Annotated in this window: 218 protein-coding genes and 7 tRNA genes (1 of these 225 only partly in view); 95 read left to right on the top strand and 130 right to left on the bottom strand. The window is 64.1% G+C overall.

Annotation, left to right across the window (positions count from 1 at the left end; translation table 11 throughout):
- From AZKH_RS13485 to AZKH_RS13505, 5 genes are all read right to left on the bottom strand, one after another.
- Positions 1–2505 carry the 5' portion of an EAL domain-containing protein gene (locus AZKH_RS13485; protein ID WP_015436337.1) on the bottom strand. 882 nt of this gene lie to the left of the window's left edge, so only the first 2505 of its 3387 coding nucleotides appear in the window; the start codon lies at positions 2503–2505; its stop codon lies off the left edge, out of view.
- 16 nt (positions 2506–2521) lie between these two features.
- Positions 2522–2920 carry a response regulator gene (locus AZKH_RS13490; RefSeq protein ID WP_015436338.1) on the bottom strand — a complete coding sequence of 133 codons (399 nt, stop codon included), beginning with the start codon at positions 2918–2920 and terminating at the stop codon, positions 2522–2524.
- A gap of 3 nt (positions 2921–2923) precedes the next feature.
- Positions 2924–4405 carry a PAS domain S-box protein gene (locus AZKH_RS13495; protein ID WP_015436339.1) on the bottom strand — a complete coding sequence of 494 codons (1482 nt, stop codon included), beginning with the start codon at positions 4403–4405 and terminating at the stop codon, positions 2924–2926.
- A 150-nt stretch (positions 4406–4555) separates the two neighbouring features.
- Entirely contained in the window at positions 4556–5938 is a 1383-nt protein-coding gene (gene radA, locus AZKH_RS13500) for a DNA repair protein RadA (protein ID WP_015436340.1), read from the bottom strand.
- Complete coding sequence (locus AZKH_RS13505; protein WP_015436341.1) at positions 5938–6855, bottom strand: LysR family transcriptional regulator; 918 nt, start codon at positions 6853–6855, stop codon at positions 5938–5940. Before AZKH_RS13505 ends, radA begins: the two co-directional genes overlap by 1 nt.
- A gap of 178 nt (positions 6856–7033) precedes the next feature.
- Here AZKH_RS13505 and lplT point away from each other — a divergent pair, with 178 nt between their 5' ends.
- Positions 7034–8284 carry a lysophospholipid transporter LplT gene (lplT, locus tag AZKH_RS13510; RefSeq protein WP_015436342.1) on the top strand — a complete coding sequence of 417 codons (1251 nt, stop codon included), beginning with the start codon at positions 7034–7036 and terminating at the stop codon, positions 8282–8284.
- 21 nt (positions 8285–8305) lie between these two features.
- Here the strand turns inward: lplT and AZKH_RS13515 are convergent, their stop codons facing one another.
- The 4 genes from AZKH_RS13515 to AZKH_RS27305 all read right to left on the bottom strand — a co-directional run bounded on the left by AZKH_RS13515 (position 8306) and on the right by AZKH_RS27305 (position 10764).
- Positions 8306–9157, bottom strand: a complete 852-nt coding sequence (locus tag AZKH_RS13515; protein WP_015436343.1) for a uracil-DNA glycosylase family protein — start codon at positions 9155–9157, stop codon at positions 8306–8308.
- The gene (gene rimI, locus AZKH_RS13520; protein WP_015436344.1) at positions 9154–9609 is read right to left on the bottom strand and encodes a ribosomal protein S18-alanine N-acetyltransferase; all 456 of its coding nucleotides are present in this window, start codon (positions 9607–9609) and stop codon (positions 9154–9156) included. The genes AZKH_RS13515 and rimI overlap by 4 nt, the downstream gene beginning before the upstream one ends.
- Positions 9606–10298, bottom strand: coding sequence for a tRNA (adenosine(37)-N6)-threonylcarbamoyltransferase complex dimerization subunit type 1 TsaB (gene tsaB, locus AZKH_RS13525; RefSeq protein WP_015436345.1), 693 nt, complete (start codon positions 10296–10298; stop codon positions 9606–9608). The genes rimI and tsaB overlap by 4 nt, the downstream gene beginning before the upstream one ends.
- An 88-nt stretch (positions 10299–10386) precedes the next feature.
- Positions 10387–10764 (bottom strand): hypothetical protein, encoded by a 378-nt coding sequence (locus AZKH_RS27305; RefSeq protein ID WP_156822109.1) that lies wholly within the window; start codon positions 10762–10764, stop codon positions 10387–10389.
- Positions 10765–10977: 213 nt separating this feature from the next.
- Here AZKH_RS27305 and ompR point away from each other — a divergent pair, with 213 nt between their 5' ends.
- From ompR to AZKH_RS13555, 6 genes are read left to right on the top strand one after another with little or no spacing between them, the layout of a single operon-like run.
- Positions 10978–11715, top strand: a complete 738-nt coding sequence (gene ompR / locus AZKH_RS13530; RefSeq protein WP_015436347.1) for a two-component system response regulator OmpR — start codon at positions 10978–10980, stop codon at positions 11713–11715.
- Positions 11716–11743: 28 nt separating this feature from the next.
- Positions 11744–13144 carry an ATP-binding protein gene (locus AZKH_RS13535; RefSeq protein WP_015436348.1) on the top strand — a complete coding sequence of 467 codons (1401 nt, stop codon included), beginning with the start codon at positions 11744–11746 and terminating at the stop codon, positions 13142–13144.
- A gap of 36 nt (positions 13145–13180) precedes the next feature.
- Complete coding sequence (locus AZKH_RS13540) at positions 13181–13789, top strand: septation protein A (RefSeq protein WP_015436349.1); 609 nt, start codon at positions 13181–13183, stop codon at positions 13787–13789.
- Positions 13789–14088, top strand: a complete 300-nt coding sequence (locus tag AZKH_RS13545) for a YciI family protein (RefSeq protein ID WP_015436350.1) — start codon at positions 13789–13791, stop codon at positions 14086–14088. Before AZKH_RS13540 ends, AZKH_RS13545 begins: the two co-directional genes overlap by 1 nt.
- Positions 14085–14375, top strand: a complete 291-nt coding sequence (locus AZKH_RS13550) for a BolA family transcriptional regulator (protein ID WP_015436351.1) — start codon at positions 14085–14087, stop codon at positions 14373–14375. The genes AZKH_RS13545 and AZKH_RS13550 overlap by 4 nt, the downstream gene beginning before the upstream one ends.
- A complete protein-coding gene (locus tag AZKH_RS13555; RefSeq protein ID WP_015436352.1) occupies positions 14375–15160 on the top strand; it encodes a peptidylprolyl isomerase in 786 nt (261 codons plus the stop codon). Before AZKH_RS13550 ends, AZKH_RS13555 begins: the two co-directional genes overlap by 1 nt.
- A 92-nt stretch (positions 15161–15252) precedes the next feature.
- On the opposite strand, the gene AZKH_RS13560 is transcribed toward AZKH_RS13555, so the two are convergent.
- The 3 genes from AZKH_RS13560 to AZKH_RS13570 form a co-directional block, all read right to left on the bottom strand.
- The gene (locus AZKH_RS13560) at positions 15253–17049 is read right to left on the bottom strand and encodes an acyl-CoA dehydrogenase (RefSeq protein ID WP_041656180.1); all 1797 of its coding nucleotides are present in this window, start codon (positions 17047–17049) and stop codon (positions 15253–15255) included.
- Positions 17050–17139: 90 nt separating this feature from the next.
- A complete protein-coding gene (locus AZKH_RS13565) occupies positions 17140–18072 on the bottom strand; it encodes an electron transfer flavoprotein subunit alpha/FixB family protein (RefSeq protein ID WP_015436354.1) in 933 nt (310 codons plus the stop codon).
- Between the two features lie 2 nt (positions 18073–18074).
- The gene (locus tag AZKH_RS13570; protein ID WP_015436355.1) at positions 18075–18824 is read right to left on the bottom strand and encodes an electron transfer flavoprotein subunit beta/FixA family protein; all 750 of its coding nucleotides are present in this window, start codon (positions 18822–18824) and stop codon (positions 18075–18077) included.
- Between the two features lie 173 nt (positions 18825–18997).
- Between AZKH_RS13570 and AZKH_RS13575 the strand changes: the two genes are divergently transcribed.
- Complete coding sequence (locus tag AZKH_RS13575; protein ID WP_041656183.1) at positions 18998–19594, top strand: TetR/AcrR family transcriptional regulator; 597 nt, start codon at positions 18998–19000, stop codon at positions 19592–19594.
- Here the strand turns inward: AZKH_RS13575 and AZKH_RS13580 are convergent.
- From AZKH_RS13580 to ppx, 7 genes are all read right to left on the bottom strand, one after another.
- Complete coding sequence (locus tag AZKH_RS13580) at positions 19591–20355, bottom strand: TatD family hydrolase (RefSeq protein WP_015436357.1); 765 nt, start codon at positions 20353–20355, stop codon at positions 19591–19593. The two genes, AZKH_RS13575 and AZKH_RS13580, sit on opposite strands and share 4 nt — an antisense overlap.
- 33 nt (positions 20356–20388) lie before the next feature.
- On the bottom strand, positions 20389–21189 hold the full coding sequence (locus tag AZKH_RS13585; protein ID WP_015436358.1) for an enoyl-CoA hydratase: 801 nt from the start codon (positions 21187–21189) through the stop codon (positions 20389–20391).
- Between the two features lie 63 nt (positions 21190–21252).
- The gene (locus AZKH_RS13590) at positions 21253–21873 is read right to left on the bottom strand and encodes an ABC-type transport auxiliary lipoprotein family protein (RefSeq protein ID WP_172642470.1); all 621 of its coding nucleotides are present in this window, start codon (positions 21871–21873) and stop codon (positions 21253–21255) included.
- 29 nt (positions 21874–21902) lie between these two features.
- A complete protein-coding gene (locus AZKH_RS13595; RefSeq protein WP_015436360.1) occupies positions 21903–22868 on the bottom strand; it encodes an MlaD family protein in 966 nt (321 codons plus the stop codon).
- Positions 22868–23647 carry an ABC transporter ATP-binding protein gene (locus tag AZKH_RS13600; RefSeq protein ID WP_015436361.1) on the bottom strand — a complete coding sequence of 260 codons (780 nt, stop codon included), beginning with the start codon at positions 23645–23647 and terminating at the stop codon, positions 22868–22870. The genes AZKH_RS13595 and AZKH_RS13600 overlap by 1 nt, the downstream gene beginning before the upstream one ends.
- Positions 23644–24762: an ABC transporter permease gene (locus AZKH_RS13605; RefSeq protein ID WP_015436362.1), complete on the bottom strand. Its 1119-nt coding sequence runs from the start codon at positions 24760–24762 to the stop codon at positions 23644–23646. The genes AZKH_RS13600 and AZKH_RS13605 overlap by 4 nt, the downstream gene beginning before the upstream one ends.
- 9 nt (positions 24763–24771) lie before the next feature.
- Complete coding sequence (gene ppx / locus AZKH_RS13610; protein ID WP_015436363.1) at positions 24772–26283, bottom strand: exopolyphosphatase; 1512 nt, start codon at positions 26281–26283, stop codon at positions 24772–24774.
- 195 nt (positions 26284–26478) lie between these two features.
- Between ppx and ppk1 the strand changes: the two genes are divergently transcribed.
- Positions 26479–28560 carry a polyphosphate kinase 1 gene (ppk1, locus tag AZKH_RS13615; protein WP_015436364.1) on the top strand — a complete coding sequence of 694 codons (2082 nt, stop codon included), beginning with the start codon at positions 26479–26481 and terminating at the stop codon, positions 28558–28560.
- A gap of 45 nt (positions 28561–28605) precedes the next feature.
- Here the strand turns inward: ppk1 and AZKH_RS13620 are convergent, their stop codons facing one another.
- Positions 28606–30822 (bottom strand): bifunctional (p)ppGpp synthetase/guanosine-3',5'-bis(diphosphate) 3'-pyrophosphohydrolase, encoded by a 2217-nt coding sequence (locus tag AZKH_RS13620; RefSeq protein ID WP_015436365.1) that lies wholly within the window; start codon positions 30820–30822, stop codon positions 28606–28608.
- Between the two features lie 111 nt (positions 30823–30933).
- Here AZKH_RS13620 and AZKH_RS13625 point away from each other — a divergent pair, with 111 nt between their 5' ends.
- From AZKH_RS13625 to AZKH_RS13640, 4 genes are all read left to right on the top strand, one after another.
- A complete protein-coding gene (locus tag AZKH_RS13625) occupies positions 30934–31830 on the top strand; it encodes a DMT family transporter (RefSeq protein WP_015436366.1) in 897 nt (298 codons plus the stop codon).
- A gap of 5 nt (positions 31831–31835) precedes the next feature.
- Positions 31836–32618: a zinc-dependent peptidase gene (locus AZKH_RS13630; RefSeq protein ID WP_015436367.1), complete on the top strand. Its 783-nt coding sequence runs from the start codon at positions 31836–31838 to the stop codon at positions 32616–32618.
- Positions 32615–33079, top strand: coding sequence for a flavodoxin family protein (locus tag AZKH_RS13635; RefSeq protein ID WP_015436368.1), 465 nt, complete (start codon positions 32615–32617; stop codon positions 33077–33079). Before AZKH_RS13630 ends, AZKH_RS13635 begins: the two co-directional genes overlap by 4 nt.
- A 214-nt stretch (positions 33080–33293) precedes the next feature.
- Positions 33294–33734, top strand: a complete 441-nt coding sequence (locus AZKH_RS13640; protein ID WP_015436369.1) for a host attachment protein — start codon at positions 33294–33296, stop codon at positions 33732–33734.
- A 118-nt stretch (positions 33735–33852) separates the two neighbouring features.
- Here the strand turns inward: AZKH_RS13640 and AZKH_RS13645 are convergent, their stop codons facing one another.
- From AZKH_RS13645 to ispD, 4 genes are all read right to left on the bottom strand, one after another.
- Complete coding sequence (locus AZKH_RS13645; protein WP_015436370.1) at positions 33853–34332, bottom strand: aminoacyl-tRNA deacylase; 480 nt, start codon at positions 34330–34332, stop codon at positions 33853–33855.
- A 137-nt stretch (positions 34333–34469) separates the two neighbouring features.
- The gene (thpR, locus tag AZKH_RS13650) at positions 34470–35018 is read right to left on the bottom strand and encodes an RNA 2',3'-cyclic phosphodiesterase (RefSeq protein WP_015436371.1); all 549 of its coding nucleotides are present in this window, start codon (positions 35016–35018) and stop codon (positions 34470–34472) included.
- Complete coding sequence (gene ispF / locus AZKH_RS13655) at positions 35005–35502, bottom strand: 2-C-methyl-D-erythritol 2,4-cyclodiphosphate synthase (RefSeq protein WP_015436372.1); 498 nt, start codon at positions 35500–35502, stop codon at positions 35005–35007. Before ispF ends, thpR begins: the two co-directional genes overlap by 14 nt.
- 6 nt (positions 35503–35508) lie before the next feature.
- Complete coding sequence (ispD, locus tag AZKH_RS13660; protein WP_015436373.1) at positions 35509–36210, bottom strand: 2-C-methyl-D-erythritol 4-phosphate cytidylyltransferase; 702 nt, start codon at positions 36208–36210, stop codon at positions 35509–35511.
- Positions 36211–36360: 150 nt separating this feature from the next.
- Between ispD and AZKH_RS13665 the strand changes: the two genes are divergently transcribed.
- The 6 genes from AZKH_RS13665 to mfd are packed head-to-tail and all read left to right on the top strand — an operon-like array spanning position 36361 to position 44442.
- On the top strand, positions 36361–37632 hold the full coding sequence (locus AZKH_RS13665) for an MgtC/SapB family protein (protein WP_015436374.1): 1272 nt from the start codon (positions 36361–36363) through the stop codon (positions 37630–37632).
- 56 nt (positions 37633–37688) lie between these two features.
- Entirely contained in the window at positions 37689–38516 is an 828-nt protein-coding gene (gene amrB / locus AZKH_RS13670; RefSeq protein ID WP_015436375.1) for an AmmeMemoRadiSam system protein B, read from the top strand.
- Positions 38494–39054: an AmmeMemoRadiSam system protein A gene (amrA, locus tag AZKH_RS13675; RefSeq protein ID WP_015436376.1), complete on the top strand. Its 561-nt coding sequence runs from the start codon at positions 38494–38496 to the stop codon at positions 39052–39054. Before amrB ends, amrA begins: the two co-directional genes overlap by 23 nt.
- Complete coding sequence (gene amrS / locus AZKH_RS13680; RefSeq protein ID WP_015436377.1) at positions 39051–40139, top strand: AmmeMemoRadiSam system radical SAM enzyme; 1089 nt, start codon at positions 39051–39053, stop codon at positions 40137–40139. Before amrA ends, amrS begins: the two co-directional genes overlap by 4 nt.
- 40 nt (positions 40140–40179) lie before the next feature.
- Positions 40180–40932 (top strand): phosphoribosyltransferase, encoded by a 753-nt coding sequence (locus AZKH_RS13685; RefSeq protein ID WP_015436378.1) that lies wholly within the window; start codon positions 40180–40182, stop codon positions 40930–40932.
- 51 nt (positions 40933–40983) lie between these two features.
- Positions 40984–44442: a transcription-repair coupling factor gene (mfd, locus tag AZKH_RS13690; RefSeq protein ID WP_041657326.1), complete on the top strand. Its 3459-nt coding sequence runs from the start codon at positions 40984–40986 to the stop codon at positions 44440–44442.
- A gap of 27 nt (positions 44443–44469) precedes the next feature.
- Here mfd and AZKH_RS13695 read toward each other — a convergent pair whose 3' ends face one another.
- Positions 44470–46716 (bottom strand): DUF6351 family protein, encoded by a 2247-nt coding sequence (locus AZKH_RS13695; RefSeq protein ID WP_015436380.1) that lies wholly within the window; start codon positions 46714–46716, stop codon positions 44470–44472.
- Between the two features lie 207 nt (positions 46717–46923).
- Between AZKH_RS13695 and AZKH_RS13700 the strand changes: the two genes are divergently transcribed.
- From AZKH_RS13700 to AZKH_RS13745, 10 genes are all read left to right on the top strand, one after another.
- Positions 46924–47340: a Mov34/MPN/PAD-1 family protein gene (locus AZKH_RS13700; protein ID WP_015436381.1), complete on the top strand. Its 417-nt coding sequence runs from the start codon at positions 46924–46926 to the stop codon at positions 47338–47340.
- Positions 47337–48788 carry a molybdopterin-synthase adenylyltransferase MoeB gene (gene moeB, locus AZKH_RS13705; protein ID WP_015436382.1) on the top strand — a complete coding sequence of 484 codons (1452 nt, stop codon included), beginning with the start codon at positions 47337–47339 and terminating at the stop codon, positions 48786–48788. Before AZKH_RS13700 ends, moeB begins: the two co-directional genes overlap by 4 nt.
- Positions 48789–48806: 18 nt before the next feature.
- Entirely contained in the window at positions 48807–49745 is a 939-nt protein-coding gene (locus tag AZKH_RS13710; RefSeq protein ID WP_015436383.1) for a PLP-dependent cysteine synthase family protein, read from the top strand.
- A 59-nt stretch (positions 49746–49804) separates the two neighbouring features.
- Positions 49805–50464, top strand: a complete 660-nt coding sequence (locus AZKH_RS13715; protein ID WP_015436384.1) for a peroxiredoxin — start codon at positions 49805–49807, stop codon at positions 50462–50464.
- 246 nt (positions 50465–50710) lie between these two features.
- The gene (locus AZKH_RS13720) at positions 50711–51004 is read left to right on the top strand and encodes a GYD domain-containing protein (RefSeq protein ID WP_015436385.1); all 294 of its coding nucleotides are present in this window, start codon (positions 50711–50713) and stop codon (positions 51002–51004) included.
- A gap of 100 nt (positions 51005–51104) precedes the next feature.
- Positions 51105–51722: a LemA family protein gene (locus AZKH_RS13725; protein ID WP_015436386.1), complete on the top strand. Its 618-nt coding sequence runs from the start codon at positions 51105–51107 to the stop codon at positions 51720–51722.
- 31 nt (positions 51723–51753) lie between these two features.
- Positions 51754–52686 (top strand): YgcG family protein, encoded by a 933-nt coding sequence (locus AZKH_RS13730; RefSeq protein ID WP_156822245.1) that lies wholly within the window; start codon positions 51754–51756, stop codon positions 52684–52686.
- A gap of 29 nt (positions 52687–52715) precedes the next feature.
- Complete coding sequence (locus tag AZKH_RS13735; RefSeq protein WP_015436388.1) at positions 52716–53255, top strand: TPM domain-containing protein; 540 nt, start codon at positions 52716–52718, stop codon at positions 53253–53255.
- 142 nt (positions 53256–53397) lie between these two features.
- Positions 53398–53856, top strand: a complete 459-nt coding sequence (locus AZKH_RS13740; RefSeq protein WP_015436389.1) for a DoxX family protein — start codon at positions 53398–53400, stop codon at positions 53854–53856.
- A 130-nt stretch (positions 53857–53986) separates the two neighbouring features.
- Positions 53987–54652 carry a phosphoribosyltransferase gene (locus AZKH_RS13745; RefSeq protein WP_015436390.1) on the top strand — a complete coding sequence of 222 codons (666 nt, stop codon included), beginning with the start codon at positions 53987–53989 and terminating at the stop codon, positions 54650–54652.
- An 87-nt stretch (positions 54653–54739) separates the two neighbouring features.
- Here AZKH_RS13745 and AZKH_RS13750 read toward each other — a convergent pair whose 3' ends face one another.
- Complete coding sequence (locus AZKH_RS13750) at positions 54740–54916, bottom strand: CsbD family protein (protein ID WP_015436391.1); 177 nt, start codon at positions 54914–54916, stop codon at positions 54740–54742.
- A 23-nt stretch (positions 54917–54939) separates the two neighbouring features.
- Positions 54940–55518 carry a hypothetical protein gene (locus tag AZKH_RS13755; protein ID WP_015436392.1) on the bottom strand — a complete coding sequence of 193 codons (579 nt, stop codon included), beginning with the start codon at positions 55516–55518 and terminating at the stop codon, positions 54940–54942.
- Between the two features lie 330 nt (positions 55519–55848).
- Between AZKH_RS13755 and AZKH_RS13760 the strand changes: the two genes are divergently transcribed.
- Together AZKH_RS13760 and AZKH_RS13765 are read left to right on the top strand one after the other, a co-directional pair.
- Positions 55849–58014, top strand: a complete 2166-nt coding sequence (locus AZKH_RS13760; RefSeq protein WP_015436393.1) for an HDOD domain-containing protein — start codon at positions 55849–55851, stop codon at positions 58012–58014.
- Between the two features lie 47 nt (positions 58015–58061).
- Positions 58062–60251, top strand: a complete 2190-nt coding sequence (locus tag AZKH_RS13765) for an EAL domain-containing protein (RefSeq protein ID WP_015436394.1) — start codon at positions 58062–58064, stop codon at positions 60249–60251.
- Here the strand turns inward: AZKH_RS13765 and AZKH_RS13770 are convergent.
- The 8 genes from AZKH_RS13770 to AZKH_RS13805 are packed head-to-tail and all read right to left on the bottom strand — an operon-like array spanning position 60215 to position 66717.
- Positions 60215–60547 (bottom strand): non-heme iron oxygenase ferredoxin subunit, encoded by a 333-nt coding sequence (locus tag AZKH_RS13770; protein WP_015436395.1) that lies wholly within the window; start codon positions 60545–60547, stop codon positions 60215–60217. The two genes, AZKH_RS13765 and AZKH_RS13770, sit on opposite strands and share 37 nt — an antisense overlap.
- Positions 60547–60915, bottom strand: a complete 369-nt coding sequence (locus AZKH_RS13775; RefSeq protein ID WP_041657330.1) for an SUF system Fe-S cluster assembly protein — start codon at positions 60913–60915, stop codon at positions 60547–60549. The genes AZKH_RS13770 and AZKH_RS13775 overlap by 1 nt, the downstream gene beginning before the upstream one ends.
- A gap of 15 nt (positions 60916–60930) precedes the next feature.
- Positions 60931–61383 carry a Fe-S cluster assembly sulfur transfer protein SufU gene (gene sufU, locus AZKH_RS13780; protein ID WP_015436397.1) on the bottom strand — a complete coding sequence of 151 codons (453 nt, stop codon included), beginning with the start codon at positions 61381–61383 and terminating at the stop codon, positions 60931–60933.
- Complete coding sequence (locus AZKH_RS13785) at positions 61376–62659, bottom strand: cysteine desulfurase (protein WP_015436398.1); 1284 nt, start codon at positions 62657–62659, stop codon at positions 61376–61378. Before AZKH_RS13785 ends, sufU begins: the two co-directional genes overlap by 8 nt.
- A 9-nt stretch (positions 62660–62668) precedes the next feature.
- The gene (gene sufD / locus AZKH_RS13790) at positions 62669–63994 is read right to left on the bottom strand and encodes a Fe-S cluster assembly protein SufD (RefSeq protein WP_015436399.1); all 1326 of its coding nucleotides are present in this window, start codon (positions 63992–63994) and stop codon (positions 62669–62671) included.
- A complete protein-coding gene (sufC, locus tag AZKH_RS13795) occupies positions 63991–64773 on the bottom strand; it encodes a Fe-S cluster assembly ATPase SufC (RefSeq protein WP_015436400.1) in 783 nt (260 codons plus the stop codon). The genes sufD and sufC overlap by 4 nt, the downstream gene beginning before the upstream one ends.
- Before the next feature lie 12 nt (positions 64774–64785).
- Positions 64786–66234, bottom strand: coding sequence for a Fe-S cluster assembly protein SufB (gene sufB / locus AZKH_RS13800; RefSeq protein ID WP_015436401.1), 1449 nt, complete (start codon positions 66232–66234; stop codon positions 64786–64788).
- Between the two features lie 36 nt (positions 66235–66270).
- Positions 66271–66717, bottom strand: a complete 447-nt coding sequence (locus AZKH_RS13805; protein WP_015436402.1) for an SUF system Fe-S cluster assembly regulator — start codon at positions 66715–66717, stop codon at positions 66271–66273.
- Between the two features lie 168 nt (positions 66718–66885).
- On the opposite strand from AZKH_RS13805, the gene AZKH_RS13810 reads away from it, so the two are divergent.
- Genes AZKH_RS13810 through AZKH_RS13830 form a run of 5 tightly spaced genes read left to right on the top strand, consistent with a single transcriptional unit; the run spans position 66886 to position 72254 of the window.
- Positions 66886–69327 carry a Lon protease family protein gene (locus tag AZKH_RS13810; protein ID WP_015436403.1) on the top strand — a complete coding sequence of 814 codons (2442 nt, stop codon included), beginning with the start codon at positions 66886–66888 and terminating at the stop codon, positions 69325–69327.
- 25 nt (positions 69328–69352) lie between these two features.
- Positions 69353–69952: a nicotinamidase gene (locus AZKH_RS13815; RefSeq protein WP_015436404.1), complete on the top strand. Its 600-nt coding sequence runs from the start codon at positions 69353–69355 to the stop codon at positions 69950–69952.
- Between the two features lies 1 nt (position 69953).
- A complete protein-coding gene (locus AZKH_RS13820) occupies positions 69954–71333 on the top strand; it encodes a nicotinate phosphoribosyltransferase (protein ID WP_015436405.1) in 1380 nt (459 codons plus the stop codon).
- Positions 71330–71812 (top strand): YbhB/YbcL family Raf kinase inhibitor-like protein, encoded by a 483-nt coding sequence (locus AZKH_RS13825; RefSeq protein WP_015436406.1) that lies wholly within the window; start codon positions 71330–71332, stop codon positions 71810–71812. The genes AZKH_RS13820 and AZKH_RS13825 overlap by 4 nt, the downstream gene beginning before the upstream one ends.
- Positions 71813–71843: 31 nt before the next feature.
- Positions 71844–72254 carry a carboxypeptidase-like regulatory domain-containing protein gene (locus AZKH_RS13830; protein WP_041656190.1) on the top strand — a complete coding sequence of 137 codons (411 nt, stop codon included), beginning with the start codon at positions 71844–71846 and terminating at the stop codon, positions 72252–72254.
- A 34-nt stretch (positions 72255–72288) separates the two neighbouring features.
- On the opposite strand, the gene AZKH_RS13835 is transcribed toward AZKH_RS13830, so the two are convergent.
- A complete protein-coding gene (locus AZKH_RS13835) occupies positions 72289–73029 on the bottom strand; it encodes an S-methyl-5'-thioinosine phosphorylase (protein WP_015436408.1) in 741 nt (246 codons plus the stop codon).
- Positions 73030–73197: 168 nt separating this feature from the next.
- On the opposite strand from AZKH_RS13835, the gene typA reads away from it, so the two are divergent.
- Entirely contained in the window at positions 73198–75015 is a 1818-nt protein-coding gene (gene typA, locus AZKH_RS13840; protein WP_015436409.1) for a translational GTPase TypA, read from the top strand.
- A gap of 95 nt (positions 75016–75110) precedes the next feature.
- On the opposite strand, the gene galU is transcribed toward typA, so the two are convergent.
- The 4 genes from galU to smc form a co-directional block, all read right to left on the bottom strand.
- Positions 75111–75983: a UTP--glucose-1-phosphate uridylyltransferase GalU gene (gene galU / locus AZKH_RS13845; RefSeq protein ID WP_015436410.1), complete on the bottom strand. Its 873-nt coding sequence runs from the start codon at positions 75981–75983 to the stop codon at positions 75111–75113.
- Positions 75984–76044: 61 nt separating this feature from the next.
- The gene (ligA, locus tag AZKH_RS13850; protein ID WP_015436411.1) at positions 76045–78078 is read right to left on the bottom strand and encodes an NAD-dependent DNA ligase LigA; all 2034 of its coding nucleotides are present in this window, start codon (positions 78076–78078) and stop codon (positions 76045–76047) included.
- Positions 78078–79169 carry a cell division protein ZipA C-terminal FtsZ-binding domain-containing protein gene (locus AZKH_RS13855; RefSeq protein WP_015436412.1) on the bottom strand — a complete coding sequence of 364 codons (1092 nt, stop codon included), beginning with the start codon at positions 79167–79169 and terminating at the stop codon, positions 78078–78080. The genes ligA and AZKH_RS13855 overlap by 1 nt, the downstream gene beginning before the upstream one ends.
- 14 nt (positions 79170–79183) lie before the next feature.
- Positions 79184–82708, bottom strand: a complete 3525-nt coding sequence (gene smc, locus AZKH_RS13860; protein WP_041656192.1) for a chromosome segregation protein SMC — start codon at positions 82706–82708, stop codon at positions 79184–79186.
- 129 nt (positions 82709–82837) lie between these two features.
- Here smc and dapC point away from each other — a divergent pair, with 129 nt between their 5' ends.
- The 6 genes from dapC (at position 82838) to AZKH_RS13890 (ending at position 88816) form a co-directional block, all read left to right on the top strand.
- Positions 82838–84031 carry a succinyldiaminopimelate transaminase gene (dapC, locus tag AZKH_RS13865; RefSeq protein WP_015436414.1) on the top strand — a complete coding sequence of 398 codons (1194 nt, stop codon included), beginning with the start codon at positions 82838–82840 and terminating at the stop codon, positions 84029–84031.
- 17 nt (positions 84032–84048) lie between these two features.
- Positions 84049–84870 (top strand): 2,3,4,5-tetrahydropyridine-2,6-dicarboxylate N-succinyltransferase, encoded by an 822-nt coding sequence (gene dapD, locus AZKH_RS13870; protein ID WP_015436415.1) that lies wholly within the window; start codon positions 84049–84051, stop codon positions 84868–84870.
- An 81-nt stretch (positions 84871–84951) separates the two neighbouring features.
- Positions 84952–86136: a PilT/PilU family type 4a pilus ATPase gene (locus AZKH_RS13875; RefSeq protein ID WP_015436416.1), complete on the top strand. Its 1185-nt coding sequence runs from the start codon at positions 84952–84954 to the stop codon at positions 86134–86136.
- Between the two features lie 49 nt (positions 86137–86185).
- Entirely contained in the window at positions 86186–87340 is a 1155-nt protein-coding gene (gene dapE, locus AZKH_RS13880) for a succinyl-diaminopimelate desuccinylase (RefSeq protein WP_015436417.1), read from the top strand.
- Positions 87341–87342: 2 nt separating this feature from the next.
- Positions 87343–88299, top strand: a complete 957-nt coding sequence (gene prmB, locus AZKH_RS13885) for a 50S ribosomal protein L3 N(5)-glutamine methyltransferase (RefSeq protein ID WP_015436418.1) — start codon at positions 87343–87345, stop codon at positions 88297–88299.
- A gap of 64 nt (positions 88300–88363) precedes the next feature.
- Positions 88364–88816, top strand: coding sequence for a response regulator (locus AZKH_RS13890; RefSeq protein ID WP_015436419.1), 453 nt, complete (start codon positions 88364–88366; stop codon positions 88814–88816).
- A gap of 22 nt (positions 88817–88838) precedes the next feature.
- Here the strand turns inward: AZKH_RS13890 and iscX are convergent, their stop codons facing one another.
- From iscX to AZKH_RS13945, 11 genes are all read right to left on the bottom strand, one after another.
- Positions 88839–89033: a Fe-S cluster assembly protein IscX gene (gene iscX / locus AZKH_RS13895; RefSeq protein WP_015436420.1), complete on the bottom strand. Its 195-nt coding sequence runs from the start codon at positions 89031–89033 to the stop codon at positions 88839–88841.
- Between the two features lies 1 nt (position 89034).
- Positions 89035–89376 carry an ISC system 2Fe-2S type ferredoxin gene (gene fdx / locus AZKH_RS13900; protein ID WP_015436421.1) on the bottom strand — a complete coding sequence of 114 codons (342 nt, stop codon included), beginning with the start codon at positions 89374–89376 and terminating at the stop codon, positions 89035–89037.
- On the bottom strand, positions 89373–91241 hold the full coding sequence (hscA, locus tag AZKH_RS13905; RefSeq protein WP_015436422.1) for a Fe-S protein assembly chaperone HscA: 1869 nt from the start codon (positions 91239–91241) through the stop codon (positions 89373–89375). The genes fdx and hscA overlap by 4 nt, the downstream gene beginning before the upstream one ends.
- Positions 91241–91774, bottom strand: coding sequence for a Fe-S protein assembly co-chaperone HscB (gene hscB, locus AZKH_RS13910; RefSeq protein WP_015436423.1), 534 nt, complete (start codon positions 91772–91774; stop codon positions 91241–91243). Before hscB ends, hscA begins: the two co-directional genes overlap by 1 nt.
- A gap of 19 nt (positions 91775–91793) precedes the next feature.
- Positions 91794–92117: an iron-sulfur cluster assembly protein IscA gene (iscA, locus tag AZKH_RS13915; RefSeq protein WP_015436424.1), complete on the bottom strand. Its 324-nt coding sequence runs from the start codon at positions 92115–92117 to the stop codon at positions 91794–91796.
- A gap of 22 nt (positions 92118–92139) precedes the next feature.
- Positions 92140–92523 (bottom strand): Fe-S cluster assembly scaffold IscU, encoded by a 384-nt coding sequence (iscU, locus tag AZKH_RS13920; RefSeq protein WP_015436425.1) that lies wholly within the window; start codon positions 92521–92523, stop codon positions 92140–92142.
- Between the two features lie 22 nt (positions 92524–92545).
- The gene (locus AZKH_RS13925; protein WP_197538783.1) at positions 92546–93754 is read right to left on the bottom strand and encodes an IscS subfamily cysteine desulfurase; all 1209 of its coding nucleotides are present in this window, start codon (positions 93752–93754) and stop codon (positions 92546–92548) included.
- A gap of 36 nt (positions 93755–93790) precedes the next feature.
- The gene (locus AZKH_RS13930) at positions 93791–94945 is read right to left on the bottom strand and encodes a cysteine desulfurase family protein (protein WP_015436427.1); all 1155 of its coding nucleotides are present in this window, start codon (positions 94943–94945) and stop codon (positions 93791–93793) included.
- Positions 94946–94969: 24 nt separating this feature from the next.
- Positions 94970–95452: a Fe-S cluster assembly transcriptional regulator IscR gene (gene iscR / locus AZKH_RS13935; protein WP_015436428.1), complete on the bottom strand. Its 483-nt coding sequence runs from the start codon at positions 95450–95452 to the stop codon at positions 94970–94972.
- A 104-nt stretch (positions 95453–95556) separates the two neighbouring features.
- The gene (gene cysE, locus AZKH_RS13940) at positions 95557–96312 is read right to left on the bottom strand and encodes a serine O-acetyltransferase (RefSeq protein ID WP_015436429.1); all 756 of its coding nucleotides are present in this window, start codon (positions 96310–96312) and stop codon (positions 95557–95559) included.
- 50 nt (positions 96313–96362) lie between these two features.
- Positions 96363–97091, bottom strand: a complete 729-nt coding sequence (locus tag AZKH_RS13945) for an RNA methyltransferase (RefSeq protein ID WP_015436430.1) — start codon at positions 97089–97091, stop codon at positions 96363–96365.
- 82 nt (positions 97092–97173) lie between these two features.
- Between AZKH_RS13945 and AZKH_RS13950 the strand changes: the two genes are divergently transcribed.
- From AZKH_RS13950 to AZKH_RS13975, 6 genes are all read left to right on the top strand, one after another.
- Positions 97174–97971, top strand: coding sequence for an inositol monophosphatase family protein (locus AZKH_RS13950; RefSeq protein ID WP_015436431.1), 798 nt, complete (start codon positions 97174–97176; stop codon positions 97969–97971).
- Between the two features lie 268 nt (positions 97972–98239).
- Entirely contained in the window at positions 98240–100102 is a 1863-nt protein-coding gene (locus AZKH_RS13955; RefSeq protein WP_041657342.1) for a DEAD/DEAH box helicase, read from the top strand.
- A gap of 84 nt (positions 100103–100186) precedes the next feature.
- A tRNA-Gly gene (locus tag AZKH_RS13960) sits at positions 100187–100262 on the top strand.
- 43 nt (positions 100263–100305) lie between these two features.
- A tRNA-Cys gene (locus AZKH_RS13965) sits at positions 100306–100379 on the top strand.
- A 9-nt stretch (positions 100380–100388) separates the two neighbouring features.
- Positions 100389–100464 (top strand) — tRNA-Gly (locus AZKH_RS13970).
- A gap of 226 nt (positions 100465–100690) precedes the next feature.
- On the top strand, positions 100691–101746 hold the full coding sequence (locus tag AZKH_RS13975; RefSeq protein WP_015436433.1) for an alkaline phosphatase family protein: 1056 nt from the start codon (positions 100691–100693) through the stop codon (positions 101744–101746).
- Positions 101747–101774: 28 nt separating this feature from the next.
- Here AZKH_RS13975 and AZKH_RS13980 read toward each other — a convergent pair whose 3' ends face one another.
- From AZKH_RS13980 to rpoE, 19 genes are all read right to left on the bottom strand, one after another.
- On the bottom strand, positions 101775–102227 hold the full coding sequence (locus tag AZKH_RS13980) for a DUF1178 family protein (RefSeq protein ID WP_015436434.1): 453 nt from the start codon (positions 102225–102227) through the stop codon (positions 101775–101777).
- A gap of 48 nt (positions 102228–102275) precedes the next feature.
- Positions 102276–102360: transfer RNA gene (locus tag AZKH_RS13985), tRNA-Leu, on the bottom strand.
- Between the two features lie 48 nt (positions 102361–102408).
- Positions 102409–103008, bottom strand: a complete 600-nt coding sequence (gene pgsA / locus AZKH_RS13990; protein ID WP_015436435.1) for a CDP-diacylglycerol--glycerol-3-phosphate 3-phosphatidyltransferase — start codon at positions 103006–103008, stop codon at positions 102409–102411.
- Positions 103009–103040: 32 nt separating this feature from the next.
- A complete protein-coding gene (gene uvrC / locus AZKH_RS13995; RefSeq protein WP_015436436.1) occupies positions 103041–104852 on the bottom strand; it encodes an excinuclease ABC subunit UvrC in 1812 nt (603 codons plus the stop codon).
- 27 nt (positions 104853–104879) lie between these two features.
- Positions 104880–105950, bottom strand: a complete 1071-nt coding sequence (gene nagZ / locus AZKH_RS14000; protein ID WP_015436437.1) for a beta-N-acetylhexosaminidase — start codon at positions 105948–105950, stop codon at positions 104880–104882.
- Positions 105947–106324: a holo-ACP synthase gene (gene acpS / locus AZKH_RS14005; RefSeq protein WP_015436438.1), complete on the bottom strand. Its 378-nt coding sequence runs from the start codon at positions 106322–106324 to the stop codon at positions 105947–105949. Before acpS ends, nagZ begins: the two co-directional genes overlap by 4 nt.
- Positions 106325–106331: 7 nt before the next feature.
- Positions 106332–107087 carry a pyridoxine 5'-phosphate synthase gene (locus AZKH_RS14010; RefSeq protein WP_015436439.1) on the bottom strand — a complete coding sequence of 252 codons (756 nt, stop codon included), beginning with the start codon at positions 107085–107087 and terminating at the stop codon, positions 106332–106334.
- Entirely contained in the window at positions 107084–107806 is a 723-nt protein-coding gene (gene recO / locus AZKH_RS14015) for a DNA repair protein RecO (protein ID WP_015436440.1), read from the bottom strand. Before recO ends, AZKH_RS14010 begins: the two co-directional genes overlap by 4 nt.
- Before the next feature lie 21 nt (positions 107807–107827).
- Positions 107828–108748, bottom strand: a complete 921-nt coding sequence (era, locus tag AZKH_RS14020) for a GTPase Era (RefSeq protein WP_015436441.1) — start codon at positions 108746–108748, stop codon at positions 107828–107830.
- A complete protein-coding gene (rnc, locus tag AZKH_RS14025) occupies positions 108745–109422 on the bottom strand; it encodes a ribonuclease III (RefSeq protein ID WP_015436442.1) in 678 nt (225 codons plus the stop codon). Before rnc ends, era begins: the two co-directional genes overlap by 4 nt.
- A gap of 1 nt (position 109423) precedes the next feature.
- Entirely contained in the window at positions 109424–109789 is a 366-nt protein-coding gene (locus AZKH_RS14030) for a DUF4845 domain-containing protein (RefSeq protein ID WP_041656198.1), read from the bottom strand.
- A gap of 11 nt (positions 109790–109800) precedes the next feature.
- A complete protein-coding gene (gene lepB / locus AZKH_RS14035) occupies positions 109801–110589 on the bottom strand; it encodes a signal peptidase I (protein ID WP_015436444.1) in 789 nt (262 codons plus the stop codon).
- A 44-nt stretch (positions 110590–110633) separates the two neighbouring features.
- The gene (gene lepA / locus AZKH_RS14040) at positions 110634–112430 is read right to left on the bottom strand and encodes a translation elongation factor 4 (protein ID WP_015436445.1); all 1797 of its coding nucleotides are present in this window, start codon (positions 112428–112430) and stop codon (positions 110634–110636) included.
- Positions 112431–112484: 54 nt separating this feature from the next.
- On the bottom strand, positions 112485–112751 hold the full coding sequence (locus AZKH_RS14045) for a glutaredoxin family protein (RefSeq protein ID WP_015436446.1): 267 nt from the start codon (positions 112749–112751) through the stop codon (positions 112485–112487).
- A complete protein-coding gene (locus AZKH_RS14050; protein WP_015436447.1) occupies positions 112748–114166 on the bottom strand; it encodes a Do family serine endopeptidase in 1419 nt (472 codons plus the stop codon). Before AZKH_RS14050 ends, AZKH_RS14045 begins: the two co-directional genes overlap by 4 nt.
- A complete protein-coding gene (locus tag AZKH_RS14055; protein WP_051071684.1) occupies positions 114166–114639 on the bottom strand; it encodes a SoxR reducing system RseC family protein in 474 nt (157 codons plus the stop codon). Before AZKH_RS14055 ends, AZKH_RS14050 begins: the two co-directional genes overlap by 1 nt.
- Positions 114636–115607: a MucB/RseB C-terminal domain-containing protein gene (locus tag AZKH_RS14060; protein ID WP_015436449.1), complete on the bottom strand. Its 972-nt coding sequence runs from the start codon at positions 115605–115607 to the stop codon at positions 114636–114638. Before AZKH_RS14060 ends, AZKH_RS14055 begins: the two co-directional genes overlap by 4 nt.
- Positions 115604–116155, bottom strand: coding sequence for a sigma-E factor negative regulatory protein (locus AZKH_RS14065; protein WP_015436450.1), 552 nt, complete (start codon positions 116153–116155; stop codon positions 115604–115606). Before AZKH_RS14065 ends, AZKH_RS14060 begins: the two co-directional genes overlap by 4 nt.
- 9 nt (positions 116156–116164) lie before the next feature.
- Positions 116165–116764, bottom strand: coding sequence for an RNA polymerase sigma factor RpoE (gene rpoE, locus AZKH_RS14070; protein ID WP_015436451.1), 600 nt, complete (start codon positions 116762–116764; stop codon positions 116165–116167).
- 220 nt (positions 116765–116984) lie between these two features.
- Here rpoE and nadB point away from each other — a divergent pair, with 220 nt between their 5' ends.
- Complete coding sequence (gene nadB, locus AZKH_RS14075; RefSeq protein WP_041657347.1) at positions 116985–118568, top strand: L-aspartate oxidase; 1584 nt, start codon at positions 116985–116987, stop codon at positions 118566–118568.
- A 38-nt stretch (positions 118569–118606) separates the two neighbouring features.
- Here the strand turns inward: nadB and AZKH_RS14080 are convergent, their stop codons facing one another.
- The 9 genes from AZKH_RS14080 to AZKH_RS14120 all read right to left on the bottom strand — a co-directional run bounded on the left by AZKH_RS14080 (position 118607) and on the right by AZKH_RS14120 (position 125184).
- Positions 118607–119089 carry a protein YgfX gene (locus AZKH_RS14080; protein WP_156822111.1) on the bottom strand — a complete coding sequence of 161 codons (483 nt, stop codon included), beginning with the start codon at positions 119087–119089 and terminating at the stop codon, positions 118607–118609.
- Between the two features lie 23 nt (positions 119090–119112).
- Complete coding sequence (gene fabF, locus AZKH_RS14085; protein ID WP_015436454.1) at positions 119113–120351, bottom strand: beta-ketoacyl-ACP synthase II; 1239 nt, start codon at positions 120349–120351, stop codon at positions 119113–119115.
- Between the two features lie 22 nt (positions 120352–120373).
- Positions 120374–120613 carry an acyl carrier protein gene (gene acpP, locus AZKH_RS14090; RefSeq protein ID WP_015436455.1) on the bottom strand — a complete coding sequence of 80 codons (240 nt, stop codon included), beginning with the start codon at positions 120611–120613 and terminating at the stop codon, positions 120374–120376.
- Between the two features lie 89 nt (positions 120614–120702).
- A complete protein-coding gene (gene fabG, locus AZKH_RS14095; protein WP_015436456.1) occupies positions 120703–121452 on the bottom strand; it encodes a 3-oxoacyl-ACP reductase FabG in 750 nt (249 codons plus the stop codon).
- A 5-nt stretch (positions 121453–121457) separates the two neighbouring features.
- Positions 121458–122387 carry an ACP S-malonyltransferase gene (fabD, locus tag AZKH_RS14100; RefSeq protein WP_015436457.1) on the bottom strand — a complete coding sequence of 310 codons (930 nt, stop codon included), beginning with the start codon at positions 122385–122387 and terminating at the stop codon, positions 121458–121460.
- Positions 122388–122405: 18 nt separating this feature from the next.
- Positions 122406–123371: a beta-ketoacyl-ACP synthase III gene (locus AZKH_RS14105; protein ID WP_015436458.1), complete on the bottom strand. Its 966-nt coding sequence runs from the start codon at positions 123369–123371 to the stop codon at positions 122406–122408.
- Positions 123368–124384, bottom strand: coding sequence for a phosphate acyltransferase PlsX (plsX, locus tag AZKH_RS14110; RefSeq protein ID WP_015436459.1), 1017 nt, complete (start codon positions 124382–124384; stop codon positions 123368–123370). Before plsX ends, AZKH_RS14105 begins: the two co-directional genes overlap by 4 nt.
- Before the next feature lie 89 nt (positions 124385–124473).
- On the bottom strand, positions 124474–124653 hold the full coding sequence (gene rpmF / locus AZKH_RS14115) for a 50S ribosomal protein L32 (protein WP_015436460.1): 180 nt from the start codon (positions 124651–124653) through the stop codon (positions 124474–124476).
- Positions 124654–124680: 27 nt separating this feature from the next.
- Positions 124681–125184: a DUF177 domain-containing protein gene (locus AZKH_RS14120; RefSeq protein ID WP_015436461.1), complete on the bottom strand. Its 504-nt coding sequence runs from the start codon at positions 125182–125184 to the stop codon at positions 124681–124683.
- Between the two features lie 125 nt (positions 125185–125309).
- Between AZKH_RS14120 and AZKH_RS14125 the strand changes: the two genes are divergently transcribed.
- Together AZKH_RS14125 and AZKH_RS14130 are read left to right on the top strand one after the other, a co-directional pair.
- Positions 125310–125885 (top strand): Maf family nucleotide pyrophosphatase, encoded by a 576-nt coding sequence (locus tag AZKH_RS14125; protein WP_041656200.1) that lies wholly within the window; start codon positions 125310–125312, stop codon positions 125883–125885.
- The gene (locus tag AZKH_RS14130) at positions 125882–126601 is read left to right on the top strand and encodes an SAM-dependent methyltransferase (RefSeq protein ID WP_015436463.1); all 720 of its coding nucleotides are present in this window, start codon (positions 125882–125884) and stop codon (positions 126599–126601) included. The genes AZKH_RS14125 and AZKH_RS14130 overlap by 4 nt, the downstream gene beginning before the upstream one ends.
- Before the next feature lie 109 nt (positions 126602–126710).
- Here the strand turns inward: AZKH_RS14130 and AZKH_RS14135 are convergent, their stop codons facing one another.
- Entirely contained in the window at positions 126711–127367 is a 657-nt protein-coding gene (locus AZKH_RS14135) for an HAD-IA family hydrolase (protein WP_015436464.1), read from the bottom strand.
- Positions 127360–128319, bottom strand: coding sequence for an RluA family pseudouridine synthase (locus tag AZKH_RS14140; RefSeq protein ID WP_015436465.1), 960 nt, complete (start codon positions 128317–128319; stop codon positions 127360–127362). The genes AZKH_RS14135 and AZKH_RS14140 overlap by 8 nt, the downstream gene beginning before the upstream one ends.
- A gap of 372 nt (positions 128320–128691) precedes the next feature.
- Here AZKH_RS14140 and AZKH_RS14145 point away from each other — a divergent pair, with 372 nt between their 5' ends.
- The gene (locus AZKH_RS14145; protein ID WP_015436466.1) at positions 128692–131676 is read left to right on the top strand and encodes an Rne/Rng family ribonuclease; all 2985 of its coding nucleotides are present in this window, start codon (positions 128692–128694) and stop codon (positions 131674–131676) included.
- 60 nt (positions 131677–131736) lie between these two features.
- On the opposite strand, the gene AZKH_RS14150 is transcribed toward AZKH_RS14145, so the two are convergent.
- Positions 131737–132234 carry a low molecular weight protein-tyrosine-phosphatase gene (locus AZKH_RS14150; RefSeq protein ID WP_041657349.1) on the bottom strand — a complete coding sequence of 166 codons (498 nt, stop codon included), beginning with the start codon at positions 132232–132234 and terminating at the stop codon, positions 131737–131739.
- 11 nt (positions 132235–132245) lie between these two features.
- Entirely contained in the window at positions 132246–134306 is a 2061-nt protein-coding gene (gene uvrB, locus AZKH_RS14155) for an excinuclease ABC subunit UvrB (protein ID WP_015436468.1), read from the bottom strand.
- A 162-nt stretch (positions 134307–134468) separates the two neighbouring features.
- On the opposite strand from uvrB, the gene AZKH_RS14160 reads away from it, so the two are divergent.
- The 3 genes from AZKH_RS14160 (at position 134469) to AZKH_RS14170 (ending at position 135928) form a co-directional block, all read left to right on the top strand.
- Positions 134469–135677, top strand: coding sequence for an amino acid aminotransferase (locus AZKH_RS14160; RefSeq protein ID WP_015436469.1), 1209 nt, complete (start codon positions 134469–134471; stop codon positions 135675–135677).
- A gap of 58 nt (positions 135678–135735) precedes the next feature.
- Positions 135736–135811 (top strand) — tRNA-Asn (locus AZKH_RS14165).
- Positions 135812–135852: 41 nt separating this feature from the next.
- A tRNA-Asn gene (locus tag AZKH_RS14170) sits at positions 135853–135928 on the top strand.
- A gap of 65 nt (positions 135929–135993) precedes the next feature.
- Here AZKH_RS14170 and AZKH_RS14175 read toward each other — a convergent pair.
- Positions 135994–136323 (bottom strand): hypothetical protein, encoded by a 330-nt coding sequence (locus tag AZKH_RS14175; RefSeq protein WP_041656203.1) that lies wholly within the window; start codon positions 136321–136323, stop codon positions 135994–135996.
- Between the two features lie 408 nt (positions 136324–136731).
- Between AZKH_RS14175 and AZKH_RS14180 the strand changes: the two genes are divergently transcribed.
- From AZKH_RS14180 to AZKH_RS14205, 6 genes are read left to right on the top strand one after another with little or no spacing between them, the layout of a single operon-like run.
- Positions 136732–136950, top strand: a complete 219-nt coding sequence (locus tag AZKH_RS14180; RefSeq protein WP_015436471.1) for a 4Fe-4S binding protein — start codon at positions 136732–136734, stop codon at positions 136948–136950.
- A 16-nt stretch (positions 136951–136966) separates the two neighbouring features.
- A complete protein-coding gene (locus tag AZKH_RS14185) occupies positions 136967–137812 on the top strand; it encodes an electron transfer flavoprotein subunit beta/FixA family protein (RefSeq protein ID WP_015436472.1) in 846 nt (281 codons plus the stop codon).
- 10 nt (positions 137813–137822) lie between these two features.
- The gene (locus AZKH_RS14190) at positions 137823–138905 is read left to right on the top strand and encodes an electron transfer flavoprotein subunit alpha/FixB family protein (RefSeq protein ID WP_015436473.1); all 1083 of its coding nucleotides are present in this window, start codon (positions 137823–137825) and stop codon (positions 138903–138905) included.
- Positions 138906–138928: 23 nt separating this feature from the next.
- A complete protein-coding gene (locus AZKH_RS14195) occupies positions 138929–140233 on the top strand; it encodes an FAD-dependent oxidoreductase (RefSeq protein ID WP_015436474.1) in 1305 nt (434 codons plus the stop codon).
- A 24-nt stretch (positions 140234–140257) separates the two neighbouring features.
- Positions 140258–140551 (top strand): ferredoxin family protein, encoded by a 294-nt coding sequence (locus AZKH_RS14200; protein WP_015436475.1) that lies wholly within the window; start codon positions 140258–140260, stop codon positions 140549–140551.
- 9 nt (positions 140552–140560) lie between these two features.
- Positions 140561–141016, top strand: coding sequence for a ferritin family protein (locus AZKH_RS14205; protein ID WP_015436476.1), 456 nt, complete (start codon positions 140561–140563; stop codon positions 141014–141016).
- Positions 141017–141049: 33 nt separating this feature from the next.
- On the opposite strand, the gene AZKH_RS14210 is transcribed toward AZKH_RS14205, so the two are convergent.
- Both AZKH_RS14210 and AZKH_RS14215 read right to left on the bottom strand, forming a co-directional pair.
- Complete coding sequence (locus tag AZKH_RS14210; protein ID WP_015436477.1) at positions 141050–143467, bottom strand: Lon protease family protein; 2418 nt, start codon at positions 143465–143467, stop codon at positions 141050–141052.
- A 106-nt stretch (positions 143468–143573) separates the two neighbouring features.
- The gene (locus AZKH_RS14215) at positions 143574–143876 is read right to left on the bottom strand and encodes a hypothetical protein (protein ID WP_231874411.1); all 303 of its coding nucleotides are present in this window, start codon (positions 143874–143876) and stop codon (positions 143574–143576) included.
- Positions 143877–144115: 239 nt separating this feature from the next.
- Between AZKH_RS14215 and moaA the strand changes: the two genes are divergently transcribed.
- The 3 genes from moaA (at position 144116) to AZKH_RS14230 (ending at position 147518) form a co-directional block, all read left to right on the top strand.
- Positions 144116–145195: a GTP 3',8-cyclase MoaA gene (moaA, locus tag AZKH_RS14220; RefSeq protein ID WP_015436479.1), complete on the top strand. Its 1080-nt coding sequence runs from the start codon at positions 144116–144118 to the stop codon at positions 145193–145195.
- A gap of 294 nt (positions 145196–145489) precedes the next feature.
- Positions 145490–146503, top strand: coding sequence for a hypothetical protein (locus AZKH_RS14225; protein WP_231874412.1), 1014 nt, complete (start codon positions 145490–145492; stop codon positions 146501–146503).
- 112 nt (positions 146504–146615) lie between these two features.
- Positions 146616–147518, top strand: a complete 903-nt coding sequence (locus AZKH_RS14230) for a cytochrome c3 family protein (RefSeq protein WP_015436481.1) — start codon at positions 146616–146618, stop codon at positions 147516–147518.
- A 136-nt stretch (positions 147519–147654) separates the two neighbouring features.
- On the opposite strand, the gene AZKH_RS14235 is transcribed toward AZKH_RS14230, so the two are convergent.
- Both AZKH_RS14235 and AZKH_RS14240 read right to left on the bottom strand, forming a co-directional pair.
- The gene (locus tag AZKH_RS14235) at positions 147655–150147 is read right to left on the bottom strand and encodes an ABC transporter permease (RefSeq protein ID WP_015436482.1); all 2493 of its coding nucleotides are present in this window, start codon (positions 150145–150147) and stop codon (positions 147655–147657) included.
- 45 nt (positions 150148–150192) lie between these two features.
- Positions 150193–151362 (bottom strand): M20 aminoacylase family protein, encoded by a 1170-nt coding sequence (locus AZKH_RS14240; RefSeq protein ID WP_041656204.1) that lies wholly within the window; start codon positions 151360–151362, stop codon positions 150193–150195.
- Between the two features lie 149 nt (positions 151363–151511).
- On the opposite strand from AZKH_RS14240, the gene AZKH_RS14245 reads away from it, so the two are divergent.
- A complete protein-coding gene (locus AZKH_RS14245; RefSeq protein WP_051071685.1) occupies positions 151512–152462 on the top strand; it encodes a histone deacetylase in 951 nt (316 codons plus the stop codon).
- Here the strand turns inward: AZKH_RS14245 and AZKH_RS14250 are convergent.
- The 6 genes from AZKH_RS14250 to mltG are packed head-to-tail and all read right to left on the bottom strand — an operon-like array spanning position 152425 to position 156878.
- The gene (locus AZKH_RS14250) at positions 152425–153090 is read right to left on the bottom strand and encodes an ankyrin repeat domain-containing protein (protein WP_015436485.1); all 666 of its coding nucleotides are present in this window, start codon (positions 153088–153090) and stop codon (positions 152425–152427) included. The two genes, AZKH_RS14245 and AZKH_RS14250, sit on opposite strands and share 38 nt — an antisense overlap.
- A complete protein-coding gene (locus tag AZKH_RS14255) occupies positions 153074–153847 on the bottom strand; it encodes a TatD family hydrolase (RefSeq protein WP_015436486.1) in 774 nt (257 codons plus the stop codon). The genes AZKH_RS14250 and AZKH_RS14255 overlap by 17 nt, the downstream gene beginning before the upstream one ends.
- 7 nt (positions 153848–153854) lie before the next feature.
- Positions 153855–154220 carry a PilZ domain-containing protein gene (locus AZKH_RS14260; protein WP_015436487.1) on the bottom strand — a complete coding sequence of 122 codons (366 nt, stop codon included), beginning with the start codon at positions 154218–154220 and terminating at the stop codon, positions 153855–153857.
- Complete coding sequence (holB, locus tag AZKH_RS14265) at positions 154217–155278, bottom strand: DNA polymerase III subunit delta' (RefSeq protein WP_015436488.1); 1062 nt, start codon at positions 155276–155278, stop codon at positions 154217–154219. The genes AZKH_RS14260 and holB overlap by 4 nt, the downstream gene beginning before the upstream one ends.
- Positions 155275–155901, bottom strand: a complete 627-nt coding sequence (gene tmk / locus AZKH_RS14270) for a dTMP kinase (RefSeq protein WP_015436490.1) — start codon at positions 155899–155901, stop codon at positions 155275–155277. The genes holB and tmk overlap by 4 nt, the downstream gene beginning before the upstream one ends.
- Positions 155898–156878: an endolytic transglycosylase MltG gene (mltG, locus tag AZKH_RS14275; RefSeq protein WP_231874413.1), complete on the bottom strand. Its 981-nt coding sequence runs from the start codon at positions 156876–156878 to the stop codon at positions 155898–155900. The genes tmk and mltG overlap by 4 nt, the downstream gene beginning before the upstream one ends.
- 134 nt (positions 156879–157012) lie before the next feature.
- On the opposite strand from mltG, the gene AZKH_RS14280 reads away from it, so the two are divergent.
- The 3 genes from AZKH_RS14280 to AZKH_RS14290 are packed head-to-tail and all read left to right on the top strand — an operon-like array spanning position 157013 to position 159107.
- On the top strand, positions 157013–158050 hold the full coding sequence (locus AZKH_RS14280) for a folate-binding protein YgfZ (RefSeq protein ID WP_015436492.1): 1038 nt from the start codon (positions 157013–157015) through the stop codon (positions 158048–158050).
- Entirely contained in the window at positions 158047–158355 is a 309-nt protein-coding gene (locus AZKH_RS14285; protein ID WP_015436493.1) for a DUF4936 family protein, read from the top strand. The genes AZKH_RS14280 and AZKH_RS14285 overlap by 4 nt, the downstream gene beginning before the upstream one ends.
- Positions 158346–159107, top strand: a complete 762-nt coding sequence (locus AZKH_RS14290; RefSeq protein ID WP_015436494.1) for an NRDE family protein — start codon at positions 158346–158348, stop codon at positions 159105–159107. The genes AZKH_RS14285 and AZKH_RS14290 overlap by 10 nt, the downstream gene beginning before the upstream one ends.
- Here AZKH_RS14290 and AZKH_RS28025 read toward each other — a convergent pair.
- Entirely contained in the window at positions 159082–160041 is a 960-nt protein-coding gene (locus AZKH_RS28025) for a GNAT family N-acetyltransferase (protein WP_015436495.1), read from the bottom strand. The genes AZKH_RS14290 and AZKH_RS28025 overlap by 26 nt on opposite strands.
- Positions 160038–160502: a tRNA adenosine(34) deaminase TadA gene (tadA, locus tag AZKH_RS14300; protein ID WP_015436496.1), complete on the bottom strand. Its 465-nt coding sequence runs from the start codon at positions 160500–160502 to the stop codon at positions 160038–160040. The genes AZKH_RS28025 and tadA overlap by 4 nt, the downstream gene beginning before the upstream one ends.
- Before the next feature lie 47 nt (positions 160503–160549).
- Here tadA and AZKH_RS14305 point away from each other — a divergent pair, with 47 nt between their 5' ends.
- A complete protein-coding gene (locus AZKH_RS14305) occupies positions 160550–160840 on the top strand; it encodes a hypothetical protein (protein ID WP_156822113.1) in 291 nt (96 codons plus the stop codon).
- Between the two features lie 127 nt (positions 160841–160967).
- Positions 160968–162599: a methyl-accepting chemotaxis protein gene (locus tag AZKH_RS14310; protein ID WP_083903080.1), complete on the top strand. Its 1632-nt coding sequence runs from the start codon at positions 160968–160970 to the stop codon at positions 162597–162599.
- Positions 162600–162652: 53 nt separating this feature from the next.
- Here AZKH_RS14310 and AZKH_RS14315 read toward each other — a convergent pair whose 3' ends face one another.
- The 12 genes from AZKH_RS14315 to fdhD form a co-directional block, all read right to left on the bottom strand.
- Positions 162653–163060: a thioesterase family protein gene (locus tag AZKH_RS14315; RefSeq protein ID WP_015436499.1), complete on the bottom strand. Its 408-nt coding sequence runs from the start codon at positions 163058–163060 to the stop codon at positions 162653–162655.
- Positions 163061–163115: 55 nt separating this feature from the next.
- Positions 163116–165200: a CoA-binding protein gene (locus AZKH_RS14320; protein WP_015436500.1), complete on the bottom strand. Its 2085-nt coding sequence runs from the start codon at positions 165198–165200 to the stop codon at positions 163116–163118.
- Positions 165201–165282: 82 nt separating this feature from the next.
- Complete coding sequence (gene paaK / locus AZKH_RS14325; RefSeq protein ID WP_015436501.1) at positions 165283–166626, bottom strand: phenylacetate--CoA ligase PaaK; 1344 nt, start codon at positions 166624–166626, stop codon at positions 165283–165285.
- Entirely contained in the window at positions 166616–167944 is a 1329-nt protein-coding gene (gene padI, locus AZKH_RS14330; protein WP_041656213.1) for an NADH-dependent phenylglyoxylate dehydrogenase subunit beta, read from the bottom strand. The genes paaK and padI overlap by 11 nt, the downstream gene beginning before the upstream one ends.
- A gap of 9 nt (positions 167945–167953) precedes the next feature.
- On the bottom strand, positions 167954–169219 hold the full coding sequence (gene padH / locus AZKH_RS14335; protein ID WP_015436503.1) for an NADH-dependent phenylglyoxylate dehydrogenase subunit epsilon: 1266 nt from the start codon (positions 169217–169219) through the stop codon (positions 167954–167956).
- 2 nt (positions 169220–169221) lie between these two features.
- A complete protein-coding gene (gene padG / locus AZKH_RS14340) occupies positions 169222–170475 on the bottom strand; it encodes an NADH-dependent phenylglyoxylate dehydrogenase subunit alpha (RefSeq protein WP_015436504.1) in 1254 nt (417 codons plus the stop codon).
- Entirely contained in the window at positions 170472–170771 is a 300-nt protein-coding gene (gene padF / locus AZKH_RS14345) for an NADH-dependent phenylglyoxylate dehydrogenase subunit delta (protein WP_015436505.1), read from the bottom strand. The genes padG and padF overlap by 4 nt, the downstream gene beginning before the upstream one ends.
- A complete protein-coding gene (gene padE / locus AZKH_RS14350) occupies positions 170768–171340 on the bottom strand; it encodes an NADH-dependent phenylglyoxylate dehydrogenase subunit gamma (protein WP_015436506.1) in 573 nt (190 codons plus the stop codon). The genes padF and padE overlap by 4 nt, the downstream gene beginning before the upstream one ends.
- A 137-nt stretch (positions 171341–171477) precedes the next feature.
- On the bottom strand, positions 171478–172386 hold the full coding sequence (locus AZKH_RS14355; RefSeq protein ID WP_041657357.1) for a DmsC/YnfH family molybdoenzyme membrane anchor subunit: 909 nt from the start codon (positions 172384–172386) through the stop codon (positions 171478–171480).
- Positions 172387–172394: 8 nt separating this feature from the next.
- Complete coding sequence (locus tag AZKH_RS14360) at positions 172395–173042, bottom strand: 4Fe-4S dicluster domain-containing protein (protein WP_015436508.1); 648 nt, start codon at positions 173040–173042, stop codon at positions 172395–172397.
- The gene (locus AZKH_RS14365) at positions 173039–175798 is read right to left on the bottom strand and encodes a molybdopterin-dependent oxidoreductase (protein WP_015436509.1); all 2760 of its coding nucleotides are present in this window, start codon (positions 175796–175798) and stop codon (positions 173039–173041) included. The genes AZKH_RS14360 and AZKH_RS14365 overlap by 4 nt, the downstream gene beginning before the upstream one ends.
- 17 nt (positions 175799–175815) lie before the next feature.
- Positions 175816–176613 carry a formate dehydrogenase accessory sulfurtransferase FdhD gene (gene fdhD / locus AZKH_RS14370; RefSeq protein WP_015436510.1) on the bottom strand — a complete coding sequence of 266 codons (798 nt, stop codon included), beginning with the start codon at positions 176611–176613 and terminating at the stop codon, positions 175816–175818.
- 305 nt (positions 176614–176918) lie between these two features.
- Here fdhD and paaX point away from each other — a divergent pair, with 305 nt between their 5' ends.
- Positions 176919–177875, top strand: a complete 957-nt coding sequence (paaX, locus tag AZKH_RS14375; RefSeq protein WP_015436511.1) for a phenylacetic acid degradation operon negative regulatory protein PaaX — start codon at positions 176919–176921, stop codon at positions 177873–177875.
- Between the two features lie 3 nt (positions 177876–177878).
- On the opposite strand, the gene AZKH_RS14380 is transcribed toward paaX, so the two are convergent.
- From AZKH_RS14380 to AZKH_RS14390, 3 genes are all read right to left on the bottom strand, one after another.
- Positions 177879–178073 carry a YfhL family 4Fe-4S dicluster ferredoxin gene (locus tag AZKH_RS14380; protein ID WP_015436512.1) on the bottom strand — a complete coding sequence of 65 codons (195 nt, stop codon included), beginning with the start codon at positions 178071–178073 and terminating at the stop codon, positions 177879–177881.
- A gap of 81 nt (positions 178074–178154) precedes the next feature.
- Positions 178155–178994 (bottom strand): 2-oxoacid:ferredoxin oxidoreductase subunit beta, encoded by an 840-nt coding sequence (locus AZKH_RS14385; RefSeq protein WP_015436513.1) that lies wholly within the window; start codon positions 178992–178994, stop codon positions 178155–178157.
- Between the two features lie 2 nt (positions 178995–178996).
- A complete protein-coding gene (locus AZKH_RS14390; RefSeq protein ID WP_015436514.1) occupies positions 178997–180724 on the bottom strand; it encodes a 2-oxoacid:acceptor oxidoreductase subunit alpha in 1728 nt (575 codons plus the stop codon).
- Between the two features lie 169 nt (positions 180725–180893).
- On the opposite strand from AZKH_RS14390, the gene AZKH_RS14395 reads away from it, so the two are divergent.
- From AZKH_RS14395 to AZKH_RS14415, 5 genes are all read left to right on the top strand, one after another.
- The gene (locus AZKH_RS14395) at positions 180894–181355 is read left to right on the top strand and encodes a MarR family winged helix-turn-helix transcriptional regulator (RefSeq protein WP_015436515.1); all 462 of its coding nucleotides are present in this window, start codon (positions 180894–180896) and stop codon (positions 181353–181355) included.
- A 20-nt stretch (positions 181356–181375) separates the two neighbouring features.
- Positions 181376–181615 carry a VF530 family DNA-binding protein gene (locus AZKH_RS14400; protein WP_015436516.1) on the top strand — a complete coding sequence of 80 codons (240 nt, stop codon included), beginning with the start codon at positions 181376–181378 and terminating at the stop codon, positions 181613–181615.
- Positions 181612–181809 carry a hypothetical protein gene (locus tag AZKH_RS14405; protein WP_015436517.1) on the top strand — a complete coding sequence of 66 codons (198 nt, stop codon included), beginning with the start codon at positions 181612–181614 and terminating at the stop codon, positions 181807–181809. The genes AZKH_RS14400 and AZKH_RS14405 overlap by 4 nt, the downstream gene beginning before the upstream one ends.
- Before the next feature lie 27 nt (positions 181810–181836).
- Positions 181837–182286 (top strand): OsmC family protein, encoded by a 450-nt coding sequence (locus AZKH_RS14410; RefSeq protein WP_015436518.1) that lies wholly within the window; start codon positions 181837–181839, stop codon positions 182284–182286.
- A gap of 82 nt (positions 182287–182368) precedes the next feature.
- On the top strand, positions 182369–183331 hold the full coding sequence (locus AZKH_RS14415; protein WP_015436519.1) for a hydrolase: 963 nt from the start codon (positions 182369–182371) through the stop codon (positions 183329–183331).
- Positions 183332–183334: 3 nt separating this feature from the next.
- On the opposite strand, the gene AZKH_RS14420 is transcribed toward AZKH_RS14415, so the two are convergent.
- From AZKH_RS14420 to AZKH_RS14440, 5 genes are read right to left on the bottom strand one after another with little or no spacing between them, the layout of a single operon-like run.
- Positions 183335–184264 carry a transporter gene (locus tag AZKH_RS14420; protein WP_015436520.1) on the bottom strand — a complete coding sequence of 310 codons (930 nt, stop codon included), beginning with the start codon at positions 184262–184264 and terminating at the stop codon, positions 183335–183337.
- Positions 184265–184290: 26 nt separating this feature from the next.
- Positions 184291–185733, bottom strand: a complete 1443-nt coding sequence (locus AZKH_RS14425) for an aldehyde dehydrogenase family protein (protein ID WP_015436521.1) — start codon at positions 185731–185733, stop codon at positions 184291–184293.
- Between the two features lie 8 nt (positions 185734–185741).
- Positions 185742–187289 (bottom strand): FAD-binding oxidoreductase, encoded by a 1548-nt coding sequence (locus AZKH_RS14430; protein WP_015436522.1) that lies wholly within the window; start codon positions 187287–187289, stop codon positions 185742–185744.
- A 36-nt stretch (positions 187290–187325) separates the two neighbouring features.
- Positions 187326–187718 carry a hypothetical protein gene (locus AZKH_RS14435; RefSeq protein WP_015436523.1) on the bottom strand — a complete coding sequence of 131 codons (393 nt, stop codon included), beginning with the start codon at positions 187716–187718 and terminating at the stop codon, positions 187326–187328.
- A 6-nt stretch (positions 187719–187724) separates the two neighbouring features.
- On the bottom strand, positions 187725–188027 hold the full coding sequence (locus tag AZKH_RS14440; protein ID WP_015436524.1) for a cytochrome c: 303 nt from the start codon (positions 188025–188027) through the stop codon (positions 187725–187727).
- A gap of 332 nt (positions 188028–188359) precedes the next feature.
- Between AZKH_RS14440 and AZKH_RS14445 the strand changes: the two genes are divergently transcribed.
- The 4 genes from AZKH_RS14445 (at position 188360) to AZKH_RS14460 (ending at position 192407) form a co-directional block, all read left to right on the top strand.
- On the top strand, positions 188360–188788 hold the full coding sequence (locus tag AZKH_RS14445; protein WP_015436525.1) for a MarR family winged helix-turn-helix transcriptional regulator: 429 nt from the start codon (positions 188360–188362) through the stop codon (positions 188786–188788).
- Positions 188789–188823: 35 nt separating this feature from the next.
- A complete protein-coding gene (locus tag AZKH_RS14450; RefSeq protein ID WP_015436526.1) occupies positions 188824–189903 on the top strand; it encodes an HlyD family secretion protein in 1080 nt (359 codons plus the stop codon).
- Between the two features lie 5 nt (positions 189904–189908).
- Positions 189909–191432, top strand: coding sequence for an MDR family MFS transporter (locus tag AZKH_RS14455; protein WP_015436527.1), 1524 nt, complete (start codon positions 189909–189911; stop codon positions 191430–191432).
- 267 nt (positions 191433–191699) lie between these two features.
- Positions 191700–192407 carry a tetratricopeptide repeat protein gene (locus AZKH_RS14460; protein WP_015436528.1) on the top strand — a complete coding sequence of 236 codons (708 nt, stop codon included), beginning with the start codon at positions 191700–191702 and terminating at the stop codon, positions 192405–192407.
- Positions 192408–192429: 22 nt separating this feature from the next.
- On the opposite strand, the gene AZKH_RS14465 is transcribed toward AZKH_RS14460, so the two are convergent.
- From AZKH_RS14465 to AZKH_RS14480, 4 genes are all read right to left on the bottom strand, one after another.
- Entirely contained in the window at positions 192430–193794 is a 1365-nt protein-coding gene (locus AZKH_RS14465) for a sigma-54 dependent transcriptional regulator (RefSeq protein ID WP_015436529.1), read from the bottom strand.
- Positions 193791–195932 carry a PAS domain S-box protein gene (locus AZKH_RS14470; RefSeq protein WP_015436530.1) on the bottom strand — a complete coding sequence of 714 codons (2142 nt, stop codon included), beginning with the start codon at positions 195930–195932 and terminating at the stop codon, positions 193791–193793. Before AZKH_RS14470 ends, AZKH_RS14465 begins: the two co-directional genes overlap by 4 nt.
- A 28-nt stretch (positions 195933–195960) precedes the next feature.
- Positions 195961–197352, bottom strand: coding sequence for an MFS transporter (locus tag AZKH_RS14475; RefSeq protein WP_015436531.1), 1392 nt, complete (start codon positions 197350–197352; stop codon positions 195961–195963).
- A gap of 65 nt (positions 197353–197417) precedes the next feature.
- Positions 197418–198902 (bottom strand): AMP-binding protein, encoded by a 1485-nt coding sequence (locus tag AZKH_RS14480; protein WP_015436532.1) that lies wholly within the window; start codon positions 198900–198902, stop codon positions 197418–197420.
- Between the two features lie 404 nt (positions 198903–199306).
- Between AZKH_RS14480 and AZKH_RS14485 the strand changes: the two genes are divergently transcribed.
- The 9 genes from AZKH_RS14485 (at position 199307) to AZKH_RS14525 (ending at position 207501) form a co-directional block, all read left to right on the top strand.
- The gene (locus tag AZKH_RS14485) at positions 199307–201631 is read left to right on the top strand and encodes an aldehyde ferredoxin oxidoreductase C-terminal domain-containing protein (RefSeq protein WP_015436533.1); all 2325 of its coding nucleotides are present in this window, start codon (positions 199307–199309) and stop codon (positions 201629–201631) included.
- A 131-nt stretch (positions 201632–201762) separates the two neighbouring features.
- Positions 201763–202269: a SoxR reducing system RseC family protein gene (locus AZKH_RS14490; protein WP_041656217.1), complete on the top strand. Its 507-nt coding sequence runs from the start codon at positions 201763–201765 to the stop codon at positions 202267–202269.
- Position 202270: 1 nt separating this feature from the next.
- On the top strand, positions 202271–202852 hold the full coding sequence (gene rsxA, locus AZKH_RS14495; protein WP_015436535.1) for an electron transport complex subunit RsxA: 582 nt from the start codon (positions 202271–202273) through the stop codon (positions 202850–202852).
- Positions 202853–202861: 9 nt separating this feature from the next.
- Positions 202862–203404 carry an RnfABCDGE type electron transport complex subunit B gene (locus AZKH_RS14500; RefSeq protein WP_015436536.1) on the top strand — a complete coding sequence of 181 codons (543 nt, stop codon included), beginning with the start codon at positions 202862–202864 and terminating at the stop codon, positions 203402–203404.
- Between the two features lie 4 nt (positions 203405–203408).
- Positions 203409–204872, top strand: coding sequence for an electron transport complex subunit RsxC (gene rsxC / locus AZKH_RS14505; RefSeq protein ID WP_015436537.1), 1464 nt, complete (start codon positions 203409–203411; stop codon positions 204870–204872).
- Positions 204869–205945, top strand: coding sequence for an RnfABCDGE type electron transport complex subunit D (locus tag AZKH_RS14510; RefSeq protein WP_015436538.1), 1077 nt, complete (start codon positions 204869–204871; stop codon positions 205943–205945). The genes rsxC and AZKH_RS14510 overlap by 4 nt, the downstream gene beginning before the upstream one ends.
- Positions 205942–206541: an electron transport complex subunit RsxG gene (gene rsxG / locus AZKH_RS14515; RefSeq protein ID WP_015436539.1), complete on the top strand. Its 600-nt coding sequence runs from the start codon at positions 205942–205944 to the stop codon at positions 206539–206541. The genes AZKH_RS14510 and rsxG overlap by 4 nt, the downstream gene beginning before the upstream one ends.
- Complete coding sequence (locus AZKH_RS14520; RefSeq protein ID WP_015436540.1) at positions 206541–207215, top strand: electron transport complex subunit E; 675 nt, start codon at positions 206541–206543, stop codon at positions 207213–207215. Before rsxG ends, AZKH_RS14520 begins: the two co-directional genes overlap by 1 nt.
- Positions 207216–207225: 10 nt before the next feature.
- Positions 207226–207501, top strand: a complete 276-nt coding sequence (locus AZKH_RS14525) for an RnfH family protein (protein WP_015436541.1) — start codon at positions 207226–207228, stop codon at positions 207499–207501.
- 23 nt (positions 207502–207524) lie between these two features.
- Here the strand turns inward: AZKH_RS14525 and arfB are convergent, their stop codons facing one another.
- The 7 genes from arfB to tig all read right to left on the bottom strand — a co-directional run bounded on the left by arfB (position 207525) and on the right by tig (position 214370).
- Positions 207525–207929 carry an alternative ribosome rescue aminoacyl-tRNA hydrolase ArfB gene (gene arfB, locus AZKH_RS14530; RefSeq protein WP_015436542.1) on the bottom strand — a complete coding sequence of 135 codons (405 nt, stop codon included), beginning with the start codon at positions 207927–207929 and terminating at the stop codon, positions 207525–207527.
- 106 nt (positions 207930–208035) lie between these two features.
- Positions 208036–208111: transfer RNA gene (locus AZKH_RS14535), tRNA-Val, on the bottom strand.
- A gap of 39 nt (positions 208112–208150) precedes the next feature.
- Positions 208151–208423 (bottom strand): HU family DNA-binding protein, encoded by a 273-nt coding sequence (locus tag AZKH_RS14540; protein ID WP_015436543.1) that lies wholly within the window; start codon positions 208421–208423, stop codon positions 208151–208153.
- A 190-nt stretch (positions 208424–208613) separates the two neighbouring features.
- Positions 208614–211034: an endopeptidase La gene (gene lon, locus AZKH_RS14545; RefSeq protein ID WP_015436544.1), complete on the bottom strand. Its 2421-nt coding sequence runs from the start codon at positions 211032–211034 to the stop codon at positions 208614–208616.
- Between the two features lie 81 nt (positions 211035–211115).
- The gene (gene clpX / locus AZKH_RS14550) at positions 211116–212384 is read right to left on the bottom strand and encodes an ATP-dependent Clp protease ATP-binding subunit ClpX (RefSeq protein WP_015436545.1); all 1269 of its coding nucleotides are present in this window, start codon (positions 212382–212384) and stop codon (positions 211116–211118) included.
- A gap of 19 nt (positions 212385–212403) precedes the next feature.
- Positions 212404–213042 (bottom strand): ATP-dependent Clp endopeptidase proteolytic subunit ClpP, encoded by a 639-nt coding sequence (gene clpP, locus AZKH_RS14555; protein ID WP_015436546.1) that lies wholly within the window; start codon positions 213040–213042, stop codon positions 212404–212406.
- A 20-nt stretch (positions 213043–213062) separates the two neighbouring features.
- Complete coding sequence (gene tig, locus AZKH_RS14560) at positions 213063–214370, bottom strand: trigger factor (RefSeq protein WP_015436547.1); 1308 nt, start codon at positions 214368–214370, stop codon at positions 213063–213065.
- A 265-nt stretch (positions 214371–214635) separates the two neighbouring features.
- Between tig and AZKH_RS14565 the strand changes: the two genes are divergently transcribed.
- The 5 genes from AZKH_RS14565 to AZKH_RS14585 all read left to right on the top strand — a co-directional run bounded on the left by AZKH_RS14565 (position 214636) and on the right by AZKH_RS14585 (position 222456).
- Positions 214636–216558 carry a PrkA family serine protein kinase gene (locus tag AZKH_RS14565; RefSeq protein WP_015436548.1) on the top strand — a complete coding sequence of 641 codons (1923 nt, stop codon included), beginning with the start codon at positions 214636–214638 and terminating at the stop codon, positions 216556–216558.
- 67 nt (positions 216559–216625) lie between these two features.
- Positions 216626–217891 (top strand): YeaH/YhbH family protein, encoded by a 1266-nt coding sequence (locus AZKH_RS14570; protein ID WP_015436549.1) that lies wholly within the window; start codon positions 216626–216628, stop codon positions 217889–217891.
- Positions 217888–219429, top strand: a complete 1542-nt coding sequence (locus AZKH_RS14575) for a SpoVR family protein (protein WP_015436550.1) — start codon at positions 217888–217890, stop codon at positions 219427–219429. The genes AZKH_RS14570 and AZKH_RS14575 overlap by 4 nt, the downstream gene beginning before the upstream one ends.
- A 155-nt stretch (positions 219430–219584) precedes the next feature.
- Positions 219585–221090, top strand: coding sequence for a bifunctional ADP-dependent NAD(P)H-hydrate dehydratase/NAD(P)H-hydrate epimerase (locus AZKH_RS14580; protein WP_041657363.1), 1506 nt, complete (start codon positions 219585–219587; stop codon positions 221088–221090).
- Between the two features lie 115 nt (positions 221091–221205).
- Positions 221206–222456, top strand: coding sequence for an HD-GYP domain-containing protein (locus tag AZKH_RS14585; protein WP_015436552.1), 1251 nt, complete (start codon positions 221206–221208; stop codon positions 222454–222456).
- Positions 222457–222463: 7 nt separating this feature from the next.
- Here the strand turns inward: AZKH_RS14585 and AZKH_RS14590 are convergent, their stop codons facing one another.
- The 3 genes from AZKH_RS14590 to AZKH_RS14600 are packed head-to-tail and all read right to left on the bottom strand — an operon-like array spanning position 222464 to position 226442.
- Positions 222464–223132 (bottom strand): hypothetical protein, encoded by a 669-nt coding sequence (locus AZKH_RS14590; protein WP_156822115.1) that lies wholly within the window; start codon positions 223130–223132, stop codon positions 222464–222466.
- Between the two features lie 23 nt (positions 223133–223155).
- Positions 223156–224028 carry a hypothetical protein gene (locus tag AZKH_RS14595; protein WP_156822116.1) on the bottom strand — a complete coding sequence of 291 codons (873 nt, stop codon included), beginning with the start codon at positions 224026–224028 and terminating at the stop codon, positions 223156–223158.
- The gene (locus AZKH_RS14600) at positions 224025–226442 is read right to left on the bottom strand and encodes an EAL domain-containing protein (protein WP_231874415.1); all 2418 of its coding nucleotides are present in this window, start codon (positions 226440–226442) and stop codon (positions 224025–224027) included. Before AZKH_RS14600 ends, AZKH_RS14595 begins: the two co-directional genes overlap by 4 nt.
- Between the last annotated feature and the right edge of the window lie 120 nt (positions 226443–226562).

Below are 226562 nucleotides of genomic sequence, written 5' to 3' on the forward strand. Positions count from 1 at the left end.
CTTCACGAGTGCATCCGCGTCCTCGTCCTCCGTTTCGTTGACGGCGATTCCGGCCGTCAGCGACAGCAGCAATTCGTGCTCGCCGACGATGATCGGCTCGTGCGCCACTGCCCGCGTCACGCGTTCCACCACATGCGCGATCTCGGTGATATCGCGGCCGCCCGCATGCACCGCCGCGAAGTGATCCACGCCGATGCGCGCAACGCATGTTTCCTCGGGCCACGCCGCCTGGAAGCGGTCCGCGATTTCGCGCAGCACGCGGTCTCCCACCTGCCGGCCGAAGGTGTCGTTGATGTTGCGGAAGCGATTGATGTTCCACAGCACGACCGCCACCTTCTCGCCCGGGTGCTTGCGTGCGGCCTGCAAGGCCTGCCCGACGCATTCGTTCAGGTGCGGACGGTTCGACAGGCCGGTCAAAACGTCGTGATACGCCAGATATGACAGCGTGTCCTGCTTGCCGATGTACTCCAGCCCAAAGGACACGTCGTTCGCGAGCTCGGCCAGCAACTGCAGTTCCGCCCCATTGAAGAATTCCGGATCGTGCGCATACAGTACCATCACCGCCACCACGCTTCGCTCGACCATCAGCGGCAAGGCCACCTCGGACTGGTAGCCACGCCGCATCGCCTCGGCGCATCGCTTGCCGGGATCGCCGAATTTTTCCAGGTCGTTGATCACGAACGGCTTTCCGCCGACCACCGCGCCGTTCACCGCGCCGTGCCCGGTCAGATTGTCGGGGCAAACCGGCAGACGTTCCGCCCCGAGCGCCTCATCGACTCCCGCCCACGCGACCGGCACGACCTCCATCGCCTCGGCGTCGAAATTGCCGATCCACGCGATCCCGAATCCGCCCTGTTCGACCGCGATCCGGCACGCCTCGCGGAACAACTCCTTGCGATCGTGGATGCGCACAATCGCGGAGTTGATGCCGCTCAGCACCGCATACACCCGCGTCAGCCGCAGGATGCGCTGTTGCTGCGCGTTCCGCTCGAAGAATTGCCCGATCTGGCCGCCCAGTGCGGCGAGCGTATCCGTCAGCTGCTCGTCGGGTCCCGCCGCGGTGCCGCTGAAGAACTCGATGACGCCCGCGACATCGCCGCGGACGAGGATCGGGAACGCTCCCCCCGCGCGGAAGCCCGTCGGCGCCGCATTCCTGCTCTCCGTCAGCCACGGCTCGTCGGTCAGATCGCTGAGCCACCTCGGCACGGCCGATTCCCATACCCGACCGGCGAGCCCGTCCCCCTTCCTGAGACTCGTCTGGCGCGTCCGCGCCACGAAATCGGCACAGTGCTCATCGTCCCTGCACCACACTTCGAGGCAGCGCAGGCGTCGGCCGAACTCGTCCACGCTCCACAGCGTCCCCGCCGCAAGCCCCAACTCGCTGCAGATCGCATCCAGCAGCCGCGGCGCGGCCTCCGCGATCGTCGTCGCCTCATCGAGGATCCGCGCGACCGTGTATTGCGCGGCGAGCAGCCGTTGCGCACGCTCGCGGTCCACGATCTCCGCCTCGAGCTCCCGCGCATACGCCTGCACCTTCGCATAGAGGCTGCCGTTCTCGTAGATCCGCCCGACCTGTGCCGCCAGGATCCGCAACAGGTTTTCGTCCCCTTCCGAGAAGGCCTCGTCGTCCAGCTTGTTCCCCAACACGATCCAGCCGTAGGAATTCGTCAGCGACGTCACCGGCGCGGCGAGCAGCGCACGCAAGCGCGGATAGCCCGAGGGAAGGCCCGCCTCTCGCGCCGCTGCATCGGTCGCATAAACCCGGCGTTCGACGCGCCGCGACCGATACACCTGGCCCGGGAGGCCGTCGTCGAGCACAACCGGCCCCAGAGCCGCCAGTTCCGACGCGCTAAAGCCGCAGTGGCATGCGTACGCCAGGCTGTCGCCACCCGCCGCACGAACCGCGATACTGCCGTATTCCGCATCGATCAATTGTCGTGCGCTCGTGCAAACGTGGTCGAGCAACTGCGCCGAGTCGCGCTGGGACGCCATCTGGAGGTTCAGCGCGATCAGCGCTTCGAGCTTCGTGTTCACGCGCTGGAGTTCTGAGACCTTGTCCGAAAGCTTGCCGGTGATCAGTTGCAGATGCTGGCGGTCGAATTCCGGCGGCGCGGCCGCAGGTGCAGCGGCTGCCTTGGCTTCTTCGAGTACGCGCCGCACGACCTTGATGATCTCCTCCGGTTCGCTCGGCTTGGTCAGGATCTCGGCGACACCACAGGCGTTCGCGAGCTGCCGTGCTTCCGATTCGAGGTAGTAGGCGGTGTAGAAGATCACGGGCGTCGCCGCGATGCTCGGATCCGCGCGCAACTGACGCACAAACTCGTAGCCGTCCACCTCGGGCATCAGGATGTCGCAGATCGCCAGGTCCGGGTGCACTTCGCGCACGAGTTCCAGCGCGGCATTCCCGTCCGCCGCCTCGACCACCTCGTGGCCCAGCGCGTTCAGGACCGTTGTCAACAACTCGCGGTTGATCGGTACGTCGTCGACAACTGCTATCTTTGCCATTCGCTGCGCCCCGCTCTCACAAGCTCTGCCCCCGCGGTACCCGCAGTTCGACCGGCAGGAAAGGTTCCATTTGCTCGACAAAGGTTTCCGCTTCGATCGGCTTCGAGAAATAGCCGTCGAATCCCGCCGTCAGCACTCGCTCCCGATCGCCGAGCATCGAGAAGGCGGTCACCGCGATCATCCTCACGCCCTTCAGCGCGGGGTCCGCCCGCAGCGCATTCAGCACCTCGTATCCGTTCAACCCAGGCATCTGCAAGTCGCAGACGATCAGGTCGGGATGCTCGGTCCGCGCCATCTCGACCGCCGTCACACCGTCCTCCGCAATCAAGGTCCGATAGCCGTTCGCCTTCAGCAGATAGCGCATCAGCTCCAGGCTGGGCATGTGGTCTTCGGCAATCAGGATCGTCGCGGACACGTTTCACATCTCCGGCAATACCAGCGTAAAGCTCGACCCGACCCCGGGCTCCGATTCGCAACTCAGGGTTCCGTCGAGTATCGCCGCAAGCTTTCGGCTCAGATGCAGGCCGAGTCCCGTGCCCTCGCCCCCCTTGTTGCGCGATGCCTGACCCTGCACGAAGGGTTCGAACAGCGTAGCCAGTTCCTCCTCCCGGATCCCCGGCCCGGAATCCTCGACCACGACACTCAATCGCCGTTGACCGCCGAAGTCCTTAACGGAAAGACCTACGCGAACGTACCCGCGTTCCGTGAACTTGATCGCATTGTTTATCAGGTTGATGAGTATCTGGCTCAAAGCGCGCCGATCCGTGACGAACGTGGCCGGTTCGGCCGGAAGAGCCAGCTCGAAGGATAAGCCCTTCGTCGTCGCCTGCGGCCGCAAGGTCGCGGCGACCTCGTCCAGGAGCGCCGCGCAGTCGACGACTTCGCGCTGAAGATCCATCTTCCCGGCCTCGATCTTGGCCAGGTTGAGCAGATCGTTGATCAGCGCGAGCAGGTGGCGGGCACTGCTGCGGATCAACTGCAGCTGATGCGTCTGTTCGTCGTTGATATCGCCCGGCAACTTCATCAGCAGGGTACCGGTGAATCCGATCACCGCGTTGAGCGGCGTCCGCAACTCATGGCTCATGCTCGCCAGGAAACGATCCTTCGCGCGATTCGCGTTCTCCAGCTCGAGATTCTTGTCCTGAAGCGCCTGTTCGAAACGCCGCCGCTCGCTGACATCGCGGATGGCGCTGATCACAACCAGTGAGTCCTCGCTCTTCAGGGGGCTCAGACTGATCTCGACGGGGAACTCCGTACCGTCCTTGCGCAGGCCATACAGCTCGAGTCCATTGCCCATCGACCGCGTGCGCGGCTGCTCAAAATACCGGTTTCGATGCCCGAGATGCGGTCGGCGGAAGCGCTCGGGGAGCAGATCGTCCACCGGCCGTGCCCGCAGTTCGCCGGGCCCATAACCGAACAGACGCTCGGCCTGGCCGTTGGCGACGAGTATATGGCCCGTCGAATTGCTGATCACCAATCCATCGGGCGTCGATTCCAGGAGTTCGCCGAACCGCTGCTCCAGCGCCCGGCCATCGCGTCGCGCCTTGAGTTCGGTCACATCCTTCTCGGTCAGGACGATCCGATGCTCGGTTTGGTCGGAACCATCGATCCGCTTGCCTGACAGGACGACGAAAATCAGATTTCCGTCTTTCCTGCGCCTCAGTGTTTCAAGGCCCGCGTGGCCATGGTTGCAGGTGTCCGAGAGGAAACGGTCGAACTCACCCAGGCGATCCGGCGGCGCGACGAGCTCGGCGTACTTTGCGCCCAACGCTTCCTCGGCGGTGTACCCGAAAACCTGCTGCGCCGCACCTTCCCAGCCGAGCACCGTGCCGTCGGGAGAAAGCAGGATATGCGCGTCCGGTGTGTAGACGGTCCAATCACGAACGAGCCTGTCGGCCATTGAAGACCCTCCGCCTGCTTGCGTAATCCCGCCATGCTCCGACCGCGGCTCAGGGCGCGGTCGGTCAATCACACTCTAGCGAAATGCGGGCACGAATACGAACAATTTGCAACACTTGACCCGGTGCGGGAGCCGGCGGCGTGCAATGGATCACGAACGGGCTTCGAGCTCGCGCGCCTGTTCGATCGCTTCCTCGATCCGGTCGACCGGGATCACCCGCATGCCGGAGATCGGCTGCTTGGGCGCATTCGCCCGTGGGATGATCGCCACAGTGAAACCCAGCTTCGCCGCTTCCTTCAACCGTTCCTGCCCGCGCGGCGCCGGCCGGATCTCGCCCGCGAGGCCTACTTCGCCGAACACGACGAGCCCGCGTGGCAAGGCGCGGCTGCGCAGCGACGACACGATCGCCAGCAGAACCGCAAGGTCCGCAGCCGGTTCGCTGATCTTCACGCCGCCGACCGCATTGACGAAGACATCCTGATCGAAGCACACAACGCCGGCGTGGCGGTGCAGCACCGCGAGCAGCATCGCCAGACGGTTCTGCTCGAGTCCCACCGACAGACGCCGCGGATTCGGACTGTGGGCGCTGTCGACCAGCGCCTGGATCTCGACCAGCAACGGGCGCGTGCCTTCCTGCGTCACCAGCACGCAACTGCCCGCCACCTCCTGGCTATGCTGCGACAGGAAGATCGCCGACGGATTGCTCACCCCGCGCAGTCCGCGTTCGGTCATCGCGAACACGCCGAGCTCATTCACCGCGCCGAAGCGGTTCTTGAATGCGCGCACCAGGCGGAAACTGGAATGCGTGTCGCCCTCGAAATACAGCACGGTATCGACGATATGCTCCAGCACGCGCGGCCCCGCGAGCGTGCCGTCCTTCGTCACGTGGCCGACCATGATGAGGCTCGTGCCGCTCTGCTTCGCGAAACGCGTGAGCTGCGCCGCACATTCGCGCACCTGCGCCACCGAGCCCGGCGCCGACTGTAAGGCCTCCGAATACACGGTCTGGATCGAATCGATCACGGCAATGCGCGGCGCCGTGTTCTTGAGCGTGGCGAGGATGCGTTCGAGGTTGATCTCGGGCAGCAACTGCAGGCTGCCTGGATCGAGCTGAAGTCGTTGCGCGCGCAGCGCGACCTGTTCCCCGGACTCCTCGCCGCTCACGTAAACCGCCGCATGCTCCCCGGCAAGCACGGCTAGCGCCTGCAACAGCAGCGTCGACTTGCCGATCCCGGGATCGCCCCCGATCAGCACGACGCCGCCCGCAACGAGTCCGCCGCCCAGCACGCGGTCGAATTCCTCGATCCCGGTCGGCGTACGCGGCTCCTCCCGCGGTTCGAGTTCGGCCAGCGTCTGCAGTTTGCCGGTCGCACCAGCCAGAGCTGCAAAGCGATTCGTAGCGGCCGTGGCGACCGGCTCGACGATCGACTCGACGAGCGTGTTCCAGGCCCGGCATTGAGGACACTGCCCCTGCCAGCGCGGCGCCTGCCCACCGCATTCGGTGCAGACGTACGCCGTCTTCGCCTTCGCCATCAACCCTCTCCGAGGGCGGCCGCCATTGCGCGGAACTCGCTCACGGCGTGCTCCGCAAAGGTCGTGATCAGTCGCGAACGGAACTTGTCACGCGGAACGATCACCTCAAGCGGCGTGTATTGCCGCGGCTCGAGGCGGATGCCGGCAATCCGGCCCTCACGGATGTCCCGCTGAATCGCCGCCTTGGACGCGATCGCGTAACCCATGCCTTGCGCAGCCAGATGCTTGACCGTCGCCAAGCTGCCAAGCTCGGCACAAACCTCGATGTCTTCCAGGGGAATGTCGGCGGCGGCGAAGAAATTTTCAGCAAGCAGCCGGATCGCGTTCCCGGGATCGCGCGTGATGAAAGGATGGTCCTTCAAGTCCGCGGCGGTCGCCTGCTCCAGTTTCGCGAGCGGATGATCCGGTCGGCAGATCACGAAGAGTTCGTCGTGGGTCGCCGTGATCCGTTCGACGGCCGGTTGCTCGGTGACAATCTCGATCAGCCCGAGATCCAGCTCCCGCGAAGCGACCCGATCCTCGGTGAGCTGCGAGTTGCCGACAACGACGCGCGGAACGACGCGGGGGAACTTCCGCTTGAAGGTCTCGAGCAGCCGCGGCAACCAGTAGGCCGCGATGGTCGTGCTCGTGCCGATGTTCAACGCTCCGCCGAGTTCGCTGGTCAGCTCCGATACGCGCGAGTCCAGCTCGTCCGAGAGGTCGAGGATCCGTTCCGCATAGGCCAGCACCACCTCGCCCGCCCCCGTGAGCGTGACCCGCCCATGCCCACGCTCCAGCAGGCGAGTATTGAAGTGCTCTTCCAGCTGCTTGATCTGGAAGGTCACCGCCGGCTGCGTCATGAATAGGTGTTCCGCGGCGCGGGTGAATGAGCCGTACTTTGCGACGGCACTGAACACCTGCAATCTGCGATCGGCCACTGCTGCTCCATAAGTCGGATTTATGACCTGAATTAAAGCATATGTTGGCCATCGCAGGGGAAAACCCGTACGAGCAGAGACATACGTATCAGCCCTGACAATGAGTCAAATCACAACAAAGTTACAAAGCTCGTGATATAAACCGCCCTTCACACGTTCGACGGGCGCCTCCCCCACGATGCCGCTTGGCTTCTTCATCATCATGGCAGCGCAGTTCTTTTCCGCGCTTGCCGACAACGCGTTGCTCATCATCGCCATCGCTCTGCTCCGCGAGATGGCCGCTCCGGCGACGTACGAGCCGCTGCTGAAGCTGTTCTTCACCGTTTCCTACGTCCTGCTGGCGGCCTTCGTCGGAGCCTTCGCCGACTCGATGCCCAAGTGGCGAGTGATGTTGATCAGCAATACGATCAAGATCGGAGGCTGCCTGATCCTGCTCTTCGGCAGCCATCCCCTTTTCGCCTACGCCGTGATCGGCCTCGGCGCCGCCGCCTACTCGCCCGCCAAGTACGGCATCCTCACCGAATACCTGCCGCACCGCCTCCTCGTCGTCGCCAACGGCTGGATCGAAGGTCTCACCGTCGGGGCGATCATTCTGGGGACCGTGGTTGGCGGAGTCCTGATTCGACCCGACGTGGCGGCCTGGTTCACGGGCCTGAACATTCCGCTCCTCAGCAGCTCGCTCCAGGTCGCGATTGCCGTCGTAGGACTGTTCTACCTGCTCGCCGGTCTCTTCAACTTCTACATTCCCGATACGGGCGTCGACCACAAGCCGCTCAAGAACAATCCCGTCTATCTGCTGCACGACTTCGGCCACTGCCTCAAGCTGCTGTGGCGCGACAAGCTCGGCCAGATCTCGCTCGCCGTCACCACGCTGTTCTGGGGCGCCGGTGCGACGCTTCAGTTCATCGTGATCAAGTGGGCCGAGCACAATCTCAAGTTCGACCTCTCGAAGGCATCCATGATGCAGGGGGTCGTCGCAGTCGGCGTCGCCCTAGGTGCCGCCCTCGCCGCGCGCTTGATCAGCCTGCGCCGCTCGCCCGGCGTCATCCCGATCGGGATCGCGATGGGGCTCGTCGTGATGGTGATGGTCACGGTCACGCAGCCGACGATCGCGATGGTCCTGATGGTACTGGTCGGCGCCCTCGCCGGCTTCTTTGTCGTGCCGATGAACGCCTTGCTCCAGCATCGCGGCCACATCCTGATGGGCGCCGGCCACTCGATCGCCGTGCAGAACTTCAACGAGAACCTGTCGATCTTGGTGATGACCGGCCTGTACGCGCTGCTGATCAAGTCCGGCCTGTCGATCAACGTCGTGATCGTGCTGTTCGGCGTCTTCGTCGCGGGCGCGATGCTGCTCGTCAAGCGCCAGCACGAACTCAACCAGCGCGAATTCGACTCCGTCGCGCTGCTGGAGGATCACCCCCACTGACGCGCGGGCCCGGCCACCGGTTCAGTGGCCGGCGACCACCTTGCGCGCAAAGCACAGATCTTCCCACGCCTTCGCCTTGTCGGCCTGATTGCGCAGCAGATAGGCCGGGTGATACGTGATCACGACCGGCGTCTCGTCTCGATGGAAGATGCGGCCGCGCGAGGCGCCAATGCTGAGCTCCGTATCGAGCAGCGCCATCGCCGCCGGCCGGCCCAGGGCCAGGAGAATGCGCGGCCGGATCAGTGCAATCTGGCGCTCCAGATACGGCTTGCACATCTCGATTTCGTCCGCCTGCGGCGTTCGGTTATGCGGCGGGCGGCATTTCACCGCGTTGGCGATATATACACCCTCGCCGCGTTTCAGCCCGATCGACGCGAGCATCGCGTCCAGCAACTTGCCCGCTGCTCCGACGAAGGGCTCGCCGCGCTGGTCCTCTTCCGCTCCCGGGCCCTCGCCCACCAGCATCCATTCCGCCTGCCGGTCCCCCACTCCGGGCACGGCCTGCTTGCGTCGCTCGCACAGGCGACACGCCGTGCAGCCACGGATATCCGCCTCAAGGGCCTCCCAGTCGAGTGCAGCGATCCGCTTTGCCCGCTCCGGATGGAGCGCTGCGGTCACGGGATGTGCCAAGGGCGCTGACTGCGGAGGGCGGTTGGGTATTGGCGGCCGGAGGTCGGCCGCGGGGAGAAACTCGGCCAGCTTGGGCACCGCCGGTGCAGGCGGTGCATGACTTGGCGCTTCCGGCGATGCGGTGGACGCAACTTCAGCCACCCCCGAAGCCGGCACTTCCGCTTCCTGCGCCTCGACGCCGCGCAGTCGCCAGATCGGGGCCAGCCCCATCTCCCGCAGGATGGCGCCGCGGCGCGCGCTCACAAATCCCGCCTCATCACGATCGCGTCCTCCCGCTCGCCGTTCGGTGCCGGATAATACCGCTTGCGCCGCCCGATCACCGAAAACCCTTGCCGTTCGTACAGGGCCAACGCGGCGGCGTTGGACGGACGGACTTCGAGGAAGAACTGGGAGGCGCCGAGCCGATTGGCCAGGGCAAAAAGAAACTGCATCAGGCGCGCCCCCGCCCCTTCGCGCTGCGCACTGCGGGCGACACTGATGTTCAGCAGATGGGCCTCGTCCACGACGGTCAACATGACCGCATATCCAACGGGCAGGCCGTTCCGACGCATGATCCACGAGCTGTATCCCGCCTTCAGGCAGTCGGCAAAATTTCCCGGCGACCAAGGGAAGGCATGCAATTCGAGCTCGTTCTCCATCACCCACGGCAGATCGCTTTCGCTCATCGGCAGGAATTCGAGGTCCGCGGTGTTCAAGCGCGTCCTCCGCGAGCCAGCCGCTCTGCGGTCGTCAGCGCCACCTTGTCGCGGACATACAAGGGCACCGCAAGTTCGGGTGCCACCAGGACACCGCGTGCGGCCATGGCCGCTGCGATGCGGGCGACGTCGCCCGCACGCGGAACGGCCCGGTCCTCGATCGTCGTCAGGCGATCGAACAAACCCGCAGGAATCCTGTCCCGGTATGCCTGAAACGCCGACCCCAGCGCGAACCACTTGCCCTCAGGCGGCAATTCCAGCATTTCCGGCGGCCGGCAGACCGGCTGCGAAAGCGGCGCGGGGATGCCCGCTTCGATGCGATAGGCGGCTGAGTAGGTCTCGCCCATGCGTGCGTCGGTCGCGACAAAGACCGCGTCACCGGTTCCCTGCATCGCCAGGGCGTCGAGGCTGCACACGGGTGCGACGCCCACTCCCGCACCCATCCCCAGTCCCTGCGCCACGCCGCACGCAAGTCGCAAACCGGTGAATGCGCCGGGTCCGGCGCCAAATGCCACGGCATCCAGCGCGTGCAAGGGAATCGCCGCCTCGGCGAGCAGGTCGCGGAGCGTGGGAAGGAGACGTTCCGAATGATTCGAGTGCCCTTCCAGCACCCGTTCAACGAGGGTGTCGTCCACGAGCAACGCAATCGTCGCGTGTTCGCACGAGGTTTCGATGGCGAGAATTTTCATAAGCCCGCCATTTTAGCGGGACGCGACGCATCAGGGTGAGCGGCGCGACGACGGACGTCGAAGCTCGATGCTCTTGGGTTCGAACGGGTCAGGGACGTCCGCCCGCGCGTGGCGGATAGGCGTCGCGAAGCACTTCGCGCAGTTCCTGATTCAAGGTGATGCGCTCTTCGCGGGACAGCCGCCGGGGTTCCACCTGCGAGCGGGCCGACTCCGAGCCGCTCATCAATGCCCGTCGCAGTTCGACGCTACGGGGTTCCGGGGATTTCTGATAGACGGGGGGCGGGGCAAAATCAAGCCTTCTTCCGGGTGCCGAAACCGCACCGGGCTCTGCCGCGCGCGAGGAGGTCGCAGTGAAACCGTACATGCATGGAAGAATTGCAGCCGCTTGTGCAACAATAAAAATCAGTCGGGATAACTTTCGCCCCGATCTGGCGTTTTGCGCGAATGCGAATTCTGAAACTTCCATGACGGTCTCTGACCCAGTGCCCGTGTACCATGCAGACGCGCCAAACATACTCCCTTTTTGGTAGATGGGTACTACTCACATGCAGTCATGACCGTCGTTTCGTAAGGATCTGTTGCGAATTTCCCAAGCCCTTACGAACCGTTACCGCATGAGTCGCAAAGGCGCTGTTGCAGCGCTGGCATCGAGAAAACCGAACGGATAGGATAGGTCGCCATGAATGCAAAAATCAGATATCGAGTCCTGCTGGTCGACGACGACGCGCGCCTGCGCGAACTTCTCTCGCGATACCTGCAGGAGCAGGGATTTACCGTCAAGGCGGTCACGGATGCCGCAGGAATGGACCGCGCACTCCTGCGCGAACATTTCGACGTAATGGTGCTAGACCTCATGCTGCCGGGAGAGGACGGTCTGGCAATCTGTCGTCGGCTGCGAGCCGACCAGAACGCGATCCCGATCATCATGCTCACCGCCAAGGGCGATGACGTCGATCGGATCATCGGGCTCGAAATGGGCGCCGACGACTACTTGCCAAAACCCTTCAATCCACGCGAACTCGTCGCCCGCGTGCATGCGGTCATGCGTCGTCAGCCGCCGTCGCTACCGGGAGCGCCCACGCTCGACGACGAAATCGTCACCTTCGGCCGGGTCCAGGTGAATCTCGGCGTTCGTTCGCTCACGCGCGAGGGCGAAGAAATCTCCCTGACGACCGGTGAATTCTCCTTGCTGAAGGTGCTCCTGCAGCATCCGCGGCAGCCGCTTTCGCGTGACAAGTTGATGGAACTCGCTCGCGGACGCGAATACGGCGTCTTCGACCGCGCCATCGACGTACAGGTCAGCCGCCTGCGCAAGCTCGTCGAGGACGATCCTGCCAAGCCGCGCTATATCCAGACAGTGTGGGGCTTCGGGTACGTATTCGTGCCGGATGAAAGCAAGTCTGTTAGCGAAAGCTGAACCTTTCGGCCCCCCCAGCAAAGTGTCCGTGCGGGCCGTAATCGGCTCGCGCGTGCTTTGGGCATGGTTGCCGCGTACCCTGCTGTGGCAGACCTTCTTCCTCATCGCGCTGCTGCTGACGCTCGCGTTGGCGGCGTGGTCGCAGATCTTTCGTCATTTCGAGGATCCGGTCCGCGCCCGCGACTTGGCCCAGATGGTCGTGAGTGTCGTCAACCTGACCCGCACCGCGCTGATCAATGCCGAAGTCGAACGTCGCCCCGAACTGCTGATCGAGTTGGCCGCACTGGAAGGCATCCGCATCTATCCGGCGGAGCCCTCCGACGATGTGCGCCCCCTAGCCGACACGCGCGACATGCGCCTACTTACCGGCGAAGTTCGACGCCAGCTTGGATCGCACACCCGGTTCGCCGCGCGCTGGAAGTCGCTCGACGGATTCTGGGTCAGCTTTCGGCTCGACCCCGAGGACGCGCAGGATTTCTGGGTCATGCTGCCGTCGGAGCGACTCGAACAGACGCATGCCGTCGAGTGGCTCGCCTGGGGGGGCGGCGCACTGCTCGTCGCGCTCGTGGGCGCCTACCTGATCGTCTCGCGGATCAGTGTTCCGCTACGCAATCTGGCACGATCCGCGCGCGTCGTCGGCAGCGGTCACACGCCGCCGCACTTGCCGGAAACCGGTCCGCTCGAAATTGCAACGGTCGCCCGCGCCTTCAACCAGATGACCGGCGACCTCGCGCACGCGGACGCCGACCGCGCACTGATCCTGGCCGGTGTCTCGCACGACCTGCGCACTCCGCTCGCGCGCCTGCGGCTCGGAATCGAGATGTCCGGCGCGCCGGGGCCGGATGTCCTCGCGATGGTCGCGGACGTCGAGGAAATGGACCGGATCATCGGGCAGTTTCTCGATTTCGGACGCGGCGAGCCGCAGGAGCCGATGCAGGCCACGGACATCGCCGCGATGCTGCAGGACATCGCACAGCCCTATCGGCTCCGCGGCATCAACATCGCGCTCGACGTGCCGAAAAGCCTTGTCCACCTTGTGCGACCACTGCCCCTGCGCCGGGCCGTACTGAACCTCATCGACAACGCCGTGCGCTACGCAGGGGAAGACAAGCCCATCACCATCACGCTCGATCGACGGGAGCATGAGGTTCTCGTCGAAGTCGCCGATCGCGGGCCGGGCATTCCCGAAGGGGAGCGCGAACGGATGCGACACCCCTTTACCCGCCTCGAAAACGCCCGTTCGAACACCAAGGGCGCGGGCCTCGGGCTGGCGATCGTCGAGCGCATCATCGCTTCGCACCACGGCGTGCTGGAACTCGCCGGGCGGGAAGGCGGCGGCTTGCGGGCAATTCTGCATCTTCCCCTTGATGGGAAACGCGCCGGCCGGGCTAGAATGCTCGGAGCCGACAGCGATTTGGGCGAAGCCTGAACCGGTCGGTACAACGACCCGATATAATGTTTCCGCATGAAGATTCTTTTCGATCTGCTTCCCGTCATCCTATTCTTCGGTGCATACAAGGTTGCAGGCAGCAGTCAGGCAACGGCATTCGAACTCGCATCCCGCTGGCTCGGGAGCGGCATTGAACCCTCGCAGGCGCCCATCCTCATTGCTACTGCCGTCGCTATCGTCGCGACGTTCACGCAGATCGCGTGGGTGTGGATTCGTCACCGAAAGGTCGATGCGATGCTGTGGGTGAGCCTCGCGATCATCACCGTATTCGGGGGCGCAACCCTCTTCTTCCATAACCCGACCTTCATCAAGTGGAAGCCGACAGCGCTCTACTGGCTGTTCTCCGGCACCCTGCTGGTCTCCGACCTCGTTCTGAGACGCAACCTCATCCGGAAGATGCTCGAAGCCCAGGTGCGCCTGCCCGAGCCCGTCTGGCCGCGCCTCAACTTCGCCTGGGCGGCCTTCTTCGCCTGCATGGGTGGGCTGAACCTGTATATAGCGTATAACTTTTCCGAAGAGGCCTGGGTCAACTTCAAGCTGTTCGGCGGCACGGGGCTCATGCTGCTGTTCGTGATCCTCCAGGGTTTCTACCTTTCCAGACACATGAACGAGGAAACAACCTGATGTTTTACGCACTGATCGGGGAAGATACCCCCGGTTCGCTCGACAAGCGCATGGCGGCACGTCCGGCGCATCTCGCCCGGCTCCAGGCGCTCAGTGACGAAGGGCGCCTCCTGATCGCGGGACCGATGCCCGCGATCGACTCGCCCGATCCCGGCCCCGCAGGTTTCGCCGGCAGCCTCGTTGTCGCGGAATTCCCCTCGCAGACCGAAGCCGAGGCTTGGCTCGCTGCTGACCCGTACGTCAGCGAGGGCGTTTTCGCACGCACCAGCGTGCGCCCGTTCAAGAAAGTGCTGCCGTGAGCGTCATCGAAGAGATCCGCGCGCGCCTTGCTGCGCTCGAACCGGTGTCGGTAGACATCGGCGACGACAGCCACCTTCACGCGGGCCACGCAGGGGCCCGCAGCGGCGGCCACTACCGCGTGACCGTCGTTTCCGACCACTTTGCGGGCAAGACAAAGGTGGCTCGGCAGCGAATGATTTACGACGCGCTGGGAGACTTGATGCGCACAAGCGTTCATGCCCTGGCGATCGATGGTGCACTGACGGCCGAAGAGGCCAACTCTCAACCTACCCGAAAGGAACTTTGATGAAACGTTTTCCCAGCCGTCTCGCTTTCGGCCTGATCGCCGGCCTGATCGCCCATGCGGCCGTCGCTGCCACGGCGCCGGCGGCCAAGGTCAACGGCACCGCGATTCCCGCCTCCCGGGCCGACGTGATGTTGAACGAACAGCGCTCGCAAGGGGCGCCCGACACCCCCCAGCTGCACGACGCCGTGCGCGAGGAACTGATCCGTCGTGAAGTGCTCGCCCAGGAAGCGGCGAAGAAGGGCATCGACAAGAAGGCGGACATCCAGGCCCAGATGGATCTCGCCCGCCAAGCCGTGCTGCTGCGCGCCTACATCCAGGATTATGTGAAGGCCAACCCGGTTTCGGAAGCCGACCTGAAGAAGGAATACGAGACCATCAAGGGCCAGATGGGCACCAAGGAATACAAGCCCCGCCACGTGCTGGTGGAAACCGAAGACGAAGCCAAGGCCGTGATCACCAAGCTGCGCGCCGGTGAGAAGTTCGAGACCCTGGCCAAGCAGTCGAAGGATCCCGGCTCGAAGGACAACGGCGGCGACCTCGGCTGGAGCAACCCCGGCATGTTCGTGAAGCCGTTCGCCGAAGCGATGGTCAAGCTCGAGAAGGGACAGTACAGCGCGACCCCGGTCAAGAGCGAGTTCGGCTATCACGTCATCCAGCTGGACGACGTTCGCGACCTCAAGGCACCGGACTTCGCCACCGTGAAGCCGCAGCTCGAACAGCGTCTGCAGCAGCAGAAGATCGAGAAGCACATCATGGACCTGCGCGCCAAGGCGAAGGTGGAGTAAGCGGCCCAACCGCTAAGAAAAAAGCCAGCCGCGTAAGCGAGCTGGCTTTTTTTTGACTGAAAGGAGGGAATCGCTCCCTCCCCTCTCCCGCCTCAGAACTGCTCTTCGGCGAGCTCCAGCGCACTCTGCGCACCGTTGACGACCGTGTAGGCCAGCCCTTGGGCCTGCGGCAGGATGTGGTCGGCGTAGAAGCGTGCGGTCACGATCTTCGTCCGGTAGAAGTCCCCACCATCCGCATTCTCGGCCAGGCGCGCTTGCGCGACCAACGCGGCACGGGCCATCTGCCAACCACCGGCCACGATGCCCAGGAGCTTCAGGAAGGGCACCGAACCCACTGATGCAGCCTTCACGTCCTTGCCGTAAGTCGCGAGGATGTACTCGACCGCCGACTCCAGCGCGGCGATGCCGGCCTCGAGGGATTTGCGCATCGCAGCGAAGGAATCCGAAGATTCTTCCGCCAGTTTGGCGGCCACGCGGCGCATTTCGCCGATGACAGCCTTCACGGTGGCGCCCCCTTCGCGGGCAATCTTGCGCCCGATCAGGTCGTTCGCCTGGATCGCGGTCGTGCCTTCGTAGATCGTCGTAATGCGCGAATCGCGGAAATGCTGGGCAGCGCCGGTTTCCTCGATGAAGCCCATACCGCCATGAACCTGCACGCCGGTCGAGCTCACTTCGATCGAATTTTCGGTGAGCCAGCCCTTGACGACCGGGATCATCAGATCGACGAAAGCCTGCTTCTGAGCGCGCACGTTCTCGTCCGGATGAGCGTGGGCGACGTCGGTCGCAGCGCCGACGACGTAGGCCAAGGCGCGCATGGCTTCCGTCTGCGACTTCATCGACATCAGCATGCGGCGAACGTCGGGGTGATGGATGATCGAGACCTTCGGGCCGCCGCGGACGCCGATTTCGGTCCCCTGGATACGATCCTTGGCGTAACCCAGCGCGTGCTGGTAGGCGCGCTCGGACAGCGCCAGGCCTTCCATGCCCACCGCGAAGCGGGCTTCGTTCATCATGATGAACATGTATTCGAGACCACGGTTGGCCTCGCCGACGAGCGTGCCGATGGCGCCGCCGCTGTCGCCGAAGGCCAGCACGCAGGTTGGGCTCGCGTGGATACCGAGCTTATGCTCGATCGACACGCAATGGACATCGTTGCGCGCGCCCGGCGTGCCGTCCGCATTGACCATGAACTTCGGCACCACGAAGAGCGAAATGCCCTTCACGCCTTCCGGTGCATCCGGCAGACGTGCCAGTACGAGGTGAACGATGTTGTCCGTGAGGTCGTGTTCACCGTAGGTGATGAAGATCTTCTGGCCGAAGATCTTGTACGTGCCGTCGCCCTGCGGTTCTGCGCGCGTGCGAACGGCCGCCAGATCCGAGCCCGCCTGCGGTTCGGTGAGGTTCATGGTGCCGGTCCACTCGCCGCTGATCATCTTCGGCAGGTAGGTGGCTTTCTGTTCGTCGGTACCGGTCAGCGCGATCGCTTCGATCGCGCCGTTCGTCAGCATCGGACACAGCGAGAACGCCATGTTGGCCGACTTCCACATTTCCATCACTGCAGTGGCAACCAGTTTGGGCAGGCCCTGGCCCCCGAATTCCGGTTCGCAGGCAAGCGCCGTCCAGCCGGCTTCCGTGAACTGGCGATAGGCGTCCTTCCAGCCGCTCGCCGTGATCACCCTGCCGTCTTCCCACCGTGCCCCTTCCTGGTCGCCTGACCGGTTCAGAGGAGCAAGGACGCCGCTGGCGAACTTGTTGGCCTCGTCGAGAATGGCGTCGACCAGATCCGGCGACACTTCCTCGCAGCCAGGCAACTTCGCAACTTCGTCCAGACCTGCGAGTTCGCGCATCACGAACTGCATGTCACGGATGGGTGCAGTGTAGTGACTCATGTGTTCTTTCTCCCGATACCTGTTTATAAGGGACCGCGCCCGGTTGGGCGCAGTCCTTTGCGGCTTGTTATCGTTCTTGTGAAACGGTCGTCAGGCGACGGCCTTCGCCAGCTCCGGCACCACCTCGAAGAGGTCGCCGACGAGACCGTAATCGGCAACCTGGAAGATCGGCGCTTCCGGATCCTTGTTGATCGCGACGATCACCTTGGAGTCCTTCATACCCGCCAGATGCTGGATCGCGCCCGAGATGCCGACCGCGATGTAGAGCTGGGGGGCGACGATCTTGCCGGTCTGGCCGACCTGGTAGTCGTTCGGCACGTAGCCCGCGTCGACCGCGGCGCGCGAAGCGCCGAGCGCCGCGCCGAGGGCGTCCGCGAGCGGCTCCAGCAGCTGATGGTAGTTCTCGCCGCTGCCGAGGCCACGGCCGCCGGAGACGATGATCTTCGCAGCACCCAGTTCGGGGCGCGCGCTCTTCGTGAGCTCACGGCCCTTCAGCGTCGTGAGGCCCAGGTCGGGGCCGGCAGCGACGGCTTCGACGGCTGCTGCTCCGCCCTGCCCCGCGGCTTCGAAGGCGGTCGTGCGCACGGTGATGACCTTGACGGCGTCAGCGGACTTCACGGTCGCCATCGCGTTGCCGGCGTAGATCGGGCGCACGAAGGTGTCGGCGTCTTCGACCGCGACGATGTCCGAGATCTGCGCGACGTCCAGCAGCGCCGCGACGCGCGGGGCGACGTTCTTGCCATTGGCGGTGCTGGGGGCAAGGATGTGGCTGTAGCCCGCGGCATTGGCGACGACCAGCGCCGCAACGTTCTCGGCGGTCTGGCCTTCGTAGTGGGCGGCATCGGCGACGCGCACCTTGGCCACACCGGCGACTTTTGCCGCTTGCTCCGCGGCCGCGCCGCAGTTCGCACCGGCGACGAGCACGTGGATCTCGCCACCGATCTTCGCGGCAGCCGAGACGGCGTTGAGGGTTGCGGCCTTCAGGGACGCGTTGTCGTGTTCAGCAATAACCAGGATCGCCATCTTCAGATCACCTTCGCTTCGTTCTTGAGCTTGTCGACGAGTTGCGCGACGTCCGCCACCCGCACGCCGGCGCTGCGCTTCGGCGGCTCGGCCACTTTCAGCGTCGCCAGACGCGGGGCGACATCGACGCCGAGATCCGCAGGCTTCACGGTGTCGAGCGGCTTCTTCTTCGCCTTCATGATGTTCGGGAGCGTCGCGTAACGCGGCTCATTCAGACGCAGGTCGGTCGTCACGACCGCCGGCAGCTTGATCTCGAGCGTTTCGAGACCGCCGTCGATCTCGCGCATCACGGTCGCGCGGCCGTCGGCCAGCGTCACCTTCGACGCGAAGGTCGCCTGCGGCCAGCCCATCAGCGCGGCGAGCATCTGGCCGGTCTGGTTGGCGTCGTCGTCGATCGCCTGCTTGCCGCAGATCACGAGTTGCGGGGCTTCCTTGTCGCACAGCACCTTCAGGAGCTTCGCCACCGCCAGCGGCTGCAGCTCGACGTCCGTTTCAACCAGGATGCCGCGGTCGGCACCGATCGCCATCGCGGCGCGCAGCGTCTCCTGGCACGCGCCGACGCCGCAGCTCACCGCCACAACTTCGGTCGCCACGCCGGCTTCCTTCAGGCGCACCGCCTCTTCCACTGCAATCTCGTCGAAGGGGTTCATCGACATCTTTACGTTCGCGATATCGACGCCGGTGCCGTCAGCCTTCACTCGCACCTTGACGTTGTAATCGACCACGCGCTTGACGGGGACCAAAATCTTCAAAGCCGCACTCCTTCTGTCTAATTGCCTTTTCGGCGGTTGCTCTTCGAGTGGGCATTATGTCATCGCAAAAGATGAATCGCACCTTGACCGCCGGACCAAAAAGTCGTTCCATACGCATCGGTATGGTGTGCATACGGTAGCGTATGGCTCACTAATAGTCAATACTATGCCGTATGGAGAATAACTTGACGAAAACACGGGTCCAGTTGGACCGCAATGCATGGGTGCAAGCGGCCACCGAGGTGCTCGCCGAGGAAGGGATTTCGGGCCTTCGCGTGGAGGTGCTCGCAAAGCGCCTGAAGGTGACGAAGGGGAGCTTCTACTGGCATTTCCAGGACAGGCGGGACCTGCTGATGGCGGTCCTCCAGGTCTGGAAGGAAGGCCGGATCCGTGACATCGTCAAGCAGACCCGGGCCGAGCCGGGGCGCGAGCTGCAGCAGATTTATCATGTGATCGACGTCTACAGCACGAGCCGGAGCCGGCGCGGTGCGATGATCGAACTCGCAGTCCGCGACTGGGCGCGGCGTGATTCCGACGCAGCGGCGATCGTCGCCGAGGTGGACGACTGGCGCCTGCGCTGCGCGCGCGAGCTGTTCCTCGCTTGCGGCGTACCGATGGAAGAGGCCTCGAGCCGTTGCATGCTGCTCTATGCGTACGTGTTCGGGATCTCGCTGATGATCTACGACAAGTTCGACAGCGACGTGGCGCGGGTCAAGCGCGACATCGCCGACCTGATTGCGCAGTCGGCGAGCATGAAGGTCACGAGCTAGGTTTCTTCGCCGAAGACCTTTGCCGCGTTGCGCGTCGTCGCGGCAGCGACCTCGTCGAAAGGAATTCCGCGGAGTCCGGCGAGGACTTCGCAGAAGCGCGCGAGGTTTGCGGGTTCGTTGCGTGCCCCCTGCCCCCACGCGGGCGGGATGTCCGGCGCGTCGGTCTCGAGCACGATCGCATCGAGCGGTAGCGTCGCGGCAAGCTCCCGGATGCGACGCGAGCCATCGAAGGTCATTGCGCCGCCGAATCCCAGTTTGAATCCCATCGAGATAAAGACGTCCGCCTGTTGACGGCTGCCGTTGAAGGCGTGGGCGATGCCGCCAGGCACCTCGATGCGGCGGAGGTGCTTGAGGATGTGATCGACCGCGCGGCGCACGTGCAGGATGACCGGCAGACCGAAGCTCCGTGCGAGTTTCAGTTGCGCGACGAAGAAGGCTTCCTGACGCGGGAGCTCAGGTTCGGGAATGAAGAGATCGAGGCCGATCTCGCCCACGGCAATCGGCCCCCCTCGCCCAAGCCGGTCTTCGACGATCTCCAGATCCTCATCGCGTGCCTTTCCGACGTAGAGTGGATGGATGCCATATCCGTGACGAATGTCGGCATGCGCCTCCGCAAGCGCGGCGACGGCATCGAAGTTGGCGACCTCGACGCCGGGAACGACGAAACGACCGATGCCCGCGGCACGGGCAGCTGCCAGGACGGCGTCGCGGTCGGCGTCGAATTCTGCGGCGTCGAGATGGATGTGGGTATCGACGAGCATGTTGTTTCGACGACGGGCATCATCGGCTGCTTGTCAGCGCCCGCGCCACTCCGGCTTCCGCTTCGCAATGAAGGCGTCGATGCCCTCGGCGGCGTCCTCGGACATCATGTTGCAGGCCATGGTTTCGGCCGCGATCTGGTAAGCGGCTTCCATCCCCATTTCGAGCTGCCGGTAGAACATCTGCTTGCCCATCTGGATCGCGAGCGGCGATTTGGCGCAGATCGATGCGGTGAGCTTTGCGATTTCGTCGTCCAGTTGGCCGAGCGGCACGACCCGGTTCACGAGCCCGCGACGCTGGGCTTCGGGGGCATCGATGAAGTCGCCCGTGACGAGCATTTCGAAGGCTTCCTTGCGCCCCATGTTTCGCGAAAGGCCGACGCTGGGCGTGGCGCAGAAGAGGCCGACGTTGATTCCCGAAACGGCGAAGCGCGCGACGTCGGCCGCGACGGCGAGATCGCACATCGACACGAGCTGGCATCCGGCGGCGGTCGCGATGCCATGGACGCGGGCGATCACGGGCTGTGGCAGCTCGGTGAGCTTGACCATGAACTTGCCGCACAGTTTGAAGAGTTCCTGCTGGAACTTGAGCGAGTGGTTGCCGCGCATTTCCTTGAGGTCATGGCCCGCGCAGAAGGCCTTGCCCTCCCCTGCCAGCACGACGACGCGGACGCTCGTGTCCTTGGCGATGGCATCGACCGCTGCAATCAGCGCCTCCAGCATTTCGCGGGACAGCGAGTTGAATTGCAGGGGACGGTTGAGGGTCAGGTACGCGACTCCGCCTTCGTCGCGGCGCAGGAGGATCGGTGCGTCGCTGGAGTGTGCCAGTGTGCTCATGCGGTAACGTCTCCTAGTGGTGGCCGATGGCCGATGACGCTTGATTATGCCCGAACCCGCGACTCATCTCGCGCAGGCGCGTTGGATCGCATCTCCTCCGTTCGGCGCGGAAGCGATGCCCGCCAGCCAGCCGGCGAGTTCTTCGGCCAGCCGCCGACTGGCCGTGCGATGCGCGACAACGCCGCCGCTCGCGTCCGGCCTTGGAGCCACTTCAGTGATTCGCAGGTCGCGGCGCGCAAGAACCGTGTCGCCGCGCGGTGCAAGGAGTTCGGCGCGGGCTGCCACGAGGGCCTGGCTGCCGTCGTGCGTCCCATAGACCTGCGTGAATTCATCGAGATCAAGCCGCAAGCGGCAAGCGGATCGACCGTCCGGCGGGAGCATGCGGCGCAGGCCGACTTCCACCAGTTCCGCCGGCGGCGAGGCCCAACGGCTTTCGGCGTAGGCCTGGCGTTGGGACGGCTGAGCGTATTCCAGCCGGTATTGCATCGCGTTTCCCGCGAGCCAGGAAGGCGCCCGGACTTCGATCGACGCCGGAAGCAGCGTGCCTTGCAGCGGCACTGCGTCGGGCAGGCCGAGGTCGTAGATTGCAGTCGCGGGCGAACGATTGCCGTTGAGGCTCCCGCAGGCGGCGAGGCCAAATGAAAGAGCAAGGCATGTGAGGCAGCGGCGTGCCGTAGAGTTCATCGTGCGATTGCGTCCCATCCGGTGACGATTCATTTCGTTGTGTTGTTATTCGGCGGTGGCGTTGCAAAGCCCTTTTCACCCGGGCCGGGTGCCCTCGGACCACGACCCAGCAGCAGCATCTGCGGCGTTCCTTCCACCTCCTGCACGAGGTGTCCGATTCGCTGCGAGGTTACGGACAGATCCTTGAGCAAGCCGTTGAGGCGCGGAACCGTGTCGTCGAGCACGCGGGTTTCCGCGGCGTTCGCCGTCTCGTCGAGGTGCTCGGCGATGCCTTGGAGACGCACAAGCAGGCTGCGGATTTCTCCGAGCGTGGGGGCCGCGCCGGCGCTCGCATGTTCCAGATTGTCGAGCGTCGCAGACAGTCGTCGGATATTGTCGGGGCTGAGCGCGCTGCGTATGGACGCGATCGCTTCCGGTGCTTGGGCAAAGGTGCGGTCGGCTCCGGCTGCTGCCGATTGCAGGCGCTGCATCGTGTCCGTCAGGCGCTCGAGGTTTTCGTCGTTGAAGACCTGATTGATGCGGTCGGCAACGGCCTTCAGACGACGCATCGTATCCAGCGTGGAATCGGACAACTGGTCCATCAGCCCCGGATCGAGGGGCAGGCGCGGTACTTCGTCACCGGCGGCGGCAAGCAGCTCGGGATTTTCACCGCGATCCTGCAACTGGACGTACGCCAAGCCGGTCACGCCCTGATAAGCCAGGTTCGCCCGCGTCCCGCGGGTGAGCGGGATGTCGCTGCGCATGCGGATCGTCACCAGGATCTTGCGCGGATCCTGGGGGTCGATGCGGATCTGCGAAACCTTGCCGGCCGAGATCCCGCGGTAGCGGACCTGGGCTTCGATGTTGAGGCCCGTGACGTTGCCCGTCGTTTCGAGGATGTAGACGCGCTGTTGCGATTCGCGCCCGTCAGAAAACCACCACAGGGCGCCGAGCAAGGCGGCGCCCAAGATCAGGACGAAAAGCCCGGCGGCGAGCGCATGGGCACGATTTTCCATCAGGGATTGCCTCCGATGCCCGCGAGCGCGCGGCGACCGTACGTCCCGCGGAAAAAACGCTCGATGAACGGGTGATCGACTTCCATGGTTTCCTCGAGTGACGCGTAGCTGACGATGCGCCGATCGGCGAGCACCGCGATCCGCGTTGCCAGCGCAGCGAGCGTGTCGAGGTCGTGCGTGACGAGCACGACGGTCAGCCCAAGCTGATTCTGCAACGAACGGATCAGTTCGACAAAACTCGCGCTCAAATCGGGGTCGAGACCGGCTGTCGGTTCGTCGAGAAGCAGCAGTTCCGGTTCGAGCGCAAGGGCGCGCGCGAGGGCCACCCGCTTGACCATGCCGCCTGAGAGTTCCGACGGCATGCGGCACGCCGTCGCCGGCTCCAGTTCCACCATCGCGAGCTTGAGCGCGATGAGGTTGTCAATTTCGGCGCGGCTCGCGACCCGTAGTTCCCTGAGCGGGAATCCGATGTTTTCTGCGACGGTCATCGCGGAAAAGAGCGCTCCGTGCTGGAAGAGCACCCCGAAGCGGCGCCGCCGGGCCCGTTGTTCCTTCACGGTCCCGGAAAACAAGGGCGCACCGAACACCGAGACGTCGCCGGCGGCGGGCCGCGTAAGCCCGATGATGTGGCGCATGAGCGTCGTCTTGCCGGTGCCCGATCCGCCGACGAGCGCGACGACTTCGCCGCGCTGTATGGTGAGGTCGATACCGTCATGAACGAGGTTCTGGCCGAAACGGGTGACGATGCCGCTCATCTCGATCACGGGGCGTTCGCTCATCGCGGCACTCCGATGGTCCGCGTCGCGATCGCGAACAAGGCGTCGACGAGGATGACGATGGTGATCGAAGAGACGACGGACGCGGTGGTGTTCGCGGAAAGGCTCTCGGTGTTGGGACGAACGTGCAGCCCGAAATGGCAGGCGACGAGCGCGATCAGCAACCCGAAAGCGGCGCCCTTGGCCAACCCGATATACAGGTTGGCGATCGGAACCACGGCCGGCAGACGGTCGATGAAGAAGTTGATGTCGAGATCGAGCTGAAACCAAGCGGAAACCATGCCTCCGAGCAGCGCGACGGAGCTGGTCCACAAGACCAGCAAGGGCATCGCGAGCGTCAGTGCGACGACCTTGGGCAGCACGAGGCGCAGCGTGCGCGAAATGCCCATCGCGGTGAGCGCGTCGACCTCCTCGGTGACGCGCATCACCCCGAGCTGCGCAGTCATTGCAGAGCCCGACCGCCCCGCGACGAGGATGGATACCAGCACCGGCCCGAGCTCGCGCACGATGCCGAGGCCGAGGATGTTGACGATGTAGATGTCGGCGCCGAAGGCCCTCAGTTGCAGCGCCGAGAGGTAGGACAGCACGATGCCGATGAGGAAGCCGACCAGCGCCGTGACCGGTGTCGCCTTGAGGCCGACCTTGAAGACGTTCGCCGAAATCTCGAGCAGCGGCCACTCGCGCGGGTGACGCATCAGGTATCCGAGATCGAGGCAAAGCTGGCCGAGCAGGTGTATGAAGTTGAGGACGTGCCGGCCGAATCCTAACAGGGTGAAGCCGATGAAGGCGACTGCGTCGGTGAGCGTAAAGCCAGGGGGCCGTGGCAGTGGTTGGTCGGCGCTGTCCGCCACGCGGGCGATGATCGCGCGCAGCTCGTCGGGGAGTTCAATGCGTGCGGGCCATCGCTTTCCCCACACATGCCATAGCAGCGCGGCGCCGAAACTGTCGAGACGGGTGATATCGCCGAGGCGCCACCCGGTGTCCTCCCCCGCTCCTGCGACGCTTCGCCGGATCGTCGCGAGGTGAGGGCTCAGCGCGCGCAGCGTCCAGTCGCCGCCAAGCGACAACTCTCGTTGGCCCGATGCGGGAGTGTCAGCCTTGATGACCGGCCTGCGCATCGACGGACCTTAGGCGACGAGGATGCGGCCAGGTTCGCTCCGCAGCACCAGACTGCGCCCGACGGAATGCCAGTGTCGCTGCTCTTCGTCGAGCGCGGCTGCCGTAAGGGGAAGCTGTCTCAGCCAGCCGTCGTGTGCAGCTACGATGAAATTCCGGCCGTCACGCAGCAGTTCGAGCGGCGGGATGCCGCGGCCGTCCCGCGCACGATGCACGATGACCGCGAGACGCAGGCACGCGATGAGCAGCCAGTCGGCGCTTTCCGGATCGAGGGCGGACACCCGTTCCAGCTTGCCGCGGTGCGCGAGGACGACGCGCGCCAACCGGCCTTGATCCATACGCGAGAAACCCGGCATGTCCGCGTTGGCGAGAATGTAGGCGCTATGCTTGTGATAGCTCGAATGCGCGACCGAAATGCCGATTTCGTGGAGCGTCGCTGCCCAGCGCAGGAAACGCAGATCCTGATACGCGGCGCTTTCCTCGTTCGCACTCTCCGGGACCAGCGACGTGAACAGATGAGCGGCCGTGTCGGCGACCTTTGCCGCATGGCGCCGGTCAGCGCCATAACGTACGACGAACGCGGAGACCGTGGCGTCGCGGAGGTCATGGTGGTGATAGCGGCCGAGCAGGTCGTAAAGGACGCCGAGCCTCAACGCGCCTTCCGAAAAGACCATCCGCTCCAGTCCGAACTCGTGGAACACGGCCGACATGATCGCAAAGCCGCCGAGCAACACCGGCAGGCGGTCGCCCCTGAGTCCGGCGAGCGAGACGCGGTCGAGACTTCCTGCCCGCAGCAGAATATTCCGCAGCCGCTCCAGTCCGTCACGCGTGATGCCCTGTTCCGTCAAGCCATTCTGCTCGAGAATCTCGACCAGCGCCTTTGCGGAACCGCTCGATCCGACCGCCACTTCCCACCCCACCTCGCGGTAGGCGTGCGAGATCGCCTGGATTTCCCGGCTCGCGGCCATCTCCGCCTCCTTTATCGAACGCTTGTCGATGCGGCCGTTGGGGAAGTACTGGAGGCTGTAGCTGACGCAGCCCATGTACAGCGATTCGAGCACGATGGGCTCGAAGCTGCGGCCGATGATGAATTCGGTCGAGCCGCCGCCGATATCGACGACGAGTTGCTGGAGATGGGGGTCGGGCAAGGTGTGGGCGACGCCGACGTAGATCAGACGCGCCTCTTCGCGACCTGCGATGACTTCGATCGGCACACCGAGGGCGGCCTCGGCCTGCACGAGGAAAGCCGGCGCGTTCTTGGCGACACGGAGCGTGTTGGTCGCGACCGCACGCACGGATTCCGGACTGAACCCTCGCAGACGTTCATTGAAGCGCATCAGCGCAGTCAGGCCCCGTTTCTGCGCCGCTGCGTCGAGATATTTGTCGGGCGACAGCCCCGCTGCAAGGCGTACAGCTTCCTTGATTCCGTCGAGCGGATAGATCTGGTCATTGACGATCCGGCCCACCTGCAGGCGGAAGCTGTTGGAACCGAGGTCGATCGCTGCGATCAGCTCTTGCGTCATGGCGTGGGCACCGCAGTCGCGGAGATCAGGGTGAGGCGCATTCTAACATTCGCGACCTCCTTGGGCGGGCGCCGCCGCGAACATTGCCACAAATGCTGTACGTGCACAGTGGAACGATTGTGCATGCTTTCATCTAACGGAAACACGAATGTCACATAATTGGGGCATAGCGCCCCGACCGACGATCATCCAAAGATGCCAAGAATCAACCGTCAACAACATTACCCCGCCGACCATTTCATCAATCGCGAGTTGTCCCTGCTGCAGTTCCAGCGCCGCGTCCTGGCTCAAGCCGCCGACCGCAGCGTGCCCTTGCTCGAACGCCTGCGCTTCCTGTGCATCGTGTCGAGCAACCTGGACGAATTCTTCGAGATCCGCGTGTCCGGCATCAAGGAGCAGATCCGCCTCGGGAGCCGCACGGTCGGCATCGATGGGCTGACGCCCACGCAATTGCTCGATCGCGTCAGCAAGGAAGTGCATAACCTGATCGCGGAGCAGTACGAGCTGCTCAACGAGGACATCCTGCCGGCACTCGAAGCCGAAGGAATCGTCTTCTTGCGCCGCAGCGTCTGGAACGAACCGCAGCGCGCATGGGTCAGGGATTACTTCCTGCGGGAGGTGATGCCGGTGCTGACCCCGATCGGGCTCGATCCGGCGCACCCCTTCCCCCGCGTCCTGAACAAGAGCCTCAACTTCGCCGTGGAGCTCGAAGGGCGTGACGCCTTCGGGCGAGATTCCGGCGCGGCGATCGTCCAGGCGCCGCGCGCCCTGCCCCGTGTGATCCGGCTTCCGGTCGAGATTTGCGAACACGAACACTCCTTCGTGTTCCTCTCGTCGATCCTGCACTGCCACGTCGGCGAATTGTTCTCGGGCATGGAGGTTCTCGGCTGCTATCAGTTCCGCGTGACGCGAAATTCCGACCTGTTCGTCGATGAGGAAGAGGTCAAGGACCTGCGCGTTTCGCTCAAGGGCGAATTGCAGCAACGCCACTACGGCGACGGCGTGCGCCTCGAAGTGGCGGACAACTGCTCCGACACGATGGCGAACTTCCTGCTGCAGCACTTCCGCCTCACCGCCAAGGACCTTTACCGGACCCCGGGCATCGTCAACCTGGTACGCCTGAACCAGGTGCCGGACTGGGTGGCGCGCCCCGACCTGAAATACCCGCCCTTCGCGCCCCGCCTGCCCAAAACGCTCGAAAAGCGGGTCGATATCTTCGACGCGATCCGCCGCCAGGACATCCTGCTGCATCACCCGTTCCAGAGCTTCAGCCCGGTGATCGACCTGCTGCGTGCGGCAGCCGACGATCCGGCGGTTCTGGCGGTCAAGATGACCGTCTATCGGACCGGCACCGATTCGGTACTGATGGAACACCTGGTCCGCGCCGCGCAGAAAGGCAAGGAAGTGACGGTCGTGCTCGAATTGATGGCCCGTTTCGACGAGGAAGCGAACATCACCTGGGCGAACCGGCTCGAAGAGGTGGGCGCGCACGTCGTGTACGGCGTGTTCGGTTACAAGACGCACGCGAAGCTGCTGATGCTCGTTCGCCGCGAAGAGGACGGGCTGCGCCGCTACGTTCATCTTGGCACGGGCAATTACCATCCGGGAACCACGCGTTTCTACACCGACTTCGGCCTCCTGACCTGCAACGAGGAAATCGGGCAGGACATCGCGGAAGTGTTCAAGCAGCTGACGGGACTCGGGCAAGCCGGATCGCTGCGCCACCTGTGGCAGGCGCCGTTTTCACTGCAGCGAAACGTCGTCAATGCGATCAACGCGGAGGCGGAGATCGCGCGTGCGGGTGGCCGCGGCCACATCATCGCGAAGATGAACGCCTTGCTCGAACCCGAAACGATCGAGGCACTCTATGCGGCCTCGCAGGCCGGTGTCGAGATCGAGTTGATCGTGCGCGGCCCGTGCGCACTGCGGCCAGGCGTACCGGGTTTGTCCGAGAACATCCGGGTGAGGTCGATCATCGGACGCTTCCTCGAACATCACCGGATCTTCTTCTTCCGCGCGAACGGCGAGGACCGGGTGTATCTGTCGAGTGCGGACTGGATGGATCGGAACTTTTTCGGCCGCATCGAAATCGCCTTCCCCGTGCTCGACCCGCGTCTGAAGCGCCGGGTGATCAAGGAAGGCCTGCGCGCGTATCTCGGCGACAACTGCCAGGCGTGGGAGATGCTTGAGGACGGGCGCTATCGCCGCAAGACGCCACGTGGGGTGCATCGAGCGGCCCAAGCGATCCTCCTTTCGGATCTGGCCGGCGCCCATTGAGCGGACAAGCACGGCCCGGAGCCCAGGGCATCCGGGCCGCAGCACTCACTTGCGCTGGACGTCGAAGATGCCCGGGACTTCCCGGATCAGGGTCATCGCCCGCTGCAGTTGCGCGACCCCGCCGACTTCCATTGTGAAGCGCATGAAGGCAGTGCCGCGCTTCGTCAGCGTGTTCACCGCGATCACATTGAGCTTTTCACGCGACAGCACTTCGGAAATGTCCCGCAGCAGCCCTTGGCGGTCGCTGGCCTGAACGGAGACGTCAACCGGGAATACCGATTCGCGGCTGTTCAGCGCCTTGTCGCCCCAGTCGGCCTGGATCACGCGCTCCGGATGCTTGTGCACGAGGCGCTGAAAATCCGGGCAGTCCACACGGTGGATCGAAACGCCGCGACCGCGCGTGACGAAGCCTTCGATCGCGTCGGGCGGCGCCGGCTTGCAGCAGCGGCCGAGCGAGGTCATCAGCTTGCCGACCCCGACGATCAGGACCTTGTCGTTCGAGTCTGCGGCATGGCTGCGTCCGATGACGATTTCCGGCTCGGCCGCGGGCGCTTCGGCAATGTCGGTGTCGCGCGCCTCCCGTAGCGCATGCTGGACGGAGCGCGGGCCCACCTCACCGCGGCCTGCGGCGAGGAACATCGATTCCGCGTTCTTGAATCCGAGCTTGCCGGCCAATTCGTCGATGTTGGTCGCGCGAGTGACGCGCTCACGCTGCAGCTCGCGGTTAACGAAGCTGCGACCGCGCGCCAGCAGTTCCTCTTCCTCGCGCTGCGAAAAGTACTGCCGGATCTTGTTCCGCGCACGCGTCGTCGCGACGTAGGCCTGGGATACGTTGAGCCAGTCGCGCGACGGGCCGCCCTCCTTCGCCACGCTGATCTCGACGGTCTGGCCGTTTTCGAGCACGGTGTTGAGCGGCACGAGATGCCCGTCCACCTTCGCGCCACGGCAGCGATGGCCCAGGTCGGTGTGCAGGCGGTAGGCGAAATCGACCGGCGTCGCGCCACGCGGCAGGTCGACGACCTTTCCTTGCGGCGTGAGCACATAGAGCGTGTCGTCGAGCGACGCGCGCTTGAATTTCTGGACCCAGTCGGCCGAGTCCGCGACCTCGTCGCGCCAGGACAGTAGGCTGCGCAGCAGCGCGATCTTCTCGTCGTATTCGCTGCCGGCGTGGCCCTTGCCTTCCTTGTAGCGCCAGTGCGCGGCGACGCCCAGCTCGGCGTGCTTGTGCATGTCGTAGGTGCGGATCTGCACTTCGAGCGCACGTCCATCACCCGCGAGCACGGCGGTGTGCAGGGACTGGTAGTTGTTGCCTTTCGGATTGCTGATGTAGTCGTCGAATTCCTGCGCGATCGGTTGCCAGATCTGGTTCACGATGCCGAGCACCGTGTAGCAGTCGCGCACTTCCGCTACGAGCACCCGCAGCGCGCGGATGTCGTATACCTGCGAGAAATCCAGGCGCTTCGCACGCATCTTGTTGTAGATGCTGTAGATATGCTTCGGGCGACCGTAGACCTCGGCCTTGATGCCGACCGCGGCGATCTCGCGCTGGAGGCGTTCGATCGACGACTGGATGAAGCTCTCACGCTCCACCCGCCGTTCATCGAGCATCTTCGCGATGCGCTTGTAAGTGTCGGGCTCGAGGAAGCGGAAGGAGAGATCCTCCAGCTCCCACTTGAGCTGCCAAACGCCGAGGCGGTTCGCGAGCGGTGCGTAGATGTCCAGGCTTTCGCGCGCGACGTCGACGCGGACTTCCACGTTGTGCTCGGTGAAGTAACGCAGCGTCTGCGTGCGCGACGCCAACCGAAGCAATACGACGCGGATGTCCTCGACCATCGCGAGCAGCATCTTGCGGAGCACCTCGGTCTGCGCCCGGATCTCGGGCGCGGTCGCCTTTGCGGTCATGCGCGTGAGCAGGCGCAGACCGTTGAGGCGGCGCAGGCCGTCGACGAGATGGCCGACCGGCGCGCCGAAGCGCGTCGACACGATTTCGACTGCATCGTCGATGTAGTCCCCGACGGCGAACAGCAAGGCCGCCATGCGCGTTTCGGCGTCGAGACGCAGCGAGGCGGCAATCAGCGCCATGCCGATCGCATGAGTCCAAACCGATTCGCCCGTCCCCAAGACGTGGCTTTCATAGACGCCTTCGGCCAGTTCGAGGGCTTGTTCGATCAGGCGGCGCTCGTCGGCGCTCAGCCCGTCGGCGAGCAGGTCGATCGGTGGCGCGGCGTCGTTTTGTGAGATGGCATGAGTAACGGAAACCATCTTTTAATTATCCCATATCAACGCCGCCCCGCGCCCCTCTCCAAATTGCAAGACCCTGTGCGATCATCGCCGCTCGGACCCCGGCAACACTGCACTCTCCAAAAAGAACAAATGAAGAACAGACTCTTCGGCAACCCCTACCTGCTCTTGTTTCTGACCGTCCTCTTCTGGTCCGGCAACATGGTGATGGGTCGAGGGCTACGCGAAGCGGTTCCTCCGCTGGCGCTCGCCTTCTGGCGCTGGGCGATCGCCCTGGTATTGGTGCTTCCGTTCGCGCTGCCCCATCTGAAAAGCCAATGGCCGCTACTGAAGGCCAATTGGCGGCCGGTCGTCGTCCTCGGCCTGCTCGGCGTGGGCTGCTACAACACCTTCGCCTACATCGCCCTGCAGTACACGACGGCAACCAGCGCAGCGCTGCTCAACTCCTTCGTACCGATCGCAACCATGGCCCTTGCCTTCCTCCTGCTCGGCAAGCGCCTGAGCCGCCTGGAGGGCCTCGCGATCATCGTGTCCTTTACGGGCGTGACGACGATCGTCAGCCACGGCAGCCTCGATACGCTCCTCGGGCTGACGCTCAATCGCGGCGATCTATGGATGCTCCTCGCAGTGCTGAGTTGGGGGATCTATACGGTGGGACTGCAATGGCGTCCGCAGGGCATCGATCCGATGTTGCTGCTGGCTGCCTTCACCGTCGTCGGCCTGATGCCGCTGCTGCCCGCCTATCTGTGGGAGACGGCGACGGTTCGCAGCGTCGACGTATCCCTTCGGTCGCTGGCGGGCATGCTCTACACGGGGATCTTCCCGGGTTTTCTGGGCTATGTTTTCTATAACGCTGCGGTCGCTGCGGTCGGCCCCAATCGCAGCTCGCAATTCATTCACCTGATGCCGGTCTTCACGACGATTCTCGCGTCGATCTTTCTCGGCGAGCGTCCGTTCTGGTACCACATCGTCGGCATCGCGTTGGTGTTTGCCGGAATCTTCCTGGCGACGCGCCGGCCGGCAGGTTGAGCGACATGTTCGAATTCGTGCGCAAATGGCGGCGGGACCGACGCCTGGCTGGCGTGCAGATTTCGCCGGAGCTTTGGCAACGCGTCGAGGCGCAGCTGCCCTTCCTCGACTTCCTCGAACCGCCCGACCGGGAACGGCTGCGCGAACTCGCGCGCAACTTCATCGCGGAAAAGGAGTTCCACGGCGCGCAGGGCATGACGCTGAGCGACGAAGCGATCCTCGGCATCGCGTTGCAGGCCTGCCTGCCGATCTTGCGTGCGGGACTCGATGCCTACCGGGGTTGGGTCGGCGTAATCGTCTATCCAGGGGACTTCGTCATCCCGCGCGAAATCATGGACGAGGCCGGCGTCGTCCATAAGTACGACGACGAAGTCCTGGGCGAAGCCTGGGAAGGCGGTCCCGTACTCGTGTCCTGGTACGACGAAGGCGAAGCACCCGAGGGTGTGAACGTCGTGATCCACGAATTCGCGCACAAGCTGGACATGGAGAACGGCGACATCGACGGCATGCCGGTACTGCCTCCCGGGATGTCGCGCAAGGCATGGGCGAAGGCGTTTTCGGAGGCTTACGAGCGCTTCTGCGATGCGGTCGACGCCAATGAGGAGACGCTGCTCGATCCCTACGGTTCCGAGCATCCCGCCGAGTTCTTCGCCGTCGCGTCGGAATCCTTCTTCGAAGCGCCGTGCGATCTGGAGGAAGAGTTCCCGCAAGTCTATTTGCAGTTGCGCGAGTTTTACGGCGTCGATCCGGCCGCCGGGCAGCGCAGGCTCGAGGAGGCGCAAGCGTGAGCGACCGGAAGCGGCTTCTTATCGTCTACCACACGCAAAGCGGCAACACGGGAAAGCTCGCGGACGCCGCAGTGCGCGGTGCTCAACGCGTGGACGAAACGGAAACCGTCGTCCGCCGTGCTTTTGATGCGGGGGTCGAGGACCTGCTCGCCTGCGACGGACTCCTGCTCGGTACACCGGAGAATTTCGGCTATATGTCCGGCGCGCTGAAGGACTTCTTCGATCGCACCTATTACCCCTGCGAAGGCAAGCTCGTCGGCCTGCCGTTCGCCGTGTTCGTAAGCGCCGGCAACGACGGACGCGGCGCGGTGCGGGAGATCGGCCGGATCGCGAACGGCTACGGGTGGAAGCGCGTCGCCGAGGAGATCATCGTCCGCGGGACCGTGACGGCCACCGACCTGGAGCGTTGTGAGGAACTGGGCGAAGCCATGGCGACCGGCCTTGCTCTGGGGATCTTCTGATCTTTCGATGTCTAACGGATGTCCCTAAGCTACTACAGGGACATTATTGCATACGCATTTGACGTAAGGCGGCGTATGGAGCGCTTCTCCGGGAGGTCGGCCAAAGGAGGGTGATGATTCACTTTGCGCTCGCCAAGAGCACGGTCTAAGCTGGGATGACTGCCGTGTAGTGATCTCAGGCAGTACGTTCTACTCAATTCCCGGAGGACGATTCATGGCGATTACCTGGATTCTGGTTGCCAATGCCAGCCTGGCGAAGCTCTACGCGAATTTAGGTCCCAACAAGGGACTGACTCTGGTAAAGGAACTAATCCACCCTGAAAGCCGACAGAAAAACTCCGAACTCGTGACCGACCGTGCCGGCAGCATGCCCGGCTTCGGAAACGGCAGCGGAGCGAAAATCCAGCAAACGATGCCCAAGGAGCATGAAGCGAAGATCTTTGCACAGGAAATCGCACAGGAGCTCTACCACGGGCGAGCGACCAATGCATTCGGGCGTGCGATCGTATGCGCGCCGCCATCATTCATGGGGATGCTGAATGCCGTCATGGACAGCCCGACGGCACAGATGATTACCGACCGTTTCGAGAAGGATTACACCAAGTCGCCTGAGCCGGTGCTGCGCGATCGGCTGGCGTCTTGTCTCTTCCTCTGACTCGACAGTTTCTTCGAAGCGTCTCTCCTCAGGAGACGATGGGTCCGCGATGAGCGGCCCGAAGAGCAGCGGGGCGCTTGGCGCCCCGCTTTTTTGCCCCCCGCCGGGGTTAGTTGGCTCAGTGACGCCAGTAGTGTTCGCCGAAGTGCACGTGACGGGCGTCGGACATCATCCTCATGAAGTCGTCGCGCCCCATTTCGATCACTTTCTCGTGATCGCCGGCTTCGAAATAGATTTCGTCCTGTTCCATCAGGCTGTCGTCCATCACCACCGGCAATCCGTACAGGCTTCCGATCGGAGGGATGGCGCCCGGTTCGCAGTCGGCGAAGAGCTCGGCGAGTTCGCTTTCAGTCGCCAGACGCAGCGGGCGGTCCATCGCCTTGCTGAGCCAGCCCAGATGCACGTGTTGCGTCGACGGCAGAACGGCCATCAGGTAGCCCGCTTCGTCCAGGAGGACCACCGATTTTGCGAGGCTGCTTGCCGGCACGCGCGCAAGTCGCGCCGTTTCCATGCTGTTGTGGGAATGTGGGTGGGTGAGCACGTCGTAATTCAGACCGCGCTCCTCTATGTACTGCTCGACTTTGGTTGCGATTGCCATGGCCGCTCTCCAGACTGAAGCGGGCGATTGGTCTAGTTTTCGCCCAAGTACGGGATTCCCGAATCCCCTGCCCCCTGCAGCGCCCCTCGCCGTCGCCGGTAATCCATTCTAGAACGCGGGCACCCGGATTGCCCGAGCTACGTCGCGATCCAGGTCCTGAGCGGGACGTACTGCGCGCCTTCATGACTGCGCACCGACTCCATCAGTGAGAAGCTTCGTACCTGCCAATCGATCGGCGGCGCGATCTCGCCCCGAGGCAGTTCGCCTTCCGCCTTGCGCAGCAAGGTGACATGCGGTGCGAACTTGCGCTGTTCGACCGGGAAACCGGCTTCGGCAAGCGCGGCGTTCAGGTACTCGACGAGGCCTGTCAGCGGTTCGGGCGTCGAATCGGTGCCGGCCCAGACGATGCGGTTGTGACGCCAGCCGGCGATTCGATCGAGCCGCAGGGTAAACGCCGCCGGAACAACGCGGTCGCCCACTGCCATCAGTTGCGGCAGTCGCTCGTGCGCAACATCGCCGATGAAGGCCAGCGTCAGGTGGATCGTGTCCCGGCGCATGCGGCGGCCCTTGCAGGCCGCGTGGGCCTCGGCCGAGAGCCGGAACAGGCTGCGGGCCGTCGCTTCGTCCGGCCACAGCGCGAAGAAGACGCGCGCGGCACTTTCACGCGGAGTGTCAGGCGACGCCATCGTCTTTGACGAGCAGGGCGACTACCTGCGCGGCGATGCCCTCTCCCCTTCCGGTGAAACCGAGCTTTTCCGTGGTCTTGCCCTTGATATTGACGTCGCCCGCTTCGATGCCGAGATCGGCGGCAATATTGGCGACCATCGCCGGAGCGTGGGGGAGGATCCTCGGAGCGCGGCAGATCACGGTCGCATCGACATTCACTGCGACATAACCGGCGGCCCGCACGGCGGCATAGGCTTCGCGCAGCAGCATGCGGCTGTCGGCGCCGGCATGTGCAGGGTCGGTGTCCGGGAAGAGTCGCCCGATATCGCCAAGGCCCGCGGCGCCCAGGAGGGCGTCGGTCAGCGCATGCAGCAGCACGTCGGCGTCCGAGTGTCCGAGCAGACCCCGCTCGTGCGGGATGGTAACGCCGCCGATGATCAGCGGACGCCCAGGGACCAGTGCATGAACGTCGAAGCCCTGGCCAATGCGGAATGGCACTTTCATCGCAAGTCAGCCTTCACGATTGTTGAGGATCCACTCGGCGAGGTGCAAGTCGAGCGGATAAGTGACCTTGAGGTTGGTCGCGTCGCCTTCGATCAGCTTGGGGTGCAGACCGGCGGCCTCGATTGCGCTCGCCTCGTCCGTGACGTGGGTTGCGGCTTCGAGCGCCCGGCGCAGCATCACGTAGCGGAACATCTGCGGCGTCTGCGCCTGCCACAGGCTGTCCCGCGGAACGGTTTCGAGCACGTGGCGACTGGGGTCGGCTCGCTTCAGGGTATCGGCGACCGGGATCGCGAGCAGTCCGCCGACTTCGTCATGGGCAAGTCCGTGGATCAGCTTCTCGATGTGCCACCGGGCGAGGCAGGGCCTTGCCGCGTCGTGGACGAGCACCCAGTCCGTCTGTTCGGCCTCGCCGGCAATGGCGCGCAGGCCGCTCAGGACGCTATCGGCCCGCGTCGCGCCGCCGCAGAAGAGCGGCACGAGCTTTGGCCCCAGTGCGGACCAGTCGTGGCGGCCCCATTCGGCGTCGCCCACGGACAGGACGACGAAAACCTTGTCGATTTCGGGCGTAGCACAGAGGACCTCGAGCGCGTGACGAATGAGCGGCTTGCCGAGCAGTTCGAGGTACTGCTTGGGCTGGGCCCCGCCCATGCGGCTGCCGCTGCCGGCGGCCGGCACGATCGCGTAATGTCTGGGATGAAAGTTCTGCATGGCGCGGATTCTAACCGCGCCGTCGTGGCATGCGGCGCTTTGGGGCTGTGAAAGACTTCTTGTGCCGAAGACATCGATCCGATACCAGCGCATTGACTGCGCATACGAAAGTAATAGAGTGTTTCAAAGAGAGCAGGAGGTTCCCGCACCATGCCTTTCGCTAAACCCTTCGATCCGGCGCAAGTGGAGGCCTTCGGTATCGCGGTCGGAATCGGATTGCTGATCGGGCTCGAACGCGAACGGGTCGCCTCGGCGCGCGCCGGCTTGCGCACCTTCGGCCTCGTCTCGCTGCTGGGGGCCCTCGCCGCGATGATCGGTGAGGATATGTCGAGCGTGGCGCCCTTCGTGCTGGGCATGGCACTCGTCGGCATCATGATCGTCGCGGCTTATCTGCAGCATCCGGACGCGGTCGACCCGGGGACCACGTCCGTGGCCGCCCTGCTCCTGTGCTATTCGCTCGGCGCGGCGGTCTGGCTAGGGCATGCGACGATCGCCGTCATGCTCGCGGTGGTCACGACCATCCTCCTGTACTTCAAGACCGAGCTTCGCGGCATCGCGACACGCCTCGAAGCGCGCGAATGGGTCTCGATCTTCCAGCTCGGCGTGCTGTCGCTGGTGATCCTCCCCATTCTTCCCAACCGCACCTTCGATCCCTACGACGCGGTCAATCCCCGGCAGGTGTGGTGGATGGTGGTGCTGATTTCCGGACTGAGCCTGGCGGGCTACGGGACTTTGCGGCTGGTCGGCGCACGCTATGGCACGGCGCTGGTTGGCATCGCGGGCGGACTCGCCTCGAGCACGGCGACGACGCTCATCTATGCCCGCAATACCCGCTCGACGCCGGCGGCGACCCCGGTGGCCGCCCTCGTGATCGTGCTCGCCAATCTCGTGATGATGGTCCGGGTGGCGCTGATCGCCGCCGTCGTCGCACCCGGCATGCTCACGACGCTGGTCATCACCATTTCTCCAGCCTTGGCTCTCGGCGCCGTCAGCCTGTTCTGGTACTGGCGGGCGCAGACGGTCGGCAAGACACTGCTGCCCGAAACCCGCAACCCGACCGAACTCCGCGCGGCGCTTACGTTCGGCATGGTGTACGCGCTGGTGCTCTTCGTGTCGGCCTGGCTGCAGGAAATCGCGGGCACCCAGGGTTTTTACGTCCTGGCGCTGGTCTCCGGCCTGACCGATTTGGACGCGATCGCGCTGTCCTCGATGCGTCTGTTCTCGCTCGGCAAACTGCAACTCGATGCCGCGGCGGTTGCTATCGGCCTGGCGATGTTCGCGAACCTCGTCTTCAAGACGGGTATTGCCGTGTCGGTCGGCGGACGCAAGCTCGGCCTCCAGATTCTCTGGGGCATGGGCGCCGTCGGCATTGGCCTGCTGATGAGCATCGGGTGGCATGCCATACAAGCCTCAGGCCTATAATTACCTTGCCCTTACCGGACACCTTTCCCGCTTCAGACAACCCATCAAGGGGTGCCATGGCCACTGCTTCGATTCGCCCGGCTGCGGTTGCCGGCTATTTCTATCCGGACGACCCGCGCGTCCTGCAGATGCAGATTTCCGAGATGCTTTCGACGGCCGTTCCGCTGGAGGTCGTCCACGCGCCGAAGGCGCTGGTCGTGCCGCATGCGGGTTACGTCTATTCGGGGCCGGTCGCGGCCTCCGGCTATGCCTGCGCGACAGAGCTGCGCCAGCGGGTTCGGAAAGTCGTGATGCTCGGCCCCGCCCACCGTGCCGAAGTTCGCGGCTTCGCGCTGCCCGCCTCGCAATCCTTCGCGACGCCTCTCGGCATGGTCAAGCTCCACCATTCGGACTGGCAGGCACTGCAAGCACGCCCGGACGTCGTCGTCGACGACCGGCCGCACGAGTTCGAACACTGCCTGGAGGTCCAGCTCCCCTTCCTGCAGACGGTCCTGGATGCCTTCGAAATCGTTCCCATACTGGTCGGCGGCGCTACCGGTGAACAGGTTGCGGATTTGCTCGGCCAATTGTGGGGAGGTCCCGAGACGCTGATCCTGATCAGTTCCGACCTCTCGCACTATCACACCTACGATCAGGCTCGGAGCACCGACCGCCACGCGGTCGACCAGGTGCTGCGCATGAAGCCGGTGCTGGACCACCAACAGGCCTGCGGCGCCACGCCGATCAACGGCCTGATCCGGGCGGCCGCCGCACGCGGCCTCGAACCTCACTTGCTGGATCTGCGTAATTCCGGCGATACCGCTGGAGACCGCTCCCGCGTCGTCGGCTATGCCAGCATCGCTTTCACCGAGTCCGCCGCTCATGCCGCTGCCGCCCGACATTGAACTCGGCCCGATCCTGCTCGCCCGAGCACGGCAGGCCATCCACCACGAAGTCGCCGGTGACGCCGCCCCGGCGGACGACGAACGCCTCGCCGACCGGGGCGCAAGCTTCGTCACGCTGACACGGAGCGGTGACCTGCGCGGCTGCATCGGCAGCGTGCGGGCGCAACGATCGCTTGCCGACGATGTCGTAGACAATGCGATCGGGGCTGCAACCCGCGACCCGCGTTTTCCGCCGCTCGAACACAAGGAACTGGACAATCTCCGCGTCGAAGTGTCGCTGCTGTCCGAACCCAGTTTTCTGGAATTTGCCGACGAAGACGAGCTCGTGGCGCTTCTGCGACCCAACATCGACGGCGTACTGCTGTTCGCCGGGTGTCGCAGCGCGACCTTCCTGCCGCAGGTGTGGGAGCAGCTACGCGATCCGAAAATATTCCTGGCAGCCCTGAAGCAGAAGGCCGGCCTTGCGCCCGACCGCCCCGCAAACAATCTGATGGCTGCCACTTACACAGTGCGCAAGTGGAAGGAGTCGCCGTCATGAACTACCCCGGGCGCTACTGGCACAAGCTGGACGATGGCCGCATCCAGTGCGATCTGTGTCCGCGATTCTGCAAGCTGCACGCTGACCAGCGCGGCGCGTGTTTCGTGCGCATGCGCGAAGGCGAGGCGATGGTCCTCACAACCTATGGCCGCAGTTCCGGTTTCTGCATCGATCCGATCGAGAAGAAGCCGCTGAACCACTTCTACCCCGGTACCAGCGTGCTCTCCTTCGGCACCGCCGGCTGCAATCTGGCCTGCAAGTTCTGCCAGAACTGGGACATTTCCAAGTCGCGCGACATGGACAGGCTGATGGATTCGGCCTCGCCCGACGAAATCGCCCGCACGGCCGTCGACTGGGGCTGCCGCAGCGTCGCCTTCACCTACAACGATCCCGTGATCTTTGCGGAATACGCAATCGATGCCGCTCAGGCCGCACATGTCCACGGCCTCAAGGCCGTGGCTGTGACCGCGGGCTACATCACCGAGACCGCGCGGGCGGACTTCTACGCCCACATGGACGCCGCAAACGTCGACCTGAAGGGCTTCACCGACGATTTCTACGTCCGCACCTGCGGTGCCCACCTTCAACCTGTCCTCGACACGCTTACGTGGCTGGTCCATGAATCCGATGTTTGGGTGGAGATCACGACCCTGCTGATCCCAGGACTGAACGACTCGGACAAGGAGTTGAACGAACTTTCGCACTGGGTCGCAACCGAGTTGGGCACCGAAGTGCCACTGCATTTCACAGCCTTCCATCCGGACTTCAAGCTCACCGAGATCCCGCATACGCCTGCGGCGACGCTTACCCGCGCACGCCGCATCGCGCTCGAACATGGACTGAAGTACGTCTATACCGGCAACGTCCATGACACCGACGGCGGGACCACGTATTGCCCCGGCTGCGGCAAGGCCGTCATCGAACGCGACTGGTACGAGATCCTCGACTACGCGCTGGACGACGACGGCGCTTGTCGAGCTTGCGGTACCCGGCTGCCCGGCCGCTACGAGCACTTTTCCGCGCCCTTCGGTTCCCGACGCATTCCGGTTAGCATCCATCGGCAGCGATCTTCGGCGCATAGCTGACGCTGCTCTGAAGCCGCCCTTTCACCCGGACAAGAACAACGTGAAACTGCGCACCACCGACATCAGCATCCCGTACGAGCAACTCTGGCTCAACGGGGAGCTCGCTCATTCGCCGGAGGTTCGCGGATTGGTTGCGATCCTGCGTCCGGCAGGCAGCCCCTTCGTTCACTCGCGCGAATTGCAGGTCGCGCATGTATTGCAGGAAGCCGGCTTCGCGACCCTGCTGATCAATTTGCTGACCAGCTACGAAGAATCTCGCGATCCGGACGCGCGTTTCAACGTCCCGCAGCTCGCGAACCGGGTTCTGGCGATCGGCGAATGGTGCCTCCACCAGCCCCCGCTCGCGGGTCTCGCTATCGGACTCGTCGCGTCGGGCACGGCCAGCGGGGCTGCAATCCGCGCCGGCTGGAAGGCGCCCGAGCGATTCGCCGCGATCGTCTGCCGCGCCGGCCGCCCTGATCTCGCAGGGCTGACCCCGCTCAACGCGCTGACGATCCCGATCCGGATGATCGTCGGCAGCGCCGACCCTCACATCGGAATGATCCGTCAGGCCTACGAGCATCTGCGCGGCGCGCATGATTGGCAAAACGTGGATGGAGTCGGCGAGCAGTTCGACGAAACCGGCCCGCTGGAACGTTTTGCCGCGCTCGCGGCCGAATGGCTAGCGGCAAAGCTCCCGATGCCTCTGCCGGACGCCACCGTCGGCGACGACCAGCGGCCGGTGGGCGGTGCTGGAGCTTCGACGACCGCCACTGCACTGCCGGGCGAAGACGCGGACGCCGATCGCCTATAATCCGCCCCCTTGAGCAACCCCTGAATCCGCGGTCCGCGCCGCGTCATGCCGATGTCCCGTGCACTCGATCCGCTGTTGCCGCAGCTTGCGGCCCTTGCCTTTCCCAAGCCCGGCGTACGCCTCGACCTGCCGCCGCTCGCCGGCTCGGCCGACGCACTGGCCATCGCACAACTCGCCTCGCGCGGCCGCACCCTGCTCCTCGTCACCGCGAATCCGCCCGACGCCCAACGGCTGCAGGACGAGATTGCCTGGCTCGCGCCCGGGTTGCGCACCCATCTCCTGCCGGACTGGGAAACGCTGCCTTACGAGACATTCTCGCCGCACCAGGACCTGATCTCCGAGCGCCTCTCGACGCTCTATGCCGTCGGTCGCGGCGAGGCGGACGTCGTGCTCGTGCCGGCCTCGACGGCCCTCTACCGGATGGCGCCGCCCTCCTTCCTCGCGGCCTACACCTTCTTCGTCAAGCAGCGCGAGAAGCTCGACGTCGAACAGCTGCGCAACCAGATGGCGGTCGCGGGCTACACGCACGTCACCCAGGTCGTGAGTCCCGGCGAGTTCTCGGTCCGCGGCGGCCTTGTCGACCTCTACCCGATGGGCGCCACGCTGCCCTTCCGCATCGACCTCTTCGACGACGAAGTCGAAAGCATCAAGACCTTCGACCCGGATACGCAGCGCACCGTCTATCCGGTGACTGAAATCCGCATGCTGCCGGCGCGCGAATTCCCGATGGACGACGCCGGCCGCACGCGCTTTCGCAGCCGCTTCCGCGAAACCTTCGAAGGCGACCCGTCGCGCGTGTCGCTCTACAAGGACGTCTCCAACGGCATCGCGCCCGCGGGCGTGGAGTACTACCTGCCGCTTTTCTTCGAAGAGACGGCGACCCTCTTCGACTATCTGCCGAAGGACGCGGTCGTCGTCCTGCACCGCGACGTACCCGCCGCGATCGAGGAATTCTGGCGCGACACGCGCTCGCGCCACGACTTCCTGAAGGGGGACCGCAGCCGTCCCGTGCTGCCGCCGGACGTCCTCTTCCTCGGCCAGGAATCGTTCTATGAGGCGCTCAAGAGCCATCCGCGCATCCACATCGGAGCTGCCGCGGCGAGCGATTCCGATGCCATCGCGCAGCCGCTGCCGCCGCTTGCCGTCGAACGCAAGGCAACCGATCCCCTGCACGGCCTGAAGGACTTCCTCGCGGGCGACTGGGCTCGCGCGGGCGGCCGCGTCCTCGTGCTGGCCGACGCTCCGGGCCGGCGCGAGACGATGTCGGAGTTCTTCACCGAGTACGGTCTCAAGCCCGCTGCGAGCGCGGACTTCGCCGGTTTCCTGGAGTCGTCCGAGCCCCTCGCCCTCGGCGTCGGTCCGCTCGTCGGCGGCTTCATGCTGCCGGATGCCAAGATCGCGATCGTCACGGAGTCCGAGCTCTACGCCGCCACCGCCCGCACTCGCGCACGCCGGGACACGCGCAAGGCCGCGACGATGGAAGGCTGGCTGCGCGATCTCTCCGAGCTCAAGCCCGGCGACCCGGTCGTGCACGTCTCGCACGGCATCGGCCGCTACATCGGCTTGATCCACATGGACCTCGGCGAAGGCCAGACCGAGTTCCTGCATCTCGAATACGCCAATGGCGACAAACTCTACGTCCCCGTCGCCCAGCTCCACGTCATCACCCGCTACGCGGGCGCCGACCCGGAAGCCGTCGAACTGCACCGCCTCGGCTCCGGCCAATGGGAAAAGGCCAAGAAGAAGGCCGCGATGCAGGTCCGCGACACTGCCGCCGAGCTCCTCGCCCTGTACGCCCAACGCGCCGCCCGCCCCGGCCACCGCTTCGACTTCAAACAGCACGACCTCGACGCCTTCGCGGAAGGCTTCGGCTTCGAGACCACGCCCGACCAGCAAGGCGCGATCGACGCCGTGATCGCCGACATGAAATCCGGCCGGCCAATGGATCGGCTCGTCTGCGGCGATGTCGGTTTCGGCAAGACCGAAGTCGCGCTGCGCGCCGCCTTCATCGCCGTCGCGGACGGCAAGCAGGTCGTCGTGCTCACCCCCACGACGCTGCTCGCCGAGCAGCACTACCAGACCTTCGCCGACCGCTTCGCCGACTTCCCGATCCGCATCGCCGAGCTCTCGCGCTTCAAGAGCGCCAAGGAACAGACCGAGGCCCTCAAGCAGCTCGCCGAAGGCAAGGTCGACATCATCATCGGCACGCACCGCCTGCTGCAGAAGGACGTCCAATTCAAACGCCTGGGCCTCGTCATCATCGACGAGGAACACCGTTTCGGCGTGCGTCAGAAGGAAGCGCTGAAGTCGCTGCGCAGCGAAATCGACATCCTGACCCTCACCGCGACGCCGATCCCGCGCACGCTCGGCCTCGCCCTCGAAGGGCTGCGCGAGTTCTCGGTCATCGCCACGGCCCCGCAGAAGCGCCTCGCGATCAAGACCTTCGTGCAACGCTGGAGCAAGGGCATCGTCCGCGAAGCCGTGCTGCGCGAATTCAAGCGCGGCGGACAGGTGTATTTCCTGCACAACGAAGTCGAAACGATCGAAAACATCCGCAACGACCTCACGGAGCTGCTTCCCGAGGCCCGCATCGTCGTCGGCCACGGCCAGCTCCCCGAGCGCGAACTCGAACGCGTGATGCGCGACTTCACGCAACAGCGCGCCAACCTGCTGCTCTGCACGACGATCATCGAAACCGGCATCAACATCCCGACCGCCAACACGATCATCATCAACCGCGCCGACCGCTTCGGCCTCGCGCAGTTGCACCAGCTCCGCGGGCGCGTTGGCCGCAGCCACCACCAGGCCTACGCCTACCTGCTCACCGACTCCCACGCCAAGCCCACGGCCCTGGCTCAGAAACGCCTCGAAGCGATCACGATGATGGAAGAGCTCGGCTCGGGCTTCTACCTCGCGATGCACGACCTCGAAATCCGCGGTGCCGGCGAAGTGCTCGGCGAAAACCAATCCGGCGAGATCCAGCAGGTCGGCTTCAGCCTCTACACTGAGATGCTCAAGCGCGCGGTCCGCGACTTGCAGGCCGGCAAGGAGCCCGACCTCAGCCAGCCGCTCGAAGTCGTCTCCGAGATCAACCTGCACACCCCGGCGCTACTGCCGAATGACTACTGCCCCGATGTGCAGGAACGCCTCACGCTCTACAAACGCCTCGCGAACTGCGACTCCGACGACGACCTGCGTGCGCTGCAGGAAGAGCTCATCGACCGCTTCGGCGAACTGCCGCAGCAGACCCAGGCCCTCATCGAATCCCACCGCCTGCGCCTGATCGTCAAACCGTTCGGCGTCGCGAAGCTCGACGCCAGCGAGTCGCAAATCACGATCCAGTTCGGCCCCAACCCACCGATCGATCCGACCAAGGTTATCTTCCTGATCCAGAAGGACAAGAACACCAAGATGGCCGGTCCCGACCGCCTGATCCGAAAGGCCAGCCAGCCGAACATCAAGCTGCGCGTCCAAGGCGTGAAGGAGTTGCTGCTCTCGGTCAAAGCCTGATCGTCGCAGATTGCATCGTCGCGACGCTCAGCGCGTCACGACATCGCGTTGCAGCAGATCCGCCGGGCGCGCCACGTCGCCCTGGCGGTAGTCGCAGACCCCCTGCGGAAAGATCTGCTCCAGGCGCGCACGGTAGGGGTGCATGTCGACCGGCGCATAGACTCCCGAGTCGATGGCTTCGGCAACCGGCTGCAGCGCGCACTTGAAACGGTCGCCGGCAATCGATTCGCCTGCCACCATGCGCGAATTGGCGAACATCGGATAGACGCGCGTACAGGCGCCGGCGAGATGCCCGTTCCAGTCGCCGTCCCAGACGTGCTCGCCGCTCGCCATCACCTTGCCCTCGCGGTCGAAGCAACGGTCGCTCGCCGACGACGGCCGCAGTTCCGCCCAGCTTCGCTCCGGTTCCGCCTGCTTCGCGCGCCACCAGCTGTCGATCGCAGCGAAGGCTTCCGGGGTGGGATCGTAGTGGCTGTCGCTGACCCAGATCGACTGGTTTCCAACGCTTCCGCCCGCGGCCAGGATCCGCTCGCGCGTGGAGAATGATGCCGATTCGTGGTGCATGTCCAGATCCGGCTCGAGGTAATGGCGGACGTCGATCACCGGCATGTCGAGCTGCCCCAGGAACACCTGCCCCGACCGGTAGGCCGCTTCCATCGCAAGCCGGTCGCCTTCGAAGCGCGGCGCAGCCGCCACGCCGGCGAGATTCATGTTGTGCGCGCTCCACGGCGAGAAATCGCGCAGATCGCTGCCGCCTCCGTCGACCAGCCAGAAGCGTTCGGGCTGCATTTCGGATGGGGCTTTCCAGCTGCCGACGCGCGCGTTGAGGCGGAGGAACTGCTCAGGCCCGATCCGTCCCGCCTGCAGGGCACGCAAGCCGTACTGCACCCCGACGTTGTCCCAGGGCACGCGAGCGTAGCCCTGCTTGTCGGTGCCGAAGAACTGCTTCAGGTCTTCGTAATAGCTCCACAGGCCTTGCTTGAAGACCGACTCGGAAAGGCGGTTCTCAAAGTTCGTGAATAGCGGATTCAGCACCAGCGGAGTCAGGCCGCGCCACGCAACGGCGCATTCGGTCTGCCCCTCGAGCGAAGGCCGCCACTCGCCGCGCGCGAGGTACGAAAGCCGGGTCGTCGCCTGGATCTTGAAGACGCCGCCGGACGCCGAGTAATCGTTGTTCGCGTTGAGGCCCTCGATAATGCTGCGGTTCTCGGCGCGTGCCCATTGCGCGTTCCCGCCGTCGGTAACGTCGAAGTAGTACTCGAGCAACTCGCAGTCGAAGATCGGGACGGTCTGCGTGATCATGTCCGGGTAGGCGTACTGCGCGACGCCGGCGTCGAGCAGACCGGGATGATTCTGCGCGAGCAGGTACTGCTGGATCGCCCCACCCGACCCCCCGACGCCGACCGTGTATTCCGGCTCGCCATACAGCGCTGCGAACTGCCGCTTCACGCGCAGCGCCGTGTCCTCGATCAACCACATGTTGTAGTGATTGGCCGTGGTCGTGCCGGTCGAGGCGATGACGGCGTAGCCTTGCGCGAGCTGTTTTTCGCGGTCCGCGATGACGCGCTTCAGGTTGGCCCGGCCCTGCCGGTGCCCGATCCCGACGCCGCCATAGAACTGGTAGATCAGGCGTCCATTCCAGCGATCCGCTGTCGGCGTCGCGAGCGATTCGTGTGCGCCGCGCAGCGCGACGAGCACGTAGATGAAGCGGTTGATCGTCCCCATCTCGACGCGGACCACGAAGGGGATGCGCACCCCATTGACGGTGATGCGCTCGGCGTCGCGCACCTTGTCGTTCCATCGTGAAAAACGATCCTTTCCGCGCGGCTTGTAGTAGTACCAGGCCTTCGTCGGCGCGAGGCAGTCCTTGCTGTAGCCGTGCGCCTCCGGCAATTCCTTCTCGCGATCGGCCTCCTGGTCGACCCGCGTGCCGATGCCCGCCAAGTTGTCGACCAGCGGCTGCCCGAGCCCGGAGGCCTCGGTGTCGCAGATGAAGGGATATTGTTTCGGCCCCGCAAACAGCGCCTCATCAGGCCCGACTTCGCCCACGCGGATTGGAAAGCGGAAGGTTTCGGCCGGCCGTTTCAGTTGCGACGGATGCGGACCCCGATAGGGGTCGGCATGCGCGCGGGCGTCGAAACCCGGCGGCAATCCCGTTACCCGCCCGTCTTCGTCCTCCCAGAAACCGGCCGCCTCGGAACACAACAGCCCAAGCAGCAGCTGCCCGACCAGGACACCGGACCAGAGCCTTCGCGTTCTCGCCATGTTCGACATCGACGCAGCTCCTGACGGGCGGGGGCGCCAATAACTGATGTATAGCTCAAGGCCGATCGGCCGGCGGGCGAAGTGAAGACCCGTTTGAGGCCGGAACGGGAATTTGTCACGAGAGCGCGATAACGTCGAACTCCGGGACTCTGCGCCGGTTCTAATAAGGACGGAAATGGTGCGATTTTGGCGCATTCCCGACCGGGAGGATCGTCGATGGCGGCGCTGCATCTGCCCGCCCGGCTGCGCGACAGGATTCTGACCTTGGCGCAGAAGGGCTATCCGGAGGAAGTGTGCGGACTGCTGCTCGGCAGGCAGGAGGCTGACACGGTCGCCGTGTGCGATTTGCATGAAACACGCAACGTCCACCCGGACCGGACCGCCGACCGTTTCCTGATCGAGCCGCAGGACTATCTTGGAGCCGAGAGGGCCGCCGTGGAGCGCGGATTGCAAGTGGTGGGCGTGTGGCACTCCCACCCGGATCACCCGGCGTGCCCTTCCGCAACCGATCTCGAATTCGCATGGCCGGGATGGTCATACCCGATCGTCTCGGTGAATTCGGGCGTCGCCACCGAGTTGCGTTCCTGGCGGCTCGACGGCGAGGTTTTCAGCGAAGAGGAGATGTTCCCATGAGCCGCGTCATCATCCGCATCCCGACGCCCTTGCGCACATACACCGGCGGAGCCGACGAGGTCGAGGTGAATGCCGCGACGGTCGGCGAGGCGCTCGAAGCGCTCGGGCGGCGGCACGAAGGCCTCCTCACGCGCGTGTATGCCGCCGACGGCAGTCTGCGCCCCTTCGTGAACGTGTATCTCGGCGCCGAAAACGTGCGCGATCTGGGCGGGCTCGCCGCCTCGCTGCCCGGCGAAGGCGCTGTGCTTGCGATCGTGCCGGCCGTCGCTGGCGGCACAGGCACCGGCCGCGAACGCCGTCTCGCCGAACTCAAGACGAGCATCCCCGAAATCGGGCCGCGGGATGCGTTTGCGCAGCAATCCGAAGGCGCTGCGCTGATCGACGTCCGCGAAGCCGATGAAATCGCGCAGGGCAGTCCGCGCGGCGCCTATCGACTCGGCCGGGGCTTTCTCGAACTGCGTGTCGAAGAAGCCATCCCCGACCCCGAACGGCCGCTGCTCGTGATGTGCGGGGGCGGCACGCGTTCGCTGTTCGCGGCCGAAGGGCTGCAACGCATGGGCTACCGCAATGTGGCGTCGGTGGCGGGCGGCTTCTCGCGCTGGAAGGCCGAAGGGCTGCCCTTCGAGACGCCTCGCGGCCTCGACGCCCATGCACGGGAGCGTTACGCCCGCCACCTGACGATGCCCGAGGTGGGTGAAGACGGCCAGCGTCGCCTGCTCGATAGCCGCGTACTGCTGATCGGGGCCGGCGGCCTCGGATCGCCCGCCGCGTTGTACCTCGCCGCCGCGGGGGTCGGCACGCTTGGCATCGTCGACCACGACGTCGTCGACCGATCCAACCTGCAGCGTCAGGTGCTGCACAATGACGAACGCATCGGCCAGCGCAAGGTCGACTCGGCGCGGCGCACGCTGCAGGACCTCAACCCCTCGGTGACCGTCACGCCCTATTTCGAACACCTCACGTCCGCCAACGTCGAGCGCATCCTCGACGGCTACGACGTGGTCGTCGACGGATCGGACAACTTCCCGACGCGCTACCTCGTAAACGACGCCTGCGTGCACCTGAGAATCCCCTGCGTGCATGGCTCCGTGTACCGCTTCGAAGGCCAGGTGTCGGTCTTCTGGCCCTACTACCCCGAACGCCGCGGGCCGTGCTACCGCTGCCTGTATCCGGAACCGCCGCCGCCCGAGTTCGCGCCGTCCTGCGCTGACGCCGGCGTGCTGGGCGTCCTCCCCGGCGTCATCGGGATGCTGGAAGCGGTCGAAACGATCAAGCTGCTGCTCGGACTAGGCGATCCGCTGGTGGGGCGGCTGCTGCATTACGACGCGTTACACGCACGCTTCGACGAATTCCGCCTCGCAGCCAATCCCGATTGCCCGATGTGCGCCGAAGGCCGCCCCTTCCCCGGCTACGTCGACTATGAAGCGTTCTGCGCAACGGCAGCATGAAGCCGCGAGGAGACGGACATGGCCGCGATGCCCGTGCGCGAATCCCCTCTTCTCTCCGCCGTCGGACGCGTCCCGCTGGTGGAGATCACGGCGATCTGCGACATCGCCCCCCACTGCAGGCTCTTTGCAACCGTGGAGGGCGTCAATCCGGGCGGTTCGATCAAGGACCGACCGGTCGCGCGCATGCTCCTCAAAGGGATCCAGGCGGGCCACCTCGACGGCGGCCGCCGGCTGCTGGACTCCTCGTCCGGCAACGCCGGCATCTCGTACGCGCTCTTCGGCGCCGCGATGGGCATACCGGTGACCCTCGTCGTGCCCGGCAATGCCAGCCGCGAACGCATCGACCGCATCCGCGCGAGCGGGGCCGAGCTGATCCTAACCGATCCCATCGAAGGCTACGACTTCGCCGTCAGCGAAGCACGGCGCCTTGCGCGCGAACGCCCCGATTGCTATTGGTACTGTGATCAGTATTCGAATCCGGAGAATTGGCGCGCGCATTACGAAACGACGGGCGTCCAATTGCTGCGCGGTATCGCCGCAATCACCGGGCGCGCGCCGGACGCTTTCGTCGGCGGGATCGGCACCGGCGGCACGCTCACCGGCGTCGGCCGCCGGATGAAGGAGGCCAACCCGCAAACGCGCGTCGTCGTGGCGATCCCCGACGAATTCCCCGGGATCGAGGGACTCAAGCCGCTCGGGCATCCGGGCGACATGGTGCCGGCGATCCTCGACGAAACGCTGATCGACCGCCGCGTGGCGGTGCGGATGGAAGACGCGATCCCGATGTGCCGCCTGCTTGCGCGGGCGGGCCTGTTCGTGGGTCCGTCCTCCGGCGCGCTCGTACACGCGGCCTGCCGCGTCGCAATAGAAGATGGCTTGCACAACATCGCGACAATATTGCCGGACACCGGCGAACGCTACGTCTCGACCGGCCTGTGGTCCGGCCAGGGGACGTAAAGACGGGAGACCGCAGAACGGGACGACGACAGGGAGCTTCAACAGCATGGAGGTGTGACATGGCACTGAGACTAGGCGACGAGGCACCGGACTTCTCCGCCGCAACGACGCAGGGAACCATCAATTTCCACGAATGGATCGGGGACGGCTGGGCGATATTGTTCTCGCACCCGAAGGACTTTACCCCCGTATGCACCACGGAGCTGGGCTACATGGCGGGACTGCAGGCCGAGTTCGCCAAGCGCAACACCAAGATCATCGGCTTGAGCGTCGATAGCGTCGCCGACCACGAACGTTGGTCGAAGGACATCGAAGAAACGCAGGGCCATCGCGTCAACTACCCGATGATCGGCGACCCGGATCTGAAGGTCGCGAAGCTCTACGACATGATCCATCCGAACGCCACCGGGACCGCGAAGGAACGCACCGCCGCGGACAACATGACGGTGCGGTCAGTGTTCGTCATCGGCCCGGACAAGAAGATCAAGCTGATGCTGACCTACCCGATGAGCACCGGCCGCAACTTCGACGAAGTGCTGCGCGTGCTCGACTCGATCCAGCTCACGGCCAAGCACAAGGTCGCCACCCCGGTGAACTGGAAGCCCGGCGAGGACGTGATCATCGTCCCGGCCGTTTCCGACGAAGAAGCGAGGACCCGCTTCCCAGACGGTTGGCGGGCGCCCAAGCCCTACATGCGGATCGTGCCGCAGCCTAAGTAAGCTGTTTCACTTTCCCCGGAATCAGCGCTTGCCGTGACCGGGGATAGTGCTATACCAAAAGCAATTCCTCATCGGGTTGTCCTGCCCCCGGCCGCGCCGCGAATGATCTGTCGCTCAGGCGCGGCGGTCCTCTTTTGGGTCCGCTGTCGTCTTCACTCTCTGCCGCCCGCTGGGGGCACTCCGTTTCCCCCGTCGCGGACCACCCCGGGGAACGGCTCCGAACCACGTCCGCGTTAGGAGACCGACATGGCCAAATACGTCGTATTGCTGAATTGGACGGAACAAGGCGTCCGCAACGTGAAGGACACCGTCAAGCGCGCCGCGGCGGCCCGCCACGCTTTCGAAGCGTTCGGCGTGCGCATGACCGACATATCCTGGACGCTCGGCCAGTATGACGTCGTGGCGACGCTCGAAGCGCCCGACGACGAAGCCGCGACCCGCGCCGGACTCGCCCTGGGAATGCAGGGCAATGTGCGTTCGACGACCCTGCGCGCCTTCACCGAGAAAGAAATGAGCGCGATCATCAGCTCGCTGCCGTAAGCAGTGAATCCGGGACAAATCGGGAAAGGAGCATTATCATGACATTGGCGAGTCCGTCGTCCCGGCGGGCCGCGCCCCCGCGCCAGGAGGATGCCAGATAATGCTTCAGTCCATTTTCCGCCGCTTTCCCGCCCTCGTTGCCCTCATCGCCGCATTCAGCCTGACCGGCTGCGGCTACAACGATTTCCAGCGTCTCGACGAACAGAGCAAGGCCGCCTGGGCCGAGGTGCTGAACCAGTACCAGCGGCGTGCCGACCTGATCCCCAACCTCGTCGCGACGGTGAAGGGCGAGGCGAGCTTCGAACAGGAAACGCTGACCCGCGTGATCGAGGCGCGCGCCAAGGCGACCTCGATCCAGGTCACGCCCGAGATGCTCAACGATCCGCAGGCGATGGAGCGCTTCCAGCAGGCCCAGGCCCAGCTCGGGGGTGCCTTGTCGCGGCTGCTGGCAGTCGCCGAAAACTACCCCAACCTCAAGGCCAACCAGGCCTACCAGGACCTGCGCGTGCAGCTCGAAGGGACCGAAAACCGCATCACGGTCGCCCGCAACAGCTACATCAAGGCCGTGCAGGAATACAACGTCCTCGCCCGGAGCTTTCCGACCAACCTGACGGCGAAGATCTTCAGTTATCAGCCGAAGGCGGGCTTCACGGTCACGAACGAACAGGAAATCTCCCGCCCGCCGACCGTCGATTTCGGCACCTCGCAGAAACGGTGATCGCCGGAAACGCCTGCAGCGCATACGAATGATGCCCCTTCCCCGCCCGGCCGCGACTCGCGCGACTGCCTTCGTTCAGGCGATGGCGCGCTTCGTCGTCGCCATGGCGGTGCTGCTGGCGGCGGGGTTCTCCGCCGCGCAGTCGGTGCAGCCCATTCCGCCCTTGAGCGCCCGCGTCATCGACCAGACGGGCACACTCTCCGGCGGCGACCTCGCCGCCCTCGAATCGAAGCTTGCGGCGTTCGAAAAGGAACGCGGCACACAGATCGTCGTATTGATCGTCGGCACAACGGCACCCGAGGACGTCGCGGCCTACGCTTACCGCGTCGCGTCGGAATGGAAGATCGGCCGACGCGACGTCGGTGACGGCCTGCTGCTCGTCGTCGCGCGCAACGACCGGCGCGTCCGCATCGAGGTCGCGCGAGCGCTCGAAGGTGCCGTCCCGGATCTGGCCGCTTTCCACATCATCGACCGCGCCATCACGCCGGCCTTCCGCAAGGGAGACTTCGCCGGCGGGCTCAACGCCGGCGTGGATGCGCTGATGGCGAGGGTGCGCGGCGAAAACCTGCAGCTACCCGAGCCGGATGCGGGACCGGCCAAGGGCGCAGGCGCGGTGGGGGATCTCGCGATATTCCTCTTCGGGGGCGTGCCGATTGCCGGAGCGGTGCTGGTGGGCATGTTCGGACGCAAACTCGGCGCCCTCGCGACCGGCGGACTCGCCGGCGTGCTCGTGAAACTGCTGATCGGCAGCCTGCTGCTGTCGATCGGCGCCGCGGTGTTGGCCTTCATCTTCGTGCTCGTGCTGGGCGTCGGAGGCGGTGGGCGTGGCGGGCGCGGAGGCGGCTTCGGCGGTCCGATCATCTTCGGCGGCGGCCGCGGTCCCTTCGGCGGCAGCGGCGGCGGGGGCTTCAGCTCCGGAGGCGGCGGCAGTTTCGGCGGGGGCGGCGCCTCCGGACGATGGTGAAACGCGCTCGGACTGAGGACTCTCCAGACATGATGCTGCTCCGAATCATGCGCCACCTGTGGCTTGATGCCGACGATGCGCACCGTGCGCTCGGTCCTGGCGCGCTCAAGCGCCTCGAAGAGCAGGTGCGCGAAAGCGAAGCGCGACACACCGGCGAAATCTGCCTCTGCGTCGAAGCGAGCCTGCCGCTGAGCTACCTATGGCGCCACTTGCGGCTCCACCTGCCGATCGACGACGTGGTGCACGAACGCGCGCTTTCCGTCTTCGGCAAACTGCGGGTGTGGGATACCGAGCTCAACAACGGCGTGCTGATCTACCTCCAGCTCGCGGAGCGGCGCGTCGAAATCGTCGCGGATCGCGGGCTCGCGCAGCGCGTCCCCGCCAGCGAATGGGCGGCGATGCTGCACACGCTCGCCGAAGATTTCCGCGAGGCTCGCCACGAGGCAGGGCTGCATCGCGCCATCGAATCGGTCACCCGCTGCCTGACGGCACATTTCCCGGTCAGTGCCGAGGGCCGCGCCGACCACCGACGCGACAACCAGCTGCCGGACGAACCGGTGATCCGCTGATCGGCGGCACCGTTCCGTTCTCGCTTTTTTGTTGCCCAGAAAGCAACAATGTAATCACGATTCGCCGCTTTTTCTACCCACGCGTTCTTCCTAAGATGCACTCACGACGCAAGCTTCCTGAGTCTTCAAACGGAGAACGATCATGAGCAACACACTCACCCAACGCATCCTTTCCACCGACGCCGGCCTCGCCGCTCTCGCGCTGCGCATCCCTGTCGGCATCATCTTCATCGCACACGGCGCGCAGAAGCTCTTCGGCTGGTTCGGCGGCTACGGCCTCGCCGGCACCGGACAGTGGATGGAATCGATCGGGCTCGCGCCGGGCTACCTGATGGCGCTATTGTCCGGCAGCGCGGAGTTCTTCGGCGGTCTGGCGCTGCTGCTGGGCCTGCTGGTTCGTCCCGCGGGAGCGGTGCTGTCCTTCACGATGCTGATCGCGATCCTCAGCGTGCATATCGGAAACGGCCTCTTCATCGCGAACAAGGGTTACGAATTCGGCCTCGCACTGCTCGCGGTATCGATCGCACTGGTGATCAGCGGCGGCGGCAGCTACTCCTTCGACCGCGCAGTCGCGGGCGGACGTAAGGAATCCCGCAACTGAGCGGCCGACCTGCCGGGGAGCGTCAGAGGCTTCCCGGCGAACGTGTTCCTCCTTGCCTTTCCGTCCGATTCCGCCATATTTCACAGGAATAGCGGACGCCCGCGGCCGAAGCGCGGGCCAGGAGGCCACCGTGTTCAGGGATCGTGAAGATGCAGGGCGGCAGTTGGCCGAACTTTTCCGGGGGCAGGCGCTGACCCGCCCCCTCGTGCTGGCAATCCCGCGCGGCGGTGTCGTCACCGGCGCCGCCCTCGCCCGCGAACTGGATGCCGAACTCGACGTCGTCCTCGCCCGCAAGCTGCGCGCGCCCTGGCAGCCGGAGCTCGCGATCGGCGCAGTCGGCGAAGACGGTTCCGAATATCTCGCCGACTTCGCCCGGGACGTCAGGGGGGTCTGCGACGCCTACCTCGCCGAGGAGCGCGCCCAGCAACTCGCCGAGATCGAGCGGCGGCGCGCGATGTTCCGTGCGGTGAAACCTGCCGCGGAGATTGCAGGCCGCAGCGTGATCGTCACCGACGACGGCATTGCGACGGGCGCGACGATGCTCGCCGCCCTGCATGTCATCCGCGCGCGCAAGCCACTCGAATTGATCGCTGCGGTTCCGGTATCACCTCCCGACACCGCCCAGACGCTCCAACGCCACTGCGACCGTGTCGAGTGCGTGGTCACACCGACCTACCTCGGCGCGGTCGGCGGCTACTACTGGAACTTCGAGCAGGTCGAGGACGAGGAGGCGTTGGACACATTGCGCCGTTACGAACGCGATCGGCAACGGCGCGATGTCCCGCACAGGAACTAAGGGGCAGTTTTCTCCTGATGGCAGTTTTACCCGGCCCGTGTAGATTCTGTACGGTAGGTGGCAAACCCGGTCCGCGCGATCCATCCTTCAAAGCGCATCCTTGATGTCTTCCTCCAGATCCCCGATCCGCCCCTGCACTTTGCCGCCGATCTTCTGCACCTTGCCTTCCTGTTCGAGCTTCTTGTTGCCGACGATCTTGCCCGCCTCTTCCTTCAGCTTGCCTTTTGCCTCTTCCACACGGCCTTTGACTTGATTCTTGTTCATGATCTTCTCCTGCGATTGACCACTTACTTGCCGTATTGCGCCTTGGCCTTCGCCTGGCACGCATCCTTGGCATCACCACTCAACGCGTCGCACTTCTCCTTGGCGACCTTGTATTCCGCGTCGCGCTTGTCCTCCGCGGCATCCTTGCGCGCCTCAGCGGTCTCCTTGCCCGCTTCCTTCCTTGCTTCCGTCGTCTTCTCCTGCACCTTTGCATCGGCCTTCGCGGAAGTGAGCGCCGCCTTGGCCTCCTTCACGCAAACGTCCTTTGCATTGCCGCTCATGTCGTCGCAACGCTCCTTCGCGACGTCATAGTCGGCCTCCGCCTTGGCGACGCGAGCGTCGTAGCGATGTTTGTCGCTGGGCTTGTAGTTCGCCTCGAGTTCCGCCTTCGCGACCTTCTCCTTGCCTTTGGCCTCGGCGACACAGATGTCTTTCTTGTTCCCGGACATGGAGTCGCATGCCACCTTGTCCGCCTTGTAGTCCTTCTCGATTCTGTCCTTCTCGGCTGAATACTCGGTTCTGGTCATTGCCGCCGCCATTGATGCGGTGCTGAACGTGAGACCAAGTGCGATCGCAATTGCGTTAATCGTGCGTGTTTTCATTTCGTTCCTCCGTGTAACGACTCGGGGATGGCGAAGGAGCGTATGCGGTGGCAACCGGGACGCCCCTGCCTGCCGGACGAAGGAGCAATGCACGTTCCCGGAAGGTGCCGACCCCGGGGACTGCAGCAGCGAGACCCGCATTCCGCCACACTATTTCTTTAGCCCTACGTAATTTCACTTGGGTCGTCATCGAATCAGTTAATATTTCTCACAAAATTATCGGTCGGGCGGGTAGGCTGCTCGTCGCGTCACGACTTTCGCCGCAGGTCGTTCACGGGAATACGAAGAAGAACCACCAACGTCAGCCATTCCATCGACAAAGTCCATCGCATGCGCGAGCTCCCGCAATCCGTCGCAGTGGCCATCGAATCGGCAAGCGTTCCGGCGCTGCCGCAGGTATTGGTCCGGCTGATCCAGCAAGTCGACGACGAGGGCTCGACGATGGACCAGCTGGCCGCGGTCATAGCCCAGGATCCGGGCCTGTGCGCCCGCATCCTCGCAGCGGCCAACTCCGCCGCCTTTCAGCGCAGCACGGCGCCGCATGACATCAAGTCCTGCGTCCAGGTGCTCGGAACCAGGCTGGTGCGCGCGATGGCAACCTGCCTCGCAGTGAAGCGGCTGTTCGAAAAGGAACCCGGTTCGCTCAACGCCGAACTCACCGGCTTCTGGCAGCACTCCCTGCTCGTCGCCGAAACGGCCCAGGCGCTCGCATCGGCCACCGGCTACGCGCGCCCCGACGAGGCCTACCTCGCAGGCCTGCTCCACGACGTCGGGCAACTCCTGCTGCTGTCGAGCCACGGCGAACAGTACGCCTGGCTGCTGTCGCAAAGCAGCGACGAACCAACCCTTCTCTCCCTCGAACAGGCGCGGCTCGGCGTCCAGCACATCGAAGCCGGCGCATGGCTGGCCGACCAGTGGCAGCTCGAAAGCGGCCTCGCCGACGCGATCCTTTTCCACCACGTCGCAGCCGAACAGATCGTGACTGCGACGCAACTGCCGCGCCTGCTGTGGCTCGCCGATGCCGTCTGCCGCAACCCGCCGGATGCCGCATCGCTCAGCGCGCGGTGCGAAGCCCTCTTCGGACCATCTTTCGGACCCGATTCCCCGCTCGACCTCGAAGGCATTGCGTCGCAGGCCCTGGACCAGGTCGAAGTGATCGCGCGCGCGCTGGGCATCGAACCGCCGGCCGCCGCATTGAACACCGCCCCGCGGACGATCCCGCAGGTGAGCATCGTTCCGCCGGCGGCCGTGCCCTCGACCGCCGACCGGGCGCTGGAAGAGCGGATCCGCGACATCGCCGTGCTCCATCCGCTGCAGCAGGACCTCGCGGAACTCGACAGCGACGCCGAACTGCTGAATTCGCTCCGCGAATCGGCACGCATCCTGTTCGATCTCACGCATCTCGGCTTCCTGCTGATCGACCCCGAATCGGGGACGCTCAGCGGCGCCGTGTCCGCGCCTCAGCCGACGATCTTCCGCGAAACCTCGCTCGCGGTAGGAACCGACGCCGGCCTCGCCACCCGTGCCATCGCGAAGCGGGAGGTGCGCTGCAGCTTCGACGAGCCCCTGTCGTCCCAGGCCTCGCTCCTCGATCACCAGCTGGCGCGAGCATTCGGTTCGGAGGGGATCCTCGCGGTCCCGATGATGGGGCGCCGTCGTATGGTCGGGGTAATGCTCTTCGGACTCGGCCGCGAGCAACACGGCCGGCTGAAGCGGCGCTACCCCTGGCTGCTCAACTTCGGGCGCATAGCCGGGATCAGCCTCGAAGCCTGGCAGAACACCGGCGCCGCCCGCAGGCAGGCCGAAGACACGGCATCGGTCGCATTCCAGCGCCAGGCGAGACGGATCGTCCATGAAGCCGGCAACCCGCTCGGGATCATCAAGAGCTACCTGAAGATCCTCGACATGAAGCTCCCGGCCGAAAGCGGCGTGCGCCAGGAACTCGACATCCTGCGCGAGGAAATCGACCGCGTCGGCTCCATCATGCGGCGATTGAGCGAAGTGCCGGCACAGGCGGAAGTGCCGTCAGGGGGCGTGCGGCCGGTCGAAGTCATTCGGGAACTCCTCGCGCTGTATCGCGAGCCGCTCTTCGAGAGCCGGGGGATCTCGGTCCTCACCGACCTCGGCCACGCCACCGGCGAGACCGTTGCGTGCGACGCCGACAGCCTGAAGCAGATCCTGCTCAACCTGTGGAAGAACGCGGCCGAAGCGATGAGTGCGGGCGACCGTTTCGATATCGCGATCGCCGAAGGCGTGATGCAGGGGGGACGGCGGCATGTCGAGATCCGGCTGCAGGATACCGGCCCGGGCATGCCCGAGGCCGCAATCCGCAATCTGTCCTTCCCCGAGCAGGTGGCCGGCGACGGCGACCGGGGACTGGGTTTGTCGATCGTCGGGCGGATCGCCGCCCGCGTCGGCTGCACGATCACCTGCCGCAGCGGCTCCGGTCACGGAACGACGCTTTCGCTGCTGCTGCCCTGCGAAGCCAGAACGTGAGCGACATAGCCTTGCGAGGCGGATTTCCGCAACCGGGAGACGGGACGATGGAGTTGAGTCACAGCATGTTTGCCGGCGAGCAGAGCTCGGAGACACCCGAGAGCTCGCGCGTGCTGATCGTCGATGACGAACCCCGCATCCGCGACGCCTACGGCGCCTTGCTCGCGCAAACCGGGCGCGAAATCCGCTCCTGCGGTACCGGGCGCGAAGCGATCGAACAGCTCGACCGCCTGGACATCGACGTCCTGGTGCTCGACCTGAACCTGCCTGACATGCACGGCACCGAGATCATGGCGTGGATGGAGCAGAAACGCCTCGCGACCGCCGTCGTGGTCTTCAGCGCCGACGAAGCCATCGAATCGGCCATTCTCGCGCTGCGCCGCGGCGCGTGCGAATTCATCCGCAAACACGCGAACCCCGAGGAGCTGATCCGCACCGTCGACAAGGCGCTGAGCCGCCGCCAGCTGGAGCGCGAAAACGCGCTGATGACGGCGCGCCTGGAGCAATCCGAACGGCTGCACCGCTTCCTCGTCGAGAACTCGCCGGACATCATCTACACGCTCGATCCGCAGGGGAAGTTCATCTTCCTCAATGGCCGCATCGAATCGCTGCTCGGCTACCGCCGCGACGAGCTGATCGGCATGCATTACTCGGTGATCGTTCATCCTGCCGATCTGGAACAGGCCCGCTACGCGTTCGCCGAGCGTCGCGTCGGCGACCGCGCGACGAACAACCACGAGATCCGGCTGCGCTGCCGCACGCACGAGGTTCGCCACTTCGAGAACCAAGCGATCGTCGCGATCCTCAGCTCCCAGGGCGTCTATCGCTACGACGAGGAAGCCGACAGCAAGCGCTTCATGGGCACTGCCGGGGTCCTGCGCGACATCACCGAGCGCAAGCGCGCCGAGGAGACGATCAGCTTCCAGGCCTTCCACGACCTGCTGACCGGCCTGCCAAACCGCGTGCTCTTCCGCGACCGGCTGGAGCTCGCGATCAGCCAAGCGCGGCGGCGCGGCGACTACGTCGGCCTGATGTACCTCGATCTTGACCGCTTCAAGCTCGTGAACGACACCTATGGCCATCTCGAAGGCGACGAACTGCTGAAGGGCTTCTCGCGCCGCGTGCGCGAGTGCCTGCGTGCAGGCGACACGATGTCCCGCCAGGGCGGCGACGAGTTCACGATCCTGCTGCCCGACATCTCCGACGCCAACGCCGTCACCGCGATCGCCGAGAAGATCGTTGCCGCGTTGAAGCCCTCGTTCGTCGTCGGCGGACGGGATTTCCGGGCCACCTGCAGCATCGGCATCGCGGTTTTCCCGGACGACGGCGACACGCCGGACCTGCTGCTGCGCAGCGCGGACATCGCGATGTACCGCATCAAGGCGAGCGGCAAGAACGGCTACGCGCGCTACACGACCGAGATGAGCCGCAACCATGTAGAGCGGGTCGATCTCGACAACGAACTGCGGGTCGCGCTGGAGCAGAAGCAGTTCGTGCTGCACTTCCAGCCCCAGCTTGACGTGACCCGCGCCCGCGTCACCGGCGTCGAAGCGCTGATCCGCTGGGAACATCCGCGTCGCGGCCTGCTGGGCCCCAACAACTTCATTCCCGTCGCGGAGGAATGCGGCCTGATCTTCGGCATCAGCGACTGGGTGCTCGACGAAGGCTGCCGCCAGCTGGCCGAATGGGCGCGCCAAGGCATCGACGACCTGCGCCTTGCCATCAACCTGTCGCCGCTCGAATTCCGTCGCGCCGATTTCGTCGAACGCGTTCTCGGGCCGATCCGCCGCCATCAGGTGCCGGCGCACAACATCGAAGTCGAGATCACCGAGAACCTGCTGATGGACGACGCCGAGTGCGTCATCGCGAAGGTCCATGAACTACGCCGTCAGGGCATCCACATCTCGATCGACGACTTCGGCACGCGCTACTCGTCGCTCAACTACCTGCGCCGCTTCCCGGTGAATACCGTGAAGATCGACCAGTCCTTCGTGCGCGACCTCGACAGCTCCGGGCGAGCCTCGCCGGTCATCGGCGCGATCGTCAGCATCGCGCAGGGCTTCGGGCTCAACGTGCTCGCCGAGGGCGTCGAAACGCAGTACCAGGTCGACGCCCTGCTCGCGCAAGGCTGCGAAGTGATGCAGGGATTCCGCTTCAGCCCGCCCGTGCCGGTCGACGAGCTGCTTCCCTTCCTCCGGACCTATCGTGCGCCGGCGGCCGGCGCACTGGCCACCTGAACCTTCCCCTCCTGCACCCGCACGGGAAATACGGCAACCGGTTCGTAGGCGGGCGGCGACAGCGCTTCGCCCGTGAGGAGTGAAAACCGCGCTCCGTGCCTCGGGCAGGTGACCTCGCAGCCGTGGACGAGCCCCCACGACAGATTCTCGTCCTCGTGGCTGCAGCGATCCTCGACCGCATGGTACTCGTTGCCGACCCGGAACACCGCCACAGAACGGCCATCCTCCAGTTCGACCACGCGCACGCCACCGGGAAGTATCTCGCCCACCGGGCAGACATCGACCCAAGTCTCCATCACAGTAGCCCCAGGTCGAGCCGCGCCGCCTCGCTCATCCGATCCTGGGTCCATGGTGGGTCCCACACGAGTTCGACGGCCGCATCCTCGACGCCATCGACGGAAGCGACCGCTTCCTTCACGGAGCTGACCAGGCTCTCGGCCACCGGGCACGCAGGCGCGGTAAGCGTCATGCGGATGTCGACCTTGCCTTTCGCCTCGTCGATGTCAAGCCCGTAGATGAGTCCCAGGTCGTAGATATTGACCGGGATCTCCGGGTCGTAGATCAGGCGCAGCACCGCGACGACCTCGTCGCGCAAGCCTTCTCCTTCCGCAGCCTTCCGCGCGGCCGAAGATTCCGCCCGATGCAGCCAGTCGAAGATGCTCATGCCTGTCTCCTCCATTCAGCCTTCCGTCGACACCGGGCTCGATTCGCCTTCGAGCGCCGCGAGCAGCGTATGCCACGCAAGCGTCGCGCACTTCACGCGGGAGGGAAATTCCTGCACCCCCCCCAGCACTTCGAGCTTGCCCAGTGGCGGTTCGCCGCGCCGCTCGCCTTCGCCAGTGACCATCGCCCGGAATTCATCGAAGAGCGCCCGCACCTCCTCCTCGCTGCGCCCCTTCAGCGCTTCGGTCATCAAGGACGCGGAAGCGGTCGAAATCGCGCAGCCGACGCCTTCGAAACGGGCGTCTTCGATCCGGCCGTCGCGCACCTTCAACTGCAGTTTTATGCGGTCGCCGCAAAGCGGATTGAAGCCTTCGGCATGATGATCGGCGTCCGCCAACGGCCCGAAATTCCGCGGATGCCGCCCGTGGTCGATGATCATTTCCTGGTAGAGCTCGCGCAGCTCAGACATGGCCGAACACCTCGCGCACCTTGCGCAGCGCCGCGAAGAGCGCCTCCACGTCCTCGTGCGTGTTGTAGAGCGCAAACGAAGCGCGCACGGTCGCGGGTACGCCGAAGCGCTCCATCAGCGGCATCGCGCAGTGATGCCCGGTCCGCACCGCCACCCCTTCGATGTCGAGGATGGTGCCGACGTCGTGCGGATGCACGTCCGCCAGCATGAAGGACAGGATCGCCGCCTTGTCCCTTGCGGTGCCGATCAGGCGCAAGCCCGGCACTTCCTGCGCGAGCGCGATTGCGTGCGCCAGCAGTGCGTGCTCGTGCGCGCCGATGGCTTCGAAGCCGATCTTCTCGACGTAGCCGATCGCCTCGGCGAGGCCGACCGCGCCGGCGATGTTCGGCGTCCCCGCCTCGAACTTGTAAGGCAGGTCGTTCCAGGTCGAGCGCTCGAAACTGACCGTGCGAATCATGTCCCCACCGCCCTGCCACGGCGGCATCGACTCGAGCAGCGCACGCTTGCCGTAAAGCACGCCGGTTCCGGTCGGCGCGAACAGCTTGTGGCCGGAAAACGCATAGAAATCGCAATCGAGCGCCTGCACGTCGACGGCCAGATGCGGCACCGCCTGGGCGCCGTCCACGAGCACGACGGCTCCGTGCGAATGGGCCATCCGGACAAGGTTGCCGACGGGGTTGATGCTGCCCAGCGCGTTCGAAACGTGCGTCAGGCCGACGATCCGGGTCCGCGGCCCGAGCAGCCCTTCGAACTCCTCGACGATCAGCTCGCCCGCGTCATTGATCGGCGCAACCTTCAACGTCGCCCCGGTCCGTTCGCACGCCAATTGCCATGGCACGATGTTCGAGTGGTGCTCCATCGCCGTGATCAGGATTTCGTCGCCTGCCTTCAGCCGCACGCCGTAACTGTTCGCGACGAGGTTGATCGCCTCGGTCGTGCCGCGCACGAACACGATCTCCTCGCGCCGCCCGGCGTTCATGAAGCGCTGCACGACATCCCGCGCGCCTTCGAAGGCATCGGTCGCCTCCTGGCTCAGGCGATGCACGCCGCGGTGCACGTTGGCGTTCGATTCGCCATAGAAACGCGCCTCGGCTTCGATCACGCAACGCGGCTTCTGGCTCGTCGCGCCGTTGTCGAGATAGACGAGCGGCTTGCCATGCACGCTGCGGGCGAGGATCGGGAAATCCGCGCGACGGCTGGCAAAGAAGGCTGAAAGCTCGCGCCCCTGCAAGCCCGTGGCAGGACTGGTTTGGATGTCCAGCTTCATGTCGCCCATCGATCGCCCCTAAATGGCTTGCGCCCTGCGCCCGGGCAACAGCGCCTCGAGCCGCGCACGCAGCGGGTCGAAGGCGATGCTCCCGAGGGTTTCGAGTGCAAAAGCACGAATCAGCAAGTCGCGAGCGTCCGCTTCACCGACTCCGCGCGAACGCAGGTAGTAGAGCTGATCTTCATCCAATTGCCCCACGGTTGCCCCATGTGCGCATTTGACGTCGTCGGCCCAGATTTCGAGCTGCGGCTTGGTGTCGACCTCGGCGTCGTCCGACAGCAGCAGATTGCGGTTGGTCTGCCGCGCATCGGTACCCTGTGCATCGGGACGCACGATCACGCGCCCGTTGAACACCGCTCGCGCCGAGCCGTCGAGCACGCCCTTGTAGAGCTCCCGGCTCGTTCCTCGCGGCTCCGCGTGGTCGATGAAGGTATGGTGGTCGACATGGCGGCGCCCGTCGCTCACATACAGCCCGACCAGCTCGGTATCGCAGCCTTCGCCCAGACGCGTCGCGATCTCGCTGCGCGCGAGCTGTGCGCCGAAGGCGAAAGCATGCGAACCGAAGCGGCTGTCGCGCGCCTGCTCCGCCGCCACCCTCGCGATATGGAAGCCCTTGCGCCCCTCTTGCTGCAGTTTCGTGTGGTTCACACGCGCCGCCTTGCCGACGACGATGCGCGTCACCGCGTCGGTGAGATAGCTCGCCTCATCCGGTCCGACATGGTGCTCGATCATCGTCACGCTGGCGCCATCGCCCACATGCACAAGATTGTGCGGAAAACTCGCCCCATCGCTTCGTGTCGTCATGAACAGTAAATGGACCGGCTCCTCGACGACGACGCCGGGCGCGAGATCGATCCACGCCCCGTCGCTCCACAGCGCCTCGTTCAGCGCACCGAAGCCGTCTGCCGCATTGCCGCCCCCGAAGATCTCCGCCAGACGATCGGCATGCGCCACGCTGGCCAGCGCGAGGCTGCCGATATGCGCCCCCTCGGGCAAGGCGCCGACCTGCGACAGCCCGGACACGTAATGTCCATCAACGAACACCAGACGGTGCGTGCCGGGCAGCGCGTACGCCGCAACCCGCTCTCCAACGCCCTCCAGCGAGGCATCGGCCACGACGACGTCGAAAGCCCGCCGTGCGATCCCCGCGACGCTCGTATATTTCCAATCCTCGTCACGCGTCGTGGGCAATCCCAATTCGGCGAAGCGTTCGATCGCCTCGCTGCGCAAGCGCCGTATCCACGGCACGGACGCTCCCGGCAGCCGCGACTGCCGTTCCACGAACGCCGCCACGAAGCGATCGACGAAAGGAGTGTCCGCATTCGGCATCACGCTTGGCGTCATCTTGCCGCTCCCGCCGAATCACCGATCTCCTTGCGCGCCTCCGCCTCGACCCAGCCATATCCCTTGCGTTCGAGCTCGAGCGCGAGTTCCGGACCGCCGGACAAGGCGATCCGCCCTTGCGCGAGCACATGCACGCGATCCGGCCGGATATGGTCGAGCAGCCGCTGGTAGTGGGTCACGAGGATCATCGAACGCTCTGCATCGCGCATCGCTTCGACACCCTTTGCGACGACCTGCAGCGCGTCGATGTCGAGGCCCGAATCCGTCTCGTCGAGGATCGCCAGCCGCGGCGCTAGCACCGCCATCTGCAGGATCTCGTTGCGCTTCTTCTCGCCCCCCGAAAAGCCTTCGTTGACGGCGCGGTACAACAGGCTCTCGTCCATCTCCATCAGGCACAGCTTCGCCTTCACGAGCGAGAGGAAATCCATCGCATCGAGTTCAGCCTCGCCGCGATGACGGCGGATCGCGTTCAGCGCCGACTTCAGCAGGTAGATGTTGGCCACCCCCGGAATTTCGACCGGGTACTGGAACGCGAGGAAGATCCCTTCGCGCGCCCGCTCCTCCGCACTCAGAGCCAGCAGATCGCGCCCCAGGTAACGGACCTCGCCCTCGGTCACGACATAGCCTTCGCGCCCCGCCAGCACGTGCGCCAGCGTGCTCTTGCCCGAGCCGTTCGGCCCCATGATGGCGTGCACCTCGCCCGGTCCCACGCTGAGATCGAGCCCGCGCAGGATCGGTTTGTCATCCACTGTGACATGAAGGTTGCGGATCTCCAGCATCTTCGTACTCCCTCAGCCTATGCTGCCTTCGAGGCTCACGCCGAGGAGCTTCTGCGCCTCGACCGCGAACTCCATCGGCAGTTGCTTGAACACTTCCTTGCAGAACCCGGACACGATCAGCGACACCGCGTCCTCGGGCGAAATCCCGCGGCTTTGGCAGTAGAAAAGCTGATCCTCCCCGATACGCGAGGTCGAGGCCTCGTGTTCGACGCGCGCCGTCGAATTCTTCACCTCGATATACGGGAAGGTGTGCGCCGCGCAGCGGTCACCGAGCAACAGCGAATCGCATTGCGTGTAGTTGCGCGCCCCGACCGCGCTCTTCGCGACCTTCACCAGCCCGCGATAGGCATTGCTGCCGTGCCCCGCCGAGATGCCCTTCGACAGAATCGTGCTGCGCGTATTGCGGCCGAGATGGATCATCTTGGTGCCCGTATCGGCCTGCTGGTAATGGTTCGTCAGCGCCACCGAATGGAACTCGCCGACCGAGTTATCGCCGCGCAGGATCACGCTCGGGTACTTCCACGTGATCGCCGAGCCGGTCTCGACCTGGGTCCACGAGATCTTCGAATTCGCCTCGCGGCACTCGCCGCGCTTGGTCACGAAGTTGTAGATCCCGCCCTTGCCTTCCTTGTCGCCCGGGTACCAGTTCTGCACCGTCGAATACTTGATCTGCGCCCCTTCGAGCGCGATCAGCTCGACGACCGCCGCGTGCAGTTGGTTCTCGTCGCGCATCGGCGCCGTGCAGCCTTCGAGGTAGCTCACGTAGGATCCGCGGTCGGCGATGATCAGCGTGCGCTCGAACTGCCCGGTGTTCATCGCGTTGATGCGGAAGTAGGTCGACAGCTCCATCGGGCAGCGCACGCCCGGCGGGATGTAGCAGAACGAACCGTCCGAGAACACCGCCGAGTTCAGCGTCGCGAAGAAGTTGTCGGTGTAAGGAACGACCGTGCCGAGATACTGGCGCACCAGATCCGGATGCTTCTGCACCGCTTCGGAAAACGAGCAGAAGATGATGCCCTGCTCCGCAAGCTTGTCGCGGAATGTCGTCGCCACCGAGACGCTGTCGAACACCGCATCCACCGCCACGCCCGCCAGCAGTTCACGCTCCTGCAGCGGCACGCCGAGCTTCTCGTAGGTGCGCAGCAACTCCGGATCGACCTCGTCGAGGCTCTTCAGCCCCTCACCCTTCGAGCGCGGCGCCGAGTAATACACGATGTCCTGGTAATCGATCGGGGGATGACGAACCGTCGCCCATTCCGGCTCGGTCATCGTCAACCAGTGCCTGAACGCCTGCAGGCGCCACTCCAGCATGAACTCCGGCTCGCTCTTCTTCGCCGAAATCAGGCGGACGACGTCCTCGGACAAACCGCGCGGAACGGTATCGGTCTCCATCGGCGTGTAGAAACCGTGCCGATATTCCTGGCTGATCAGATCATCGAGTTGAAAGACTTGGCTGCCCATCGTCCCCTACCTCCATCCCCAATTCGCTGGCGGCTCTCACTCGCCCGGACTGGCGACGATTTCGTCGCCGGCCATGCCTTCGGTCGTCCGGGCAAACTCGGCCAATCTGACGTTTTCGAGGGAGGCGCGCAGCAGCGAGTTGATCCCTTGCCACCCCGCCCGCACCGTACAGGTCGCTTCCTGTGCGCACGTGCCGGCCGCAACGCTGCATTCGGTCACGCCCACCGGCCCTTCGACCGCATCCACGATCTGCGCGATCGAAATCTCCGTCGGTTCGCGAGCGAGCCGATAGCCGCCATGCGTCCCACGATGCGACACCAACAAGCCCTCGCGGGCCAAGCACTTCATCAACTTGCTCACGGTCGCCGGCCCGAGGCCCGTTGCCTCCGCCATGTCGCACGCACTGAACAAACGCAAGGGCTGACGGGCCATGTGAACCATGATCATCGTCCCGTAGTCGCCCAGTTTGCTCACTCTCAGCATGACACTCATTCCGGTTTCACAATATCGGACCGAAACGGTCCTTTTTGGTTCCGACTCTCGTCAACGCGCAACACTTGGATTCTAATCACGCGAGCACCACGACATCCGCGCCGCATAACGAGTACAGTTGCACTGCCGCCATCTTCTTCCTTCAGGAGAAACGTGGATATGCCAGAGATCGTGCCGCTCGAGCCCCGGCTGCTATGTACCCGTTGCGCGCCGGAACTGCTGGACTTCGAAACGACCGAATCGCTGCCGGATCCCGACGTCGTCTTCGGCCAGTCGCGCGCCGTCGATGCGCTACGACTCGCCACCGAGATCACGGCCCCCGGCTATAACGCCTTCGTCCTCGGCGAACCCGGCAGTCACCGTCACAATGCGGTACGGCGCATGCTCGAATCGTTGGTCGCCTCACGCCCCACGCCGGGCGATTGGTGCTACGTCAACAACTTCGACCAGCCCAACAACCCGCGAGCTCTCCAGTTGCCGCCGGGCCGTGGAGCACAGTTGCGCGACGACATGGAGCAATTCGTCTCCGAAGTCGGTCAGGCCATCAACGCCGGCTTCGACAGCGAGCAATATCGCACCCGCGCCGAAGCGATACATGACGAATTCAAGCAGCGCGAGGAAGGCTCGCTGCGCGACCTCGGCGACACCGCCACGCAGCAGAGCGTCGCACTCGTCCGCACGCCGCAGGGCTTCGCCTTCCTGCCGATGAAAGGTGATGAAACCCTCGACCCCGAAGCCTTCGCGGGCCTGCCGGAAGGCGAGCGCGAGCGCATCACGAAGAGCAGTGAGTCACTGCGCGAACAGCTACACAAACTGCTCCAGCAATTCCCCCGCTGGCGGCGAGAGATGCAGGCGCGGCTGCGCGAGCTCAACCGCGAGACGCTGGAACTCTCGGTCGGCCACCTTATCGAGGAACTCCAGGAGCGCCACCGCGACCTTCCGACGGTCGTCAACTTCCTGCGCGACGTTCTGCACGACATCGTCGAGGTGGGACAGGAGCTCCGCGAACAGGCTGCCAAGGGCAACACGACCGAAGGCGGCATCTCCGCGCAACGCTACCAGGTCAATCTGCTCGTCGATCAGGACGCCCGCAACGATGCGCCGCTCGAATTCGAAGACCACCCAACCTATCCGAATCTCGTCGGCCGTGTCGATCACATCGCGACGATGGGCACGCTTATCACCAACTTCACGCTGATCAAGGCGGGCGCGCTGCACCGCGCGAACGGCGGCTTCCTGCTGCTCGATGCGGAAAAGGTGCTTACCCAGCCCTACGCATGGGAAGGCCTAAAACGCGCGCTCAAATCCGGCCAGATCCGCATCGAGTCGCTCGCCCAGGTTTATGGCTGGATCGGCGCACTGCCGCTCGAACCCGAGCCCATTCCACTCGACGTGAAACTCGTGCTGTTCGGCCAACGCATCCACTACTACCTGCTCAAGCAGCTCGATCCGGAGTTCGCCGAACTGTTCAAGATCGCAGCCGACTTCGAGGACAGCGTCGAACGCAGCGCGGACAACACACGGGACTTCCTCCGCACCGTCGCCGCGCTCGGCCGCGGCGCACGGCTCCGCCCTTTGCGTGCCAGCGCGGCCGCCCGCCTCGTGGAGCACGCCGCACGTCTTGCCGGTGACGCTGGCCGCCTGTCGACCCGCACGCGTGATATCGCCGACCTGCTGCACGAGTCCAACCATGTCGCAAAGACCGCCGGCCGCGAGCGCATCGAACGCGACGACGTCGAGCAGGCACTTGCCGCGCGCATCCGCCGCGCCGACCGGCTGCGCGACACGATCCACGACGCGGTCCTGCGCGACACCCTGCTGATCGAGACCGCCGGCAGCCAAGTCGGCCAGATCAACGGCCTTGCCGTGATCGATCTCGGCGATTTCGCCTTCGGCCGCCCCATGCGCATCACCGCCACCGCACGGCCTGGTGAAGGCGGTGTGGCCGACATCGAGCGCAAAGCCGAACTCGGCGGCGCGATCCACACGAAAGGCGTGATGATCCTCTCCGCCTTTCTCACCGCGCGCTACGCGATGGCCCATCCGCTGTCGCTCGCCGCCAGCGTCGTCTTCGAACAGTCCTACGGTCCCGTCGAGGGCGACAGCGCCTCGCTCGCCGAACTCTGCGCCTTGCTATCCGCCCTGTCCGACGCGCCGATCCGCCAGTCCTTCGCCGTCACGGGCTCGGTGAACCAGCACGGAAAAGTCCAGGCCATCGGCGGCGTAAACGAGAAGATCGAAGGCTTTTTCGACATCTGCAAGGCGCGTGGCCTGACGGGCGACCAGGGCGTCCTCATCCCGCAGGCCAACGTCCAGCACCTGATGCTGCGGGAAGAGGTGGTCGAGGCCGCGCGCGCCGGACTTTTCCATGTCTACGCGGTCCACCACGTGGACGAGGCTATCTCGCTCCTGACCGGCGCCGCCGCTGGCATCGCGGGCGCCGAAGGCACCTGGCCCGAAGGAAGCATCAATCAGCGTATCGACGCCCGGCTTGCGCGTTTCGCCGCCATCTGCAGCCCGCTGCGGGAACGTCGCAGCCTGAGCAAGACCCGTGCGGAACCACGGAAATCAGGACAGGAGCCGGACAGCAAACTAAATTGAAGATATCCGCGACCCGGAGATTCCCATGCCGAGCGACGCATCATCGACGACGCCACGTGCAGGCGACGCACTGCTGCTCGTGGACGTGCAGAACGACTTCCTCCCCGGGGGCAGCCTGGCCGTCCCCCACGGCGACGAGATCATCCCGCCGCTGAACCGACTAATCCTAAGCTTCTCGCGCCGCAGCCTGCCGATATTCGCGACCCGCGACTGGCACCCCGCCGAACACTGCTCCTTTCGCGAGCAGGGAGGCCCATGGCCGCCGCACTGCATCGCCGGCACCCAAGGCGCCGCCTTTCCCGCCAACCTCGCCCTGCCCCACGACACGGCCATCGTATCCAAGGCGACGACGACGGACGAGGATGCCTATTCCGGCTTCGGCGGAACGGAGCTCCATTACCAACTCCGCGCCCCAGGTGCCCAACGACTCTTCGTTGCCGGACTCGCGACCGACTACTGCGTGCTCAACACCGTGCGCGACGCGCTCGCCAAGGGCTACGAGGTACTACTGCTGGCCGACGCCATCCGCGCCGTCGATGTTCGACCGGGCGACGGCGAGCGCGCGATCAAGGAGATGCAAGAACTCGGTGCCACCCTCATCAGCAGCACCCAGGTGGCCGACTGACATGGCATCGCATGGTCCCGAGCACGCACTACTCACCGACCTGTACCAGCTCACGATGCTGCAGTGTTACCACGAGCGCGGCATGACACACAGCGCGTCCTTCGAATTCTTCGTGCGCAAGCTCCCGCCGCAGCGTAACTTCCTCGTCGCCGCCGGCCTCGAACAGGTGCTCGACTACCTCGAGGACCTGCACTTCTCGTCGGAAGAACTCGAATGGCTGCGAGCCTGTGGGCGCTTCAGGCCGGACTTCGTCGACTGGCTGGCCTCGCTGCGCTTCACCGGCGACGTCGACGCAATGTGCGAAGGCACGGTCTTCTTCGCCGACGAGCCTATCCTCCGCATCACCGCGCCACTCCCCCAGGCCCAACTCGTCGAGACGCGTATCATCAACCTGCTGCAGTTCCAGACCATGGTCGCCTCCAAGGCGGCCCGCTGCAGTCTCGCCGCACAGGGCCGCCTCCTCGTCGATTTCGGCCTGCGCCGCGCCCACGGCGCCGAGGCCGGGCTTCTCTCGGCCCGGGCAAGCCACCTCGCAGGTTTCGACGGCACCGCGACCGTGCTCGCCGGGATGAAATGGGACATTCCGCTCTACGGCACGATGGCCCACTCCTTCATCCAGGCCCATGATGACGAAACCGACGCCTTCGAAGACTTCGCACGCTCGCAGCCGGCGGCGAACACGATGCTGATCGACACCTACGACACCGAGGCCGCAGCGCACAAGGTGGTGCAGCTGGCCCGCGCGCTTGCGCCCGAAGGCATCACGATCCAGGCCGTGCGCATCGACAGCGGCGACCTCGCCGAGCACGCGCGGCGCGTCCGCGCCATCCTCGACGACGCAGGCCTCGCCTCGTTACGCATCTTCGTCAGCGGCAATCTGGACGAACACGCCGTGCGCGAGCTCGTCTCGACCCGCGCCCCGATCGACGGCTTCGGCGTCGGCACCCGAATGAACACCTCGGCTGACTACCCTTATCTCGACTGCGCCTACAAGCTCCAGGAATACGCCGGACATGCGCGCCGCAAGCGCTCCGAAGGCAAGGCCACATGGCCGGGCCGCAAGCAGGTGTACCGCAGCCTCGACGCGGATGGCCGTTTCGCCGGCGACGTACTCACCGTCGTCAGCGATACGGCAATCGGCGAACCCTTGCTCGCCCCGGTTATGACCGGAGGAATGCGCCTCGCCGCCCATCTGCCGCTCGCCGCCCTGCGCGAGCACGCCCGCGCCCAGTTCACATCGCTGCCGGACGATCTGCGCGCGCTCGACACGCCGACCGCCTATCCGGTCGTCGTCGCCGACGCGCTGCGGGCGCTCGCCGACAGCGTCGATCGCGAGTTCGGCGCCCCCTTCCCACCCCCGAATTCCGGAGAGCTCCAATGACCCTGAAGATCACCTCGTCCGCCTTCGTCCATCAGGCGGCGATCCCCTCGACCTACACCTGCGAAGGCCGCAATGTCTCCCCGCCCTTTTCGTGGGAAGGCGCTCCCGCCGGCACGCAGAGCCTGGTGCTCATCGTCGACGACCCCGACGCCCCCGATCCCGCCGCGCCGAAGATGACCTGGGTCCACTGGGTGCTCTACAACCTGTCGCCATCCGGCACCGGGCTGCCCGAGGCGGTGTCCGCGGCCCAGCTCCCGGCCGCGGCGCTCGAAGGGCTCAACGACTGGAAGCGCACCGGCTACGGCGGCCCGTGCCCGCCGATCGGCCGCCACCGCTACTTCCACAAGCTGTACGCGCTGGACCGCATGCTGCCGGATCTGCACCATCCGACGAAGTCCGCGCTCGAACAGGCGATGCAGGGACACATCCTCACACAGGCGGAACTCGTCGGAACCTACCAGAAGAGTCACTTGTCGTGATTTGAAGGTACATCGCAAAAGGAGTATGGACATGCAGATCTTGCGCACCGCAGCTTCGCTGCTCATTCTCGCCGTCGCGCTGCCGATACAGACCGCACGCGCCGATGAAGGCCCCCTGCCCACGCAGACCTACGAAGGAATCTCCTTCGTCACGGGTGGCGTCGGACTGGAAGAACGCGACCAGATCAATCGCATCGGACGCGACTACAACCTCAAGCTCCTCTTCGCCGAACGCAGCGGCGATTATCTGGGCAATGTAAAGGTCGTCGTCGCGAAGCCGGCCGGGAAGACCGTGCTCGAAGCCACCGCCGATGGCCCGGTCCTGCTCGCGCGACTACCCCAAGGCAATTACCGAGTCACGGTCAGCGCCGACGGCAAGGAGCAAGTCCGCACCGCCCAGGTTCCGGCCCACGGACAAGCATCGATGATCTTCCGCTGGTGAGCGGCGCGCGCCGCAGCGCGTGCACACCGGGGGCTCAAGAGCGCCGGCAGACTTCCTCGAGCACGCGGCGCACGCGCATCATGGCTTCGTGCAGCACCACTTCGATGGTGCTGAACTGGATGCCTGTTTCGCTGGCGCCGCGCCCGGCCGCGTAGTTCGCGACCACATTGATCGCGGCATAGGGCACACCCAGTTCCCGCGCGAGCGAAGCTTCGGGCATGCCCGTCATGCCGACGAGTTCCGCGCCGTCGCGCTCCAGCCGATTCACCTCGGCAGCAGTCTCGAGGCGGGGGCCTTGCGTCGCTGCATAGACCCCGCCGTCGTACATCGGCTCGCCAATACCCGCAGATGCTTCCAGAATGCGCTGGCGCAGCGGCTCGTCGTACGGATGCGTGAAGTCGATGTGATGAACCGGTTCTTCCGGTCCCTCGAAGAAGGTGCTGCGACGGCCCCAGGTGTAATCGATGATCTGGTTCGGCACGACGAGTGCTCCGGGCCCGAAATCCTCGCGGATGCCGCCGACCGACGCCACCGACACGATCGCCGTGGCCTTGACATGCTTCAGCGCCCAGATGTTGGCCCGGTAGTTCACCTGATGCGGCGGGATCGTGTGTCCGTAGCCGTGACGCGCAAGAAACACCACCGGTCGGTCCGCGAGCGCACCGAAGGTCACTGCGCCGGAAGGTTCGCCGTAAGGGGTCCGAACGACCTCGCGACGACTGATTTCCAGCGTCGAAAGTTGTGTCAATCCGCTACCGCCGATGATTGCGAGCATGAAGCCAGTCTCCTTTAGATCCGGCGCCAATTCTAGCATGCAGCCGAAAACGGCATGCCCCGTCCCCGGGCCCAAAGCGCCGGCTCAATGAATTAGGACTTCAGATCGATGCTGCAACGCGGCGCCACGTGCTAGAATATATGGTTTTTCAAAGACTTCTGGACCAACATGTCCCGCGCAATCCGCAACATCGCCATCATCGCCCACGTCGACCACGGTAAAACCACCCTCGTCGACCAGCTCCTGCGCCAATCCGGCACCTTCCGCGAAAACCAGCAGGTTTCCGAGCGGGTGATGGACTCCAACGATCTTGAAAAGGAGCGCGGCATCACCATTCTCGCCAAGAACTGTGCAATCCAGTACGGCGAGACCCACATCAACATCGTCGACACCCCGGGACACGCCGACTTCGGCGGCGAGGTCGAGCGCGTGCTGTCGATGGTCGACGGCGTGCTGTTGCTCGTCGACGCGGTCGAAGGCCCGATGCCGCAGACCCGCTTCGTCACCCGCAAGGCACTGGCCCTCGGCCTCAAGCCGATCGTCGTGATCAACAAGATCGACCGCCCGGGCAGCCGTCCGGACTGGGTCATCAACCAGACCTTCGACCTCTTCGACAAGCTCGGCGCCACCGAAGAGCAGCTCGACTTCCCGGTCGTCTACGCCTCGGCGCTCAACGGCTTCGCGATGCTCGACGCCGCCACCCCCGGCACCGACATGAAGCCGCTGTACGAAGCGATCCTCGAACACGTGCCGCAACCGGAAGTCGACTCCGAGGGGCCGCTGCAACTGCAGGTCTGCTCGCTCGACTACTCGACCTACATCGGCCAGCTCGGCATCGGGCGCATCAAGCGCGGCCGTATCCGCCCGAACCAGGAAGTCGTCGTAATGTACGGCGACGAAAACCGCGGTAAGGCCAAGATCGGCCAGGTGCTGACCTTCAAGGGCCTCGAGCGCAGCCAGGCCGAATCGGCCGAAGCGGGCGACATCGTGCTGGTCTCGGGCATCGACCAGGTCAACATCGGCGTCACGATCTGCGACCCGGACGGCCTCGAAGGCATGAAGCCCATCGCCGTCGATGAACCGACGCTGACGATGAACTTCATGGTCAACTCCTCGCCGCTCGCCGGCCGCGAAGGCAAGTTCGTCACCAGCCGCCAGATCCGCGAGCGCCTCGAAAAGGAACTCCTCAAGAACGTCGCGCTGCGCGTGAACTACACCAACGACTCCGACGTCTTCGAAGTCTCGGGCCGCGGCGAACTGCACCTCACGATCCTGCTCGAAAACATGCGTCGCGAAGGCTTCGAGATGGCCGTCGGCCGTCCCCGCGTCGTCTTCCGTGACATCGATGGCGTGAAGTGCGAACCTTACGAAATGCTCACCGTCGACGTCGAGGAAGAGCATCAGGGCGGCGTGATGGAAGAACTCGGCCGCCGCCGCGGCGAACTGCAGGACATGCAGTCCGACGGCAAGGGCCGCACCCGTCTCGAATACCGCATCCCGGCCCGTGGGCTGATCGGCTTCCAGGGCGAATTTCTGACGCTGACCCGCGGCACCGGTCTCGCCAGCCACGTGTTCGACGATTACGGCCCGCTCGCCGGCGCGATGGGCGAACGCCGCAACGGCGTGCTGATCTCGCAGGACGATGGCCAGGCCGTCGCGTACGCGCTGTGGAAGCTGCAGGACCGCGGCCGCATGTTCGTCACGCATAACGACCCGGTGTACGAAGGCATGATCATCGGCATCCACTCGCGTGACAACGACCTCGTCGTGAACCCGATCAAGGGCAAACAGCTCACCAACGTCCGCGCCTCCGGCACCGACGAAGCGGTGCGCCTGATACCGGCGATCCAGCTCACGCTCGAATCGGCGATCGAATTCATCGCCGACGATGAGCTCGTCGAGATCACGCCGAAGTCGATCCGCCTGCGCAAGCGTTACCTGACCGAAAACGAGCGTAAGCGCGCCGCGAAGGCCGAGGCGATCTAAGCTTCGCGCACCTCCCGCGTATGAAAAAGGCGCTGCCACGGCAGCGCCTTTTTGTTTTCGGCCACCGGAAACGGCGGCCGTACGGACTGCTATCCTCAGCCGCGATTGGCGAGGTAGGCCGCGAACTCTTCACGCACCTCCGGGTGGCGCAACGCAAGTTCCACGGTCGCCTTCAGGTAGCCGAGCTTCGAACCGCAGTCGTAGCGCACGCCCTTGAACTGGTAGGCAAGCACCGCCTCTTCCTTCATCAGCGAAGCGATCGCGTCGGTGAGTTGCAGTTCGCCGCCCGCGCCCGGCTTGATCGAGCGCAGGTGGTCAAAGATGTGCGGCGTCAGGATATAGCGGCCGACCACGGCCTGGGTCGTCGGCGCATCCTCGGGCTTCGGCTTCTCGATGATGCCGGTCACGCGCTGCACGTCGCCGGTCTGGGTTTCGGTGCTGACGATGCCGTACTGACGGGTATCCTCGCGCGGCACGTTCATTGTGCCGAGCACCGAGCAACGGTTGTAGTTATACACGCCCACCATCTGTTCCATCACTGCCGGCGCGCCATGGTTGTCGAGCAGGTCGTCCGCAAGGATGACGGCAAAGGCTTCATCGCCGACCACGGGCGCCGCGCACAGCACCGCGTGACCCAGGCCGAGCGCCTCGGACTGGCGGATGTAGACGCAGTTCACACCCTTCGGCACCGTCTTCTTGACGATGTCCAGGAGTTCCTTCTTGCCGCGAGCGGCCAGTTCGGTTTCCAGCTCATAGGCCTTGTCGAAGTGGTCCTCGATCGAACGCTTGGTCCGGCCCGTGATGAAAATCAGGTCGGTGATCCCCGCATCGACAGCTTCTTCCACCGCGTACTGGATCAACGGCTTGTCCACGATCGGCAGCATTTCCTTCGGGCTCGCCTTCGTCGCCGGCAGGAAGCGCGTTCCCATACCTGCTACAGGGAATACGGCCTTCGTGACTTTCTTCATTTCTTGATTCTCCCGTTCCTCGAATAACGATTCAGGCCGGCGTTTGGTCCGTGCCATGGTTTCATTCTGCTTCAATGAGTTGCAGCAACCCTGCTTCATCCAGGATCGCCACACCCAGTTCCTGCGCCTTGGCCAGTTTCGACCCGGCTTCCGCACCTGCGACTACATAATCCGTCTTCTTCGACACCGAACCGCTCACCTTGCCGCCCCGCGCCTCGATCAGGGCTTTCGCGTCCTCGCGGCTCATCGTCGGCAGCGTTCCAGTCAGCACGAACACCTTGCCGCTGAGCCCTCCCGCCACTCGCGCCGCCGGGGCGCCTTCTTCCCACGTCACGCCCGCCGCCCGCAACTGCTCGATGACTTCGCGGTTGTGCGCCTCGGCAAAGAACGCCGCGATGCTCTCTGCGACGATCGGCCCCACGTCCGGCACTTCCAGCAACTGCTCGACGCTTGCGTCCATCACCCGATCGAGCGAACCGAAATGCCGCGCCAAATCCTTCGCCGTCGCCTCGCCGACATTGCGGATGCCGAGCGCGAAGATGAAGCGCGCGAGTGTCGTATGCCGGCTCTTCTCGATCGCCGCAAGGAGGTTCGCCGCCGACTTCTCGGCCATCCGCTGCAGGTTCGCCAGCGCCAGCACGCCCAGCTTGTAGAGGTCCGCCGGCGTCTTGACGATGCCCGCCTCGACCAGCTGATCGACCAGCTTGTCGCCCAGCCCCTCGATGTCCATCGCGCGTCGCCCGGCAAAGTGCAGCAGCGCCTGCTTGCGCTGCGCCGGGCAGAAAAGCCCCCCCGTGCAGCGCGCCACCGCCTCGTCCTCCGCCTTGTCGACGTGGGATCCGCACACCGGACAGCTCGTCGGCATCACGAAGGCCCGCTCCATTCCCGTCCGCCGCTCGACAATCGCAGCGACGACCTGCGGTATAACGTCTCCGGCCCGCCGCACGATGACATGGTCACCGATCAGGATCCCCTTGCGCTGGATTTCCTCCTCGTTGTGCAGCGTCGCGTTGGTCACGGTGACGCCGCCGACGAAGACCGGCTTCAACCGTGCGACCGGCGTCAGCGCACCAGTTCGCCCAACCTGCACTTCGATGCCGAGTAGCTCAGTGATTTCTTCCTGAGCCGGATACTTGTGCGCAACGGCCCAACGCGGCTCGCGCGTGACAAAACCGAGCTCGCGCTGCAGATCGAAACGATTGACCTTGTAGACGACGCCATCGATGTCGTAAGGCAGGCTGTCGCGCAATGCGGCGATGCGATCGTGAAATGCCTTGAGTCCTTCGACGCCCTGGGCGAGGACGCGGAGCTCGCACACCGGGAAACCGAATGCCGCGAGCGCATCCAGCAAGCCGGCGTGCGTCCCTGGCATCTTCCAGTCGCCGACTTCGCCCAGGCCGTACGCGAAAAAGGACAAGGGCCGCTTTGCAGCGATTCGCGGATCGAGCTGACGCACGGCGCCGGCCGCGGCGTTGCGCGGATTGACGAAGACCTTCTCGCCCGCCGCGAGCTGACGCGCATTCAGCTTGTCGAACTCGTCGCGCCGCATGTAAATCTCGCCCCGCACCTCGATCACGGCCGGCGCATCGCCTTTGAGACGGAGCGGAATCTGCCGGATCGTGCGCACGTTGTGCGTCACGTCCTCGCCGGTCTCCCCGTCGCCGCGCGTCGCGCCGCTGACCAGGACCCCATCCTCGTAGCGCAGACTGATCGCCAGCCCGTCGAACTTCAGCTCGCCGGCGTACTCCACGGCCGGATCGGTCTCGCCCAGCCCGAGTGCGTTACGCACGCGCGTGTCGAACGCGACGATGCCGCCATTGCTGGTGTCGGTCTCGGTGCGGATCGACAGCATCGGCACCTTGTGGCGGACCGGCCTGAGCTCGGGCATCGGCGCTCCGCCGACGCGACGGGTCGGCGAATCGGGGGTCGCAAGCTCCGGATACTTGGCTTCGAGGGCCTCCAGCTCACGGAACAGCCGGTCATATTCGGCGTCCGGAACGGTCGGCGCATCGAGAACATAATAGGCGTAGTTGTGCGCTTCGAGCTCGCGCCGCAACTGTGCGGCGCGCTCGAACGCTTCAGACGAAGCAAACATCAGTCGGAAAACAGCCGCATCGCCAGCTGCCCGCCCGCCGCCATGCTGCCGCTCGCCATCTGAGCCTGGAAGTGCTGAATCTGGTTGCGGATCATGTTGGCCGCCTCGGGCCCCAGCGGCGAGCGGTTGTCATCGACAACGACCCCTTGCAGCGCGTCCGCCATCTGCGACGCCTGCCGCATCATCCGCTCGAAGGCGAAAACACCGTTCGGAACGCGCGGCACATCGATCAACAGTGTCATGCCGTGCGTCGCGATGTTGCGCATCGTGTCGGCGGCAAAGATGTTCGCCTCCATGTTGCTGAGCGTGAACAGCGTGTTGCCATCCTCGTCGCAGGCATGGAAAGCGCCGTCGTTGCCGATGACGAGCCCGTTCGATTCGGCCAGCGCCCGGATCTTCGTACCGGCGAAGGGCTGTCCGCTGCTCACGATGTTGATGCCGATCTGCACATCGACGCCGGCACAGAAACGGTCGAGCTCAGCCGCATTGCGCAGCGTTTCGCCGCTCGATGGGACTTCCGCCGGCACGGCGAAGAACGCCTCGGCAACACGCTGCACGCCGCCCGAAAAATGCATCAGGTCCGACTCGCTGATCGGCCCGCGCCGATCGACCATCTGCATCGCCGCACAGAACCAATGATAGGCACCGGCGCTGTGCGCATTGAGTTCGCGCCACACGTTCTGCGCATCGTCGAACCCGTACCAGCGCACGGGCTTCGAGATACCCATGAGTTGCTCGCTCTGCGCCGCCCACAGCCGCGGAGCCTCCAGCGGTTCGATCGATTCGATGCGGATGATGCAATCGACGCGCGAATCGACCTGCTCGGGCGGCCTCGGGGTCGCCTTGCGCAAGCCGGGATCTCGCACGGCCGCATGCCCCGACCGTTCCCCGCGCACCACGGAGGGCTCAAGACGCTCGTCGGCGGACGCTCCGCCTTCGTTCGGCTCGAGCAGCACGTCACGATGTTCCGACTTGAATGCGAGCTCGGCCTCGCGCCGATGCTTGCGCTCCTGCCACTTGTTGTAGCCGACGATACTGACGACCGCTGCCACCCCCAGGGCGGCCAGTCCAATCTGCAATTCGCTATCCATCTCGATTCCCGTTGTCAGGCTGCTGCCGGCTCGGCCAGTCGCAGCGCCTCTTCGATATCCACTTCCACTACGCGGGAGACACCTTGCTCCTGCATCGTCACACCAACCAGCTGCTGCGCAATCCCCATCGTGATCTTGCTGTGGCTGATGAAGATGAACTGCGTCTGCAATGACATACGCTTCACCATCTGACCATACCGTTCCGTGTTCGTATCGTCCAGTGGGGCATCCACCTCGTCAAGCATGCAGAACGGCGCGGGATTGAGCTGGAACATCGAAAACACCAGCGCAATCGCCGTCAATGCCTTCTCGCCGCCCGAAAGCAGGTGGATCGACGTATTCTTCTTGCCCGGGGGCTGCGCGACGATCTGGATGCCCGCATCCAGGATCTCGTCGCCAGTGAGCACCAGCCGGGCCTGACCGCCGCCGAACAGCTGCGGAAACAGCGTGCCGAAATGCTGCGAGACGGTATTGTAGGTCTCCTGCAGCTGTTCACGTGTTTCACGGTCTATCTTGCGGATCGCATCCTCCAGGGTTTCGATCGCCTCCATGAGGTCGTCGTACTGGACGTCCAGATAGCCTTTGCGCTCCTGCGCGCTGCGCAACTCGTCCAGCGCCGCGAGATTGACCTGCCCGAGATCGGCAATTTCACGGGCCAGGCGCGCGACTTCGCGCACCAGCGATGTTTCGCGCAGGTCTGCGGTCAGCAGCGGCTCCAGCGCCGTCTCGTCGGCCTGGGCTTCAGTGAGACGCTCCTGGAATTGCGCGCCGGCGAGCTCGGCCGCCTGCACGGCAAGGCGCAGTTCCGCGACTCGCGCGCGGGCAGGCGCGGCCTCCTGTTCGGTGCGCAGCCGCATCTCCTCGGTCTGGCGCAAGGATGCCGCGGCCGCTTCGAGCGCATCGCGGCGTGCAGCCAGCGCGGCCTCGCGTCTTTCCCTCAGCGCGAGCGCTTCCTGCAGCGCGTCGTTGCTGCGCCCGCTGTCGGTCGCCTCCAGTTCGTGCCGGCGAGCAAGCAGTTCGGCCGCAACGCGTTCGAGCTGCTCGCCGGCCAGCTGCAGGTTGCGGGCAACGTCATCCAGCTTCCCGGCGCATTCGCGCTCCGAAAACCGCGCCTCCTGCAATTCGCGCGCCGTCGCCTGCTCCAGCGCCCGCACCTCGCGCAGCACGTTGTCGCGCTCGGCAAGGACTTCGGTCGCGCCGTCGAGGCGCTCGCGCTGAAGATCCGCGAGCTCGGCGGCACGCGCCAGCTCCATCTCGGCCCGCGCCAGATGCTCGCGCTCGGTACTTTCGAGATGCACGAGATCCTCGAGATCGCGCGCAAGCTGGTCGCGTCGCTCTTCGGCACGCTGACGCGCCTGGGTCAGCTTGAGAAGCTCGACCTGTTCCCGATGGACCTCCTGCTGTGCATTCTGTAACTCGCGCCGCAGCGCGTTGCCACGTTCCTGCAGCTCAGCCGCCACGGACTCGGCGCCCAGCATCGTGTCATGAGCGAAGCCGGCCTCTTCCTCCAGAGCGGCGAAGCTCTCCACCAGCATATCGATCTCGCGCTGACGCTCCATCACGCCGTGCGTGCGGCTGTCGGGCGCGTAGTGCACAAGCACATGTCGCGTGAGAATTTGTCCCGAGGGCGCGACGAGCACGACACCGGCCGGGATCTCGTCCCTGCGATCGATCCACGCCACCAGCGAGTCGACCGCCATGCAGCTGTCGAGCCAGTCGGCGACGATGCCCGCGAACCGCGCATCGCCGACACCGACCTTGTCGAGCAGCGCGCATGCGCCATCCAGGACGCGCGGCGCGGCAGAGGACGGCGACCCGGCGAAAACGACCGCCAGAGAACCCGGCGGAGGCTCGTCGAACATCGCACGCGCAGCCTGCGCGACCTCACCCGTCAGTGCGGCCAGCCGTTCCCGCAGCACCGCCTCCACGGCCGTTTCCCAACCCGGCTCAACCCGCAGCTCGCGCCACAAGGGCGGTAGCTCCGCGAGCTTGTGGCGCTTCAGCCAGTCGCCGAGCTGCCCCTGCGACTGGACGCGGTTCTGAAGCTGCACGAGGGCATCGCGGCGCGCCCGCAACTCGGTCAGGCGCCGCTGCATCTGACGTTCGTGCTCGACCGCGGCCTTCAACGCAGCCTGCGCCTCGGGCTGGCGCTGCTGGATTTCGGCGAGCTCGCGCTGCTGCGCCTCGTGCTGGTCCTGCAGCAACTCGAGCCGGGCTTCCTGCTGCGCGACCGCCGCCTCGTCGGGCCCTTCAATGCTCCCGGTCTCGGCGCTGAGACGCCCGCGCCGCTGACTCAAGGCATCCAGCGCCCGCACCGCGCTCGCGCGATTCGCCTCCTCGACACGAAGCTGCTGCTCGGTCTGCGACAGTTCGCGACGCGCCATGGCTACCGTGGCGTCCGCCGCCTGGCGCGCGGACTCGGCGTCGGGGACACGGTCGGCGATCTCCGCGTGCCGTGCCTCAGCCTGCTCCATGCGCATCGCGGCATTGTCCTTCAGCCCGCCCCAGCGATCCCGCTCGCCCAGCGAGGCTTCGCGGCGCGCCTGCCAGTGCCCTTCGTCGGTCACGAGCTGCGCGATACGCGCTTCGAGACGCTTGCGAGCGTCGTCCAGATGCCGCAATTCGGCCTCCAGGCGCGTCACTTCGGCAGAGACGGCAAACAGATCCGTCTGCGCGACGTGCACGGACTCCGACGCATCAAAATGCGCCGTCCGCGCGGTCTCGACGGCCGTCTCCAGCGCCTGCAACCGCGCACTGTCCGACTCCATCTTCGCGGACAGCGTGTTCAGTTCGCCTTCGAGCCGGGCCTGTTCGGCGCGCGCCTCCTTGCGCTTGAGCATCCACAGCAGCTGCTGGCGCTGGATGTGCGCCGCGTTCAGATCGCGGTAGCGCGCTGCGATCTCGGCCTGCACCTCCAGGTGCCCGATCCGCTCGCCGAGCTCGATACGGATGTCGTCGAGGCGCGCCAGGTTGTCCCGCGCATCGGCGAGCCGCCCTTCCGTCTCCCGCCGGCGCTCGCGGTACTTCGTGACCCCGGCCGCCTCCTCGAGAAAGCCGCGAATCTCTTCCGGCCGCGCCTCGATGATGCGCGAGATCATCCCCTGCTCGATGATCGCATACGCGCGCGGCCCGAGCCCGGTGCCGAGGAAGAGGTCGATCACGTCCTTGCGGCGGACCTGGACGTTGTTCAGGAAATAGGTCGACTCCCCACTGCGGTCGAGCACCCGCTTGACCGAAATTTCCGCGTAACGCGACCACTGCCCGGCCGCCTTGCCTTCGGAGTTGTCGAAAACCAGTTCGACGCTCGCGCGCGAAACCGGCTTTCGGGTCGTCGAACCGTTGAAGATAACATCCTGCATCGATTCGCCGCGCAAAGCGCTGGCCCGGCTCTCGCCGAGCACCCAGCGAACCGCATCGATGATATTGGATTTGCCGCAGCCGTTCGGACCCACCACGCCCACCAAGTTTCCTGGTGTCTGCACTGTGGTGGGATCGACAAAGGTCTTGAAACCGGCGAGTTTTAGCTTGGAAAGACGCACGTCAGAGCGAAGGACTGGACCGGTGAAATGCCAACGAAGCGCGACTGCCGCCCCTGCGCGGCCAGTCAAAGCTCAACATGATACCATCGCCCGCTTGACGCCTTTACCTTGCTGCAGAGCCGATAGAACGTGAATCCCAACCTCGCCCGCCTCCAGCCTTACCCCTTCGAGAAACTGCGCGCGCTGTTCGCCGGCATCACACCGCCGGCGGAGCTCAAACCGATCCGCCTTTCGATCGGCGAACCGCAGCACGCCACGCCGGCCTTCATCACGCAGGCCTTGATCGACAACCTCGGCGGGCTCGCGAACTATCCGACGACCCAGGGTAGCGAGGCGATGCGTACCTCGATCGCGCGCTGGCTCGAACGCCGCTACAGACTTCCCGCCATCGACGCAGCGACCCAGGTCCTGCCTGTCAATGGTTCCCGCGAAGCGCTGTTCGCATTCACCCAGTGTGTTGTCGACGGCAGCCGCCCCGGCGCAAAAGTGCTGAGCCCGAACCCGTTCTATCAGATCTACGAAGGCGCGGCCCTGCTCGCCGGCGCCGAACCGGTGTTCATCAACAATCTCGCGGAAAACCGCTTCGGCTCGGATTTCGACGCCGTGCCCGAAAGCGTGTGGCGCGACGTGCAGCTGATCTTCGTCTGCTCGCCCGGCAACCCGACCGGCCACGTGCTCGGGCAAGCCGAGTGGGAAAAGCTCTTCGCGCTCTCCGACCGCTACGGTTTCGTGATCGCCGCCGACGAGTGCTACTCCGAAATCTACTTCGACGAAGACGCGCCGCCGATCGGCGCGCTCGAAGCCGCCCACAAGTGCGGGCGGACCGATTTCCGCAACATCGTCGTGTTCTCCAGTCTCTCGAAGCGCTCCAACGTGCCCGGCATGCGCACCGGCTTCGTCGCCGGCGATGCAGCGATCATGAAATCCTTCCTGCTCTACCGCACCTATCACGGCTGCGCGATGAGCCCGTCGGTGCAGGCCGCCTCGACCGCCGCCTGGAACGACGAAGCGCACGTCATCGAAAACCGCCGCCTGTACCGCGACAAATTCGACCGCGTCACGCCGATCATCGCACGTCACCTGAAGGTCGAGCGTCCGGACGCGGCTTTCTACCTGTGGGCGCAGACGCCGATCTCGGACACCGAGTTCGCCCGCCGCCTGCAGGCTGCATATAATGTGACCGTCCTGCCCGGCAGTTTCCTTGCCCGGGAGGCCAACGGCGTCAATCCGGGCGCCGGTTTCGTACGGATCGCCCTGGTGGCCGAAACGTCCGAATGCCTGGAGGCTGCCGAACGGATCGCAGCCTTCTGCCAAACTCTCTGAACAATCGGAAATTCCCCATGCAAGAACTGCAAAAGATCATCGACGACGCCTTCGAAAACCGCTCCAGCCTGTCGCCCTCGTCGGCGCCGGCCGTCATCCGCGATGCGGTGGCCGAAGTCATCAACGGACTGGACTCCGGCCGCCTGCGCGTCGCCGAGAAGGTCGACGGCAACTGGACCGTCAACCAGTGGATCAAGAAGGCCGTCCTGATCTCCTTCCGCCTGCGCGACAATGAAGTGCAGTCGGCCGGTGCGCTGAACTTCTATGACAAAGTCCCGACGAAGTTCGGCGACTACACGCCCGAGCAGTTCCGCGAAGGCGGCTTCCGCGTCGTGCCGCCGGCCGTCGCACGCAAGGGCAGCTACATCGCGAAGAACGTCGTGCTGATGCCCTCCTACGTCAATATCGGCGCCTATGTCGATGAAGGCACCATGGTCGATACCTGGGCCACCGTTGGCTCCTGCGCCCAGATCGGCAAGAACGTGCACCTGTCGGGCGGCGTCGGCATCGGTGGCGTGCTCGAACCCGTCCAGGCCGGTCCCGTCATCATCGAAGACAACGTCTTCGTCGGCGCGCGCTCCGAAGTCGTCGAAGGCGTGATCATCGAAGAAAACGCCGTGCTGTCGATGGGCGTCTACATCGGCCAAAGCACCAAGATCTACGACCGCGAAACCGGCGAAATTTTCTACGGCCGAGTCCCGTCCGGCGCGGTCGTTGTGCCGGGCAGCTTGCCGTCTGCCGACGGTAAGTACAGCCTGTACTGCGCCGTCATCGTCAAGCGCGTCGACGCCCAGACGCGTGCCAAGACCGGCATCAACGAACTGCTCCGCGGCGCCTAAGACTGCCGCCCCTGCGGGGATGTCTGACATCCCCGCGCCCATGCCAACCGATTCGCAAGGCCACGCCCCGGAGACTCCGCGATGATTTTCGACAAGCTGTTTCAGTTGATGGCCGAAAAGGCCGCGTCGGACATCTTCATCTCAGCCGGCGCCCCGATCCATATCAAGATCCAGGGCATCACGATGCCGATCAACCAGCAGAACATGGACCCGTCCATGATCAAGCGGATGATCTACGAGATGATGACCCCGGAGCAGATCGAAACCTTCGAAACGGAGAAGGAACTCAATCTTTCTTTCGGCCGGCGCGATATGGGCAACTTCCGCGTCAACGTCTTCTGGCAGCGGCACAGCATCGCGATCGTCGTCCGCTACATCCAGGGCGAGATCCCGTCCCTCGACACACTCGGGCTACCGCCAGTGCTCGCTGAGGTCGTCACCGAGAAGCGCGGCCTGCTGCTCGTCGTCGGCGCGACCGGCTCGGGCAAATCGACGACGCTGGCCTCGATGATCGACCACCGGAACCGCAACCGTTCGGGCCACATCCTGACGGTCGAGGACCCGATCGAATACCTCTTCAAGCACCGCAAGTCTGTCGTCAATCAGCGCGAAGTCGGCATCGACACCCTCGGCTGGCACGAAGCGCTGCGCAACGCGATGCGTCAGGCGCCCGACTGCATCCTGATCGGCGAAATCCGCGACCGCGAAACGATGCAGGCGGCGCTCGCCTATTCGCAAACGGGCCACCTCTGCCTCGCGACGCTGCACGCAAACAACGCCTACCATGCGCTGAACCGGATCGTTAACTTCTTCCCGCTCGAGAACCGCTCGCTGCTGTACCTCGACCTCGCGGTCGCGCTGAAGTGCATCATCTCCCAGCGCCTGGTGCGCAAGCCGGACGGCATCCGCACGCCGGCGGTCGAGATCCTGATGAACACGCGTCACGTCTCCGAACTGGTCGAACGCGGCGAGCTCAACGAGGTGAAGGAGGCAATGCAGCAGAGCCTCGCCCCCGGGTCACAGACCTTCGAGCAGGACCTGCACCGCCTGTACCGCGAAGGCATCATCACCTTCGAGGAAGCGCTCGCCAACGCCGATTCGCCGACCAACTTGGCCTGGCTGATCAACAACGCCCAGATCAACAACGAGGCTGCCGCTTCGGCGGGCAGCGATGCGCCACCGACCATGGATTTCCAGCCGCCATCGGGCGACGGCGCCTCGTTCAGCGAATTCGCGCTCCATCTCGACGACGATCAAGGGCGCTGAAGGATGCGGGCGGCGCTATCCCGCCCGCACAACGTATCAATTTCAAACAATGACATCCACTCCCCAAACGGCCACCTTCGCGCTGGCCTGTGACCTCATTGCCCGCAGCTCGGTGACACCGGAAGACGCCGGCTGCCTGGAACTCATCGCCGAGCGCCTTGCCCCGCTTGGATTTCACTTCGAGCGTATCGACACCGGCGGTGTCAGCAATCTGTGGGCGCGCCGCGGAACCGCGGCCCCGATCCTATGCTTTGCCGGCCATACCGATGTCGTTCCGACCGGTCCGGAAAGCGCATGGCAGACTCGTCCGTTCGAGCCGACGGTCCGTGAAGGCTATCTGTACGGTCGCGGCGCGGCAGACATGAAGACCTCGCTCGCGGCCTTCGTGACCTCCATCGAACGCTTCGTCGCCGCGAACCCCGACCACGAGGGCTCCATCGCTCTGCTGCTGACCTCCGACGAGGAAGGCATCGCCACGCACGGCACCGTCAAAGTCGTCGAAGCGCTCGCCGGGCGCGGCGAACGTCTCGACTACTGTATCGTCGGTGAGCCGACCTCGGTCAATACTCTGGGCGACACGATCAAGAACGGACGCCGCGGCTCGCTGTCGGGCACCTTGCGGGTCAAGGGCGTGCAAGGCCACGTCGCCTATCCCCAACTCGCACGCAACCCGATCCACGAATTCGCACCGGCACTCGCCGAGCTCGCGTCGATCCGCTGGGACGAAGGCAACGAGTTCTTTCCTCCGACGACGTGGCAGGTCTCGAACATTCACGCGGGCACGGGCGCCAACAATGTCATTCCCGGCGTGTGTGAGGTGCTCTTCAACTTCCGCTTCGCCTCGGTCAGTACGGCGAACGAGCTCAAGCGCCGCACACATGAAATCCTCGACCGCCACGGCCTCGACTACGAACTCGACTGGCATCTCTCGGGCAAGCCCTTCCTGACCGGTCGCGGCAAGCTGGTCGCTGCATTGACCGACGCGATCCGCGACACGGTCGGCGTCGAAACCGAACTGTCGACGAGCGGCGGCACCTCCGACGGACGCTTCATTGCCGACATCTGCTCGGAAGTCGTCGAATTCGGACCGGTCAACGCCACCATTCACAAGGTCGATGAACGCGTCGCCGTCGACGCCATCGAACCGCTATCGACGATCTACGAGGGCACGCTGCGCACGCTGCTTGCTCCCAACCGGAAGTGAACATGAGCCATAACTGCTGCGAACATCATCAAGACGGCGCCGAACACGAGCATGATCACGAACACGAGAGCGGCCCGCTCGTCGAACTCGTGACGCTGCGCGACTGGCTGCGTTATGCCGTGACCCGCTTCAATCGCGCCGGCCTGTTCTTCGGCCACGGCTGCGACAACGCCTACGACGAAGCCGTGTGGCTGCTGCTGCACACGTTGTCGCTGCCGCTCGACCGTCTCGAACCCTTTCTGGACGCCTGCATCACCAGCGAGGAACGGGGGGAGATCTTCAATGTCATCGAACGGCGCGCCGAGGAGCGGATTCCTGCCGCCTACCTGACCGGCGAAGCCTGGCTCGGCGAATATCGCTTCAATGTCGACGAGCGAGTGATCGTTCCCCGCTCCTTCTTCGCCGAACATCTCGAAGACCGCTTTTCACCCTGGATCGAAGATCCTGCCGCAGTGGACAGCGCCCTCGACATGTGCACGGGGTCCGGCTGCCTCGCGATCCTCATGGCACACGCCTTTCCGAACGCACGCGTCGTCGGCGTCGACCTCTCCGAGGATGCGCTCGAAGTCGCCCATTCGAACGTTGCCGAATATTCGCTCGAAGACCGTGTCGAACTCGTCAAGAGCGACGTCTTCGATGAGCTTGACGGTCGGCGTTTCGACTTGATCATCAGTAATCCGCCGTACGTCACGACCGACTCGATGGAAACGCTGCCACCGGAGTATCTGCACGAACCGCGCATGGCGCTGGCCGCAGGCGAAGACGGCCTCGATGTCGTCCGCCGTCTGTTGGCCGAGTCGCGCAAACACCTCAATCCCGATGGCGTACTCGCGGTCGAAGTCGGGCATAATCGTCATATCGTGGAAGCCGCGTTCCCTGATCTTCCCTTCGTATGGCTTTCGGGCAACGGGGGCGATGACATGGTGTTCGTGCTGCGCGCCGAGGACCTTCCCGCCTGAGGGTTTTCGTCCCCCGCAGTATCGCGCGAGCTGCCACGCGCCGGCCCCACTTCGAGGGAACATCATGGCAGCCGATCGTTACATCCTACTCGTCGAGGACAACCCGAACGAGGAAACGCTGACGCTGCATGCGCTTCGCGAAAACGGCATCACCAATGCGGTCGTTGTCGCGCGTGATGGCGTCGAGGCGCTGGATTTCCTGTTCGGGGACGACAGCCAGCGCAGGCCGCCATCGGCACGGCTGCCGGCAGTGATCGTGATGGACCTCAAGCTTCCGCGGATCGACGGCTTCGAGCTTGTCAGGCGCATTCGCGCCCACGAACGGAGCAGTCTCATTCCGCTGGTCATTCTGACCGGCTCGCACGATCCGAACGATATTCGCGAAGCCTATCGCCTAGGCGCAAATAGTTATGTGCTGAAACCGCTCGAACTCGGCCGCTTTGTGATGGTGATCGGGCTCCTCGCCCGCTATTGGCTGAATCTCAACCAGACGGCCCACACCGATTCGGGTTACTGAGCGAACCCGGCAAACGCCAAACTCAGGCGGCCTCGTCGATCCACGCCTGCTGGATCGCTTCGAGGACGCGCTCACCGCAATGCTTGGGGTCGTCGTCGAATTCGGGAAGCGCCATCACCCAGTTCATCAGGTCGACGAAGTTAACCTGCGTGGGGTCCACATTCGGATGCGTATCGGAGAGCTGGATCGCGATCTCCTGGACTTCGGTCCACTTCATGTCAGTGCTTGCCTTCCCTGGCCATGTTGATCGTGTAGCGCGGAATCTCGACCACCAGCGGCTCTTCCTGGACGACCGCCTGGCAAGACAGGCGCGACTGCGGCTCCAGCCCCCAGGCCTTGTCAAGAAGATCCTCCTCTTCCTCCTCGGCCTCCGGCAACGAATTGAAGCCCTCGCGCACGACCACGTGACACGTCGTGCAGGCACACGATTTCTCGCACGCGTGCTCGATCTCGATCCCGTTATGCAGCAAGGCGTCGCAGATCGACGTTCCCGGCTCCGCCTCGATCACGGTGCCGTCCGGGCACAGTTCGACATGCGGCAATACAATGATCTGCGTCATACCTGAATCTCATCCACCTTGTGACCCGTCAACGCCGTACGGATGCTCTTGTCCATGCGGCGAGCGGCAAACTCGTCCGTCGCGCGGCTCAGCGCGCCGATCCCCTTCTTGATGGCCTGCGGATCGCTACCCGCAGCCTTCTCCCGCAATTCGGACACAGCGGCATCGATCGCGGCCCGCTCCTCGGCATTGAGCAGATCACCATCCTGCTCAAGCGCGTGCTCGGTCGCCTCGATGACTCGGTCGGCCTCGACCTGCTGTTCGCGCAATGCCCGCGCGTTCATATCATCCGACGCGCGTTCGACACCTTCGCGCAGCATACCGGCGATTTCGTCGTCGGTGAGCCCGTAGGAAGGCTTCACCAACACGCTTGCCTCGACGCCCGAGGACATTTCGCGCGCCGACACCGCGAGCAAACCGTCAGCGTCGACCTGGAATGTCACGCGAATCCGTGCCGCACCGGCCGCCATCGGCGGAATCCCGCGCAGTTCGAAACGTGCGAGCGAGCGACAGTTGGAGACCAACTCGCGTTCGCCCTGCACGACGTGAAAGGCCATTGCGGTCTGGCCGTCCTTGAACGTCGTGAATTCCTGGGCACGCGCAATCGGCAGTGTCGAATTTCGCGGAATGACCTTTTCGGTCAGGCCGCCCATCGTTTCGAGGCCGAGGGAGAGCGGAATCACGTCGAGCAACAGCCACTCGTCGTCCGCCTTACGATTGCCGGCGAGCACGTTGGCCTGGATCGCAGCGCCAAGCGCGACGACCTTGTCCGGATCAAGGTTCGTCAGCGGTTCCTGGCCGAAGAACTCCCCGACGGCACGCTGTACGTGCGGCATCCGCGTCGCCCCGCCAACCATCACCACGCCCTTGATGTCCTCCGGCGCGAGACCCGCATCGCGCAGCGCGCGACGCATCGGCGCGACCGTCTTCTGCACGAGGTGCCGCGTCATCTCGGCGAACTCGCTGCGCGTGACGACTAGGTTCACCTGCTCGCCCGACGCCAGCTTCACGTTGATCGCCGCTTCTTCGCTGACCGTCAGGAGTTCCTTCGCTTCGCGCGCCTTGATGTGCAGCCTACGCGCATCTTCGCTCGACGGCGGCGCAATCTTCGCCTTGTCGAGTACCCAGCAGAAGAGCCGGTGATCGAAGTCGTCTCCGCCCAATGCCGCATCGCCGTTCGTCGCAAGCACCTCGAAAATGCCACGCGAGAGCTTCAGGATCGACAGGTCGAAGGTTCCGCCGCCCAGGTCGTAGACCGCATAGACGCCTTCGGCAGCATTATCCAGTCCGTAGGCGACGGCCGCCGCAGTCGGCTCGTTAAGCAGGCGCAGGACATTGAGACCCGCCAGCGTCGCCGCGTCCTTCGTCGCCTGCCGCTGGGCGTCGTCGAAGTAAGCCGGCACCGTGATCACGGCCCCCGTCAGTTCGCCACCAAGGCTCGCGCGGGCACGGTCGGCAAGTGTGCGCAGGATTTCGGCCGAAATCTCGACCGGAGTACGCACGCCCTGCACCGTGCGCAGGCGCACCATGCCTCCTGCGTCGACAAAGTCGTAGGGCATTGTCTCGATGTGCGCGACATCGTTCAGCCCGCGCCCCATGAAACGCTTGACCGAAATGATCGTGTTCTTGGGGTCGACCACTTGCGCGGCGGCAGCCGTACGCCCGACCTCGACATTGCCCTCCGGATGGTAGCGCACCACCGAGGGGACCATGGCCCGCCCTTCCTCGTCGTTGAGGCATACCGCAATTCCATTGCGGACGGTTGCGACCAGCGAATTGGTCGTGCCGAGGTCAATGCCGACTGCAAGCCGATGCTTGTGCGGCTCCGTGGACTGACCCGGTTCGGCGATTTGCAGTAGGGCCATCAGGTTTCCAGCGCCTCGAGGGCGTCGTCGATCTCTTGTTGGAGTTTTTCCATGAACATCAGGCGGCGAACCGTCTCGGCAGCACCCGGGTAGTCCTGCTGTTCGTCGAATTGGCGTGCGAGCTCTTCGAAGACCTCGCGGCCATGCTGGCGCAGGCGCTGGTGCAACTGGGTGAGCTCATCGGCATCGCCGGCCGAACGAGCTTCCTCGACCCCCTCGCGCCATTCCATCTGTTCCATCAGGAACGCCGGCGACATCGCCGTATTGGTATGCAGCCCGGCATCGACACCGCACAGCTCCAGCAGGTAAGTCGCACGCGTGAGCGGCTTCCGCAGCGTGCGAAAGGCCTCGTTCACGCGCGTTGCCCATTGCATCGACAAGCGCTTCTCGCTGTCGGGCAGATGCGCATAGCGATCGGGATGCACTCGCCCTTGCAGATCGTGGTAGGCAAGCTCGAGCGCCGTCTCGTCCAACTGAAAACGGCGCGGGAGGCCGAACAGCGCGAAATAATCCTGCTGCAGGTCGATGCTCATGGGCGGTCAGCGAAAGTGATCAGACGGTGAAACTCTCGCCGCAGCCGCAGGCGTCCTTGACGTTCGGGTTGTTGAACTTGAAACCCTCGTTCAGCCCTTCGCGAACGAAATCCAGTTCCGTGCCGTCGAGGTACGCCAGGCTCTTCGGGTCGACGATGACCTTCACGCCATTGCTCTCGAAGACCAGATCCTCCGCCTCAGTCTCGTCGACGAACTCGAGACGATACGCCATGCCGGAACAGCCGGACGTCTTCACGCCCAGACGGATTCCAAGCCCCTTGCCACGCTTCGCCATGAAGTCGGAAACGTGTTTCGCAGCCCGTGCACTCAGCGTTACAGCCATGACTCTATCCTCAGCTCAATAATCAGGCTTGATTTTTCTTGCGATAGTCTTCCACCGCCGCCTTGATCGCATCTTCGGCGAGGATCGAGCAGTGGATTTTAACCGGAGGCAGCGCCAGTTCCTCGGCGATCTGGGTATTCTTGATCTCAAGCGCCTGCTCGACGGTCTTGCCCTTGACCCATTCGGTCACGAGCGAGCTCGAAGCGATCGCCGAGCCACAGCCGTAGGTCTTGAACTTCGCATCTTCGATCACGCCATCCTTGCCGACCTTGATCTGCAGCTTCATCACGTCGCCGCAGGCCGGGGCGCCGACCATGCCGGTCCCGACGCCGTCCTCTTCCTTACCGAAGGAACCGACGTTACGGGGGTTTTCGTAATGGTCCAGGACCTTTTCGCTATATGCCATAACAGTTCTCCAATTCCCTGGTTCAGTGGGCAGCCCACTGAACGGTGTTCAAATCGACGCCCATCTGCACCATCTCCCACAGCGGAGACAGTTCGCGCAGCTTGCCGATCTTCCGGTGCAGCAGGTCGATCGTGTAATCAACCTCTTCGTCGGTGGTGAAACGCCCGATGGTGAAACGGATCGAGCTGTGCGCAAGTTCGTCCTCGCGGCCCAGCGCGCGCAGCACATAAGACGGCTCCAGGCTCGCGGACGTACAGGCCGAACCGCTCGACACTGCCACGTCCTTGATCGCCATGATCAGTGACTCTCCTTCGACATACGCGAAGGAGATGTTGAGGTTGTGCGGTACGCGCTGCGCCATATCGCCGTTGACGTAGGTGGCGTCGATGTCCTGCAGGCCCTTGAGCAGACGATCGCGCAGCGCACGGATGCGCTCGTTCTCAACCGCCATTTCTTCGCGGGCGATGCGGAAGGCTTCACCCATACCGACGATCTGGTGTGTCGCAAGCGTCCCCGAACGCAGTCCGCGTTCATGCCCGCCACCGTGCATCTGCGCCTCGATCCGCACGCGTGGCTTGCGGCGCACATAAAGCGCACCAATGCCTTTCGGGCCGTAAGTCTTGTGCGCCGAAAACGACATCAGGTCAACCTTCAGCTTCGACAGGTCGATCTCCACCTTGCCGGTGGCCTGCGCCGCATCGACGTGAAACACGATGCCCTTTTCGCGGCAGATTTCGCCGATCTCGGCGATCGGCTGGACCACGCCGATTTCGTTATTCACGAACATCACCGAAACGACGATGGTATCCGGACGCAGCGCCTGCTTGAAAGCTTCCAGGTCGATCAGGCCGTTTTCCTGCACGTCCAGATAGGTCGCCTCGAAGCCTTGGCGTTCGAGTTCGCGTACCGTGTCCAGAACGGCCTTGTGCTCCGTCTTGACCGTGATGATGTGCTTGCCCTTCGACTTGTAGAAGTGTGCCGCACCCTTGATCGCGAGGTTGTTCGACTCGGTCGCGCCCGAAGTCCACACGATTTCCTTGGGGTCCGCATTGACGAGGGCCGCGACCTGCTCGCGCGCGTCCTCGACCGCCTTTTCGGCGTCCCAGCCATACGCGTGCGAGCGGCTCGCCGGGTTGCCGAACCGCTCGGTCAGCCACGGGATCATCGCCTCGGCCACGCGCGGATCGACCGGCGTTGTGGCGGAGTAATCCAGGTAAATCGGAAACTTCAGCATCGTGATCCTCCGTCGTTCTGCAAATTCACTGTTTCATTGTTGGACCGCCATCGCGGCCAAATTACTGAGCTCACTGATCAGCCGCCCCAGGCAGCCGATGAACTGTTCGACATCCTCGACACGCGTGTCACGCCCGAGACTGACGCGGACCGCAGCTCTTGCGAGCTCCGGCTCGACGCCCATCGCGAGCAGCGTATGCGACGGCTCCGGGTTCGCGCTGGAGCAGGCCGAACCGCTGGCACATGCAAATCCGGCGCGATCGAGCTTGGCCACCAAGGTCTCGCCGTCGATGCCATCGACGGCAAAAAAGACGGTATTCGGCAATCGCCGCGCACCTGCGGAAAACACCCGCACATGCCGTTCCGCCAACGCCGCTTCCAGTCGGTCACGGAGTTCCGCGAGACGCAGCATTTCATCTTCCACGCGTGCCGTCGCCAACTCGCACGCGACACCGAAGCCGACGATCGCCGCGACGTTCTCCGTACCGGAACGCAATCCGCGTTCCTGACCACCGCCCGCCACGAGAGGCATCAGTTCGACACGCTTGTCGAGCACCAGAGCTCCGGCTCCCAATGGGCCACCAATCTTGTGCGCCGACAAGGTCATCGCATTGACCCCTAGCGCACGGAAGTCGACCGGAATCTTGCCTAACGCCTGCACGGCATCCGTATGGAACCACGCCGCCGCCGTCCGCGCTTCGCGTGCCAAGCTCGCCACGTCCTGCAGCACGCCCGTCTCGTTGTTCGCCAGCATCACGGAGACCAGCGCCGGCCGCGCGGCCATCACCGCCTGCCAGTCCGACGCCTTGATCACCCCCTGGCGATCGACCGCGATCTCCCGCACCGTCCAGTCCGCCCGCCGCAGTTGCCGCGCCGGTTCGCGCACGCACGGGTGCTCGAGCGCGCTCACCGCGATCATGCCCGGCTTCAACACCGCCGCGGCGCCCTTGATGAACAGATTGTTGGCCTCGGAACCGCCGCTGGTGAAGATCACCTCGGTCGCATGGGCTCCCACTGCTGCCGCAACTCGGGCACGCGCTTCGTCGATCGCCGCCCGGGCTTGTCGCCCATACTCATGCCGACTGGAGGCATTGCCGAACCGGCTGCCGAGCCAAGGCAACATCGCGTCGCGCACGGCTGGGTCAATCGGGCTGGTGGCATTCCAGTCGAGATATACGGGAGCGAACATTCGGGCGTATCCGGCTCGTCGGCGTCAGGCGACCACCGCCTCGCGAACCGCGACCATCGCACGCCGCCGGACATCCTTCAGCACACCCATGTCCGGATCCGCCTTGATCTCGCGCCGCACCAGCGCGCCGAGCGTCACCGAATCCAGATACTCGTACATCCGCTTGTTCAGGTTGGTCCACAGATCATGCGTCAGGCAACGGTGCTCGTCGTGACAGTTCTGCTTGCCGCCGCACAGGGTCGCATCCAGCGGCTCATCGACCGCAACGATGATATCCGCAACGGTGATACGGCTCATGTCGCGCGCGAGGCGATAGCCACCCCCGGGACCGCGAACGCTGGAAACGAGCTTATGACGACGCAACTTGCCGAACAATTGCTCGAGATAGGACAAAGAAATCTTCTGACGTTCGGCGATCCCGGCCAAAGTCACCGGGCCTTCGGTCTGGCGCGATGCCAGATCGATCATTGCAGTCACCGCGAATCGTCCCTTGGTGGTCAGTCTCATGTTGGGGGCCCTCACTTGTCGGAGTTTATCGCCCGGGGAAATACCCGAACGTTTCGCTCGACTATACGGAGCCCGACAAAATTGGTCAACTACTGCGAATACGCTCAATCCACCATCTTGGAGAGCTTCTGCGCATCGAAGGCGTCACACTTTTCGATGGCTTCGTCGACCTTGAATCCCGCCTTCTCGAACCGCTCGATCAGTCCCTGAATACGACGATCGGTTTCCACCGCATGATCGAGGAGTGCATGCAGCGCCTTCGCCATCGGGTCATCCATCTGCTTGGTGACGCCATAGGCGGAGAAGCCCATCTGCTCGGCCTTCTGCTCACGCGCCTGGTCGCGCTCGTTGTCGATAATGCGAGCAGGATTGCCCACCGCGGTCGCGCCTGCAGGAACCGGCTTCACGACCACCGCATTGGAGCCCACGCGTGCGCCGTCGCCGACAGTGAAGCCGCCCAGCACCTTCGCTCCGGCACCTATGACGACGCCCGCTCCGAGCGTGGGGTGGCGCTTGGTTCCGCGATAGAGCGACGTGCCGCCCAGCGTCACGCCCTGGTAGATCGTGCAATCGTCCCCGATCTCGGCCGTCTCGCCGATGACGACGCCCATGCCGTGATCGATGAACACGCGCCGGCCGATCGTCGCGCCCGGATGGATCTCGATGCCGGTCAGGAAGCGACCGATATGGCTCACGAAGCGGCCGATCCAATAGAAGCGGCGTCCCCACGCCGCATGCGCGAGACGATGAAGGAACAGCGCATGAATACCCGGATAGCAGGTCAGGACCTCCCAGGTCGAACGCGCGGCTGGATCGCGTTCGCGTACGCTGGCCAGATCTTCACGCAGACGGCGAAACATGAATGATTAACTCCCGACGACCGAGTCTTTGAAATTATTTTCCGACAATCTTAGTCAACTTTGCGCTCGAACGCAGCAATGATGCCACGGAGGATATTCACCTCCTCCTTTTCGAGCCGGGTACGGCCGAACAACCGCCGCAGCCGCTGCATCAGCCGCTTCGGGTTGGCCGGATCGTAGAAACCACTGCGAACCATCGCGTCTTCGAGATGCCCGTAGAAACCCTCGACCTCGTCGAAACTGGCGAGATTCGAAGCGGTGTTGACAAGGGGCGGCGGCGTGATAGCCGCCATCCGCAGTTCATAGCAGAGCAGTTGCACGGCGGCACCGAGATTGAGCGACGAATAACCCGGATTCGCCGGAATCGACACAGGCATCGAGCAACGCTCCACCTCTTCGTTCGTCAGCCCGGTCGCCTCGGTGCCGAACACGAGCGCCACATCTCCCCCGTCCACGTGAGCAAGGAGTTCGATCGCGCCTTCTCGCGCCGAGCGTGGGGCAACCGAGCGTTCGCGCCGCCGAGCCGTCACCGCCGCGGCAAGGATCGTCCCCTGCAGCGCCTCGTCGAGGCTGCCGACAACCACCGCGGCGTCCAGGATGTCGTCAGCGCCGGATGCCCGCGCAACCGCGACGGGATCGGGAAAGGACGCCGGCTCGATGAGATACAGGCGACTCAGTCCCATCGTCTTCATGGCGCGGGCGGCGGCGCCGATATTCCCGGGATGGCTGGTACGGGTAAGTACGATACGGATACGGTCAAGCGCGCCAACGGCGTTCATATAGTAGAATGCTGTGTTTTATTTGAAGTTTTCATGAGCGGCCAGCCCACCGGGGTTGCGGCCGCCAGCGAGACCGACGCGCATGCATCCCACCCTGAACATTGCAGTGAAAGCCGCCCGCCGCGCGGGTAACATCATCAACCGGGCCTCGTTGCAGCTGGACCAGCTTGCCGTCCAAACCAAGTCGCCGAACGATTTCGTCACCGAAATCGACCAGGCCGCGGAAGCCGCCATCATCGAGGTTCTGCGCGAAGCCTATCCGGATCACGGCATTCTAGCAGAGGAGTCCGGCCAGTCCGGCGACTCCGAATACCAATGGATCATCGACCCGCTCGACGGCACCACTAATTTTATCCACGGCTTTCCGCAGTATGCGATTTCGATCGCGCTGGCGAAGAAAGACGTGATCGAGCAGGCCGTCATCTTCGACCCGACCCGCAACGAACTCTTCACCGCCACGAAGGGGCGCGGTGCGTTCCTGAACGACCGCCGCATCCGCGTCTCGAAGCGCACGCGCCTCAATGAATCCCTCATCGGTACGGGCTTTCCCTTCCGCGAGTTCGACAACGTCGACATGTACCTTGCGATGTTCAAGGACCTGACGCAGAAGACCGCAGGCATCCGCCGTCCCGGCGCGGCATCGCTCGATCTCGCCTACGTCGCCTGCGGCCGCGTGGACGGCTTCTGGGAACTGGGCCTTCAGCCTTGGGACATGGCCGCGGGCGTTCTCCTGGTGCAGGAAGCCGGCGGTCTCGTCAGCGACCTGGCCGGCGAAGGCGCCTACCTCGAAACCGGCAACGTCGTCGCCGGCACCCCCAAGGTTTTCGGCCAACTGCTCCCGATTATCCAGTCCCACCGCACGGCTAACATCCGCGCCTGATCATCGCCAGATAGTAGCCGGCCTCGCCCGGCTGCGCCTCGCTGCGACGCCAAGCTCTACGGTCCGTCCGCACTTCCACAGTCCTTCAACACCCGAATCAAAATTCGGCCATCCCTCCGCCTACCCCCTTGAACAAGGGAGTAGGCTTCGCCAATTCCCTCCATCGAATCGAGCATCGCGGACACGAATTGGGTAGGATGATGTGTTCTGCGACGCCGAATGCCCACTTCGCGCGTCCCCCAACGTCTTCTGCATCCCGGCCTTCCCCATGACCCAGACCATCGACTCCTTCGAGCAGCTCGGCCTCAGCGCCCCCATTCTCGAGGCGCTTGCCGGCATCGGCTACGAGACCCCTTCGCCGATCCAGGCCGCCTGTATCCCGCACCTGATGGACGGACACGACATTCTCGGCGAAGCTCAGACGGGCACCGGCAAGACGGCGGCCTTCGCGCTACCCCTGCTCGATCGTCTCGACCTCTCGCTCAAACGCCCGCAGGTGCTCGTCCTGACGCCTACGCGCGAACTCGCCATCCAGGTCGCCGAAGCCTTCCAACGCTATGCGCGGCACCTACCCGGCTTCCACGTGCTACCGATCTACGGCGGTCAAAGCATGGTCGTCCAGCTGCGCCAGCTCGACCGCGGTGCACATGTCGTAGTCGGCACGCCCGGTCGGGTCATGGACCACCTCGAACGCCGCAGCCTGAACCTCGACGGCCTGAAGACGCTCGTGCTCGACGAAGCGGACGAGATGCTGCGCATGGGCTTCATCGACGACGTCGAATGGATCCTCGAACACGTCCCGACGGAACGGCAGACCGCATTGTTCTCCGCGACGATGCCGGACCCAATCCGGCGTGTGGCGCACCGCTATCTGCGTGATCCGCGCGAAGTCAAGATCCGCTCAAGCACCACGACAGTCGCGACGATTCGCCAGCGCTTCTGCCAGATCGGCATCGCCCACAAGCTCGACGCCCTGACGCGCATCCTGGAAGTCGAGGAAGACCTCGACGCCGCAATCATCTTCGCGCGCACCAAGACTGCGACCGTCGAGCTCGCCGACAAGCTCGAGGCCCGCGGCTATTCGGCCGCCGCGCTGAACGGCGACATGACCCAGCAGCTGCGCGAACGCGTGATCGAACAGCTCAAGGGCGGCGCACTCGACATCGTCGTCGCGACCGACGTGGCCGCGCGGGGGCTCGACGTGCCGCGCATCAGCCACGTCATCAACTACGACATCCCGTACGACACGGAAGCCTACGTTCACCGCATCGGCCGGACCGGCCGCGCCGGACGCACCGGCAGCGCCATCCTTTTCGTCACCCCGCGCGAAATGCGCATGCTCAAGGTGATCGAACGCGCGACGCGCCAACCGATCGAGCCCCTGCAACTGCCGACACGCGAAGCCGTCGCGGACAAGCGCGTTGCCGCCTTCCGGCAACAGGTCGCGCAGGTCCTGCAGTCCGAAGACCTGGATTTCTTCGAGGAGGTCGTGGCCGGCATCGAGGCCGAACAGGAGGCTGAAGTGCATGCCATCGCCGCAGCCCTCGCCTTCCTCGCGCAAAAGGAACGCCCGCTGCAATTGCCGATGGGCTCCGGCCCGGATATCGCCCAACTGAACGCACCGCGACGCGAACGCGAACCGCGCGAGAATCGCGACGAAATTCTGGAACGGCGACGGGCGGCGTCCGACGGCCGGCTGCAGCGCTACCGCATCGAGGTGGGCCGCAACCAGATGGCGACGCCCAAGGACATCGTCGGCGCGATCGCCAACGAAGCCGGGATCGAAAGCCGCTTCATCGGCCAGATCAACTTGTACGAAGACTACAGCACGGTCGAACTGCCGGCCGACCTGCCGCAGGACGTGCTGGAAATCCTGCGTCGAGTACGCGTACGCCAGCGCCAGCTCGAGATCAGCCGCTTCGAAGGCGACGCCCCGCCCCCGCGTCGGCCGACGCGCCCGCGCAACCAGGACTTCGATTCGCGCAAGCCAAGCGGCGAAAACCGCTTCGGCGAACGCAAGCCATGGGCCGGCGGCAAACCCGGAGCGGGCAAACCCGCTCACCAGGAACGCGGCCACGACAAGCCCTGGGCAGGGAAACCCGCCAAGAAAAAGGGACCGCGAGAGCACTGAATGGCCGCGAAGGGATTCCGCCAAAGCAAGTTCACGAAACCGGTTGACGGAATGAAATTAGAATCTATAATAGCGGCTCTTTCAGCGGGAATAGCTCAGTTGGTAGAGCGCAACCTTGCCAAGGTTGAGGTCGCGAGTTCGAGACTCGTTTCCCGCTCCAGAATTCTCGGAGAGGCTCCGTCAGGTCTCTCCAACCGAAAGATGGCGCGATAGCAAAGCGGTTATGCACCGGATTGCAAATCCGTGTAGGTCGGTTCGACTCCGGCTCGCGCCTCCAGAAGTATTTGCGGGAATAGCTCAGTTGGTAGAGCGCAACCTTGCCAAGGTTGAGGTCGCGAGTTCGAGACTCGTTTCCCGCTCCAGAAATTGACAAAGGGAAGGTGCCGATGCACCTTCCCTTTTGTTTTTTCAGGACCTGCCTGCATGCTCCGGCCGCTCACACTTCAGCCCTCGGATAGCGCCCCCTTAACACTCCCTCGCGATGCCGTCGTACCTGATTACGGTGACGGCGGCCTATACGGTCTCGTGGCGAGCTTTCGCGCCTACCTCCAGGGACTCGCGAGGTCGCCTCCGTCGAGGGACTTCCGAGTGGCCGCGCGAAACGAGGACGCAAACCGGTCCTTGGTCTTTCTTCTCGTCGACGGTCTCGGCGATACCTTCCTGCAACGTTTCGGCGCAGGAAGCACCTTGCTCGCACACCGGACCGGGCGCCTGACCTCGGTATTTCCCAGCACGACCGCCAGTGCCGTCACGACGACGTTGACCGGCCTGGCCCCGGCAACACACGGCCTGACAGGATGGTTCATCCGCGATCGTCGCTTCGGCGGCGTCCTTGCCCCGCTGCCGATGCTCGTGCGCGGCAACGGCGCAGTCGAAGGACTGCTCGCATCGCAACGGCTGTTTCCGTACCAGACGCTTTTCCAGCACCGCACTCGTCCCGCGACCCTGATCTACCCGCATTACCTTGCCGGATCCGCGTTCACGCGACGTCACAGCCGAGGCGCCCACGTTGTCCCCTATCAGGGCCTCGAAGGCATGGTCGATGCGATCGTGGACGAGTTGCAGTCCTTCCGCCCGCAGAGCGGCTACGTCCACGCCTACTACCCGGCATTCGACGCGCTAAGCCACACTCACGGCTGCGAATCCAGCGAGGTCATCGCACGCTTTCAGCGCATCGATGCATCCTTCACCCGCCTGCTCGAGCGATTGCAGGGCTGCAACTGCGACATCGTGGTGAGCGCCGACCATGGCTTCATCGATTCCCCGCAACAGCAACAAATCCGCCTCGAAGACTATCCGGACGCTAAGAGGCTCCTGGACACCCCGCTATTCGGTGAGCGACGCGCCGCATTCTTCGGTCTGCGCCCCGGCGCCGAAAGGGATTTCCAGGCATTTTCCGATGAGGTGCTGCGCGGCAAAGCCGTATTGCTGTCTTCGGAAAGCCTGCGAAAAAACAACTTGCTTGGACCCGGAAAGCCTCACCGCAAACTGTCCGAACGCACCGGGACACATGCGCTCCTGATGGAATCGGGATGGACGATCCTGGATCGGCTGCCGGACGAAACCGAGCATGAGATGCTCGGCGTCCACGGCGGCCTCTCACCCCAGGAAATGTGGATACCTCTGATCTGCGCCCGCTGCTAGCCTGGATGGCAACTCACGCCAGGAGCGATCAGTGCAGGCCTTCGTCCGAAGGAAGCGGCAGCACCATGATGCCTTCCTCGATCAGTTCCCTGACCTCGCTCCCCGAAGCCTGCCCCTTGATGTTGCGCGCCTCGCTCTCCCCATGATGGATGCGCCGGGCCTCGTCAGGAAAACGCTCGCCCACATCTTCGGATTCGCGACCGATTCGTCTCATCATCGCCAACACCGTCGCTACCGCATCCGGATTCAAGGGCGGCGCAGCCTCCCCTCGATGCTCCGGCGCAGCCGCTGCCTTCGGCTCGGCGCGAGCCACGGCACCGGTATTGACGTAGGGAGCACTGGGACGTCTGGAAATGACAGCGGACCCGCAGACCGGGCACGTAATCTGACCGGTCTCCCGCTGCGATTCGAAGGCATCGGCCGAACCGAACCATCCCTCGAACTGATGTTCGCGATCACAACTCAGATTGAGAACGATCACTTTGAATCCTTCACCACGATGCTGCCAATAGCCGCGCCATGCGACGGCTGGTGCCGGGAACGGGACTCGAACCCGTAAGCCTGACGGCGGCAGATTTTAAGTCTGCTGTGTCTACCAATTTCACCACCCCGGCAGCTGCAGGGCCCGGCATTCTACTCCGGCGCCCCTGATCTGCCCAGCATCAACGAACGCGATCGGCGCCCTGCTTCCCCGGATCCTCACCGGCCAGATGCGGCATTGCCCGATGGAGGTAATAACCCATGGACCATAATGTGAGGGCGGCAGCAATATAAACAAGGATGCTCCCGATCGGCCGCGTGTCGATCGAAAGAATCGGCGCGTTGAACAGGAGCAACGGGATAGCCATCATCTGCGCGGCGGTCTTGAGCTTCCCGACGAATGCAACGGCAACGCCGGCCGAGGCGCCCAGTCTGGCCATCCATTCACGTAAGGCCGAAATGGTGATCTCGCGTCCGATGATCACAACCGCGATGCTCGCATCGACGCGATCCAGTTGCACCAACAGAATCAGCGCCGCCGCGACCATGAGTTTGTCCGCAACGGGATCGAGAAACGCGCCGAAGGCTGACGTCTGGTTCAGCGCGCGGGCGAGATAGCCGTCGAACCAGTCCGTAACGGCTGCGATGATGAATATGAGCGTCGCACACAGATTCTTGCCCTGCTCGTCAATCCAACCGTTCGGAAAATAGAAGACCCCCACGAACAGCGGTATCAGAGCGATGCGCGCCCAGGTAAGCGAGTTTGGAATGTTCAGTAGCATCAATCGGGGGCTGCAGGGCCTGTTGGAGCGCTTCAATGAAGCGCCGAGTATATCTGTTCGGCAAGCTTGCGGCTGATACCGTCAACCCTGCACAAATCTTCGACGGTTGCCGCTCGCACTCCGTCGAGTCCGCCGAAGCTCGCCAAGAGGTTGCGTCGGCGTGCCGCCCCCACTCCTGGAATATCCTCGAGGCGCGAACCGATGCGTGCTTTGGCACGTCGCGCGCGATGTCCCGTGATCGCGAACCGGTGGGATTCGTCACGAATTTCCTGGACCAGATGCAAGGCCGGATGATCGTTTCCCAGACTCAACCCCTCTCTACCATCGGGGAAAATGAGTGTCTCGAGTCCCGGCTTCCGCCCTTCCCCCTTCGCCACGCCGACCATCGCAACGGAATCGAGCCCCACCTCGCGCAACACTTCCAGCGCAGCGCCGACCTGCCCCTTGCCTCCGTCGATCAGAATCAGGTCGGGACGAACTCCCTCGCCTGCCGCCACCTTCCCGTAGCGACGCTCCAGGACCTGGCGCATCGCCGCGAAATCGTCGCCGCCGGTAATGCCCGTGATGTTGTAACGCCGATATTCGCCATTCTTCATGGCGCCATCGACACACACCACGCAGGACGCGACAGTCGCCTCACCCATTGTGTGCGAAATATCGAAGCATTCGATGCGGCTTGGCGGCTCGGGAAGATCAAGCGCATCACGCAGGGCTTCGAGCCGCGCCTCCGCCCGATCGGAATCGCGAAGCCGGGACTGGATGGCCAGCTTGGCATTGTTCTCGGCCATTTCCATCCAGGCCTTCTCGGCCGCAAGTCGAGGATGGATCAACGCCCCGGGACGCTCGCAGACGTCCGCCATGACCAGCTTTGCCGCGTCCAGCGGCACATTCAGGATCACGCGGGCCGGCATCGGCTGATCACGGTAGTGCTGTTCAAGGAACGCGAGGACCGCGTCGAGCGCACCGCACCCCGCAGCCGTCGTCGGAAACTGCGGACGATCACCGAGATGGCGCCCGCCGCGGACCATGGCAAGATTCACGCACGTCAGGCCGTCTTGCTCGACTGCCGCGACGATGTCGACGTCCTCGTCCTTGCGGCTGTCGACATACTGCCGCTGCAAGACAGCCTGCAGCACACGCACTTGATCCCGGCAGGCCGCCGCTTCCTCGAACGCAAGCCGCTCGGCCGCCGAATGCATGCGCTCGGTGAGATCGTCGATCACCTCCGACGCGCGCCCGTCGAGAAACCGTGCCGCCAGGCGCACGTCTGCCGCATAGGCCTCGTCGTCGATCAATCCGACACATGGGGCCGTACAACGCTTGATCTGGTGCAAGAGACATGGGCGGGAACGGTTCTGGAAGACCGAGTTTTCGCACGTTCTCAGCTTGAAGGTCTTCTGCAGAAGGTTGATGCTCTCGCGCGCCGCCCACGCGTTGGGGAAGGGTCCGAAATAGCGTGCGCCTTTGGCAAAGGCGCCCCTGTGGTACGCGAGGCGTGGAAAGGCGTCGGCGGAAAGCTCGATATAAGGATAGGACTTGTCGTCGCGAAAAAGGATGTTGTATCGCGGCGCGAGACTCTTGATCAGGTTGTTCTCAAGAATCAGCGCTTCGGCTTCCGATCGCGTCGCCGTGATGTCGACCCGTTCGATCTGCGACACCATCATCGCGATGCGGGGACTCGACTGAGTGCGCAGGAAGTAGCTCGAGACGCGCCGCTTCAGGTTCTTCGCCTTGCCGACGTAGAGGACGCGATCCTCCGCGCCGATCATGCGATAGACGCCCGGCTCTTCCGGTACCGTTTTCAGAAACGCCTTGGCATCAAACCCTTGTGAGGTGTGCGGCATGATGCACCTTCCGATTCGGAGCGTCGGTCAGGCTGCCGGACCGACGAGGTCGGCCACCGCTGCACGCGCAAGCTGATAGTCCTGCCGCAACTCAAGCTCGAAAGGGTCGCAGCAGTGCGGACGCCCTCGCAGCGATCCAATCCGCGCACGACTTTCGGCGGAAACCTCGGGGGCCCAGCGATCCAGGAGGTCGGCCGCCATGTCGGGACGATTGCACACGAGCACCATGTCGCATCCGGCTCCATGCGCGGCCCGCGCCCGCCCGACGATATCACCGGCGACGGTCGCTCCCTCCATCGTCAGGTCGTCGCTGAAAATTACCCCGCCGAACCCCAAGCGCCCACGTAATACGTCCTGCAACCAGAAGGACGAAAACCCGGCCGGATTCGGATCGATCCGCCGATATATGACATGGGCCGGCATCACGCCGGACAGCTGCCGCCCGATGCGGTGACGATAAGGGACGATATCGGCCTCCCAAATCGCCTCGAACTCCCGATCGTCGACCGGAATTTCCAGATGCGAGTCGGCCTCGACGAAGCCGTGCCCGGGGAAATGCTTGCCCACGCATCCCATCCCCGCCTCGGCCATGCCGGCGACCAACGCTTGCGCCAGCGATGCCGTCACCTGCGGGTCGCGATGAAACGCCCGGTCACCGATCACGCGGCTGCCGCCATAGTCGAGATCCAGCACCGGCGTGAAGCTCAGATCGACGCCGTGGGCGAGCAATTCCGCTGCAAGTACGAACCCGACGGCGCGAGCCGCGTCCAGCGCCTCGACATGGTCGTGGTCCCACAACTCGCCGAGGCGGCGCATCGACGGCAAACGGCTGAAACCGTCGGTCCGGAAACGCTGAACACGCCCGCCCTCATGATCGACCGCGATAATCAAAGCTGGATCGCGCAGCGCACGAATCTCGCCCGTCAGCGCCGACAATTGCTCCGAACTGGAAAAATTGCGCGCAAACAGGATCACCCCGCCGACCAGCGGATCAAGGAGGCGCTCCCGCTCCTCGTCGGTAAGCGACATTCCTGCAACGTCGAGCATGACCGGCCCGAGCGGACGGGTTACACGTGATGGGGAGACAGAAGCGTTCATGTTTTCTCTATCAGGGCAAAGGCCACGACGTAATCGGCCTCATCCGTCAGACTCAAATGGGCGCTCAACTGGCGCTGCGCCATGTAGGTGGCAAGTTCCGAGCCGAAACGGAACATGGGCTTCCCCAAGGAATCATGCCCGACTGCGACAGCATGCAACGTCGCCGGCACCGCAACACCCGTCCCGAGCGCCTTGCCGAAGGCTTCCTTCGCAGCGAAACGCTTCGCCAGAAAACGCGCCGCATCCCGGCTCGCCTTGAAATCGGACCACTCTTCCTCGGCAAGAATCCTCGCCGCGAACCGTTCGCCATGACGTTCGAGCGCTTCGCGCAAGCGCCCGATCCGGACGATATCGGTACCAATGCCGAAAACCATGCGGCCTTCAGACTCCGCGGTCGGCGGCCTCGCGCATCAGGCGCTTCATTTCGCACACCGCCTCGCGCAGGCCACTGAATACGGAACGACTGACGATCGAGTGTCCAATATGCAGTTCCCGCACTCCGGGCAAGCGCGCGATCGGCTGCACGTTGTAATAATTGAGCGCATGACCGGCATTGAAACGCATACCCAGTCCGCGGATTGTCTCTCCCGCGCGCGCGACCTTGGCGACCTCCGCCAACACCGCCGCGCTTTCGGAATCGCGCCCGGCGGCGTGGAAGGCGTGGGCATAAGGGCCCGTATGGATCTCGCAGACCCGCGCGCCAATCCGGGCAGCGGCTTCCACCTGTGCCAGTTCCGCGTCGATGAAAACGCTGGTGACAATTCCCGCATCGGCCAAACGGCTCACGACGTCCTTTAGCCGAGCTTCTTGGGCAATGACGTCGAGCCCGCCTTCGGTGGTCACTTCATGACGCCCCTCTGGCACGAGCATCGCCATCTCCGGCTTCAGCGCGCAAGCGATGCCAACCATCTCATCGGTGGCAGCCATCTCAAGGTTCAGCTTGACCTGAGTGAGATCGCGCAAGCGCCGCACGTCGTCGTCCTGAATATGGCGTCGGTCCTCACGCAGATGCACCGTGATGCCGTCGGCGCCACCGAGATGCGCCTCCACGGCGGCCCATACGGGGTCAGGCTCCCAGGTGCGACGGGCCTGCCGCAAAGTCGCGACGTGGTCGATATTTACGCCGAGTTCGATCACAGCTCCTGCAACTCCTTGAGAACCCGGCGCGACTGCAGCGTCTGTCCGCCGAGATAATGATTGATCAGCATGCGCAGCAAACCCTTGCTCTGCGCCAGCGTCTCGGGCCGGGAAAATTCGGCACGCGCCATATCCAGCAGAGTCTGTCCGCTCAGGGTCGGCAGATCGCCTTCCTCGCCCTCGAAGCGGACCGGGCCTCGCTCGATTATATAGAGGTACTCGCCCGTCGCATCGACGGCCTCTCCCGACTCGCCGTCGCTCTCCAACTCGATGCCATAACCCAAATCCCGCAGCAGAGCCAGTTCGAACCGCCGCAAGGTGGGAGCGAGAAAATCGGTACGCGCCAATGTCCCTATGGCTTCGGAATACGCGTGGAACAGTGAGGAATGGGCGTCCTCCCGCGCGGTAAGCCGAAACAACAGCTCGTTGAGGTAGTAGCCGCACATCAGCGCACGCCCGGTCAGAAGAGGCTGGCCGCCACACCACTCGGCACGCATCAGGGTCTTGACCTCTCCACCGCCGGTCCAGCTGACCAGCAGGGGCTGAAAAGCCATCAGCAAGCCACGCAACGGCGATTGCGGGCGGCGCGCACCTTTTGCCACCAAAGCCACGCGCCCGAAATCCCGCGAGAAAACCTCCACGATGAGGCTCGTTTCCCGCCATGGGTGCGTATGGAGAACGAACCCGGGCTGCTCCTCGACACGCTGCTTCTGGCTCACGAACTCACGCAGTTCGGGAAATTATTCGTAGCCGAGACTCTTGAGGGCGCGCTCGTCATCGGCCCAGCCACTCTTGACCTTGACCCACACCTCGAGAAACACCTTTCCATCGAACAGTTGCTCAAGTTCGACCCGGGCCTCGCTCGCAATCCGCTTGAGTTGCTCTCCGCCCTTGCCGATCACGATCCCCTTGTGACTTGCACGATCGACCACGACGGCGGCGAAAATGCGTCGCAAATTCCCTTCGGTCTCGAATTTCTCGATTTCTACCGCAATACCGTAAGGCAATTCGTCGCCGAGGAGCCGAAACAGCTTCTCTCGCAGAAATTCCGCAGCAAGAAAACGTTCGCTCCGATCAGTGACCTCATCGGCGCCATACATCGGTTGCCCCTCGGGCAGCAGGGGCGTGACCGCCTTCAGCAACTCATCGACGTTCGTGCCGCGTTCCGCGCTCAGTGGCACGATCTCCGCAAACGGGAACACCTCGTTCATCCGTGCAATAAAGGGCAGCAAGGCGCTCTTGTCCACCAGGCGGTCCACCTTGTTGATGACGAGGACGACTTTCGCCCCCTGTGGCAGAACATCGACGACCTTACGATCATCCTCGCCAAAACGCCCAGCCTCGATCACGAAGAACACAAGGTCGACATCACCCAGTACCTGCGATACCGTCCGGTTCATCGAACGATTCAAGGCGTTGCGGTGTTTCGTCTGAAATCCCGGCGTGTCGACGAACACAAACTGGGCGTCGTCGTTCGTCAGGATCCCCGTCACCCGATGCCGGGTCGTCTGCGCCTTGCGTGACACGATGCTGATCTTTTGCCCGATCAGGCGATTAAGAAGCGTCGACTTTCCGACGTTCGGACGCCCGACGATCGCCACGAAGCCAGTCCGGAAACCGTTCGACGACCCTTCGCTTTGGGAAATATTGTCCGGATTCATGCTTTTCTCAATTGTGCCAACGCACTTTCCGCCGCCTGCTGCTCGGCGGCCCGACGACTCGGCCCACGGCCGCTGGTCTGCAGTTTCAATGCGTTGACCTGACAAACCACTTCGAATTCCTGCGCGTGGGCTTCGCCATGCACTTTCACCGTCGCATAAGTCGGAACCGGAAGCTTCCGCCCCTGGAGCAACTCTTGCAGCGCGGTCTTCGGATCCTTCGACGCCCGTTGCGGATCGATTTCCGCAATTCCCGGGGCGTAGAGGCGATCGATCACTGCCTTCGCGGCATCGAAACCCTTGTCGAGATACACCGCGGCAAACACCGCTTCGAGCGCATCCGCGAGGATCGACGGCCGCCGATGCCCTCCGCTCTTCAACTCCCCTTCGCCGAGACGCAGGTACTCGCCGAGGTCAAGCTCGCGCGCGATCCGGTGCAATCCGTCCTGGCAAACGAGCGAGGCCCGAAGACGCGACAACTCCCCTTCGCGCAGCTCGCCAAACCGTTCGAACAGCGCAATGGCCACGACGCAATTGAGAACGCTATCCCCTAGAAACTCGAAACGCTCGTTGTTGGGCTGACCGTAGCTACGGTGAGTGAGCGCCCGCTGGAGCAGCGCCAAGTCCTGAAACTGGTGTCCGATGGCACGCTGAAGGCGCCCTAGATCCCCATTCACCCTATTTTCCGAGCGAGGTCGCGTGGAAGTCGATCAACAAGCTGACATTCGCGACGATCGGCACCTTACGCGCGTATTGCACGTCGATCACGACCTTTCCGGCGTCCTTCCTGATGTCCAGATCGGTTCCCGTCACCGTCACCACATCATCGATCCCGGCACGGCGGTCAAAACTCCGGCGCAAATCGTTGATGGATGCACCGCCGTCGCCCTCACCGGCCACAACCTTGATGATCTTCTGAATCGCAAAGTACTCGTTGACCGCGGGTACCGTTCGGAACCCGATCAGCAGTACGGACGCCAGCAAAGCCCCGACAATCAACACCCCGACCGGGCTCAAACCTTGTTGTTTCTTCTTCAGCCGCATGCCTTCTCCCTTCACCGGAAACTGCCGATCCGCTTCATGTCACTGAAATTGAACCAGATGAAGAATGCCTTGCCGACAATGTTGGCATCGGGCACGAATCCCCAAACCCGGCTGTCGCTGCTCGAATCGCGGTTGTCACCCATGACGAAATAATGTCCCGGGGGAACCACGCAGCTAACGCCCGAGCTAGTATAGGTGCAGTTCTCGCGGAACGGATAATCGAGCACTTGGGGAACGTAGGCCGGCGCCTCACGCTCGTTGAGGATCGAATGTTCCACAACGCCCAGCTTTTCCATGAAGCGTGGCGAATAGTAGAGTCGATCCGGATGTAGGTAATCGTCCTGCGGGCTCACGGCAACGACTTCCCCGTTGATGCGCAGGCGCTTGTCGATATACTCGACGCGATCTCCTGGCAAGCCGACCACACGCTTGATGTAGTCCATCGACGGGTCGGCGGGGTAGCGGAACACCATCACGTCGCCACGAGCCGGGTCGTTGACGGAAAGCACCTTCTTGTTGATGACGGGCAAGCGGATCCCGTAGGTCCACTTGTTGACGAGAATGAAATCGCCGACCAGCAAGGTCGGGATCATCGATCCGGAAGGAATCTTGAACGGCTCGACGATGAACGAGCGCAGCCCGAAGACGATGAGGATGACCGGGAAGAAACTGGCACCATACTCGACCCACCATGGCGAAGGACTGCCGGGCGCGCGACGCTTGCGCGCAATGAAACGGTCAACTGCCCAGAGCGCTCCCGTCGCCACGAGCAGCAGGAACAATACCAACGCAAAATTCACAAAATCTCCCAATCCACGCAGTCGTCTTCTTAGAACACGAGCACCTACTTGCCGTCATCGACCCGCAACACGGACAGGAATGCCTCCTGCGGAATCTCGACGTTCCCGACCTGCTTCATTCGCTTCTTGCCTTCCTTTTGCTTTTCCAGGAGTTTCTTCTTCCGCGTGATGTCCCCGCCGTAACACTTGGCCAGGACGTTCTTGCGCAAGGCCTTGATGGTCTCGCGGGCGATGATGTGCGAGCCGATCGCAGCCTGGACCGCCACGTCGAACATCTGCCTCGGAATCAAGCCGCGGAGCTTCGCAGCAACCTCGCGTCCCCGATACTGGGCCGATGCACGGTGCACGATGACCGACAGGGCGTCGACCTTTTCGCCGCCGACCAGCAGATCCAGCTTCACGAGGTCAGCTGCGCGATATTCCTTGAATTCGTAATCGAGCGACGCATAGCCACGCGACACCGACTTCAGCTTGTCAAAGAAGTCCATCACGACTTCGTTCATCGGCAGTTCGTAGATCAACTGCACTTGGCGGCCGTGGTAGCGCATATCCACTTGCACACCCCGCTTCTGGTTGCAGAGCGTAATGACCGGGCCGACATAATCCTGCGGCAAGAAGATCGTCGCCGTGATGATCGGCTCCCGGATTTCCGCCATCTTCGAAGCATCCGGCAACTTTGCCGGATTCTCCACATGGATGACTTCGCCGCTATTCATCATCACCTCGTACACGACCGTCGGAGCGGTCGTAATGAGGTTCATGTCGAACTCGCGCTCCAGGCGCTCCTGGACGATATCCATGTGGAGCAGACCGAGGAAGCCGCATCGGAAGCCGAATCCGAGCGCTTGCGAAACCTCAGGTTCGAACTGCAGCGACGCGTCGTTCAGGCGCAACTTTTCGAGCGAATCGCGAAGCTGATCGTATTCGCTCGACTCCACTGGATAGAGGCCCGCGAACACCTGCGGCTTGATCTCCTTAAAGCCCGGAAGCGGCTCTGCAGCTGGGCGCGCGGCAGAAGTCACCGTGTCGCCGACCTTCGCCGCCTGCAGTTCCTTGATGCCGGCGATGATGAAACCAACCTGCCCCGCAGAAAGCTCTTCCCGCGACAGCGAGCGCGGAGTGAATACTCCCACCTGATCGCACAGGTATTGCGCGCCGGTCGCCATCAACTGGATGCGGTCCCTCGGACGCAGCACGCCGTCGACCACACGCACCAGCATGACCACGCCGACGTAGTTGTCGAACCAGGAGTCGATGATCAGCGCTTTGAGCGGCGCATTGGGATCGCCCTTCGGCGCCGGAACGCGCCGCACGACCGTCTCGAGCACCTCCTCGATGCCGAGTCCGGTCTTCGCCGAGCACAGCACCGCATCGGACGCATCGACACCGATCACGTCCTCGATTTCCGTGCGCGCATTGTCGGGATCCGCGGCCGGCAGATCGATCTTGTTCAGAACGGGAACGACTTCGACGTTCTGCTCGATCGCCGTATAGCAGTTCGCTACGGTCTGCGCCTCAACCCCTTGCGACGCGTCGACGACGAGCAGGGCTCCTTCGCATGCGGACAGCGAACGGCTGACTTCGTACGAGAAGTCGACGTGTCCCGGAGTGTCGATCAGGTTCAAGTTATAGACTTGCCCATCCTTCGCCCGATATTGCAGGGCAGCAGTCTGAGCCTTGATGGTGATGCCGCGCTCCCGCTCCAAGTCCATGGAGTCGAGCACCTGCTCTTCCATTTCACGCTCGGACAGGCCCCCACAATACTGGATCAGCCGGTCCGCCAAGGTGGACTTGCCATGATCGATGTGGGCAATGATGGAGAAATTTCGAATATGTTGCATGCGACAACAAAAGAAAGGTGCCATACGGCACCTTGAATGGATCGATTGAATCAGCTAAGCGGCGGATTCTAGCGGAAATCCGCGGCAATAGGCACGAATGGCCGCTTCGTCCAGGTGGTAATGACAAAGAACCTTGTCGCCTGCCACCACTACCGGCACCAACTCGTCCCAGCGAGCCTCCAGCTCCGGATCGGCATCGACGTCCAGAGTCCGCACCGACCACCCCAGCTCTGCGGCGAGCGGTTTCAGCTTATCCACTAGATCATGACAAAGATGACACCACTCGCGGCTCATCACCGTGAATTCGCGAACGACAGTCATTCGCCCGCCCGCAAACTAACATAGCTTGCCCCTTCGCTACGCTGCACCAGCAAGGTCACAGTCTGGCCATCCTTCAGATCGGACACCTGCCGGTTGTACGTTTCGAGCGTCTTCAGCGGAATCTGCCGCCCACCGACCACCATCGCAAGGATCAGATCGCCGACCTGGAGATCGGCACGCGCCGCCGCGCCCTGGACTCGCTCGACCAACAGACCATGATCGGCGTTACGCTCGCGACGTTGGGTCGCATTCGGGACAGCCAGGGCAAGTCCGAGCTTGTTCGGGGCCGGCGAAGCCCGCTCGGCACGTCGCGCGCGCCGCGCCGCATCATCCTGCCACTCGCCGACGACAACCTGCATCTCACGCAAGGAGCCTCCACGATAAAGGCTCAGCATTGCCGATGCACCGGGACGGCTCGCGGACACGATTCTCGGCAAGTCACTGGAATTCTCGACCGCCTTGCCGCCGAAACGGACGATCACATCGCCCTGCTCGATACCGGCCTTCGCTGCCGGTCCATTCTGCTCGACCGCACTGACCAGCGCGCCCTCCGGGCGCGGCAGGCTGAAGCTGTCAGCAAGCGAACGTGTCACTTCCTGAATCGCGATACCGATCCTGCCCCGCTGAACCCGGCCGGAAGCCCGCAACTGCGCCTGCACATCCATGGCAAGATCGATCGGAATCGCAAACGACAGCCCCATGAAGCCGCCCGTCTGACTGAATATCTGGGAATTGATCCCGACCACCTCGCCCTTCAGATTGAAAAGCGGACCGCCGGAATTTCCGGGATTGATGGCTACATCAGTCTGGATGAACGAGACGAAATTTTCATCGGGAAGGCTACGCCCCTTTGCACTGACGATGCCCGCCGTGACGGAATGGTCGAAGCCGAAAGGCGACCCGATCGCGACAACCCATTCGCCGACCTGCAACTTGGCGGGATCGCCGATAGTCAGTCGCGGCAGGTCGCTCGCTTCGATCTTGATCAAGGCGACGTCACTCCGCGCGTCGGCGCCGATAACGCGCGCCCTGAACTCGCGCTTATCCACCAAGCGCACAAGAATCTCGTCCGCATCCTCGACGACATGGGCGTTCGTCAGAATATAGCCGTCCCCGCTGACAATGAAGCCGGAGCCAAGGGAGCGATTGTCAGGGTCGGATCGAGGATGACCGGGCTTCTTGGGGATAAACCGACGAAAGAAGTCGAACATCGGATCGTCATGATCCAATCCCGGAAACGTTTGCGCCCCCGACTTCCCGGACTGTGCCGCACTGATATTCACCACCGCCGCCCCGTGCCGCTGCACGAGCTGAGTAAAATCGGGTAGTACCGCGGCACCACCCGCGCCGTGCGCGACGGGCACCAGAGCCAACAGCGAGACCAAGAACACTCGCCGAACCCAACCAAAAACCATCATCCGAACCTGCTCCGCTGCTCTTCTGCGCATTCACTCGCCGTCGTCATCTCGACACCGAGCCCCCCCCACACATCCGGCCGCTGCATCAGCCAGCGACTCAGCCCGAATGCCGACACCAATCCGGTCATCGCCCCAATCAGTGCGCTGAGATCTTCACTCCCCGCGGGGGAGAACAAGGTTCCAAGGGCCGCACCGACAAGTAGAAACACCACCGCAACGCCATATCCCAACAGGGCGCCGCGCAAGGGCGCGCGCGCATCCACCCGGAGATTGACCGTTTCTCCGACCTTGGCTCCCACTCCATTGCGCATCCGAAACAGATCAGTTCTCGCTTTAAAAGGATAGACCAGTCCCGACGATCGACATCCCCCTGGTTCATCGCAGCGACCGCAGCCACCCGTTCGATTGCGCACCCTCACCCAAGCATCGTCTCCGTCGACACATTCGACCACGGCGGCGATCTGAATCATCGCGCTACGGGTTCCATCGCGTCGGCGAGCCGCTGGACGGTTCGCAAGGGAACCTCGCCGAGAGCGGTGACTAGATGAGGACCGACCATCCGCTTGTAAATGTTGATAGCGCCGCTCGACAACTGGCCCGCCGCCAATCGTCCACTCGCCTGGTTGGCGGGCTCGATAAAAACCGAGATCGCTGCAAGACCGTCGCTATAGACGAGATGCAGGGCGTCGCCATGATCACGCCCCAGGGGCCTGCGCACTATCGACATCAACGAGAAGCCGGCGATCGGTGCCTGCACGCCCCACCCGCTGTCCTCGCGACGAATCTCGACACCATTCGCATGGACAACCTTCCAGTCCCCGTCGCGCGCGAGACGGGGCCGCACGGCCTCCATCGCGATGTCGCCGCCGATCTTCACGTCGCTGAATGCGAACTGTTCGATAATCTCGCCACGATCGTCCAGCGTACGCGACTTCAGTAGAAGCCCTGACTGCATTTCGGCCCACAACTGGTAGCCGAATCGATATTCGTCCTTCGGCTCCAGGATGATCTGCTGCGCCTCCATTCCCGCAATTCGCCCGACCTCCCCTTTCCGGATCCGGTAATTCTCGGCAATCCCCGCGAAGGACGACGGCAGCCGCGCAGGGAAAGCCCGCCGCCCCCCCGCTCGGTCGATAATCACTGTCCGCTGGTCAGGCAATATGCAGCGAACCTCGCTGCTGCTCCTGACCACCTCCCGCGGACTTCCGTCGAGCACCTCGAGGCGTTCATGCTCACCGGCCGCATCCATCATATGGACCACGCGCGAAGTCTCGAAGCTCTTGCCGGATTGGTAGATAAAAGTGCCCGAGTAATTGAGGCGCTGGCCGGCGGCGGCCATGCGCCCGAGCCAGGAGAGCGCATCTCCCGGGGTCTGCGCCATCGCCTGCGGTTCAACAAGCGTGAAGCAGAACCCCAGCACGACGAGAAGCCACTTCATCGGGCGCCGTCCTGACTGACTTCGGATATCGACCTGACGTGTTGGATAGCTCCGGAGATCGGCCCGCCTCCGGTCATCGATTGATGAGCAAAAACGTATTCTTGATGCGGATCGATCGCGGAAGACGTGACCGAGACAGGACGCACACCTGACACCTGGGATTCGACCAGCTGCAGTCGCGGCGAAACCTCAGCTACGTGACTCACGCCGGTAGGCTCGGCATACAGTGCATGAGCCACCCAGCCAACCGCCGCAACGCCCATCACCGAAGCCGCCAAGGGCATCAGCGAACGCCAGACCCCGGATGTGCCGGATTCCGCGCGTTTCATGACAGGCGCCAGCAATGTCGGCGCCGTATCGATTTCCGCCATCACCCGATCAACGAAGTCATGCGCCACGCATTCGTCGCCGCGCAGCGCATCGCCTATCAGACAATACGTCTCCCACTCGTTGCGCAGAATCGGCTCGCACCGGACCTCCTCGAGAACTGTACGTACGCACTGATCATCCAGTTCGCCGTCAAGAAATGCCGACAGTTTGTCCTTCATGAATACCACCTACCAACGTTTGTCAGGAGCCGTGTCCAGCAGCGGCCTCAGCTTTTCAGCAATTGCTTCGCGTGCCCGAAAGATCCGCGAACGCACCGTCCCGATCGGACAATCCATGATGCTAGCAATCTCCTCGTAGCTCAGGCCTTCGAGCTCCCTGAGCATGATCGCGGTCCGCAACTCCTCCGGCAACGCCTCCATCGCCTTGTTCACCGTATCGGCTATCTGCTGCGTCATCAGCAATCGTTCGGGCGTGTTGATATCCCGCAACTGATCGCCTTCCTCGAAGGTTTCAGCCTCCTCAGAGTCGAAACCGGTGGACGTCGGGGCACGCCGGCCCTGTGACACCAGATAGTTTTTTGCCGTGTTGATTCCGATCCGATAAAGCCAAGTGTAAAAAGCGCTATCTCCCCGAAACGACCCCAAGGCCCGATAGGCCTTGATGAACGTCTCTTGGGCCACATCCTCCACTTCGGCGGAATCGCGGATCAGCCGCGAAAGCAGTCTGTGCAGCTTCCGCTGGTACTTCGCAACCAGCAAGCCAAACGCCTGCTTGTCGCCGCGCTGTACGCGTTCGACAAGTTGCTGATCTATCTCGCGATCGCTCATGAGCGGGCCGTTTCCCTACGTTGGGCAAAATCCGCGCCAGTATAGCGACCCCCTATGAGTACGGCAAAGCCGGAGTTATCCAACAGACACGGACCGTTTCAAATAGTTCATACGTTGGTGTGGTCTTGCACTCGGTGCGCCACACGACCGTTCGCGATCTGCGGAAGACGCGCCCAGACGTGCTATATTGCCGCGCGCCCGTCCTTTGGTTTTCGCGATCTTGTCAAAACAATACGACGTACTCATCATCGGCAGCGGCACCGCTGGCCAGTCACTCGCCCTCAGACTTGCGGATCATCTGCGAATCGGGATTGTCACCAAACGCTCGCTGGCCGACAGTGCCAGCGCGTGGGCGCAAGGCGGCATTGCGGCCGTGCTCGACAACACGGACAGCATCGCCGCTCACATTCAAGACACCTTCACGGCCGGGGCGGGACTGTGCGACGCCAACGCGACCCGCTTCGTCGTCGAGCATGGCAAACAGGCGATCGAGTGGCTGATCGGAAGAGGAGTGCCTTTCACCCGGGAAGACGAATCCACGATCGGCTACCATCTCACGCGTGAGGGCGGTCATTCGCATCGCCGGATCATCCACGCCGCTGACGCGACGGGAGCCGCCGTCCAGGAAACGCTGAGCGAACAGGTCTGCTCGCATCCGAACATTGAAATTCTCGAAAATCACATTGCCGTCGATCTGATTCTCGGAAGCAAGATCGGCCTTCCGACTGAAGGCTGCCTTGGCGCATACGTCTTCGACATCGCAAATGATCGGGTCGTCACGATCGGCGCTCGCAGCACGGTGCTCGCGACAGGAGGGGCCGGCAAGGTCTACTTGTACACCACGAACCCGGACGTGGCGACCGGCGACGGGATTGCAATGGCCTGGCGTGCGGGCTGCCGCGTCGCAAACATGGAATTCATCCAGTTCCACCCGACCTGCCTCTACCACCCGCGAGCCAAGTCCTTCCTGATTTCGGAAGCCGTGCGAGGCGAAGGCGGTCTGCTGAAGCTGCCCGACGGAACGCGTTTCATGCCCGACCACGACGAACGCGCCGAGTTGGCGCCGCGCGACGTGGTGGCACGGGCAATCGACTTCGAAATGAAGAAACATGGCCTCGACTGCGTGTTTCTCGATATCAGCCACAAGCCCGCCGATTGGCTGCGCAGCCATTTTCCGAATATTCACGCACGATGCCTCGAACTCGGTATCGACATCACCCGTGAAGGCATCCCTGTCGTTCCGGCGGCTCACTATACCTGCGGCGGCATCGTCACCGACCTGGCGGCACGAACCGACGTCGGCGACCTGTACTCTGTCGGCGAGTCGGCGTGCACGGGCCTCCACGGAGCGAACCGGTTGGCGAGCAATTCGCTGCTGGAGTGTCTGGTGTTCGGCGAAGCCGCGGCCCGCGACATTCTCGCCCGCCCGCGCCAATCGCTGCCGTCGCTGCCTGGCTGGGATGAAAGCCGGGTGACGGATGCTGACGAAGAGGTGGTGATCTCGCACAACTGGGCCGAACTGCGCCGCTTCATGTGGGACTATGTCGGTATCGTTCGTACGACCAAGCGACTACAGCGCGCGCAGCACCGCATTCGCCTCCTCGCCCGCGAGATTGACGAGTTCTATTCGAACTTCCGTGTCAGCAACGACCTGATCGAACTACGCAATCTCGTCGTGACTGCGGACCTGATCGTGCGCTGCGCATTGCGCCGCAAGGAAAGCCGCGGCCTTCATTTTTCACGCGACTTTCCCGACACGCTCCCCAATCCCAAGGATACGGTCTTGCGGCCGGGTAAGGACTGATCAGCACAGCCCGCGGCGAAGGCCCCGGGCATTCTGGCTCAGCCTCTTTCCTCTCCCTCTTCCACGACATCCGTCTTCGCATTAAGCGCGGGTTTCGCCACGTGCCGGAACCAGATTCGAAGCTCGCGCCACGCATCACCATCCACGCCATCCGGCACGAGCATCATGGCTCCCCGGAGGGTCCGCCGGCGCGCACCATCATGGCGACTCCCTTCCCAGTGCAGCCACAATCCCCAGCCAAAATCGGTACTCGTTGCCCGCGGCAGGACATGAAGTTCTCCGTCAGGAATCATTAGATTCAGGCTGCCATCGGGCTGCAGAGTCAGAGCCATGCCCTGCTTGCGGCGTTCAGCCGCCATCACGGACCACTGCGACAACGCTGCGATCACGACAACGACAACCACTGCAAACGGAGGGAACGAGGACCGCAGAAATGCAAACGCCGCGATCATGTGAATCGCGGCGCTCAGTCCGACCGACAGCCTGGAAGGCTTCAGCCGGATTTCGTACGGGAAGCGCACGGGACGGCGCTCCCGACCCATCATCAAACGCGTCGGAATGCCAACGTGCCGTTCGTGCCGCCGAATCCGAACGAGTTCGACAGCGCTGCGCGGATTTCCATCGGCCGTGCCTTATTGGCGACGTAATCCAGATCGCACTGCTCGTCCTGCTCGAAGATGTTGATCGTCGGAGGAGCGATCTGGTTGTGAAGCGCGAGCGTCGTGAAAACGGCCTCGATCCCGCCGGCGGCGCCGAGCAGGTGGCCAGTCATCGACTTCGTCGAATTCACTGCGATCGACTTCGCACGATCACCAAAACAACGCTTGACCGCCGTCGTTTCGGCAAGGTCGCCCAACGGCGTCGACGTGCCGTGCGCGTTGATGTAATCAATTTCGTCGAGGGACATACCGGCATCGCGCATCGCATTTGTCATGCAACGTGCCGCGCCGCTACCGTCCTCGCATGGAGCGGTCATGTGGTAAGCATCGGCACTCATGCCGTAACCGACGACCTCCGCGTAGATCTTTGCGCCGCGGGCCTTGGCATGCTCGTACTCTTCGAGGACCAGAACGCCGGCGCCTTCGCCAAGCACGAAACCGTCGCGCCCCTTGTCCCAGGGACGGCTGGCAGTCGCGGGATCTTCGTTGCGGGTCGACAATGCGCGCGCCGAGGCGAAACCACCGATCGCAAGCGGAGTGACCGTAGATTCGGCGCCTCCGGCGACCATCACGTCCACGTCGCCATACTGAATCAACCGTGCTGCCTCGCCGATGCAATGAGTGGCAGTGGTACACGCGGTGACCATCGCCAGGCACGGCCCCTTGAGACCGAACATGATCGACAGGTGACCGGCGATCATATTGATGATCGTACCGGGGATGAAGAAGGGCGATATCTTCCTGGCCCCGCCCTTCACGTAATCGTCGTGAGTCGACTCGATCATCGGCAGACCGCCGATGCCCGAACCGATATTCACGCCGATTCGTTCGGCGTTGCCTTCGTTAACCTCGATTCCAGCATCCTTGAACGCCTGGATGCCTGCCGCCAGGCCGTAATGGATGAACACATCCATCCGGCGGGCGTCCTTGGGGGAGAGATAGGCACCGACATCGAAGCCTTTCACCTCGCCGGCGATCTTGACCGGGAAATTGGAGGCATCGAAGCGGGTGATCTCACCGATACCGGAGCGGCCGTTGACAATATTGTCCCAAGCCTCCGGAACGGTATTCCCGACCGGGGAGATAATGCCCAGACCGGTAATGACGACTCTACGACGGGTCAATGTACGCTCCGGTGATCAGGTATTACTTCTTCAGATGGGCGTTGACGTAGTCAATCGCCTGCTGAACCGTGGTGATTTTCTCGGCTTCTTCGTCCGGAATTTCGCACTCGAATTCTTCTTCGAGCGCCATGACCAGTTCCACGGTATCCAGCGAATCCGCGCCCAGATCGTCGACGAACGAGGACTCGGTCTTGATTTCCGACTCGTTAACACCAAGTTGCTCGGCGACAATCTTCTTGACGCGCTGTTCGATGTTATCCATGAACTAACTCCTTCCCTGAAATGATCCAGATATAAAAAAAGCCGGCGTATTCTACCAAAAAGGATGGCAACCGCTATCGCAGCCGGCGATTACGACATGTACATGCCACCGTTCACATGCAAAGTGGTCCCCGTGACGTAGGCAGCGGCAGGCGACGCAAGGAATGCCACCGCACCCGCAACCTCTTCCGGGCGCCCCAGTCGGCCAAGCGCGATATTGCCGAGCAAGGCGTCCCGGGCGGACTCAGGCAGTGCCCGGGTCATGTCGGTATCGATGAATCCGGGCGCGACGCAATTGACGGTGATATTGCGGCTCCCGAGTTCGCGCGCAAGCGCGCGGCTCATGCCGGCGACACCCGCCTTGGCTGCCGCATAGTTGGCCTGCCCAGGGTTCCCGGCACTGCCGACGACCGAGGTCACGTTAATGATGCGTCCGCCCCGCGCCTTCATCATGCCGCGCATGACGAGACGGGACATGCGGAAAACGGCCTTGAGATTCGTATCAAGCACCGAATCCCACTCTTCGTCCTTCATGCGCATCGCGAGGTTGTCGCGAGTGATGCCGGCATTATTGACGAGGATGCCGACAGCACCGAAACGCTTTTCGACTTCCGCCACGAGCGCTTCGCAGGCTGCAGCATCGGTCACGTTCAGCGCCAGACCGCCGCCCTTGATACCCGCTTCTTGCAAGCCTTTCTCAATATCCGCTGCACCGCCTTCGGACGTTGCCGTGCCGACGACCGTCGCCCCGAGCTTGCCGAGTTCCAGCGCAATGGCGCGCCCGATACCCCGCGACGCGCCCGTAACCAGCGCAACCTGCCCTTCCAGCGAAAAACTCATCCTGCTTACCTCACCGCCGCAATCGACTGTTCCAGACTGGCAGCATCGTGAATCGAGCCACCCTGTACTTCACCGGCAATGCGCTTGGTCATACCCGCAAGCACTTTACCCGGGCCACATTCGAGAATGTGGCTCATGCCACGCCGGGCGAGTTCCTGCACGAGCTCGATCCAGCGAACCGGCGAAAAAGCCTGTCGGACCAAGGCGTCGCGGATCCGGTCGGGATCATCGTATGCTGCGACATCGACATTATTGATAACAGCGATTTCCGGACGGCGAATCTCGACTGCCGCCAGACGCTCTGCAAGACGCTCGGCGGCCGGCCGCATGAGCGCACAGTGGAACGGCGCGCTCACCGGCAGCATCACCGCACGCTTGGCACCACGCGCCTTCGCAGCTTCGATCGCGCGCTCGACGGCAGCCCGGGCACCGGCAATCACGATTTGGCCCGGAGCATTGAGGTTGGCCGCTTCGACCACCTGGCCTTGAGCGGCCTCGGCACATGCCTCGCGCACCGCATCGACTTCGAGCCCGAGCAGCGCAGCCATGCCGCCTTCACCCTCGGGCACCGCCTCCTGCATTGCCTGAGCGCGGAAGCGCACCAGCGGCACCGCGTCGGCAAAGCTCAGTGCACCGGCAGCAACCAGTGCCGAATATTCGCCGAGGCTATGACCGGCAACGACCGCAGGCGCCGGACCGCCCGCGGCTAGCCATGCGCGATAGGCCGCGACACCGGCCGTCAGCATCAGCGGTTGCGTATTGACCGTCAGCGCCAGCCGCTCGGCCGGCCCTTCACTGACCATCTGCCAGAGATCCTCGCCCAAGGCCTCCGAAGCCTCGGCGAAGGTGTCACGAATCTCGGCGCGATCGCCGTAGGCGCCCATCATCCCGACAGACTGAGACCCCTGCCCGGGGAAAACCAGTGCAAATGCCATTTAATAGACCTGCCTGTTTCAGAATTGGAGCAAGACGGCGCCCCACGTGAAGCCGCCGCCCACACCTTCGACAACCAACCGCTGCCCCGGACGAATACGCCCGTCCCGCACAGCAAGATCGAGCGCGAGGGGGATTGACGCGGCGGACGTATTGCCATGGCGATCAACGGTCGTGATCACCTTCTCCATCGGCACACCAATGCGCTTCGCCGTTGCCTGAATGATTCGTACGTTTGCTTGATGGGGGATCAGCCAATCGACAGCATCCGCACCCAAGCCGGCCTGCCCGAGAACTTCGAGCGCCACATCGCCCAGAACCTTCACGGCGAACTTGAACACCGCTTGTCCATCCATGCGTAGGAAAGGATCCCCGACCACCTGCCCCGCGGCAACATTTCCGGGTACGCACAGGATCGGATGATGACTGCCATCCGCATGCAACGCACCAGCCAGGACACCCGGGGTATCAGAGGCCTCGAGCACCACTGCGCCTGCTCCGTCCCCGAAAAGAACGCAGGTACCGCGATCCGACCAGTCGAGAATACGGGAAAACACTTCCGCACCGACGACGAGCGCACGCTTGTGGCTGCCGGAACGAATGAATTTTTCCGCGATGGTGAGTCCGTACACGAAGCCCGAACATACGGCTTGAACGTCGAAGGCCGCTGCGCCGTTGCGAATCCCGAGCTTCGACTGCAGCAATGCCGCCGTGCTGGGGAAAATGCAGTCGGGCGTGGAGGTCGCAACGATGATCAGATCGATGTCATCGGGAGCGAGACCCGCCGCCTCGATCGCGCGTACGCTCGCCTCGCGAGCCAGATCACTCGACGCCATCTCCGGCGGAGCAAGGTAGCGCGTGCGAATCCCGGTGCGGTCGACAATCCACTGGTCTGACGTTTCGATTCCGCGAGCCACCAGATCGTCGTTGGTCACCGGCTCGCCGGGCAGAAAACTGCCGGTACCGGCAATGCGTGCGTAAATCATGCTGCAGCCACTCCCGTCGACGCCATGCGATCGGAAATGCGCTCGATCAGACGGTTCGATGCCGCCTCGGCAGCGCGGCAGATCGCCTGCTCGAATGCAAAGGCGTCGGCCGATCCATGGCTCTTTACCACTACCCCGCGCAACCCGAGCAGCGCCGCGCCGTTATAGCGGCGATGGTCGACGCGCTGCTTGAAGCGCTTGAGTGCGGGCATCGCAATCACAGCCATCATCTTGGTCAGAAGGCTGCGGCCGAATTCCTCACGCAGGAACGCCGAAAGCATCTGGGCCAGCCCTTCGGACGTCTTGAGCGCGACGTTGCCGACAAAGCCGTCGCATACCACGACATCGGTCGTTCCCTTGTAGATGTCGTCACCCTCGACGTTTCCATAGAAGTTGAGCCCACTGACCTTCAGCAGCTCACCTGCGCGCTTGACAACTTCATTCCCCTTGATCGCTTCCTCGCCGATATTGAGCAGGCCGACCAAGGGGCGCTCGACGTGCTCGACCGCCGATACCAGCATCGCCCCCATGATCCCGAACTGGAGGAGATGCTCGGGCGTACAGTCCACATTCGCGCCGAGGTCGAGGACATACACCTGCCCCTTGCGCGTCGGCAACACGCTGGCGATCGCCGGTCTGTCGATCCCTTCGAGAGTCTTCAGAACGAAGCGGGAGATGGCCATGAGAGCACCGGTATTACCGGCCGACACGGCAGCATGCGCCCGCCCCTCCTTGACCAGGTCGACCGCGACCCGCATCGAGGAGTCCTTCTTGGACCGCATGGCGATCGCGGGCGGGTCGTCCATCTCCACGACCTCGGATGCCGCCTGCACGGACAGCCGATCGCCGAAAGCATCGCCGATGGCGCGCAGCGCCTGATCGAGCGCCTCGGGGCGCCCGACCAGGATCACTTTGCCATCCGGGTGATTCTTGAGAAAAGCCTGCGCAGCAGGCACCGTCACGGACGGGCCATGATCGCCACCCATGCAATCTATCGCAACGGTGACACCCATCGGGCTCTCGCGTAGCTCAAAAGAAAGGAAACGGGGATGAAAAAACGGCGCAGACGCACCACGCGCCGCGCCGTCTTCGGAAGGGGAGATTACTCGCCCTTGGTCTTGACGACCTTCTTGCCGCGATACACGCCGCTCGGGCTGATGTGGTGGCGCAGATGGACTTCACCGGTCGTCGGCTCGACGGCCAGCGGCGGGTTCGTCAGGAAGTCGTGCGCACGATGCATGCCGCGCTTGGACGGGGATTTTTTGTTCTGCTGAACGGCCATGAAACACTCCTAAAACAAATATCGCGCCTAGCTCGCGCCGCCCTTCTTGCGAAGGCCTGCCAGCGCCGAAAAAGGCGATTCCTTTATGCTCCCGCCCTCACGGCGCGGCGCATCACAACTTTCGTGTCGCGGAGCGATCGGCACCGCAAGCACAATCTCATCTTCAACCAGTGCCAGAACATCCATATCCGGCACAGCCTCGATCGCATCGTAGGCATCCTCTTCGAGCTCATCATCCGGAATTTCCTGCCCCGGGCGAACCAGCTCGAACAGCACTTCCAGCCTAAGCGGCCACTCCATTGCCCCCAGACAACGCTGACACTGCAGCATCAAGTTTCCGGAAACCGAGAGTCTCAGACGCGACTTGCGATCAGCACTTACCTCGCCATCGAGACGATACACCAGCTCCCCCGCGCGCTCGACCAACAGATCGGCCAAGCGAGGAAGATCCGCAAGTACAACTTTGCCGGCGAGGCTGCGCCCCTCGGCTGCGAACTTGAAGGAATCCGGAATAACGCTTCGTTGCGGCATAAGAGGCGCATGATATTATTTTCGGCTTACCCTGTCAAAACCAGTCACGCGCTTGCATTCAAGGGCTTGCGATCAGAGCGCTCAAAACGACTGGTGACCGCATCTTATAAGCTCGAATGCCGCACATGAAACTCGTTCTCGCCTCGACCTCCACGTACCGACGCATGCTCCTCGAACGACTGGTGATCCCGTTCGACATGGCGAAGCCGGACGTCGATGAAACCCCGTTACAGGGAGAGACGCCGCCGGCGACTGCAAATCGACTTGCGATCGAAAAGGCAAAGGCCGTGGCACGACATCACACCGATGCCCTAGTGATCGGAAGCGACCAAGTCGCCCATCTTGGCGACGAGATTTTCGGCAAGCCAGGCACCGTGGAACGAGCGGTCGCTCAATTGCGCAGAATGCGCGGCGAAACGGTCATTTTCCATACGGCGCTCGCCGTGGTGAATGGCCGCACGGGGCACGTGCAATGCGAAAGCGTGGCGACCCATGTGCGCTTCCGCAACTTGTCGGACGCCGAAATCGTCCGCTACGTGGAGAAGGAGCGCCCGCTCGACTGCGCCGGAAGCGCCAAATCCGAAGGTTTGGGAATCACGCTACTCGAATCGCTGTCGGGCGACGATCCGACCGCACTGATCGGCCTGCCGCTGATCGCACTCTCCAGAATGCTGCGCGCCGAGGGCCTTGAGCTGCCATGAAGACGGCCTGCGGCACGCTTTACCTCCTCCCGGTCAGTCTAGGGGATACCGCCTGGTCACGGTTCCTGCCCCTTGAAGTCCAGCAGACCGCAGCGCGCATCCGAACCTTCGTTGTCGAAAACGCGAAGACCGCGCGAGCCGAACTGAAGCGACTCGAACATCCCGCCCCCCTCCGGGACCTGCAAATCACCGAACTGCCGGAGCAGGATAACGCGGCGACATTGGACAGCCTGCTCACGCCAGCCCTTGGCGGTCAGGACATCGGCCTGATGTCCGAGGCGGGCTGCCCGGCCGTTGCGGACCCGGGAGCACGGCTTGTCGCCAGGGCCCACGCCCTCGGGATCCCGGTACGGCCAATGGTCGGGCCGTCGTCGATCCTGCTTGCCTTGATGGCGTCCGGACTGAACGGCCAAAGCTTCGCATTCAACGGCTACCTTCCGGTTGCCGATGCCGAACGCGATACTCGTGTGCGGAAGTTCGAGGAGGAGTCGCGGCGACTCAAGCGCACTCAGATCTTCATCGAGACCCCCTACCGCAACGATCGGCTCTACGATGCGCTGCTGTCGGTTTGTCAGCCGTCGACGCGGCTATGCATCGCGCGCGACCTGACCACAGACGACGAGTGGATACGCAGCTGCACGATCGGCGAGTGGCGAAAGGGTGCGCGCCCCGATCTCCACAAACGCCCAAGCCTTTTTCTGCTTCTGTCCGCGTAAGGACCGGATCCCTGCCGACGCGAAGCGCACGACGCGCAACGGTCCCGACGGTATCCAAAGCCATCAGCGATCCAAGGTTCGACGTTGGGCGATCCGGCCTACACCGGACTCAGGAATGCGTACGCAACCATTCCGCCAAGGCGGACGGCGTATCGATCATGGCAACCGACCTTTCGCTCTCGAGCACCACTCGCGGATGCGCGCCGAAAGTGACGGCCAAACCGTCCACGCCCGCATTGGCAGCCATCTGCATATCGTGAGTCGTATCGCCCACCATCAACGTGCGCTGCCGCCCAACGCCCAACTCATCCATGATCTGCTCCAGCATCTCCGGGTGCGGCTTCGAAAAACACTCGTCCGCGCAGCGCGTACTGTGAAAGAACTGCTCGAGGCCGCAGTGCGCCATCGCGCGATTCAGACCGAGCCGGCTCTTGCCGGTCGCGACAGCAAGCATTCGCCCTAAGGAGGCGAGCTCCCGGACCATCTCGTACGCACCGGGAAACAAGGTGAGCTGATGGTCCTGCGCGAGATAATGATACCGATAGCGCTCCACCATCCGGGGGTAATCGCTTTCGGGAAGATCGGGCACCGCATGGCGGAGCGCATCTGCGAGCCCCAGGCCGATAACGTGACGGGCGAGGGATTCAGGCGGCTCTTCCAGATCGAGATCGCGGGCCGCGGCAATGATGGCTTGGACGATCGCAGCCGCCGAATCCATCAGCGTGCCATCCCAGTCGAAGACAATGAGGTCGTAACGGTCAGCCATTTTTTTGCGCGTCGCGTGCGTCCAGATAGTCGATGAATGACTGCAACTCATCGGGCAGCGCCGACTGCAGCGCGATCGATTCGCCCGTCAACGGATGAATGAAGGAGAGCCGCGCTGCGTGCAGGAACATTCGTTTGAGCCCTTCTTGTTCCAGCGCCTTGTTCAAACCAAAGTCGCCGTACTTGTCGTCGCCGCACAGCGGAAACCCCAGATGCGCCAGATGAACACGGATCTGATGCGTGCGCCCCGTTTTCAGTTCCACCTCGAGCAGACTGAAACGTTGCCAGCGCCGCACCAGCCGCACAATGCTGTGTGCTGGCTTGCCCTCGTCGCTGACACGCACGCGCCGCTCCCCTTCGGGCGTCAGATACTTATAGAGAGGCACCTTCACATGCTGCAAGGGATTCGCCCAGCGTCCGGGCACAAGCGTGAGGTAGCGCTTCTCGACGCTACCGTCGCGCATCATGTCGTGCAATGCAGTCAGCGCCGAACGCTTCTTGGCTATGATCAGCAAGCCGGAGGTTTCGCGATCGATCCGATGCGCAAGCTCGAGCATACGAGCCTCCGGGCGCTGGCTCCGAAGCTGTTCGATCACGCCGAAGCTCACGCCGCTACCGCCATGTACAGCCTTCCCTGAAGGCTTGTCGATGACGATCAAGGCGTCGTCTTCGTAAACCACCGGCAGCGGCTTGCCAGCCGGTGCAGCACTGCCCGCAGCGGGAGCGGCAATCCTGACAGGCGGAATGCGAATTTCGTCCCCCTCGACGAGTCGATAAGTGGGACCGACTCGCCCTCCATTCACCCGCACCTCGCCGCTGCGCAGAATGCGATAGACGTGACTCTTCGGCACGCCCTTGCAGATCCGCATGAGGTAGTTGTCTATCCGCTGACCGGCGACCGATTCATCCGCCCGCTCGCGCCGGACTGCATTCGCTTTGCCTTGTGCCATCATCCTGAAATATACTTGCCGTCGGTTGGTCCCGGTCTTCTGTCGTCGTCCCTCGCGCACTGATGCGGAGTACGACTAACGACAATGAGCCCAAAAGAGCTCCCGGGCAGCCAAGTCGTGCTGTCGTTGCCAAAAGGCAAGGATGGTACCGCAATCGACAATCTTCGATCCATTTGATTGAATTTGGACGCGTAACACGCAAGCAGGATCAAGCGTTCCGGCCCTCGGCGGGAGCGCATGAAATTCGACAGCCGACCCATCACAGCCCATTACCGACTGGAACAAAGTAGGCACAACTACCCAATCCTGATTTCGTAAGCGCGATGGTGCGCGCCGATCGTCCTGCCCGTGTGTTTCGCCGGGGGAACGACCTAAATGAAGCGCATGCTTTTCAATGCGACGCAGGCGGAAGAACTGCGCGTCGCGATCGTGGATGGTCAGAAACTGATCGACCTCGATATCGAATCCGCCGCCAAAGAACAACGTAAAAGCAACATCTACAAGGCAGTCATCACCCGCATCGAGCCCAGCCTCGAAGCAGCCTTTGTCGATTACGGCTCAGAGCGCCACGGTTTCCTGCCGTTCAAGGAAATTTCGCGCTCCTACTTTGCTCCCGGCGTGGACGCTGGCAAGGCACGCATCCAGGATGCGCTGCGCGAAGGCCAGGAACTCATCGTCCAGGTGGAAAAGGATGAACGCGGCAACAAGGGCGCCGCGCTGACGACGTATATTTCGCTCGCCGGCCGCTATCTTGTCCTGATGCCGAACAATCCGCGCGGCGGCGGCGTTTCGCGTCGCGTCGAGGGTGACGAGCGCAACGAGCTGCGCGAAGTCATGGACCAGCTCGAAAGCCCCGCCGGCATGAGCCTGATCGCGCGCACGGCGGCGATCGGCCGCAACGCCGAAGAACTGCAGTGGGACCTGAACTACCTGTTGCAACTGTGGCGCGCGATCGAAGGCGCAGCCCAGTCGCAGTCCGGTGCGTTCTTGATCTATCAGGAAGGCAGCCTCGTGATCCGCGCGATCCGCGACTACTTCCAGCCGGACATCGGCGAGATCCTGATCGATACCGACGACATCTACGAGCAGGCGCAGCAGTTCATGGCGCACGTGATGCCGGGCAACGTCAATCGCGTCAAGCGCTACAGCGACGACGTGCCGCTGTTCTCGCGCTTCCAGATCGAGCATCAGATCGAGTCGGCGTATTCGCGTCAGGTCAGCCTGCCGAGCGGCGGCGCGGTCGTGATCGACCATACCGAAGCGCTGGTGTCGATCGACGTCAACTCGGGCCGCTCGACCAAGGGCGCCGATATCGAGGAAACCGCCTTCCGCACCAACCTGGAAGCGGCCGAGGAAATCGCCCGCCAGTTGCGCCTGCGCGACTTGGGCGGCTTGATCGTCATCGACTTCATCGACATGGAGTCGCAAAAGAATCAGCGTGAGGTCGAAAGCCGCTTGCGTGACGCGCTGCGCCACGATCGCGCGCGGGTGCAGACCGGCAAGATCAGCCGTTTCGGTCTTCTCGAGCTGTCGCGTCAGCGCCTGCGCCCTGCCCTTGCGGAGACGAGCTACATCCCGTGTCCGCGCTGCAACGGCACCGGCCACATCCGCAGCACCGAATCGTCTGCTCTCCATATTCTGCGCATTCTCGAAGAAGAAGCGATGAAGGAGAACACGGGCGCCGTGCATGTGCAGGTCCCGGTCGACGTCGCCACCTTCCTGCTGAACGAGAAGCGCGTCGACATCGCGCACATCGAGGTGCGCCACAAGATTCTGCTGATCATCATCCCGAACCGGCACCTCGAGACGCCCCATCACGAAATCGTACGCCTGCGCCACGACCAGTTGAATCAGGAAGAGACCGCACTCGCGAGCTACCAGATGGTCGGCAAGCCTGCCGACGTCGATCTGCGCCTGCCGGCCAAGGGCGACAGCAAACCGGCTCGCCCGGAAGCGGTCGTCAAGGGCATCTCTCCCGCCCAGCCTGCTCCGATTGTCGAGCCGAAGCCGGAACCCGTGGTTGCACCGGCTCCGCAGCCTGGGGTCGTGCAGCGTCTGCTCGGCTGGATCTTCGGCAGCAAGCCGGCTGCCGCCCCGGCTCCCGTGGAAGTCGAACCGAAGCGGGAGGCCCGTCCGCGCCCCGAGCGCAGCGATCGTCGCGGCAATGGCCGGAACCGTCGTGATGGGCAACGTGGCGAACGCGGCACCGAGCGCGAAGAAGCGGCGCAAACCCAGCCGCAGCGCAGCGGCCGTCCGGAGCGCCAGGAACGTCCGGAACGTGCCGAGCAGCGCCCCGAACGGACCGAGCGCGCCGACACCGGCGAACGCGAAAAAGCCGCTCGCCAGGAGCGCGGCGAAGGTGCAGGCCGCAATCGCCAGGGGCGCCAGCGCAATCAGCCGAAGGCTACCGAAGGCATGGAGGCCGCCCAGGAACTCGCTGCTGTCGACGCCGCCACGGCAGCCCTAGCCGCGTCGCAGGAAGCTCCTGCCGACACGGCAGCCACGGGCGAGGAAGGCACGCCGGAAAAACGCCGCCGCCGCAGCCGCGGTCGCCGCGACCGTCGCGGAGCGGAAGATCAGGCAGTTGCCGGCGTAGCAACCGACGAAGTGTCCGCCGCCGCAGAGCCGGCGAGCGAGGAGCCGGCCGTGGCCGTCAGCACCGAAGCCCCGGAAGTTGCCGCGATCGAACAGATTGCGAGCCTGGAACCATCCGTGGCGCCGGCACCCGTCGAAGAGCCCGCCCCGCTGCCGGTCGTCGCAAGCCCCGCGGAAGTCGTGGCGGCCGCGATGGAAGAGGCCCCCCTGCCCGTTCCGGCCACGACAGCCGAGGTGGTGACCGCCGAAACACAAGTGCAAGAACACGCGGTGGTCGAGATGGCACAGCCCGAAGCTCTCCCCATGACGCAAACGCTGGCGGAGACTCCGGAGACCGCAGCGCAGGAAGCTTCTGAGCCGGCAGGACAGCCGGCCGAAGTCCCCGTTCTGGTCGCAGCAGCCGCCGAAGCGGAACCGGTTGACCTTGCTCAGGCGGTAGAAACGGAGGCGCCTGTAACCGAGGTTGAGGTTGAGGTTATGGCCATCGCCGAACCGGCCATCCAGCCGCAGACTTCCTCGAGCACGGGTAATGCCGGAGCCACTGCTGTTGCACCCGGCCCCGCAAAGACCCCGTCCGCCCCGATCGACCTTGGCGTCGCTCTGGCCGATAGCGGGCTTGTGCTGATCGAGACCGACCGGCAGAAGGCTCAGACTTTCTCCAGCGGAGCCCCGGAAGCGCAGCCGCTCGGCCGCCGCCCGCGTCCCACGGTTGCGATCGTGAGCGAGCCGTTGGAGCAGGTCGAAACCCGCGGCAAGTCAAACTGACGCGGAAAGCATGACGAATCTGCGCAAGGCTCCGAAAGCGGGGTCTTGCGCGGACGTCGTTCAAGCCCCCTGCCCGATGCCCCCCCTCGCCGACCGGGCAATCAGCTCCTGAATCAACCCTTCCACTGCGTCCTCGCAGTAGTCGAGCACGGCCTCGAATCCCTTCTCCCCCCCATAGTACGGATCTGGCACCTCATCCAGCCTGTAGTTCCGGGCATAGCGCATGAACAGAGCGAGCTTCTCGCGACAGGCGTCCGGGCAAGTGCGCCGCATGTATTCGAGATGAGTGGCGTCCATCGCCAGCAGCAGATCGAACTCGTGGAAGTCCTTGGCTTCGAGCCGGCGCGCGCGTAGCGCGCCCAAGTCGTAGCCGCGCCGCAACGCCACCTTTCGGGTGCGTGGATCGGGAGCCTCGCCGACATGGAAGTCATGCGTGCCGGCCGAATCCACTTCGATCAGATCGGACAGTCCAGCGGCCTGGATCGCATGACGGGCGACTGCTTCAGCCGTCGGCGAGCGGCAGATATTCCCGGTACACACAAACAGAATTCGCGTCATCGTCATCTCGCTCAGCTGCCGCTTCCATGTTGGTCGGCCCCGAATGCCTGCTGACGGAGCCGAAAGAGTTGATCACGTACCGCCGCTGCCTTTTCAAACTCGAGATTGCGGGCGTGCTCCTGCATTTCCTTCTCCAGTTTCTTGATACGCTTCGCAAGCGTCTTCTCGTCGAATGCGAAATACTCCGCCGGCGCGTCGGCAACATGCAAAGCACTGCGCTCTTCGTCGCTCCCATAGACACCGTCGATGATGTCCTTGATCCGCTTGCTGACCGTCTTGGGGACGATTCCGTTCGCCTCGTTGAACGCGACCTGCTTGGCCCGCCGCCGGTCGGTTTCGTCGATGGCCGCACGCATCGACCGGGTGATCACGTCGGCGTAGAGGATCGCCTTTCCATGAATGTGGCGAGCCGCGCGGCCGATCGTCTGGATCAGGGAGCGTTCGGATCTGAGGAAACCTTCCTTGTCCGCATCGAGGATCGCGACGAGGGACACTTCGGGAATATCCAGACCTTCCCGCAGCAGGTTGATGCCCACGAGGACGTCGAATTCGCCAAGCCGCAGGTCGCGGATGATTTCGACGCGCTCCACGGTATCGATGTCCGAATGCAGGTAACGCACACGGATGCCGTTTTCCCCCAGATAGTCCGTAAGATCTTCGGCCATGCGCTTGGTCAGCGTCGTCACAAGGACGCGCTCGCCGACATCGATTCGTCGCTTCGCTTCGGACAACAGATCGTCGACCTGCGTCGTTGCTGGACGGACCTCAATGGCGGGGTCGATGAGCCCGGTGGGCCGGACCACCTGCTCGACCACCTGCCCTTGGTGCGTCGCCTCGTAATCGGCGGGGGTGGCCGAGACGAAAATCGTCTGCGGCATCAGGCGCTCGAACTCTTCGAATCGTAACGGACGATTGTCGAGCGCCGACGGCAGGCGGAAGCCGTACTGAACCAGGTTGTCCTTGCGCGATCGATCCCCCTTGTACATTCCGCCGACCTGCGGGATCGACACATGGGACTCGTCGACGAAGAACAGCGCATCGGACGGCAGATAGTCGATGAGCGTCGGCGGCGGTTCCCCGGGGCCACGGCCCGACAGATGACGCGAATAATTTTCGATGCCCTTGCAAAACCCCATCTCGTTCAACATCTCGAGGTCGAAGCGAGTTCGCTGTTCGATGCGCTGTGCCTCGACGAGCTTGCCCGAGCGGTAGAAGTAATCGACGCGCTCGCGCAACTCCTCCTTGATCGCCTCGATGGCCTGCAGCACCGTGGCGCGCGGCGTCACGTAGTGGCTCGACGGATAGACGGTGAAGCGCACGAGCTTCTGCTTCAGATGCCCGGTCAGCGGATCGAAGAGCGTCAAATGCTCGATCTCGTCGTCGAACATCTCGATGCGAACCGCAAGTTCCGCGTTTTCGGCAGGGAACACATCGATCACGTCGCCCCGGACGCGGAACGTTCCGCGCCGGAAATCGATGTCCGAGCGCGTGTACTGCATCGCCACCAGGCGCTGAACGAGGTCGCGATGAGCCATGCGCTCGCCTTCGCGCAGATGCAGGATCATCGCGTGATAGTCGACCGGATCGCCGATACCGTAGATGCACGACACAGTCGCAACGATCACGACGTCGCGCCGCTCCATCAGGCTCTTCGTCGCAGACAGCCGCATCTGTTCGATATGCTCGTTGATGCTCGAATCCTTCTCGATGAAGAGGTCGCGCGACGGGACGTAGGCTTCCGGCTGGTAGTAATCGTAGTACGACACGAAATACTCGACGGCATTTTCCGGAAAGAATTCGCGGAACTCGGCGTAGAGCTGTGCCGCAAGCGTCTTGTTCGGCGCCAGCACGAGCGCCGGGCGGCCGGAGCGCGCGATGACGTTGGCCATCGTGTAGGTCTTGCCCGAGCCGGTCACGCCCAGAAGCGTCTGGTACATCAGGCCATCCGTGATCCCTTCCGTCAGCAGAGCAATTGCGGACGGCTGGTCTCCCGCGGGCGGAAACGGCTGATGAAGTCGGAACGGACTCCCCTCGAAGGTGATGACCGGAGTGCTGTCGCTCGGATGCGTCATGTTAGAATTTCAGGTCGTTTGAGGCCCTTCCTCTGCTTGCTGCACTGGGCCGACTGATCATTATTTCGCAATTCGCGACCCAAAGCACGGCACCAAGGCACATCGCCCTGTACCGGCTGAGGATCGCGGACGTACTTCCCGCCCACCCCTGGAGTTGTTGATATGCCCGCTTCGATCTTCGCCGCCGTCGAGATGGCGCCCCGTGACCCGATTCTCGGCCTGAACGAGGCCTTTAACGCCGATTCGCGTGCCGAGAAAGTGAACCTCGGCGTCGGCGTCTACTACGACGACAACGGCAAGATCCCGCTGCTGAGCGCGGTCAAGACTGCCGAAAAGGCCCGCCTCGAAGCTATGCCGCCGCGTGGCTATCAGCCGATCGAAGGCCCGGCCGCGTACAACAACGCGGTGCAGAACCTGCTCTTCGGCAAGGATTCGGCGCTCATCGCCAACGGCCAAGTCGTCACCGTCCAGGCCCTCGGCGGCACTGGCGCACTGAAGGTCGGCGCGGACTACCTCAAGCGGCTGCTGCCCGGCGCAACCGTCTATATCTCCGACCCGAGCTGGGAGAATCACCGCGCCCTGTTCGAATCGGCCGGCTTCCCCGTCGAGAACTATCCCTACTATGACGCGGCGACCCGCGGCGTGAACTTCGCCGGCATGAAGGCCAAGCTCGATCAACTCGCCCCAGGCTCGGTCGTTGTGCTGCACGCTTGCTGCCACAACCCGACGGGTGCCGACCTGAGCGAAAGCCAGTGGGGCGAAGTCGTCGAAGCCTGCCGCGAGCGCGCACTCGTCCCGTTCCTGGACATGGCCTACCAGGGCTTCGCCGACGGCATTGAACCGGACGCCATTGCCGTTCGCCTGTTCTCGGCCAGCGGCCTGCAGTTCTTCGTGTCTAGCTCCTTCTCGAAGTCGTTCTCGATGTACGGCGAACGCGTCGGCGCCCTGTCGATCGTCACGGCCGGCAAAGACGAATCGGCCCGCGTGCTGTCGCAGGTCAAGCGCGTCATCCGCACCAACTACTCCAACCCGCCGATCCACGGCGGTGCCGTTGTCGCTGCTGTGCTGAACTCGGCTGAACTGCGCCAGATGTGGGAAGACGAACTCGCGAGCATGCGTGATCGCATCCGCGCGATGCGCGTCGGTCTCGTCGAGTCGTTGAAGGGTGCCGGCGTGGCCCAAGACTTCTCCTTCGTGATCCAGCAGCGCGGCATGTTCTCCTACACCGGCCTGTCGGCCGCGCAAGTGGAACAGCTCAAGAACGAGTTCGGCATCTACGCGGTGTCCACCGGCCGTATCTGCCTCGCCGCACTGAATTCGCGCAACATCGACTACGTCGCGAAGGCGATCGCTTCGGTCGTGAAGAGCTAAAAAATCTCGATCAATTATTGACGAACCGCCGCGTGGTATCTATACTGCGCGGCTTCTTTCCCCGATAGCTCAGTCGGTAGAGCAACGGACTGTTAATCCGTGTGTCCCTGGTTCGAGCCCAGGTCGGGGAGCCAAATTCGGCTCAGGCGCGTTTCGCATGGGCAAATAATACCGATCCCCGATAGCTCAGTCGGTAGAGCAACGGACTGTTAATCCGTGTGTCCCTGGTTCGAGCCCAGGTCGGGGAGCCAGTAAAACAACACAAAGGCCACTCTTCGGAGTGGCCTTTGTGTTTTTCGGTCTGCGTCGGCACTTCCTATCCGCGCCAGATCACCCAGTATTTCTGCGGCCACCTCAAGGACCCCCACCACCGCTCGCCCTGATCGTGGAGTTCGATCCCGTCCGACGTCAGCGTGTAGTAGTGCGCCTGCAGCCCTTCGGTCCCGCACGGAACGATGTAACCGTTACGTTCCAGAAATCCGAAGTAATGCACGGCCAGCGGGACGCCTTCGAGATGCATCAGACACGACAGATCCCATAGTCGTATGAACGGATGCCCAGATCGCATTGCGCGCAACAAGCGCAGCACATGCCAACGATGCGGAACACGTTCCTGACGGCGAAAATCGACGGCGCTCGAAGTCATGAGGATCTCCCGGCTTAAGCGTTCGAGGCAGGCCCTTGAGAAACAAGATCGGCTCCCCGTCTGCACAGCCCGGACATCGGACCAGCTCTCGCCAGGGGGAAACGATTCGGTGCAGGAAAGCACCTGATTCGAGTCTAGGCGGGTGATTGCAAGTTTCAAGGACAACCCGGTGGGCGCTCCCACAAAACATACGCAGGGCACGTTCCGGTGTACGAATACCCACAAGCCGGCTCCCGCCACGTGTTGCAAACGCGACCAGTGAAATAAACGCGACAAAACAGCAACGTTCTGTTTTTATTTATATTTTCAAGACTTAACAATAGAAAATCCGCTTGGCACAGGTCCTGCAATATGGCCATTGGAAGCGCTGCCGGCCGGCAGCACGAATGGCAAATATGCGAGGACATCATGGCCTACAAAATTCTCACCTCTTCCTGCACCGCTTGCGGGGCCTGTGAGCCCGAATGCCCGAACGACGCCATCAAGGAAAAGAACGGCATGTTCGCGATCAAGGCCGATTTGTGTACCGAGTGCATCGGCCACTACGACGATCCGCAGTGCATCGCGCAGTGTCCTTCGGACGGCACGATCGTGGTCGACAAGAGCGTGCCGCGTTATCAAGCCTGAGAGACCGGGAGCTGCCATGCACAGCGTCGTCTGTATCAAGCAGGTGCCCGACTCGGCGCAGATCCGCGTACATCCGGTCACCAACACGATCATGCGCCAGGGCGTCCCGGCGATCATCAATCCCTACGACCTTTTTGCGCTCGAAGAGGCCCTGCGCCTGAAGGACAGGTTTGGCGGCACAGTGACGGTGATCACGATGGGACCGCCGATGGCCGAGGTGGCGCTGCGCAAGTGCCTGTCCTTCGGCGCGGACGACGCGATCCTCGTTTCGGACCGCGCCTTCGCAGGTGCCGATACCCTGGCGACGTCCTGCGCCCTCGCCTCCGCGATCAACAAGATCCGCGAAAACATGCCGGTCGATCTGATCTTCACGGGCAAGCAGACGATCGACGGCGACACCGCGCAAGTGGGACCCGGCATCGCCAAGCGGCTCGACTATCAGCTTCTGACCTATGTCTCGGCGATTCGCGAGATCGATCACGACAATCGCGAGATCGTCGTCGAGCGGCGCGCCGAAGGCGGGGTGCAGGTGCTGCGCACGAAGCTGCCGTGCCTGATCACCATGCTCGAAGGCACGAACGAGATGCGCTACGCGGACATGGACGACATGTTCCGCGCTGCGCGCTACCCGCTGAAGCTCTGGGATCGCGTCGCGGCCGGCATCGAGAACCCGGACGTAGTGGGTCTCAAGGGCAGCCCCACCGTGGTGGGCAAGGTGTTCGCACCGAAGCCGCGCAACAAGCGCGCCGAGATCGTCGAGACGATCGACAACGATCCGAAGAACCTCGCGGCGACGCTGCTCGCGAAGGTCTTCACCCAGCATCCCAAACTCGAGCGTGAAATCGCTCGTCTGGCCAAGTGAGGACGAGATCATGAACGAACCCGTCAAGAAGCCAGCGCGCAAGAAGGTCGAAGTCGATCCGCGCTTCGTCAATTACAAGCACGTGTGGGTCTTCATCGAGGCCGAGCGTGGCGTCGTGCATCCCGTGTCGTGGGAACTGCTCGGCGAAGGGCGAAAACTCGCCGACTCGCTGGGCGTCGAGCTCGCCGGGGTCGTGATGGGCCCGCCGGGCGAGCGGACGCGCGCGATCTGCGGCGAGGCTTTCCACTACGGCGCCGACCTGTGCTACCTCGTGCGGGACGAAGCCTTGCACGACTACCGGAACGAACCCTATACGAAGGCACTCACCGAGCTGGTCAACACCTACCAGCCGGAAATCCTGATGCTCGGCGCCTCGACGCTTGGTCGTGACCTCGCCGGCTCGGTCGCGACGACACTCGCCACCGGGCTCGTCGCCGACTGCACCGAACTCGTCATTGAGGCCGAATCGCGCAACCTGGCATCGACGCGCCCGACCTTCGGCGGCTCGCTCCTCTGCACGATCATGACGCAGCGCCATCGCCCGCAGATGGCGACGGTACGGCCGCGGGTGATGGCGATGCCGGAGCCGGACACCTCGCGCACGGGCCGCATCGTCGAGCACACAGTGACGTTCGTCGAATCGTCGATCATCACCAAGGTCCTCGAGTACATCCCGGACAACCTGCAGGACAAGCCGCAACTCGCCTTCGCCGACATCATCGTCGCCGGCGGGCGCGGCCTGAAGAAGCAGGAGAACTTCCAGCTCGTGTGGGATCTAGCGAAGGTGCTGGGCGCCGAAGTCGGCGCGTCGCGCCCCATCGTTCAGGCAGGCTGGGCGGAACTCGATCGCCAGGTCGGCCAGTCCGGCAAGACCGTGAGACCGAAGCTCTATATCGCAGCCGGCATCTCGGGCGCGATTCAGCACCGCGTGGGCATGGACGGCGCCGATGTGATCATCGCGATCAACAACGACGCGAACGCCCCGATCTTCGACTTCGCGCACTACGGCATCGTCGGCAACGCGATGCAGATCCTGCCCGCCCTCACCGACGCCTTCCGCGCCCAGATCGCACAGGCGCGCAAAGCCGGCTGACATTCAGATCCAGGAGAAGATTCATGGCCGAAAAGTTTGATGTCATCGTCGTCGGCGCCGGCATGGCCGGAAACGCCGCCGCCTACACGGCCGCCAAGGCGGGCCTCAAGGTGCTTCAGATCGAGCGCGGGGAATACCCCGGCTCGAAGAACGTGCAGGGCGCGATCCTGTATGCCGACGCGATCGAGAAGATCATCCCGGAGTTCCGCGAGTCGGCACCGCTCGAGCGCCATCTGATCGAACAACGTGTCTGGGTGCTCGACGACACGTCCCACGTCGGCAGCAACTACCGCTCGGAGGAGTTCAACCGCGAGCCGTACAACCGCTACACGATCATCCGCGCCCAGTTCGACAAGTGGTTCTCGGAGCAGGTCACCAAAGCCGGCGGTCTGGTCATCTGCGAGACGACGGTACAGGAGCTGCTGATGGACGGCAATCGCGTCGTTGGCGTGCGCACCGACCGCAAGAACGGCGACGTCTTCGCCGACTGCGTGATCCTTGCCGACGGAGTGAATTCCCTGCTCGCCAGGAAGGCTGGTTTCCACGAGGAACTCAAGCCGAAGGACATCGCACTGGCGGTCAAGGAGATCCACTTCCTGCCCCAGGAGACGATCGAGTCCCGCTTCAACATCGGCGAGGACGAAGGTGTCGTCATCGAGATGGCGGGCAAGATCACCGCGGGCATGATGGGGACCGCTTTCCTCTACACCAACCGCGAATCGATCACGCTCGGCGTCGGATGCATGCTGTCGGACTTCAAGAAGCAGAAGACGACGCCCTACCAGCTGCTCGAACAGATGAAGGCGCATCCCTCGATCAAGCCGCTGATTGCGGGTTCGGAAATGAAGGAATACGCGGCACACCTGATTCCCGAAGGCGGCTACGAAGCGATTCCGCCCGTCTATGGTGACGGCTGGATGATCGCCGGCGACGCGGGCATGTTCGTCAATGGCATCCACCGCGAAGGCTCCAACCTCGCGATGACCACCGGCCAGATCGCCGCCGAGACGCTGATCGACCTCAAGACCGCCGGCAAGGAATGTTCGGCCCGGAACCTCAAGGTCTATCGCCAGCGTCTCGACGCCAGCTTCGTCATGAAGGACCTGAAGAAGTACCGGAAGATGCCGGAGATCTTCCACAAGAGCCCGCAGTTCTTCACCACCTATCCGGAGCTGCTCAACCGCGCTGCGCACACGATGGTGAAGGTCGACGGTATCGACAAGAAGACCAAGGAACGCGAAATCCGCGGCAGCTTCCTCGCCGCCCGCTCGCTGACCGGTCTGTTCGGCGATGCCTTCAAGCTGTGGCGCGCCTTCCAGGCCCGCTGAACGACCGTCGCAAGGAGAAAGGAAATGACGCAAGTGAAGGTCGAAGAGAAGCTGTTCCAGAACCGCTATCGCGTCGACGCCGGGCGGCCGCACATCCACATCAAGCAACCGGACCTGTGCGCCAACCACTGCACCGAGCAGCAATGCACCACCTGCTGTCCGGCTGGCTGCTATATCGCCGAGGGCAATGGCAGGGTCGTGCTGATCACCGACGGCTGCCTCGAATGCGGCACCTGCCGCATCATCTGCGACGAGCATCGCAACGTCGCTTGGGAATGGCCGCGCGGCGGCTTCGGCATCCTGTTCAAATTCGGCTGACGAGGGATCATGGACGACATCCACCTTTTTCTCGCCCACGCCGTCCGGCTTGAAGCCGAAGCTGCCCGGCGCTTTGAAGAACTGGCGGACGCGATGGCCACTTTCGGCAACACGGAGGTCGAAACCTTCTTCCGCAAGATGGCGACCTATTCGCGCGAGCATCTTGCCGAAGCCCAGGCGCGCAGCGGCTTCCGTCCGCTGCCGCCGCTCGCTTCCGATGAATACAGCTGGCCGGACGGGACAAGTCCGGAGACGGCCGGCTGGGCAGGCGTGGACAGCCTGATGGGCGTGTCCGACGCGCTGCAGCTCGCACTCCAAAGCGAGCAGGCCGGACGGGATTTCTATGCCGGCATCGCCGCGACGACAAAGAATCCCCGCGTCAAATCGATGGCCGACGAATTCGCCGTGGAAGAAGCCGAGCATGTGGCCGCGCTGGAGCGCCTCATCGAGCGCTGCGCCGCCTGAATCGGCTCCGCCGCCGCTCCGTCCGTCGCCGGCTCAATCCTCCTCGCGCCGCCGATGGCGGGGCTTTCGGCCGCCGCTCTGGTCGGCGGCATGCTTCGCACTCGTCATGACCGCCAGCGCTTCGGCGACACGGTGATTCACGCTCTCGCGCGGCAGAATTCCCTTGGCGTCGGGAATGCCGGCCTCCATACCGGTAAGCAGCGTGATCGCCTCATCCACATTGGCCACGGGAAAGACGTGAAACCGGCCGGCCCGGGCGGCCTCCACGACCTCCTCCCGCAGCATCAGCTGTTTCACGCTCGCGGCCGGGATCAGGACCCCCTGCTCCCCTGTCAGGCCACGCGCGCGGCACAACTGGAAGAACCCTTCGATCTTCTCATTCACCCTACCGATCGCCTGCACCTCCCCGAACTGATTGACTGAACCGGTGACCGCGAAACATTGACGAATCGGAACTTGCGCGAGCGCCGAGAGCAAGCAGCAGAGTTCCGCGAGCGACGCCGAATCGCCCTCGACCGGCCCATACGACTGCTCGAACACGAGACTTGCCGCCAGCGAGAGCGGCTGATGGCGCGCATATCGGGCTGCGAGGAAGGCCGACAAAATGAGCACGCCTTTCGAGTGGATCGCACCGCCAAGTTCCGTTTCGCGCTCGATGTCGACCACGTCCCCCTCGCCGAGCCGCGCCGTCGCCGTGATCCGCACCGGATGCCCGAACTGCTCGCCCGCGATTTCCACGATCACGAGGCCATTGACCTGACCGCAACGGGTACCGTCGGTCGAAATCAGCGTTGTCCCGTCCAGCATCGACTCGAGGACGCGTTCCGAATAGCGCCCGAAACGCCGCGCACGCGCCGCAATTGCCCCATCGATCTGAGGAGCGCCCACGACGGGAACCCCGGACTGGCGTGCGTGGTAGTCCGCTTCCCGCAGCAAATCGGCCAGGTGACGCGTCTGCAAGCTGAGCCGGCCGGCGTCTTCCGCGAGGCGGGCGCCTTCCTCGACCATGCGTGCCAGCCCTTCGCGATTCACCGGCAGCAGGTTCGATGCACGAGCGAGCGTGGCGAGCAGGCGCACGTATTGGAGGGTCAGCGTGTCCGTGCGCAGCATGTCGTCGTCGAAGTCCGCGGCGACCTTGAACAAGTCAGGGAAATCCGGGTCGTTCTCGGTCAGGAGGTAGAACAGTTCGCGGTCGCCGATCAGGATAACCTTGACGTCGCACGGCACCGGCTCGGGCTCGAGCATCTGGACGTTGGTCCAGCCCTGGGCCTCGGCGGGCGGCTCGATGCGAACTTCCCGCGCACGCAGCGCACGTTTCAATCCCTCCCACGCGAAAGGCTGCGTCAGGAGCCGATCCGCATCTACAACGAGATACCCGCCGCACGCCCGGTGCAGCGCACCGGCGCGAATCAGGTTGAAGTGGGTGATCAGCACGCCCATCTGCGCGATGAACTCCACGCGACCGATGAGGTTTCCGAACACGGGATTGTCCTCGTACACGATCGGGGCGCCATGTGTCGAGGAGTGATCGACCAGCAGCTTCACCTGATAGCGATGGAACCGCTGCCCGCCGTCCTCACCCGCTTCGTCCTCGTCCTCCAAGCTTTCCTGCTCGGCCGCATTCTCCAGCACGTCCTGGGCAACGGCATCGAGAAAGCGCAACACCTCGGGCAGTTCTGCGTATGTTTCACGCATCGGACGTATCAGATGCGTGACGGCCGGCGCCAGCGCGTCGCGGGCCGCCCGCTTGACCGATTCCCGCAAGGCGGTGCGCCAACCGGGGAAGTCATCGAGGAGATCGGCGAGCTTTTCGCTCCATGCGCTCACCTTGCCTTCGATCGCTGCGCGTTCGGCCGGCGGCAAGGCTTCGAACGCGTCCGGCGACATCGCCTCGCCGTTGGCGGTCGGAGCAAAGACAAAACCTTCGGGGGTCTGCAGCAGCGAGACGCCATCTGCCGAACATGCCTCGCCGAGCTCTCGCAAGGCCTTCTCTTCCCGGGACTTGTGCGCCTGCAGCAGGGAGTCGACGCGATCGCGATGCGTATCCGCCTCAAGCGCGGCTTCGATCGCCGGACCGAGGTCCGCGATGAAGGTCTGCATCTGCGCATGCAACGCTGCTCCGCGCCCAGCGGGAAGCTTGAGCAAGCGAGGGCGGTGGGGATTGTCAAAGTCGTTGAGATAGCACAGGTCCGGGGGAACCTCGCGACGCTCGGCGAATTCGCGCAGCAAGCGCAAGGCCACCGCGTGCCGCCCAGTCCCTGCCTCGCCTAGGACGAACAGATGGTAGCCGGGCTGCCCGATCGCCAGACCGAATCGCAATGCCTGTTCGGCCCGCGCCTGCCCCAGGCCGCCCGGCAGGTCCACCAAATCGTCGGTCGTCTCGAAATCGGGCCAGTCAGGCATGCAGCGTCGGCACAGATTCTCAGCCGACAGCGGACCGGGGCGAGCCATGCAGTCGTTCTCCTGATGCCGGAAAACAAACGGGAGACTCCATCTACTGCACCGGAACCGCCATCGTCCAGATACCGAAGCGGTTCAGGTCGGGAAATCGTGTCCCCTATCGGATTCCCCGGCGCGAGACATCGCCCCACCGGGAATCTTCCTGCAATGCAATCACGTGCTCGAACTGCGGAAATTTGCGGTCATGCTCCATCATCAGGCGCATCAGCGTCAGAGCATGCTCCTTCGGAAACCCTTGGCGGGTCCCGCCTCGCGTATCAGTCATCAGCTGGAAAAGCAGCTTCCGGCACTCCGCCGACCCCCACATCGCCTCGATCTTCCGGAGATGCGGAAACTTTGCGAAGAGTTCAGCGACAGGGATTTCAATTGCGCTTGAAGACATAGGGAATGCGGCATCCAATTGAGGTCAATTCACGCAAGATCTACTACTTTAGTTTTGTATCCCACAAAACGGTTCCTCGCCAGCTGAGACAAATACGTAAGCGGTCTCGCAAATCCAGCGTGGCACCAAGCGTAGATTCACATCTCACCCTTGCAGTGGAACGCAACGCTGCCGATAATCGTCCAAACAGCTGTCAGCCCAGACGACTCTCTGCAACTCCTTCCCCTTGCATTGTGGCGCCCGCATCCAAAAATGCAATGAAATTCATTCCAATCCACCTCGCCAACGCCCAGCCCATCGCGTCCGAAGGCATCATCATACCGAATCCGGGTATGCCACTGCATGACCGGCGAGGACGCGCCGTCCATGATCTGCGGATTTCCGTCACCGATCGCTGCAATTTCCGCTGCGTCTATTGCATGCCCCGGTCCGTCTTCGGCGCCGACTACCCCTTCCTGCCGCGCAAGGAACTCCTCTCCTTCGAAGAAATCACTCGCGTTGCCCGCGCTTTCGCTGCCCGGGGAGTACAGAAGATCCGCATCACGGGCGGCGAACCGCTGTTGCGCAAGCATGTCGAGAATCTGGTCGCGATGCTCACCGAGATCGAGGGCCTGGAGCTCACGCTCACGACGAATGGAGTCCTCCTTCCACGCATGGCCCGCACACTGCGTGACGCCGGACTGCACCGAGTTACGGTGAGCCTCGACGCGATCGACGACGCAACCTTCCGCGCGATGAACGACGCCGACTACCCCGTCGCCGCAGTTCTGCAGGGGATCGAGGCGGCAGAGCGAGCCGGACTCGCCCCGATCAAGGTCAACATGGTGGTCAAGCGCGGGGTGAACGATCACGGGATCGTGGACATGGCGCGCCATTTCCGGGGTTCCGGCCACATTCTGCGCTTCATCGAGTTCATGGACGTCGGCAGCTCGAACGGCTGGGAAATGAGCGCGGTCCTACCGTCGCGCGAAGTCATCGCGCGCATCAACGAAGTCTTTCCGGTCGAACCCATAGAACCCAACTACACGGGCGAAGTGGCGGAGCGGTGGCGCTATGTCGACGGACAAGGGGAAATCGGCGTGATCTCCTCCGTCACGCAGGCCTTCTGCTCGACCTGCACGCGAATCCGGCTTTCGACCGAAGGCAAGCTCTACACCTGCCTCTTTGCCCAGCAGGGACACGACCTGCGGGAACTGCTGCGCGCCGGCGCCAGCGACGAAGAACTCGACCGCGCGATCGCAAACGTCTGGTCCGCTCGGGAAGACCATTACTCCGAGATCCGAACAGCGAACACTGCTGGGCTGCGGAAGATCGAGATGTCGTACATCGGGGGCTGAAAGCCCCCATCCCCTCCGCCGAACTCGATTCCACTGTCGTTCTCCTTGCCCGGATCCGAAGACCGGGCAAGGGACTTGCTTGTCGGGATGCGCGCATCGGCGCCCGATTCCGAGATGACGTCCATCGCGCCACAAGAACTATCCGCCGACGCGATGCCAGGGGCCGCAGCGCCCCTCCCCCGGACAAAACGACTGTTCCGAAAGATGCCTCAACCAAACCAAGCCCGAACTGCTCAGACACTCGCCGCGACCCGCCTCCTGACAGGCACCCTTGCACTCGCTCTTGGACTAGCCATGACTGGTTGCGCCTATCAGGGGGGCACAACGAATAGCGAGAAAGAACCAAAGATTCAACTCGTCTGGCCGGCCGCCCCCGCGGATCCCAGGTTTCGCTACGAGACTCAACTCCGCAATCAGTATGACATTCGTCCCCTGACCGAAGACGAACGCTTGAAACAGATGCTCACGGGCCCTTCGAGCAAACCTGGAGAGCCCGCGTACCGCAAGCCATCCGCCCTTGCCGCTCGGAACGGCAGGATCTACGTCGCCGACCCCCCCACAAACTCGATCGTCGTATTCGACGTACCCCGTGGGCGAGTATTTCAGATCGGGGTTCGCGAACCCAACAACGTCACGAGCCCCACCTCCCTCGCCATCGACGGAGAGAACAACGTCTACGTGCTCGACGCGAAGAGACATCAGGTCATGGTATATGACTCCCTTGGCCTCTTCATGTATGCAGTCGGCAACCCGAAGGAGCTCTCCAAGCCATCGGGAGTCGCCGTTAGCGACGACGGCCAGAAGATATTCATAGTCGACCGTGGCACGGTGGACGGCAATGATCACAAAGTCATCGCTTATTCCCCGGACAACCGCGAGCTATTCCGCATTGGCCCGCGTGGGTCAGCCCCCGGCCGCGTAAGCATTCCCTTGGCAGCAACCGTTACTCGCGGGTCACTGCTTGTTCTCGACTCCGGGAATTTTCGCGTCCAGACCTTCGATCTCGAGGGCAATTTCAAGGGAATGTTCGGAAGCGTAGGCAATGGCATCGGCCAATTTTCCCGCCCGCGAAGCATTAGCGCGGATCAGGACGGAAACATCTACGTCTCGGACGCTTCATTCAACAACGTCCAGATCTTCAGCCCGGCAGGGGAATTGCTTATGTGGCTAGGCGAACCGAGCCTGCGCAATGTGCCGGGCCAATTCGGATTGATTGCAGGGATAGCAGTCGATGAAACGGGACGACTCTACGTTGCAGACCAATACCACCTGAAGGTCGAGGTCTACCGGCCAGAAAAGCCGCAGTGAACTGCGCGGGGCCTTGAGATCATAGGTGGATTGAAAATTGCTTAAAATGCCAATGAAGTAAAAAAATACTTCGGGAACGAGAACCGCCACATCAAATTTCAGGGTGTCACCCATGACAAAAAAGAAAATTCTCTCGGCATGCCTTGCATTGGCGACCGTCCTGCCAGCAATGGACGCATTGTCGGACGGCGACGTTCCGACGAAGTTCTCGAACATGGGAACGATCAGCAACACTCGGCACAACCTGACGCAAAGAGACACGACGGATGGCAATCAACCGGCCGCCGAATTCATGGACTTCGTCCGGAACGATTACATGCAGGTATGCGTGTACTGCCACACTCCGCACGGCGCCAACACGACACTCGCCGCTCCGCTGTGGAACCGCACTAACAAGACCCCTACGGGCGGCTACACGCTCTATAACCAGCAAAGTCTCAGCGGCACGGTCACGCAACCCGGGCCGAACTCCCTTACCTGTCTTTCGTGCCACGACGGTCAAACGGCGATCGACTCCATCGTAAACATGCCAGGCAGTGGCGGATGGAATGCGGCCCAAATGACGACTCAGGACAACACGTTCCTGAACACATGGCCGAAGCCGGCCCGGGCAATCGCGAAAGCTACTTCGCACAACGCCCTCAGCCCAGCGGGCTGCCTCTCCTGTCATAGTCCCGGCCTGGAAAACGGCGCAACAGACTTTAGCGTCTTCGCAATTGGAACCGACTTGTCCAATGATCACCCGGTGGGTGTGAAATTCCCGACCGGGACCGACTGGAATCCGAATACCACCACCAAGGGCAGCGTCAAGTTCTTCGACACGAACGGCAACTCCCGTCCGGACAAGAACGAGCTGCGGTTCTACGATTCGGGCGACGGCTATGAGGTTGAATGCGCCTCCTGCCATGATCCGCACGGGGTACCATCGGCTGGAGTGGGAACCAAGTTCCTTCCGACCTTCCTGCGCGTCACCCCGGAAGGCAGCACAATTTGCCTGACTTGCCACGTCAAGTAATCGGCTGATACGTCAACACGAAGGGCCCGTCAATGACGGGCCCTTCTCATTTTTAGCAAAACTGCATGCACTGATGTCCCTAATTTGAGAATTAAATCCGACCTCAAATCACGATAAGGACTCCGTAGATACCCTCCTACGGATTACGCAGTACCGCCAACGGTGTCCGCCGGAGCAGTTTTCTCATCCCAGCCCAGCCCCCCAGGACCACGGCAGCCGTTCCCACAGTGACGACGAGCATCGACCCGAGTGGGTCCGGCGTATAGGCGATCTTGAACACTTGCCGTCCCAGGCCCCAGCCGATGGTCGACGCTCCGCCGACGGCCATCAGTGTCGCCACCATCCCCAACATACTGAATTCTGCAAGGATCGCCTGACGCATCTGCCGGTTACGGGCGCCAAGCGTACGCAGCATCGCGAGTTCGAACTCCCGCTCGTCGTGGGTCGATTCCAGTGCCGCAAACAGCACGACGAAGCCGGCCACGAGGGCGAAAATGAAGACGAACTGGACGACCAAGACCAGCTGGTCGGTCAAGGCTCGCAACTGTCCGATCACGGCGTCGACATCGATCACCGAGAAGTTCGGGAAGCGGCGGACCAGGTCCTGGGTCAGCCCCTTGTCGTTCTCCGGTTGGCGGAAACTCGTGATCAGGCTGGCGGGGTCGTTTTCGAGCATCCCCGCGCCGGCGATGAAGAAGAAATTGACCCGCATCGAGTCCCACTCGAGCCTGCGCACGCTTGTAATCGGCGCCTCGACCGCGCGGCCGGCCACGGTGAAACGCACGCGGTCGCCCACCTTGAGCAGGAAAGTCTCGGCGAGACCTTGCTCGACCGAGAACTGGGGAGCCGTATCATTGCCGTGCCAAGTGCCGGCGACGATGGAGTTTCCTTCCGGCGGCGAGGTGCCATAGCTCAGGTTGAATTCGCGCTCGGCCAGACGCCGGGTCCGATCTTCCGCGTAATCCTCCGGCCGCACCTCCCGGCCGTTTATGGCGGTCAGGCGTCCCCGAATCATCGGCAGGATCGCTGGAGCAGTCATTCGATGCTCGGCGAAGAACTGCGCGAGCGACTCGCGCTGGTCGGGCTGGATGTTGATGACGAAGCGGTTGGGAGCGTCGGGCGGCGACATCCGCCGCCAGGAGTCGAGCAAGTCTCCACGCACGAGCGTCAGGAGCACGAGGGCGGTCATGCCGACGCCGATTGCACTGACCTGGACGATTGTCGAACCCTTGCGGCGGACCAATGCCGCCAAGCCGTAGCGCCAGCCGCTGCCTCGCATGCTTCCCGCTCCCCTCAGGCGGCCGAGCAGCAGGAGCAGGCCCCACGCAATCGCGGAGAAAAGGCCGAGCGCCAGCGCGAAGCCACCGGAAACCAGGGCCCCCAACCGGAACTCCCCTGCCATCCAGAAGATGACCGCAACCAGGGAGGCCCCGCCGACGAGCCAGGCCGCAGCGCTACGAGCCTCCAGCGGCACGATTTCGCGACGCAGGACGCGCAGCGTCGGGACGTGTCGAAGACGCAGAACTTGCGGGAAGACAAAACCGGTCAGCAATACCAGAGCGATCGAAAGTCCGTAGAGGAGCGGGCGAAACGACGGGGCGGGCAACTCGCCGACGATCGACTTCAACGCCAGGCTGACAAGTCCCTGGTGGACAGCCCAACCGATTAGCGTTCCCAGGACGGCTGCGGCAAGACCGAACAACACGAATTCGCCCAGAACGATGGCCATGACCTGGCGCTGTCGCGCGCCGAGACAGCGCATGACGGCACATGCGTCGAGGTGCCGGCGCATGAATCGACGGGCGGAGAGGCCCACCGCGACGGCCGCGAGGATCACGGCGAGGAGCGCAGCGAGACGGAGAAAGCGCTGGGCCTGATCGAGCGCAGTGCGCACTTCCGGGCGGGCGTTGTCGATGGTCTCGATCGCCTCACCCCGGCCAAGGTGCCCCTTTGCCCAGGCCTCGAATCCCGCGATGGCATCGGGACTCCCGGCGAGGTGCAGGCGCCACGTGGCCCGGCTGCCTTCGACCAGCAGGCCGCTGGCTGGAAGGTCGGCCGCATTGAACATCGCACGGGGCAGCAGGCTGAAGAAGTTCGCGCCCCGGTCGGACTCGAAGGTGACCATCCCGCCGACTCGAAACTCGAGCTCCCCGAGCCCGACCCGATCGCCGACCGAGACGCCCAGTCCCGAGAGGAGACGCTCGTCGAGCCACACTTCGCCACGCTCGGGAACACGTCCGGCGACGATATCGGGCTGGTTCGGTCCGCTGGCGATGCGGACGCTTCCGCGCAAGGGGTAGCCGCTCTCGACGACCTTCACGGCGGCGAGCTGGGCACCTGAATCGCTGCTTACCATGCTCGTGAAGAGAATGCTGCCGACCATTCCCAGATCACGCCGCCGCGCTTCCGTCGTGATCTCGCCGCTCCATGGATGATCCGCCCGCAGCAACAGGTCGCCGCCCAATAGCTGGTTCGCTTCGCGATCGAGGGCGCGGGAGACGCGATCGCCGAGAAAGCCGACGCTGGTCAGCGCGGCGACCGCAACGACGATCGCCAGCCCGAGCAGATGGAGTTCCCCGGCGCGCAGGTCGCGCACCATCATCCGCAAGGCAAGCCGCAGTGTATTCATGAGCGGATCGACGCCTTGCGAAGAAGAAGGTTCAGTCTGCGGGCGTCAGGCGCGTCTCAGGATTCGGCGCGCGAGCTCGACCCAGTATGCAACGCCGACCGGAATTACCTCGTCGTTGAAATCGTAATGCGGATTGTGCAGCGTGCAGCCGCCCTCGCCCGGACCGTTGCCGAGCCAGACATAGCAGCCGGGCTTGTGACGCAGATAGAAGGCGAAATCCTCGGCGCCCATGCTCGGGCGTGCGTTGGTCACGACGCCCGCTCCGCCCGCCAATGCACCGGCGACTTCCGCACACACGGCCGCTTCGTCGGCCGTGTTGATCGTCGGAGGGTAACCGCGGCGATATGTGAGGACGATCTCGACACCGTGCGCAGCGGCCACGCCCTCGCACAGGCGCTGCAGCGAGGCCTCGACGCGCTCCTGAACGGCCTCGCTGAAGGCACGCACCGTGCCGCAGAGTTGGGCGCGATCGGGGATCACGTTGTAGGCCTCCCCGGCGTGGAACTGGGTCACCGAGACGACCGCCGAATCGGTCGGATCGAGCGTGCGACTGACGATAGATTGGATCGCCTGCACGAGCGCGGCGCCCGCGACGATGGAATCCGTCCCGAGGTGCGGCATCGCGGCGTGTGCGCCATGGCCCCGGATCTCGATGTCGAAGCGGTCCGCACTCGCCATCACTGCGCCGGGATGCACGGCAAACTGCCCTGAGGGCAATCCGGGCCAGTTGTGCAGGCCGAAGATCGACTCCATCGGGAAACGATCGAACAGACCGTCGTTGACCATCGCGTCGGCACCGCCCTCGCCTTCCTCGGCCGGCTGGAAAACGAAATGCACGGTGCCGTCGAAATCCGGGTGAGCGGCGAGCACTTCAGCCGCTCCGAGCAGCATCGTCGTGTGCCCGTCGTGCCCGCAGGCATGCATGCATCCCTGGCGGCGCGACTTGTGTGCGAATTCGTTGCGTTCATGGATCGGCAAGGCGTCCATGTCGGCGCGTAGCCCGATCGCGCGCAGGCCGCGTCCGGATCGCAGCGTTCCGACGACGCCGGTACCGCCGACGCCGCGATGCACTTCGAGGCCGAGTCCTTCGAGATGGGCAGCGACGAGTTCGGCCGTGCGATGCTCGGCGAACGCGAGTTCAGGATGGGCGTGGATGTCGCGGCGGATTTCGATGAGTCGGGGGTGACACCGGCGGATCGTGTCATGGATGCTCATGTCTTTCACCTGTTCCAGCGATTCTTCGTGCGTGGGACGTTTCAGTTTAAACGGCCCTGCAACGCCCGTCGAATCCGCTTCGATCGTTCTTGCCGCGGCACGGGGAATTCGTGGACCATTCCGCCATTGCATGGACCGGACACCTTGAAGTGAAACTCTTCTACGCCGACCACTTCGTGCTGCCGCTGCCGCCGGGGCATCGGTTTCCGATGGAGAAATATTCGCGCCTGCGCGCACGCCTGGCCGCTTCGGGGCATTTCGGCGAATCGGATTTCATCGTTCCGACCGCCGCGAGCGACACCGAAATCCTACGGGCCCACGATGCGGGATACCTGTCACGCGCCGCGAGCGGAAGGCTCGAACCGGCCGAGCAGCGGCGCATCGGGTTTCCCTGGACGCCGCAGATGATCGAACGCTCGCGACGGTCCGCCGGTGCGACGCTCGCGGCCTGCCGGCGTGCCCTCACCGAGGGATGCTCGGCGAATCTCGCCGGCGGCACGCATCACGCGCACCGGGACTTCGGTTCGGGCTTCTGCGTGTTCAACGACGCGGCGATCGCCGCGCTGGCGATGCAGGCGGAGGGGCTTGCGCGCAAGGTGGCGGTCGTCGACTGCGACGTCCATCAGGGGGACGGAACGGCGACGATCCTCGCGGGGCGCCGGGATCTGTTCACCTTGAGCCTCCATGGCGCCAAGAATTTCCCCTTCCGCAAGGCGGTGTCGGATCTCGACGTCGAACTGCCGGACGGCACCGGCGACAGCGCCTATCTCGCGGCCTTGAACGATGCTTTGTCCGACCTGTTTTCGCGCTTCGAGCCGGATCTCGTGATCTATCTGGCCGGTGCGGACCCCTTCGAAGGGGATCGACTGGGTCGTCTCGCCTTGACCTTCGACGGCCTCGCGGCGCGCGACCAACTCGTACTCGGGCGGTGCTTCGGTCGCGGCATACCGGTCGCCGTGGCGATGGCTGGAGGTTACGCGGCCGATATCGACGACACGGTATCGGTGCATTTCACGACGGTCGTGACCGCCGCGCGTTTGTCGCGCGATTTTGTGCCGTCGCTTATTGCGCAGCGCGGCGCTTGCGCTCGGCCCGGATGAGATCGGCGATGTCGGTGTTGGCGTTCGCCATGGCCCAGCTTTCGGCGGTGAATCCTGCGTCGTTTTCCTGATCGAGGTTCACGTCCGTCTTCAGCAGACGCCGCACGACGTCGATGTGACCGTTCCGGGCAGCGAGCATCAGTGCGTTCGACTTGTTCGGCGCGAGCAGATTGACGTCCGCGCCGCGTGCCAGCAGGCGCTCGACGAGTTCCAGGCGGCCTTCGAAGGCGGCGTATATCAGCGCGTTCCACCCGTCGTTATTGACCGGGGCGCCGGCGTCGAGCAGGAGGTCGACGACGGGGGTCTCACCCTTCAGCACCGCAAGCATCAGCGCCGAATCGCCGGCTCCATTGCGCAACGAGACTTTGGGCCGATATTTCAGCAGGGCCGCAACGGTCTTCGTCTGGCCCTCGCGGGCGGCAAGCATCAGCAGGGAATTCCCCTGAGGGTCGACGGTGTCGGGGTCCAGGCCGCGGTTGAGGAGATCAACGAGTTGCGACGTGTCGCCCAATCGGGCGGAGCTGAGGCCGTCCTCGTAGCTGCCGGCATGGGCCGCAGCGGCGCCGAGCGTCGCCGCGAACACGGTGGAAACCAGGAAGCGGCGCAGCAGATCAGTGTGCTTGGGCATGGCGGAAAAGGCGGAAGAAGTTTTCGGTGGTAACGGCCTCGATACGGTCGAGCGACTCGTTGCGCAGACGGGCGATTTCCTCGGCGACGTGGACGACCCAGGCGGGCTCGTTGGTCTTGCCCCGATGCGGCACAGGTGCGAGGTAGGGTGAGTCCGTCTCGATCAGCAGGCGGTCAAGCGGCACGAAGCGGGCGACCTCCTTGAGGTCACGCGCGCTCTTGAACGTGACGATTCCGGAGAAGGAGATGTAGAAGCCGAGGTCGAGGGCCGCCTCCGCGACTTCACGCGACTCGGTGAAGCAATGCATTACACCACCCGCCTCGCCGGCACCTTCCTCGCGCATCACGCGCAGCGTGTCCTCGGCGGCCGAGCGCGTGTGGACGATCAGGGGTTTGCCGCAGGCGCGAGCCGCCCGGATATGGGTGCGAAAGCGCTCGCGCTGCCATTCCGGCGCGTCCTTCTGCCAGTAGTAGTCGAGCCCTGTCTCGCCGATCGCGACGATCTTCGGGTGTTCGGCAAGCGCCAGCAGGCGCTCGACGTCAGGCTCCTCGACGCCGTCGTTGTCGGGATGCACACCGACGGAAGCCGAGAGATTCGGGTGCCGCTCGGCGAGCGCAAGCACGCGCGGGAAGTCTTCCAGCTTCACGGCCACGCACAAGGCGTGGCCGACGCGCTTGGCCGCCATCGCGGCGAGAACGGCGTCCTCGCGCGCGGCGAGATCCGGAAAGTCCAGATGGCAGTGCGAATCTACGAACATCGGTCAATCAGAGGGTATGCGTGGGACGATTGGAGCCGAGGTGACCGGCAAGGATCTGTTCGATGCGATGCCGCAGCGCCTTGCCGGATTCATCAGAGCTGAAGTGCACGCCGATGCCTTGCGTCCGCCCGCCCTGCGCACCGTGCGGCGTGACCCACACGACAGTCGCGGCGACGGGATGCTTGGTCGGGTCGTCCATCAACTGTAGCAGCATAAAGACTTCGTCGCCGAGCGTATGCACGCGTGGCGTCGGCACGAAGATGCCGCCGTTGGCGAGGAACGGCATGTAGGCCGCATAGAGCGCGGACTTCGAGTTGATGTTCAGCGACAGCACGCTCGGGCGTGCGACGCTCGGCTTGGGGGCTTCGCTCATCGGCGGGATCCGGTCAGGGCGCGTGCATAGCGCAGCAACATATCCTCGAGCATCAGCCTGGCGTTGAGCGGATGCTGCGATACCCGGCGAATCCGGGAGACTTCATTGTAACAGTTCGTCGCTGCGGCGATGCTGGTGCGCTGAGCAAGCGCGGCGAGCGTCCCTTCCTCGCCCGGGAAATAACGCACCCGGCCACCGAGCCGCAGGCTCGCGAGATCGGTCACCCAGCGCTGCAGCCACTCCACGAGCTGCACCATGCCGAATCCGGCAGCCAACGCTTCCTTCGACTTCAGCCAGCTCTCCCACTGGCCGGCCAGCTTGAGCGGGTCGGTCGCCGGGATCTGAGCGATTTCCTTGACGAAGCGCTTGTGCATCGCGCCCGCCCCGTTCTGTACCAGACGCTGGGCCGCAAGCGGCATGCCGCCGACCAGCGCCAGCAGTTCGCCGTCGATGGCTTCCTGTTTGGCCAGCCATTCCTTCAGCTCGTGCTCGCCCGGGCGGGAAAAGCTCCATTGCTGGCAGCGGCTACGAATCGTCGGCAGCAGCCGACGGGGCGCCGACGAAACGAGCAGGAAGACGCAGCCGGCGGGCGGCTCCTCGAGCAGTTTCAGCAAGGCGTTGGCGGTATAGGCGTTCATCGCCTCGGCGGGATCGACGATGATCACGCGGCGGCTACCCTGGTGCCCGGTGACGGAGAGCGTCTCCTGCAGGTCGCGGATCTGCTCGATGACGATCTGCGTGGACTTTTTCTTTTCGCTGGCGCTGCCCGCGGTCTCACTCCCCTCCCCGCCCTCGCCATCGGCGCCCGCCGCGTCGGCCTCGGGCACGACGGGCAGCAGGTCGGGATGGTTGCCCGAAAGGCGCAACTGGCACTGCGCACAGTGGCCGCACGCATGGCCATCGACACCGGGCGAGGCGCACAGCAGACGGGCGGCGAGCGCGTCGGCGAGCGCGCGCTTGCCGAGCCCCGGGGGGCCGACGAAGAGCAGCGCGTGCGGCAGCCGATCGCCGAGGCCGACCAGGCGCGACCAGCTTTCGGTCAGCCACGGGAGCATCATCGGAACCAGCGCTCCGTGACGATGCGACAGACCTCGGCGCGGATCTCGTCGGGCGCCCGATCGGCGGCGACGACGACGATCCGTTCGGGGGCTTGCCGCGCGCGTTCCAGGTAGGCGGCCCGCACGCGTTCGAAGAAGTCGCGTTGCTCGCGTTCGAAGCGATCGGGATCGACACCGGTGCCCGCGACGCGTCCCGCGGCGATTTCCGGGGCGAGATCGAAGATCAGTGTCAGGTCGGGCTGGAGGTCGGGGTGGACCCATTTTTCCAACGCCGAAAACTTTTCCGGATCCAGCCCTCGGCCGCCGACCTGGTACGCGTAGGTTGCATCGCTGAAACGATCCGATACGACCCATTCGCCGGCGGCCAGCGCCGGCTCGATGCGGGCGGCAAGATGCTCGCGGCGCGCGGCGAACATCAGCAGGGCTTCGGTTTCGAGGTTCATCGGCTCGTGCAGCAGCAGTTGGCGCAAGCGCTCGCCGAGCGGCGTTCCGCCGGGTTCACGCGTCTGCACGACCTTCAGGCCTTGCGCTTCGAGCAGCGCGACGACGGCGGCGATCTGACTGCTCTTGCCGGCTCCGTCGATGCCTTCGAAGGTGATGAATCGTCCGCGTTTCTGGTTCAACTTCCTGGCCCCCGCTGATAACGGCTGACGGCCTTGTTGTGTTCGTCGAGGTTCCTGGAGAACTCGCTGCTGCCGTCGCCGCGCGAGACGAAGTACAGGAAATCGGTCTGTGTCGGACGCACGGCCGCGTTGAGGGCTTCGCGCCCGGGCATCGCGATCGGCGTCGGCGGAAGGCCGGTCCTGGTGTAGGTGTTATAGGGATGGTCGGTTTCGAGGTGCCACTTGCGCAGGCGTCCATCCAGCGCTTCGCCGTAGCCGTAGGCCACGGTCGGATCGGTCTGCAGTTTCATGCCGGCACGCAGACGATTGATAAAGACCGAGGCGACGAGACCGCGATCCTCCGGCCGCCCCGTTTCCTTCTCGACGATCGATGCAAGGATCAGGGCTTCGTACGGCGAGGCGAGCGGCAGCTGCGGTTCGCGCGACTCCCAGGCCTCGGCGAGTTGCCGTTGCATGCGCACGTAGGCGCGCTTGAGGACGGCGATCGTGCTCGATTGCTTGTCGAACAGGTAGGTGTCGGGGAAGAACAGGCCTTCGAGATGGAATTCGCTGGCACCAATGGCCTGCAGGATGTCGGCTTCCGACAACCCGACGGTGTCGTGCAGCAGATCCGGGTTCGATTCGAGCGCCAGTCGCACCTGGCGGAAGGTCCAGCCCTCCTGCAAGCGCGCTTCGCCCTGCGACACGTCGCCGCTGGATATCTTGAGGATCAGCAGCCACGGCGTGACGCCCTGGTGCACTTCGTAGCTGCCGGCGAGAATCTTGTCGCCCTTGCCGGTGGCGCGGGCCAGCCAATAGAGCATGCGGGGACTGACATCGATGCCCGCGGCAGCGATGGTGGTGGCAGCCTGGCGCATCGTGAAGCCGCGTTGCACGGTGAAATCAATGACGGGTTGGGCCAGCTTGAGCGGCCGCTGGGCATACCACCATGCAATCGAGGTGACCGCAGCGACCGCCAGCACGACAGCGAGCGTCAAACGGAGAATCAGGGATCGGGTCAGCAAAGTGAAAATCAGGCGCTAAGGCGCGCCAATGCGCGCCGGAGGAATGTTGGGGCGTCCGGGGGGCCCTATAATACTTCATCCCCTTTCCACCCTCCCGACAAAGAGACATGAACACTCCCTGGAACGACTTCCTCGTGCAAACGGGCGCGACCATCGTCGATACGGGCGTCCGCTTCGAGGCTCCCGAAGCCGAAGTCCGCGCCGCTGCCGACGGCACCGTGGTGGTCCCCCTCGCGCATCTGGGCCTGATCCGCGCCACCGGCGAGGATTCGGTGACGCTGCTGCACAACCTGCTGTCGAACGACGTGAAGAAGCTCGGGGCCGAAGACGCCCAGTGGTCGAGCTTCAATTCGCCGAAAGGCCGGATGATCGCGAGCCTGCTGCTGTGGAAGGACAGCGATGGGCGGATGATCGCGACCTCGGCCGACATTCAGCCGATGCTGCTGAAGAAGCTGTCGATGTACATCCTGCGCAGCAAGGCGAAACTGACCGATGCGGGCGCGGACACCGTGCTCATCGGGCTGAGCGGCCCGGACGCGGCGTCGATTGCCACCGGGGCCGGCTATGCGGTGCCGCTTGCGCCGATGAAGCAGAGCGCCTCCGGCGACGTCCGCTGCATCCGGCTGAACGAAAACAGCCTGATCCTCGCGGTTCCGGCGGCCGCGGCGCCTGCAGTGTTCGGCGAGCTCGTCGCCGGCGGCGCGCGCAAGGCGGGGACGGCGGCCTGGCAGGCGGCTATGGTCCGCGCCGGAGTCCCGATGATCACGGCCTCCGTTCAGGAAGAATTCGTCGCACAGATGCTGAACTTCGATCTCATCGGCGGTGTGAGCTTCAACAAGGGATGCTATCCGGGCCAGGAAATCGTCGCCCGCATGCAGTACCTCGGGAAGCTGAAGAAGCGCATGTACCGGGTGCACGTCGCGACCGACACGGCACCGCAACCGGGCGCCGACGTGTTCGCCCCCGACTTCGGCGATCAGTCCGCGGGCAAGCTGGTGAACGTCGTGCCGGCAGCCGACGGCGGCTATGAGGCGTTGGCGGTGCTGCAATCGAGCAGCGCGGCGGCCGGCGAAGCACACCTCGGTACGCTCACGGGGCCGCGCCTGACCTTCCTTGACCTTCCCTACGCGCTGCCCGAGCAATGAGCACCGAATTGTCCGTTCCGGTCAGCTACTACATCTACTACCGCGTCCGCGAGAGTGCCGAGCGCGAGGATGCTCACGCGACGGTACGCGCGATGCAGGCGGCGCTGGCGCAGCGCACCGGCGTCCGGGGGCGCCTGCTGGAGCGCTACGGCGAAGACGTGACGTGGATGGAAATCTACGAAGACGTGCGCGATCCCGTGGCGTTCGAGGTTGCGCTGCAAGAGCAGACGGCAGCCCAGAACCTCGAGGCGCTGATCGAGCCGGGGTCTGCGCGGCACATGGAACGCTTCACCGAATGTGCCTGATCGTCGTCGGATGGCATGCCCATCCGGACTATCCGCTGGTGGTCGCCGCGAATCGCGACGAATACCTCGCACGCCCGGCGGTGCCCGCGCATTGGTGGACGGACGCGCCCCATCTACTGGCGGGGCGCGATCTCGAGGCCGGGGGTACGTGGATGGGGCTGACACGGGGCGGCCGATTCGCAGCGCTGACGAACTACCGCGATCCGACACAGCGCCGCCCGGGCGCCCCGTCACGCGGCAATCTCGTCAGGGACTGCCTGACCTCCTCCACCGGAACGACGGCATCGTTGCAGGCGGTTGCCGCGGTGAGTTCGCAATATCCGGGCTTCAACCTGCTCGTCAGCGACGGCCAGGATCTGGGCATCCACGAGAGCATGAGCGGCGCGGTGCGCATGCTGGGACCGGGCATCTACGGGCTCTCGAACCACCTGCTGGACACGCCCTGGCCGAAAGTCCGCCTCGCCCGCGAACGCTTCGGCGCGGCCCTCGCTCAGCTACCCGACGAAGCGGCCTTCCTGGCGCTGCTGCGGGACGACTCGCCGGCCGAGGACCATCACTTGCCCGAAACGGGGGTGAGCCAGGAATGGGAGCGTTGGCTGTCACCGGCCTTCATACGCGCCCCCGGCTACGGAACGCGTTGCTCGACGCTGATTGCAGCGCGCCGCGACGGCAGCGTGCAGATGCACGAATGGACGTGGTCGGACGAGGGCGAACTCGCGGGCGAAGTCACGCACCGCTTCCGCACGCGCTGATCGCCGCGGCGGGAAGCTTCCTACGCATCGTCTGATGCCGGATGCCGGCTTCGACAAAAACCTCGCCTTCGGGCGCGAAGCCGTGGCGAAGGTAGAAATCGACCGCTGAAATCTGCGCATTCAGGACGACGTCGGAACGTCCCTGGCGTTGTGCCTCGGCGACCAGCGCTTCGAGGATGCGCCCGCCGATGCCCCGGTTTCGCCAGTCGGCGGTAACGGCCATGCGGCCGATATGGCCGTTGGGCAGCAGGCGCCCGGTGCCGATCACGCGGCCGTCGGAGTCGGTCGCGACGGCGTGGCGATACTTCGGATCGTTCGGATCGCGCTCGAGCTCGGCGGGCACGCCTTGTTCGCCGACGAATACTTCTTCCCGCAGCGGCATGACGAGCGCGCCGGCTTCCGTCCAATCGAGGATGCGGATCGTCGGCATGTGCGCCGCGTAGCGCCCTTCTTCGATGTCGACCCGTGTACCGGCAGGCACCAGCGCGAAAAGCTCGAGCACGTCGCGGCTACGCATGCGGATGCAGCCGTGCGACAGCGGCACGCCCATCGGCTGGTCGTCGCCCGTGCCGTGGATATAGATGTAGCGGCGCATCGAGTCGACCTTGCCGAGCCGGTTGCGTCCCAACTCGCAGCCGCTCAGCCACAGGATGCGGGTGAGGATCCAGTCGCGTCCCGGAGACTGGCCAGCCAGCTCCGCCGACCAGATCTCCCCGGTCGGACGACGTCCGCGAAAGACGGTGCCCGGCGGTGCGGCGTCGCCGATCTTCGCCCGGATGCGATGACGGCCGCGCGGCGTGCAGCCGCTGTCCTGGATCTCGCCCGGACCGTTGAGGGCCGTCGACACCGCGTAGCGACGGATGCATGCGCCATCCGCAGCAATGAGGCGCAGCGCCTGTTCCTCAATGCTGACATGGATCCGCATGGCGTTCATGCGATCAGCGTGCGTCCGCGCCGGGCCGCGAAGAAGCTCGACAGGAGTTGGCCGCACTCGTCGGCCAGGATGCCGCCCGCGATATCGGCGTGGTGATTCAGCCGCGATTCGGCGAAGAGATCGATGACGCTGCCGGCAACGCCGGTTTTCGGGTCGCGGGCACCGAACACGACACGTGCGATGCGCGCATGCATGATCGCACCGCTGCACATCGCGCACGGTTCGAGCGTAACGTAGAGTTCGCAGCCCGGCAGGCGGTAATTGCCGAGGCGAGTCGCGGCGTCGCGCAAGGCCATCACCTCGGCGTGCGCAGTCGGGTCGTGCCGGCCGATTGGCTGGTTGAAGCCACGCCCGACGATCTCGCCGTCGAGCACCACCACGGCGCCGACCGGCACTTCGTCGCAACTTCCCGCCATTCGCGCCTGCTCGAGGGCGGCATGCATGAAATCTTCGTCAGTCATTTCGATCGCTCTCCAAGACTGCAAGTTTACCGGACGGCGACGCTGCCGTGGCAGCGGCAGACATCCCGAAGGCCTCCTTTCACGGCCATCTGCGACACAAAGATTTATGGTCACTGATGTTCAATTTGGAAGCCGTGAGGCGGTCGTTGCAAAAGTATCGGCGGTGCGCGAGGACGGAGAGCAAGCAACCCGAATGGGCGAAGCTGCTCGCCTCGCTCCCGGTCCAACTGACTACCGAACAGAACGTGTCGGTGGTCAATCAGGCGGAAGCGATAGTGGATACGCTTTCGCGGAATGTCAGCCGGATGGGGAAGTCGGTGAATCAGTTCATCCTCTGAGCAGGGGGAGCGACCGTGACGAAAGGCTCACTTACGGGCATCCGCAATAATCTGATTTGAAATCGAAAGTTATAATTTCGCGGCCACTCGCGCAGGTGGGCGCGAATCGATTGAGAGCGGAGTATTGATGTCAAGATTTTCCATCCGGGTGCAGTTGCTCTTCGTTTCCTTGGCAATGCTTACCGGTTTCCTGTTGTTCGGGAGCTGGACCTGGGGAACCATCCAGCAGGCGAAGGTGGGCGGACCGGGCTACGCGCGCATCGTGCAGAGCAAGGATCTCATCGCCGACATCCTTCCCCCGCCGAACTTCATCATCGAGTCCTACCTGACGACGCTGCAGCTTGCAGACCCGGATCGCGCCGTCGAGCAGGAGAAGAACATCGCGCGGCTTACCGCGTTGCGCAAGGAATACGACGAGCGCCACGCATACTGGACGGCGCAGGATCTGCCGGCGGATCTGAAGGAAAAGCTGCTGAAGGATGCGCATGAACCTGCCGCGCGGTTCTACCAAATCGCCGAGAAGGAATTCGTGCCGGCGGTGCAGCAGGGCAACGCCGGAGCGACGCGCGAGGCGATGACGAAGCTGGAAAAGGCCTATGCCCAGCACAGGGTGGCGATCGACGGGGTCGTCGAGCGTGCGACGAAACATCTCGAGCATACGGAAGCCAGCACAACGGAACGGCTCGTCAAGGACGAATGGCTGCTTGCGATCGTTTTCGTGATTTCGGTGGTGCTCTCCGCATCGGTCGGCCAGATTTTCGCTCGCTCCCTGTTGCGCGGCCTACAGGCGGTCGGGGCGCGGCTGCGTGAAGTCGCTTCGGGCAATCTTGCCGCGATCGGTGGGCGTGTCGAGCGTCAGGACGAGCTCGGTAATCTGCTCCGCGAGCTTGAACAGAGCGCGACTTCGCTTCGCAAGACGGTGGCCGGAATTCGCGACGCGTCGGCGACGGTCAGCAGTTCGTCGGAGCAGTTGTCGGCGGCGACCCACCAGATGGCGCAGCGTTCGATGCAGCAGGCGGATTCGATCAGCCAGATCGCGGCGACGCTGGAGCAGATGACGGCCAGCGTGTCGGAGATGGCGGACATGTCGGCAAGCTCGCAGGAGCGTGCGCGCGATGCCGGCGAACAGTGCGAAAAGGGCAGCGCGGAAATTGCGGGCACGGTGCAGGTCGTCGAGCAGCTGGCCGCGGACGTCGAGCACGTTGCTGAATCGGTTCGCACGCTGGGCAACAGTTCGCGCGAGATCTCGGGGATCGTCTCGGCGATCCGCGAAATTGCCGATCAGACGAATCTGCTGGCCTTGAATGCGGCAATCGAAGCGGCGCGGGCCGGAGAACAGGGCCGCGGCTTCGCGGTCGTCGCCGACGAGGTGCGCAAGCTCGCGGAGCGGACCGCACAGTCGACGGACCAGATCTCGCGGCTCATCCAGAAGATCCAGTCCGACATCGACGTCGCGGTGACCGGCATGAACGACGGTTCGACGCGGGCGCTAGAGAGCATCGAGACGGTGCGGGTGGCGCGTTCGACGATGGACAGGATTGCGGCCGATACGCGGGCGCTCGTCGAGGACATGCACACCATCGCCGCCGGACTGGAAGCGCAGCGCAAAGGCAGCAACGAGATCGCCGGCTCGGTCGAAGGCATTGCTGCCAGTTCGGAGGAAAATTCCGCGACCGCCGAGCAGATCGCCGCGACCGCGGAGGAACTCGAGTCGACGGCGACGCGCCTGCATGATTCCGCGTCGATTTTCCGGACCTGAATTCGCGGCTGCCGAACCGCTCGCGGAACGTCTCGGCAGGCCGACTTCCGAGATCAGGCCGCCGCGAGTGCCTTTTCGAGCTTCGCCTTCAGCCGCTGGGCCGTCTTCTCCGCACCGACGACGAAGCGGCTGTGCTTTCCGCGGGCGACTTCTTCCAAGGCGTCGCGAGCGGTGAACTCGAAGGTCACGGCCGGGCCGTTCACTTCCGTCACCGTGACGCTGATCTCGACCCACATCCCCAGCAGTGTCGCGCCGACATGGTCGAGTTCGACGCGGGTACCGACCGAGTCCTTGCCGGCGTCGATGTGTTCCAGCAGCAGGTCGCGGCAGACGACCTCGACGTCGTACAGCAGCGAGGGCGTCGAGTAGACGCGGCAATCGTCGCCCATGAAGCCGATCGTGCGGCCTTTGTCGATGTCGTAGCGGCGGGTCGAGGTCAGGCCGGCTTTCAGTTCGCTCATGTTTCGGTCTCCTGGTGTGGGGCGCCGGTAGCTGCCGGCGCCGGTTTCGTTTCGATTATTTCGCGCGCTCGCGGATCGCATCCGTTTCGAGGCGCGCTTCGACATAACGCGCGAGCGCTTTCGTGCCGCGGCTGCAGTTGCGGAACACGCACATGCCCTGGTCCATCATTCGTGCGGCCATCGCGTCGTAAAGCGAGCCGCCGTCGACGATGCCGATGACGGGCTTGTCGCTCTTGGCGGCAAGCGGCGGGTAGATGTGGACGGTGCCTTGCGGGTCGGACAGGTCGTAGCCGGCGCGCAGCTTGCTGGTTTCGAGGCCGCGGATCGACGGCGCGGTCGGGTCGAGGCCGACGACGACGGCGTCGATGTTCGGATCGTCGAGGAAGGCTTCCGTGATCTTCAGGTGGGTGTCGTCGTCTGCGCCGGGGTTGATGTCGATCGGGTTCCTGACCTCGACCAACGCATCGAGACGTTTGGCGGCAAGGATCTCCTGCACGCGCGCGACGGTCGCCGGCTCGAGCTGGCCCGTCTCCAGCGAGAAGGTTTCGGTCGCGATCGAGTCCGCCATGCCGACGGCCTCGAAGCCGGCGCCGCTAATCGCGCCGAGACGTTTGCCGACCTGCTTGTGATGCAATGCGCCGGCAATGTAGAAGAGGTCGTCGAAGGCGGCGAAGTCCTCGGCGACGATCGCTCCGGCCTGGCGCAGCACGGCGTCGAAGAGCACGGGATCGCCGGCGATGGAGGCGGTGTGGCCCATCACGCCCCCTGCCCCGGCTTCCGTTCGGCCCGATTTGTAGACGACGACCTGCTTGCCGTTGACGACCGCTTTACGCACGGCCCGCGCGAAGTCGAGGCCGTCGCCGTCCTTGAAGCCTTCGATGTAGACGCCGATCGTCTCGATCTCCGGGCGATCCGCAAAGAAGCCCAGCATGTCGCCGTGCGTGAGGTCGGTTTGGTTGCCGAGTGCAAGCATGTAGCGCGGGTCGAGCCAGGGGTTCTGCGAGATCCGGGTGATCATGAAGGCGCCGGACTGGCTCAGCATCACGGAATTGCGTTCGGCCTTCTTCTGCGGTTTGGGCAGGCGTTCGAGCGGGATGAACCAGGAGTCGTAGCCGCCGGGGTGCGAGACGACGCCGAGGCAGTTCGCGCCGAGGAAGATCGGCCCGCCGCCGGGTTTGCCGTGCGCGGCGTTGATCCTGGCCGCGAGCGCGGCAGCCGGTTCGCGGCTCTTCGCGGTCTCGCCGAGGCCGCCGGGGATCAGCATCACGGATTCGACGGCGTCGGTCTCGATGATCTCGTCGACGAGTTCGTACACCGCGTCTGAGGGGACTGCGACGATCAGGAGGTCGAGCTTGGCCGGCAGCGCGCGCAGGCTCTCGACGCAGCGGACGCCGTCGATCTCGGTCTCGCCGGGGCGGATGATCGTCAGCTTTTCCTTCGCATAGCCGCTGCCCATCAGGTTCTTCAGGATGATGCGGCCGAAGTTCATGCCGCTCGCGGACACGCCGACGATCCCGATCGATTGCGGATGGATCAGCTTGTCGATCTTGTACGCGGGGCGCGGCAGGCGAGCCGCAGCGGGCTTGGCGAATTCGACACAGGCAGCGCCTACGGTCGGCTTCTTCGCGAACTGGACGGCATCGAGCTCCAGGTGGCGGATCACGAATTCGGCCTGCGGGTTCTGCGCGGAATACTCGTGGCCGAGGCCCAACATCAGGCCGAAGCAGAATTCGAGCACAGGATCTGCAGGACGGCGGCCGGCACGCTCGGCGGCGACGGCCATCTTCTGGTACGCGAGCGTGCGACGGAAGAGACGCAGGAAGTCGGCGGCATCGGTGAGCTCGACGGCGGCGGAGACCGCGGCGCGATCCTTGCGGAAGTTCGTGCGGTCGAGCGCGCCGTCGAGGCCGCCCATGCCGGCCGTCAGGACCATGCCGAACTCGCGCGTGTTCTCGAGCGTGATGCGCAGGTCGACTCCGCCCGCCACGCCTTCGGCAAGCGCCGCGCCGAAGCTTGCGACGAAGCGTTCGAGTTCGTCACGGTCGAGCGCCTCGCGCCCCTGCCCTGCAGCCTGCCTGAACAGCTCGCCGGTGGCGGCGTTCAAGGCCGCACCGGGGTTGATGCTCGTTCGATCGTTCACTGCGCTGTCTCCGTTTGCGCCACCCTGACCGCGGCGGCCGGTTGATTGTTTTCTACCCTTTGGCCCACCGTTCCTGCGGTGTTCAGCTCTTCGGCCGCTTGTCGATCACGCGCTTGGCCTTGCCGACCTGGGTGCGCTCGATGCGGCCGGTTTCGACCACGTAGACGTCGGCGCTGACGCCGATGCCGCTCTTGATCTCGTGGCGGATGTTGGTCGCGATCGCTGCACGCTGGCTCTCGTTGAGCACGTCCGAAAGGTCGGCGCGCACTTCGGCGAGCACCGTGAGCTCGTCCATGTGGTGCGGGCGGCTGATCTGAAGCTGGTAGTGGCCACACAGGCTCTCGTGGCGGAGGATGATTTCCTCGATCTGCGTCGGGAAGACGTTCACGCCGCGGATGATCAGCATGTCGTCGCTGCGGCCGGTGATCTTGCCGATGCGCCGCATCGTGCGCGCGGTGCCGGGCAGCAGCACGGTGAGGTCGCGCGTGCGGTAGCGGACGATGGGCAGTGCTTCCTTGGTCAGCGAGGTGAAGACCAGTTCGCCGGGGGTGCCGTCGGGGAGGACTTCGCCGGTGACCGGGTCGATGATCTCGGGGTAGAAGTGATCTTCCCAGATGTGCGGGCCGTCCTTGGTTTCGATGCACTCGCAGGCGACACCCGGGCCGACCACTTCGGACAGTCCGTAGATGTCGATCGCGTCGATGCCGAGGCGCGTCTCGATTTCGCGGCGCATCTCGTTGGTCCAGGGTTCGGCGCCGAAGACGCCGATTCGCAAGCTGGTCGACGCGGGATCGACGCCTTGCGCCTGCAGCTCGTCGGCGATCGTCAGCATGTAGGACGGCGTCGCCATGATCATCGTCGGCTTGAACTCGCGGATCAGCTGTACCTGCTTCTCGGTGTTGCCGCCGCCCATCGGGACGACAGTCGCGCCGAGCTCCTCGCCTCCGTAGTGCGCGCCGAGCCCACCCGTGAAGAGGCCGTAGCCGTAGGAATTGAGGATGATGTCGTCAGCGGTGCCGCCGGCTGCACGCAGCGAGCGCGCCATCACCGCGCCCCACATTGCGATGTCGTTCTTCGTGTAGCCGACGACGGTCGGCAGGCCGGTCGTGCCTGACGACGCATGCACGCGCACGATGTCGCGCATGGGCACCGCGAACATCCCGTAGGGGTAATTGTCGCGCAGTTCCTTCTTCGTCGTGAAGGGGAAGCGCGAGAGGTCCGAGAGCTGCTTCAGGTCCGACGGTTGAACGCCCGCCGCGTCGAAGGCGGCGCGGTAGTGCGGCACGTTGTCGTAGGCGTGCTGCAGGCTCCATTTGAGGCGTTCGAGCTGCAATGCGGCGAGCTCGTCGCGGCTCGCCTTCTCGATCGGGTCGAGCGTTCCGGGCGCTGCGCCCTTTGCCGTTACCCACTTATCCCTAGCCGACATGTTCGGTCTCCGCCATACGTTTCACGAACTGCATGTTCTCGACGACCTTGCCCTGGATGTGCTCGATCTGCTCCTCGCTCAGATGGCGAAAGCGGCCCATCACCTTGAGGTATTCCGTCACCGGCAAGGGGTCTTCGACGGACTTCGTGAAGTGCAGGCCGGTCTTCGGCGTGTACTCCCACAGCATCACGAAGTTGGTCTCGACGGCCTTGCGCGCGACTTCCATGTTCTGGTGCGAGGGGAAGCGCCAGCCGGTCGTGCAGGGCGAATACACGTGGAGGTAGGCGAAGCCGGTCTTGGAGGCTTCGAGCGCGCGGTCGAGCTTTTCGTAGAGGTCTTCCATGTAGGCCGTGGAGGCCGTGGCGACGTACGCGCAGCGGTGGTTCATCATGATCAGCGGCAGGTTCTTCGCGTCCTGCGTCTTGCCGCGCGAGGTTTCGCCCACCGGTGTCGTCGAGGTCCATGCGCCGTAAGGCGTGCAGCTCGAACGCTGCATGCCGGTGTTCATGTAGCCCTCGTTGTCGACGACCATGAAGAGCATCTGCTCGCCGCGCTCGGCAGCGCCTGAGAGCGACTGGAAGCCGACGTCCGACGCGCCGCCGTCACCCGCGATCGCGAGCGCCGTGACCTCGCGGCCCACGCGCTTGTACTGGCGCTTGATACCCGCGAGCATCGCCGCGGTATTGGTCAGCAGCGGATGGAACACCGGCACCTTGGTGCCCGTCGTGCCGTTGAAGCCGACCGAGCCCATGCCCGGCACGCAGCCCGGCGGCGTCGCAAGCACGGTATCCGGTCCGACGCGGCGCAGCGTGTGGCGCATCAGCAGTTCCGTGTTGCAGCCCTGGCAGCCCGCGAGGCCGGGCGCAAAGAGGTCTTCCCACTGGCCGACTTCGTTGTAGATGTTGGCGGTGGTGATGTACTTCAGCGCGCCGTGCGGACAGGCTGGGACGCAGGCGGGGCTGCCGTCGCAGGTGTCGCACTTCGCGACGTGGCCGGTCGCTTCATCGAGCGCGATGCCCGCGTAGGTACAGCCGACGGTACACAGCAGGCAATCGACGCATTTCGACGCGTCCCAGCCGATCACGCCGGTGTCGCCGTCCTTGTCGAGCGCGCCGGCCGGGCACACGCTGACGCATTTCGGATCGGCACACTGGCGGCACAGGGCCAACTCAAAGGCCTTCTCCCGGCCCTGAATCTGGATGCGCGAACGCGCGATGTCGTCCGTCCCGGTCTTGACCTGCGCGCAGGCCTTCATGCAATCGCCGCAACCGTCGCACTTGGCGGGGTCGAAGGCGATGGTGCTGTAAGCTCGTCCCATGAATGCTCCTTAGCGCCAGGTCTGCGACATGATTTCGCGCCCGACGGCGAGCGGCGTGTCGATGAATCGCTCACGCACCGGTGTGAGGTCGATACGGCGCAGGATCAGTTGACACATCACGCCCGCGTCGAAGAACTGGTTGATGCTGAAAATGCCGTGCAGCCGGCCGTCGTTGAAGATCACCTTCAGGTAGCGGCCGCGGCGCTCATCGAAGTGCGTGACGACCTCGGCGCCTTCCGGCACGTCGCCGCTGCCGACCGAGATCGCATGGCGGCCGAAGAAGTGATAGGTGTTGAGCGGCACGCCGCCTGCGTAGGCCTTGAGTCCGGGGTCGTCCGCCATCGACATGCCGGCGATGCGGCCCTGTTCGGTCGCCGACGGCAGGATCGCGTTCACCTGCTTGTCGGCGGCGAAGAAGTGCTTCGCTTGCGCGCAATCGCCAGCGGCCCAGACGTTCGGGACGCTCGTGCGCATCTGGTCGTCCACGACGATCCCTTGCTCGCGTTCGATCGGGGAGCCGTTGAGGTAGCCGACGTCGGGCCGCACGCCGGTAGCGACGAGCAGCAGGTCGGCGTCGAGCGTCGCGCCGTTTTCGAGCGTTACCAGCGCGCCGGTGGCGGTCTTCGCGAGACCGACGACGCGGCTGCCGGTAAGCACCGTGGCCCCGGCTTCGCGGAAAGCCGCTTCGATCAACGCGGACGCCGTCGCATCGAAGTAGCCGCCGAGCACGGTCGCCCCCATCTCGACGATCGTCACCTTCGCGCCGGCCTTCACGAGGTTCTCCGCCGCGTGCATGCCGACGAGGCCGCCGCCGAGGACCACGGCGTTCTTCGATTGGGCAATCGCTGCATTCAGTGCGGTCGCATCGTCCAGCGTGCGCAGCACGTGGAAGTCGACGGTGTCGATGCCGGGGATCGGCGGGATCACCGGTGAGGCGCCGGTCGCGAGGAGCAGCCTCTCGTAGCGCAGGCGCGAACCGTCGGTGAGTTGCGCGACGTTCGTCCCGGCGTCGAGCGCTGTGAGCCCGGTGCTGCGGCGGTAAGCGACGTTGTTGCGCGCGAAGAAATCCTCGTCGCGCAGGAAGACGCGTTCCGGCGCCGATTTGCCCGACACGACGTAGGGCAGCACCGTCGGCGAGTACGGCAGGTGGGCGTCGCGCGTGACGACGGTGACGCTGCCCTCGGCGTCGTGCATGCGGATCGCGTTGATCGCCTCGAGCGCGGCGTGGCTGCTGCCGGCGATCAGGTACTTGGTGTGTTGAATGGCGCGGTCCATGGTCAATCCTTTTCGTTGAGCCACACCGGTTCGTCGGACGCCGGAGCACCGTTGAACAAGGCCTCGGTGGCGTCGATCACGCGATGCACATGCGGAATCGTGATGTCCGCCCCGGCGAGCCCGCCGATGAAACTCATCGACGGGATCTGGCGGCCCAGGCGATACAGCACCGCCATCGTCTCCTGGTACATCGGCCCGCAGTTCCAGCGGAATCCGACGGAGCGGTCGATCACGCCGAGCGCGCGGACCTTGGCCAGCGCCTGCTTCAGCGCCTCGACCGGGAAGGGGCTGAAGGTCTTGATCTTGATGAGACCGACCTTCTTGCCGGCCTCGCGCGCTTCGTCGATGGCGTCCTTCGCGGCGCCGGTCATGCTGCCGAGCGTCATGATCGCGAAGTCCGCATCGTCGAGCCGGTACTCCTCGACCAGCGGCGCAAAGCTGCGGCCGATGCGCTTCGCCCAGTCCGCATGCACTTCCTCGATCACGGAGAGCGCGTTCTGCATGCCGCGGCACTGGCCTTTGCGGTAGCGCACGAAGGTCTGCGGCCCCTTGCCGGTGGTGCCACCGGTGAGCGGATCGACCGCCATCGGGCGCAACGGGTCGAGCGCGACGTGCCAGTTCACGTTCTTCTCACCCATGAAGGCATCGACGTCGGCCTGGTCGGGCAGCTCGACGCGCGAGGCGCCGTAGGACAGGTAGTTGCCGTCGAGGCACACGTTCACCGGCAACATCACGTCGTGGTGCTCGGCGATCTTGAAGGCCATCACGGTCGTGTCGAGCACTTCCTGTACGTTCTCGCAGTACACCTGGATCCACCCCGCCTCACGCACTGTCATTGCGTCCTGATGACCGCCCCACACCGACTGCGGCGTGATGCCGTCGCGCGTGACGATGGTCAGCACGATCGGCAGGCGCATGCCGGGGGTACGGAAATAGGGTTCGAACATGAAGGCGAGGCCTGGGCCGCAGGTCGCGGTGTAGGTGCGCGCGCCGGCCAGTGCCCCGCCCTGCAGCACGGAGAGCACCGAGTGCTCGCCTTCGGCATCGACGATGTCGGCGTCCATGCGGCCATCCGCGATCAGCTTCGCCAGGTGCTCGACCAGCGAGGACTGCGGCGTGATCGGGTACACCGACACCATGTCGGGACGCGCGAGCGCGACGCCCAGCGCGGCGGCTTCGTTGCCTTCGGCGAGGATCACCTTCTGCTTGCGCGGCGCGTCGACGGCCGCCGGCTTGTCCAGCGTTTCAGTCGTCATTGGGCTTCCCCGATCATCGTGATCGCCCGCTGCGGGCACTCGTTCGCGCAGATGCCGCAGCCCTTGCAGGTCTTCAGGTTGAAGTCGAACCACGCCGCGTGCTCCTCGACGCACTGCACCGGGCAGTACAGCCAGCACACCGCGCACTTCACGCATTTATCGCGATCGACGACCGGCCGCATGCTGCGCCAGTCTCCGGGCAGCATCGGGCTGACGACGGTCGCGACCGGACAGAGGTCGTCGGGGACATTCGCCTGCTCCAGGTTGAACAGCGGATAGCTGTGATGCCGGCTCATGCCGCGGCCCTCCTTTCGATCTGGTGGACGACCGCTTCGGCATAGCCACGCTCCAGCGCAGTCATGTTCTGCGCGAGGCCGGCGTCGCGGAAGTCGGAATCCTCCAGTGCGCGCTTCAGCGAATCGAGCGACACGACGCCGGTCGTGCGCGCGAAGGCGCCGAGCATCAACGTATTGGTGATCGGGCGCTTGAAGATCTCGAGCGCGATGCGCACCGCGTCGAGCAGGCCGACGGTCGCGACGCAGTCCGGCAATGTCAGCTCGGCGAGCGGTCGGTGCGTCGCCTGCACCAGCGTGCCGCCGGGCTTCATGCCGGCGAAGATGTCGACGGATTTCGTCAGCGTCGGATCGACACAGACGATGCAGTCGGGCTGGTAGATGTTGGTCAACTGGCGGATCTCGCGCTCGCTCATGCGCAGGAAGGACACCACCGGCGCGCCGCGGCGTTCGAACCCGAAGGACGGGATCGATACCGCGTACTTGCCCTCCTCCACCATCGCCGCGGCGAGGATGCCGGACGCCATGACCGAACCCTGGCCGCCCCGGCCATGGAATCGCACTTCGTACATCTCGTCTCCTCCTGCGTTGCAGGGGCGGGACTGCGTGGCCCCGCGTTGTTGGTGTTTCGATTGCTACTGCGTCTCGGCGCCGACTGTGGTCCGCGGCAGGATTGCATCCCGCTTCGGACCCAGCGTGGCTCGGTGCCCTACGTCCCGCCCCAGCCCGGCTTCACTGCCGGACCGGCCACTCCGCGACCGCGCACAGGCAAGTGAGGCAGCGCGAATCCCTGCGTAAAGGCTGCCCGCCGCACGAGCGTGTATTTCAGCCACCAGCCTGCGCCGACGGCGATCAGCCCGGCCAGGACCAACGCCGCGCCCGTTACCGGCGCACCGAGCACCGAAACGAGCAGCAAGACTGCCGGCAGCAGGTGGCCGAAGCTCAGGAACAGACTGTCGATCCTGGAAAGCGCGCGCAGGCTCCCTTCCGGCGCGCCGTCCGAGCGCAGCGCCCGGAGGTAGTTGCGCCACAGCAGCACGCGGACCAGAAGAAGCAGGAGCACCACTGCCGCGACGCCGATCTGGGCTGCCGCACCGGATGTCAGGAAGGGCGTAGCGGCCGCGAACAAGCCCGCGCCTTCCGTCAAGCCGGTCGCGACGACCAGCGGCAGGCAGCGCGGATGACGCCACGCGGGAATACCCTTGTCCGCCGCGAGAATCCGCGCCTGGGCATAGACGAAGGCGGCGCCGAAGAGGCCCGTCAGCAGCACGAAGACCGCCCTGTCGGTGACCAGCGCCAGCGCCCCGCACACAAACACCAGCGGCGCGGCGGCGGCTTCGCGCGTCATCCACGACGTCGCGAGGTGCCGATAGACGTTCAGCGCCCGCCACGGACGCCCGATCTCGAACCACACGCAGGTCAGCCCGGCGGCGATCAAGGCCATGCCTGCGAGCAGCAGTGCCCGGACATCCGCCCCCCACAGGCTGGCGACACCCGCGCACAACAACAGGCCCCCGCCCGTCCCGCCGGCGATGAAGTTCGATGCCGCACGCCAGTCCCAGTTGTGCTGCTGGTGCGGCCCGACGCGATCGCCGGACCGGATCTTCCCCGTCTTCATGCTCGCCATCACCGTTTGTCCCAGATGTAATACACGCCCGGCCCGGTGCCGAGTTCCTCATGCATACGGAAGTGCTGCGTCTCCGCGAGCAGGCGGCTGACCTTGCTGTCCGGGTCGTCGATGTCGCCGAAAGCCATCGCGCCCGAGATGCAGGAATTGACGCAGGCCGGCGTCACGTCCGGATCGCGCCCCGGCACCTGCCCGGTCTTTGCCGCGAGATCGATGCGGTCGATGCAGAAGGTGCATTTCATCGACACCGAGATCCGGGCCGGATCGAAGCGCACCGCCTCGGAGGCGATCGGCTTGTCGCCGTAGGCGAATTTCGCCTCATGCACGATCGACCGCGCCTCGTAGGGACAGGCCATCACGCAGTTCGCGCAGCCGATGCAGACGTCGTAGTCGATGGTGACGAGCCCGTCCGCGCGCTTCTTCGTCGCCTTCGTCGGGCAGACCTCCTCGCACGGCGGCTCGTCGCAGTGCATGCACGCGATCGGCACGAAGCTGCGGCGAACATCGGGGAATTCACCCGTTTCGAGGTCCAGCACGCGTCGCCACTGCACGCCCGGCGGCGTCGCGTTCGCGTTCTTGCAGGCGGCCGTACAGGTCTGGCAGCCGACGCAGCGGCGCAGATCGATGGTCATCACGTAGCGGGTCATCGTGCAGTCTCCTCACGCGCGACCTTGCGCACCGCGACACGCACGATGTCGGAGCCCGACCCCGTCGCATCCGTCAGCTCCATCGACATCGGCGCGATCGTGTTCAGGCTCGGCATGCCGAAATCCTTCGCGAGCGGCGTCGCCCAGTGGTCGAACTGGCCGATGATCACCAAGGTGTCGGGTCGCACGCCCTGCGCCAGCACCGCATCGCCGTAGGTCGCACCGATGTGCGAGCGGACCTCGATGCGGTCGCCGTCAGCGATGCCGAGGCTCTTCGCAGTCTTCGCATTCATGATCACGCCCGTGTGGCCGCGCACGTTCTGCGCGACTTCGCGCATCAGCGCGATGCTGGCGTTGCCGCCGGTGTGGTACTGCATGCTCTTCGTCGCGAGCAGCCACAGCGGGAAATCGTCGGGATTGCCGCCGGCATTCGCAATCTGCTGCGTCCAGCGCGCGGGCACGTCGTGCCACTCGGGCAAGGCCATGTATTCGGAGAGCTGCGCGTCCCACCAGTGCATCTTCTGCTCGTGGAGCCGGTTGCCCAGCTCGCGGCCGATGCGGAGCAGGCGCTCCTGGTAGGGCATCTCGTAGCGCAGGCCGTGCTTTTCGATCGTCGGCGACAGGTACCAGTCGAGCTTCGACATCGGCACCGTGTAGAAACCGTGCTCCTTGAACCATTCCAGATCGTGCGTCTCGCGGCCCTCGCTAAGGCTCGCTGTCGAGGCCCTGCAAACCGCGTCCCAGATCTCCTCGACCTCGTGCTCGACCGTCGGATCGAGGCTGAAGTCGTAGCCTTCCGCCTTCAGCGGCGAGCTGCCGCCCGCGCCGCGGTTCAGTGCGTTGTTGTACGCCTCCAGCAGCCCCGTGCGCTTCGCGAGCTGGGTGCTGATCCACGTGAAGTCGCGCGTATCGCCCTGCGCTTCGACCGCCGGCTGGCGCAGCGCCACGCCACGGTGCTCCCAGAACTGCTCGACAAACTTCGTGCCGCCGACCTTGATCATCTGCAGCGATTCGAGGTCCGTCGCCTCCGGCAGCAGCAGGTCCGCCATCCAGTTGGTCTCGTCGACGGTGTAGGCGAAGGACACGGTGTAGGGGAACTTCGCGATCTCCTCGACCAGCGTGCGCGTATCCCAGAACGAGATCGCGGGATTCGAGCGGTAGATGAACCACACGTCCGGGGTCGTCGGTGCGGGCATCGTCCAGTCCGACGGCACTTCGCGCTGGAACATCCAGGCGAGTTGGGTCGGCCCGAGCGCCTGGCTCCAGGCGGTGTTGCCGACGATGGGCACCAGCGTACGGTGGATGTTGCGCCCAGTCGGCTTCGCGACCCAGTTCGCCTTGTCGGTCGGGTTGAAGTACTGCGCCATGAAGCCGTCTTCGCCGGCCTTCACGCTCTTGTGCCGGTCGTCGTGCGGGCGGTTCAGGCGCACCGTCGTGCCCAACGTGCCGCCGGGATTTTCCAGCGCGCCGACCAGCACCGCGAGCAGCGTGCGCGCCCAGCAGCATTCGAATGCCCCCCAGCCGTTATTCACCGACTTGCCCAGCGTCACCGCGACGGGGCGCAGCGGCAGCGTCTTGCCGTCGATCTCGGTCGACTCGCCGATGCAGGCGTTTTCAAGGTATTCGTTGGCGATGCGGCGAATCGTGTCGGCGGGCACGTCGCACACCCCCGCCGCCCATTCGGGCGTGTATTTCTGCATGTGCTCGACGAGCTTCGTGTAGGCCGTCACGCCTTCGACCTCGCCGAGTTCATTACGGACATCGTCCGCGTCGATGCTGATCGCCCCACTCACGCGGAAGCGCCCGGCCACTGCCGGCACCGTCCCGGGCACATCGAAAGGCACGGCACGCCCGCTCGCGACGTCCCACAGCAGCGGCTTACCCGTTTCCGCATCGCGCAGGTACAGCCCGTCGGGGCCGACGAGATACGGCGACGACGTCCGGTCACGCAGGAAAGGCACGTCGAGCTTGTCGAGCCCCTGCTCGCACACCAGCACGTGGATCAGCGCGAACATGAAGGCCGGATCGGTCTTCGGCCGGATCGGCACCCACTCCGCCGAACAGGCGCCGGTGATCGACAGATGCGGCTCGACCTGCACCCGCTTGTAGCCACGCACGCGCGCATCCGCATGGCGCGTCACCGCGCAAGGCCCGCCCGAGGCCTCCGCGTTCATGCCGATCGACAGCACGAAGCGCGCGAGCGGCGTATCGGCCGCGACCGTGAAGCCACGGTGCCAGAACTCGCCGTAGAGGTGCTCGGAATGCACGCACTTCACGCCCTGACCCGAACCGAAGCTGTAGTCGATCGCTCCCCAAGCCGCGAGAAAGGCCGGAAACGACCCCATGTACATCCCCGGCGTGCCACCATGACCGAAAGTCGCCGCGACGCGCGGCAGGCCGGATTCATCGACCAGCCCCTTCGCACGCACCGAACCGAGCTTCTCGGCGAGCAGGTCCAGCGCCTCGTCCCACGAAATCGGCTCGAAACGCGGATCCTCCTTGCGGCCCTTCTTCGGGTTCGTGCGCTTCATCGGCTGCAGCACGCGGTGCGGGTTGTAAGTCTTCTGCACCAACCCGTAAGCCTTCACACAGACCCGCCCGCGCGCCGGATGCACGTCCTCGGCGGCGAAGTTCGGCTCGATCTCGGTCGCGACCCCGTCGACGACCTTCACGTTCATGAAATCCGGCCCCGCGACGCAGTTGTAGCAATAGGTCGGGACCTTCCGCACCGATTGCGGATTGGCGACTGAGGACATGTCTTCCCCGTTTCCTTTCAGTGAACCCGTTCCGGGTGCGAATAGACGCTGTGGCGTTCGCCTCGCGCGAAACCGATCAGCGTCAGCCCGGCTTCCTCGGCAATGCGCACGGCCATGCCGGTCGGCGCCGAAACCGCCGCGACGACGGCGATGCCGACTGCCGCCGCCTTCTGTACGATCTCGTAGCTCGCGCGGCTCGTCATCAGCACGAAACCGTCGGCGAAGGACATTTGGCGAGCTGCGACCGCGCCGATCAACTTGTCCAACGCGTTGTGGCGGCCAACGTCCTCGCGGACGAGCTCGACTCCGCCGTCGAAGCGGCACCATGCCGCCGCGTGCACCGCGCCGGTCAGATCGAAGAGATGCTGCATGGCCTTGAGCCCGGCCTGCGCCCGCAGCAGGGCACCGGTTTCCAGCACGCCCGCGCCCGCGATGGTCGAAACCGGACGATTGGCGAGCTGCGCCAGGCTTTCAACGCCGCAGATGCCGCAGCCGGTACGCCCGACCATCGCGCGGCGCCGTTCGCGCAGGCACGCAAAACGGGCGCCGGCAAGCTGCATCTGCACCTCGCAGCCTTGGGCATGCTCGATCACGTCGATATCGAGGATGTCGCGGACCTCTCCGGCGATCCCTTCGCTGAGGCTGAAGCCCAGCGCGAAATCCTCCAGATCCTGCGGCGTCGCCATCATCACCGCGTGCGAGAAGCCGTTGTAGACCAGCGCTACCGGCAGCTCTTCGGCGACCATGTCCTCGACCTGCGCAGCGAGCCCGCCGACCCAGCGCTCCACGCCGTACTTGCCGTGTCCATCCGCCATCTTCGAAGCTGCACCATGCTGCATTGCCCACCCCGCCGACCGGTTTGCCGGGCCCGCCGGAGATCGGCAGGCCAACGACGACGCCATGGGTTAACGATACAAATCACACCGACCATAGTCAATGTTTTTGTATCGCATTTATCGCCATTGTTTGATTTTCATCAATCCTTGAAAAATCCTCCTTACACTCCACGGCCGGACCGCGATCGCACGCGTTTCGCAACGCCAGCGACATAGGGTTAGAATCGGCCGAAAACCCCGACGCCGACGCCGTCCGGCGCGGATCTGCCCCTGGTGCCACCACGATGAAAAGCCGCTTCCTCGAGCAATGGATCAGCGATTCCCTCGCCGAGCGGCGACCGCGCGCGAACTCGCTGATCATCACGGTGTACGGCGACTTCATCGCCCCGCACGGAGGCACCGTGTGGCTCGGGAGCTTCATCCGGCTGGTCGAACCGCTGGGGCTGAACGAGCGCATGGTGCGCACCAGCGTCTATCGGCTGTCGCAGGACCACTGGCTGGAATCGGAACAGATCGGCCGCAAGAGCTATTACAGCCTCACGGCCTCGGGGCGGCGGCGTTTCGAGCACGCCTACCGGCGGATCTACGATGCCCCGCACGACACCTGGGACGGGCAATGGCAGCTCGTCGTACTCCCCTCGACCCTCGCCTCGCCGGAGCGCGATACGCTGCGCAAGGATCTGTCGTGGGCGGGCTACGGCAACGTTGCGCCGGGCGTCATGGGCCACCCCTCGGCCGACACCGCGACCTTGCAGGAAATCCTTCAGGAGACAGGCACGCAGGACAAGGTCGTGCCGATGCGGGCGACGACGCTGGGCGGGCTATCGACCAAGCCGCTGCAGGATCTCGCCCGCGAATGCTGGAACCTCGAATCGATCGAGGCCGGATACCAGGAATTTTCGGATCATCTGCGGCCGGTCCTGCGCTCGCTGCGCAGCACCCGCAATCTCGATCCGGAGCAATGCTTTCTCGTGCAGACGCTGATGATGCACGAATTCCGCCGCGCGCTGCTGCACGACCCGCAACTGCCGCCGCAACTGATGCCGCCCGACTGGAGCGGCGCCGCGGCGCGGGCGCTCTGCCAGGACATCTACCGCATCACTTGGCGGCTGTCGCAACAGCACCTGATGGCGGTCTGCGAGACGCCGGCCGGAGCCCTCCCCGGCGCAGCGCCCTATTTCTACCAGCGCTTCGGCGGCCTCGACACGGAGGCCGCCACGCCGGAAGTGGCCGAAAGCTGACGCTCAGGCCGCGAGCGGGACGATCGCGTCCACCGGACAGACGTCCTGGCACTGCGGCGTGTCGTAGTGCCCCTTGCACTCGGTGCACTTGGCGGGATCGATCACGAAAGCCGGATCGCCTTCGGCAATCGCCTCGTTCGGGCACTCGGCGACGCACACGTCGCAGCTGATACAGTCTTCGTTGATTTGCAGGGCCATTTCGGCTCACTCCTGTCGATTTTCTAAAAACGGAGGGGTTGGAGGGGCTGGATGTTCATCGCACCCGAGCGCTGATCGCCGTCACAGCGCAAAATCGGCTTCCAGTTCGGCAACCGCCACACCACCCTTCGGCTCCGGCTGGTACGCCGGACGGCTGCCTTTATACAACACCTTGCCGACGTTGAAGCCATCGTCGGTCATCAAACGTCGCGCGGCACGCGCGGCATCGTCGGTCGCATCGACCACCGCGGTGCGCACCATATGCTTCCACTCCTGCTGCTCGGGCCGGAAAGTCACGCACGGGCTCAGCACCTGCACCAGCGAGAAGCCGGGATGGCGGATCGCCTGCGTGATGATGTCCGCGACGTTGTTCGGATCGCTGCTCGAACAGCGCGCGATGAAATTCGCACCGGCCGCGAGCGCCACCACCAAGGGATGGAAGGGATTGATCCCCGCCCCGTCCGGCGTCAGCTTGCTGCCTTCCCAGTCCGGCGCCGTGGTCGGCGAGGCCTGCCCCTTCGTCATGCCGTAGACCTGGTTGTCCATCACGATGTAGGTCAGGTCGACGTTGCGCCGGCAGGCGTGCAGGAAATGATTACCGCCGATCGAGAAACCGTCGCCGTCACCGCCCGTGACGAGCACCGTCAGATCCGGGCGTGCGATCTTGAGCCCGGTCGCGACCGGAAGCGCGCGTCCATGCACCCCGTGAAAACCATACACACTCGTATAAGCCGGAATCCGCGACGAGCAGCCGATGCCCGACACGACGGCGACGTTCTCCGGCGCAAGCTGCATCGACGCCAGCGCACGGGTGATCGCCGCCAGCACTGAAAAGTCGCCGCATCCGGGACACCAGATCGGCTTCACGTCCGACTTGTAGTCCTTCGCGCTGTATTCCCGCTGCTTTGCACACGCATCCATGTTCAGCTCCACTGCAGAATTTGATCGACGATCGCCCCCGGACGTACCGCGAGCGGCCCCGGGTGATGCAGCGCGTGCACCTCGCGCGGCAGGTCGTACTGAGCGCGCAGGTAGCGGTGGAACTGCCCGCTGTGCGACTGCTCGACGACCAGCGCGCGGCGCACGCCCTTCATCACGCGCTCGAATTTTTCCGGCTGGACCGGCGAGATCAGGCGCACCGCGACGAGCTTCACCGCCTGCCCGGCCGCACGCAGCCGTTCCAGCGCCTCGCGTGCCGGCCCCGCGCTCGAGCCCCAGGTCACGATCGCTGTGTCCGCGTCCTCGTCGCCGCTGATCTCGGCCCAGTGGTCGCCGTAGTTGTAACCGGTGAGCTTCCTCAACCGTTTGTCGAGCTGCGCCTGGTGGTCGGAGGCCTGGGACGACGGCGTACCCGTCTCGTTGTGCTCCAGGCCGTCTGCCGTGTAGGTCAAGCCCGCCATCCCCGGAATCGCCATCGGCGACACGCCGGACGCGGTATTCGCGTAACGCTTGTACTGCGCACCTTCCGCCAGTGCCGCCGGCTTCTCGCGCTGGCCGATGAAGGCGATCGCGGCCGAGCGCGGAATCACCGCCCGCGCCTGCCCCATCGCCTGGTCGGTCAGTACGATCGCCGCCGTCTGCAGGCTCTCGGCCAGATGCACCGCCCATTGCGTCGTGAAGAGGCAATCCGCGACCGAGGTCGGTGCAAGCACCAGATGCGGCGCGTCGCCATGCAGGCCATAGACCGCGATGTTCAGGTCGCTCTGCTCGGACTTCGTCGCGATGCCCGTGGAAGGCCCGACGCGCATCACGTCCACCACCACGATCGGCACTTCGGCCGCCACCGCAAGGCCCAACGACTCCGTCATCAGCGCGAGCCCCGGGCCCGAGGTGGCCGTCAGCGAAGGCACGCCGCCGTAGGACCCGCCGATGATCTGGTTGATCGACGCGAGCTCGTCCTCGGCCTGTACCAGCACGCCGCCGACCTTCGGCAGCGCCGGCGCCAGCCACTCCAACACCTCGGTCGCCGGCGTGATCGGATACGCCGCGACAAAGCGCACGCCACCGCGCAGCGCACCCATCCCGGTCGCCTCGTTGCCGGTGATGCTCCAGCGTTCGCTCGTATCGGAATTGCCGACGGGCAGTCGGGGAACGGCGGGAAACTCCACCGCTGCCTCGACGCCGGCGCGGAAGGCTGCGATGCTGGCCGCAATCGCCTCCGCCCCCTTGCGCTTGAGGCTGTCCTGCAGCACGCCGATCACGATGTCCTCGGGCAGGCCGATCATCGCCGCGATCGCGCCGAAGGCGACCATGTTCGGGCGTCCGCCCGGCACACCTTTCGCGAGCGCCTTCATCGGCAAATCCACAACCTTCGCGCCGCTGCGCACGAACACTTCGGGCGCCTCGCCTTCACCCGGATCGCCGATGATCAGACTGTCCGCGTCGAGCGGGATTTCAGCCGCGAAGCGGCCCACGTTCTGCCAATCGACCGCCACAAGCAGGTGGAAGCAATCGTCATGCGAGGAGATCGGCGCCGTGCCGAGGCGGATCATCACCGCCGCCTCGCCGCCACGGATCTGCGGCCCCGACGAGCGCGTCATGTACGCGTACCAGCCCGCCCGCGCCGCCGCCTCCAGCAGCAGGCTGCCGGCGGTCACGACCCCCGCACCGCCGCTGCCCGCCATCACAAATGAAACCGTTTGCCCGCTCATCCGTCCCTCCGCCATCGTCGATTGGACCGGCACGCGCAGTCGCGCACCGCATGAGTCAAAATTAGCAGCGCATTTGCTTCCTGTCAAATTGTTTGTATTCCACTATTTTTATGAATGATTGGACGGCATACTTGGGAGACCCAACGTTTCACCAAACCCCACAGAAACCATGACACAAAAAAAAGCCTCCGACCGGAACGGCATCGACTTCGGCATGCTGCCGGGGCTTGCCGGCTACCAGCTGCGTCTCGCGCAGATCGCGATCTTCCGCGACTTCTCCGAATCCCTCGGCGAGTTCGATGTCACGCCCGGACTCTTCGGCATCCTCGTCATCATCGAAGCCAACACCGGACTGAAGCAGACCGAACTCGCGCGCGCCGCCCATCTCGATCGCTCGACGGTCGTCTCGGTCATCGACAACCTCGAACGTCGCGGCCTCGTCGAGCGCCGCGCGGCCGAGAACGACCGCCGCTCCAACTCGCTGGTGCTGACCGCCGAAGGCTCGGCCCTCCTCAAAAAGCTCAAGCGCCGCGTCGTGGACCACGAGAAGCGCCTCGTCGAGCACCTCAGCGAGGACGAGCGCACGACGCTGGTCGCGCTGCTGCAAAAGATCTTCCCGGAACATCGCTGAGGGCGAGGCCCCACGCGCCAATGAGCACCTCACAACCCGGAAACCCCCTCCACGGCGTGACGCTGGAGATGATGCTGAACCAGCTCGTAACACATTACGGCTGGCAGGATCTCGGCGAGCGGATCAACATCCGCTGCTTCACGGACGACCCGAGCATCGCCTCGAGCCTGAAGTTCCTGAGACGCACGCCGTGGGCGCGGGAGAAGGTCGAATCCCTCTACCTCTACATGGTTCGCCAGAACGCAAGGCAATCCAGATGACCTACGAAGAACACCTCGACGAAGTCACGACGCTGATCACCGAAAAGTACGACGTCGAAGACCAGGCCGCCATCGACATGGTGATGCGCGCCCAGGCCGACGACTTCTTCACGCTGCACGACGACGATCCGTCTATCTGCACGCTGGAGCGCGCGCACGAAGACGCACGGGCGGTGTACAAGAAGTATCGGTAACCCGAAACATCCCCAAGAGGGCTGACGATGTCACAGCACGCAGCAAGCATCGAATGGACGCGCGCGGTCAATGCGTCCGATCCCAAGACCTACTCCCGCAACCACGTCGCCACGCTCGCGGGCGGCCAGCAGCTCAACGTGTCGGCAGGGGTTGAATACAAGGGCGACCCGCAGTGCGCCGATCCCGAGCAGATGGTCGTCAGCGCACTGGCGAGCTGCCACATGCTGTTCTTCCTCGCGATCGCCGACCTGAAAGGCTTCCCGGTCGAACGCTACACTGACAACCCCGTCGGTCATCTCGGCAAGACCGACAAGGGCATGGCGCTGACCCACATCGTGCTGACGCCGCGCGTGACTTTCTCGGACAAGCAACCCGACGCGAGCACGCTGCAGCAGATCCACGAAAGCGCCCACAAGCGCTGCTTCATCGCGAATTCGCTGACCGCCGAGGTCACGCTGGACCTAGGCACGGCCTGACGGCGGTGCCGCCTGCCCGGCCCCGGAACATTGGGGCCGGATCGACGTCCATGCGGTAAGGATCAGCGAAGGAGGACGGACGATGCGCTGGAAGGCATGGATCGGAGCCCTGAGCTGGATCGCGTCGAGCGCCGGGATCGCCGCCGACGTCAGCATCGAGCGCTTTCGCGTACCCGAGGGCGCCCACCCGCACGACGTCGCACCTTCGCCCGAACCAAGCGGCCCCGTGTGGTACACCGCCCAGGCGCAGGGTGCGCTCGGCATGCTGGATCCCGCAACCGGCAAGACGCGCCAGATTCCGCTCGGCAGCGGCTCCTCGCCCCACGGCGTGATTGTCGGCCCCGATGGCGCGCCATGGATCACCGACAGCGGCCTGAACGCGATCGTCCGCGTCGATCCCAAGACCTTCGCGCTCACCCGCTATCCCTTGCCCGAAGGCCGCAACGCGAACCTGAACACCGCCGCCTTCGACGGCAAGGGCATCCTCTGGTTCACCGGCCAGTCCGGCATCTACGGCCGGCTCGATCCCGCCAGCGGATCGGTCCGCGTATTCGACGCGCCGCGTGGCCGCGGCCCCTACGGCATCACGGCAACGCCTGCAGGCGACATCTACTACGCATCGCTCGCCGGCAGCCACATTGCCCGCATCGACACGACGACCGGCGAAGCCCGCCCGATCGATCCGCCGACCCCGCGACAAGGCGCACGCCGCATCTGGTCCGACTCGACCGGGCGCGTCTGGGTCAGCGAATGGCAGTCGGGCCAGCTCTCGCGCTATGACCCGAAGACGCGCGAGTGGCGCGCGTGGCGCCTCCCCGGCAGCGATCCGCATCCCTACGCTATCTACGTCGACCGGCAAGACCGGGTGTGGGTCAGCGACTTCGGCGCGAACGCGGTATTGCGCTTCGACCCGGCGACGGAACGCTTCGAGTCCTTTCCGTCGCCGCAGCCGAATGCCGCCATCCGCCAGATTCTCGGCCGGCCCGGCGAGACGTGGGCGGCCGAATCCGGCACCGACCACGTCACCGTCTACCGTTGGCAGTAGCTTCTAGAACGGCATCACCAGCTTGAACCACGCCTTGTCGCCGCGAAAACGGTTCTCGGCCTCGGTTTCGTGGTGCCATTGGCCGATGAACATCATGCCGCTCTTGTTGGTGTAGCTGACGCTCGGCCCGATCGCGAAGACTTCCCCCTTGCGCCCGTTCGACCACGGACCGAGCGCCGACGACAGCGCGTCGCCATTGAGCTTGTCGTTCGTCGTCTGCGTCAGGTAGTAGCCGGAAAGCCCGACCGCCCACGGGCCGAAATGCTTGCCGACGACGTAGTCCATGTGGAAGTCGTCGCCCGATTCGTAATCCATCTTCGGGGCGCCCGGTGCCGGTCGGAAGTCCTTGTTCTTGCGCTTGATGTTGTACATGAACTTGCCGGAGAGCTCCCAGCCATCGTCCGACAGCCAGGTCGCGGCGAAGATCGGCTCCAGGCTCCAGTAGTTCGTCCCGATGCTCTCGCGCGGGTCGCCCGACTTGTACTTGCCGGTCGGCATGTTGAGGTCGAGCGCGACCGTCCAGTGCAGGTTCTTGGTGTGCCACGCGATGATGATCGGATTGAAGGTGATGTCGCCGAGCCCCGTCGTCGACTTGCTGTCGCCGCCGAGCTTCACCTCCTGATGCACGACCGGGACGATCAGGTGCATGCCCCAGTCGCCGCCGAGGATCTTGGTGTCGGTCATCTTGATGAAACGCAGCGCGTCGAACCATGCGTAGACCGAGGTACCTGGCACCTTGTCCCCATCGCCGTCACGGAGCTTCCCTTCGTAGTGGCCGAAGTAGTTCAGGAAATAACTGCCCGGCGGCGGGACGGCGCCCGCCATCCAGCTTTCGGCGCCGTTCGGATATCCGTCAACGCCTTCCTTCGCCATCGCATCGACTGACAGCCCCGCCGCCAGCACCACTGCCATCGAGATCGTCTTGATCTTCATGTCTCCTCCCTGATTCTTGTCCACGCTCAGAACGGGAACTGACGTTGCCCGAGCTGCACGGTGATCCACTTGAGTTCGGTCATCTCGTCCATCGAGTGATGCCCGCCTTCTCGGCCGACACCGCTGTCCTTGACGCCGCCGAAGGGCACATGCGGCTCGTCCATGATCGAGGCGTCGTTGATGTGCACCATCCCTGCCTCCAGCCGCAGCGACAGGTCGAAGGCCTTCTGCAGGTCGTTCGTGATGAGGCCCGACGACAGCCCGTAGCAGGAGTCGTTCGCGAGCCGCAGCGCCTCCTCGCTGTCCGCGGCTCGGATGACCGACACGGCCGGACCGAAGCTTTCCTCGCGGAACACGATCATGTCGGGCGTGACGCCGGCGAGGATCGTCGGCTGGTAGAAGGCGCCGTCGCTCTTGCCGCCATGGAGCAGCTTCGCGCCCTTCGCAACCGCATCGGCGACGTGGCGGTCGAGCACTCCACATTGCTTGCGATCGATCAGCGGGCCGATCACCGTGTGCGGATCGCGCGGATCGCCGACCCTGAAGCCGACGACCTTCTGCACGAGCTTGTCGCAGAACGCGTCGAAGATCGGCGCCTCGACGATCAGGCGCGAGTTCGCCATGCACACCTGCCCCTGGTGCAGGAAGATGCCGAAGGCCGCCGCATTCACCGCGTAGTCGACGTCCGCATCCTTGAGCACAATCAGCGGGCTTTTGCCGCCGAGTTCCAGCGTGATGCGCTTGAAATGCCGCCCGGCGGCCGCCGACAGCTCGCGTCCGACCTCCGTCGAACCGGTGAAGGTGATCATGCGGACGCGCGGGTCCTCGATGAAGGTGTTGCCGAGCACCGAACCCTGCACCGGCACAACGTTGAGCACCCCCTTCGGCAGCCCCACCGCCTCGAAGATCTCGGCGATTTTCAGGCCCGTCACTGGCGTGTAGGTCGCGGGCTTCAGGATGAAGGTGTTGCCCGCTGCGAGGGCGAGCGCGACCTTCTTCGTCGCGAGCAGGAAGGGGAAGTTGAACGGCGCGATGCCGGCGATCACGCCCAGCGGCCGGCGCACGCTCATCGAGAACACGCCGGGGCTGTCGGACGGCATCGTCTCGCCGGTGATGCGACGCGCCTCGCCCGCGGCACTACGCAGCAGATTGACGACGAAGGACGCCTCGAACATCGCCTTGCCGAAGGTCGAGCCCGCCTCGTCGATCAGTACATCGGCGACCTCAGGGATGCGCTTCTGCAGCTCGTCCGCCGCACGCAGCAGGATTGCCTCGCGTTCGTTCGCGAGCATGTTGCCCCAGCTCTCCCGCGCACGGTAGGCGGCGGCGATTGCGCGTTCGAGATCCGCGGCCGAAGCCTGATGAACCCGGCCCCACACCTCGCCGGTGGCCGGATTGATGTCGTCGAGGATCGTCTCGGTCGACGACGCCACCCATTCGCCGTCGATGAACAGCTTGTACTCTTTCATGAGAGCTCCTACAGGCTGATACCGCACCGTCCCGGCGCGATGATGTTGTTGGGATCGAGCGCTTTCTTCAGACGCTTTTCGACGTCGCGCTTCACCGGCCCGTAGGTCGCCGCGACCTTCTCCGCGAAGGCGGTGTTCGCGCGGTACATGCCGTAGCCTTCCTTCGCGAAGGTATGCAGCAGCTCGTCGTAGCAGGCATAGGCCTTCTCCATCTGCTCCGGATTCGAGCGGTCATAGAGCAGGTCGATCACGTGGTGCATGTCGCGCCAGCCGACGATGAACTCGCCGACATAATCGAAGCCGTACTTGGCGAGGATCGTCTTCGCCATCCGCATCTGCTTGAGCGTTTCGGAGCCCTTCGCCTGCGACACCGGCGCGAACCAGATCGAGCCGCCGCCCCCGCGCCAGTTGTAGAGTCCGAACTCGCCGAGGTTGGGCTTGCCCTTCATCAGGTCGAAGCGGTATTCGAGCGCCTTGCTGCCCTTCGAAGCTTCCTGCGTGATGATCTTGCCGCCCGTTCCGGCCGCGACCGCCTCGATGATCTTCCAGTTGGCGTCGTTGGTTTCCTTCGTGCCGTAGAGGCCCGCGTAGACGTTCCACGCGCCGATGTCGTGGTCGGCCTGGATCTTCTTCACCGCCTCGTCGGAAATCGCACCCGGACCGGTGACGTAATCCGCCCGCTTCACCGGCTTGCACGGCGCCTCCCATAAGGTGTGCGCGATCACGACTGCGTTCGGGATCACCATCGCGATGCGCAACGGACGCAGCGCCTCAACGATCTTCGTGATGTCGGTTTCGTTCGGGTACTGGATGCAGAAGGGCCGGAAATCCGGCGGCGCCGGCATCAGCCACATGCCCATCTTCGTGACGACGCCGAAGTTCGATTGCGTGAAGATGCCGTCGAGCGTCGGCCCGTAGCCCCACTTGAACACCTGCCAGGTGTTCGAGTTCTCCATCGCTCCCATGCCGGTGCGCAGCACCTGCCCGTCCGCCAGCACGACCTCCATCCCGCACGAGAACAGGAAGTGCTCTCCATAGGGCGTGTAACCGACGCCGCGATCCACCATGTTGCCGACCGGCCCCGCGATCGCCGACGGCGCCGGGCACGAGAACCACAGCGGCAGCTTGTGTTCCTGCAGGTAGTCGTAGAGCTGCTGGTAGGTCACGCCCGGCTCGACGAGCGCAGTACACAGCTCCGCATCGACCTCGATGATGCGGTTCATGCGCCGCAAGTCCATCACGATCTGGCCGCGCTGGACCGGCGCCGCCGATCCGTAACCGAGGTTCTTCCCGGTCGACACCGGATACACCGGGATCCGGTACTTGTTCGCGACCTTCATGACGCGCTGGATCTCTTCGACGCCATCCGGCATCACCGAGGCCGACAGCGCGTGCTGTTCGTCCGGCACCGGCATCATGATCTTGCGATAGGGGGCGAGCTTCTCGTCGTCGATCAACACGTATTCGTCGCCGACGATCGCGCGCAACTCGCGCACCGCCTTGTCGAAGTCCGCGGCGCCGATGCCCTTGGGCAATACCTTGCGCTGTTCTTTCATTCCCTTGTCTCCGTGGCAAAAGCCGTTGCGTGTGGCTCAGGTATTGATCGCGAAGGACACCAGACTCTCGGTGCCGATACGATGCTGCGTGTGCGCGACGAGCCCCGTACCGCGGGCGGCGGCGATCTGCTGGAAGATCACCGCCGCGGCGTCGTCCATCACGCCGATCAGCGATGTCCGGCCGACGCGGTCGAGCAGCGCCGACACGCCTGCGTAGCTGCAGAGTTCGTCGGCGCCGACCGTGAGCGGGATGACGCCACGGTCGTCCGTCATGCCCGCTGCAAGCGCCTGCGCCCGCGGCAGACCGGCCTGGACGACGACCGTCACCTCGGCCTCACGCTCGGCCGCCGGACGCGCAAAGGCGGTCGCCGGCAGCACGCCCAGCGCGCCGCTCCCCATCAATCCCTTCAGAAAGATCCGTCGATCCATGGCCGATCACTCCTTCGCCAGCGGCGTACCCGAACTGATCAGCCGGGCAACGTCCGCGAGCGACGCGTCATCGATCTCGCTCGGCCGAAACGCGGGCATCGCACGGTTCCCGAAGCGCACGACACGCTGGACGTATTCCACGGGCAGGTTCCGCCCGCGGATCACCGGCCCGACCCCCGCCTCGTGACAGTAGCGGCACACCTTTTCATAGACGTGGGCACCGTCGCGCCACGCCGCCGCTTCGACACCCCCACTACCGCACAGCGCCGCGCAGGCCGCCGCGATGCCGATCACTCTTCTGCTCCACATGTCTCCGCACCTCCTCTGGTTGGTCTTTCCGACTCATTGACAAGAGGAGTACAGCAAGGCGTATGCCGAACGATCTAGATCGATAGCTTTGCCTGTAATGTCAATTACTTGAACAGATATCAAATGCCAAAAGGATCAATTGAAACGATGGCAGGAAATGTATGGATTCTGGACATCGCCGGGGTGCAACCGGGTACGCGTCAAGCGACGCCGGCATTTGCCGCAAGGTGTCGCAAATCCAGTCACTGGCGAAAATCTCGACAGTACGGAACTAGCGTTGGATTAGTAAAAAATGTGATAATAAGCATCACTTACTATCACATTTGACGCCCATGAGATTCAGCGAAGACACTTTCGGATTCCTGCTCAGCGATACCGCTCGCCTGCTGCGCCGCGCCTTCGAGCAGTCGGTGCAGAACACTCCGATCACGCTCGCTCAGGCGCGCGCCCTGGTGTACCTCGCACGCAACGAAGGCATCCGCCAGGTCGATCTGGCCGACCTGCTCGAAATCCAGCCGATGACGCTCGCGCGGCTCATCGATCAGCTCGCCGCCGAAAACCTCGTCGAACGCCGCCAGGATCCGACCGACCGACGCGCCTACCGCCTCTACCTCACGGAGAAGGCCGGCGCGCACCTCGACGCCATTGCCGAGGTCGCCGAGGGCCTGCGCAACCGCGCCCTCGACGGCATTTCCGACGAGGACCGCGAGCAGGTCATGGCGGTGCTCAGGCGCGTCCGCCAAAACCTCGCGGCGCGGTAGTCCCGCAGATCGTCAGCTGCTCTGAAAGGTTCGACATGAGTACCCCGCAAGCCTCCACCCCCGCCCCGTCCGCCGACACACCCGCCCCACGCAGTCGGCGCACGAAACGTCTGATCCTGTTGGTCGTCGTCCCGCTGCTGGCCGGCATCGTGGGACTGTTCGTCTATCTCGGTGGCGGACGTTACGCCGAGACCGACAACGCCTACGTGAAGGCCGATAAGACGCCGGTCAGCGCCGAGGTATCCGGCACGGTGAAGGAAGTCCTGGTCGAAGAGAACGAGCCGGTCAAGGCCGGCCAGGTCCTGTTCCGGCTCGACCCCGAACCCTTCCGCGTCGCCGTCGCGAAGGCTGAGGCCAAGCTCGCGCAGGTGCGCACCCAGCACTCCGCGATGCGCGCGAGTTACCGCGAGAAGCAGGCCGAGATCACGCTCGCGCGTACGCGGCTGTCGTTCGCGAACCGCGAAGAGCAGCGCCAGGCCGACCTCGCCGCGCGGAATTTCATCTCGGGCTCGCGACTCGACGCGGCGAAGCAGGACGCCGACCTCGCCCGCCAGCAGATCGTCGTCAATGAAGAAAACCTGCGTCAGATCGCCGAAACGCTGGGCGGCGGCGTCGATGTTCCGCTGCAGACCCACCCGGACTTCCTCGCCGCGCAGGCCGAGCTCGACCGCGCCCGCCTGGACCTGAAGCACACCGAGATCCGCGCGGCCACCGCGGGCACCGCCAGCAAGGTGCCCCAGCCCGGGCAATACGTCAGCGCAGGCAGCACCGTGATGGCGCTGGTCGCCAGCGACAAGTTGTGGATCGAGGCGAACTTCCCCGAAACCGACCTGACCTGGGTCCGCCCGGACCAGGCCGTATCCATCCGAATCGACACCTACCCCGACGCCGTCTGGCACGGCCAGGTCGAGAGCCTGAGCCCCGCCACCGGCGCGGAGTTCTCGCTGATTCCGGCCCAGAATGCGACCGGCAACTGGGTGAAGATCACGCAACGCGTACCGGTGCGTATCGCGCTCGATGCGCGCCCCGACCTGCCGGCGCTGCGCGCGGGCCTCAGCGCCGTGGTCGAGATCGACACCGGACACCGCCGACGCCTCTTCGGCCTCTCGCGCTGATCTCCATGACGCACCGCCCGCATCGCGGTCTCGTCACCCTATCGGTGATGCTGGCGACGATCATCCAGGCGCTGGACATGACGATCGCCAACGTCGCGCTGCCCCATATGCAGGGCTCGATGGGCGCGACGCAGGACCAGATCTCGTGGGTGCTGACGTCCTACATCGTCGCGGCCGCGATCTTCATGCCGCTCACCGGCTTTCTCAGCGCGCGTTTCGGCCGCAAGCGCATCTTCCTCACCGCGGTCGTCGGTTTCACGATCGCGTCGATGCTCTGCGGCGCGGCGCAGAACCTGACGCAGATCGTCCTGTTCCGCCTTCTACAAGGGGTATTCGGCGCGAGCCTCGTACCGCTGTCGCAATCGGTGCTACTCGACACCTACCCGCGCGAGCAGCACGGTCAGGCGATGGCGATGTGGGGCGTCGGCGTGATGCTCGGGCCGATTCTCGGGCCGACGCTCGGCGGCTGGCTCACCGAGTATTACAGCTGGCGCTGGGTGTTCTACATCAATCTGCCCCTCGGGATCCTCGCCTGGCTCGGGCTCGCGGCCTCCCTGCAGGAGACGCCCGTCGACCGCTCGCGCCGCTTCGACCTGCTCGGCTTCGCGCTGTTGACGCTCGGGATCGGCGCGCTGCAGATGATGCTCGACCGCGGCGAGACGCTCGACTGGTTCTCGCATGCGGAGGTGGTTGCCGAGGCCGTCGCGGCCGGGCTGTTCCTGTACCTCTTCGTCGCGCACATGTTCACGCACGAGCGTCCCTTCCTCGAGCCCGGCCTCTTCCGCGACCGCAACTTCGGCGTCGGCCTGCTGCTGATCTTCGTGGTCGGGATCATCCTGCTCGCGACGATGGCGCTGCTGCCGCCGCTGCTGCAGAACCTGATGGGCTACCCGGTGATCGAGGTGGGCTACCTGCTGGGCCCGCGAGGCATCGGCACGATGTTCGCGATGATGGCGGTCGGCCGGCTCGCGCGACGAGTCGATCCGCGCTGGCTGATCCTGCTCGGCTTGCTGCTGACCAGCCTGTCGCAGTGGGAAATGACCCGCTTCTCGATGAACATCACGGCGTGGGACATCGTGCGCACCGGCCTCGTCCAAGGGCTCGGACTCGGTTTCATCTTCGTGCCGCTGTCGACGATCACCTTCGCGACCCTCGCGCCGCGTTACCGCAACGAAGGCACCGCCCTCTTCAGCCTCATGCGCAATCTGGGCAGCAGCATCGGCATCTCCATCGTCGTGACCTATCTCTCGCACAACATGCAGGCGAACCACGCGGCGCTGGCCGACTTCATCACGCCCTTCAGTCTCGCCGTCCGCGAAGCGGCCGACGCGGGCGCCTTCGATCTCGGCACCGCAGGGGGCCTCGCCGCCCTCAATGGCGAGGTGACCCGCCAGGCCGCCTTCCTCGCCTACCTGCAGGACTTCCGCCTGATGACCTGGGTCTCGCTCGCTGCGATCCCGCTGCTCACCCTGCTGAAACCCTCGCACGCGAGATCCCCTGCCCTCGACGAGACTTACGTGGCCGAGTGAGTCAGGACGAATGCCGTTCGTCGCCAAATCGTAACAATCTGCAATTTCACCCCTCTCCGCATGCGACGGATGTCGGGCCGGCAAATAATTTAATAGAATAAAATGACAAATGGAGGCGACCGGCCCGGATCGACGGATACGGTCGTCAGGGCCTGTTGAAATACGCAATTCGGAATCGAGATGACGCAGCCAACGGTTGTGATATGCCCGATTTGCCAAAGTCCCGATTGCCGGAAGTCTCGATGGCGACCGGACGAAAAGACCCACGTGCCCGGGCGCCACCCCTACCGTTGCCGCGCCTGCAAACATCGCTTCTTCGCGCCGGACGGCACGCGCTCGGGTCGGAATGCCCTCGTTTCGGTTGCGACCGCGTGTCTGATCATTGCTATCGGCATCGTCATGCTAATCGACTGGTCGACGGTCGACGAAATCCCGGCGCCGATCCCGGCCGCAGCGCCGGTGCAAATCGATCCTTACACGCTGAGGGCCGCACAGGAGGGTGACGCGGCAGCTCAGTTGCGGCTTGCCAGAGTGCTGTTGTCGGATCTGAGCCGCGAGGGCACGCGGTCCGCAGAGGCGGTGCACTGGCTGCGAACTGCCGCCGAGAACAACAGCCCCGGGGCGATGGTGGAGCTCGGAAAACTTTACCGAAGCGGCTTCGGCGTGCTGCAGGACTACGATCAGGCAGCGAAGTGGATCCGGATGGCGGCGGCCATGGGTGACCCGGCGGGAATGCTAGAACTGGGACGGCTTTACCGGGACGGAGTGGGCCTGCCGCGCGACCCCGTGCTCGCCTACGTGTGGTTCAATCGCGCCGCCGCGGCGCTGCACGTGGAAGCCGCGCGCGATAGAGACGACGTTGCACGAGGACTCAGCCCGACCCAGCTGAAGGACGCCCAGGCACAGTCGCCGATCACGGAAGGCGGCAATGGCGGCAATGGCGGCACCAAGCCGACCAGCTACAACAAGCCGTAGCAGGCACCACGGTCCGAAACGCTCAGCCGGTGGCGAGTTCGCTGCGCAGGAAGCGATACACCGTCGAGCGCGACACACCTAAGGCCTGGGCAGCCGCGCTGACGTTGCCACCGACTTCGTCGAGCACCCACACCACGTAGTCGCGCTCGAAATCGTCGAGCGGCACGATGCCAGGGAAAACCCGTGGCGCCGCGGCAGGCGTCGCGACCAAGGGAAGGTTGAGCACGGAACAGACCGCTGCTTCGTCGATGCACACCCCGTCGCTGAAGGCGACCAGGCGTTCGACGACGTTTCGCAGCTCGCGCACATTCCCTGGCCACCGATACGCCATGAGCCGCCCCATCGCGGCTTCGGAGAATCGCGGCAGCTCACCGATTGGCCTGCCTCTACGCCGCATCAGGTGCTCGACCAGCAGCGGCACATCCTCGCGCCGTTCGCGCAAGGGCGGCACCGGAATATGCACGACATTGAGCCGGTACAGCAGGTCGTGGCGGAACGTCCCCTGCGCAACGAGGGCATCGAGATCGCGATGCGTCGCGGCGATCACGCGGGCGTGCGTCCTTCGTAAGGCCGTCGCGCCGAGCTGGCGGAACTCGCCCGAATCGAGCACACGCAGCAGCTTGGCCTGACAGGCGGCGGGCAACTCGCCGATCTCGTCTAGAAACAGCGTTCCCGCGCTCGCGACCTCGAAGAGCCCCTCCTTGTCGGCCGTCGCCCCCGAAAACGCGCCACGCTTGTGACCGAAGAGCTCGCTTTCGACGAGCTCGTCGTCGAGCAATCCGCAGTTGAGCGGCACGTAAGCCTCGGCTCCACGTCCGCTCCAGCGATGCAGCAGGCTCGCGACAACCTCCTTGCCCACCCCGCTCTCGCCCGTCACCAGCACGGGCATGTCGAGCGGAGCGGCCCGGCGCACAAGCTCCAGCGTCTTCTGCCACACAGGACTGCGGCCGACGACGGCCATGTCGTCGCACGCACGCCGATGGGTCACTTCCGCGCTCAGGGCTGCACAGCGCCGCGCAAGCGAGCGCTTTTCCAGCGCACGCTCGACGACGATGTCGAGCTCCGTCAGCTTGTATGGTTTCGACAGATAGTCGAAGGCGCCGAGCTTCATCGCGGCGATCGCGGTATCGACGTTGCCATGACCGGTCAGGATCACAACCTCCATCAGCGGGTCGAATTCCTTCAAGCGCTTGAGGACCTCGATCCCGTCCATGCCCGGCATCTTGATATCCACCAGCGCGAGATCGACGCCCCCGTCCTGTGCCCGGGCGAGTGCCGCCTCGCCGTCGCCCGCCTCGCTGAGCTCGTAACCGCTGCGTCCAAGACGGCTTGTCAGCAGCTGGCGATACAAGGCCTCGTCGTCGACGATCAGGATATGTCCTTTCATGAGAGATCGGCCTCCAGGCTTGTGTCGTCCGCGGGCAGATGGATGCGAAACCACGCCCCGCCCTGCGGCCGATTGCCGCAGTCGATGCGCCCTCCAAGTTCGGACAGGATGCCGTAGCAGATCGACAGCCCGAGCCCGGTGCCCCGCCCCGGCGCCTTGGTCGTGAAGAAGGGGTCGAAGACGTGGTCGATCACGCCCGCCGGCAAGCCCGGCCCCTCGTCCAGCACTTCGAGATCCGCCCCGCCCACTGCCGGCTTCAGGACGATTTCCACCCGCCCGCCCCCAGGCATCGCATCGCCCGCATTCTTCAGCAGATTGCGCAGCACCTGGTCGAGCAGCGTCGGATTCGTCGCGATGACGGGCAGGCGGGTCTCGATCTGCAGCGCCACGTCGAGTCCGCGCGTCAGCCCGATCTCGCGGTACGACGCCAGCCGCTCGCGCACGAACATCCCGGCATCGACCGGCTCGATCGGCACCGCCTGCTTGCGCGAAAAGAGCAGCAGGTTGTCCGTGATCGCCTTGCAACGCTGCGCCTGCTCCTGGATCGTCGTCAGGCCGCGGCGCAGCACTTCGAGTTCCGGATTCGCATCGACACCCGGGATGTTCTCCATCAGCGCCTGCAGCTCCTCGGCAAAGCCGGACACGAGGCCGAGCGGGTTGTTGATTTCGTGCGCGATTCCGGACGCGAACTGCCCCAGCGCGCTGAGGCGGTTAGCCTGCGCGAGCTGGCGCTCCATTTCACGTCGAGCGCTGATGTCGCGGACGACGCCGATGACGCCTTCGACCTGGCCACCTGTCGACAATACGGCGGAGCTCACCTCCAGCAGCCGCTTCGTGCCATCGCCCAAGGCGAGCATGATTTCGAACGGCGCCGGGCCCTCGCCATCGAGCCGCCGCCGGAAGTCGCGCTCCACCCGCAGCGCAGACGAATGCAGCATCAGTTCGCCACAGCGCCGACCGATCGCACGATCCGCGGGGACGCCCAACAGCTCGGCCATGCGGGCATTGACGAAGCTCAGGCGGGCGTCGAGGTCGAGGATGTAGACCGCGTCGTTGATGATGTCCTGGATCTGCTGCTCACGGTTCTCCAGCCGTGCCGCATACTCGGTCAGCTTGCGTTCGCGCTCCTGCTGCGCCGTGATGTCGATCGCCAGGCCGCTATAGCCGACGATCTTGTCGTCCTTCAACACCGGCTCGACCTGAAGCCGCATCGGGATGTCGCGCCCTTCGGTATCGCGCATCACGACGTCGAGCTGCGTTGCGGCGCGCGCGTTGGCGATGCTCTTGAGGAAGCTCGCCGCCTTGGCGCGATATTCCGGCAGCACGAGATCCTTCAAGCGCATGCCCGGCAAGTCCTTCTCCGCGATGCCCAGCCGCAGCCGCCCCGCCTTGTTGAGCTGCACCATGCGGCCCGAGACGTGCAGCGCGAACACCATCTCCGGCAGATCCTCGATCAGGTTGCGATAGCGCTGCTCGGAGGCCTCGAGCTCACGCGTGCGCTCGTACACCTTGCCTTCGAGGACGTTGATGCGGTCCTTGATGTTGAGCGGCTGGAAGTAGCGTCGCAGGTCGGCGAGCTCCGGCGCGCAGTCCGTCGCGTTCATCAGCGTCCACGCGCAATGATCGTCGCCGCGCCCCTCGCACTCGTGCTCCACGCAAATCATGTCGGTCTGGAAGACGTAGGACGCGAAGCCGGACGCGTAGCCCGCGAGCGTCCAGCACACCGCCTCGTCCGAGCGGCCGAAGAGGCGCAGGTGCTGCTCCGCCTCGTAGGAACGCCGCCAATAGCCGCTCATGCGGTAACGGCCGCGTTCGCGGTCGACCTCGACACTGTGCGTCTCGACCTCTGCGATACCCGAGAACATGTGGACGCGCGGGCCGCCACGCACGAACTCCTCGGTCGTGTCGGGGTTCATGAAACCCGGCAGCAGTCCCGCATCCTCGTGGCCGCAGCTGAAGCCGTAGCGCGTGAGGATCACCTTGGCGATGTCGACGCCGAGCGTCTCGACCAGCTCCTTGCGCAGCGCGCCCATTGCATCCGTGTGCAGCAGGATGGCGCGCCGGCCGCTGAACTGGATCGCGCCACGTTCAGGCGCGAATTCCACCAACGAATGGAAATCCAGTTCGTCCGCGCGCATTGTCGCACTCCGTCCGATCGATCCACGCTCAGTGAGCGGCGACCTGTTCTTCCCGGTAACTCGGACATCCTTCATCCGCGGGCGCGTGATGCGCCGGGGCGATTTCGGGATGAGCACATTGCTTGAGGATCAGCGCCAAGGTCGCGATCAGTCCGGGGATCGCGATCACTGTGAACACCTCGCTGAATCCGAGCTTCTGACGTGTCAGTTCGGCCACCAGGAAAGATCCGGCGATCCCGCCGAAGCGGCCGATCCCGAGCATCCACGCAACACCGGTCGCACGCCCCTGGGTCGGGTAGAAGCCGGCGGCCAGCGCAGGCATGGATACCTGGGCCGTGTTCATGACCGTCCCGGCGACGAACACGACAAGCACCAGCGCACCGACGTTGCCCGCCACCTGTCCGATTGCGTAGATCGACACCGCCGTCAGCGCGTAGCCGACAGCGATGATGCGGTTGCCATTAAAGCGGTCCATCAGCCAACCGAAGAAGATCGCGCCGCAGCCGCCGAGCGGAAACAGCGCCGCGACCAGCGTTGCTGTCTTCTGCTCGAGCCCGGCATCCTTGAACAGGATCGGCATCCAGTTGATCAGCGCATAGAAGATCACCAGGCCCATGAAGTAAGCGAGCCACAGCATCAGCGATCCGGCGATGTACGACCGGGACAGCACCACTCCCAGGCCGCTCCCCCGCACAGTGGCCGATTTCACTTCTGCGAGGTGAAACGACCGAGCGCTCGCGGCCGTGACAGAGATGCGACCGAGGACAGCGCGAATCCGCTCCGGCGATACTCCCTTTGCCGCCATGTAACGTACCGACTCCGGCAACCACACCAGCATCAGCACGAGCAGCACGGCCGGCGCGATGCCCCCGAGCTGCAGCACGCTGCGCCAGCCGAACAGGGGAATCATCCATGCCGCCAGAAAGCCGCCGAACGCGGCCCCCAGCGGAAATCCGGAGAACATCGCATTGGTGATCAGCGCGCGGCGCTTCGCGGGACAGTATTCGCTGATCAGCGTCACCGCGTTGGGCATCGCCGCCCCCAATCCGAGGCCGGTCGCGAAGCGCAATACCGTCAGCCCTTGCAGATCGGACGCGAAAGCCGAGGCAAAGCACGCGGCCGCGAACACGAGTACCGACACGTTCAGGACGAGCCGGCGTCCAAAGCGGTCCGCCAGCGGTCCGGACGCCAGCGCTCCGGCGGCCAGCCCGAAGAGCGCCGCACTCAACACCGGCGCCAAGGCCGGCTTGGTCGCGCCCCACTCCTGGATGAGCGACGGTGCGATATAGCCGATCGCCGCCGTATCGAACCCATCCAGCATCACGATCAGGAAGCACAGTGCGAAGATGAACCACTGAAAACCGGAGAACGGGTGCTGATTGATGAACGATTGAATATCTACATCCTCTGCTTTCGACATGGTGTCTCCTGAGGGCGTGACGACGAACGAATGAAGCGCTGCGATCCGACGGACATTTCCGGGAGTCAGGCCATGGCCTCCACCTGGCGCTCGTGCAAGGCCCGCAGCCGGCCGCGCTGCAGCTTGCCCGTCGGCGTCAAGGGCAAAGCGTCCAGCCAATGCACCCAGCGAGGTCGGCGATGGCCTGGCAAGGCTTCGATGGCGCCCTCGAGCCGCTGCCGCGCCTCGGCCGTACGCCCCGGCGCCGCCACCGCGAGCACCGCCAGCGCCGTCAGCCCATCACCCGACTCCACCCCGACCGACGCGATCTGGTGCAAGGCCTCGCCGCACTGGGACGCGAGCGACTGCTCGACCCACAGCGTGCTGACCCACTGCCCGGCGATCTTCAGCATGTCGTCGTTGCGCCCGGCGTATTCCAGGCGTCCGTCCGGATGCCGAAGAAACATGTCCCCCGGCGAGAACCACCCCTCGTTGAATCCGTCCGCCTGCGCGTCCGGCCGCTTCCAGTACCCCTGCGCAACCGTCGTGTGCCGCACCCAGATGCGCTGCGGCAGATCCGCGTCCATGTTCGGATTGAATCGCACGTCGGTCAGCGGGGTCGGCTTCATCAGCCCGGAATCGTCATCGCTATACAGCATCAGACACAGCGTCTCGGACGTGCCGTAACCGCTGATCAGGCCGCATCCGGTCTGTTCGCGCCAGCCCTGTCGGATCGACCCTGGCAGCGCCTCGCCCGCCGACACGAAATGGCGGATACCCCGGTCGGCGATCCGCGCCGCGACACCGGTCTGCAGCATCTTGTTGTAGAGCGTCGGGACGCTGAACAACAAAGTCGGGCGGTGCTTTTCGACCATCTGTTCGACGCGCTCGGCGGTCGGCCACTCGCGGTCGAGGATCACCGTCGCACCCGCGCGAAGGCCGGCGAACAAGCTGTTGCCCAGCGCATACGCGAAGAACAGCTTGGACGTCGCATACAGCCGGTCCGCGGCGGTCAGCCCGAGGATGCCGCACGCGAAGGACTGCGCATTGACCACGACACGCTGCACATGGATCACGCCTTTTGGCGTGCCCGTGGTTCCCGACGTGCCGATCCACAAAGCGGGATCTTCGCTGTCGCGCTCCACCGGATCGATCCCGTCGGCGCTCGCCAGGTGCGCCCCCCAGTTCAAGGTACCGGGACCGCTCGCGACGATCTTCACGGCAGCGTCCCCTCCCGCCACGAGCGTCCGCGCCTCCTCGGCTTCACACCACACGAAGCGCGCCTCGCATTCCTTCAGGATCGGCGCCGCTTCCCCCATCGACAAGCGCGAGTTGACACCGATCGCGACGCCGCCCGCCCAGATCGCACCCAGATACGCCTCGACCCAGTCGTCGCTGTCGGGCGCGAACACGATCACCCGATCGCCTGTCTTCAGACCCAGCGCCTGCCATGCGCCGGCCGCACGCCGCACACGCTCGCGCAGTTCGGCGTAGCTCACACGCCGGTCGCCGCACTCGATCGCAATCGCGGGATCCACCCCGACGGACAGGAGGATTTCAGCAGCATTCATTCGGATTTCTCCATTGCAGCGGGCATCGGACAAGGGCCCGCGAACTCATTGAGTGAATCGAACCGGGAAAGGCACGGGGAAATGCACGCCCCTGCATCGAGAGATATCCCCGAAACAATAGGTCGCACGACGCGCCGCTCACAACACGAAAATTGAATTTCTCGGGTTAACTTGATGGATATCAAATTATCTTGCAGTGCACTATAAGCGCTCCGATCGCCTCGTTTCACGAACCGTTTCGACGGATCCCGCGCCTTCCTTGATATTCCGGCGAAACGGCACGACGAAGGGCGTCGGTCCGTCGCCACTCCCCGCAGAATCAAGGGGTCACCCATTTTTTTGTTTGACTTCAAACTATTTTATTGACACACTTATTCGCAGATGACGAATCACCGGAGACGGCAATGGGAATCAGGGACAAGGTCGAACAATTGTGTGTGCGCCTGTACGATGCGCCGCAGTATCCAACCCAAGGCGCCGTCCTGTTCGTCGACCTCGAACGGCGGGAAACACGCCGCAAATATCTGCCGCTCGACGTGCTGCGCACCTACCTCGGCGGGCGCGGCGCGAACATGTACCTGCTCTACAACCTGCTGCAGGAAGACCGCGACGCGCTCGACCCGGAAATTCCCCTGATCTTCGGCGCGGGCACGCTCACCGGCGACATGCCGGCCGCGACCCGCGGCAACTTCACGAGCCGCTCGCCCGACAGCCAGGCCATCCTCGACACCAACGGCGGCGACTACTTCCCCTCCTTCGTCAAGCGTCACGGCTACGACCACGTCGTGCTGTACGGCTTGGCGCCGCAATGGACGCTGCTGCGCATCGCTCACGAGGAAGTGCAGTTCCTCGACGCCAAGCCCTATCTCGGCCTCGACAATCTCGAACTGCCCGGCGCGATCGAACGCGATTTCGAATGCACCGAGCGCAAGGACATGGCACTCGCGCGCATCACGAGCGCCGGCGAGAACCTCGTGCTCTGCAGCGGCATCATGGGCGGCATCAAGGCGATCTGGGCGCGCGGCGGCGGCGGCGCGAAGATGGGCGCGCTGCGCCTGAAGGCGATCATGGTGCACGGCAAACCCGGCGAAGCGCCGAAGGTCGCGGAGCTCAAGGCGCACAACAAGGTGATCGGCAAGAAGATCACCTCGACCTCGGTGATCAAGAACGCCCTCAAGCAGGTTGGCACGCCCTTCCTGTACAAGCCCTCGCGCGTGCTCGGCGCGCTCGGCACCCTGAACAACCAGAAGACCGCCTGGCACGAGACGCTCGATGCCGACAACTTCGACCCCTACCGCCCCGGCATGGACGGCTGCTTCAAGTGCCCCGTCCATTGCCGCAACCAGAACGACATGACCCCCGAAGGCAAGGGCGGCTGGGGTTCGGCAGCCCTCAAGGGTCTGAAGGGCAACGCCAGCTACGACAAGGCGCAGGCCGACGTCGAACACGGCAAGCAGCGCACCTACAACGGCGTCCGCAACGACGGCAAGTTCGACCAGTACGACAAGGGCGACGGCCCGGAGTACGTCACGGTCGGCAAATTCGGCCCGATGATCGGGCTCAAAGAGCCGGAACAGATCCTCCGCCTCAACAACATCCTCAACGACCTCGGGCTCGACTCGGCTTCGACCGGCAGCGCGATCTCGTGGGCGATGGAGCTGTGGCAACGCGGCATCATCGACGCGCGCCACACTGACGGGCTGAATCTTTCCTGGGGTAACTACGATACCGTCGAGAAGCTGCTCTTCATGACCGCGAAGCGCGAAGGCTTCGGCGACACCATCGCGGACTCCGCTCGCGCCGTCGAACGCGGCAAATACCCCGCCGAAGCGCTCGACTACCGCATGGCGGTCAAGGGCCTTTTCCAGTCCGATCCGCACGACTCGCGCATCCTGAAAGCCTTCGCCCTGGGCCTCTCCGTCGCGACCCGCGGCATGGACCACCTCCGAAATCGCGTGACGCTCGAAATCAACGCCCGCATCAACGACGACGCACCGTTCAAGACCCAACTCTACGGCGGCACCGTCGCGCCCGAGCCGAACCGGTATGAGGGCAAGGAGATCGCGGTTCGGCGTTGCGAGAACACGTACGCGGTCGGCGACTCGGTCGGCATGTGCCGCTTCAACACCAAGCTCTTCAACTCGCCGACGACGCCCGACTGCGGGGACTTCGCGACCCAGCTCTCGGCCGCAACGGAGCTCGGTTTCAGCGGCGAAGAGCTCAATGAGATCGGACGCAACATCACCGGTCTCGAACGCCTGATCAACTTCCGCCTCGGCCTGCGCGCCAAGGACGACACGCTGCCGCGCCGTTGGTTCGAGGAAGAGATCGAGGTCGGACCGTTCAAGGGCGAAAAGGTCGACCGCAAGGAGTTCGAGGCAACCAAGGCGCGCTTTTACGAGATCACCGGCCTGAATGCGGAAGGCGTTCCGAAGGCCGACTGGCATGAGAGACTCGCGCGCGCGACGACCGGCTTCGCAGTCCACGTCGAACTGCCGCAGGCCTTGCCCGGCGCACCGGAGAAGCACCTCGTCGTCGACGAACCGGTGTCGAACGTCATCGCACTTCGCGACGCCCTGCGCCGCCGCCTGCCCGAAGCACGCGAGGCTCTGAACGACCATTCGTGGAACGTCGCCATCAACGGCCGCATGATTCTCTCCGGCGAACGCGACGCGGCGCTGCACGACGGCGACCAGGTGACCTTCGTGCCCATCATCGCCGGCGGCTGAGCCGCACTCTCACCCCACTCTCACTCAAATCCGATCGGGATATGCCTGACAGCCCCCCGCGCAAGGGGGCGGCTGTCGGGGCAGTCTCGTGCAGACTTCGGACGCATGGTCCCTCCTAAGGCTTGAAAACGATGACGGCTTCAATCTCCTGCGACGCCAGCGACATGCCTGCGCTGATGGAAGGCACGGCACGCGTCGTCGCGATCCGCGAGGGCATCGCGTGGCTCGAACCCGAACAGGGAGGCAGTTGCGGCGGGTGTGCCTCGGCGGCGACCTGCGGCAGCAAAGGCATCGGCACCCTGGCGAGCCGGCTCGAGGCGCGGCGTTTCCCGCTGGCGGGCGCTGCGGGTCTCGCCGTCGGCGAGCGCGTCGTCGTCGGCGTGCGGGAGGATGCATTGGTCAAGGCAAGTCTCACCGCCTACGCAATTCCACTGGTCACAATGTTTGCGGTCGGCGCACTGGCGCAGGCAATAGCCGGGCGTGACGCCGTCACTGTCGTCGCGAGCCTCGCCGGTCTCACGATCGGCCTCGGCCTCTCCCGCGTATTGGCACGCCTTCTCGCCGCCCGCGGCGAAGTCACGCCCCGGTTGGTGCGCCGCATCGCCAATCCCCTCGATTGCCATCAGGAGCACCGCTGAAATGCGGGAATACGTCCTTCTCTTCATCAGCGCCGCGCTGGTCAACAACGTCATCCTCGCGCGCTTCCTCGGCCTGTGCTCCTTCATGGGCGTCACGACCCGCGTCGATACCGCCGTCGGCATGGGCATGGCGACCACCTTCGTCATCACGATCTCGTCGATGATCGACTGGGCCGTCGAAACCTGGCTGCTCCAGCCACAGGGTCTCGGCTACCTCCGCACCGTGACCTTCATTCTCGTCATCGCCGCGGCCGTGCAATTCACGGAGATGACGGTACGCAAGATCTCGCCGTCGCTCTTCCAGATGCTGGGCATCTACCTCCCGCTGATCACGACCAACTGCGCCGTGCTCGGTGTCGCCCTGCTGCTTGTCGAAGCAAGGATGAACTTCTTCGCCAGCGCCCTCTTCGCCTTCGCCTCGTCGATCGGCTACAGCCTCGTGATGGTGATCTTCGCAGGCCTGCGCGAACGCCTCGCGCTGGCAGACGTGCCGCGCCTCTTCGCCGGCCCGCCGGTCGGCTTCCTCACGGCCGGACTGCTCGCGCTGGCCTTCATGGGTTTTTCCGGAATGAGCACCAACTAGGAGCCCACCATGCTGATCGACATCGGCAGCCTCACGATCATGGGAGCGGCACTCGGCGGCCTGCTCGGCACGGCGGCGCGCTTCCTGGCAGTCCGGGAAGACCCGCTCGAAGAAGAACTGAAGTCGATGCTGCCCGGTTCGCAGTGCGGCCAGTGCGGCTTCGTCGGCTGCGGACAGGCTGCCGCGGCACTCGCCCGTGGTGAAGCACCCGTGACGGTCTGCCCACCCGGCGGCAAAGCCGTCGCCGAGGCGCTCGCAAAAAAGCTCGGCGTCAGCGCCGATCTCTCGGAACACGTCGAGAAGGGCCCGGAATACGCCTTCATCGACGAAGACCTCTGCATCGGCTGCACGCGCTGCCTCAAGGAATGCTCGGTCGACGCGATCCTCGGAGCAACGAAGCTCATGCACACCGTCATCTCCGAGGCGTGCCACGGCTGCGGCAAGTGCGCGCAGGTCTGCCCGACCGACGCGATCGCGATGCTCCCCGTGTCGCCGACGCTCGCCACGTGGCACTGGCCCAAACCTCAATCCGCGTCCGCCTGCGCACATTGAAGCCATGAAACTCTTCCCGATCCGCGGCGGCATCCATCCGGACTACCGCAAGGAGCTTTCGAGCGAAAGCCCGATCGTCCCCCTGCCCCTGCCGGCAAGGCTGTTCATTCCGCTGCAACAGCACATCGGTGCGCCGGCCGAAGCATTGGTCGCCGCCGGCGCGTATGTCAGGAAAGGCCAACTCCTCGCCCGCGGCCGGGGGCCAGTGTCCGCCGCCCAACACGCTCCAACCTCGGGCACCGTCGAGGCGATCACCGAGCTCCCCGGCACACATCCGTCCGGCCTTCCGCAGCCGATGATCGTCCTCGTCCCTGACGGCAAGGACGAATCGGCACCCCTTCCCGACCCCATCGCCGCCCCGTTCGACGCACCGCCGCAGGCAATCCGCGAGCGCGTCGCCCAATCGGGCATCGTCGGCCTGGGCGGTGCCGCCTTTCCGTCAGCGGTGAAGCTCGGGCTCGGCGAGCAACGCCCCCTCGACATCCTGCTCATCAACGGCGCCGAGTGCGAGCCCTATCTGACCTGCGACGACCGAGTCATGCGCGAACACGCCGATGCCGTTGTCGACGGGGCACGACTGATGGCCCACGCCCTCGGTGCCCCGAGTGTCGTCATCGCCGTCGAGGCCAACAAGCCGGAAGCGATCCACATCCTAACCTGCACCGCGGCACCGTTCCCCAACGTCCAGGTCCTTGCCGTTCCCGTGCAATACCCGATGGGCTCCGAGCGCCACCTCGTGCAGGCCATCACCGGCCGCGAAACGCCCGCCAAGAGGCTCACCGCGGACGTCGGCGTCGTCGTGCACAACGTCGCCACTGCCCGGGCCGTGCACCTCGCCGTCCGTTTCGGCCTTCCGCTCACCCACCGAGTCGTCACGGTCAGCGGCGGCGCAGTGCGCGAACCGAAGAACATCGAAGCGCCCATCGGCACGCTCCTCGCCGACCTCGTCGCCTTCTGCGGCGGACTGGCCGTCGAGCCTCGTCGTCTTGTCAGCGGCGGGCCGATGATGGGCCAGCCGCTCAGGAGCCTCGAGGTCCCGCTGGTCAAGGGCACCTCGGGCATCCTCGCTCTGACGGCCGAGGAAACCGCCGAACGCCCAGCCGGCCCCTGCATCCGCTGCGGCAACTGCGTCAGCGCCTGCCCCTGCGGCCTCGTGCCGGTCGAGCTCGCCGCGCTGATCCGCAAGGACCACCTCGACCGCGCCGCCGCGCTCGGAGTACAGGACTGCCTGTCCTGCGGCAGCTGCGCATGGGCCTGCCCCTCCCACATCCCGCTCGTCCAGTACTTCAACTACGCCAAAGGACGGCTCAACGCGGACGCACTCGCCCAACGCAAGCTCGAACAAACGCGGACGCTCGCCGAAGCGCACAAGCTGCGCCTCGAAAAAGCCGCAGCAGTCAAGCGCGCCGCGGCTGCAGCCCGCGAGGCCGCAGCGATGAGTGCAAACGAAGAAAAGGTCACGCCATGAGCCCAAGCTCTCCCGAACGGAGCGGCCCGTTCGGCCACGCCCCGAACAGCGTCAGCCAAACCATGATCGCCGTCCTGCTGGGGCTCGCGCCGGCCACCGCCTTCGACGCCTGGCTTTTCGGCTGGCCGGCGATCCTGCTCTTCGCGGTCACAATTAGCGCCTGCGTGGCCGTCGAAGCCGGCTGTCTCGCCATCGCGGGCCGCTCCGTGGCGGACGGACTTGCCGACGGCTCGGCCGCACTCACCGGCTGGCTGCTCGCGATGAGCCTACCGCCCTGGGCGCCGTGGTGGATCGGCGTACTCGGCGCAATCTTCGCGATCGCGCTGGCCAAACATGCTTTCGGCGGTCTCGGTCAGAACGTCTTCAATCCTGCGATGGTCGCCCGCGTGGCCCTGCTCGTGTCCTTCCCTGTCGTGATGACGGCTTGGGTCGCCCCACAGCCACTCTCCTCCGCCGACGCACCCGATCTTTCCAGATCCCTCGCGATCACTTTCGGCAGCGAGCGCCTGGACGCGATCACGTCCGCCACGGCGCTGGGCCACGTCAAGACCGAATTGACGCGCGGCATCCCGGCGAGCGAGTCCGTCACCGGCATCCCGCCGCTTCGCGACATGAGCCTCGGCCTGCGCGCAGGCAGCCTCGGCGAAACCTCGGCCCTCCTGATCCTCGCCGGCGGACTCTATCTGATGGCCCGGCGGATCATCTCCTGGCACATCCCGGCCGCCGTCCTCGGCAGCCTGTTCCTGGCAGGCACCTTGTTCCACGCCATCGATCCCGCCCGCTTCGCCGATGGAAGCTTTCACCTCCTCTCGGGCGCAAGCTTCCTCGGCGCATTCTTCATCGCGACCGACTACGTGACGTCGCCGGTCTCGAAAACCGGCCAGCTCGTCTTCGGCGTCGGTTGCGGCCTCCTCACCTGGGTCATCCGGACCTTCGCCGGCTACCCCGAAGGCATGGCCTTCGCGATCCTGCTGATGAATGCCCTCGCGCCGATCATCGACCAATACACCCGGCCGCGCATCTTCGGACGCCGTCGCGACGGCCAAGCACTGCCGCTCAAGGAGAAAGCATGAAGCCGCCTGCGCTGGTCCATGCCGCCATCCTCGGCACCTTCTGCCTCGGCTTCGGCGTCGTTCTCGCCGTCACCGACCGCATGACCGTGGACGCCATCGCCGCGCGTGCGCTCGATGACAAACTCAATTCACTCGCTCAAGTCCTTCCCGAAAACCTGCGCGACAACAACCCGGTCAGCGACGCCCTGACTCTGCAAGGAACCGACGGCAAGGAGCTCACCCTCTACCGCGCCCGCAAGGACGGCCGGCTCACCGGCGTCGCGTACGAGATTCGCGGCTCGGGCTACGCGGGGGAGATCCGACTGATGCTGGGCATCGATGCCGACGGCCGCATCCTCGGCGTACGCGCCCTCGCCCACAAGGAAACACCGGGCCTCGGCGACAAGATCGACACCAGGAAGAGCGACTGGATCCTGCGCTTCGCCGGCCTCGCCCTCGGCACCCCGCCCGTCGAACGCTGGAAGGTCAGGAAGGACGGCGGCGACTTCGACCAGTTCGCCGGCGCCACCATCACCCCGCGCGGCGTCGTCGGCGCGATCCGCGGCGGCCTCGACTTCTTCGCCGCCCACAGAAACGAAATCATCGGAGCGAACTGATGGCAAGCGACTACGGCCGCATCGCGCGCGACGGCCTCTGGGACAACAACGGCGTCCTGTGCATGCTGCTCGGCATGTGCCCGACGATGGCCATGACCACCAGCGCCACCAACGGCCTCGGCATGGGACTCGCGACCGCTGCCGTGATGGCCGCATCCAACCTGCTCGTCGCCCTCTTCCGCGACCGCATCACGCAGGAAGTCCGCATTCCGGTCTACATCCTGATCGTCGCCGCGATGGTGACCCTCGTCGATCTGACGATGAACGCCTGGCTGCACGAACTCTACAAGGTCCTGGGTCTCTTCATCCCGCTGATCGTCTCGAACTGCCTGCCCCTCGCGCGGCTCGAAGCCTTCGCGGCGAAGGAGCCGGTCCTGCCCTCGCTGCTCGACGGGATCTTCATGGGCCTCGGCTTCACGCTTGCGCTGACCACCATCGGCGCCGTGCGGGAAATCCTCGGCGCCGGAACGCTTTTCGCGGACGCCTCGCTACTGCTCGGCCCGGCATTCCGTTTCCTCGAACTCAGGATATTGCCTGCCGACAGCGCCGTGCTGATGATGATCCTGCCCCCCGGCGGCTTCCTCACGGCAGGCCTGATGGTCGTCGCCAAGCGCATGCTCGACGTCCGTGCCGGCAAGGGAATCCAGATGGCGGGCGCACACAGCGTCGCATGAGGAGACGGACATGAAGATCGGCATCGCCTACGCCCTCCCGCGCCGCCAGGCATGGCTCACGATCGACCTCGCGGACGGCACCACCGTCGGCGACGCCATCACCCGTTCCGGCATCGTCGAACAATTCCCCGAAGTCGACCCGGCGACGCAAAAGATCGGGATCTTCGGCAAGCTCGTCCGCCTCGACACCGTGCTCGAGGACGGCGACCGCATCGAAATCTACCGCCCGATCACCTGCGATCCGAAGACCGTGCGCAAACGCAGCGGATCGGACAACGGGCCCTGAGTCGTCCGACGCCCCGCTCAGGGCTAATCGTCGACCTTCCCCCGCCCCGCCTTCACGACCGCCCGCCGCGCCTTGCCTTCCAAGCGCCTTGCGACGGAAGCGCGGGTCGGCTTCGTGGCCCGCCGCTCCTTCGGCACGATCGAGACGCTCGCAACGAGGTCCTGTAATCGCCGCAGCGCTTCCATCCGGTTCTTCTCAAGGCTGCGGAATTTCTGCGCCTTGATGATCACAACGCCGTCGCCACTGATGCGATGGTCACGAAGCTTGAGCAGGCGCTCCCTGATCTCCTCGGGCAGCGAAGACGCGGCAATATCGAAACGCAGATGCACCGCGTTCGACACCTTGTTGACGTTCTGCCCGCCGGCACCCTGCGCACGGATCGCAGTGATCTCGACTTCGTCGGGCGGGATGGAGATATCTGGACGCATCGCTTTATGGAAGACCTAGCGGGGAAACGCTTATCCTCTCCCTGCAAGGGCTATTCCAGGATAGAAAAAGAAAAAGCCCGGAGCATGTCCAGGCTTTCGGGGTATTTGGTGGGTGCTAACGGGCTCGAACCGCTGACATTCGCCTTGTAAGGGCGACGCTCTACCAACTGAGCTAAGCACCCGCACCGGCTGGATCAACCGCTACGATCCAGCAAAGTCGACTAGTTTACCGCATCTTTCAGAGCTTTGCCAGGCCTGAACTTCGGGACCTTGGCGCCCTTGATCTTGATGCTCTTGCCGGTGCGGGGATTGCGGCCGGTACGGGCCTGACGCTCGCCTACCAGGAAGGTACCAAATCCGACGAGGGTCACGGAGTCGTCTTGTTGAAGAGCCTCTTTGACCGCCGCGATGGCCGCATCCAGCGCTTTGCCGGCAGCCGTCTTCGAGAGCTCGGCTCTCGCGGCAATCTGGTCGATCAGTTCGGATTTATTCACTTAAGTCCCCTCTTGGATATTAGTGGTAGCCCGAAGCTGCGAAAGCCCCTGCTGGCGCGGCATTCGGGCCAATTCCAAATGCGTTGCGAGTTGCAGGGGCTTTATAGCTCGCCCAATTCCCAAGTGTCAAGACGCGCTGCAGCGATATGACTATCGCTACAGCGCGTCTTCATGCGGGTTTCGAACCGACTTAGTGCGCGGTGACCGTCTTGCCGGCCCCGCTCTCCTCGCCGGCATCCCCCGCGGGGGTTTCGGTCGGGAGCGGCTCGGGCAGCGGCTGCGGACGGCGTTCGAGGGCATGCTCGAGCACCTGATCGATCCAGCGTACCGGAAGGATCTCCAGCGCGTTCTTGATGTTCTCCGGAATCTCGACCAGATCCTTGACGTTTTCCTCAGGAATCAAAGCGATACGGATCCCACCGCGAACTGCCGCAAGCAGCTTCTCCTTCAGCCCGCCGATCGGCAGCACTTCACCGCGCAAGGTGATCTCACCCGTCATCGCGACATCGCAACGCACCGGAATACCCGTCAGGACGGATACCAGAGCGGTGCTGATCGCAATACCCGCCGACGGCCCATCCTTGGGAATCGCGCCTTCGGGCAGGTGAATGTGGATGTCGCTCTTCTGGTAGAAATCCTCCTGGATACCCAAGGAACGCGAGCGCTTGCGCACGACCGACAGGGCTGCCTGGATTGACTCCTGCATCACTTCGCCGAGCTTGCCCGTCGTCATGACCTTGCCCTTGCCGGGCAGCGCCACCGCTTCGACGGTCAGCAGCTCGCCGCCAACCTCGGTCCAGGCGAGGCCCGTCACCTGGCCGATCTGGTTTTCCTTCTCGGCCATACCGAAGGAGTACTTGCGCACCCCGAGATATTTGTCGAGATTCTTCGCGTTGACGACGATCTTCGAGCTGCGCTTCTTCAGCACGAGCGACTTCACCACCTTGCGGCAGATCTTCGAGATCTCGCGCTCCATGCTCCGCACGCCCGCTTCGCGCGTGAAGTAGCGGCACACGTCGCGCAGCGCTTCCTCGGTCACCGAGAGCTCGTCGCGCTTGAGCCCGTTGTTCTTCATCTGCTTGGGCAGCAGGTAGCGCAACGCGATATTGACCTTCTCGTCTTCCGTGTAGCCGGACAGGCGGATCACCTCCATCCGGTCGAGCAGTGCGGCCGGAATGTTGAGGGTGTTGGCCGTCGCCACGAACATCACGTCGGACAGGTCGAAGTCGACCTCGATGTAGTGGTCCTGGAAGGTGTGGTTCTGCTCGGGGTCGAGCACTTCCAGCAGCGCCGAACTCGGATCGCCGCGGAAGTCCATGCCAAGCTTGTCCACTTCGTCGAGGAGGAACAGCGGGTTCTTCACGCCGACCTTGCTCATGTTCTGCAGGATCTTGCCCGGCATCGAACCGATGTAGGTACGACGGTGACCGCGGATCTCGGCCTCGTCACGCACACCGCCGAGCGCCATGCGCACGAACTTGCGGTTCGTCGATTTCGCGATCGACTGCCCGAGCGAGGTCTTGCCGACCCCAGGAGGTCCGACGAGGCACAGGATCGGCGCCTTGACCTTCTCGACGCGCTGCTGCACGGCAAGATATTCGAGGATCCGCTCCTTGACGCGCTCGAGGCCGTAGTGATCCTTGTCCAGGATCTTCTCGGCTTCCGCGAGATCCTTGCTCACGCGCGACTTCTTCTTCCACGGCAGGCCCACCAGCGTGTCGATGTAGTTGCGCACGACGGTGGCTTCGGCCGACATCGGCGACATCAGGCGCAGCTTCTTCAGCTCGGCCTGCGCCTTCGCGAGCGCTTCCTTGGTCATGCCGGCGGACTTGATCTTCTTTTCCATCTCCTCGAAATCGGCACCTTCCTCGCCTTCTCCGAGTTCCTTCTGGATCGCCTTGACCTGTTCGTTCAGGTAGTACTCGCGCTGGCTCTTCTCCATCTGGCGCTTTACGCGCCCGCGGATGCGCTTTTCTACCTGGAGAATGTCGAGCTCCGTCTCGAGCTGGGACAGCAGGCGCTCAAGGCGCTGGCCGATGTCGGACATCTCGAGCACCTCCTGCTTCTGCTCGAGCTTGAGCGGCAGGTGCGCAGCGATGGTATCGGCAAGGCGACCGGGTTCCTCGATGCCGCCGAGGGACGCGAGGATCTCCGGCGGGATCTTCTTGTTCAGTTTCACGTACTGGTCGAACTGCGCGATGATCGCGCGGCGCATCGCTTCCAGTTCGTTGTTGCCACCTTCTTCCGGCGGCAGCGGCGTGACCTTGGCAACGAAGACCGTGCGCAGGTCCTCGACCGAATCCACCACCGCGCGGCGCACGCCCTCCACCAGCACCTTGATGGTGCCGTCGGGCAGCTTCAGCATTTGCAGGATGTTCGCGATGCAGCCGACTTGGTACAGGTCGGTTTCGGACGGTTCATCCTTGGCCGCAGACTTCTGCGCAACCAGCAGGATGCCCTTGCCCGCCTCCATCGCGTTTTCAAGCGCCTTGATGGATTTGGGCCGCCCCACGAACAGCGGTATCACCATGTGAGGGAACACCACCACATCGCGCAGTGGCAGGAGGGGGAGCTCCATCGGCTCGTCGGGGAGGTCAAGCGGGCTTGACATGATTATTGTTACCTCGAAAGGACTGGTCGAGCCCACATGGGGGCTCGACTACAGAAAATCAAGCGGCGCGCGAAACCGGTTTCAGTTTGAACCGGAAACCTTCTGCTGATCTGCGTAAATAAGCAGCGGTCGGGCACCCTCTTCGATGGTACCTTCGTCGATCACGACCTTTTCGACCCCTTTCATGGTCGGCAGGTCGTACATGATGTCGAGCAACGCAGCTTCGAGGATCGACCGCAAACCCCGTGCCCCAGTCTTGCGCCGGATCGCCTTGCGGGCGATCGCGTGCAGGGCCGGGGTGCGGATTTCCAGCTCTACGCCTTCCATGCCGAACAGCTTCTGGTACTGCTTCACGAGCGCGTTCTTCGGTTCGATGAGAATCTGGATCAGCGCGGCCTCGTCGAGTTCCTGCAAGGTTGCAACAACCGGCAGACGGCCGACGAATTCGGGGATCAGGCCGAACTTGACCAGATCCTCGGGCTCGACCTGACGGAAGGACTCGGAGACGTCCTTCCCCTGCCGGCTCTTCACTTCGGCACCGAAGCCGATGCCGATCTTCTCGGTACGGTTGCGGATGACCTTTTCCAGACCGTCGAAAGCCCCGCCACAGATGAAGAGAATGTTGGTGGTGTCGACCTGGATGAAATCCTGGTTGGGATGCTTGCGCCCGCCTTGCGGCGGAATCGAGGCGATAGTGCCTTCGATCAGCTTCAGCAGCGCCTGCTGCACACCCTCGCCGGACACGTCACGCGTGATCGATGGGTTGTCCGACTTGCGCGAAATCTTGTCGATTTCGTCGATATAGACGATCCCCTGCTGCGCCTTCTCGACATCGTAGTCGCACTTCTGCAGCAGTTTCTGAATGATGTTCTCGACGTCCTCGCCGACGTAGCCGGCTTCGGTCAGCGTCGTCGCATCGGCCATCACGAACGGCACATTGAGCAGCCGTGCGAGCGTCTGCGCGAGCAGCGTCTTGCCGGAACCCGTCGGGCCGATCAGCAGGATGTTGCTCTTCGACAGCTCGACGTCTTCCTTCTTGCCCGAGATGTGGCGCAGACGCTTGTAATGGTTGTACACGGCGACCGACAGAATACGCTTCGCCTGTGGCTGGCCGATCACGTACTGATTCAGGATCTCGCAGATCTCCTGCGGGGTCGGCAGCTTGTTGCCGGCCCCCTCAGACTCGCCGACCTGGGCGAGTTCGTCGCGGATGATGTCGTTGCAGAGTTCGATGCACTCGTCGCAGATAAAGACCGACGGACCAGCGATGAGTTTACGCACCTCATGCTGGCTCTTTCCGCAAAACGAGCAGTACAGCAGCTTTTCGCCGCCTGCTTTTTTCTCCGTCATGGTCTTCCTCTCGTAAGAATCAGGCCTCGGCCCGCGTCGTCAGGACCTTGTCGACGATGCCGTATTCGAGCGCATCCTTGGCCGACATGAAATTGTCCCGATCCGTGTCCTTTTCAATCCTCTCGACCGGCTGGCCGGTGTGCTTCGCCAGCATTTCGTTCAGCCGTGCGCGGATGTTCAGGATTTCGCGAGCATGGATCTCGATGTCGGACGCCTGGCCCTGGAACCCGCCGAGTGGTTGATGGATCATCACCCGCGAATTCGGCAGGCAGAAGCGCTTGCCCTTCGCCCCGGCAGCAAGCAGGAAGGAGCCCATGCTCGCGGCCTGGCCAATGCAGAGCGTGCTGACGTCAGGCTTGACGAACTGCATCGTATCGTAGATAGCCATCCCGGCGGACACCGAGCCACCCGGGGAGTTAATGTAGAAGAAGATGTCCTTGTCCGGGTTTTCGGACTCGAGAAACAGCAACTGCGCCACGATCAGGTTCGCCGTGACGTCATTCACGGGCCCGACGAGGAACACCACCCGCTCCTTCAGAAGGCGCGAGTAGATGTCATAGGCTCGTTCGCCGCGACCACTCTGTTCGATCACCATCGGCACCATGCCGAGGCCGACCGGATCCCAGTTGCTGCCCGATTGTGGCGCTACGTTGCTCATTTCTTCGACCTTTGCGGCAATCAGGCCGCGTTATTACCCATCAATTCGTCAAACGACACCGCGTTGTCGGTGGTCTTGGCCTGCGACACCACCCATTCGACCACGTTGTCCTCGATCACAACGGCTTCGGCCTGTGCGAGACGGTCCGGTTGACCATAGTACCAGCGCACCAGTTCAGCCGGGTCTTCGTAGCTCTGGGCCATGTCTTCGACCAGCGCACGGACCTGCTCGGGCTTCGCGAAGAGTTCCTTGGCCTTCACGAGTTCCGCCATGATCAGACCGAGCTTCACGCGGCGCACGGCCTGTTCGGAGAACCAGGCGGCTTCCACGGGAATATCTTTGGTCTTCATGCCCCGCATTTCAAGATCACGCTTAGCGTTTTCTGCCAGCTGATTGGCTTCGGCTTCGACCAGCGCCTTCGGCACTTCGATCGGGTTGGCCGCCAACAGCGCTTCCATGACCTGCTCCTTGACGCGGGCCTGGATGCGACGCTTCACCTCGCGCTCCAGATTCGCGCGGACTTCGTCGCGCAGCTTCGCGACATCGCCATCGGCAACGCCGAGCGAACGGGCGAGATCGCCATCGATCGCAGGCAGCACGGCCTCTTCGACGCCCTTCACCGTGATCTCGAACTGGACGGTCTGCCCAGCCAGATTACGCGCATGGTAGTCCTCGGGGAAGGTCATGTCGAAAGTCTTGCTTTCCCCAGCCGTGAGACCCTTCACAGCTTCTTCGAAGTCCTTCAGCATCGAGCCGGCGCCGATCACGAAGGGGAAGTCGGTGGCTTGACCGCCTTCGAACAGTTCGCCGTCCTTGCGGCCGGCAAAGTCGATCGCCACGCGATCGCCCTCGGCAGCAGCCCGCTCGACGCGCGAGAACGTCGTACGCTGCTTGCGAAGCACTTCGATCGTCTTGTCGACTTCCGCATCTCCCACCGTCAGCACGGGGCGCTCGACCTTCTGGCCCGACAGCTCGCCCAGCGGCACTTGCGGATAGACCTCGAAAACGGCGCTGAATTCCAGCAGGCCGTCACCGGCCGCTTCCTTCGGCTCGATGCGCGGATAGCCGGCGACACGCAGATTCTGCTCGCGTACCTTGTCGCCGAAGGCCTTTTCGACGGCAGCGCCGATCGCTTCGGAACGCGCCTGGGCGCCATAGGTCTGGGCGACGATCTTCATCGGCACCTTGCCCGGGCGGAAGCCCGGCATCTTGACGGTGCGGGCCATGCGCGAAAGACGCGCGTCGACATCTTTGTCGATGTCGGCGGTCAGCACGGACATATCGATGCGGCGCTCCAGCGCGCCCAGAGTTTCCTGGTTGGTCTGCATTACCTTAACAATCCCTGACTAGTGAAAAGTAGCCCGCTCGCCTGCCCCACGCGACGACGATCGTCGACAGGGAATGACGGCGCGCGGGCGCATCCGGAAAAAATTTCATTCTAACACAGCGAAACACCCTTCCTTCCAGCGTGCTTCCGGTCGCAAAATAGGTCCTGGAGCGCTTGACCATGGAATGAGTTGACAAGGAACTTGCAGCCTTAGCCACCCTCTGACGGGTGTCGGCAAAGGGCTCGACCTCACAGGAGAGATCCAGATGACCATCTTCAATGCCTATCAGGCCCGCTTCGAGGCGGCCCGCGAAGAAGAGATGTCGATTCAGGAGTACCTCGAATTGTGCAAGTCCGACCCCTCGGCCTACGCCACCTCGGCCGAGCGGATGCTGATGGCGATCGGCGAGCCGGAACTTGTGGATACACGTCTGGATCCTCGCCTGTCGCGCATATTTTCCAACAAGGTGCTCAAGCTATATCCCGCCTTCCGTGACTTTTATGGCATGGAAGAGGTGATCGAGCACATCGTGTCGTATTTCCGCCACGCTGCGCAGGGCCTGGAAGAGAAGAAGCAGATCCTCTACCTGCTCGGTCCGGTCGGCGGCGGCAAGTCCTCGCTGGCCGAAAAGCTCAAGTCGCTGATCGAGCATGTGCCCTTCTATGCGATCAAGGGCTCGCCGGTGCACGAGTCGCCCCTCGGGCTCTTCGACGTGCGCGAGGACGGCAAACTACTGGAAGACGATTTCGGCATCCCACGACGCTACCTGAATACGATCATGAGCCCGTGGGCCGTCAAGCGGCTCCACGAGTTCAATGGCGATATCACACGCTTCCGCGTGGTGAAGCTGCGCCCCTCGGTGCTGCGGCAGATCGCGGTCGCGAAGACCGAGCCGGGCGACGAGAACAACCAGGACATTTCGTCCCTGGTCGGCAAGATCGATATCCGCAAGCTCGAGCAGTATTCGCAGGACGATCCGGACGCCTACAGCTATTCGGGCGGCTTATGCCTCGCCAACCGTGGTCTGCTCGAATTCGTCGAGATGTTCAAGGCGCCGATCAAGGTCTTGCACCCCTTGCTGACTGCGACGCAGGAAGGCAACTACAAAGGCACCGAGGGCTTCGGCGCGATCCCCTTCGACGGCATCGTGATGGCGCACTCGAACGAGTCCGAGTGGATGGCATTCAAGAACAACCGCAACAACGAGGCTTTCCTCGACCGCATCTACACGGTGAAGGTGCCATATTGCCTGCGCCTGTCGGACGAGGTGCACATCTACGAGAAGCTGCTCTTCCACAGCTCGCTGTCCGCGGCGCCGTGCGCACCGGATACACTGAAGATGATGGCGCAGTTTGCCGTTCTGTCGCGACTGAAAGAGCCCGAGAATTCAAGCATCTATTCGAAGATGCGGATCTACGACGGCGAGAATCTGAAGGATACCGACCCGAAGGCGAAGAGCTATCAGGAGTATCGGGACTACGCAGGGGTCGACGAGGGGATGACCGGGCTGTCCACGCGCTTCGCCTTCAAGGCGCTGTCGAAGGTATTCAACTTCGACCACCGCGAGGTGGCTGCGAACCCGGTTCATCTGATGTACGTGCTTGAACAGCAGATCGAGCAGGAGCAGTATCCTCCCGAGACCGAGGCGCGCTACCTCGGCTTCATCAAGGAGTTCCTCGCGCCGCGCTATGCCGAATTCATCGGCAAGGAGATCCAGACGGCGTATCTCGAAAGCTATTCCGAATACGGCCAGAACATCTTCGACCGCTACGTGACGTACGCCGACTTCTGGATCCAAGACCAGGAGTTCCGCGATCCGAACACCGGGGAAATCCTCGACCGTTCGGCGCTGAACGACGAGCTCGAGAAGATCGAGAAGCCGGCCGGGATCAGCAATCCGAAGGACTTCCGCAACGAGGTGGTGAACTTCGTCCTGCGCGCGCGGGCCAAGCACGACGGCAAGAACCCGAGCTGGACGAGTTACGAAAAGCTGCGCGGCGTGATCGAGAAGAAGATGTTCTCGAACACCGAAGAACTGCTGCCTGTGATCAGCTTCAACGCCAAGGCCAGCGTCGACGAGCAGAAGAAGCACCAAGACTTCGTCAACCGCATGATCGAGAAGGGGTACACCGAGAAGCAGGTTCGACTGCTGTGCGAATGGTATCTGCGCGTCCGCAAGTCGTCCTGAGGTTGACGTGTAACACGGGCAGGGCGGGAGGCCCTGCCCGTCCCTGCCCGCGAATCCGGAGGGTGTCATGACGCGCATCATCGATCGGCGTTTCGATAGCAAGAAGAAGAGCGCAGTAAACCGTCAGCGCTTCATGCGTCGGTTCAAGCAGCAGATTCGTCGTGCAGTGAATGACGCGATTCACGAGCGTTCGATCCGCGACCTCGACAATGGCGAACAGATCTCGATCCCGTCGAAGGATCTGAACGAACCGCAGTTCCAGCAGGGGCGCGGCGGCGTCTGGGAACAGGTGTTTTCCGGCAACGACCAGTTCGCGAGCGGCGACCTGATCAACCGCCCGATGGGAGGCAGCGGCGGCCGCGGACAGGGCAAGGCGAGCAACGAGGGCGAAGGCGAGGACGACTTCGTCTTTCACCTGTCGCGCGAGGAATTCCTCGACATCTTCTTCGACGATCTCGCGCTGCCGAACCTCGTCCGTACGCAGCTCGCGCGGATCTCGGACTACAAGACGCAACGGGCCGGCTTCACGTCCGACGGGTCGCCGATGAACATCAACATCGTGCGCTCGATGCGCGGCGCACTGGGTCGGCGCCTGGCGCTTGGGTCGCCATTTTCGGCGCGCCTGCGCGAATTGCTGCGGGAACTCGACGAGGCGGTCGAACGCTTCGGCGAAGACAGCGACGAAGCGCGGACGCTGCGGGATGAAATCGCAAAGGTGCGCGCCAAGATCGAGGCGATCCCCTTCATCGACAGTTTCGACCTGCGCTACAACAACCGCATCCGGGTGCCGAAGCCCAGTACGCAGGCCGTGATGTTCTGCGTGATGGACGTATCAGGATCGATGGACGAGGAAAAGAAGGCGACCGCAAAGCGCTTCTTCATGCTGCTCTACCTCTTCCTGAACCGGACCTACGAGCACATCGATGTGGTCTTCATCCGCCACCACACGGTGGCGAAGGAAGTCGATGAGGACGAATTCTTCCACTCGCGCGAATCGGGCGGTACGGTCGTCTCCAGCGCCCTGAAGATGATGCACGACATCATTGCCGAGCGTTACGCGGGCAGCAACTGGAACGTCTACGGCGCCCAGGCCTCGGACGGCGACAACTGGGACAACGACTCGCCCGTGTGCCGCGATCTGCTGGGATCGGGAATCCTCCCTTTCTGCCAGTATTTCGCCTACATCGAGATCACGCCGGGCGAACCGCAGAACCTCTGGCGCGAATACGAGAAACTGCAAGGCCAGCACAAGAACTTCGCCATGCAGAGAATCGAGGAGCCGGCTGACATCTATCCGGTATTTCGTGAACTCTTCAAGAAGAACCTCGTATGAAGCGTACATCGGTCAGGAAGAAGCAGCGGGATCTGCCGGCCACGTCGGAATGGACCTTCGACGCGATCACCGCCTACCACAAGGAGATTGCGCGGGTCGCCGAGGAGTTTGGGCTGGATGTCTATCCGCCGCAGATCGAGATCATCACTGCCGAGCAGATGATGGACGCCTACGCGTCGGTCGGCATGCCTGTCAATTACCACCACTGGTCCTTCGGCAAGCATTTCCTGTCTACCGAAAAGAGCTACAAACGCGGACAGATGGGGCTGGCGTACGAGATCGTCATCAACTCGAACCCGTGCATCGCCTATCTGATGGAGGAGAACACGCTGATGATGCAGGCGCTGGTCATAGCGCATGCGGCATACGGCCACAACAGCTTCTTCAAGGGCAATTACCTCTTCCGCACATGGACCAACGCCGATGCGATCGTCGATTACCTGATCTTCGCGCGGAACTACATCGCAGAATGCGAGCAGCGGTATGGCGAGGAGGAAGTCGAATTGCTGCTCGACTCCTGCCACGCGTTGATGAACCTGGGCGTCGATCGCTACAAGCGTCCACCCAAGCTCTCGCTGGCGAAGGAGAAGCAGCGCCAAGCCGAGCGCGCGGAGTACCTGCAGAGCCAGGTGAATGAACTCTGGCGCACACTGCCCGTCCACGAGAGCAAGCCCGACCGGGCACCGGCGGTCCGCTTTCCAGCCGAACCTGAAGAGAACCTGCTCTATTTCATCGAGAAGCACGCGCCGCTGCTCGAACCCTGGCAACGGGAGGTCGTGCGCATCGTGCGCAAGGTCGCGCAGTATTTCTTCCCGCAACGCCAGACCCAGGTGATGAACGAGGGCTGGGCCTGTTTCTGGCACTACACGCTAATCAATCAACTGTACGACGAAGGCCTGCTCGCCGACAGCTTCATGCTGGAATTCCTGCAGTCGCACACCAACGTGGTCTACCAGCCCGCGTACAACGAGCGCTGGTACAACGGCATCAATCCCTACGCGCTCGGCTTCGCAATGTGGCAGGACATCAAGCGCATCTGCGAAAACCCGACGGAGGAAGACCGCGCCTGGTTCCCCGACATCGCCGGCAGCGACTGGCGCGAGACCTTCGATTTCGCGATGAAGAACTTCAAGGACGAGAGCTTCGTCGCGCAGTACCTGTCGCCGAAGATCATGCGCGATTTCCGGATGTTCTCGATCCTCGACGACGAGCAGGACCCAAAGCTGAAGGTTTCGGCGATCCATGACGAGTCCGGTTACCGGCGCGTCCGCGAAATCCTCTCCGACCAATACAACTTGGGAACGCGTGAGCCCAATATTCAAGTGTGGAACGTCGATCTGCGCGGGGATCGGTCCCTGACCTTGCGCCATCAGCAGTATCGCAAGCGCCCCTTGGGCGGGCCGATCGACGAAGTGATGAAGCACCTTGCGCGGCTCTGGGGCTTCACTGTGAGGCTCGACACGCAGCGCGAAGACGGCACGATCGAGTTGGTCCAGGAGACGCGCATCGAAAAGCGGCGCGGCAATTCCGACAACTGAGTGTCGACGGCAGAGGCAGCGCAGCTGGCCTCTGCCGGCCCCGCCACACCTTCCTTTCGGGTTTTGTGCCCGAGGAAAGTCAATCTGCTGCAGAAGTCGCCAAAAAGTCACCGTCTGGCGCGTAAAATCCGGACATCATGCGATCCGGAGAAATGATGTTTCCTCAAGCCCAGCCGATCTACCCGGTGGCGGGAATTCGCACCATCGAAGCCCTCGTGGCGCCGCACGCCCAACCCACCCTGATGGAGCGTGCGGGCCGGGCATCGGCCGAGGAGGCGGTCCGCCTGACCCAAGACCGGGCGGGCCACACGCTGATCGCCTGCGGGCCGGGGAATAACGGCGGCGACGGCTTCGTCATGGCGCGGCGGCTGCTGCAGGCCGGGCGCCCCGTGACCGTCGCCTTCGCGGGCGATGCGGCCAAACTCCCGCCCGACGCCGCGGCAGCGCTTGCCGCCTGGCGAGCCGCCGGCGGGGAGACGGTATCGGATTTTCCTGCGGCCCCCGCCAATGGTTGGGCTCTGGTGGTGGACGCGCTGTTCGGCATCGGACTGCGGCGCCCGGTCGAAGGCCGCTACGCGGAGTGGATCGCCAATCTGAATGCGCAACCGGCGCCACGGCTCGCGATCGACACTCCGAGCGGACTCGACGCCGATACGGGCCGGATTCTCGGCAGCGTGTTTCGCGCCACCGCGACGCTCACGTTCCTCGCACTGAAACCCGGACTTCTCACGCTCGACGGCCCCGACATCTCGGGTGTCGTTCATGTTCACCGCCTCGACATCGATCCTCCCGCCTGGCTTCCGCCGATGGGGCTGCAGACTCAGCCAGCCTTGGTCCGCCAGTTCATGCGGCCGCGTCTGCAGAATACGCACAAGGGAACCTACGGCGACGTGGGAATCATCGGCGGCGCGAGCGGCATGATCGGGGCCGCCCTGCTGGCAGGCCGCGCGGCTCTCAAGCTGGGCTGCGGTCGCGTGCTCGTCGGCATGGTCGACGAACGTGCGCCCAGCGTCGATTTCAGTCAGCCGGAATTGATGCTGCAAAAGCCGGACGACATTCTCGCGTACGCGTCAGTCCTTGCCGTCGGCCCGGGGCTTGGCAACAGCGAGGAGGCGATTTCGATCCTCGAACGTGCGATCCATAGCGACAAGCCGCTCATTCTCGATGCCGATGCGCTCAATCTCGTTGCCGCCTCCCCACAGCTCCGGTCGCAGGTCGCGACCCGTACGGCATTGACGCTGATGACGCCCCATCCCGGCGAAGCCGGACGCCTGCTCGGCACGGATACCGCCAGCGTCCAAGCCGACCGTGTCGCCAGCGCCCTGACGCTGGCCCGCACTTATCGCGCGCTCGTCGTACTGAAGGGAAGCGGCAGCGTGCTGACGAATCCCGACGGGCGCTGGCTGATCAACAGTACCGGACATCCCGGCATGGCAAGCGCCGGCATGGGTGACGTGCTGACCGGCTTGATCGCGAGTCTCGTCGCCCAGGGCTGGCATCCGGAGTCGGCATTGATCGCCGGCGTCCATCTGCATGGAGCCGCGGCCGATCGGCTCGCGCGCGAGGGTATCGGCCCGATCGGGCTGACGGCCGGCGAAGTCATCGAAGCCTCACGCGGCGTCTTTAACGGCTGGATTGCGCAGGCGGCAAAGATGCGTTGAATTTCGAATGAGGCCGCTCATGCCGGACTGCACCGCCTCGAATGCATGCGAATGCAATGCGGTCCGCGCCGCCGCTCTCTGCTAGACTTGCCGGAACAGAATATGTAACAGAGTCATGCCGCGAATCAGCGTCGATCGCCTACAGCCGGGCGTCTTTGTATCGCTGTCCGAACTCGGATGGATGGGACACCCGTTCCTGCTGAACCGTTTCTGCCTCTCGAGCCTGCAACAGGTCCACGCCTTGCGGGAGATGGGTATTGCCGAAGTGGAATGGGATCCCGCTCGCAGCACCGCTGAGCCGCTGCCCGAACAACCGGCGGGTGGCGTCGCCCCGCCGGAAGAGGATTTCGGCAACGCTGCACTCGCGGACATGCAGGATCAGAAGCGGGCGCGCCTCGAACGCGTGCGCCAGCAGCGCGAAGGCTTGGCGCGGCGCGAACGGCTGTTCGAGCAGCAGGCCGTCGCGGCGAGCGACATCTTCCGCTCGGTGCTCGCCCGGCCTCAGGATGCCCATCGGCACGCCACGGCATTGGTCGGAGGACTGGTGCAGAACCTGATGGGCGCCGACAGCATGGTCATCCACCTCGTGAGCCAGAAGAGCCGCGAGGGCGGACTCGCCTTCCACGCGCTCAACGTCATGGCGCTGTCGCTGATGCTCGGCAAGACGCTGAAGCTTTCCGAGGAGGAGATGCAGCACCTCGGCCTGGGCGCTCTCCTCCACGATATCGGCAAGCAGGACATTCCGCCCCGAATCCTTCGAGCGACGAAGCGAACCGGGCCCGAAGAGGAGTTCTATCGCGCCCACGTCGGCTATGGCATCAAGGCCCTGAGCGGCATGCGCGAATTGCCGGTGTCCGTCCGCAACGTGATCGCCTGCCATCATGAGCACTTCGACGGCTCGGGATTCCCGAACCGCATCGCTGGCGAGAAGATCCCGAAACTCGCTCGAATCGCCGCAATCGCCGATCGATATGACAACCTGTGCAATCCCTTCGAGCTCAAGGAAGCGAAGGCTCCGGCCGAAGCCTTGCGGCAGATGTTCCGCACCGAAAGCGGCCGCTACGATGCGACGATGGTCCAGTTGTTCATCAAGACGCTGGGGGTCTATCCGCCCGGGACCTTCGTGTCGCTCTCGAACGGCAGCATCGGCATGGTCGTCGAAACCAACCCCTCCGATCTCCTCCATCCACTGGTGATGCTTTACGACGCCGGGATCCCCCGCTCCGAGGCTTTGCTTGTTGATCTGCGAGACGCGGACCTCAAAGTCGAAACCGCGCTCAGTCCGGCAAAGCTCCCGATCGAGACCGTGGAATACCTCTCCCCGCGCGGCCGCCTCGACTACTTCGTTGAAGGGAACAAGAAGTAGTTCGAGGTTAGTGGTAGCCGCTTTGTCCGGGGATCGGAGCACGCCGGATGCGCAGGTCCGGCAGCAGTCCGATTTCCCAGACCGTTTCAGTCGCTCCCGACCGGGCGACGGTCAGCTTCCTTTCGGTCGCTTCCTCCCGCCCCTCCAGGCGCGGATGCCATGCGCGGACCACGTATTCTCCCTGGGGAAGGTCAGTGAGCACGGCCTTGCCATCAGCCCCCGTCTTCGCGAAGTAAGGACTCTCGGAGACGTAGATGTAGCCGATCATCCAGTCGTGGATATTGCAGCCGAGAATGACGACGCCGGGCTTGTCGAACAGGACCGGTGTCGCCGGAGTGCCGGTATAGAGCGGCAACTCGAAGGTCTTGGCAGGCGAAAACGAGTAGACGTGGTGGCGGATGTTGTCGCGGTTCGGGAAATTGACGGAGCTGCCGACCAGTACCGGCAACACGTAGGGGATGAATTCCTTGTTGATCTGATCGACGATCATCGTCGCACTCGGACCGCCCGTCGTCCCTGGGGTCGGAGTCGCCGGCAGTGCGACGACCACCGCATTGGCGACACCCTTTCCGGCCTTGTCCCGCACATTCGCCTGGATATCGCCGGCAAGCAGCTCGCCCGCGCCGAGACTCGACAGCAGTGCTATGCAAGAACAGGCTGCCCGTAACCGACTCATCCGCGATTTGCTCTTCATGGCCCTCAGAACTGATGGAGGTAAATGGCGCGAACGATGTTCGCCTGATAGTCGATGCCGCCTTCGGCACGGCTGTCGATGTATTCATACCCGAGAGTGAGGGACGAGTGGTCATTGATCACCCTGCTGACGCCCAGACTCGCGCCGCGCGTGGTCGCCTTCATCTTGTACGCATACCGGTTCCGTCCGAACACACGGTCTTCGGCGATCGCGCTGGAAGCGAGGAAGATGGGCAGGTTGCGCAGCGTCGTCGAGACGATGTCGCCGTCCCGGAGCGTATAGGCAGCGGACAACACATAGTCCGAACTCAGGGTGTAGTCGCCACCGAGCGTGAAGTTGCGGCTGGTCAGGTCGTAGACATCGGCGGCGACGGTCGGAAGCAGCCGGTCGGCGACGTCGTCGGACTTCCGTCGTTCGAACTCGTAGGTTGCGGTCAGCCCCAGCCGTTCGGTGATCCGTTTGCCGATCCCGAGCTGAGCTGAATACAGCCAGCCATCGCGCCCGTCGTCGCGGTATTCGAGACGTGTCGCCGAGACCGACGCCCGCGCCTCAGGCGCAAGCGGCCCGAGCCCGAACTTATGGCGATAGGCCAGTCCGACGCCTGCGTCGACATGGTCGAGACCCGAGTACTGGCGGTAGCCGGTGGCGGAGAGCGTCATGGTCAGCGTGAGCCGGCCGTTCTCCGTCAGCTGATAACCGCGCCCGCCTTCGGCCGCTATGGCGACGGCCATATCGGACTTGATGTCGCGCTTCAACTGCCCCCGTGGCAGATTGTCGTCGAAGCGCAGCTCGAGCTCGGCTTCGTCGATCCAACCTGCCTGCGCGACGCACGCTGCAGACGTCAGCAACGGCATCAAGATCCAGCGGACTCCTGTCATGTAACGCCCTCCCCAGCCCCAGGTTGCCGTGCCGCCACTTGTCCTTCCGCCCCGCGGAGCGCAAACCACTCCTGGATTTCGGCGAAGGGGACTGGCTTGAAGATATGGTAGCCCTGCACGACGTCGCAGCCCAGCTCCTCGAGCAGCGCGAGGCTCTCGGCAGACTCGACCCCCTCCCCCACCACACGCAGCCCCATGTTGTGAGCGAGATCGATGACCGAGCGCACGATCATGAGGTCGTCCCTGTCGCTCGCCATGTTCGCGATGAAGGATCGATCGATCTTGAGTTCCGCGATGGGAAGCTTCTTGATCAGCGCGAGGGACGAATAACCGCTCCCGAAATCGTCGATCGAAAGCTGGAAACCCATTGCTCTCAACTCGGCGGCCGTCTCGAGCGCGCGTACCGGGTCGTCCATGATCGAACTCTCGGTGATCTCGATCACGAACCATGAAGGCTCCGCCCCGTGGCGCGTCAATAGCTCCCGGACGTGCTCGCCGATTTCGGCATTCAACAGATCGCGTACGGAAAAATTGATCGAGGCAGTCACCTCGAGTCCCTGCTGGCGCCAGCGGACGACGTCCGCAAAGACGCGGTTCATCACCCAGTATGTGATTTCCCGGATAAAGCCCGTCTGCTCGCCGAAGGGGATGAACTCGGCAGGAAACACGAAGCCGTGGGTCGGATGCTGCCACCGCACCAGCGCCTCGACCTGTCGTACCGACCGGTCTTGCAGATCGAGCCGCGGCTGGTAATGCAGCATGAATTCATTCCGCTCGATCGCCTGACGCAGTTCGCTGGACAAGGACAGCCGCGAGTCGATTTCGGGCTCCATCTTGAGCCGGGCGTCGAACGACGCGGCTCCGAGGTGCCGCCGCTTGGCGTAATACATCGCGGCATCGGCCCGGCTCATGAGCACGTTCATTTCGTCCGCGTGTTCCGGAAAACACGCGAAACCGATACTGCCTTCGACGTCGAGCATCCGGCCTTCGAAGGACACGGGATCCTCCAGCGACAGGAGGATCCTGCGCGCCACGTCCTCCGCCATTTCCTTCGTCGCCGCGGGCAGCAGCACCGCAAATTCGTCGCCGCCGAGCCGCGCAACGGTGTCCGACGCACGCAGCAGCGCGCCTCGGAGGCGCGTCGCAACCTCCCGCAGCAGCAGATCGCCGACGTGATGCCCGAGGGTGTCGTTGACCTCTTTGAAGCGGTTCAGGTCGATCAGCATGACGCTCACCGGATGGCCCAGGCGCCGTGCGACACCGACTGCCTGGTTCAGGCGATCGTTGAACAGCGCCCGGTTCGGAAGCCCCGTCAGCGCATCGTGATAGGCCATCGCCTTGATCTGTTGCTCGCGCGAAAAGATCGCTAGCCGCATGTTGTCGAACGCCGTGGCCAATTCCCCGAGTTCGTCGGCTCCCGTCTCCGGCGGCCCCTGGTCGTAGTCGCCGCGTTCGAGCCGGCGTGCAAAGGCGACGAGCGCGGTCACCGGACGCGAAATGCTGCGCGCGATCATCAGGCTTCCGACAATCGTCCCGGCCAGGCTGAGACCCGCGAGGATTAACAAGGTCACGCGCAGTGAGGCGAATTGCGCGACCGCATCCGCGAGCGAGCGCTGCAGTATGGCTACGACATTGCCCTCCGGCCCCGTCGCGAGTGAAGATACCGATACGACGTAGTCTTCGCCCGAGAGATCGCTCAAGCCCGCGGCCAGGCTCTCGGGCCGATATTGCGCCAATGCGCCCAGCAATCGCCCTCTCGGCGCAAACGGCATCGTGCTGCCGACAATCTCCCAGCCGCTACCCGGACGCCAGGCCGCGAACGATACGTCGAGTGATGTCAGCAGGCCGAGTTCGCCGGCAAGGGTGGTATCGATGCGAAACCCCAGCACGGCCCAGGCCACGGGAACCGGGGCAAGCACCGGGACGACGACCAGTTGGAACACGCCGCCGTCCAGCGCCTTGATCGCGGACGCGCTGCCCTTTTCGGCCGCCTCCGCAATCAGCTCGGGGAATGCGAACGGCCTGCCGATGTGTGCCTCGACGCCTGCCGAAGCGTCGGCCAGCACTTTCTGATCGGGGGCCACCAGGATCATTTTTTCGGCACTGATACGCGCGCCGTGATTGGCGAGCGCCGATGCGACCGTTGGGCTATCGCCGGTCATCAAGGCCTGACGGAAGGCGAAATCCGAGGTCAGGATGCTCGCTGAATCGACGAGGCGTCGCGAGCGATCTTCCAGCAAGCGGAGGAATATCCGATCGCCGACCTGGATCTCCTCATGGATCTTCCGCAGCGCATTGACATGGATCGATTTATCGATGACGACGAAGATGACCAGCTGGATCGCGATCAGCAACAAGGCGACGAAGACGATCATCTGATGCGCCACGACGCGCGCCAAGCTTCCGCGTCGCACGGCGACGCCGACGACTTGCGCCCGGACCCTGCCAAGAAAATCCGATATCGTCACCGCTGCATCCAATTCTCTGAAGCGTTCGAGGGTCGAAACCGCCCGCCTCCGCCTTGAGCTACTTTG

It is taken from the genome of Azoarcus sp. KH32C (assembly GCF_000349945.1).
Taxonomy (GTDB): Bacteria; Pseudomonadota; Gammaproteobacteria; order Burkholderiales; family Rhodocyclaceae; genus Aromatoleum.

Coding starts and splice junctions, on each gene's coding strand:
- AZKH_RS13495 (WP_015436339.1), bottom strand. CDS start 4,405: ATGGCCGACAGGCTCGTTCGTGATTGGACCGTCTACACACCGGACGCG.
- radA (WP_015436340.1), bottom strand. CDS start 5,938: ATGGCGAAGGCGAAGACGGCGTACGTCTGCACCGAATGCGGTGGGCAG.
- lplT (WP_015436342.1), top strand. CDS start 7,034: ATGCCGCTTGGCTTCTTCATCATCATGGCAGCGCAGTTCTTTTCCGCG.
- tsaB (WP_015436345.1), bottom strand. CDS start 10,298: ATGAAAATTCTCGCCATCGAAACCTCGTGCGAACACGCGACGATTGCG.
- AZKH_RS27305 (WP_156822109.1), bottom strand. CDS start 10,764: ATGGAAGTTTCAGAATTCGCATTCGCGCAAAACGCCAGATCGGGGCGA.
- ompR (WP_015436347.1), top strand. CDS start 10,978: ATGAATGCAAAAATCAGATATCGAGTCCTGCTGGTCGACGACGACGCG.
- AZKH_RS13540 (WP_015436349.1), top strand. CDS start 13,181: ATGAAGATTCTTTTCGATCTGCTTCCCGTCATCCTATTCTTCGGTGCA.
- AZKH_RS13545 (WP_015436350.1), top strand. CDS start 13,789: ATGTTTTACGCACTGATCGGGGAAGATACCCCCGGTTCGCTCGACAAG.
- AZKH_RS13555 (WP_015436352.1), top strand. CDS start 14,375: ATGAAACGTTTTCCCAGCCGTCTCGCTTTCGGCCTGATCGCCGGCCTG.
- AZKH_RS13560 (WP_041656180.1), bottom strand. CDS start 17,049: ATGAGTCACTACACTGCACCCATCCGTGACATGCAGTTCGTGATGCGC.
- AZKH_RS13565 (WP_015436354.1), bottom strand. CDS start 18,072: ATGGCGATCCTGGTTATTGCTGAACACGACAACGCGTCCCTGAAGGCC.
- AZKH_RS13575 (WP_041656183.1), top strand. CDS start 18,998: ATGGAGAATAACTTGACGAAAACACGGGTCCAGTTGGACCGCAATGCA.
- AZKH_RS13580 (WP_015436357.1), bottom strand. CDS start 20,355: ATGCTCGTCGATACCCACATCCATCTCGACGCCGCAGAATTCGACGCC.
- AZKH_RS13585 (WP_015436358.1), bottom strand. CDS start 21,189: ATGAGCACACTGGCACACTCCAGCGACGCACCGATCCTCCTGCGCCGC.
- AZKH_RS13590 (WP_172642470.1), bottom strand. CDS start 21,873: ATGAACTCTACGGCACGCCGCTGCCTCACATGCCTTGCTCTTTCATTT.
- AZKH_RS13595 (WP_015436360.1), bottom strand. CDS start 22,868: ATGGAAAATCGTGCCCATGCGCTCGCCGCCGGGCTTTTCGTCCTGATC.
- AZKH_RS13600 (WP_015436361.1), bottom strand. CDS start 23,647: ATGAGCGAACGCCCCGTGATCGAGATGAGCGGCATCGTCACCCGTTTC.
- AZKH_RS13605 (WP_015436362.1), bottom strand. CDS start 24,762: ATGCGCAGGCCGGTCATCAAGGCTGACACTCCCGCATCGGGCCAACGA.
- ppx (WP_015436363.1), bottom strand. CDS start 26,283: ATGACGCAAGAGCTGATCGCAGCGATCGACCTCGGTTCCAACAGCTTC.
- ppk1 (WP_015436364.1), top strand. CDS start 26,479: ATGCCAAGAATCAACCGTCAACAACATTACCCCGCCGACCATTTCATC.
- AZKH_RS13620 (WP_015436365.1), bottom strand. CDS start 30,822: ATGGTTTCCGTTACTCATGCCATCTCACAAAACGACGCCGCGCCACCG.
- AZKH_RS13625 (WP_015436366.1), top strand. CDS start 30,934: ATGAAGAACAGACTCTTCGGCAACCCCTACCTGCTCTTGTTTCTGACC.
- AZKH_RS13630 (WP_015436367.1), top strand. CDS start 31,836: ATGTTCGAATTCGTGCGCAAATGGCGGCGGGACCGACGCCTGGCTGGC.
- AZKH_RS13640 (WP_015436369.1), top strand. CDS start 33,294: ATGGCGATTACCTGGATTCTGGTTGCCAATGCCAGCCTGGCGAAGCTC.
- AZKH_RS13645 (WP_015436370.1), bottom strand. CDS start 34,332: ATGGCAATCGCAACCAAAGTCGAGCAGTACATAGAGGAGCGCGGTCTG.
- thpR (WP_015436371.1), bottom strand. CDS start 35,018: ATGGCGTCGCCTGACACTCCGCGTGAAAGTGCCGCGCGCGTCTTCTTC.
- ispF (WP_015436372.1), bottom strand. CDS start 35,502: ATGAAAGTGCCATTCCGCATTGGCCAGGGCTTCGACGTTCATGCACTG.
- ispD (WP_015436373.1), bottom strand. CDS start 36,210: ATGCAGAACTTTCATCCCAGACATTACGCGATCGTGCCGGCCGCCGGC.
- AZKH_RS13665 (WP_015436374.1), top strand. CDS start 36,361: ATGCCTTTCGCTAAACCCTTCGATCCGGCGCAAGTGGAGGCCTTCGGT.
- amrB (WP_015436375.1), top strand. CDS start 37,689: ATGGCCACTGCTTCGATTCGCCCGGCTGCGGTTGCCGGCTATTTCTAT.
- amrA (WP_015436376.1), top strand. CDS start 38,494: ATGCCGCTGCCGCCCGACATTGAACTCGGCCCGATCCTGCTCGCCCGA.
- amrS (WP_015436377.1), top strand. CDS start 39,051: ATGAACTACCCCGGGCGCTACTGGCACAAGCTGGACGATGGCCGCATC.
- mfd (WP_041657326.1), top strand. CDS start 40,984: ATGTCCCGTGCACTCGATCCGCTGTTGCCGCAGCTTGCGGCCCTTGCC.
- AZKH_RS13695 (WP_015436380.1), bottom strand. CDS start 46,716: ATGTCGAACATGGCGAGAACGCGAAGGCTCTGGTCCGGTGTCCTGGTC.
- AZKH_RS13700 (WP_015436381.1), top strand. CDS start 46,924: ATGGCGGCGCTGCATCTGCCCGCCCGGCTGCGCGACAGGATTCTGACC.
- moeB (WP_015436382.1), top strand. CDS start 47,337: ATGAGCCGCGTCATCATCCGCATCCCGACGCCCTTGCGCACATACACC.
- AZKH_RS13710 (WP_015436383.1), top strand. CDS start 48,807: ATGGCCGCGATGCCCGTGCGCGAATCCCCTCTTCTCTCCGCCGTCGGA.
- AZKH_RS13715 (WP_015436384.1), top strand. CDS start 49,805: ATGGCACTGAGACTAGGCGACGAGGCACCGGACTTCTCCGCCGCAACG.
- AZKH_RS13720 (WP_015436385.1), top strand. CDS start 50,711: ATGGCCAAATACGTCGTATTGCTGAATTGGACGGAACAAGGCGTCCGC.
- AZKH_RS13725 (WP_015436386.1), top strand. CDS start 51,105: ATGCTTCAGTCCATTTTCCGCCGCTTTCCCGCCCTCGTTGCCCTCATC.
- AZKH_RS13730 (WP_156822245.1), top strand. CDS start 51,754: ATGCCCCTTCCCCGCCCGGCCGCGACTCGCGCGACTGCCTTCGTTCAG.
- AZKH_RS13735 (WP_015436388.1), top strand. CDS start 52,716: ATGATGCTGCTCCGAATCATGCGCCACCTGTGGCTTGATGCCGACGAT.
- AZKH_RS13740 (WP_015436389.1), top strand. CDS start 53,398: ATGAGCAACACACTCACCCAACGCATCCTTTCCACCGACGCCGGCCTC.
- AZKH_RS13750 (WP_015436391.1), bottom strand. CDS start 54,916: ATGAACAAGAATCAAGTCAAAGGCCGTGTGGAAGAGGCAAAAGGCAAG.
- AZKH_RS13755 (WP_015436392.1), bottom strand. CDS start 55,518: ATGAAAACACGCACGATTAACGCAATTGCGATCGCACTTGGTCTCACG.
- AZKH_RS13760 (WP_015436393.1), top strand. CDS start 55,849: ATGCGCGAGCTCCCGCAATCCGTCGCAGTGGCCATCGAATCGGCAAGC.
- AZKH_RS13765 (WP_015436394.1), top strand. CDS start 58,062: ATGGAGTTGAGTCACAGCATGTTTGCCGGCGAGCAGAGCTCGGAGACA.
- AZKH_RS13770 (WP_015436395.1), bottom strand. CDS start 60,547: ATGGAGACTTGGGTCGATGTCTGCCCGGTGGGCGAGATACTTCCCGGT.
- AZKH_RS13775 (WP_041657330.1), bottom strand. CDS start 60,915: ATGAGCATCTTCGACTGGCTGCATCGGGCGGAATCTTCGGCCGCGCGG.
- sufU (WP_015436397.1), bottom strand. CDS start 61,383: ATGTCTGAGCTGCGCGAGCTCTACCAGGAAATGATCATCGACCACGGG.
- AZKH_RS13785 (WP_015436398.1), bottom strand. CDS start 62,659: ATGGGCGACATGAAGCTGGACATCCAAACCAGTCCTGCCACGGGCTTG.
- sufD (WP_015436399.1), bottom strand. CDS start 63,994: ATGACGCCAAGCGTGATGCCGAATGCGGACACTCCTTTCGTCGATCGC.
- sufC (WP_015436400.1), bottom strand. CDS start 64,773: ATGCTGGAGATCCGCAACCTTCATGTCACAGTGGATGACAAACCGATC.
- sufB (WP_015436401.1), bottom strand. CDS start 66,234: ATGGGCAGCCAAGTCTTTCAACTCGATGATCTGATCAGCCAGGAATAT.
- AZKH_RS13805 (WP_015436402.1), bottom strand. CDS start 66,717: ATGCTGAGAGTGAGCAAACTGGGCGACTACGGGACGATGATCATGGTT.
- AZKH_RS13810 (WP_015436403.1), top strand. CDS start 66,886: ATGCCAGAGATCGTGCCGCTCGAGCCCCGGCTGCTATGTACCCGTTGC.
- AZKH_RS13815 (WP_015436404.1), top strand. CDS start 69,353: ATGCCGAGCGACGCATCATCGACGACGCCACGTGCAGGCGACGCACTG.
- AZKH_RS13820 (WP_015436405.1), top strand. CDS start 69,954: ATGGCATCGCATGGTCCCGAGCACGCACTACTCACCGACCTGTACCAG.
- AZKH_RS13825 (WP_015436406.1), top strand. CDS start 71,330: ATGACCCTGAAGATCACCTCGTCCGCCTTCGTCCATCAGGCGGCGATC.
- AZKH_RS13830 (WP_041656190.1), top strand. CDS start 71,844: ATGCAGATCTTGCGCACCGCAGCTTCGCTGCTCATTCTCGCCGTCGCG.
- AZKH_RS13835 (WP_015436408.1), bottom strand. CDS start 73,029: ATGCTCGCAATCATCGGCGGTAGCGGATTGACACAACTTTCGACGCTG.
- typA (WP_015436409.1), top strand. CDS start 73,198: ATGTCCCGCGCAATCCGCAACATCGCCATCATCGCCCACGTCGACCAC.
- galU (WP_015436410.1), bottom strand. CDS start 75,983: ATGAAGAAAGTCACGAAGGCCGTATTCCCTGTAGCAGGTATGGGAACG.
- ligA (WP_015436411.1), bottom strand. CDS start 78,078: ATGTTTGCTTCGTCTGAAGCGTTCGAGCGCGCCGCACAGTTGCGGCGC.
- AZKH_RS13855 (WP_015436412.1), bottom strand. CDS start 79,169: ATGGATAGCGAATTGCAGATTGGACTGGCCGCCCTGGGGGTGGCAGCG.
- dapD (WP_015436415.1), top strand. CDS start 84,049: ATGCAAGAACTGCAAAAGATCATCGACGACGCCTTCGAAAACCGCTCC.
- AZKH_RS13875 (WP_015436416.1), top strand. CDS start 84,952: ATGATTTTCGACAAGCTGTTTCAGTTGATGGCCGAAAAGGCCGCGTCG.
- dapE (WP_015436417.1), top strand. CDS start 86,186: ATGACATCCACTCCCCAAACGGCCACCTTCGCGCTGGCCTGTGACCTC.
- prmB (WP_015436418.1), top strand. CDS start 87,343: ATGAGCCATAACTGCTGCGAACATCATCAAGACGGCGCCGAACACGAG.
- AZKH_RS13890 (WP_015436419.1), top strand. CDS start 88,364: ATGGCAGCCGATCGTTACATCCTACTCGTCGAGGACAACCCGAACGAG.
- iscX (WP_015436420.1), bottom strand. CDS start 89,033: ATGAAGTGGACCGAAGTCCAGGAGATCGCGATCCAGCTCTCCGATACG.
- fdx (WP_015436421.1), bottom strand. CDS start 89,376: ATGACGCAGATCATTGTATTGCCGCATGTCGAACTGTGCCCGGACGGC.
- hscA (WP_015436422.1), bottom strand. CDS start 91,241: ATGGCCCTACTGCAAATCGCCGAACCGGGTCAGTCCACGGAGCCGCAC.
- hscB (WP_015436423.1), bottom strand. CDS start 91,774: ATGAGCATCGACCTGCAGCAGGATTATTTCGCGCTGTTCGGCCTCCCG.
- iscA (WP_015436424.1), bottom strand. CDS start 92,117: ATGGCTGTAACGCTGAGTGCACGGGCTGCGAAACACGTTTCCGACTTC.
- iscU (WP_015436425.1), bottom strand. CDS start 92,523: ATGGCATATAGCGAAAAGGTCCTGGACCATTACGAAAACCCCCGTAAC.
- AZKH_RS13930 (WP_015436427.1), bottom strand. CDS start 94,945: ATGTTCGCTCCCGTATATCTCGACTGGAATGCCACCAGCCCGATTGAC.
- iscR (WP_015436428.1), bottom strand. CDS start 95,452: ATGAGACTGACCACCAAGGGACGATTCGCGGTGACTGCAATGATCGAT.
- cysE (WP_015436429.1), bottom strand. CDS start 96,312: ATGTTTCGCCGTCTGCGTGAAGATCTGGCCAGCGTACGCGAACGCGAT.
- AZKH_RS13945 (WP_015436430.1), bottom strand. CDS start 97,091: ATGAACGCCGTTGGCGCGCTTGACCGTATCCGTATCGTACTTACCCGT.
- AZKH_RS13950 (WP_015436431.1), top strand. CDS start 97,174: ATGCATCCCACCCTGAACATTGCAGTGAAAGCCGCCCGCCGCGCGGGT.
- AZKH_RS13955 (WP_041657342.1), top strand. CDS start 98,240: ATGACCCAGACCATCGACTCCTTCGAGCAGCTCGGCCTCAGCGCCCCC.
- pgsA (WP_015436435.1), bottom strand. CDS start 103,008: ATGCTACTGAACATTCCAAACTCGCTTACCTGGGCGCGCATCGCTCTG.
- uvrC (WP_015436436.1), bottom strand. CDS start 104,852: ATGCCGCACACCTCACAAGGGTTTGATGCCAAGGCGTTTCTGAAAACG.
- nagZ (WP_015436437.1), bottom strand. CDS start 105,950: ATGAACGCTTCTGTCTCCCCATCACGTGTAACCCGTCCGCTCGGGCCG.
- acpS (WP_015436438.1), bottom strand. CDS start 106,324: ATGGTTTTCGGCATTGGTACCGATATCGTCCGGATCGGGCGCTTGCGC.
- era (WP_015436441.1), bottom strand. CDS start 108,748: ATGAATCCGGACAATATTTCCCAAAGCGAAGGGTCGTCGAACGGTTTC.
- AZKH_RS14030 (WP_041656198.1), bottom strand. CDS start 109,789: ATGCGGCTGAAGAAGAAACAACAAGGTTTGAGCCCGGTCGGGGTGTTG.
- lepA (WP_015436445.1), bottom strand. CDS start 112,430: ATGCAACATATTCGAAATTTCTCCATCATTGCCCACATCGATCATGGC.
- AZKH_RS14045 (WP_015436446.1), bottom strand. CDS start 112,751: ATGACTGTCGTTCGCGAATTCACGGTGATGAGCCGCGAGTGGTGTCAT.
- AZKH_RS14050 (WP_015436447.1), bottom strand. CDS start 114,166: ATGGTTTTTGGTTGGGTTCGGCGAGTGTTCTTGGTCTCGCTGTTGGCT.
- AZKH_RS14055 (WP_051071684.1), bottom strand. CDS start 114,639: ATGATTCAGATCGCCGCCGTGGTCGAATGTGTCGACGGAGACGATGCT.
- AZKH_RS14060 (WP_015436449.1), bottom strand. CDS start 115,607: ATGAAGTGGCTTCTCGTCGTGCTGGGGTTCTGCTTCACGCTTGTTGAA.
- AZKH_RS14065 (WP_015436450.1), bottom strand. CDS start 116,155: ATGAAGGACAAACTGTCGGCATTTCTTGACGGCGAACTGGATGATCAG.
- rpoE (WP_015436451.1), bottom strand. CDS start 116,764: ATGAGCGATCGCGAGATAGATCAGCAACTTGTCGAACGCGTACAGCGC.
- acpP (WP_015436455.1), bottom strand. CDS start 120,613: ATGGATAACATCGAACAGCGCGTCAAGAAGATTGTCGCCGAGCAACTT.
- fabG (WP_015436456.1), bottom strand. CDS start 121,452: ATGAGTTTTTCGCTGGAAGGGCAGGTTGCGCTGGTTACGGGCGCGTCG.
- fabD (WP_015436457.1), bottom strand. CDS start 122,387: ATGGCATTTGCACTGGTTTTCCCCGGGCAGGGGTCTCAGTCTGTCGGG.
- AZKH_RS14105 (WP_015436458.1), bottom strand. CDS start 123,371: ATGATTTACGCACGCATTGCCGGTACCGGCAGTTTTCTGCCCGGCGAG.
- plsX (WP_015436459.1), bottom strand. CDS start 124,384: ATGGGTGTCACCGTTGCGATAGATTGCATGGGTGGCGATCATGGCCCG.
- rpmF (WP_015436460.1), bottom strand. CDS start 124,653: ATGGCCGTTCAGCAGAACAAAAAATCCCCGTCCAAGCGCGGCATGCAT.
- AZKH_RS14120 (WP_015436461.1), bottom strand. CDS start 125,184: ATGCCGCAACGAAGCGTTATTCCGGATTCCTTCAAGTTCGCAGCCGAG.
- AZKH_RS14125 (WP_041656200.1), top strand. CDS start 125,310: ATGAAACTCGTTCTCGCCTCGACCTCCACGTACCGACGCATGCTCCTC.
- AZKH_RS14130 (WP_015436463.1), top strand. CDS start 125,882: ATGAAGACGGCCTGCGGCACGCTTTACCTCCTCCCGGTCAGTCTAGGG.
- AZKH_RS14135 (WP_015436464.1), bottom strand. CDS start 127,367: ATGGCTGACCGTTACGACCTCATTGTCTTCGACTGGGATGGCACGCTG.
- AZKH_RS14140 (WP_015436465.1), bottom strand. CDS start 128,319: ATGATGGCACAAGGCAAAGCGAATGCAGTCCGGCGCGAGCGGGCGGAT.
- AZKH_RS14145 (WP_015436466.1), top strand. CDS start 128,692: ATGAAGCGCATGCTTTTCAATGCGACGCAGGCGGAAGAACTGCGCGTC.
- AZKH_RS14150 (WP_041657349.1), bottom strand. CDS start 132,234: ATGACGCGAATTCTGTTTGTGTGTACCGGGAATATCTGCCGCTCGCCG.
- uvrB (WP_015436468.1), bottom strand. CDS start 134,306: ATGACGCATCCGAGCGACAGCACTCCGGTCATCACCTTCGAGGGGAGT.
- AZKH_RS14160 (WP_015436469.1), top strand. CDS start 134,469: ATGCCCGCTTCGATCTTCGCCGCCGTCGAGATGGCGCCCCGTGACCCG.
- AZKH_RS14175 (WP_041656203.1), bottom strand. CDS start 136,323: ATGACTTCGAGCGCCGTCGATTTTCGCCGTCAGGAACGTGTTCCGCAT.
- AZKH_RS14180 (WP_015436471.1), top strand. CDS start 136,732: ATGGCCTACAAAATTCTCACCTCTTCCTGCACCGCTTGCGGGGCCTGT.
- AZKH_RS14185 (WP_015436472.1), top strand. CDS start 136,967: ATGCACAGCGTCGTCTGTATCAAGCAGGTGCCCGACTCGGCGCAGATC.
- AZKH_RS14190 (WP_015436473.1), top strand. CDS start 137,823: ATGAACGAACCCGTCAAGAAGCCAGCGCGCAAGAAGGTCGAAGTCGAT.
- AZKH_RS14195 (WP_015436474.1), top strand. CDS start 138,929: ATGGCCGAAAAGTTTGATGTCATCGTCGTCGGCGCCGGCATGGCCGGA.
- AZKH_RS14200 (WP_015436475.1), top strand. CDS start 140,258: ATGACGCAAGTGAAGGTCGAAGAGAAGCTGTTCCAGAACCGCTATCGC.
- AZKH_RS14205 (WP_015436476.1), top strand. CDS start 140,561: ATGGACGACATCCACCTTTTTCTCGCCCACGCCGTCCGGCTTGAAGCC.
- AZKH_RS14210 (WP_015436477.1), bottom strand. CDS start 143,467: ATGGCTCGCCCCGGTCCGCTGTCGGCTGAGAATCTGTGCCGACGCTGC.
- moaA (WP_015436479.1), top strand. CDS start 144,116: ATGAAATTCATTCCAATCCACCTCGCCAACGCCCAGCCCATCGCGTCC.
- AZKH_RS14225 (WP_231874412.1), top strand. CDS start 145,490: ATGACTGGTTGCGCCTATCAGGGGGGCACAACGAATAGCGAGAAAGAA.
- AZKH_RS14230 (WP_015436481.1), top strand. CDS start 146,616: ATGACAAAAAAGAAAATTCTCTCGGCATGCCTTGCATTGGCGACCGTC.
- AZKH_RS14235 (WP_015436482.1), bottom strand. CDS start 150,147: ATGAATACACTGCGGCTTGCCTTGCGGATGATGGTGCGCGACCTGCGC.
- AZKH_RS14240 (WP_041656204.1), bottom strand. CDS start 151,362: ATGAGCATCCATGACACGATCCGCCGGTGTCACCCCCGACTCATCGAA.
- AZKH_RS14250 (WP_015436485.1), bottom strand. CDS start 153,090: ATGCCCAAGCACACTGATCTGCTGCGCCGCTTCCTGGTTTCCACCGTG.
- AZKH_RS14255 (WP_015436486.1), bottom strand. CDS start 153,847: ATGTTCGTAGATTCGCACTGCCATCTGGACTTTCCGGATCTCGCCGCG.
- AZKH_RS14260 (WP_015436487.1), bottom strand. CDS start 154,220: ATGAGCGAAGCCCCCAAGCCGAGCGTCGCACGCCCGAGCGTGCTGTCG.
- holB (WP_015436488.1), bottom strand. CDS start 155,278: ATGATGCTCCCGTGGCTGACCGAAAGCTGGTCGCGCCTGGTCGGCCTC.
- AZKH_RS14280 (WP_015436492.1), top strand. CDS start 157,013: ATGAACACTCCCTGGAACGACTTCCTCGTGCAAACGGGCGCGACCATC.
- AZKH_RS14285 (WP_015436493.1), top strand. CDS start 158,047: ATGAGCACCGAATTGTCCGTTCCGGTCAGCTACTACATCTACTACCGC.
- AZKH_RS14290 (WP_015436494.1), top strand. CDS start 158,346: ATGTGCCTGATCGTCGTCGGATGGCATGCCCATCCGGACTATCCGCTG.
- AZKH_RS28025 (WP_015436495.1), bottom strand. CDS start 160,041: ATGAACGCCATGCGGATCCATGTCAGCATTGAGGAACAGGCGCTGCGC.
- tadA (WP_015436496.1), bottom strand. CDS start 160,502: ATGACTGACGAAGATTTCATGCATGCCGCCCTCGAGCAGGCGCGAATG.
- AZKH_RS14310 (WP_083903080.1), top strand. CDS start 160,968: ATGTCAAGATTTTCCATCCGGGTGCAGTTGCTCTTCGTTTCCTTGGCA.
- AZKH_RS14315 (WP_015436499.1), bottom strand. CDS start 163,060: ATGAGCGAACTGAAAGCCGGCCTGACCTCGACCCGCCGCTACGACATC.
- paaK (WP_015436501.1), bottom strand. CDS start 166,626: ATGTCGGCTAGGGATAAGTGGGTAACGGCAAAGGGCGCAGCGCCCGGA.
- padI (WP_041656213.1), bottom strand. CDS start 167,944: ATGGGACGAGCTTACAGCACCATCGCCTTCGACCCCGCCAAGTGCGAC.
- padH (WP_015436503.1), bottom strand. CDS start 169,219: ATGGACCGCGCCATTCAACACACCAAGTACCTGATCGCCGGCAGCAGC.
- padG (WP_015436504.1), bottom strand. CDS start 170,475: ATGACGACTGAAACGCTGGACAAGCCGGCGGCCGTCGACGCGCCGCGC.
- padF (WP_015436505.1), bottom strand. CDS start 170,771: ATGAGCCGGCATCACAGCTATCCGCTGTTCAACCTGGAGCAGGCGAAT.
- padE (WP_015436506.1), bottom strand. CDS start 171,340: ATGTACGAAGTGCGATTCCATGGCCGGGGCGGCCAGGGTTCGGTCATG.
- AZKH_RS14355 (WP_041657357.1), bottom strand. CDS start 172,386: ATGAAGACGGGGAAGATCCGGTCCGGCGATCGCGTCGGGCCGCACCAG.
- AZKH_RS14360 (WP_015436508.1), bottom strand. CDS start 173,042: ATGACCCGCTACGTGATGACCATCGATCTGCGCCGCTGCGTCGGCTGC.
- AZKH_RS14365 (WP_015436509.1), bottom strand. CDS start 175,798: ATGTCCTCAGTCGCCAATCCGCAATCGGTGCGGAAGGTCCCGACCTAT.
- fdhD (WP_015436510.1), bottom strand. CDS start 176,613: ATGGCGGATGGACACGGCAAGTACGGCGTGGAGCGCTGGGTCGGCGGG.
- paaX (WP_015436511.1), top strand. CDS start 176,919: ATGAAAAGCCGCTTCCTCGAGCAATGGATCAGCGATTCCCTCGCCGAG.
- AZKH_RS14380 (WP_015436512.1), bottom strand. CDS start 178,073: ATGGCCCTGCAAATCAACGAAGACTGTATCAGCTGCGACGTGTGCGTC.
- AZKH_RS14385 (WP_015436513.1), bottom strand. CDS start 178,994: ATGGATGCGTGTGCAAAGCAGCGGGAATACAGCGCGAAGGACTACAAG.
- AZKH_RS14390 (WP_015436514.1), bottom strand. CDS start 180,724: ATGAGCGGGCAAACGGTTTCATTTGTGATGGCGGGCAGCGGCGGTGCG.
- AZKH_RS14395 (WP_015436515.1), top strand. CDS start 180,894: ATGACACAAAAAAAAGCCTCCGACCGGAACGGCATCGACTTCGGCATG.
- AZKH_RS14400 (WP_015436516.1), top strand. CDS start 181,376: ATGAGCACCTCACAACCCGGAAACCCCCTCCACGGCGTGACGCTGGAG.
- AZKH_RS14405 (WP_015436517.1), top strand. CDS start 181,612: ATGACCTACGAAGAACACCTCGACGAAGTCACGACGCTGATCACCGAA.
- AZKH_RS14410 (WP_015436518.1), top strand. CDS start 181,837: ATGTCACAGCACGCAGCAAGCATCGAATGGACGCGCGCGGTCAATGCG.
- AZKH_RS14415 (WP_015436519.1), top strand. CDS start 182,369: ATGCGCTGGAAGGCATGGATCGGAGCCCTGAGCTGGATCGCGTCGAGC.
- AZKH_RS14420 (WP_015436520.1), bottom strand. CDS start 184,264: ATGAAGATCAAGACGATCTCGATGGCAGTGGTGCTGGCGGCGGGGCTG.
- AZKH_RS14425 (WP_015436521.1), bottom strand. CDS start 185,733: ATGAAAGAGTACAAGCTGTTCATCGACGGCGAATGGGTGGCGTCGTCG.
- AZKH_RS14430 (WP_015436522.1), bottom strand. CDS start 187,289: ATGAAAGAACAGCGCAAGGTATTGCCCAAGGGCATCGGCGCCGCGGAC.
- AZKH_RS14435 (WP_015436523.1), bottom strand. CDS start 187,718: ATGGATCGACGGATCTTTCTGAAGGGATTGATGGGGAGCGGCGCGCTG.
- AZKH_RS14440 (WP_015436524.1), bottom strand. CDS start 188,027: ATGTGGAGCAGAAGAGTGATCGGCATCGCGGCGGCCTGCGCGGCGCTG.
- AZKH_RS14445 (WP_015436525.1), top strand. CDS start 188,360: ATGAGATTCAGCGAAGACACTTTCGGATTCCTGCTCAGCGATACCGCT.
- AZKH_RS14450 (WP_015436526.1), top strand. CDS start 188,824: ATGAGTACCCCGCAAGCCTCCACCCCCGCCCCGTCCGCCGACACACCC.
- AZKH_RS14455 (WP_015436527.1), top strand. CDS start 189,909: ATGACGCACCGCCCGCATCGCGGTCTCGTCACCCTATCGGTGATGCTG.
- AZKH_RS14465 (WP_015436529.1), bottom strand. CDS start 193,794: ATGAAAGGACATATCCTGATCGTCGACGACGAGGCCTTGTATCGCCAG.
- AZKH_RS14470 (WP_015436530.1), bottom strand. CDS start 195,932: ATGCGCGCGGACGAACTGGATTTCCATTCGTTGGTGGAATTCGCGCCT.
- AZKH_RS14475 (WP_015436531.1), bottom strand. CDS start 197,352: ATGTCGAAAGCAGAGGATGTAGATATTCAATCGTTCATCAATCAGCAC.
- AZKH_RS14480 (WP_015436532.1), bottom strand. CDS start 198,902: ATGAATGCTGCTGAAATCCTCCTGTCCGTCGGGGTGGATCCCGCGATT.
- AZKH_RS14485 (WP_015436533.1), top strand. CDS start 199,307: ATGGGAATCAGGGACAAGGTCGAACAATTGTGTGTGCGCCTGTACGAT.
- AZKH_RS14490 (WP_041656217.1), top strand. CDS start 201,763: ATGACGGCTTCAATCTCCTGCGACGCCAGCGACATGCCTGCGCTGATG.
- rsxA (WP_015436535.1), top strand. CDS start 202,271: ATGCGGGAATACGTCCTTCTCTTCATCAGCGCCGCGCTGGTCAACAAC.
- AZKH_RS14500 (WP_015436536.1), top strand. CDS start 202,862: ATGCTGATCGACATCGGCAGCCTCACGATCATGGGAGCGGCACTCGGC.
- rsxC (WP_015436537.1), top strand. CDS start 203,409: ATGAAACTCTTCCCGATCCGCGGCGGCATCCATCCGGACTACCGCAAG.
- AZKH_RS14510 (WP_015436538.1), top strand. CDS start 204,869: ATGAGCCCAAGCTCTCCCGAACGGAGCGGCCCGTTCGGCCACGCCCCG.
- rsxG (WP_015436539.1), top strand. CDS start 205,942: ATGAAGCCGCCTGCGCTGGTCCATGCCGCCATCCTCGGCACCTTCTGC.
- AZKH_RS14520 (WP_015436540.1), top strand. CDS start 206,541: ATGGCAAGCGACTACGGCCGCATCGCGCGCGACGGCCTCTGGGACAAC.
- AZKH_RS14525 (WP_015436541.1), top strand. CDS start 207,226: ATGAAGATCGGCATCGCCTACGCCCTCCCGCGCCGCCAGGCATGGCTC.
- arfB (WP_015436542.1), bottom strand. CDS start 207,929: ATGCGTCCAGATATCTCCATCCCGCCCGACGAAGTCGAGATCACTGCG.
- lon (WP_015436544.1), bottom strand. CDS start 211,034: ATGTCAAGCCCGCTTGACCTCCCCGACGAGCCGATGGAGCTCCCCCTC.
- clpX (WP_015436545.1), bottom strand. CDS start 212,384: ATGACGGAGAAAAAAGCAGGCGGCGAAAAGCTGCTGTACTGCTCGTTT.
- clpP (WP_015436546.1), bottom strand. CDS start 213,042: ATGAGCAACGTAGCGCCACAATCGGGCAGCAACTGGGATCCGGTCGGC.
- tig (WP_015436547.1), bottom strand. CDS start 214,370: ATGCAGACCAACCAGGAAACTCTGGGCGCGCTGGAGCGCCGCATCGAT.
- AZKH_RS14565 (WP_015436548.1), top strand. CDS start 214,636: ATGACCATCTTCAATGCCTATCAGGCCCGCTTCGAGGCGGCCCGCGAA.
- AZKH_RS14570 (WP_015436549.1), top strand. CDS start 216,626: ATGACGCGCATCATCGATCGGCGTTTCGATAGCAAGAAGAAGAGCGCA.
- AZKH_RS14575 (WP_015436550.1), top strand. CDS start 217,888: ATGAAGCGTACATCGGTCAGGAAGAAGCAGCGGGATCTGCCGGCCACG.
- AZKH_RS14580 (WP_041657363.1), top strand. CDS start 219,585: ATGTTTCCTCAAGCCCAGCCGATCTACCCGGTGGCGGGAATTCGCACC.
- AZKH_RS14585 (WP_015436552.1), top strand. CDS start 221,206: ATGCCGCGAATCAGCGTCGATCGCCTACAGCCGGGCGTCTTTGTATCG.
- AZKH_RS14590 (WP_156822115.1), bottom strand. CDS start 223,132: ATGAGTCGGTTACGGGCAGCCTGTTCTTGCATAGCACTGCTGTCGAGT.
- AZKH_RS14595 (WP_156822116.1), bottom strand. CDS start 224,028: ATGACAGGAGTCCGCTGGATCTTGATGCCGTTGCTGACGTCTGCAGCG.